Here is a 230,686-nt window from a genome sequence, read left to right on the forward strand (position 1 = left end):
GCACAGGTAGATGGCCCCCCCGTCGGGGATGTCGCATGTTTTGCCGCTACGGCCACGGGAAACAGGCATGCAGAACACTTGGGTATTGCTCATTGTGACGATGGCCATGGTGCTGGTGTTCGACTTCACCAACGGCTTTCACGACTCCTCCAACATGATCGCCACACTAGTCGCCTCGCGGGCCATGACACCCGTGCAGGCCTTGCTGCTGGTGGGCGTGTTTACCTTTCTGGGTCCACTGTTGGCCGGTACGGCGGTTGCCGATACCATTGGTGGTTTTGTTAGTCTGGCGTCTGTGCCTGAGCAACTCGGCATTGCGCTGGTGTTGTGCGGCATTGTCGCCGCCGTCGCCTGGAATCTGTTGACCTGGTGGCTTGCCATGCCTTCATCCTCATCCCATGCCTTGGTGGGTGGGCTGGTTGGCGTCGTGCTGGTCAGTACCGGGCCGGACAATGTGGTTTGGGGGGGGGCGCAGTTGGCAGAAGGGAAGCTCACCGGCGTGACCAAGGTGTTGCTGTCCCTGTTGCTGTCACCCCTGGCAGGTTTTGCGATCGGGTTTGTGCTGCATCGGCTGATGAAATACCTGTTGCGGGCGGCGCATCCCTCGGTCAATCGGAAACTGCGACATGGTCAGTGGTGGACGGCAGCGGTGCTGGCGTTCTCTCACGGCGCCAACGATGCCCAGAAAGGCATGGGGATCATTACCCTGGTACTGGTTCTGGGCGGTATCCTGCCGGCCTTCACCGTGCCGCCGTGGGTCATTCTGGCCAGCGCAACCAGCATTACCCTGGGCACCCTGCTGGGCGGTTGGCGCATCGTGCGCACCGTAGGATACGGCATTTACAAGCTGCGCCCGCTCCATGGGCTGAACGCTCAACTGGCGTCGTCCGCTGTGATCTTCGGCGCCTCGCTGGTGGGTGGGCCGGTTTCGACCACGCACGTGGTGAGCTCTTCGATCATGGGCTTGGGGGCCTCTGAGCGCCCCCGTGCCGTACACTGGATGAAAGCGAGGGAAATCGCTTTGACCTGGGTGGTCACCCTGCCGGGAGCCGCGCTACTGGGGGCGGCACTGACCTGGCTGCTGATCACCTTCACCTACCTGCACTGAGGACTGGAGCGCGTCATCCATGAATGAGCCACATGTCCCGCTATGGCGCAGCTGGTGGCAGCGCCTTTCGCCACCCACGCCTGACTTTTATGCGCTACTCAACAAGCAGTGCGATCTGGTGGCCGAGGGCATGGCGGAGTTGCTGGCCTACATGCGTACGGGCGAAAACCCACACGCCGACCGGGTGATCGAGCTGGAGCGCGAGGGTGATGTGCTCCGGGTAGAGAACATGAACCTCCTGCACCAGACCTTCATCACGCCGTTCGATCGCGAAGACATCTATCGCTCCATTGCCACCATTGACGAGATCATCAACTACGCCAGAACCACCGTGCGCGAAATGCGTGGCCTGAACCTTAGCCCCGACGATCACACGCGCGCCATGGCCGAGCTGCTGCATGAGGGGGTGTTGTCATTGCAGAGTGGTTACGCCCAATTGGCGAAGAAACCCCTGCTGGCAGAAGCCGATGCGGAAGCGGCACGCAAGATGGAGCGCGTCGTTGAACACACCTACCTCATGGCGCTCTCAGAGCTGTTCGACGCGCACCACTACGTTACCAACCGGACACCTGAGCAGCGCAAGGCAGCAGATTCGCTGGAGGTGCTGATGCAGGAACTGACCCGCAGCGAAGTGTTGGCAGTGGGCTCGGCCGTTGGCTTCGTGGTCGAAATCCTCAAGCGCCGCGAAGTCTATCGCCATATGTCCAATGCGGCCGACCGCGTGGTCCGTGCCGGTGAAGTACTGCATGACATTGTTGCAAAGATTGCCTGATCGCCAAGAGCAAAGGAGGCTTGGCCGGGGGAGGGAATCTAATAAACATAAGGGGCCGACTCCGGTCAGTGGACTAAACCGCTCGAGGGGTACCGTGCTAGCGGTTTAGTCCACTGGCCGTTTTCTGCCTGTCACGACTTGCCGCTTTGGGTCGCTATGCAGAGGTTTACATAGAGCAGAGGGTTTTTTGATTAGCGGTCGCGGCCAGCCCCTTGAGTGGTGCGAGCGGGGCTGGCGAAACCTACGCATAGTTATAGCGTCTGCAAGAATCGATTCAACGAGTCCGGCGCCTGATACGGACGAATCCTGGCGTTAGGCGCTTCCAGTCGACCGAGAGCCTTCTCCTTCATCGCGAGGTCGGCTTCGACGTAGCGATGCGTTGTCATTGGGTAGAGAAGATTGCTTCGTCCATGACGGCGCCATTGGTGGTGTCCTCGTGCCGGAGTGGCGCCGGATGCGTCAGCAGCCCGTCCGGATCCGTCGAGCGCAGCGGGAACAGGTTGATCACCTCCAGCCGACCGTACTTGCCGGCCAGCGCTCGCTGCAGGCACCGCGTGATCGTCGGGTTGTTGACTTGGTGATCAGCCGTCGACGGGGCGAGCATGATGAACCCCAGTGCCGGCAGCTTGCATCCCACTCGTGCCAGAGGCGATAGCGATGTTGCTCGCAATCGGAGAGGATGCAGCTCGCCTCACCGTTGAGGATTTGGGTGGCCAGGTGTTTCATGCGTCGATCTCCTTGATCACCGCCCCCAAAAAGAGGGGAGGGCGAAATTGGTCACCAACCTGTGCACCCGCGCGCCGTATGCTAGATGCTATGAAGGGCCGCGGAGGCAAGCCCCGTGGAGTAAAACAAGGATTCGGAGACTCGTTTCTGCGGGTCCAGGGGTTGAGGCCCACTGGGTCCTTCGCTGCAAAATCTTGCCGTAATTCTAATATTCACTAGAATGATTGCATGAGAGAGTTGAAGAATCACCTTTACGAGCAGGTCGCCCGGATCGGGAAAGCTGTAGCCAGCCCGAAGCGGCTGGAGCTCATCGAACTCCTGTGCCAGGGCGAGAAGACGGTCGAGGTACTAGCTGCCCAAGCGGGAATCAGCGTGAAGCTGGCTAGCGCCCATCTCAAGGAACTCCGCGGGGCCCGCCTTGCCGAGACTCGCAAGGTTGGAAAGTATGTCGTGTACCGGCTGGCCAGCACCGGTGTGGCCGACCTCTGGGTGACCTTGCGTTCCGAAGCCGAAGAGCGGCTGGTCGAATTGCAGGTGGCACTGGCGACCATCGTCGAGCATGACGATAACCTTCAAGGATTTGACCGGGTCGCCATCCTCAGGAAGGCCAGGGCAGGGGAGGTGCTGGTGCTGGATGTACGCCCTGCCGATGAGTTCACCGCGGCCCACCTACCGCATGCTCGCTCCTTGCCGCTGGGCGAGCTTAAGAAGCGGCTTGCCGAGATCCCCAAGGACATGCCTGTGGTTGCCTACTGCCGAGGCCCCTTCTGCTTGATGGCCAAGGACGCTGTCGAGTTCCTGCGCAGCAAGGGCTACCATGCCTTCCATCTGATCGATGGCGTGGCCGAGTGGCGGGCCCACGGGTTGCCCATCGAGCTTCAGGGCAACCCATGAAGGCGCTTGGACACAGGAGACAGTTATGTTCTTCCGGCAACGCCCCGCAGAAAACGCCACGCTGTCCTATTTCTTCGGATGCGCCGGTGTCGGCAAGGCAGTTGCCGTCGACGTCGTCGCCGGTGACGAAGCCTGGTTCATTGCCGAGGCCAAGAAGAGGGGCGTAGTGATTACCCATGTGATCGACACCCATGTACACGCCGATCACTACTCCGGGGGTCCCGCACTGGCGCGTCAGGTCTATGCGCCCTACTACCTGCACGAAAGCAACAAGGGACGGGGGGCATTCGACTTCGCGCCGCTGGTCGATGGCCAGCGACTGGAGGCCGGCAATGTGCTGGTCGACGTCCTGCACACTCCCGGGCACACACCCGACAGCGTCTGTCTGCTGGTGCGCGACCTGCGCCGAGGCGACGAGCCATGGTTTGTGATGACCGGAGACACGCTGTTTGTGGGGGCCATCGGACGCCCCGACCTCGCTGGCATGGAACGCGAGATGGCCGCCCAGCTTTATGACAGCCTGCATCAGAAGTTGCTGACGCTGCCTGCAGATCTCGAGATTTACCCAGGGCACCAGGCTGGCAGCGCGTGCGGCGTCGGCTTGTCTGGCAAGCCTGCGTCGACCATTGGCTTCGAGAAGCGCTGGAACGCAGCGCTCACCTTGGAGAAATCCGCTTTCGTCGAATACCTGACCAGGGAGATCCCCCCTCAACCCGCCAACATGGAAGCGATGGTGCGGGCAAATCTAGGTTGGGGGCGCTAAGGCATGAACACGGCGCCGATCCGCCTCGGGCTGCGTGAGAACCTCGGCCAGTTTTCGCTGCTGGTCCTCGTCAACGCATTTGTTGGTGCCATGGTGGGCCTAGAGCGCAGTATCCTGCCGGCCATTGCCGAGCAGGAATTCCACATCGCGGCGCGCACGTCGGTTCTTTCCTTCATCGTGGTGTTTGGTCTCACCAAGGCACTGACGAACTACTTTGCCGGGCGTTTTTCCGATCGCTTCGGCCGGAAGCGAGTCTTGGTGGCCGGCTGGCTGGTCGCCATACCGGTCCCATTCATTCTGATGTGGGCACCCAACTGGAATTGGGTGGTCGGAGCCAATGTCCTGTTGGGCGTGAGCCAGGGGCTGACGTGGTCCACCACAGTCATCATGAAGATCGACCTGGTCGGCCCGAAGCAGCGCGGCCTGGCCATGGGACTCAACGAATTTGCCGGATACTTCGCGGTGGCAGCCAGCGCACTGGCCACTGGTTGGACCGCCGCCCACTTCGGTCTCAGGCCCGAACCCTTCTACCTGGGCGTCGTCTACGTTGCTGCCGGGCTGCTGCTTTCCGCGCTTGCGGTTCGCGAAACCCGGGACCACGTCGTGCACGAGTTGCGTGAGCACCATCCTCAAGCAGTTGCGGACAAGCTCAGCCAAGCCGAGATTTTCCGCCGCACATCGCTGACCGATCGCAATCTCTCCAGCGTCAGCCAGGCCGGGCTGGTCAACAACCTTAACGACGGCATGGCCTGGGGCCTGTTCCCGCTGGTCTTTGCCGCAGCAGGGATGACACTGGCGCAAATCGGCGTGCTAGCTGCGATCTATCCAGCAATCTGGGGCGCTTTGCAGATTCTCACCGGCGCTCTTTCGGACAAGATTGGCCGCAAGTGGCTGATCGTGTCGGGGATGTGGTTGCAGGCAGGGGGGATTGCCGTCGCCGCAGTAGCAGCAGATTTCCACGTGTTTGGTCTGGGTGCCGCTTTGCTTGGAATCGGCACGGCGATGGTCTATCCAACCTTGCTCGCCACGATCGGCGACGTGGCCCACCCTCCCTGGCGCGCTTCCGCAGTGGGCGTCTACCGGCTTTGGCGTGACCTTGGCTACGCAGTGGGAGCTCTCTTGGCCGGTATCACTGCGGATATGTTCGGCGTGCCGACGGCGATCTGGCTGGTCGCGGCGCTGACCTTGCTGTCGGGTGTGGTTGCAGCGGTGCGGATGAGCGAAACCCATGCAACAGGTGAGGCACGAGCGAGAGCGGCCCCATAGCCACAGTCCTGTCCATCGCCGTCCTATTGCCCTGGGGGGCGATTGCAGGCGCTCGCGATTGATGTGCGGTCAGACAGGCCCGTTTGGATAGCTGGCCCGGCGAGCGATACCTGACCCACATCGCCGAGATGCAGGTCGGCCTACGCGAACGGTTCTGCCAGACATCCAAACACCTTCTTCGTGTTAAAACATGTTTTCGTTCTAGGTGAAGGAGGGCGATTCCGGTGTCGGGCAATTTCCGATTTTTGTGGCTGACGCTGGCAGCTTTGCCCCCTGGGTACTGCAGATTTCGGCCGGTCTCCCGATTAGGTCTTCGTTGTGATCTCCTCTCCGTTCCATATGAGGCCCTCTTCGATGCCACCGTAGACCTTCGGTCCGGTATCGGAATTATGCCTGGCAGGTCACAATCGGCTCGCCTGCCTGCGCGGTTGTCGCTATGTAATGGGCTGAATACAGGGGCCGCAGCACGATTACCTATGTTGGCATCTCCGTCGCCTGGAGCTTTCCGGTTTGATGCGTCACCGCCTCGCCGTGCTGCTGGGTGGCCTCCCCCGTGATGTGCAAGGTGAGTCAAAACTGGAGTTTGTCAGCCGTAGAGCCCGCCCTGATCGGACGCATCGTCCGTGACGACATACCCGCCATGGGCGCCTGCCATGTGCCGGATTCGCACGGTCTGGTCAAGCTCGACGCCACGGAGAACCCGTACCGGCGCTCTTCCTTTTTGCCGTACGTTTCACCCCGCCTACGCTGCAATGTCGGCGGGGTCAGAGTCACCACCGTACATGTCGTTCCGCAAGGTGGTTCACGAACGAACTGCTAGCGTTACCGCATTCTAGTGCGGGCCGAGACTAAGCGACCCGGGGGTGGTGATGGGGTGGCGACTTTGCTTTGTACAAGCTGGCGGTATAGCCGGTTCGTTCAGCAATTGGCAAAGCAGCGGCGAGGGTACCGAATGCTTAAGTTTCGTACTAGCGCGCAGGCTTTCGTTCACAGCGGGACGATGCCTCCATCCTTGGCACTGCAGCAATACCTGCCCGACCTATAGTGAAACTCTGGTCCAGCCCGGCGACAGCGGAGGCGCCGGCCGCCACAAACGCGAACCGTGGCAAGTCCGCCTAGACAGCGGCTCCCATCGTTCTGGAAATCGGATCGTGATCGCCGACTAGCCCGGTGTACTTCCTGGAGGTTTCCATGCTGTACCAGTTCATGGAGTATCAATGCGCGCTGCTCGCGCCATTCGCTGCGTGGGCGGCGAGCGCAGCCAACGCGTTTGCCGATCATAACAGCCCCCTATCGCAGGTACCGGGCGCCCCCGCCTTGGCCGCGGGTTACGAAATGCTGTACCGCCTCGGCAAAACTTACGACAAGCCGACGTTTGGCATCGCTGCCGTCCAGCACAACGGCCGCGTCATCCCTGTGGTCGAACAAGTTGTGCTGGACAGGGCATTCTGCCGTCTGCTGCGCTTTGCAGCTGATCCACTCGCACTTGGCGCCGACACTTCCCAGCCAAGACCCGCTGTGCTGGTCTGTGCGCCGCTTGCAGGGCATCACGCCGTCATGCTTCGCGAGGTCGTCCAATCCCTTTTGCCGGAGCATATCGTCTATGTGACGGACTGGACGGATGCGCGCCGCGTTCCCCTTGCGGAAGGGCCGTTCCACCTGGATGACTATGTGATCGAACTGCAGGCGTTTATCCGTCAGATCGGCTCGTCGGAACAACTGCACGTGCTTGCCATCTGCCAGGCCACCGTGCCAGCCCTGGCCGCAGTTTCTTTGTTGTCCAGCGCCGATGAGCCGACCCCAAGGAGTCTGATCCTAATCGGCGGGCCGATCGATGCGCGCTGCAGCCCCACTGCGGTCGGAAGGCTGGCCGCAGACCACACGCTCGCATGGTTTCAACGGAACTTGATCTACACGGTGCCCGGTCGCTACGCCGGCGCCGGTCGCAAGGTGTACCCGAGCTTCCTGCAACTTGCCGGCCTGGCGGCAGCCCAGCCGGGGCTGGTGGTGGCGTCGCATCAGGACTACTATTTGGAGCTCGCAAGGGGTGACTACGAGCGTGCCGAAGCACACCGGCGCGTTTGCGATACGTACAACGCGGTACTCGACATGGCGGCCGAGTTCTACCTGGATACCATCCGGATCGTGTTCCAGGAGTTTCGTCCGGCGCGCGGCAATTGGTTCGTGCGAGGCCAGCTCGTGCGCCCGCAAGACATCCGCACTACTGCACTACTGACCATTGAAGGCGAACACGACACCATTTCCGGCAGCGGGCAGACCCACGCAGCGCACGGTCTGTGCCGGGGCCTTGCCGCCCGCGACAAGCGGCACGTGACGGCGCGCCGGTGCGGCCATTATGACCTCTTCTGTGGCCCCCGATGGCACTCCGAGATATACCCCGGCATCCGCGCTCTGATGCGACAGGCTACTGCCTCCGCGCTTGGCTTGGGAAGCTAGTTTCTTATCAATCACAAGACTCCGAAGCCCGAAACGGTCACGCGGCATACCCATAGATGAGAGCGCGAATGCGTGGATAGATCCGGGTGCACCACCGAGCGCCGGAGAAGATCCCGTAGTGGCCACAGCCGCGAGCGGTCAGATGATGCTTGCGCGAGTCGTCGATACCTGTGCAAAGATCGTGTGCTGCTCGGGTCTGGCCGCGGCCACAAATGTCGTCGTGCTCGCCTTCAACGGTGATTAGGGCACTGGACCGGATATCGCCCGGGCGTACGTGCTCGCCATGCACGCGCCAAATGCCGCGTGCCAGGCGACATTCCTGGAAGACCACCCGCACGGACTCCAGAGAGTATTCAGCATCCATGTCGAGCACGGCGTTGAAATCGTCGTAGAAGCATTGATGCATACTGGCCGACTCGGTTTTGCCTGCCGCTACATCGAAGTAATAGTTCAGGTGCGATTTCAGGTGGCGATCGGGATTCATTGCGATGAAGGCCAAATGCTGAAGAAAGCCCGGGCAGACTCTGCGGCCGGCTCCAGGGTACATAGAAGGCACGGTGTCGATCATTTGGCGTTCGAACCAATCGAGCGATTTATTGAATGCCAGCGTATTGACCACTGTGGGGTCACGCCGCACATCAACCGGACCGCCGATCAATGTGAGGCTTTTCGGTGTGGGCTCACCATGGCTTGCCATCAGGGATACCGCGGCGAGCACCGGCACGGTCGATTGGCATACGGAGACGATATGAATGTCCGGTCCCAAGTAGCCGATGAACTCGCGCACATAGTCGACATACTCATCAAGATGGAAGGCACCCTCGGCGAGCGGAACTTGGCGAGCGTCGCGCCAATCGGTGAGATAGACGTCGAAGTCTGGCAACATCGCCCGCACCGTCTCGCGCAGCAGCGTGGCGTGGTGGCCCGAAAGCGGCGCGACGAGCAGGACGACCGGATGGCGATAAGTAGTTGCGCGCTCAAAGTGCAGCAGGCGGCAAAACGCCTTGTCCAATACCACCGCTTCGCTGACCGCAACCTGGTGACCGTCGATCGATACTTGGGTGAGGCCAAATGGCCTCTTAGGATAGCGCTTGCAAAGTCGCACCAGCAATTGACACCCGGCAGCGAGATGGGTGGCTGGGGCGGCCATCGGTGCGTTTTCAAGAGCGCTCAAGAAGGTCGCGCTTGCATGAAGCCAGGGAAGAAACGGCACCCACGCAGCATTGCAAAGTTCATATAGCTGATACAAGGCTGTACTCTCGTCAACCACCACGATTTCAGCGTAGTGCTGGGAGGCTCGTCTGTTGAGCAGGCAGCCACGAAACGTGTTCTCGGAGATTGGATTTTTTCGCTGTAGGAACAAACTTACATTGAAAAGGACTCTGGGCGTATGGGGCCGCTGCTCGGGCGTTGGGCCGGCTGCAGTGCCCGAAACGACGCGATGCGGCTACGGACGGCAGTTGATCGAGAAGGCGCTGACCTTCACGCTCAAGGCCCGCATGCAGCTTCGCTTTGAAGCGGCGTACGCTGCCGGATCGAGGTGCCGCTGGAACCGCCGCAGACCGTTGGGCAGCAGCGGAAGGAAGCTTAACGGGAGGCGCCCATGGATCATGTGCCAACTCTGCAAGGCCGTCGTATCCTGGTCATCGAGGACGACTACGGGGTTAGTCAGGCAATCACGCTCTTGCTCGAAGGCGAGGGCGCCGAGGTGATTGGACCGGTCGGCTGGGCTGAAGAGGCTCTCGCCTTGATCGATAGCCAAGGCACGACGCTGGACGCCGCGCTCCTCGACATCGACCTGCACCTATGCCATTGCCGACGCGCTGGCAAGCCGGGGAATCCGCTTTGCCTTCGCGACGAGCTACGGCGCCGAAGCCATTGCGCCGGCCTATCGCGATGTCCCGTGTTGCCAAAAGCCGTTCAAGGTCGAAGATTTGGTCAAAGCCCTGTCGACGACGCGGGCATGAAATCCGAAGGGGAGGGCGGCTTCGCAGGAAACAAGTGGTTCACGACTGTCGTGAAGACGTTTCAAGTTCCGCTGCTGGGGGACGACATTTAGTGGGGGGGCAAAATGCAAGCGCTATTTGCACGACGCTACACACAACAGCCGGCTATTGTCGTCGCCCGGGAATACGTGGTTGACGAAACCCCGGTTGAAGTCATTTCCTTATACATACATGGACGCCCCCGGGACTGCCAGGTTTTCAAGGTGTGATGGTTCCAGGGTGGAGATTGCAGCCATACATCCGGCCTCATATGTGGGAATTGACCGCCGCCCCTGATGGAATCCGCTGGTTGGCTCCCCAATCAGAAGGGTGCACTTGGAGTGCGCTGTATAACGCGGGTTCTGCCAACCATGGTCTGACCTGTCTTGCCATCACTTCATTGTTGCCAGTGCAATCGGTGGTGGGCTCCTTCGCAATTTCCTTGGTGGAACTTGGCCAGGCGGATTACGCGCTTGCCGTGGCAGGCGTGTAATCCGCCTGGTACTTACGCCTGCGGACTAACAGTGCCCAAACGATCCGAGCATTCTTGTTGACCAATGCTACCGCAGCGATATTGAGGTTCCGACGCTGTTGTACTTTCATGACCTACTCAGAAGAAGGCTTCGGCTTGGTGACAGCGTAACGGCATACCGCTCGTGCGCCGTGAATTAGCAACGTCCTCAGATAGGAATCACCATGCTTACTGATGCCGAGCAACGTTGATTTTCCGCCGCTGGGATGTTGGAGCGGTACCAGCCCTATCCATGCTGCCAATTTCCGACCACAGCTAAAGCAACTTGCATCGCCGATCGAAGCCACCAGTGCATTCGCTGTGATGGGCCCGATTCCCGGGATTTGCGCCAATCTGCGGCTGACTTCGCTGTCGCGGTGGGGCTTTGATCTGCTTCTCACTGCCGCTGCTGCGCCGTGAGTGGGCGCGCACACGCTTCAAAGGTTGCCGCGCGGCGGACCCGTGCGTCTTGGTAGCGGAGACTGTGGCGCTGGCGCGCCGCAGGCCGCCTTTGTGTGATACCGACCCTACCGTGTGCGCGTCAGGCGAGGCGAGCGGCGCGATCTCGTCTGCATTCTTTTCCAGCAAGACTTGCTCGGTAGTGATTTCGTACACCATGGCGCTGCGGGAGTGCAGCGGTGACGTGGTCGCCTCCGCTAGCATCGGCGTGATCGCCCGAAGGAAGCAGCCTGGGGCAGAAAATGCAGCCAGCAGGCGGTATGGCAGCCACTGTCACCAGCCCGCGTTGAAGCGTGGCCTCGTCACCGAGCCGGAATACCGCATTTCAGAGCTGCGCGTGCTTCCTCCAGGAATTGCCTACCGATGTTTGTCATTTCCGCGCGTCGTTGTCATGCGGTCCAGCAAGCGAAGCGACTTTTCCAGTTTCTCGATCCGCCGGCTGAGCCCCGGCTGCGAAATGTGAAGTGCTTCGGCGGCCATATGGAACCTTCCTTTTTCGACGATAGCGACAAACGCTTGCGGATTTTCCAGGACGAAATTAATGCGTGACATGCATCAGATCATCGGAAAATTGCAATTCACAGATTAGTCGTCTCCCAATATTCTTGTAATGCCTGAACGGGACGTGGTGACGTGCCGCAAGGCGCACATAAACAGATTGATCTCGGAGACTTACGTTGAAAATCGCCGTTCGCCATCTCGCGCTCACCCTTACCCTGACTGCATGCACCTTGACCGCCTGGGCTGAAACCTGGCCCGCAAAGCCTGTAAAGTTCGTTGTACCGTTTGGTCCTGGCGGCGCCAACGACTTGGTTGCGCGCGCCGTGGCCGATGCGGCGTCCAAGCAACTGGGCCAGCCCATCATCGTAGAGAACAAGCCTGGCGCCGGTTCGGTACTGGGTGCCGACTATGTGGCCAAGTCCGCGCCGGACGGCTATACCTTCCTGGCACCGGCAGCCGGCGTGATCACCAACGGCATGATCAAGGCCCACCTGCCGTACAAGGAGCAAGACCTGGTGCCCGTCGCCATGCTGGCCGTCAGTCCGTCGGTCATCGTGGTGCCCGCCGACTCTCCGATCAAGGACCTCAAGGGTCTGGTTGCCAGCGGCAAGGGCGGCAGGAGCCTGAATTTCGCTACGGCGGGCACCGGAAGCACGCCGCACTTCGTCGCGGAAATGCTGAAGCTGGCGACCGGCGCAAAACTTGAGATCATTCCCTACAAGAGTGGCTCCGAAGGTATGGTCGCCGTTGTCGGCAAACAAGTAGACGCCACCTCCGAAGCCAGTGTTGTGGTTCTTCCGCAGGTCAAGGGCGGTAAACTGCGACCGATCGCTTCCACCTGGAATACCCGCATTGCCGCGATGCCGGATGTGCCCACCACCGCAGAACTCGGCTATCCCAGCGTATTCATCGGTCACTGGTCCGGCGTATTCGCACCGCGTGGTACCCCTGATGCGATCCTCGACAAGATGAACAAGGCTATCGATGCCGCCATCAAGTCACCTGACCTGCGGGCCAGGCTGATCCCGCAAGGTATCCAGCCGATGGGCGGGACGCGGGCAGACTTCACCACGTTCCTGGCTGGCGAAAAGGCTCGCCTCGGCCCGATCGCGCGCGCAGCCAATATGAAAGAAGACTGAGTGTCAGCGCGGTCCGTAGTTGTGAATAATTGGCTTCGACATGAAGCTGACAATCTTTGCCGCCAGGCATACCTTGATGGTTCTCATGCTCTGGCTGGCTGCTCCAGCCTGGGCAGACGAGATCCGCGTGATTACCTCGGGTGGCTTTACCGCGGCCTACCAGCAACTCGTGTGCCGCTCACCATGTCCTTTCCCTCGTTGAGCGTGGACTTCCCAGGCCAGTAATTCTCGCTGCGCGGCGAGCAATCAGTTGGGAGTTCTTCTACGATCAGCGCTTCCACGTTGTCACGATCAGCCTCTTGCACTCTTGCCATGACGGCCTGCCGAATCACGGATAGCGCATCCTGATCGGGTTGCAGCACGACGTCACGGATCGTTTGTTTGATCACATCACGCCAGGCAAAGCGTAGCGGATCGGGTTCCGCCAGGTCCTGCTTGATGGCAGGTACTCTTGCGTTGAGCGCTCGTAAGCCCAAACGTAGAGATCGCGCAGCAATTCGACGCGGGTCATTTCATACGTGCCGAGAATGGCGCGACTATAAGCTTGCTCCGGTACATCCAGGAATGTGAGCGGACAAAGGTTTTCGCGGAACAGCGGCAGATTGGCCACCAGGCGCGAAGTTCGTTTGTTCACGCCCGCGAATGGTTGCAGATATGGTAGGTGCACCAGTGCGAAGAATGACTGTTCGAAGGGATCGGCAATCTGATTCACTTTCCCGAGCAGGGCATCTAGTGCTTCCTCAGTTTGCTGTGGTGCTGACAGGGCTCATCAAGGTATAGCGGTCGAGACCTACCGTACCGATGTTCTCCACCAGCAGTTCGATGGAAGTCTTTTGGTTGAGAATCATCTGTGTTTCGATGGCCGCCTTGCCTTGCGCCGCCTTCCCGTGCTCGATCAACTCCCGGGTGTCGAGGCGGGAATAGGTGTTGCCCTCAAAATGACTCGATGCCAGTCGATCAGTAGCCGGTTGTTCAGGATGGCCCTGCTGTAGGTTCCAGCGGGCGCATCAGCCTGCGCCGTCTTGCCCATATCGTGTAACTGACGCCGAAGCGATTCCGACAGGTACCGTGTGACATTGGGCTGATAGGCGTCAAGGAAGTCGCGTTGGTACCCCACAGGCTTGCGCGCCTCCGGAGGCTGATCGATATACGCCACGATGTCGCGGCTATCGGCGGAAAGCGGAATGTAACCCGGGAAGCGGTCTTCCTCCGGGGAGGCAGCGGCAAACTCGGTCGCTTTCGCAGCGAAATAACGACGGGCGCGACCTTCGCCGATCGCCATGATCTGTCGATCATCGATCCATTGGCTCCTCCAGCGTTGTGCTGTCCGCCGTGCAACGTCGGGATGCTGTGCCAGCAACTCGGTAAGCATTAGTCCCGCGGAGGCTTTCCGGATACTTCTAGCAGGGCGTGGGCAGGGAACATGTCGGACGTGGCGCAGTTCGCTTAAAGAATGGCGCAATTGTGGCGCGGTTCTTTAAACTGCGCCATCAATTGCGGCGCCATCGCAGTCAGTGTCGTGACAAAGGGCCCGGCAGATGGCTCGGTGTTCTTCCTGACCAGCGCTGGAGCGATTGTTATCAATCCTTCGCTGTATAAAAACCTGTCCTACCGTCCGGAGGGAACCTGGTGCCGGTATCCATGGTGGTCACGACGCCTCAGGTCCCGGCGGTGCCCCCGCAGTCCAAGGTGAACTCTGCCAAGGATCTCGTGGCCCAGAGCCGTACGGGCCGTTCGGTGTCGCTGGCATCGTCAGGGATTGGCAGTATGCAGCACGTGGAGATCCAACTGTTCAAGGCCTCGACCTCGGCGGAGTTCTTGCATGTGGCGTACAAGGGCGCGGCGCCGGCCATCACCGATACGATCAGCGGGCAGGTCGATGCATTCTTTGGCGATGCGTCAGGGCTTGTACCGTTCATCGAGGGCAAAAAACTGAAGCCTGTCGCAGTGGCCACCGCCAAGCGGCTACCTTACCTGCCGGACGTCCCGACGCTGGACGAAAGCAGCATCAAGGGCGTGTATGCCGAAAACTGGTACGGTCTGATGTTCCCCGCTGGCAGACCTCACAAGATTGTGCAGGAGTTGAATGGCGCCGTCCGAAGAACACTAGAAAACAAGGACGGGCCAATCTCGCGAAGATGGGATTGGCGCCGGCGCCGTCCACTGCGGCGGAGTTCTCCGATCGGATCCGCGCGGACGGGGGAAAGTGGTCCAGGCTTGATTGCGGAGCGGAACGTCAAGCCCGAGTAAGGTGTTCGCCGGATTCCCTCCGGCGTCTGGTTAGAGTCCTCAATCTGCGGGCTGGCATTCTGGGACCGGTCCGGAGACGGCGTCGGCCCGGCAAAGCTTGTGCGCTCTGCCGGGCTTTTTTTTCGTTCGCGCGGTTTGTTGATACATGCAAATTCCATACAGTGGAATTGTGGGGGTGAATGTCAACGTGACAAGGCCTAAGCTATCTCCAAGAAATAAAACGCACGCGGCGTAGGTTGGTGAATAAGCCGGCAGCGTTTCAGATCCTTCCAGGAGACACTCCATGCATTCGATCCGTACCGGATTCGTCCGCCAGCTTGCCAAGGCTGCCATTCCCTTCATGATGGTCACCGCCGCGCCGCTCCCTGTGCTGGCAGCTTTCCCCGACAAGCCGATTCGCCTAGTGGTGCCATTTGCCCCCGGTGGCGGCACCGACTTGGTGGCGCGGGCAATGGGCATCACCATGGGCGAGGATCTGGGCCAGCCCGTCATCGTCGACAACAAGCCTGGCGGTAGCACCATCATCGGGACCGATGCGGTGGCCAAAAGCGCGCCCGATGGCTACACGCTGGTCATGGCGACCATGGCCCACGCCGTTAATCCGAGCCTGCACAAGAAGCTGCCGTTCGATACCGACAAGGCCTTTTCGCCGGTCATACTCGTGGGGCGCTCACCCAATGTTCTGGTAGTCAAGCCGGACAGCCCGATCAAGACCGTGCAGGACCTGATCGTCGCCGCAAAGGCCAAGCCGGGCAAGCTGAACTATGCATCGCAGGGCGCGGGTACCTCCGCGCACCTGGCAGGCGAACTGTTCAAGAAGATGGCGAAGGTCGAGATCAACCACATTCCGTACCGTGGCGCTGGTCCGGCTATTACGGATCTGCTCGGCGGACAGGTCGACGCGATGTTCGCCACGGCGGCTGCGGTCGCGCCGCACTTGGAGAGCGGCAAGCTGCGCGCGGTGGCGGTCACTACCGCGCAGCGTTCACAGGCGCTGGCGCTGAGCAAGGTGCCGACGATCGCCGAAAGCGGCGTGCCCAACTACGTGGCCGATAGCTGGTATGGCCTGTTTGTGCCGGCGGGTACGCCGCCGGCGGTGATCACGCGCCTGAACGCGGCAGCGAAGAAAGCCGTGCATACCAAAGCATTTCGCAAGCGCGCCGAGCAAGAGGGCCTCGCCGTGAGTGGCGGCACGCCGGACGAATTTGGCCGCTACGTCAAGGCCGAGAGCCAGCGCTGGAGCGAGATTATCAAGGAAGCAAACATCACCGCCGACTGAGCGCGGCCATGACTACAGAACGCATCGCAGACACAGAACCGAATCAAGCTATGGACAACTATTCCCTGATCGAACTGAAGATCGAATCGGGCATCGCGCTGCTCGCCTTCAACCGCCCGGACAAGCGCAATGCCATGAGTGATGACATGCGTACGGAATTCATCGATGCACTGGAGCGCGTCGCGGCTGACAAGGCAATCCGCGCACTGGTGCTCACCGGCAACGGCAAGGGTTTCTGCGCGGGCGGCGACGTGGCCGGGATGCAGCGCCGTATGGAAGCGCCGCAGGGTGAAGTTGGCTTTAACGGGTGGAGCCGCCAACAGCGGGTGCACCACACTGTAAAGTTGCTGCATACCATGCCGAAGCCCACGATTGCGGCGGTCAATGGCGCCGCGGCGGGCCTGGGTGCCGATACGGCGCTATGCTGCGATTTCGTCGTGGCCTCCGAATCGGCGTCGTTCTCATGGTCGTATATCAACCGCGGGCTGATCCCGGATGGCGGCGGCATGTATTTCCTGCCGCGCCGCGTAGGCTTGTCGACTGCCAAGGAGCTGCTCTTCACGGGTCGAAAAGTCGAGGCGGAGGAAGCCAAGGCGTTGGGCATTGCCGACCGCCTGAGCAAGCCCGACACGCTGATCGGCGATGCGCTGGCGTGGGCGGCAGAGCTGAGCCAGGGCTCGGCCACCGCCATCGCGCTGGGCAAGAGCATCATGAATCAGTCCTTCGAACTTCCCGCCGACCAGGTATTTGCGCAAGGCAGTCAGGCGCAGGGGATCTGTTACACCAGCACCGAGCATCGTGAGTCCGTGCTGGCTTTCCTTAATAAAGCCGCCAGCAAGGTCTGACACCATGAACGCCATCCAACGACTTGTCACGCCGCGCAGTGTCGCCGTGATCGGGGCTTCCGCTGATCCCACTAAAACCGCCGGCCGTCCGGTGTCCTACTTGCGCAAGCACGGCTTCAGCGGGGCGATCTACCCGGTCAACCCCAAGGTCGAATCGATCGACGGCCTGCGTTGCTATCCCGACATCGCCTCGCTGCCGGAAGTGCCGGATGTCGGCATCGTGCTGCTGGGCGCCGAGCGTGCCCACCTGGCGGTGCGCGACCTGGCTGCTCGCGGTGCAGGAGCTGCCATCGTGCTGGCCAGCGGCTATACCGAGACCGGCGCGGAGGGCGCTCGGCGCCAGGCCGAGCTGATTGAAGCAGCCGGCAGCATGCGCCTGCTGGGGCCGAACACCATCGGGCTGGTCAACCTGACCGACAATATTCCGTTGTCGGCCAGCGGCGCGCTGGAGATGGACCAGTTCCCGTCTGGCAGCATTGGCGTGGTATCGCAGAGCGGCGGTATCCTCGGCGCCCTACTGTCACGCGCCGCGGCGCGGGGTATCGGCCTGAGCAAGCTGATTTCCACCAGCAATGAAGTCGACCTGGACCTGGCCGATTTTATCGACTATCTGGCCGACGACGAGGCCACCCGCGTGATCGCGCTCTATGTCGAGAGCGTGCGCAACCCTGACACGTTCCGCCGCGCCGCGCTGAAGGCGGCGCGCGCCGGCAAGCCGGTGGTGGCGTTCAAAATTGGCCGCTCCGAAAGCGGGGCACGCGCCGCGGTCTCCCACACAGGTGCACTGGCCGGCGCCGACCGTATGTACGACGCTCTGTTCGAGCAAGTCGGCGTGATCCGCGCGCAAACCTTCTCCGACTTGCTCGACATGCCTGCGGCACTGGCTACGGGCCGCAAGCTGCGCGGCAAGCGCATCGCCATCCTGACCTCGACCGGCGGCGCGGGGACGCTGGTCTCTGACAGCCTGGGTGTGGCCGGCTTCGAGACGCCGGCACCGGACGAAGAGACCGCGGCGAAGCTGCGGGCATTGCAGAAGGGGGACCATGCAGCGCTCGACCGCAACCCGATCGATGTGACCCTGGCTGGGCTGCAGCCCGACCTGCTGCGTGCCGCAATCTGGATCCTGCTGGAAAGCCCGAGCTATGACGCGGTATCGGTGATCGTGGGTTCGTCAAGCCTGGCAATGCCGGACCTGATGGCCAATGCAATCCGTGACTGTCTGCCAGACAGCGACAAACCGGTGATTGCATATGTCAGCCCGCATGCGCCGGAAGTCGCATCGCTGCTCAGTCGGCGTGGCGTGCCGGCATTCTCAGCGCCAGAGGCATGCACGGTAGCATTCGATGCGATGCTCCGCGCGAGCGAAATTGGGGCGGACGAAGAAGTGGGGACTTCCTCGCTGCCGCTGCCGGATCTGCACACCTTCGGTACCGGCCCGCTTGACGAAGCCGCGGCAAAGACGCTGTTCGCCGGCTTTGATATGCCGGTTACGAAGGAGGTTGTCGTGACCAACGGCGATCAGGCGCGGGCGGCCGCGGAGGGCTTCTGCGGCAATGTCGTGCTAAAGGTGTTATCGGCCGAGATCACGCACAAGAGCGATGTCGGCGGCGTGGCCGTCAATGTTTCGCCCGCGGAAGTGGCAGGACGGCTCGCAAAGATGGCTTCGGACGTACAGTCCGCCACGGGAATCGTGCCTCAGCGTTACCTGGTGCAGGAGATGGTCAAGGGCGGAGTGGAGGTGATTCTCGGCATGCACCGGGATGCGCTTGGTACCGCCATCCTCCTTGGCATGGGTGGGGTTACCGCGGAACTGTTCAGTGATACCACGCTGCGGCTGTTGCCTACCGGCCACGGTCTGACGCGCCAGGCGGCACTGGAAATGATCCAGCGGCTGAAGACGGCTCCCCTGCTGCAGGGCTACCGCGGCAGGCCCAAGGCGGACGTGGATGCGCTGGCCGACGCCATTGTCGCCTTCTCGCGGATGGTCGCAACGCTTGGCGACAGGCTGATTGAGGCCGAGATCAATCCTGTGTTCGTGCTACCGGAAGGGCAGGGCGTTGTGGCCGCCGACGGCGTGGCGATACTGACCGACGGCGGCAATCGCTAAAGAGGCAACGGCATGCGCGGTGAGCGGGAGAGTGCGCTGGTGACTTCTGTGGACGGCTGCGAGGTCGTCTGGCGAAGCTTTGGGGCCGGACCGACTACCGTCATGCTCCACGGCGGTCACGGAAACTGGCAGCATTGGGCGCGCAATATCGAACCGCTTTCCCGGACACGCCGGCTACTGGTGCCCGACATGCCGGGTTTTGGCGAGGCTGCGCCCGCACCATGCTCGGATTTGTCTGGCTTCGTCGATGTCCTGGCCCGCTCGCTGGCTCAGTTGCAGCTAGATTGCGTCGACCTGGTGGGCTTCTCGTTTGGGGCGCTGGTGGCGGCGCACCTAGCAACCCATGCGGGCCTGGTTCAGGTGACCGTCGATCGTCTGGCGCTGATCGGGCCGGCTGGCCATGGCGGGCCACGACGCATGACACAGGCGCTCGTCGACTGGCGCCGTTGTGAAAGCCCTGCGGCACTGGCCAATGCAATGCGCCACAACTTGGCGGCATTCATGATTGCCGAACCAGCGGAGATTGATGGCGAAGCCGTGACTATCCATACCGAGGCTTGCCGTGCGACGCGCTTCCGCAGCAAGCCGATTTCGCGTGCCGGTGGGTTGCAGGACGCCCTTGCCCGCTTTGCCGGACCAATACTGATGATCTGGGGCGAGAAGGACGTGACCATGTCACCTGAATCGCTCGCTGAAGTCGCCCGTAACGCTCGCGAAGGGGCGCCAGCAGGAACTCACCCAGTCAGCGTCCACTTAGTTCCGCACGCCGGGCATTGGGTGCAATACGAGGCCCACCAACAAGTCAACACGATGCTGAACGCGTGGCTGCGGCAGCGCGCTCAGACATTGACATAAGCCGGCCAGGGCCGGCAGAAAGGAGAATCCATGTACGCAACAGAGGCTTTTGGGCCATTCTTCAGCACCGTAAAAGCTGGACCGCTACCCGTCGAGGTACTTCACCATGCGAAGCGCGCGCTGATCGACTGGCATGCAGCACTGTTCCCGGGCCTTGACGCGGAGGCGGTACAGCGACTTCGAGGTGCGCTGGAAGAGGAGTTCGGCCGGGGCAACGCCACGCTGCCTGGGGGGCAACATGTCACGGCGCGCGTTGCGGCGTTGCTCAATGGCGCCGCCGCTCACGCTGCCGAAATCGACGACAGCTTTCGCGACGCGATGTATCACCCCGGTGCTCCGACCATTGCCGCCGCGATCGCTGCCGCGCAGGACGTAGGCGCCGCCGGTGAGCTGCTGCTGAAGGGTATCGTGGTTGGCTATGAAGTGTCGACCCGCATTGGCGTCGTACTGGGCCGCGCGCATTATCGCTACTGGCATAGCACCGCTACCGTTGGTACCTTCGGCGCGGCGGCAGCGGCCGCGTTTATCTATGGCGCGACCGAGGAGCAGCTTGCGCACGCGCTGGCAACCGCGGCAACCTTCGCCGCCGGACTGCAGCAGGCATTCCGCATGGACTCGATGTCCAAGCCTCTGCACGTGGGCCGCGCGGCAGAGGGAGGCGTGCTGGCTGCCCGTGCTGCCGTTGCCGGTATCACGGGTTCGCTGGATGTGCTTGACGGCGAGACGGGACTTGGCCGTGCCATGTCTGACGGCCCGGAATGGGGCGCGTTGGCCGCGACACTGGGCACGGATTTCCATATCTGCCGACTAACCTTCAAGAACCATATCGGCTGTGGCCACACCTTTGCGGCAATTGACGGCGCACTCGCCCTGAAAGCGAAGCTTGGCATTGACACCTCGCAGATCCGGCACATTCACGTTGCTACCTACCGTCCTGCATTGGAGATCGCCTGTTACCTCGATCCCCAGACGGAGAACGAGGCCAAGTTCAGCCTCAAGTACATCGTCGCTACCGCACTGGTACATGGCAGCGTACGCCTGCCGGCCTACACACCGGAGCGGCTGCGGGACGATGAGACGCGCCGGCTAATGGATTGCATGACAATCGTGGTCGATCCGGAAATCGATGAATGGTTTCCTGGCAAGCGCGCAGCCAGGGTGGAGATCGAAACCTTGGACGGCGCCAAAGCCGACTACCTTCAGCAAAATCGGAAGGGCGATCCCGAGGATCCGTTGTCGGACGCGGATCTCGACGGCAAGCTGATGGAACTGGCGTCCCCGATTGTGGGCGTTGAAGCCGCACGTCGGCTGGCAGGGCGTATTTGGCATGTAGAATCCGAAAGTATCTGCGAACTCTTTGCGTGAAGGGCCCGGCATTTTTCTCGACTACACCAGTATCATGCAAAGGATCAACCCATTAGGCAGCTTGCTACACGTCGTACTAGTTGCCGCATTGTCTGTTTTGTCCATAGGAGCGCGTGCGGAATCGTATCCAGCGCGACCGGTTCGCGTGATTGTTCCGTTTCCGGCCGGCGGTGGCACTGATGTGATAGCACGCTCGCTGGGCGATGAACTTTCGCGTAGCCTCGGCAAGCCTTTTATCGTTGAGAACAAGCCGGGAGCCGGTTCGATCATGGGCAGCGACGTGGTGAGTAAGAGTCCGTCGGATGGCCATACGCTGTTGCTCACCACCAGTGCGTTTTCCATCGTTGCCAGCATCGGCATCAAGCTCCCGTGCGGTGGCATCCAGGCCTTCGAACCTGTCGCGCTCTCGGCCGGGCGCCGAACGGGGTGCTGGTGCGCAACGACAGAAGATCCGATCGGCAGCGGACTTGTTGCGTGAAGCCAAAGCGAATCCGGGGAAGCTGCGGGCAACGGCACGTCCGTCCACTTGGCAGCCGACTATTTCCAATCCATGGCAGGCATCCGGCTTGTGCACGTGCTATACGGTGGCTCTGCGCCCCATTTTCCGATCTGTTGGCCGGCCATATTGATGTTGCGTTCGCGACGATGGCTAGCGCTGCAACATTAATCCGCGACGGTCGAGTGCGAGCACGCGCAGTAACTTCGTCCACGCGTTCCCCAATTTTTCCCGATGTTCCTGCGGTGGCGGAGGCTGCTGTCAAAGGCTACAGTGCCGAGGTTTGGTACGGTGTCTTCTCGCCAAAGGGGACGCCGCCCGATGTCGTCACTGCGCTGCATCGGGCTATCGTGCAAGCGTTAGCCTCCGGTGCATTTCGTGACCGGCTGGCGCGCGAAGGCGTGGTGGGAGTAATCGGCTCACCTCAGGACCTACGCGCGGTCGCCGAGCAAGAGGCCGGCCGGTGGAAGCAGGTGGTGAAGGACAAGGAGATCCGCATCGAGTAGCATTCCCAGGAGTCATGCCAGCTACCGTCCGGACGGTCTGACGAGCCTTGGAAGCTTTTATGTCAAACAGCATTCTCAGCATTGAACGGATAAAACCAGGTCAGGGCAAGGCAACGCCGAATCGCTCGCTCGAACGTGGCATTGCCGTACTGCGCGCCTTCCGCGCCGGTTCCTCAATGCTAGGCAACAGTGAGATTGCGGAGCGCACCGGTTTGTCCCGGTCGACCGTCAGCCGGCTGACGCAGTCGTTGATTGAGACAGGTATGCTCGAATACATTCCGCAGTTTCGAGCATATCGCCTTGCTGTGCCGGTGCTCAGCATGGCACACGCCATGCGAGACAGCTCGCAGGTCCTCAAAGTCGCAGCGCCAATGATGGTTGAGGTCGCAATGCGCCACAAGATTAACGTCGGCCTGGCGGCGCCCGACGGGGATGAGATGGTCTATCTCGAGTCGTTTCGCTACAACCGGCGACAGTCGTTACGAACGGTGGTGAGCGGGCAGCGTATCCCGATGGCATTGACGTCGCTGGGCCGTGCCTACCTTGCGACGCTTGCACCTGACGCGTTCAGCGCGATGTTGTTGGCTCTCGCTGAAAAACACCAGGGCCGCGGCTGGCGGAGCTTGCGTCGGGAAATCGAGGTCGCAGTCCTTTCGGTGCGAGAAAAGGGCTACTGTGTTGCTTCATGGCAGCCTCAGGTCATTGCGATGGCGACGCCATTACACATCGGCGGCTATGAAGTCCATGCCTTAAATGTGAGTGTATCGACCCAAGAGGATGCCGGGGCTGTCGAGGCTGCTTTGGCAGAGCCACTGATGGAACTTGCGGCGACGATACAGGCGCGGATGCGACGGCTGGAAAGTGAGATATCCGGGGGCTCTTGAGCAAGCCGCCTACGGAATGGACGTTTTTTTTGGGTCACGTGCCGTATTCACGTGCGGGGCCACTGAATGGCGGGAATCGGAACGAACCCGGACATCTTCTGGCTGACTTTCGGTTGACCGTTGTTGGCCGATAGCTGCCTCCGGCTGCATAGATTTGCTTGGGCAAAGCTGAATAAGTCCACCGCTGACGGACGCTAAGCGTTATAGACGGGACATTCGACGGGAAAGGCAGAACCAGGCGATGAAGCAGATGACGCTGGCAGTGGCGGCCGATCAGGGCGCGGGATTCGAGGCACGCCGCAAACGCACGAGGCGTGAAGAGTTTCTCGAAACGATGAATACGATCGTGCCTTGGGTCGATCTGTGCGCGGTGGTCGAGCCGTACTACCCGAAACGCGGCAACGGCCGTCCGCCGATCGGCCTTGAGCGCATGCTGCGGATCCACACATTGGCGTAGATAGCCAGAGCGGCCTGGCCCATAGCGCCGTCGTCACAGCGGCCAACGTGCATGACAAGCATCCGCTGCCACAACTGCTGCATGGTCGGGAGCAACGGGTCTATGGCGACAGCGCCTATGCGAGCCAGAAGGAGCTGATTAACAGCAAGGCGCCAAAGGCTCGCGACTTTACCAACAAGCGCACGCGTCGTGCCGACCAGGTCGACGAAGTGGCGCGCAGGAAGAATCGCAACAAGTCGAAAATCCGGGCACGGGTTGAGCACGTATTCGGTATTGTGAAGCGGTTGTGGGGCTTCACGAAGGTGCGCTATCGCGGCCTGGCGAAGAACGCCAATCGCGCCTTCGTCGCGCTGGCGCTGGCTAATGTGTACCTGTGCCGAACGCGGCTGATGGCACAGGTGCGCCCGTAATGGGCCAAAAGCGGGCAAATCGCCCGCTTTTATAGCCCGCAAGGGCAGGAAGACGCGAATAACAGTCGCTTCCACAGCGAAATACCCTTTCATCAACCGGCCAAGCGTCAATTCAGAGGCTTGTTCAGCGTTGCCCTTGAGTGTGCGAGGGCCGCAGGTCGAGCGACCGACGGGCTCGAACCACGCTCGCATGCACGGCAGTGAAGCACGAACGATCGCACGGTGAGTAAGGCAGAGGCATCTCGTTGCGCTCCGGGCGCGGCCTCGCTCGCGAACTCGTTGCCGGAGCCGCTTTGATATTTGATGTCATCCATGGGCCATGCGCGCTTGCCTTGCAAAGGCAGCGATCAATTCACCGTGATGCGACGTTCCTTGATGATCTGCCCCCAGCGCACGCTCTCCTCATTGATCATGCGTGCGAGTTCTGCCGGGCTCGTGGAGAGCGGCTCGAATCCCCGCTCCTCCAGCTTGCGCGTGAAGTCCTGGCTCTTCACCACCTTCTCGATTTCAGTGCGCAGACGCTCGATGATGGCTGGGGGCGTCCCCTTCGGGGCGACGAGTGCAGCCCAACTCTCCAGGGTGAGCTTGGGGAAGCCTTGCTCCGCAACCGTGGGCACGTTGGGAAGCGCCGCCATGCGCTTTTTGCCCGTGACAGCCAGTGCGCGCAGCTTGCCCGCCTGGATCTGCGGAACGATCGTCGCAGGTGCCTCGAAGTAGAGATCGACCTGGCCGGCGAGCAGGTCGTTGAGCGCGGGCGCGCCGCCCTTGTAGGGCACGGTGGTGATCGTGATGCCTGCTTCCTGGCTGAAGGTTTCACCGGCAAGATGCGGCGTCGTGCCGACGCCCGGCGAGGCGAAGCTCAGCTTGCCAGGCTTGCTCTTGGCCGCTGCGATCACATCCGCCAGCGACTTGTAGGGAGAGTTGCTGTTCACGACCAGCACCAGCGGAAACTGGCTCACGGTGGCGATCGGCGCGAACGACGAGGGCGTGACGCCGGAGCCCGGTTGCAGGTGGGGCGCGATGGTCAACGTGCTGGCATTCGGGAGAAAGAGGGTGTAGCCGTCCGCGGGCGATCGCGCCACCTTGGAGGCCGCGATCATGCCGCCGGCGCCTCCGACGTTCTCGACAACCAGCGGTTGGCCCAGGGCGGACGTAAGGCGCTCCGCAGCGATGCGGGCGACGACATCGGACTGGCCCCCGGCCGCGAACGGCAGGACCAGCTTGATTGGCTTGGAGGGGTAAGCATCCGCGGACATGCCCGCTGTGGGCACGACGGTGGCTGCGACGGCGAGTGCGCCGCAGGCAAGCAGCTTTTCGATGATCTTCACTTCTTTGTCTCCTGAATTGGGTGTGGGATGAGCGCCGGCTAGTAACCGACGCTTCTGTCGACCTGGTTGAGCAAAGGCTGGCCCTGCGCGAGGCGCTGCAGGTTCTCCAGGAACTGCTCCACGACGGGGCCGACCGTCGGCTGCGCGGCGACGTGGGGCGTGACCAGGATCCGCTCGTGGTGCCAGAAGGGGCTGCTGGCGGGCAGCGGCTCCGACGCGAACACGTCGAGCGCCGCGCCGGCGAGATGTCCCTCGTCGACGAGGGCTAGCAGGTCGTCCTCCACGACGATGCCGCCGCGCGCCACGTTCACCACGAAGCTGTCCTTGGGCAACTTGCGCAGGCTGGCGTGGTCCAGGGTGCCCTTCGTCTCCGCCGTGAAAGGCAGTAGGCAGACGAGGTAGTTCGATTGCGCGAGGAAGTCGTCCTTCTGGCTCTCGCCGACGAAGACGGGAACGCGCGCTTTTCGCGCCGACGTGCGCGTCCACGCGATGACCCTGAATCCGAGGGCCAAAAGTGCGTCGGCGACGACGGAGCCGATGGAACCGAGCCCCATGATGCCAACGGTGAGCTGGCTGGCGTCGAGGACGGCCATCCGCTTCCATTCACCCGCCGCGTGCTGTCGCTCCATCGCCGGCAGCGAGCGGAAGTGCCGCAGGATCTGCAGGCTCACGAACTGCGCCATGCTGAACCCGAGGCCCGGTTCGACGGCGCGCGTGACCTTCACATGGGGCGGCAGGTCCGGGGCCGAGAGGATGCCGTCCGCACCGGCGCCCACCGAGGCTGCCAGGCGCAGGTTGGGAAGGCGCGGTGCGATGCCGGCAGGCAGCTTAAAGGCGAACAGCGCAGTGACGTCGGGATCAGAGGCGCCTTCGATGTCGGTGATCACGTGCAGGCCCGGGGCGCGGGAGCGGAGTGCTTCGTAGCGGCTCTTGACGAAGTCCGACGTCAGCAGCATCAGGACTTTGGGGGGAGAAGGGGATTGCATGCTCTTCAAACGGTTCGCTCGTACGAGAAGTTCGGGTTGTGCCTGCGCGCCTGTCGCACCAGCAGTTGCCACCGCAGATCGACGACGTCGGGGCGCTGCAGGAAGGACTTGGTCTGCCGCGCTTCGGCGGTCGGCAACAACTTGGGCGTGCCTGCGGACATGGCTTTCAGTTGCACCCGCGCGGCGAATTCGAGGACGGTCGCGGCGATCGTGGCGTCGGCAATCGAATTGCCCACGACCACGGACCCGTGGTTGCGCAGCAGGATCGCCCGGTTCGGGCCCAGCCGGGATGCGATGCTGGCGCCCTCCTTCTTGTCGAGGACAATGCCCTCGAACTCGTCGAACAGCACGATGTCCTCGTAGAACAGCGCGCCGCTCTGCGTCACCGGCTCGAGGTTGCTGCCGATCACGCCCAGGGCCAGGGAAGCTTCGGAATGCGTGTGCAGAATGCAGCACACCTCAGGGCGCGCATTGTAGATCTCGGTGTGGATATTGAGAGTCGGGTTGCATGGCAACGTCCCGGTCACGGTGCGCAGGTCGAAGTCGGACTCGATCAATGCATCCGCCGTCGCCTCCTCGAATCCGTATCCGTACGGAATGCTCCAGAACGTACGCGCACCGGGCAAGCGCGCTGTGAGGTGTCCGGAGACGCCACTGCCTTGTCCATCCATGGCCAGGATCTGGAAGGCGTGCACCAGGTCGTGCAGGAGGTCGTGCAAGGGTTGGGTCTGTTTCATCTTGAGGTCCTGACTGGGTTCTTAGGTCTGCGTCGCAGTGGGGTGACCGACGGACACGTCGACCGCGGTGGCGTCGTAGCTGAACAGCCATTCGTAGCGCTCGCGTACATGCTGCTCGCTCCACTCGGCGTCCACGTAGCGGCTGGCCTCCACCGGGTCCGCCAGCAGCGGGTTGTGGAAGCGCGTCGCGTTCGCCGCCGAGCCCAGCACGATGCGCGAGGTGCGTTCCAGCCGCAGGGCCTCGTACCGGGCCAGGGCCGCTTCCGGGTGTTCGGCGTTCGCCGCCAGGCAGCGTGCAAGCACGATGCCGTCCTCCAGAGCCATCACCGCGCCTTGTGCAAGGAAGGGCAGCGTGGGATGGCAGGCGTCGCCCAGGAGAGTGGAACGGCCGACGGTCCATCGGTCCATGGGCTGCCGGCTGAGAAGCGCCCACTTGTACGGCTGCTGGATCCCCTGGATCAACGCCTGCACGTCGTTGTGCCAGCGCTCGAAGTCCTTCAGGCATTCCTCGATGCTGCCGCGTTCCGTCCAGGACTCGACCTGCCAGTCCGTGCGCTCGACGATGCCCACGAAGTTCATGAGTTCGCCATTGCGAAGCGGGTAGTGGATGACGTGCGCACCGGGACCGATCCAGTTGGTACCAACGTTAGCCTGAAGATGGCGCGGAATCTTCTCGCGCGGAATGAGACCGCGCCAGGCGACACAGCCGGTGAACTGCGCGTCGCCCGCTCCGAACAGGGCGCGGCGCACGCGCGAGTGCACGCCATCGGCGCCGATGAGGATGTCACCGTGAATCCGCTCGCCGCCTTCGAGCTCCACCTCGACACCGACGTCGTTCTGTTCGACGCCGACCACCTTCGCGCCCAGCCGGATCGCGTCCGGTTGCAACCGTCTCACGTGACATTCCATCAGACCATGCAGGTCCGGCCGGTAGATCATGTAGTAGGGGAAGCCGTACTTGCGCACCGACTCGGCACCGAGATCGAACAGCTTCCATGTCTGGCCGGTACTCCACAGGCGCACCTGCTTGCCGCCCGCCTCGGTGGCGATGTCCTTCAGCTCCGATGCCAAGCCCAGGTCGGCCAGGCAACGGACGCCGTTGGCGCTGACTTGGAATCCGGCCCCGACTTCGCCGAGCTGCGGCGCCTGCTCCAGGACGGTGACGCGGAAGCCGCGCTGGATCAGCGCGAGTGCGCAGCACAGACCACCAATGCCGGCACCGGCAATGAGGATTCTTTGGAGGGGCGGCGTCATGTTGGATGCTCCTTTTGCGGGTTGATGGAGGTCAATTTCATCGCACGCACAAAGATTTTGGAAGTTAAACTATCAAATCAATTCATTAGTAAACGAAATGAACGTCAGCACTCGGCAACTGCAGGCGTTTCTGGCCATCGCCCGGCTAGGAAGCTTCACGCGCGCGGCGGAGGAAATCTTCGTGACGCAGGCAGGCCTAAGCCTCATGCTCAAGGACCTCGAGGCGCAGGTCGGCGCAAGGCTGTTCGATCGCACGACGCGGAGCGTGCGACTCACGCCTGCAGGCGAATCACTGCTGCCGACCGCGCGCCGCATGATGGCGGACTGGGAAGCCGCCACATCCAACGTCGGGCGACTTTCTGCGGAAGCGGAGCAACGAATCTCCCTTGCGGCGACGCCGCTGATTGCATCGAGCGTGATTCCCCTGTGGTTGCAGGCGTTCCATGAGACGCACCCCGCAGTCCGCGTCTCGATCAGCGACCTCGACCGACGCGAGATCCTGTTGGGGATCGAAGCGGGAGAACTTGACGTCGGTCTTGGTGCTTTCTTCCGGCCGGCCACGGGCATCGACCGGCAGTTGCTCGCCCGTTTCGACATGGTGCTGGTCAGGGCCAAGGCGAAGGATTCCAGGACACGCGGGCGCGGATTCGAAACGGGGCGCAAGGTGAAGTGGTCGGCCCTGGACGACCAGGAGCTCATCGTGCTCCCGAATAACAACCCGATCCAGAAGCTCGTGGACACGCAGCTTCGCGCCCTCGAAATCACCCCGCGACGGACCGCCGCACTCCAGAACATCCAGGCCATGATCTCGATGGTAGAGGCGGGCCACGGAATGGCCGCCCTACCCGGATTCGTGGTGCCTGCGTGCGCACGCTACAACGTGACGGTGCACACACTCGTAGAGCCAGTGGTGCCGGTCGAATTCTTCGCGGTGAGCATGAAAGGACGGCTCAAGACGGCGCTCGTTTCCGCCCTCGTCGATGCGCTCGGGGCGCACTTTCAAGAGCTCGCCAAGCAGGTGGGCGCGTAATTCGGCTGACCTTCTGGGTGAACGCCCTGGCGAGTTCGACTGTATTCACCAAGCTGTCAGACGACTGCTCATGGCCGGGCCTGCGAGTTCGACCGTGCGCCACATAGCCGCCCTCGAGACGGTCACCTCAGCGCGATGCCGGGGCGCCGCCGCCGACGGCCTCAGATCTCGGTCTGCTCGGAGATCTCGAATCCTTCAAGGAAGGCATCGATCGGCAGGTATCGTGCGCGCACCCTGAATGGCGCTCGACCGCTTCCGGCCAGCCACCGCCCTGCCGGCCCCCGGCAAAGACGCAGCTTCGCCACAAACTGCACGACCGCGCCGACATCTGAAAATGGCCGGCCGTACGACATTTGAGCAAAACCTCGACATTCAAGCACTTTACTGTTTGGCTGGCCCGCGTTCGATGATCTGGCACGGATCTCAAGTAGCTGGAGTGGCGCAAGGTGTCACAGAGCCTCACATTGGGGTATGCCAAGGTGCTGTACCTGCTGGAAGACATCGAGGTGGCTGAGTATCCCGATGGCCATGTCGAATTGTGAGTGACTGGCGCCTCGCCTCCCTCCCCTACACCACCTACGACCGCTTTGCCGAGGTGGACCAAGGCGCGATGGTCGACAACAAGCGGCTGGGCCGGACACTGGCCATTGCGGCCGAGGTGCAGGCGTTGCGCGACAACCGACGTTTCGCGGCCCCCCCCCGGACGCTGCACGGCGAGCCGCCGCGGCCCGCCAAGGTGCCCCTGAACATCAAGCGGAAGCGGTTGGTAAATCGGCTCGACCTGGAACAGGCGATGCGACACCACCCTCTCCTCGCATCGAACGACGATTCAGCGGAGTGCCCTCCAATACTGCCCACGCCCGAGATGACGCCTTGCGACCCGCTGCCGTCGTTCGCCCCAGTACGGCTCCGGCGTCAACTCCTGAAGTACAGCGGTCATTCAACGCTGCGTTACAGCCGGCAGATCATCGACATGGACATGCGTCATGTCTGTTCTCGGGATGACTGTACTGGTCGAAGAACGTCCGCATATCTGTGCGTGATTAAAAACGCACTCCTTCCTCGCCCAAGCCGGGCGGCAATGCAGTTTAGGTAACGTCGAGCGTCTAAGGAGTGGACTATTGGCGCCTGCCCTATACGAGGCGGAAAACTTTACGCGACTGTCTGAGCTAGGTCTGGCGCCCACTGGTAGAGTCGGCTCCTCACCGAGGACATGCATCGAGTGCCTGCCCTATGCGCCACTGCATAGCACAGGAAATTCCTTGCGCTGGACGCAGACTGAATTCGGGTCTATATTTGGACCGGAAGTCTCACGCCTAAGGAGCGGGATATGAAACCGAGTCAGGTCAAGCCCATAAGCTACCTGAAAAGCCACGCAGCAGAAATTGTCCGGGACATCACCGAGAGCGGCGAGCCCATGCTGATCACACAGAACGGCGAGGCAAAGGTAGTCGTGCAGGATGCCCAATCCTATGAGGACATGCAACAGACGGTTGCCCTTCTGAAGATTCTGGCGATGGGTCAGAATGACATCGAGACGGGCAACTTCACCCCGACGGACGAAGTGTTTGCCGAACTGGAGCGGATGGACAGGGAGGAAGGGATCGAATGAAGTCTGTAATTCTCGGGCCTGCCAAGTCCGACTTGCAAGACTTGCGACGGTACATCATTAATAAATTTGGCAACAAGACTTGGCTTGAGACCAGAAACAAGATTCAACAATCAATCAAGCAGGTAGAAGATTTCCCACTGAAGGGCAGCAACCCACCCGAGTTGATAGATTTCCAACCAACGAAATACTATCAAGTCATCAGCGGCATGAACAGAATCATCTACCAGATTGCAAACGACACCATTTACATACACATCATAAGCGACACCCGGCGAGACCTTAAAGCAATACTCGCAAAACGGCTCCTAAGAACGTAGGAACTAAGAAGGTCTCATTTTCCTGTCCTCCGTGGGAGCCTACGCTTGCTTCCGCAACACCTAACTCACACAGATTACGTTGCTCGCGCAGCGATTCGCGGTCGAGGTCATAGGTCTTCGATCTGGCGGGGGTACCTTCACGGATCTGGGCTCGCGGGATCCTCGTGTGAATTGCAGTGCTGGCATGTATCTATGGTTCCAATGCCCAGGGGAAAAGAGTTCGCGTGGGAATAGGTGGGATGCGTGCGTTTCGATCCCCAGGTGCCGCCGACTTCATCGGGCCAGCATCCCCAAACCGGCACCACTATGCCGCATGGTTTAGTATGGGGCTCACGTCAGCGTCCGGAAGTCGCCTTGAGCCTTCTCACGCCGGCGGATCGACGGGAGGCGGTGCAGTCTCCCCCTGCGCGACTGTCTCTCGTAACTGACGGCGCCACTGCGCATAGCATTCCAAACCACAGAAGTAGGCGACGTAGTCGCATGCCTCGGGGACGATCGCCTCGGACTTCGGTACTTCCTTCATGCAGACTTCGCAAGGGACGAGTTTTATGGGTGGGTCAGGCTGGGTCATGGTGCAACTCCCGGCACCGCGGCGGCGATTCTTCGCACAGTAGCGGCGCAAAGACGTCGACCGCCAGATGGCCGGTCAACGGATCGTAGTTGGGCGAGAACATGGGAGCATGTGTGTTCCATCTCAAGCATCGTCTCTTGCCGAGCGCTGTGGTTGATATGGATCAAGGCAAGGTCAGTGCGAACTATCGAGGGAGGGGCCGCTCTGGGGCAGCAAGCTGACCCCGAAAGACGTCCTCGATGGCGCACGCCTTGGGGCCGACTTGGGCACTGATGCCTTGGTCGTCTCCAAGCATGGCGGGCATCAGCTCAACGGCGCGCCATCGTGATTGCGGCGCTCCCGGCGATCGCCGAAGCGATGGGCCACCGCTTCCAGGTCAGGATGGACAGAGGCATACAGAAGGGGGAGCGAAGCTGAGGCCTCCTGAATGCCAGTCAAAACGCAATTACTCATGAGTCGGGGCATTCGCAGGCCGCGTCCGAGGCTCTAGGATCCAGCGACAATGCAATTAATCGCCATGACTTGGTGCTCACACCGGCAGAGTAGGCGAAGCGCCATCTAGACGGCCGACACCGCCGTGTTCGGGCGGGATCGCGCGAGTTGAGTAGCAATGGTTTGCATAATTTCCTGAACTTTTCCTACCGACCATGGTGGCCAGCAAGGAGAAGATAATGGCGCAATCTGAACTGGCGCGCGGCAAGGAGGGCCCCGCGACGCTTGTGCTGAGAATCGGCGGACGGTAAGCGTTCCCGAGCGCTGAATCCCGTGTCGCCCCGTTATGTGTGCGGTCACTTTGGCTATTGCGGCGGGGGGAGGCTTTGGGCTTCGTCTTCCATCAACGCCTTGCAGGCAATTCCATCTGTTACCCAATGTCGCACACGCCTTTCGACATATTTCGCAAACGCGTCCTAGAATAGTTATCATTCGTATTTGCATAATTTGACGTGCGGGGATGTGATGTTCTCAATGCTCATGGTGACGTTTCGTGAGGGCGTGGAGGCATTTCTCATTGCCGCCATTACGCTCGCGTTCCTTCATAAGGCAGGGCGCCAGCATTTGGTCAGTGCGGCGAAGGCGGGCATTTTCGCCGCCTTACTACTCTCTGCGGTGCTCGGTCTAGTGCTGTTCCGCATGGGTGGGATGAGTCCCGTCGCCGAAGCGTGGCTGGCCCTGCTGGCCGGTATCCTGGTGGTCTCCTGCACCTGGCACATGCTCAAGCATGGCAAGGCGATAGCCGGCGAGATTCGCAACCGGCTCTCCAGTGTCCCCGATGAGAAGACGGTTGGGCCGTGGCTGGCCGTGTTTGCCTTCATGCTGCTGATGGTCGGGCGCGAAGGCATCGAGGCCGCGACCATGATTGCCTCCCTTTCCGCCGGTGCGGCAACTGGTCACCTGGCCTTGGGCGGCGCGCTCGGCGTGACTTGCGCCGGCGCACTGGCATGGACATGGACCAAGTACGGGCGGAGGGTCAATTTGTCGCTGTTCTTCCAGGTTACGGCCATCTTCATGGTGCTGTTTTGCATTCAGTTGGCCATTTACGCAGTTCACGAGTTTTCGGAAGCTGGTGCGCTACCGTTAGTTGACAACGAATATTGGCATGAAGTGACCGAGCCTTTCGGACCAGAGGGTGTGTACGGCATCTGGCTCAGCTATGGCCTCGTACTGGCTCCCCTCGCATTTCTCGTCTTCGCAAGGTTGACCGGTCGGAAAAAATCAGCACCCGCCGAAAGGGCTTGAGGCTGCATTACGCCTCCAACGGGGAGAATCACCTGTCCAGAGCCAGTCGCCGTGCTGAATATATTGCTCGCCACGCACTTTGCAGATGCCGGCCACGTCGCAATCTGGCAGACGAAGCTCACGGGCCGCAGCCGTCTCTCGGAAGCTCCTGTGTGGCGTCAGCTGACTTCGTAGCTCTCCTGTCGCACAAGCAATGCCGCAGTCGATTGACGCGGTCATTTTTTGCCGCCGGCCCGCAGCTGCGTTGGTGTCGAGCGCTTACGGCATCTACTATTTCAGAGGTGAAGGACTTCGGTCGCCATCGGGATGGGGCAATGGACCGTCGATGTGATATTGGTCTGGAAGCCACTTGCTCTAGGGCCTGGACGGCTGCCTGGGTATTGAGCGCCCACCGAAGGCCTAATGAAGAACTGATGCCGAGCGTCAACGGGCATCAACAATGAACAGAAACCGAGGCAATGGCTGCTCTCACCAGTGCGCTGCGCAAGCTTCCCACCAGCATTTGGATGCTGGGCTTCGTGAGTCTGTTGATGGATGTGTCTTCGGAAATCATCCATAGCCTGCTGCCCGTCTTCATGGTCACCACGCTGGGAGCCAGCGCACTGGCGGTCGGATTGATAGAAGGTGTGGCGGAGGCAACCGCCCTGATTGTGAAAGTCTTTTCCGGCATCCTGAGTGATTATTTGGGGAAGCGTAAGGGCCTGGCCGTAGTTGGCTATGCGCTGGCAGCATTGTCGAAACCGTTCTTTGCAACGGCCACCGGCGTCGGCACTGTATTTGGAGCGCGCGTTGCCGACCGCATTGGCAAAGGCATTCGTGGTGCACCGCGTGATGCGCTGGTTGCCGATATTGCACCACGTCATCTTCGTGGTGCCGCCTTTGGACTTCGGCAGTCACTGGATACAGTAGGCGCGTTCTTGGGGCCCCTGATTGCAATTGGCCTGATGTACCTCTGGGCGGACGATTTCCGGGCCGTCTTTTGGGTTGCGGTCTTCCCGGGTATTCTGTCGGTCGTGTTGCTCATGTTCGGGGTGCAAGAGCCAGAGTTGCACGAATCCGCAAAGCGGGTGAACCCCATGCGACGGAAGAATCTCGCGCGGTTGAGTTTTGCCTACTGGAGTGTGGTTGCCGTCGGTGCGGTATTCACGTTGGCACGGTTCAGCGAAGCATTCTTGGTGTTGCGGGCTCAGCAAGCGGGCCTTCGCCTTTTTTTGACTCCGCTGGTCCTGGTCGCGATGAACGTGGTGTATGCCGTCTCGGCCTATCCATTTGGGAAACTGGCAGATGAATACAGCCATGTGAAGCTTCTGGCGTGGGGGCTGGTTGTGCTGATTGCAGCCGATGTCGTACTTGCGATTGGCACGCACTGGTCGGTCGCGCTCTGCGGAGTTATGCTCTGGGGCCTGCATATGGGAATGACACAGGGGCTTCTGGCGACTATGGTGGCGAATGCTGCGCCGGCAGACCTCAGGGGTACGGCGTTTGGGGTCTTCAACCTTGCAAGTGGCCTGGCACTCCTGGTAGCTAGCACGCTCGCTGGTTGGTTGTGGGACAGGTTCGGAGCCGCCTTTACGTTCTATGGTGGAGCAGTGTTCAGTAGTGTGACTATCTGCCTGATTTTCGCCGCGCAATTCGCCCAGCGACGGTGAAGGTATTCTGGCCCCGTCAGTCGTGGGAATGGCCGCTATGATGGTGCGCGTGGCCTTTTATCGCGTCTGCGCCGTGGTCGGAGAGTTGCGCATCGAACCAAGCATGAAGGGCAGACACAAGGCTGGGCTCAGTCGTACGAAAAGATAGCTCGCCGCCCCTTGCGATGTCCATGTATGTAATGGAGATTTGGCCTGGCTTCGCTGCCTTGAGTTGGGCAATGCCCTGCATCTCATCGCCGTGTACGTGCGAAGGGCCTGAGAAATCGCCTGCCTTGAACTGCTTCTGGATGAGCTGTAGGTGTTCTCGTACCAACCGAACCTGCGCGGCATCCGATGCATCCCTTGCTACGACGCGCTGAGTACCGCGCCTGGCCACTTCCGCCTGGCGTTTGTTATCAGCAGGTTGTGCGCGGCATACCTGCGATAACAGCCAGTACAAGGGCAGAGGCGTGCTTCTTCACTGCGAGTCCCATCTCAGTTTGGGCGGGGCCATCAGGCGACGCATGTCGCTTTCTGGCGATAGCAACGCCATGGTGGCACCGCCAACGTTCCCCAAGAACTTAGATTGCGGCGGCCGCCATAGGTCAGACAGTATCGCCGAAGTTCTCAACTGCCACAGTGTCTATGTTCGTCGGTCGACGGATGTGGTCGACATTTGCTTCAGGACGAAAACTCCTCAAAGGCCGCGAGCGCGTGCGTGGCGTACATCATCGATGGTCCGCCCCCATATACACGGCCGTTCTGAGCACTCCCTCCGATTCGGCACGCGTGGTCCCCAGTTTGACCAGAGCCTGGATGTGAAAGCCAATGCAGTCATCGCAGCGGCACGCATCCCACTCATGAAACCTCCTTTATCCTGGGGCCTGCGATGGCCGCGCCGGCCGTGCGTGCCCATCACGATGAGATCTGCGCTCCAGCTGCAGGCTTCGTCGACGATCGTATCCGAGATCCGGCTTGGGGAGACTGGCCGCTTGAGCAGCCGGCAGGCGCACCGTACGTCCTCTGCCTCAAATCGTCGGGCTGCGATGGACGACAGAGTTTGGGTGCCTACGGTCTTCACCAAGAACCGCGAACGGCTGATCAAGCACGATGCCGTGATCGAGTTCTTCAACGAGGTGCTGGCAATCGCGCAGAATAGGGACTGGCTGTCTGGCGAGCACTTCAGCGTGGACGGCAATCTGATTCAGGCGTGGGCAGGCCACAAGAGCTTCGTGCGCAAGGATGGCAGCGATGACGATAGCGGCGACTTCAGGGGTCGCAAACGCAGCAGCGAGACGCACGCGTCCAAGACCGATCGCGATGCCAAGCTGTACCGCAAGGGCAAGACCGCCAGCGAGCTGCGCTATATGGGTCATACTCTGAGCGACAACCGCCATGGCCTGGTGGTGAGCGCCATGGTGACCAACGCGGACGGACACGCCGAACGCGAGGCCGCGAAGGTCATGCTCAACGATGCCAGGCAGGTACGTAATTGCCTATTTCTTCGAGACGTTCTCACGGGTAGGCTCTGCGAGCCGGACAGTGAAAGTATTCCGGAATGAAGGCCTTCGGTTTCCACCCCGCATACGCAACGAGAAACTGATCACTTTCCAGCCGCTCACTGCGTCGACCGCCCTCCGCACGCTGAACAATCCGCGCTATGCGGGCACCTACGTCTACGGCCGACGGCACTATCGGCGAACCGCTGACGGGAAGCATGTGCTTCGAAAGCGCGAGCGTCACCGCCGGGAGAGCGCGCGGCCCTGTTGCAGGGGCGCGCGGTCTGCGGGCTTTGCGGTAGAAACTTCCGTCTCCGGTATCCAACGCGGCGCGAGCGACAGGAGGCGTGGTGTGTCTGCGATCGCGCGCAAGGAACGCGTGGTGAACCGTGCTGCCAGTCGATTGCGGGCGGACCCATCGACGAAGCGGTCGGTGGATTGGTCACCGCCATGATGACGCCCGCCGCGGTCGAGTTAGCGCTCGAGATTCGAAGAGAAATCGAAGTCCGGTACGACGAGGCCGATCGGTCGAGCATGCCAGCCAACTGCTGGCGCTGGGTTGCCTGCGTGAGCAGACCGCTGGCCGGCCGCTGGTGTTGCACTCGGACAATGGCAGCGTCATGAAGGGAGCGACGATGCGAGCGGCTATGGAGTACTTGGGCGTGGAGCCCTCATACAGCCACCCACGCGTGAGCAATGACAACGCCTACGCCGAAGCGCTGTTCCGTACGGCCAAGTACTGTCCGCTGTGGCCTGATCGGCCGTTCGATCCCTGCAGCAAGCGCGCGACTGGGTGCATCGGTTCGTGTGCTGATACAACGAAGAGCACCGCCACAGCGGCCTGAAGTACGTCACGCCGATCCAGCGACACCGCGGACAAGCGCCGCGCCTGCTGGCGCAACGTACGGCGTTGTACCAGGCGGCACGTGCGCGCCATCCACAGCGTTGGTCGGCGGGAATCCGGGATTGGGACTTGGCGCAGGTGGTGGTCTACCTGAACCCGGAGCGAACCGCGGAGCCCACGTACCGGAAAGCAGCATAGCGGCGGACGCGACAACTACTTTGACACACGCCGGATCGAAGGAAAAAGTGCCATTTCGCACACAGTCCGCCTGAAATTTGCCACTTCGCAACCTAGACTTCGAGAACATGGGATAACTTCTTAATAAGCCCCGGGGCAAGGTCAGGTGGTGAGGCGTGGCCGGTGACTGGAATATCGGGTTGAAATATCGGCGCGACCCTTCCGCAAGCCGCAACGAGTTTCGCGTTGTAAACGCTGGGTGGGGATGTTGACTTTCGCCGTCGGCATCCACGCTGCCCGAATTGCCTCAAACAAGAAGGGGAGAACCCCAAATGCGCCATTGCGCTGTACTGGGTTGTCTGGCGGCTGTCGCCTTGTCCATTCCGGCCGCGCCGCTACCCGACTCAAACCGGTCGGCACCCGGCACGGAGGCAGCGCGTTCGGTCCGCCTCGTCGACCGTGACGACGACCGGATCTCCGATGACCTGCAGGCGCAGATCGCGGCGGCACGACCCGGTGACCTCGTCCGGGTCGTCGTCACGTTCAGCGGTCCGGGCACTGCGGCCACGGCGCGGCAGGCGGTCGGTGCTTTCACTCTGCATAGCGAATTCAGGATCATCCGCGGTTTCTCCGCCACCATGACGACCGCCCAGGTGAGGGCGCTGGCGCAGCAGCCTGGCGTGCGGCGGATCGAGGAGGACTTCACCGTTTCGACCAAGCTCAACGCCGCCCGCGCCGACTTCGGCACCGACGCGGCACGCGCCAGCTTCGGGGTGGACGGCGCCGGCATCAAGGGTTGCATCGTCGACACGGGCGTCGATCCGAACCACGAGCAGCTGGATGCGCGACCGATCCCGTTCTTTGATGCCATCAATGGACGGGGTAGCGCATATGACGACCACGGCCACGGCACCCACGTCGCGTCGATCGCCTTTGGCGACGGCACGGGCAGCTCGGGCGCCGCCACCTACAAGGGCGTGGCGCCCGGCGCAGCAATCTACGCGGCCAAGGTGCTCGACCAGTCCGGCTCTGGACTCGAGAGCCAGGTCATCGCCGGCATCGACTGGTGCATGTCCCAGGGCGTGAGGATCATTTCCATGAGCCTGGGCTCCGGCGCGCCGTCAGACGGACAGGACGCCCTGAGCCAGGCCGCCGATGCAGCGGTGAGCAGCGGTGCCGTCGTGGTGGTGGCGGCCGGCAATTCGGGCGACGAGCCAGGCACGGTCGGCTCGCCCGGGGCCGCGGCGCAAGCCATCACCGTGGCGGCATGCGCGGAGTGGTCCGCTCCCGCCGGCGCGCCCAACCATTCGGACGGCATCTACGTGACGCCGTTTTCGAGCAGGGGACCGACGCTGGACAACCGTGTCAAGCCGGACATCTGCGCACCCGGACTGACCATCACGGCTGCAAAGGCCGGCACGGTCAGCGCCTATGTCACCTACAGTGGCACCTCCATGGCCACGCCGTTCGTCTCCGGCACCGTCGCCCTGGCTCTACAGGCGAATCCGCTCCTGTCGCCAGCGGACCTGCGGCAGAAGCTCGAAGCCACGGCGCAGGACCGTGGCCCGGCCGGCAAGGACAATGATATCGGCGCCGGGCTCCTCGACGGCTACGCGCTGGTGGCCAGCGCCAAGGGGGGCAGCTACCAGCCGACCGTCTTTCCGACGTATCGCAGGGTCACCGCCAGCGTGGCGAGTCATGGTCTGTGGAGCTATACGTTCTCCATCGCCCAGGCCGACCTCGGTGTTCCCATCGGTGCCACGGTCACCATCAACGGCCAGGCGAAATGCATCCTGCCGCTGTTGGGCAGCTGCCTCGCTGCGCAGTGGGAGCCCGATCTCGACGCCAGGCTGCTGGACCCCAATGGCGTCGTGCTGTCCGAGAGCCTGTGCATGGCCGGAGTCGAATGCGGTGGAATCGGCCGTCAGGAAACAATGCACGCACTGCCCACCGTGGCCGGGACGTACACCATCCAGGTGTCCCCGTCCGAGGACAGCGTGAACCTGGGCAAGGGCGGCAGCTTCGCCCTGGACCTGTCGACCGGCCCTCGAACCGGCATCGCGAGCCTGCCTGTCGCGCATGTGGGCGGCCTGAGCGCCAGCAGCACCGCAAACAAGACGGGATGGACCACCACCGTCACGGTCACGGTGCACGATGCCAGTCACAACCTGGTGCCAAACGCAACCGTGAGCGGAACCTGGAGCGGCGGCTACAGCGGGAGTTCGGCCTGCACCACGGGTGCCGACGGACAGTGCATGGTCACGAGCGGAACGATCGCCAAGCGAAAGAACAGCGTAACCTTTACCGTGACCAATATCACCGGCACGCTTACCTATCAGGCCAGTAGCAACGACGTGACAAGCGTTACGGCGACAAAACCGTGATGCCTTTGGTTCGCGCTCGCAGCGCGAACCGGGTACGGGGCCGTCAGCGAAAAAAGGCCGGCTGCGAGCAGCCGGCCTGCGCTGGCGTCTAATGGATTAAGTCGTGAAACCCGCATGGTGCTTGATTTCTGTTTTCGGAAGAAGATTTTGTTCCCCTATTTATTCACTCGCTTTGCCTTTGCAGCGAGCACCTCGCCATTAACGCGCGGACAGCAGGCGGGCAAGCTGAGAGCATCATGCAAAGCGAGCCGCAGTGCCATTGCTCGGGCACGCGGACAATGGCCAACCAGGACATGCTATGTCGGGCGAAGGCCTCCCGGAGTCGGCTTGCAGGAGCAGGCTCCAATCCACCCGGTGCTGCAACGCCCCACCGGCACGTTGTTGCGCACCACGGACGCATGATGGATGCCCCTCGGCAGTGACAGTCGCATGAATGATGAGCGCGGGTCGCACGAATGATGATCTTTGACACCACAGGTACGTTGTTTCGCAGTGAAATAAGAACACCCACAACAAGCAATGACGGCTTTCAAAGGGAGGGGCCATCGACATGAGGTGTCATCTCTGTATAATTTTACTTTCGTGAAAGTTATTCCACATCTATGCCGAGGCCGCTTCCTGATCCAACCCCGCCATCACGCGCGACAATCCGAAGCATTGACCAGCTTGGTGACCGGATACGGGCAACGCGGGCAGGGGTAGGCATGCCCCCGGCTCGAAGATGACCAGCGCGTCATGCACGCCGGCGGGCGACCGCGTCGCCATAAACGGGCACCAATCCGGATGGCTGCAGCCGTAGATCACTCTCCATGAGAATCGCGGTGGCCGGTGCAGCCCGTTCAAACCCATCAGGCCACGCGCGGCTCGCTAAACACCAAGCCGGAAGCGGTTGGCCAGCGCTTCCACGATCGATGCCTGCAGTTTGTCGCGAGAAATCTTGAGAGGATCGCGATCTGCGGTCGACGCCATCCAGCGCTTGAAGTCGACGAACGCGGCTGGACTGATTGTCGTCATCCGCGCCATCCTTCCGGTCACGGAAACGATGGGCGCAGAGAATGAAGGCGCCCCCAACAGAACATTTGCGCGTCGCGCCTGGACTGCCCAGAGGTCGTCTTCGTCGTCGGTCAGCTGGAGCGGATGAGGGTCAAGATCGGCGGCCTCGCGACGCTGGATGTCCACCTCGAAGCCCTTTGCGTTCACTGCCGTGAAAAGTTGATCATCCCGAATCTCGAACGTGCTATCTACCTTGCGTAGAACGTCCAGCATGGAGAGATCCAGGTTCTTCATTCGGGAAGCAAACTGAAGGCGTTTGCGCGTATCCCAAAGAAGATCGACGTCGCGAGTTGCGAGGGCGCGTTCCTGCAGGCGAACCCCGGCCGCGGCTTCATACGCATAGAGTGCGTGCGTCCCGATGACGATGAAATGCTCGGCGATATTGAGCCGTGTCATCACCTGAAGGATGGCCACGAGGATGTCCGGAGCCCGGCCAACGCGGATCGCTCGGTTCAGCCGCCGGTGCCGGTCGAGCTCGTCTGCGAGCGTCTTGAGCCGGGCCTCGGCGGCTTCCTTGCGCGCGTTGAACCGCGAGTACATGTCCTCGGTCGTTTCCGAACGCACCCCGAGGCTCTTCTGCTTGTTGTCCACGCCGGTCCGAATCAGGTACTCCCGGCCTTTCGTGGTTCGCCAGAGCATCCCGCCGCGAACCTCTGCGGCCTTGGCACGCGCTGATTCCCACGCTTCGAACACCGCCTTGGCGTCGATATACTGTCGCAGCGCATCCTCATCCAACTCGATCCACGGATCCATGAGTTTCAGTATAAAACAGCAACATGCCAATTTTATACTGAAACTCGTATATGTGGGCCATACCGGCCCCGAGCGTCTCTGGCGGGCCGAAACCACTCGACGAAGCGCGTCGGCTACAGCTGGCGAGGAAACCTCGCAGATGGTGTCTGCACAATCTAGTCGGCCGACGCACTCTGATAGAGGGTTGGCCGGGGAAAAGCAGAAAATCCGCCACATCTCTGAATAGAAAATCGATCGTTGGGTCGAGCGGCGGCGCACGCCTGGGCAGGTCCAGCAGGTAGTCCCCGAGCCGGTTGATGCGCTCCCGCCGGTGAGGCGACAGGGCCTTGAGCGCGTCGGCATAGACGGGATGTCCATGTTCCTGCAGTTCCTTGAGTTCGCGCGACATCCACTGGACGTCGTAGAGGATGACCAAAGGCATGTTCTATCGACTCACTCTACTGCCATCCTGCACACATGGCCGTAGAAATCATGAGTCGGCTATCCTTGCATGCCCCCATCCTGCGATAGCCGACCTGCGCAGCGAATCACCCATCAAACTGGGGCGCGTTTCTGCTTGCGCAATGTCGAAGGGGCAACGCCATACCACTGACGGCAAGCCCGCGACAATGCAGATTGGGCGGGAAGGCCCAGAAGCATGGTTATCTGGCCTGACTGGAACAGTGAGAAGCCGGCCAGCGTGAAAGCCGTGATCCGTAGCGAGTCCAGCATTGCCTACGCTATATATCGCACGCAACTCTTCAATGCCAAGGATCTGCGCCGGGTGCGTGCCATCCAGAAGGGCTACAAGGTGAGGACACTGAGTGCGTTCCTCGGCAAGCCGGCACCGGCGGCAGCCGCCCCCATCGGCTGGCCGAAGCCTGCTGCGGACGCGACGGATTCGCTGGCCTTCTTCCGCTACCTGAACTTCATGCTGCAGTTCGCGCCGACGATGCCGAGCGAGCAAGCTGTGATGGCGCGATTCGCAAAGATCGGCGTGGGCCGCGGCTTGCCGTTCGACGAGCGCTCGCTATCGCCGGAGATACAGAAGACCCTGGCAGCCGGCATGGCTGATGGCAAGTCCCATTTCGTGGAATTCAAGAAGACGCAACTGGACACAAGGAAGCTCACCAGCGGTGACTTGTTTGGCACACGCGAGCACCTGAAGAACAACTACATGTACCGCTATGCAGCGGCGGCACTGGGGATATTCGGTAACTCGGCGGAAGAGGCGATTTATCCCGGCTACTTTCTGGACGCCGCAGGCAATCCGCTAAATGCTGCCGCCACGCGTTATACGCTGCATTTCGACAAGGACAAGCTGCCGCCGGCCAATGCGTTCTGGTCGCTGACGATGTACGACGGCAAGAGCAAACTGCTGGTGGCTAACCCTCTGAACCGTTATCTGATCAACTCTTCGATGCTCGGCCAGCTCAAACGCGATCGCGATGGCGGGCTGACCCTGTATGTGCAGAAGGACAGCCCCGGCAAGGATAAGGCGAGCAACTGGCTGCCGGCGCCTGACGGGCAATTCTATGCCATCTTGCGCGTGTACCTGCCGAAACAGGAGATGCTGTCTGGCCAATGGCGCCAGCCGCCCATGGTGGCGGCCGAGTAAGAATCCGGCACAGGCAGCAGGGCGCCAGCGTGACTTTGAAAATCCGATACGAGAGAGGAACTATGAAAAATGCAATGATTGCCAACGCCTTGATGGGCTTCGCACTCGCTGGCGTCGGCACTATCCATGGCCAGGCCTCCGCTGCCCAGGCGGCAGGTGGACCCGTGCCGGTCACGGTAGACAACTTCGTGCGGGCGGAGTCCGACATGTATATCGCCGGGGTGGCAAAGCAGGGCGGCGTGGGCAAGCTGCAGCACCGGCGCGAGCCCGCTTCGATCGATGAGCAGACCGTGATCCGCCTGAACCGTGACACGCTGTATTCCTCCGGCGTGTTCGATCTCAATGCCGGCCCCGTGACAATTGCTGCCGGATCCGGGCAAGCGCTTCATGTCGCTGCAGGTCATCAGCGAGGACCACTACATGCCCAATGTGTTCTACGGTGCCGGCACGCATACGCTGACGCGCGAGAACGTCGGTACGCGCTACGTGGTGGCGGCCATCCGCACGCTGGTGGATCCGAACGATCCGGATGACCTGAAGCGGGTCCATGCGCTGCAAGACGCCATCAAGGTCAGCCAGAAGGCGACGGGCAAGCTGGAGTTGCCCAACTGGGACCAGGCCAGCCAGAAGAAGGTGCGCGACGCGCTGCTGACGCTGTCGGCGACGACACCGGACTTCAAGAAGTCGTTCGGCAAGAAGGGCGAGGTCGATCTTGTGCGCCATCTAATGGGCACGGCGGCTGGCTGGGGCGGCAACCCGGACAAGGACGCCATCTACCTGAACATCACACCGGAAAAGAACGATGGCAAGACCGTGTACCGGGCGAACGTCAAAGATGTGCCCGTGGATGGATTCTGGTCGGTCAGCGTTTACAACGCCGAAGGTTACTTCCAGAAGAACCCGGCCAATGCCTACATCGTCAACAACATCACAGCGAAGAAGAACGGTGACGGGTCGATTCCAATCCAGTTCGGCGGGTGTAACGGACAGGTGTCCAACTGCCTGCCGATCGTGCCCGGGTGGAACTACACCGTGCGCCTGTATCGGCCGCACGCGGAGATTCTCCGTGGCGCATGGAGTTTTCCGCAGGCTCAGCCTGTCAATTAAGCAGAGCGTGTCAATTGTTGCAGTGGAAGATTCCGGGACGAAGGGGGCATTCCAGATCTGAGGAACGCCTCGGTGCTGTTTCGGGAGGGAGAGATTGGTGATTCCTCACAATGCGGCGTTCGCACCGACTGTAAGCGTGGCGCCTCCCTTTACAAGGAGACACACCATGAGGCGAGCAAGTACCACCATCCTGGCCGTCGTTGCCGCAGGCGGCCTGATGGCGCCGCTGGCCGGAAATGCCACAGAGGGCGCTTTGGGCCGACCAGTGGCGGGCACCAGCGTGTTTTCCAATGTCGCCGTAATCCCGGACCAGCCGGTATGGATTGCCAATCTCCAGCAGCTCTATATGGACGGATCGATCAGCGGCGGTCGCCAGGTGCCGATCGGTGGCCGTACCACGTTGGGCATTGACGCGAAGATCGCGTTTACGCTGGCTACACTCATGAAGGTGTGGGATACGGGCCCCGGCGCCTGGAATTTTGCCTCGAGCTTCACGCTGCCCTATGTCTGGACTTCGGTGCACGCCAACGCGGGCGTCACTGCCGGCGGTGCCAGTTTCTCGCGTGGCACCTCGGATCGGGCGTCGAATCTTTACGATATCTATTTCAGCCCGATCATCGCCGGCTTCCACTTCTCGCAGACCAGCCACATGGCCTTGAGCTTCAATGTCTGGGCCCCCACTGGGCAATACGACAAGAACGCCCTGGCCAATCCGAGCCTGAACACCTGGACTTTCGTGCCGCAGGTCGCATTCACGCACTCGATGCCGCAATACGGGCTGGAGTTTAACGCCGTGGCGGCGTTCCAGTTCTACACGCGCAACAGCGCCACTGATTACCAGAATGCGCCGCTGTTCACGCTTGACGTCATGGGGCTGAAGAAGTTTGGCGCCTGGGGGGCAGGGATCGTCATGGGCACGGTTCAGCAACTGGGCAACGACACCGGGCCCACGGCCGACCGCCTCAATGGCTTCCGCAGCCACGACTTCACGATCGGGCCGATTGTCACGTACGACACCAAGCTTGGCGGCAAGGCGCCGCTTTCTTTCAGCGTGCGCTGGGTACCAACGGTCACCAGCAAGAACCGGCTGGACAGCACTGCCACCGTATTGGCTACAGCAACGATCGTATTCTGACTTTCACGTGCGACATTCGGCGAACCCAACAGGCTTCGAATCCACGCTTTCCCTTTGATCGACGTTGTTGCATAAATCGAGATTAAAAACAGGGGCTCCTCGGTGAGGCTGAACTCAGGCGATACGGACGGATTGCGGGCGAGCGAGCGCGACCATGCGGTTGAGCACGCCCGCACGGATGGCCACTTCGGCGGCCTGCGACCCGATTTCGCGTGCCCACAGACTGTGTCCCGTCAGCGTCTTGAGGCGGTACATCAGGGTCTCGGCCAGCGAGCGCCGGTGATAGCCGCTGGCGGCTTTCCATTCGCCTCGACTGCTCTTCTCGATGACATCGATGGCCTCGTTACGCCAGGCTGCGCCCGGCGTACTTTCGGACCAAGGCTTCGCGCCATAGCGTGGTGGGGTCGAGGGCTGTGCACCTCGCGCGGCAATCTCCGCGTGGCACGGCTTGCTGTCGGAAGCGCCGTCGCCTCCGATGGTATCGATCGGTGTATCAGCCGGGATCTGGTGGAGCAGGTCGGCCAACACTTCGCCATCGCCAACGTCCTGGTGGGTCATCAGTGCAGCACAGATTTGGCCGGTGTTCGCGTCCATGGCGAGATGGACCTTGCGTCAAGTCCGGCGCTTGGACCAACCGTGCTTGCGAACCTTCCCCTCGCCTTCGCCGTAAAGCTTCAGCCCAGTGCTGTCGATCACCAGATGCAGCGCCTCGCCGGTACGCGAGGCGGGCAGCACGACGTTCAGATTCTGCGCGCGGCGGCTCAATGTCGTGTAGTTCGGCACTGGCAACGTTGGGAAGGCCAGGGTGCGCAAGCTCTGCGCGAAGCCTTGCAGCGCGCGCAGCGGCAGGTGGAACACCTGCTTGAGACCGAGCAGACCCTGAATCAGCGCATCCGTATAGACAAACGGGTGGCCAGGTTTGGGCGACTGGGCTTTAGCCGGTGGCACGAGCAAGCTCTCTTCGACCACATCGTCACGTCTCCTCGGGCTATCAGCCCCTTGTACTGCGCCCAGTTCTTGACGCGGTAGACCCTCTTGGGCTCGGTTTGCTGTCGGTTGTCCTTGCGCATCGTCCCGGAAAAAATCCAAGACACTACGCCGCTTCGTCAGAAGTTAACAGAGGCAGCTTTCCAGCCGTTGCGCGTAAACGCCAGCCCAACCCACCCCGGATTTATGCAACAACGCCCATCAAAGCAATTGACATAATTGATACGTTTTCCTCGAATGTGTCGAGTTGGCCTTGCCAGTTTCGGAGGGTAACGTTATAGACCAACGCATCCCGCTTTATCTTCAATCGACACCACTCAGATGGGGGGCGGGTGCAGAGCGCTATCTAGACGCCCGTTCCCTCAGCGCAAAAGAGTAATGGCGAAGTGGAAGGTTGTAGCGGTGGGCCGCGGGTGAAGACTCATCAGAAATGGGGACGGGAAAGAAGGAACAGAAGGGCGCATTACCGCTGAATTTCTAACATAACGCCCGTTCACCGAAATTTTGGGGTGGTATGTTTGATTGGGAGAGAAGGGCAGGGTGCGAGCGCCGCCGGCACCTCAGTCGGCCGTCGACGCGCAAGCGTTCGACTCGTTAGAAGAGTCGAAATGCGCAGCGGCATACACGGCATTGCACGCCCAGATTTCTTCCCCGTCCTTGTAGAAAGTGACCCATTTGCCGTCGCTGACGCAGTGGGCGACAGGGAAGACTTCGGCATGGCGGCCGGCGGCCAACTCCCGCATATGAGGCCGGATGTATGGCTGCAATCTCCACCTTCGAGCCATCGATCTTGAAGCCATGGCAATCTCGGGGGGCGTCCATGTATGTATAAGGAGATGGGTTCGGCTGGGTCATGGTGCAACTCCCAGCACCGTGGCGGCGATTCTTCGCACAGTAGCGGCGCATAGACGTCGACCGCCAGAAGCCGGTCAATGGATCGGAGCAGCCTGGGGCATTCCCCTACTTGCCCCGCTGTGGATGGCTGCTGTTTCCACTGGTTGATGAACTGGTGCTTGCCCGTCTCGCAGCTCTGACTCACGTTAACGTCGACAGACTAGTGGCGATCCAAACACCAGCAGCGTGGGTGTCCGACCGACGCGGCCTTTCATTCTGCTTCGAGTGCCTCGCTCTGAATCCCCTCGATGTCTTTTCGCCTCGCTGGAAACGTGAGTGGCTGAATCCGGCGGCAACTGTCTGTGAAATTCACGATCACCGCTCCAGGCCACCTCAAGATATCATGAAAGACGCTTTTCGTCACAGGCGGCCATTGGTAGGTCGTCTGCCGAATGGTCGCAACTGGCCGATAGTCGACGATTTGCGACCGGAGTGTTCCGATCGGACTGGACTATGCGCTAGGTAGGTGATTGCTTTGGCACGGCGGCGCCTGAATTACCGAAGGAGAACCTGTGCGGCCAAACGTTTTTTGGCCTGATTAACCGGCCCGTCACGCTTCAAGAATCTCAAGACCGTTCTCGGCACACCATTGTCTCAGCGCTCTTTCGACAGAATCGGCTTCAAACGTATACCAGACCTCGAGAACGCCCTCGCGCCGCAGCAAATCCTTGAAGCGCGAGTAAGCCCCTTGCCGTTGGAAAAATCCTTCGACCTGGTCGTAACACGCAGGCAGCTCTTGTGCGACAAAGCGTAAGGCGAGAGTTCTTCCAAGATCGAGATCGTTCTTATGTGGTATCGCAAGGTATCGGTCGGAAGTTTCAAGGTCATCAGGAATATCCTCGTCGAACGCGTCATTGGACTCAGAGGTCCAATAGACTCTGCCAGTATCGAGCGAGACATACGCGTTGTGCTCCATCGGCGCCGCGTAGCTAACGAAGTCGAAGGCCATAGAAAGATCCTCGTGTTTGACTGCGACCATGGCTCTACTCCCATAGGTTGTCGCGTGCGAGTTGTTCGGGCTCGGAGATATTCGGCGACCGCGGTTAAACGACTCAATGTGACGCAATCCAGCTGCGAACATTTGGCCCTTAGCCTTTACCCAAGGGCAACGCTTCATAGTACCGCAGCGCGCCTCGCAGCTCTGCGCGACCCATGGTCACCGCGTCCGCTAGTTCGCTTTGGGCTACCTTATGCGCCGACTCATGTCGCCCGCCTCTCGGTTCGAAGTGGCGGAGAACGGCGTACTGACCTACGGCTTGTACCGGCCGGCTACTGCCGTGACCCCCAAGCCAGGTGCCCAGGTCATCGCCGCGGCCACCGGGGCGAGGCGGGCGGAAGCGCGGTCCGGCCATGCGGACTACTTCACATATCACGCTGTACCCACAAACTCGCGAGTGCTTGGCGCATTCCGCTATCACGTCACTGACATTTGGCGGCGCACGCTCCGGCGACGCAGCCAAAAGGACGCAATGACATGGGAGCGAATGAACCGGCTCGCAGATGCTTGGCTCCCGCAACCGCGAATCCGCCATCCATGGCCCGATCAGGGTTTCGCCGTCAAACACCCGAGGTAGGAGCCCGGTGCCCGAATTGGGCATGTCGGGATCTGCGCGGGGGGTGCTCAGTAATGGGCATTCCTACCGCGTAATGGGTGTCCGATGAAACGGGGCAACCCCAGTCGACGATGGATCACGCATATTTTTCTTATTTCTCCTTCTGAAAAATTTCATGTCAGCTTGCGTGACGGTTGCGGCTAGATTGGGCGCAAAGTGCGTACGGTACACAATGTTTGCGGCCGGCTTCCCTTTGGAACTGTGGTCCAGGCTTCGTAGGAAACAGGAACTTGTCGAGCCCTGGTACCGGGATCCGCCTGGGAAGCATCAGCCACCAACTTATCAGGCTTACTTCATCCAGGCGCCAGCGTTCACCGGTTCGTTAGCCGGTAATTGCCGTGTTCATGAACGATTGTGCCAATGGGGTCTGCAGGTCCGCGGGGGTAACCGGCAAACGGCCGCTGGGAGGATGGGGGATGAACCGTTGGCTTATACATATGTTCCGTCATGTCGGAGCATGGCTGTTCGCCAGTCTGACGCTGATCGCCTTTAACGCGTATGCGCAAGCTGCGTCGGACCAGCCGGCTCCCTTCAAGCCTGAAGAACTCGAGGCACTGGTCGCGCCCATCGCGCTCTACCCCGATTCGGTGCTGTCCCAGGTCCTGATGGCCTCCACGTATCCGCTCGAGATCGTGCAGGCTGCACGCTGGGTCAAGGCCAATCCGAAAGTGAAAGGCGATGCCGCCCTGAAGGCGGTCGAGAGCCAGCCCTGGGATGTCAGCGTGAAGTCGCTAGTGGCGTTTCCCCAGGCGCTTGAGCCGATGAACGACAAGCTCGACTGGACGCAAAAGCTGGGCGATGCCTTCCTCGCCCAGGAGAAGGATGTGCTGGCGGCGGTGCAGCGGCTGCGGTCGCGAGCGCAGCAATCGGGGAACCTCAAGTCGAACGAGCAACAGAACGTGATCGTGGAGTCGCCTCCGGCTCCAGTCCAGGGGCAGCCCAGCCAGACTGTTGTGCGGATTGAGCCCGCGAACCCGGAGGTCATTTACGTGCCGGCCTACAATCCGACCGTTGTCTACGGCGCCTGGAGCTCTCCCGCCTATCCACCTTACTACTGGCCACCATATCCTGCCTACTATCCGGGCGCAGCGCTGGCCACTGGCTTTGCATGGGGCGTCGGCCTGGCCGCTGCCGGGGCCATCTTCGGCAACTGCAACTGGGGTGGCGGCGACGTGAACATCAACGTCAACAAGGCTGCCAATATCGACCGGAACTTTGACCGCACCAAGGTGCAGGGGGGTGGACGATGGCAGCACGATGCCTCGCATCGGAAAGGCGTGGCGTACCGGGATAACGCTTCGCGTGAGAAGTTTGGTGGCAGGAGTTCGGCCGGTTCCGACAGGCGCAATGATTACCGTGGTCGCGATGGCGGTCGGGGCAGCTCGGACCGGGCGTCTGCGGCCGATCGCGGAGGGCGTGGGGGGGCGGATCGGAGGTCTGCGGCCGATCGCGGAGGGCGTGGGGGGGCGGACCGGGCGTCTGTGGCCGATCGCGGAGGGCGCGGCGACCGCAGTGGTGCCGGAGACCGCGGCGGCGTGTCGAATCGTGCCGGGAGCGGGCGTGGCGGCGGCGCGGGCGGCGGTCGGGAGAACGCGTTCCAGGGCGTAGGCGGGGGTGGCGCCGCGGCCCAACGTGACTTTGACCGGGGCCGATCCAGCATGCAGTCTTCTGGACACCGCCAAAGCGGTGCGGCCAGAGGAGGCGGCGGTGGTCACGGCGGCGGCGGATTCGCAGGCGGAGGCGGCGGCCGTGGCGGAGGCGGTGGTGGTGGGCGTGGCGGCGGTAGGCGCTAATCTTGGGGGATGCGATCATGGACTCGATACAACGACTTCCTCGGTCCCGGTCTTGCGCCTGGGGCAGCGCCATCGCCATGGTGCTGGCGCTATTGACCTTGGGGATCGCCCCAGCTCATGCGCAGAAAAACTTCAGCTCGCCCGAGGCTGCTATGAACGCATTTGGCGAGGCGGTTGCCACCAGCGACGACGATGCGATGAAGTCCCTGCTTGGTGCCAATTATCACGAACTGATCCCTCCGGTTGGCGCAGAGATTCGCTACCGCTTCCTTGAGGCCTGGAGCCAATCGCATGCCATTCGCCCCGAAGGGGGCAACCGCGCTCGGATTGCGGCCGGCAATGACGGCTGGACCTTGCCGATTCCACTGGTGAAAACGGCCAAGGGATGGCATTTCGATACCCGCGCCGGCGTTGCCGAAATGCAGTTGCGCCGCATCGGCAGCAACGAGCTGGCGGTGATGCAGACCTTGCTGGCCGTTTGCGATGCGCAGAATGAGTACGCGCAGATGACCCAGAAGACGCAGGGTATGTCGGTGTACGCGGCGAAGCTCGTCAGCTCGCCCGGCAAGCACGACGGCCTGTACTGGCCAACCAAGCCCGGCGAGGCGCAAAGCCCGCTGGGACCAGCGTTCCTTGAGGCCGGCATGCGTAGCAGGGGCCAGGGAGGCTACTACGGTTATCGCTACAAGCTGCTTACCTCGCAGGGAAGCCATGCTCCGGGTGGCAAGTATGACTATCTCGTGAATGGCAAGCTCTTCGGTGGATTTGCGGTGATCGCGTGGCCGGTTCGCTACGGCGACACCGGCATCAAGAGCTTCATGGTCAGCCACGATGGGCGAGTCTTTGAGCGTGATCTTGGACCGGATAGCGCAGCCAAGGCCGTGGCGATCCGGTCATTCGACCCGGGGCCGGGCTGGACCGAGGTGACGCCGTGACACGCACGCTGCTTGCCTGCCTGCCGTCGAGCGATGATGTCGACGGCATTTTCCGATATTTGGCCTAAACCGAAGGTGAGTCATGTCTATTCTCTTGCTTGGAAACCTCGACGCCAAAACCACTGATGAGGAAATCGGCGCCTTCCTGGTGAAGTACGGATTCCCGGAATACACCAGCATCGAACACATGGAAGGCGACGGCACCAGGCCTGCCGTGCGGCTGACCTTCGATACCCTCGACAATGACACCCTGGACAAGCTACGGGGGCGTATTCACGATATGTTTTGGAAAAGTCACAAGATCACGGCCCTCGTAATGAGAGAGCGCTTCAACTGAAGCGAGGGGCGCATAGGACACTCTGAATGAGTGCAACGCAAGTCTGATCAGGGGATACACCATGAAACGCATGTCATTGCTGGCCGCTGCGGTGTTGGTAGCGGCTAGCGCTTCTGCGTGGGGGCAAACCGAAACCCGCGTGGATATCACGCAGTCACCCGGACAGGCGACAGCGACCGGCACGGCAAAGCTCACCGCCAAGATCGTCAAGATCGATGCGCCGACGCGAACGGTTTCGCTCAAATCCGCCGACGGCAAGACCACGGACCTAGTCGTGGGACCGGAGGCGAGGAATTTCGAACAGCTCAAGGTCGGCGATACCGTCACGATAGAGTACAAAGAAGCCCTGACCATGAGCCTCAAGAAGGATAAGGGGCCGCTCGCAATGCACGAGCGCGAGACCTCGGACCGTGCTGCGCCGGGAGCAAAGCCAGGTGGCACAGTCGGCCGGGAAGTGACCGTCACGGCGGACGTTGTAGCGGTCAATACCAGCGCCAAGACCGTGACCCTGAAGGGGCCGAAAGGGCGCACGGTGGACCTCGTGGTGGGGGATCCAGACCGTCTTAAGGGCATCAAGAAGGGCGATCGGGTCGAAGCAGTCTATACCGAGGCCGTTGCGGTGTCGGTGCAGCCGGCCGCGGGCAAGTAGCAGCACCGGAGCCAGGACGAGCCAAGCCCGTCGACCATGCGGGCTCCCATCCTGGCGTCCGCAGTCGGGGGCGCAGCCAATTCGGTATTTCGCCACGGCGAACCGCCCCCGGCCCCCTTAGCTCTTCTGTCACAGAATTTCCAGCGGAGATCGACATGGATGCAGCAAAGCAACTGGTTCACGCGCGTGAAGTTGGCCTGAAGACCGGCATGGTGCTGCAAAGGCGCCTGAAGATTGCGCAGGAGGCCTATCGTGGACGCGTCCAGCAGGCCGTTGGGGATCCGAGCGCCGGCCCGCCCACGCCGATGGCCGGCATGGATCCGATGAGCGGCTATGCATATGCCATCGACGGCATGCAGCGTGCCATTCTGTTCTGGGACACGCTTAGGCAACGGGGCAACAACTTTGTCGAAAATGCCATGCAGGGGCTCAAGCCGGTCCTGCATTTTGGCTACGAGACCGTTTTGGACGGGCGCCAGTTCCAACGGCCCGTCAACTATGCCCTGTTGAAAATTACACCGCCCGATGGCGTGACGATCGACGATAGCCGCCGCCCTTATGTCATCATCGATCCCCGCGCTGGCCATGGCCCCGGCATCGGCGGTTTCAAGGACGACTCGCAGGTGGGCGTGGCGATGCGTGCCGGCCATCCGGTGTATTTCGTCATCTTCTTCCGCGACCCCGAGCCGGGGCAGACCCTGCTGGACGTGTGCGAGGCCGAGCAACAGTTCATCAGAAAAGTGCGCGCGCTGCATCCGCACAGCGCCAAACCAGCGATCGTCGGCAATTGCCAGGGGGGGTGGGCCGCGATGATGCTTGGGGCCTCGGACCCGGACGACGCCGGGCCGATCGTGATCAATGGCGCACCGATGTCGTACTGGAGTGGTGCCTGGAGCGAGGGCGAAGGCGACAACCCGATGCGCTATTCCGGCGGACTGCTGGGTGGGACCTGGTTGGCCTCGTACACGGCGGACCTCGGCAACGGCAAGTTCGATGGCGCTTGGCTGGTGCAGAATTTCGAGAACCTGAATCCGGCCAACAGTCTCTGGGACAAGTACTACAACCTGTACAAGAAGGCCGATACCGAACCGCCGCGCTTTCTGGAATTCGAGCGCTGGTGGGGCGGCTACTACCTGATGAACCGCGAGGAGATCGAATGGATCACGCGCAACCTGTTCGTCGGCAACAAGCTCTGGGACGGTGACGTCAAGAACGCCGGTGGCAAGGCGTTCGATCTACGCGAGATCCGCTCGCCTATCGTGCTGTTTGCCTCGATGGGCGACAATATTACCCCGCCACAGCAGGCATTCAATTGGGTGGTGGATATCTATGGCAGTACCGAGGAGATCAAGGCTCGCGGCCAGGTGATCGTCGGCATGTTGCACCGCAGCGTCGGCCATCTCGGCATCTTCGTCTCCGGCACGGTCGCGAAGAAGGAGCACGCGCAGATCGTCTCGGTGCTCAAAAGCATCGAATTGCTGCCGCCGGGGCTCTACGGCATGGTCATCCATGAGCGCAAGGGCAGCGCTGGCGTGGACTATGAGGTCGAGTTTGAGGAGCACTCGCTCGAGGAGATCGCCAGCAGGCTTAACCGCTTTGATCGCGTCGACGAGAAGCCGTTCGAGACGGTCGCCAACCTGTCGGACTTCACGCAGCGCGCCTACGAGCTTTTTGCGCAGCCTTACGTCCAGGCGGTGTCCAATGAGATGACAGCGCGGGTGCTACGCGAATTCCATCCGCTGCGCATGCAGAACTGGTTGTTCTCGGACCTGAATCCGTGGATGGCATGGTTGAAGCCCGCCGCCGAGGCGATCAAAGCCAACCGGCAAGCGCTGGAACCGGACCATCCGCTGCGGCAGCAGGAACAGGCGGGGGCGGAAATGCTTAGCGCGGGATTGGACGCCTACCGGGCCGTGCGCGATGCCATGACTGAGTACACATTCTTCAACGTGTACGCCAACCTGTTCCCGTTCCTGTCAGGGAGCGAGCCTCCCGCCCGCGCGGGCACATCGGCCGCTACCGCCCCGCAGGACCTGCCGGAAGTCAAGACGGCGCTGGCCGCAGTTGGGCGTGGCGGATACGCCGAGGCCATCGCCCGGCTCGCCTGCCTGCTGAGCCGAAAGGGCGAACCACTGCCGCTGTCCAGGCTAGAGTTGCGCAAGGAACTGGTGACGGACTATGCGGATCTGCTGCCGGAGCTGGCGCCCGACGCCTGGCGCAGGATCCGCGGTCAGCAGGAACTGATCGCGCGGTACGCGCCCGAGCAGGCGCTTCAGACCCTGCCGGTACTGCTCAGGCATCAGGCCGACCGGCAGCGGCTGCAGGCGTTGGCGGAGAAGCTGCGTACCGATGAGCGCCTGCTTGGCGCCACGCCCACGCCCGAGCAGGCGGCAATGCTTGAGCAGATCCGCACGCTACTTAGCGCCAAGCCGGGACGCGTGGGCGGCACGGCCGTCCCACTCAAGCGCGCGTCCTAGCGCGCCGTGGGTCGCCTGCATCGCCGGCGACCGATACCAATGACCCTGATGCAGGAGCGAGCCGTGAACGCCAAGCATGAGAAATACCAACGTCTGATCGATTACTGCAAGACGATGCCGCCCACGCCTACCGCGGTGGTGCATCCGTGCGATCAGTCTTCGCTCGAAGGCGCGGTGGAGGCTGCACGGCTGGGCCTGATCGCGCCAATCCTGGTCGGGCCACGCTCGCGCATCGAGGACGCTGCGCGCGCAGCCGGTCTCGACATCCGCGAATACCCGATCGTCGATGCCGATCATAGCCATGCGGCAGCGGCGGCCGCCGTGCAGCTAGTGCGCGAAGGCAAGGCCGAGGCCTTGATGAAGGGCAGCTTGCATACCGACGAGCTGATGGGAGCCGTGGTCAAGGGCGACAGCGGCTTGCGCACCGCCCGGCGCGTCAGTCACTGCTTCGTGATGGACGTGCCAGGGCACGAGGACGCCCTGATCATCACCGACGCCGCCGTCAATATTGCCCCGACGCTGGCCGAGAAGGCTGACATCCTGCAGAACGCGATCGACCTGGCCCACGCATTACGGGTCGAGGAGGTGCGCGTGGCGATCCTGTCGGCGATGGAGACGGTCAACCCAAAGGTGCCATCGACGATCGATGCCGCCGCGCTGTGCAAGATGGTCGACCGCCACCAGATCACCGGCGCGGTGGTCGACGGGCCGCTTGCCCTGGACAATGCGATCAACCTGGATGCGGCGCGGATCAAGAAGATCGACTCGCCCGTGGCGGGGCGTGCCAATGTCTTGCTGGTGCCGGACCTGGAGGCCGGCAATATGCTCGCCAAGAGCCTGACCTTCCTGGCCGGCGCCGACGCCGCGGGCATCGTGCTGGGCGCGCGGGTGCCGATCATCCTGACCAGCCGCGCCGACTCCGTCACGACCCGGCTGGCGTCGTGCGCGGTGGCCGTGCTGGTGGCCAGGGCACGCCGCGAGTCCGGCCAGGTTGCGGGGTGATGCCATGGCCGCACTGATTCTGGTCCTGAATGCGGGTTCGTCGAGCATCAAGTACTGTGCGTACGACACCCATGACGATGCACTAAGACTTGTCTTGCGCGGCAGCATCGACGGGCTCTACACGGCGCCGGCATTCCGCGCGACTGATGCGTCGGGGGCCGAGATCGAGACCAAGCGGTGGGACGCCGGCACCGATCTCGGCCACGAGGGGGCCATCGCCTTCCTGGCGGACTTCCTGCGCGGCCATGGGGAAGGGCATACGCTGAGCGCAGTGGGGCACCGGGTTGTGCACGGGGGAGTACGCTTCACCCAGCCGGCAAGGGTGACGGAGGCACTGCTGGCAGAACTGGACACGCTTTGCCCGCTCGCGCCTCTGCACCAGCCCCACAACATCAAACCGATCCGCATCCTTGCCGAACGGCGCCCTGAGTTGCCGCAGGTCGCCTGCTTCGATACCGCCTTCCACCGGGCGCAGCTCGAGGTGGCACAGGCATTCGCATTGCCCGCGGCGATCACGGCGCGAGGCGTCAGGCGCTACGGGTTCCACGGGCTGTCGTACGAGTACATCGCGGGGGTCCTTCCGAGCGTCGATGCCGGCGCAGCAGCAGGACGCACGGTCGTGGCCCACCTCGGTAACGGCAGCAGCATGTGCGCGCTGGTGGCGGGGCGCAGCGTCGCCAGCACCATGGGCTTTACCGCGGTGGATGGCCTGCCGATGGGAACGCGCTGCGGCAGCCTCGATCCGGGCGTGATTCTGTACTTGATGAGCGAACTCGGCATGGATGCTCGGGCCATCGAGGACCTGATCTACCGCAAGTCGGGCCTGCTCGGCGTCTCTGGCGTGTCGAGCGATATGCGCGCGCTGCTTGCGAGCGACGATCCGCAAGCCCGCTTTGCTATCGAGTTGTACACCTACCGCGTCGCCCGCGAGCTTGGCTCGCTGGCTGCCGCCGCGCAGGGGCTGGATGCGCTGGTCTTCACTGCAGGCGTCGGCGAGCATGCCGCGCCGATCCGCGAGCGTGTATGCGAGCTGGCGGCATGGCTTGGCGTGAGCGTGGATCCCGCCGCCAATGCCAGCGACGGACCGCGTATCAGCTTGGCCTCGAGCCGTATTCCTGTTTGGGTCATCCCGACCAACGAGGAACTGATGATTGCCAGACATACCAGGGACGCCCTTGCAATGCCTACACGATAACCGCCGTTATAGCCCATCAAGGCAGCGGCTTGGTCTTGACGGCTCACTGGCAAAAATGAATCCGGGAGAGAGTGCCATGACTGCAGCGCCGCAACAACCGATCCTCAACAACGCCCGCGCACTCATCTGCGGGATCGCGAACGAACACTCTATTGCTTATGGGTGCGCCAAAGCCTTCCGCGAACTGGGAGCAGAGGTCGCGATTACCTATGCCAGCGAAAAGGCGCGCCAGTTTGTCGAACCGGTGGCGCAGGAGCTTGACGCTTCCATCTTTCTGCCCCTGGATGTCACGAACCCAGCGGAAATGGACGAGTTGTTTGGGCGAATCAGCGAGCAGTGGGGAAGACTCGACATTCTGGTGCATTCGATCGCCTGGGCGCCGAAAGACGCTTTGCAGGGAGGCCTGCTCAATTGTTCGGCCGAAGGCTTTGCCAAGGCCATGGATGTGTCCTGCCACTCCTTCGTACGCATGGCGCGGCTGGCGGCGCCCCTGATGAGCGATGGTGGCACCATGTTCACCATGAGCTACCACGGCGCCAACAAGGTGGTGCCGAACTACAACGTCATGGGTCCGGTGAAGGCCGCCCTGGAAGCCGTGTCACGCTACCTCGCGTACGAGTTGGGCCCGCGCGGCATCCGCGTGCATGCGATCTCGCCAGGGCCACTGCAGACGCGCGCTGCATCCGGACTAAAGGGCTTCGATCTGATGCTCGCTGACGCCGTGGAACGCGCTCCACTTGGCGAGTTGGTCGACATCATGGATGTCGGGTACACCTGCGCCTTCCTGGCTACGACCTACGCCAGGCGGCTATCGGGCGAAACGCTGTATGTGGATGGCGGCGTCAATATCATGGCATGACGCCAGCAAGTACCCCGTTGACTTGGCGGGAGGCAAAAAGGCGGCGTTCGATGCCTGTGACGCCTGCCTTAGGCGGCCGCCATCGATTCAACGAACTCGCTTTCTTTCCTTACAACAACGTTGCCATGCAAGACAAGTCTGAAGCGACAAACTTTGTGCCGTTCAATGTATCCCTGTGCAATGAACGAGAAGTGCTAGTGCGCGAGATTACCGGAGATGACAAGGCCGGCCTGTTGGCGGCGTTCAACAAGCTTTCGGCAGATGCGCGTTACGCGAGATTCATGGCTGCCATGCAGCAGTTGCCGGAGGCGATGCTCGAACAAGCGACGCATCCCTCGGTTGAGCGCGAGTTCGCACTGGTGGCAATTGCCACGGAAAACAAGGTGTCGTCTATTGTGGGTGGTGCGCGCTACGCCGCCGCACCGGGCAGCGATACCTGCGAGTTTGCGGTAACGGTAGACGATGACTGGCATAGGCTTGGCTTGGCCCGCCGACTGCTGGGCACTCTGATCGACATCGCTCGGAGCCGCGGCTTTCGATGCATGGAAGGATATGTCTTATCGTCGAATACCGGCATGCGGCGACTGGCCAAACGTTTTGGATTTTCCGACTTAGCATGTCCAGACGACGCCACGCTACGCGTGGTGACCCTTGCGCTGCAAGACAGGGAGCGTAAATGCTAGGTGCAGGCGTCTTGCTGCAATGTCCTCCATTTTGACCTGATCCAGCAAAAATCTGTGCCACGCGTCCGGCGGCTTATCCGGGGCGGTGACATAGCGGGCGCCAAGCAGTCGGGCCAGAGCGTCGAATTGGCATGATCACGAGCGGTTCATCGGGCGTCGTTCGGCTGCATGTTCACCAGAAGCCAAGTACCTTCCACCAAACACTCCCGATCACGGCGAAGATCAGCAGGTCCACCACGCACATCACAAAACCGACGCGCCATCAGGTTCCCATCGTCTTCTTCACGCCGCGGGAGATCAGGATGGCCACCACGTCATCCTGAAGGTCATGCCGATCGGGGTTATGGCGATGATGGCCATCGTGGTCCTCTCGTTCGCAACGATTGTTGTCAGAACGATGGCTCGTTGTCGCAGGTGACCTCGATCTCGTCCAAGGGGGCGGTCGCCGATGCGCTGACCGCCTTCGACAGTCCGCTAATCTGGTTGCCCTCTGGCACAGGCAGCAGCAGGGTGATCAGCACGACCGTCGTGATCAGGGCGGGGCCCAGTCGTGGACGATCGCTTGGAATTCACGCGATTGCACTGGCGATCCCGCAGTGGATGGCATCATTGCAGAGTCTGCCCCGGCTTCACACCGACGCCAGCGGTGATCACGATGATGTCCGCGTCCTGCGCGTTCTCGTAATCACCGGCATAGAAGCGTGTCCCTTGAATGCAAACAGGGCCGGGCCGCCCACCCGCCGACCAGAGGAACGCGACCGACACCACTCCAAACGGGCATGGTTCCCTAACGTCTTCCACCGCCACCTCGTCCGCCGCCAAAGCCACCGCCGAAGCCACCGCCGAAGCCGCCAGCGCGGCCGGAGCCTGAACGCAGGCTCGCGCTTCCGCAATTGACGTCACGCTGCACGGCGCTGCCGCCACTGCCCACGCCCTGGAAGCCAGGGTCCCGGCCCCCGTAGCATCGCGCCCGCGAAAGTTGTTGCGGCCCGCCGCATCGGCCGTGCTCCTGCCGTATCTCTCCCGTGTTGCATTGTCGCGATAGGCAACACCCTGGCGGTGCCGCGCGTCGTGCTGCCAGCGGCCTCCCTCGAACTTGCTGGCGTAGGCAATGGCCCCGCCCAGGCCGATGCCCCATGCGATGCCTCCGACGAAGGCATCGCCGGGGTAGTAGGGCGCGTAGGGCGGCCAGTAGTAGTAGTACGGGTAGCCCGCATAGCCCCAGCCGCCGTAGACGATCGCCGGGTCATACACCGGCACATAGATCACCTGGGGATCCGCCGGCTCGATGCCCACGATGGTCTGCTGCGCGGCTTCGCCGGAGGTTGCTGTTTCCACGGTCACGGTCTGCTGCGGCCCCAACTTGAGGTGACTGGCTTGCTGGGCGCGCACACGCAGGCGTTGCACGGCATTGAACACCTCCTTCTGCTGGGCCAGGAATGCATCCCCCAGTTTCTGGGTCCAGTCCAGCTTGTCGCCCGTTGGCGCAAGGATCTGCGGAAACGCCACTAGCGACTTTACGCTGACGTCCCAGGACTCGTTCTGTACCGCCTTGACTGCGTCGTCACCCTTGAGGTTCGGATGGGCCTTGCTCCAGCGCGCGGCGAGGGCGACTTCCAGCGGGTAGGTGGAGGCCATCTGGACCTGTGACAGCAGCGGATCGGGATAGAGCGCGATCCGGTTACCGCGGCATTTTTGATCAGGATGTCGATGTTGCCGATGTCGCCGATGTCGCCGAGGCGAAGCGGGCGGCCTATGTCATTCGCAGCCTGGGCGTGACGATGGGGGCAAGAGCGGATCAAAACCGAAACACCGCTCCGAGCATGGGACCCTTAAAGGTGAGCCGTTGTATCAGCTCGCCTCCCTTCACTTCATAGGTCAGGTAGCGGTAGGATAAGTGGATATCGCCCCACTTTGCCGCATACGCCGCCCCGGCGGACGCTTGCAGCGTGTAGCTGGAAGACCCGATCCCGACGTCGACGTAATACGGCACGTACCACCTGCCATTGCTGCTCAGGTTGAAGCGACCGCGCACACCGAAGATCGCGTCCACGAGGTTTTCCGTTTGCGAGACACTGCCTTGCTGCGCCAGCGTCGCGCCCTGCTGCGTGAACGTTGCGGATAGCGTCCAATGCGCGCTCGCACTCAGGTTCAGATAGCGCAGGCCTCCGAACGGCTCAATATTGCCCCATGGCGCGCGTAACGCCTTGTAGCCTGCGGCAAGCTGGAGCATCCCCCCAGTCATGCTGCTGCCCACATCGGTCGCTACGTCGCGGGGCACGATGATGCGGGCGCCATTGCCCGCCGTCACCGATTTGAGTGTGGTGTCCTGGCGATTGAAGTCGAGGTAGATCGCATCCCCGAAGATCGACCAGTTGCCCTTTCTGGCCTCAGCCTGCAGCATCAGCAGGAACTGTAGGTTCTGGAGATAGCTGTCCGGCCCCGTGCCGATGTCGAGATTGCCGCCGCCGGTCGATGACGATCCGGAAAAGCGAAAGTCTCCACTGACGTTGGGCAGCCAAAGGTATGGCGCAATGGCAAATTGCCAGCTATCGCTATCGGTCGGACCAGGCAGATCGGGTGGTGCAGCCTGCGCCGATCCAGCTGCCGCCGCGAGGAAAAAGGTGATTAGATACCCGGCCGCGCCGGTCGCAAAGCGTTGACACCTGCCTTCGCCTGCGCTGAGCCGACCTGCGGTCTGAGCTGTTTCCATGGCTATGTTCCCCCAATCATCCATTGCGCAATGCATGTGCCGGCGAGAGAATGACAACGCAGAGTTGCGACGATAACCTTTTCGTGCGCTAGTTTTGGGGCTTGCCGGCTCCCAGTGCTGCCCGTTTTTTGTCGCTGACGGCCTTGATCTGTGCAACGAAAGATCGGAGTTGAAAGTATCAAGGCTTTGTACTAGTCGGATGGAAGGGAATTCCCCTTCGTTGGTTGTGATGCGGCTTCGACACGCCATCATGGCACTTCCGAACCAGCTGGCGGCTTGCGCCGCGACCTCGGGACGGGGAAGTCCCCTCCATTCGATGATGCCTTGCCGGTCTCCCCGCGCATTCAGAACCTGTGCCGGACGCCTAAGGCGACGCCGAACATGTTGCTCTGCCCGTTGCCGAGGACATAGCTGTTACCTAGCGACAGGCTGTTGGCATAGAAGGTCGCGAGCGACTCGAGCATCAACCCGGCGTTCTTAGCATAGGCCGTGGTCAGGTAGACATCGGTGCGCTTGGACAGTGAGTAGTCGGCCACGAAGGAGATCTGCCACGGGTTGGCTACACTCGTGTTGCCGTAAAGGTTCTTGAGGTCGTCGTAGTTGTACTCGAGCGTGAGCGCGAGTGCCGGTGTGACCTGGTAGTTGGCCCCGATCCAGTAGAAGTCATCGCGCTGGATCAGGACATCGGCCGCGTTCTTGTTCTGGCCCCAGCGGTAGCCTCCCATGATCTTGGCGGGGCCGAACGCATAGCTGGCGCCTACCACGGCCTTCTTGATGATGCCGGTGCCGGTGCCGATTGTGGGATTCCACTGGTCATAGCCGGCCGTCGCGGCGAACGGGCCGAACGTGTAAACCAGTGCCCCGCCATAGGCGGTGTCTCGCCGGAACTGCCCCGGGACTTCGCCATTGCCGCCGATCGGGATGGGGAACCCTACCGAGGCGGGCAGGGCCACCCCGGCGCCGAAGGACCAGTGCGCGAGTGCCGTCAGCCCCCCGAACTTCCCGGTGTACTTGATGGTGTTGTCCTCGCGGTAGTTGGGGCCGGACTGCATGACGACCGGCTCATACTGCGTGGCATAGGCGGTTGGAGAGAAGTTGGCCAGGGCCTCGAACATCGAGGTGTACTGCCGACCGAGGCTGACCTGCCCGAAGCGGTCGCTCTGGACGCCCACGAAAGCCTGGCGGCCGAACAGGCGGCCGCTTTGCTGCGACAGGCCGGTATCGAGGCCGAAGCCGCTTTCCAGCACGAAGATAGCTTTGATGCCGCTGCCCAGGTCCTCGTTGCCGCGCAGGCCCCAGCGCGAGCCGGAAAGTCCGCCGGAAGTCAGTCGGTAGGCATCGTTGCCCGGTCCCGGGTTGAATCCGTTGGCGGCCGTCGGCACGACGCCCGCGTGGTTGACATATTCCAAGTTGGCGTCGATCACGCCGTACAGCGTGACGCTTGACTGCGCAAGGGTTGCCATCGGCCATCCCAGCAGAGTCGCCATGGCCATCCTTTTCAGTGACATGGTGTTCTCCTCTCTTTCTCTTTTTTGCTTTGGGTGGCCCAGCCACAACTTCATTCTTTGCATGACTGACCTTGCAACATGCTGCCGGGCAGCCTGTTCGAGCTTAGGAGCGAAGCCCGTTTCCCGCCAGCAACCGATGACCGGAAACCGCGGGAAACACGCAGTGGTGTCGGCTATTTAAGACAGTCGACGCCAAGAGCCGGCTGCCACTGCCTTCGAACTTCCCCCATGCGCCTGAACGACTTCGAGCGCGACGACCGACAGCGACTTCACCGGCTGGAGAACCGAATCCGGGAAGAGGGCTGCCGTGCTTGGCTTTTGGGGAACAGAAGACGACCGATGCGTCCCGGAATGCGTGGAACGAGTCGTGCTCACGGAGCTGCTGCGGCCTGCTTCGGAGGCCGTACCCAGGGGGTAAGCTTTGATTTCGGTGCCGGCCGGACGTCTTCTCCGACCGGTTCAGCGTTTTCGACGGGGAACTGCGTCGGCTTGGGGATCCTGAGGCAACTCTTCCCCGTGGCTGCTGGCGTCAGCGACCTCCGGCGTTGCATCGTCGCCGGGAATCGACGCTGCCGGTTCGACATGGGACGGAAGTTTTTCGAGGCGCCCTTTGACCAGCAGAGCGTCTCGGGGTCTGCAGAGTCAAGATGATACGGACTGCATAAGCTCGTCGTCCTCGTCTAGTCCATTAGATGCCACTCAGATCGAAGCGCAACATCGGTACAAATTATTGGACGTACATCGTCCAGCGACTAGAAAAAGTGATGCGTTTGACTTCGTCCTTGCTATTTGCATCATGGCTGGTGGTCGGATGCAACACCCGCCAATTCCGCCCGGCAAGCCGGTCGACATTCTCACAGCATTGACGCAAGTGGCCGACGATCTGTGTACGTTAGAAAGAACCTTGCGGGACGAAATCAGCAAGGAGGCGCGGCCATCGATTCGATCGCCATTGAGCTCAATCTCTCCGTTGACGGTGCAAGGAATCCGCAGGTCGCCGTTGCACCCCACATTCCGTTCATGCCGACCGTGAGCTATGGACATATCATCACCACCACCAATGGCAGCAGGCTTACGCTTTCAATGAAGAATCTCAGTTCCATGACAGGCGCATTGCCCGCTTGATGCGATTGGGCAGAACTTACCCGGGCCGGGATGCATCCCTGGTCTTTGACGCCGACGAAATTCGGGGAGCATACGTGCTTGCCAAGAAGGCACGCCCGAAGACACCGGTCACACTCAATCAGATGATTCGGCTGGTCGCTTCCTTGGATGGATTCCTTGGGCGCAAGAGCGATGGCGAGCCTGGCGCTAAGACGATCTGGATCGGCATGCAGCGAACCATGGACGCCGCGCTCACCATTCAAGCACTGCGGGATGAGTCATGTTCTGTATAAGGAAATGGGCTAAGCGGCGGCGGCATGAAGGAACAGGTCACGAAGCAGATTTTCGACAAGATTCTCGCCCAAGGCAAATCGATGTTGTGAGCATGAGTGTCTGTGCCTCATTGCTTCTGTCTGTCGCGCGGGCGTGGGGGTCGCTAAATCGGGAAGGTTAGACGGTGGCCTACCTCGTCGCTTTGATCAACGTCAAGTCTAGGGTCTAGGTGGGGGCGGCCTTGACGGGGCAACGCGCAGCGGTTGTTGAGGGGCCTGGCTTAAGAAAGCCATAAGAATTCGGCGGCATCATGGCAATCAAGGAGTTGCCATGATACTAGCGCCAAGATCCATAGCCTTTCTTCGATCCATCGCCGCTGCGATGGGATTGCTTAGTACTGCCATCAGCAGGAGTGCGCGGCCTGCCACGTGCCCTACCCACCCGGGATGCTGCCATCTCGTTCCTGGCTGCGTTTGATGAATAGCCTGCCGCACCGCTATGGCACGGATGCCTTGCTTGAGGCTGCAACAGTAAAGGGGCTTGCGGGATGGCTCACTGAAAACGCTGGCATCTACAGGGCCGCTCGCGAAATGCCACCAGAAGACCCTATCACCCATACTGGCTGGTTTATCCGAAAGCACGATGAGATCCCTTCATCGATCCGGCTTCGCCCGGTGGTGAAGACTGCGGCCAACTGTACCGCATGCCTCGCGCGCGCTGATCAAGGAGACTTCAATGAGCACTACGTCCGCATCCGCCGTTAATCCCGACACAGCTGGGCAGGGAATCCGCAGGATCCTCGTCTGGGACGCTCCAGTCCGCGTTTTCCACTGGCTCATGGTGCTCAGTTTTGCCGGGGCTTACCTTACCGCTGAGAGTGAGCGCTGGCGGGTAGTGCATGTAACGCTGGGCTACACCATGGCAGGCTTGGTGGTCTTTCGCCTTCTGTGGGGGCTCTTTGGCTCCCGGCATGCCCGCTTCGCAAACTTCGTCCGCGGCCCCAGGCAGGTGAAGGCCTATCTCCGAGGACTGCTGTGCGGGGCGCCCGAGCACTATGCGGGCCATAACCCGGCCGGTGCGCTTGCCATCATAGCGCTGCTGGGGCTAGGGCTCGTCGTCACCGCTTCGGGCTGGTTAACCTATAACGATATGGTCGGCCACTGGGTCGAAGACATTCACGAAGCGGCAGCCAATTTCATGCTGGGGATTGTCGGCGTTCACGTCGCCGGCGTGTTGATTGCCAGTTGGTTGCATCGCGAAAACCAGGTGGGTGCCATGGTGACGGGGCGCAAGCCCGGTAGGCCGGATGACGGCATTCGCAGGGCCTGGCGCAGCGTCGCCGTCCTGATGCTCCTGACGGTGCTGACGTTCTGGTGGCTGCAGTGGAACGGCGTTCAGCCCGGCGCTGGCTTCTCCTTCTCCGAGCGCTCCGCGGTCCCGGCGAGGGGCGGCGATCACGATAACGATTAAGCGCTATCCCATGAGAGACTATTAACCATGCGCATCCTGCTTGCCGAAGACGACTCGCTGATAGGAGAAGGCCTAAGAGCCGGGCTGCGGCAGCTCGGCTTTCATGTGGACTGGGTGCGCGACGGCGAAGCCGCAGAGCGCGAGTTGCGCGCTCATCCCTACGCGGCTGCAGTGCTCGATCTTGGTCTGCCGCTGAAAGATGGCATGGATGTCCTGATTGAGGTCCGGCGGGCCGGCAGCGCCGTGCCTGTCCTCGTGCTGACCGCGCGCGACGCAGTGCCGGATCGTATCCGGGGGCTCAATATTGGGGCTGACGACTATGTCATCAAGCCGGTGGATCTGCATGAACTAGCCGCGCGGTTGCGCGCGCTGATACGCCGCGCACACGGCCAGCCACAGGAGCGCCTGCGCATAAGAGACGTCGTTCTCGATCCGGCCGCCAGAACCGTGCAGCTAGAGGGCGAGTCTGTCGCGCTGTCCGCTCGCGAGTTCGACCTCCTGCATGTGCTGATGCTACATGCCGACCAGGTACTTTCACGTGAGCAGCTCGAGCAGCATTTGTATAGCTGGGGGCGAGAAGTGGAAAGTAATGCAATCGAAGTGCACATTCACAATCTGCGCCGAAAGCTTGGGGCTGCTTTGATCCATACGGTGCGCGGCGTTGGCTACATCCTTCCACGCGATTCCAAAAAATGAATAATGGGCCACCTACTTCGCTGCAAGGCCGGCTGGTCACGCTGGTCCTCGCCGTGGTGGTAACTGTATGGCTGGCCACTGCGGCGATGACCTGGTTCGACGCTCGGCACGAACTCGACGAATTGCTTGATAGCCACCTGGCTCAGGCCGCTGCGTTACTGGTGGTGCAGCAAACGCATGAGATGCATGAGATAGATAGGGACGGCGAGGGCATCGACGCGCCCAGCCTCCACCGATACGCTCCAAAAGTCGCATTTCAGGTTTTTCACGAAGGGCGTCTCGCGCTTCGATCTGCTAACGCGCCGGCGGTGGCGCTGGTCGAACGAGACAAGGGCTTCAAGACGGGATTTGCGACGGTGCAGATTGCAGGCCTCACGTGGCGCGTTTTCGCTACGCATGGGGGAGAGCGGGACGTACAGGTCTACGTGGGCGAGCAAGCGAGTTCGCGGGCTTCAATTCTCTGGGCTGTGCTGCACAGTACGTTGTGGCCGATGGCCCTGGCGCTGCCATTGCTGGCGCTGGCGGTCTGGTGGGCGGTGTACCAGGGCGTCAAACCGATGCGGCGACTCGGGCGTGCACTTGCGGAACGCCCTGCGCAAGCGCTGCACCCGGTAAGGGTTGAAGGCATCACCTCCGAAATGGTGCCCATGGTGAATGCGCTGAACGGCCTGTTCGAGCGCATTGGTACGCTGTTGGAGTCGGAACGTCGCTTCACCGCAGACGCTGCGCATGAACTGCGTACACCGATTGCGGCAATCCGCGTGCAAGCGCAGGTAGCGTTGGGCGAGACCGACGATGCTTTGCGAAGAGACGCGCTTCGGCGCACGTTGGACGGTTGCGACCGCGCTACACGACTGGTGGAGCAGTTGCTTACCTTGTCGAGGCTGGAAGCCAACGCAACCCCCACCTTGGCAGAAGTCGACCTGCGGACACTGGTTCAGCAGGTGGTGGCCGAACTGGCACCGAGGGCGATTGGCAAGAATCAGAGTCTAGAGTTCGAAGCCACCGAACCCTGCAGCCTTCCCGGCAACGAGGCGCTGTTGGTCGCCCTGGCTCGTAATCTGGTCGACAACGCGCTGAGATATAGTCCGCCCTTTGCGCGGGTGAGGGTGAGCGTGCTGCAGCACGCCGGGCGAGTTGAGTTGCTTGTTGAAGACAGCGGACCCGGTCTCGCTGAGACCGACTCCCGCAGACTTGGGGAGCGGTTCTTTCGGGTTCCTGGTAGCGGCGAGAGCGGCAGCGGGCTCGGCTGGTCGATCGTACGACGCATTGCGGCAGTTCACCAGTTGGAAATTGAGGTCAATCGGTCGGCGGCATTGGGCGGACTCGCAGTTCACGTCAGTGGCCAGGGCGGTCGCCAAACCGGTTGAGAGTGCTTCTCTGGTCTTTATGCGTTGTGACCAGCATGGAATGAACAGGACGCACCCGGTGTCCGGGGCCAAATCGTAGGGGTGGGCGTCTGCAAGCACATGTCATGGGGGGTTGATCTGCATCAAGGGCGGGTCCGGCGTCCGATGTAGCTTCAACGATAGCAGTTGGGAATGTTCAAGGCGTTAGTGCGAAGGTGCTGGCCTCTTGTTGGCGCAACTAGCGCGGGAGACGGAATGCAAATCGAAAAAAATACATGGTCACTTAGAGTGGAAATGTATGTCGCCGTGAGGAGCAACGCAGTTACTTCCTGATCTCCCGCTAGCCATTCTGGCAGTACGCGCTCGCGCTCTGGGTCAAGGCGCGTCGAATGTTTTCATCCTGTACTGGAGTCAGGAATGTTTCATCCTAAAAGTCTTGTCGTTGGCACGCTTGTCGCATCGACACTGTTTGCCCATAGCCTCGCGTGCGCGCAAGCCTTGGTCCTGTCCGCCGCCCAGATCCAGTCGCTCGGTGTGCGATTCAGCCCGGTGAGCGCAGCAGCCCAGCTCGAAATCGGCGCCAGCGGACGCGTGGTGCTCAAGCCCGATGCGCAGTACGTGGTGGCCGCGCCGTACCCCGGAATGGTCTCGCGCGTGCTAGTGGCAATCGGCCAGCCGGTGCGCGCCGGCCAGCCGCTGGCCACCTTTGCCAGCCCGCAACTGTTCGAAGCCGGACGTGCGCTGACCGAGGCGCGCTCGCAAGCAAACCTGGCACGGCAGGCGCTGGCGCGGGACCGCAGCTTGCATGACGACGGTATTATTTCAGGCAGCCGCTGGCAGGCCACACAAGCGCGCGCCACGGAGGCGGCCGCCACGGTGCGCGCACGCGAGGCCGAAATGGCTGCTACGGGCATCGTATTCTCCGGTGGCTCAGGCGAGCCCCAATTGGTCGCAGGCCGGGCGGGCCTGATCGCAGAGGTGAATGCCATGCCCGGCACGCGCGTGGACGGGGCGGCGCCGTTGTTTCACGTTGTCGATCCGACCGCGCTGGAGCTGGACTTGCTTGTTGGCCGCGACATGCCAGCCCCGACTGGCGGCGAGCGCGTTGAAGTCCGCCAGCGCGGCGCCACCGGCCAGGTGGCCGGCGTAGTGCCGGTTAGCGACGGCACTGCAGCCGTGCGCGTGCGCGCCGTGCTGGACAAGCGCGGCAGCCTGCAGGCTGGCGAAAGCGTCAATGCAATCGTGCACTTGCGCGGAACGCCAGACGCCACTGGCGCAGGCCGCGTGGGGGTACCCCCCACCGCACTGACATACTGGCGCGGCATGCCCGGTGTGTTCGTGGCAACCAAGACTGGCGTCCGCTACCAGGCTGTGGTGATCGAGGCCGTGAACGAGGCCGGGGCGACCGTCCGTGGCGCGCTGCCGGCAGGCACACGCGTGGCGGTTGCCGGCGTGGGCGCGCTCAAGGGCATGTTGGCGGGGGCTCAGTGATGCTGGCCAGCCTAGTTGAATTCTCCCTGCGCCAGCGGGCGCTGGTGCTGATCGCTGCCTGCGTGCTGGCGGCGGCCGGGGCGTGGGCTTACACGAATCTGCCAATCGATGCGTTTCCGGATATCTCACCGACTCAGGTCAAGGTCATCTTGAAGATTCCCGGCATGACGCCGGAGGAAGTCGAGCAACGCGTGTCCACGCCGATCGAGCAAGAGTTGCTCGGCATCCCCCGCAAGACCATCGTGCGCTCTGTGTCCAAGTACGGCATCAGCGACGTGACGGTCGATTTCGAGGAGGGCGTGGATACCTACTGGGCCCGCCAGCAGGTGTCCGAGCGGCTCGCCGGCCTGCTGCGCGACCTGCCGGCCAACGCCGTCGGCGGGATGGCACCCATCACCACGCCGCTGGGCGAGATGTTCATGTTCACGGTCGAGGGCGATGCATTCTCCCTTGCAGAACGCCGACGGGTGCTCGACTGGGTGATCCGCCCAGCGCTGCGCACGGTGCCCGGCGTGGCGGATGTCAACGCACTGGGCGGCGAGGTGCGCAGCTTTGAGGTGATTCCCGACCCCGCACGGCTACGTGCCAGAGCGGTTACGCTGGAGCAATTACGCCAGGCACTCGACACGAACAACCGCAATGACGGTGCCGGGCGGGTGGTGCAGGGCGACGAGAACTGGGTGGTGCGCGTGGAAGGCGGTGTGCGCGGCGTGGAAGACTTGAGGCGGATTGCAGTTGCTTCGTCCTCTGCTTCACCCATTTCAGGAAGCGGCATGCCTGTAGTAACCGTGGGTGATGTGGCCACTGTCAGGCTCGGCGTAGCCACGCGCAACGGCGCGGTCAGCAAGGACGGTCGCGGTGAGGCGGTGCAAGGCCTGGTATTGGGCCTGCGTGGCGCCGATGCCCGCCAGCTAGTCACCGCCGTGCAAGCCCGGCTGGACGCGCTCCACCCGCAATTGCCCCAGGGCATGTCCACCCATGTGTTCTACAACCGCGGCGAGCTGGTTACGCGTGCCGCCAGCACGGTGGTGCACGCGCTGATCGAAGCCAGCCTGCTGGTGGTTGTGACGCTGTACCTGTTCCTCGGCGGCGTGCGCGCGGCGCTGGTGGTGGCAGCCACATTACCGCTATCGATGCTGGCGACCTTTCTGCTGATGCGCTACGTGGGCCTGACTGCCAACCTGATGAGCCTCGGCGGCTTGGCGATTGCGCTGGGGATGCTGGTGGACGCGTCGGTGGTAGTGGTGGAGGGCATTGAGTCTGCACTGGCGCGCTCGTACGGGCACAAGAGCGATCCGTCGCTGCGCGGCGCGGTGATCCGCCATGCTGTGGCCGGCGTGGCTGTGCCGATGTTGGCCGGGGTCTCGATCATCGCTATCGTGTTCCTGCCGCTATTGTCGTTAGAGGGCCTGGAGGGCAAGCTCTTCGTGCCGGTGGCACTGACCATCGTGCTGGCACTGGCGTCTTCGGTGCTGATCGCGTTCACCGTGGTGCCAGCGCTGGCATCGCTGCTGCTACGCGCCCATGCCGACGAGGCGCCTTATGTGATGCGCAAGGTCGCCAGCGGATTCGCTCGCCTGCAGGACTGGAGCACCGGGCACCGTCGCACGGTATTCGCCGCGGCGGGGGTGGCTCTGGTTTTGGCTGTGGCGCTGTATCTGTCGGTGGGCAAGACCTTCATGCCCACCATGGATGAAGGCGACTTGATCGTGCAGTTGCAGAAGGCGCCCTCGGTGTCACTGGGGACCTCGGTGGACCTGGATCTGAGGGTGCAGCAGGCGCTGATGGCAGAGGTGCCGGAGATCCGCTCGATCGTGGCACGCTCCGGCTCGGACGATCTCGGGCTCGACCCGATGGGGCTGAACGAAACCGACACCTTCCTCGTGCTCAAGGGCAAGGACCAGTGGCGCGGCAGCAAGGAAGACATCGCCATTGCCATTCGCCGCGTCATGGAGCGCTTCCCGGGCGTGGTGTACGGCTTCACGCAGCCGATCGAGATGCGTGTCTCGGAAATGTTGACGGGCACACGCGGTGACGTGGCGATCAAGGTGTTCGGCACTGATCTCGGTGCCATCGATACCGCTGCGCAGGCCATCGCCGCACGCGTGCGCAAAGTCCCCGGCGCCGCCGAAGTGATAGCGCCCAGCAACGAGGGCGTGCAGTATCTCACGCTTGCGCTGGACCGCGCCGCTGTCGGCCGCGCCGGGCTTTCCGGCGATGCGCTGCAGGCGTTGCTGCGCGCGCAAGTGGAGGGCGAGCGGATCGGTATCGTGCCGGAGGGCACGGTGCGCACCCCGCTGATCCTGCGGGGCGGCGAGAGCCTGCGTCAGATGCCTGAAACCTTCACGAGCCTGCAAGTGACGGCACCCGATGGCAAAGTGTGGCCATTGACCTCGCTGGCGCAGGTGCAGCGCGTGGAGGGCCCTGTACGGATCAATCATGAGGACGGCGAGCGATTCGCGGTAATCCAGGTCAGCGTGGAAGGGCGAGATCTGACCGGCTTCGTGCAGGAGGGGCAAGCTGCGGTTGCGGGCCTTGCCAGCCTGACCAAGGGCTTGCGTATAGTCTGGGGCGGGCAGTTCGAAAACCAGCAACGTGCGGCCGCGCGTCTCGCGTTGGTGGTGCCGCTGGCGCTGGGTGCCATCTTCCTGCTGCTTATGTTGACCTTCCGCTCGGTCCGCCAGGCGGTGCTGGTGATCGCGAACATTCCCTTCGCCCTGGTGGGAGGTATCGCCGCGCTGCGGCTGGCAGGTGAATACCTCTCAGTGCCGGCCTCGGTCGGCTTTATCGCGTTGCTGGGCATTGCGGTGCTCAATGGTGTGGTGCTGGTCTCGCATTTCAATACCTTGCTGGAGGAAGGGCGACCGGTGGCCGAGGCCGTGCGTACGGGCGTGCGGGATCGCTTGCGGCCAGTCTTGATGACCGCCTGCATCACCGCGCTGGGCATGATCCCGTTGCTGCTGGCAAGCGGTCCGGGCTCGGAGATCCAGCGCCCCTTGGCCATCGTTGTCTCGGGAGGACTGGTTAGCTCGACCGCACTGACCTTGCTGCTGTTGCCGCTTCTGTTCGAGCGATTCGGTGTGGCGCGTTCGCGCCAGGAAAGTCGAGCCCGCATGGAACAAGGGGAGACGCAATGAATAGCGTGAAGAAAAACACGATACGCACGCTTGTCGCGGCTACTGCCATGACCGTAGCGTCCTCGATCGCCGTTATATCTGCAACCGCCGCAATGACTGGCGCCGCGAGGGCGCAGGCTGCCATAACGGAGGAGGCCGGCATCCTGCCCGGCGAAGCCGCCGTGCGCGACGCTGTCAGCCAGTCGCCGGATGTACAGATGGCCGAGGCTCGTCGCGACGCCGTGCTGGCCCGCGCGGCCGGCATCCGTGCCGGCACCGCCGAGGCCGTGGTGCGCGCGACCGGGCAGGGCCGTCAGGTGCGGGAGCCGTCCGAGCGGTATGCCGAAGGACAATTGGCGCTGGAACGGCCGTTGCGGCTATGGGGCAAGGCCGACGCCGATGGCGCGCTGGCGGACGTGACGGCGCAGTCCGGCCAGCTTGCGGTGATGGATGCGCGCCACGAAGTCTCGCGGCAGATTCTGTCGCTGTGGTTCGGAGCGCTGCGCGCGCAGCAGGTACAGCTGGCGGCGCAGGGCAATGACAGGCTTGCCGCCGAACTGGCAACCATCACCGCACGGCGCGTCCAGTTGGGCGACGCGGCGCGCATGGACCATGAACTCCTGCTGGCCGAGCGTGCCCGTACCGCGGCGGCACTGGCCAGCGCGCGGGCGGCGGAAGCGGCAGCGCAAGCGGAGTTGCGGGCGCGCTTTCCGAACCTTGGGATACCCGGTGGCCTGCCTGCCGACGCTCGCCTGCAGCCCTTGCCGGATGACCCTACCGGGACGCTGCGCAATCGCTATGTGGAGGACAGCCATGAATTTCGCCTCGCCCTGTCCGAGGAAACACAAGCGCAGCGGCAGGCCCGGCGCAGCGATCTGGAGCGCAAGCCTGACCCGACAGTGGGCGTGTTCGTTACCATCGAGCGCGGCGGTGCGGAGCGGATCGCGGGCGTGAGCGTCAGCATGCCGCTTGGCTCCGCGCACCGGCGTTCGGTGGCAGTGGCCGCCGCTGCCGACGCGGAGGCGGCAGCCCGCCGTCGCGTGGCGGTGGAGCGTCGGATCGGTGCCGAGTTCGAGGTGCTATACGGTGGCCTGGAGGGCAAGCGGGCCGCCGCCAAGGCGCTGTCCGAGGCGCTTGCACTACAGCGCAGTGCTGCCGAGCGCACGGGGCGCGCCTACAAAGCGGGTGAAACCAGCTTGAGCGAGCTATTGATGATTCGGCGCGCGTTGGCCGACACCATGCTGGCTGAGCGCGCGGTCGTGGTTGATACGCTGGAGGCCGACAGTCGGCTACGACTGGATCTGCATCAACTGTGGGACTTTGATGACTGAAGCGTTGGCCGATGCCGGTTCTAGCAGCCATGCCGGCGGACTAGTGCTGTTCGGCCGAGAGTGCTGCGCCGGCTCCGAGAGCCTTTCCTGATGCGCTGGATATTACATTACGCCCGCCGCGTATGGTGTACAGTCCATTTCGACCGATGGAAGGGCAACTTCGGGTAGGCGGTGGTATGCCATATGCGCGAGATCTCCGGTTTCCTGTTGTCCGGCGAAACTCGCATCCGGCAAATCCTCGGCGGTCGCGCTCGAACGGAATGGTTAAAGCGTGAGGCCGAATAGGGATTCATACCCATGACGTTTTCGCATGTAATGCGGAGGGTGCGATGCAGAATATTGTCCTGGCGACCGACGGAACGGCCTTTAGCGATGCGGCTGCGCAATTCGTGGCGAGTCGGAAGCTGTTCAGGGAGGACGTGTGCGTGCATGTCGTGCACTGTGTGCCCGATGTGTCCGGCGAGGTCAAGTCCTACATCAACAAGCAAGACATCGAGGCCTGGCATGCCGACGAGAACGCCAGGGTCATGAAATCCGTAATTGATATCCTGCAGGCAGCTGGGGTGCAAACGGCCTGGCACGGCTTGGTAGGGTTCGCCCCCGAGCGCATCGTGGCATACGCGCAGTCGGTCGACGCCGAGGCCATCATCATGGGCACGCATGGACGCGGGGCGTTCCTGGACGCCATCATGGGCTCGGTTGCGAGCCGCGTGATCGCGCATGCGCCGTGCCCGGTGGTGCTGATCAAGCCGAAGGCCACGCCAGCGTAGGCGCGGATGAACGCCGTCATCCCGACAGGCAGTGGCAACGGCACCGCGAACGGCCGCGAGCCGCTGTTTCGGCTGCGGAACGTCGGTAAGACCTACGACATGGGCGAGATCCAGGTCCGCGCGCTGGCTGGCATCGACCTCGACCTGTTCGGTGGCGAATTCGTGGTGCTGCTGGGTGCCTCGGGGAGCGGGAAGTCGACGCTGCTGAACATCCTCGGCGGCCTGGACCGGCCCAGTACCGGGACGGTGGTGTACCGCGATCACGACCTTACCGAGGCAGATGACACGGGCCTGACTCGCTACCGGCGTGAGCACATTGGCTTTGTCTTCCAGTTCTATAACCTGATCCCCAGTCTCACCGCGCTGGAAAACGTCGCCCTGGTCACAGAGATCGCCCTGCACCCGTTGGCTGCGTGCGCTCGGCATGGTGGGTTTGGTGCAGCGCAAGGATCACTTTCCGGCGCAACTCTCCGGCGGCGAACAACAGCGCGTGGCCATCGCGCGCGCTGTGGCCAAGCGCCCGGACATCCTGCTGTGCGACGAGCCAACCGGCGCGCTCGACTACAGCACGGGAAAGCTGGTGCTTGAGGTGCTGGAACGGGTGAACCGCGAGCTGGGCGCTATTACCGTGGTCATCACGCACAATGCAGCGATCTCGGCGATGGCCGACCGCGTTGTTCATATCAGCAGCGGGAGCATCACCGGCATCGAGCGCCATGCCACGCGCGCCAGCCCCTCGGAGCTGTCATGGTAAGCGTCCGAACGAAAATGCTGGGGCGCGACCTATGGCGGCTGCGCGGGCAGGTGATCGCCGCCGCGCTGGTGGTTGCCTGCGGCATCGCCGTCCTGGTCGGGATGCAAGGCGCCTGGCAGTCACTGGCGATCGCGCAGGAGCGCTACTACGCCAGCCACCGATTTGCTGATGTGTTCGCCAATGTCAAGCGTGCGCCGGGGGGTGTCGCCGACCAGATTCGTGCCCTGTCAGGCGTCAGGGGCGTCGAGACGCGGATCGTGCGCAACGTGACCGGCGATGTGCCAGGCTTCAGCGAGCCCGCCACCCTGCGGCTGGTTTCCTTGCCGGCCACCGGCGTGCCAGTGGCAAACGCGCTCTTCCTGTTGTACGGAAACTATCCGAGCCCCGCCCGGGAGGGCGAGGTCGTGGCCAGCGCCGCATTTGCTGCCGCGAACGGTCTGGAGGTGGGCTCCCGCGTCACAGCCATCCTTAACGGGCGCGAACGGCAGTTGGAAGTGGTCGGCATCGGAATATCCCCCGAATATGTCTATGAAGTCGGCCCGGGCATGGTGTTCCCGGATAACCGCCGCTTCGGCGTGCTGTGGATGGGTCGGGATGCGATTGCATCAGCGTTCGGCATGGAGGGCGCGTTCAACGATGTGGCGCTAACGCTCGACGTAGGCGCGGATGCGCGCCAGGTCATCGGCCCGCTCGACCGCCTGCTGGCGCGCTACGGCAGCCTCGGGGCCTACGGCAGGGAGGACCAGCTGTCCCATCGGTTCCTGACCGACGAGATCGCCGAGATCGGCATCACCGCCACGTACGTGCCGGCGATGTTTCTCGCGGTGTCCTCATTCCTCCTGTACGCGCTGCTGAGCCGACTCGTAACCGTCCAGCGCGCCGAGATCGGCTTGCTCAAGGCGTTCGGTTATGCAGATCGCACTGTCGCCCTTCAGTACCTGCGGTTCGGACTTGTCACCGTCGGGGTCGGCATCGCAGCCGGGATACCGGGAGGCTTCTATTTGGCGCAGCTGATGGTGGCTCTGTATCGCCAGTACTTCCACTTTCCGCAACTGCAGGCCGAGCTCAGCCCGCGCGCGCTGGTGCTGGCCGTGCTGGCGAGCACAGCGGCGGCGACGGTTGGGGCCGGCGCCTCGGTGTGGCGCGCGACCAGGTTGCCGCCCGCCGAAGCCATGCGACCAGAGCTGCCCGAGGGTTTCCGCGCGGGCCTGCTGGATCGCATCGGCCTGCTGCGCGCGATGCCGATCCCGTTGCGCCTGATCCTCCGCAACCTTGCCCGGCGGCCGGGCAAGGCCGCGCTTTCGATGATGGGGATCGCCCTGGCCGTCGGGTTGATGGTGGTCGGCAGGTTCGGGCTGGACGGGGTGAACCAGATTCTCGCATTGCAGTTCGGCCGGGCACAGCACGACGACGTGACGCTGATCTTCACCGACCCACAACCCGCCGCCGCCGTCTTCGACGTGGTGCAGCTGCCCGGCATCCTGCGAGCTGAAAGCTTTCGGGTTGCCCCGGTCTGGCTACGCCACGGCCACCGCGCGAAGCGGGTGGAACTCACGGGCCTTGACGCCGATTCGGACCTGCACGAGGTGGTCGGCCATACCATGGGGCGCCAGCAGGTCAGCGCGGATGGAGTGGTCATCTCCGCCAGGCTGGCAGCGGCCTTGCACCTGCAAGTCGGCGACCGGGTCGAGGTGGCGTTGCTGGAGGGCCGGCGCAACGTTTTCACCCTGCCGGTGACAGCGACCGTTGACGACCTGCTAGGCCTTGGCGCCTATGTGGAGCGCCAGGCTTTGTCGCGGCACCTCGGCGAAAGCCCCGCCATCAGTGGCGTCCATCTGCGCATCGACACGCGGATGGCGGAGCCGCTGTACAGGAGGCTGAAGCGCCTGCCGGCGATCAGCTCCGTCATCGTGCGCAGTGCGGTGCTGGAAAGCATCGGCAATACGCTGGATCGTACCTTCGTCATTTCGAGCCTGGTCCTGGCGGGGTTTGCCTCGGTCATCGTCGCCGGCGTGGTCTACAACAATATCCGCATAGCGCTCTCCGAGCGCGGCAACGAGCTGGCGAGCCTGCGAGTCCTGGGCTTCTCGCTGGGCGAAGTCGCAACCATCCTGATTGGCGAACAGGCGCTGCTGACGGCCGCGGCATTGCCGTTCGGCATCGCCGTAGGCTATGGCCTTTGCGCACTGCTGGTGCCGGTGTTCGATCGGGATGCCTTCCGGATTCCGCTTGTGCTGGAGCGGACCACGCTCATCTTCGCCATGGTGCCCGCAGCGTGCGCCGCGCTCGTGGCAGGCCTGCTTGCCTTGCGGCGCCTCCAGCACCTTGACTTGGTCGCTGTGCTGAAGACGCGGGAGTAGCACGCCATGCGCCTGTCGGGCGGTACGGCCGCCATCGTCCTCGTCGCCATCGGGCTGATCGCCGAATCCGCCTACCTGCTGATGCCTGCGCCGTTGGTGGTTGACACGGTGCAGGCCGTGCGCGGCCCGCTCGAGGTCACGACCAGCGAGGAGGGCGAGACCCGAAGCAAGGAGCGCTTTGTCGTGACGGCGCCGGTCAGCGGCAGGCTGATGCGCATTGGACTGCGCGAAGGCGACCTGGTCGAGGCCGGACAGGTCCTCGCCGAACTGGCGCCATTGCCGCTGAGTGCGCGGGAGCAGGAGGAGGTGCGGGCCAGGGTGGCCGCCGCGCGGGCAATGCATCGGGAGGCGCTGGAACGGGTCCGACACGCTGCCGAGGACTATGCGCAAGCCCAGCGCGAGCGGCAGCGGATCGACCGCCTGGTGCGCGAGCGCTTCCTGTCGGCGCAAGCGGGCGAGCAGGCCGCCAATCTTGGCATTACCGCGGGCAATGAACTGGCAGCGGCGCAGGCACGGGCCAGCGCAGCACTGGAGGAGGTCCGGGTGGCCGAGGCCGGCATGCTGGCATTGCGCGAGCTCAAGGGCGGGTCCTCGTCCATGGTCGCGGTGACGGCCCCTGTCGCAGGGGCGGTGCTGGAACTGCCCGAACGCAGTGAACGGATCGTGAGCGCAGGCACGCCGTTGCTGACGCTCGGCGATCCGCACGACCTGGAGATCGTGGCGGAACTGCTGTCCACCGAAGCGGTGAAGGTGCAAGCGGGGATGCCCGTGCATATTGACGGCTGGGGCGGCGACTCGCAGGTCCGCGGTATCGTGCGGCGGGTCGAGCCGCATGCCTTCACCAAGATATCGGTCCTCGGCATCGAGGAAAAACGGACCAATGTGATTATTGACGTGATCGAACCGCCTGCGCAGCTGGGAGATGGCTTTCGGGTGATCGCCAGGATCCGCCTATGGCGGGCAGAGAATGCGCTCAAAGTCCCGGTCAGTTCGATCTTCCGGTGCGACACGGCGTCATGGTGCGTGTTCTCGGTCGTGAATGGCCGCGCGGCACGGCGCGAAGTGCGAATCGGTCACAGGAATGCGGAGGAGGCCGAATTGCTTGATCCGCTGCCCGAGGGCCTCCAGTTGATCCGCTATCCATCGAACAACCTGGCGGACGGCCAGCGCGTGATCGAACGCAGCATTCCGTAGCCTTCAGTGAATGAGCTTCGGATAGCATGTCAGGGGAACCGGACCTTCTTCGCTTACCCAAATCGTGTCCTCGACCCGTACACCGTAGTCTTCGCGATAGATGCCGCAGTTTCCGACGCCGAGTACCATACCCGCCATCACATGATCGACTTTTTGCTCGCCATGGACAACTGCATGACCGCCCGGGATGGGAGCCTCTTCATGTTCGATCCCGATACCATGGAACACAGGGCGTAGGAACTTGTCCCCATAACCTTCGTGTTCGAGCGAGGCGGCCATTGCACCGTCAATGCCCATCAGATCCGCCCCGGGGACTGCCGCGGCAATTCCACGCTCCTGCGCCATAACGTAGGCTCTCAATGCCTTCGCCGCGTCAGTAGCTATCGGCTCGACAAGAAACGTCCTGCATAAGTCTGCAGTGTATCCGTCCACAATTGGAGCGAGGTGGACCTGAACGACTTCTCCGGGTGCGATGGTTTTCCGGGATGCAGGACCGTGAGCCATCGCCGCTCTCCAGCCGGAGGCGACATACGTTACCGATGCCCATCCCTCGGCGCTAGCCTTTCGCACGGCGAATTCTGCACCGGCGATCTCGATTTCCCGAATCCCCGGCCGCAGCGCACGCGAAACCGTATCCATCCCCGAGTCTGCTACTTTAGCGGCAGCCTTTATGCTTGCCATTTCGGCCACGTCCTTCAACATGCGGAGTTGCGAAACAATTGGTGTAGCGGATACAACATGGGCTTTCGGTAGGATGTGGGCAACAAAGACTTCATATAAGGCGGCGTCGAAAAAGTTCTTCTCGATGGCAATCGTTGCTTGTGTAAGGTCGAGTTCCTTTAATACATCGCGGAAGCCGTGGAACATCTCGACTTCGCTCTGGAAAGAGCGAAGCTCGGTTGCGACGGAAGTGCGACGAATGCTGGCCAGATCACAAGCCGGCACGGCAACAACACAATGCAGCGTGCGAGTCAGCAGCGCCAGCGCGCAAGGTCGACCGTCGCCAGTGAAATATGCAAGATTTGCAGGTTTCATCAGCAGCAGCGCGTCGACGTCCTGCTGCTCCATCAAAGCCGCCGCGCGCTGCCAACGGGCCGCGTAATCAAAGACCGGCTTGTCCATGATGTGATCCTCACTTCGGGCATATCCACACGCTTCGGCGCCGGCGACGCTACGCTGAAAGCTTCGCAGACGCTCACTCCGTTCTGCTGCTGCAGCGGGACTGCTGTCGCAAGCGCGCACGGCCGGACGGCAAGGGGCTGGCAGGTCGCCGGTCCAACGGGATCGGTCCGCGCGAGGGCCAAACCTTACGGCTAGACCAATCATCCGCCTGGCGCCATCGTTCTACCCATGCCCGGGCCCATGCCCGGACCCATGCCCGGACCCATGCCCGGACCCATGCCCGGACCCATGCCCGGACCCATGCCCGGACCCATGCCCGGACCCATGCCCGGACCCATGCCCGGGCCCATGCCCGGGCCCATGCCTTGGTCGTTGGCCATCGTCTGCATCATTTCCTGCATGAACGCCATGTGACTACCCGCCATGTCTTGGCACATCTGCATTTGATTTGATGGGGCGTTTCCCTTGGCGACTCTTTTGCCAGGAGCCATACGAGCAGGGCCGCCCATCTTCATCATGTCCTTTTGCATGATGGCCATTGCATCTTGCATGACCTGATGGCGTTCAGCCAAGAGGGCCTGGCGCTCTTCCGGCGTCTTGGCCCGCGCAAGCCGCTCTCTGATGGCACGCAGGTGGGCAACCTGGGCGTCCAGCCTTGCATCGCTGGAAACTCCGGGGACTACGACCGGAGGCATATTTTGTTGTTTTTCAGGATGGTGCTGCTCATGCTCCGTGCCGGTAGCCGGTGACGCCGGGAAAGCTGCTGGCGCCCAAGCGAGCACGACGGCCGCAGTGATAAGGGTGGAGAGGCGATGGTTGGTGGACATGGGAGATCCTCCTAAGAAGACATGACAGTTCCTAGTCCAAGGTATGCGGCGGTCAGGGATTTGAGTTGATTGGGATCAACGAAGCGATGGGTGTACCGGGCGTTCAGTCCCATCGATGTGCTGGTCTGCGCGCCGGAGCAATCTGCGCAGACCATTTGCTGATGCCCTCATGTTGGCCAGGAACACATCCGGGGCGGAATACCTAGAATTGGACTATGAGGGCGGCAAGTCAGGAGGAACCGTGCAAAGCGCCACTTCGCCCGTCGGCGCCAGCCCTGCGGCGGATTGTTTGTTCCTCTGCCACACCTCTATCCAACGGCACTTCGCTGCCAGTGCTGGCGTGCCTACGCCCGTTGCATGCTTGATTTGGCGCGCTCCGCGACCTCGAACACGAGCATGCCAGCAACCATTGCTGCCATAAAGCCAATAGCCTTTGGATAGCCAGCGCCCAGGGCAACCAGCGCGGGGCCAGGGCAGAAGCCGGCCAGACCCCAGCCGACGCCGAAGGCGGCGCTGCCCAGGACCAGCCGCAGCGTTACGGTCGTGCTGGCCGGCAGTTGCACAGGCAGCCCCAGGAAGGAGCGCTTGCGGTGTTTGGCGATGAGGAAGGCGAGCGAGCCAATGGCAATGGCACCGGCCATCACAAAAGCGAGGGACGGATCCCAGGTTCCTGCAAGGTCAAGAAAGCCCAGCACCTTGGCCGGGTTGGCCATACCGGAGACCATCAGGCCAATGCCAAATAGCAAGCCTGCGAGGAGTGCAGTCATGGCGGTCATATCACCCTCCAATCAGGTGCCGTTGCACGAAAACAGTCAGGAATCCCGCCACCATGAAGGTGAGGGTGGCGACCAGCGAGCGGATGGAGCCGCGCGAGATGCCGCACACACCATGGCCGCTGGTGCAGCCGCTGGCGTAGCGGGTGCCAAGGCCGACCAGGAAGCCGGCGGCCAGGATTTCGCCCCAGCTTGCCTGAATATCCGCAATGGCCGGCTTGCCGAGCAGGCTCGCAATCACAGGAGCGCCAACCAGGCCAGCGAGGAAGGTCAGGCGCCAGGCCATGTCCTTGCGAGGCAGGCTGAGCAGACCGCCGAAGATGCCACTGATGCCGGCAATGCGGCCGTTGAACAGCAGCAGCACGGCGGCTGCCACACCGATGATGAGCCCGCCGACCAGTGACAGGCCGGGCGTGAAGTTAGCGAGGTCAATCAGCATGTCGCCTCCTGGTTGGCACAGAACTGTTCATAAAGGACCGCCATGACGGCAAGCGCCTGGGGGCTCGCCACCGAATAGAAGATGCTCTTGCCGTCACGGCGCGTCGCCACCAGGCTGTTCTCGCGCAGCACACCGAGCTGTTGAGACAACGTCGGCTGCCGGATGCCGAGCTGTTCCTCCAGCTCACCGACAGACAGCTCGCCTTGGGACAGGCGGCACATCAGCAGCAGGCGATCCGGATTGGCAAGCACCTTGAGCAGGGCGCAGGCCTGCGCCGCTGCAACTTGCATGCTGGCGAGGTCGATGGCGGAGTGGGGTTGGTCCATAGGTCGGTTACATTTTGCTTGTTAATATTATATGAAACAATAGAATGTATGTGAATAGAATGCACTGCATCCAAGGAGGCGAGCGTGCACCCGACTATCCAGCCGTTCTTCGACCCTGCGACCTGGACCGTGACGTACGTGGTCTTTCAGGAGGGGCGCTCCGAGTGTGCCATCATCGACTCAGTGCTGGACTACGACCCCAAGGCGGGGCGGACATCTACCGCAAGTGCTGATAAGGTCATTGCATTTGTGCGCGCGCACGAACTGCGTGTCGAGTGGATTCTCGAGACGCATGCGCACGCCGACCACATGTCTGCCGCGCCATACCTGAAGCGCCGCCTGGGTGGCCAGATAGCAATAGGCCAGAACATTCGCCGTGTACAGGGGGTGTTCAAGAAACTCTTCAATCTGGAACCGACGTTCCGGCTCGACGGGTCGCAGTTCGACCAACTGTTCGACGACGGAGCGACGTTTGCCGTCGGCGGCCTGACCGGCAGGGCGATTCATGTGCCAGGACATACACCCGCCGACATGGCTTACCAGATTGGTGATGCGGTCTTTGTGGGCGATACGCTGTTCATGCCGGACGTCGGCACGGCTCGCTGCGATTTCCCGGGCGGCGACGCGCACGAGTTGTATCGCTCCATCCGCAAGCTGCTGGACCTGCCGAGTAATACACGGCTCTTCATGTGTCACGACTATCCGCCCGAGGGGCGCGGGCCTGCATGGGAAACGACGGTGCGCGCTCAGCGCGAAGGCAATATCCACGTGCATGACGGCGTGAGCGAGGAACAGTTCGTGGCCATGCGCCAGGCGCGCGATGCGACGCTGGCGATGCCCACGCTGCTTCTGCCGTCGGTGCAAGTCAATATCCGAGCCGGGGAGTTGCCGCCGCCCGATGCGAATGGCGTTCGCTATTTAAAGATCCCGCTAAACGTCCTCTGAGTCAGGTTTGTGACCGACCTTACCGATGAGTGGCGCATGAGAGCTACGCCTCGATTGGCGTGGACCAGTCCGAGTTGAGGCAGGTATTGTTTTTCATCAACTCTCTTCATCTGAGGAGCACTATCATTTGCATGAAGGGGACAGGCAAACGCATATGTTCGCTGGTCCTGACTTCGAATCAGTAGCCTTGAGACTGACCGACGTCGTCGACTGGGCCGGTCTTTTGCAGAAATGCAAGCGTAATCGCCCGCGGTAGTCCTCAAGGTTGGCGCGGCTGCATCCAGTTCTGGTGCATCATCATGTGGTGCATCTTGCCACTGACGTCGCTGAAGGTGCTGACCCATAGCAAGATCCCCGTGCTGGTCTACCGCTAAAGCGATGGCATCGAGACACGTCCGCCGTTTGCTCCAAGAAGACGGCTACTCGCTGAGCACCCATTCAATGGATGGTGCGCCACGGCTGGATGACCAGCCGATACGGGAAGCGGCCGCTTGCACCGAACGAGAAGGGCTAGGAGAAGCGACAATGAAACTGCTCGTGGAACAAGTGGAAGTCTGGGTGGCGAGCATTCCGGACAAGCCCGGCGGCCTGGCCGCGATCTTGACGACCCTGCGCGATGTCGGGGCCGACCTGCAATTCATCATTGCACGGCGCAGTCCAGACAGGCCCGGCGAATGCCTCGTGTTTGTCACACCGCTGCAGGGAGATCGGGAAATGGTGGCGGCGGCCGTGGCAGGGTTCAATATCGCGCGGAAGCAGCACTGTGTTCGAGTCCAGGGCAGCAATCAGCCGGGGCTTGCCGTTGCAATGACCGAGGACCTAGCCGAAGCGGGGATCAACCTCCATGGCTTTTCAGCGGCGGTGATCGGTACGCAATTCGTCGCGTACGTGGCCGTTGACTCGCAAGCAGAGGCGAACCGGGCAGCGGACGTCCTCAAAGCCGTTCTTTGAAGGAGCGCGTTCACACATGATGCGCTCGCGATAGGTATCGAGAGGCGTCGAGTGCCCGGTTCGCGCGACGTGCACAACGCCTCGGATTCGATTGGCGAACGCCCCGCGCGACAGACCAGATTGTCGCCCGGTCTCATTCAGCGCCTACTTGGTCTGTGGCCCGAGGCCCCAGATACCACCGGCATTGCCGGCAGCCACCGTTGGCTCTGTTGCGCAATGCGCGCGTTACGATAGCGAATTGCCTGCGCCCCGTTGTTGCCTACCGGCTGTGGCCTCTTGCCTCAGTCAGACCAGCACGTGACGTGTCTCTAGAAAGAAGCGCTGAATCTGTTGTTCAATGTCCGGATCGATCATTTTGTCCGGCCGGTTTCCGTTCGGGCAGGCAAGCCTTGGGGTCGTTCCAAACAAGCGGCAAATCAATGGGCGCTCCGAATACACGCTGCATCCCGTGGTACCAAGATGAGGGCAACTTAGGTTTGCCAGCGCAGTTTCGTGCTCAGCATCGCTCTTGACGGGAAGCCTCGACATTTCCTCCGTTGAGGTTGTCACAGGGCCACAACAGTCATGACATCCAGGGGTGCACTCGAACTTGGGAATTCGTGAGCGAAGAAATCTGATCTTTTGACTATTCATTGGTGCAGGTATCAAGCAGTAGGTCAGTAGCGAGCCGAGGTAGCGGAAGGTCGTGCGCTACGTTCAACCCAACTGTGCGCCGCGATCTCGTTCAACTACCGTTCCTTCGACGGTAGTCCGAGGAATTCCGACGCCTCTTGCATAGCGCTCTCGGCCAGCTCACGGGCTTCCTCGCCTCCGCCGGGCGTCATCCGGCCGACCAGTGCTGCGTAGAGCAAGTGGATCAGGTCCACGGCACGGTGATACTGTTCGTCGCTCATGTCTTTCTCTCTACGAAGCCATTGAGCCGTGTCGTCAGCTCAGGTTTTCGCAACTTTCGCAATGCCTGGGATTCCAGTTGGCGGATGCGCTCGCGGGTCAGACCGAACTGCGCGCCGATTTCATCCAGCGTGTAGTCTGTCTGCAGCCCTACGCCAAAGCGCATGCGCAAAATTTTTGCCTCGCGCGGGGTTAGCCTTGCCAGAACGGTTTCCATTTCCTGATGGAGTGCCACCTGGGTCGCCGCGTCCACTGGGGATACCGTGTCCTCGTCAGCCAAGGTGTCTCCTAGTAGGGCATCCCCGCTTTCCCCCAAAGGCGTCTCCAGCGAGATCGGCTGCTTGACGAGATTCAGGATGGATTTGATCTGTTTCTCGCTCATCGCCAAACGGGCAGCCAACATGGACGGCGTTGGCATGGCGCCAGTTTCCCTGAAGATCTCGCGTGAATGCCGGTTGATCTTGCCCATGGCCTCCACAAGATGCATCGGTATACGAATGGAGGGCGCCGTATCGGCGATGGCACGTATGACCGCCTGCCGAACCCACCAGGTGGCGTAGGTTGAGAACTTGTAGCCGCGCCGGTAATCGAATTTGTCTACGGCGCGCATGAGTCCAATATTTCCCTCTTGGATGAGATCCGGCAACGGCAAGCCACGGTTCTGGTATTTCTTGGCGATGGAGACCACCAGTCGGAGGTTGGCCTCGATCATCTCGGACCGGGCTTGCAGGGCTTTCGTCTTCGCCTTCGCGACTCGTTTGGCGGTTTCCCGCAGATCCCCCAGCGGCATCCCGGCGCGGGCCTCCAGGGCACGCAACTGTTGCTGAAGCGCTCGCACTTCAGGCGCCCATCTTGTCAGGTGAGCGCGAATGGCAGGGTTCTCGGCGGCGAGCGCTTTCATCCAGTCTAGATTTGCGGCTTGATCCCTGAATCCTTCTAGAAACACTTCGCGCGCGATGCCACATTTGTCGATCAGAATCTCGGCGATGTGGCACTCCGTTTGACGAACCTCCCCGATCAACGCTTCAAGGATCTGTGTGAGCTCCGCAATGGCGGGCGGGCTAAAGCGGAATGCCGCAAGCTCAGATTGGAGGGTGATCAGCACCCTGACATACTGGGTGGGTTCTGCTTTTGGGCAGCAAGCGACTCTGGCAAGCGCATTGGCCTGGCATCGGATTGCTGCAAACCTTTCGAAGGCAATGCCCCGCCATCGCAGTGATTCGCTATCAGAAGACGTCATCGGCACCGGATCGCCATCGTCGAGCCCTGTATCGTCACCTTCCAGCTCCGTTTCGGTCTGCACCTGCGCTTCTGATTGCAGGCTACCGCCTGCCTCGGCTTGCGGCTCCACAATGTGATCGACCAGATCATCAAATGCCATCTCATCGCAGGCAACCCGGTCGGCCATAGCCAGGAGTTCGGAAACCACGACTGGGCAAGCCACCATCGCCGCCATCATTTCCGCCAATGCGTCTTCGATGCGCCGGGTGATGGCCACCTCCTCCCCGCGCGTCAGAAGAGGGATCGCGCCGATCTCTCGCAGGTACATCTGCGTGGGATCCGTCGTGCGAGTCAATCGACCGTCGCTCTGCGTGATGGCCGCGGCGACTTCCTCTGCGACATCCTCCTCATTTGCGGAGGGTGCCGCATCCTGAGTCAGCCATGCTGGAGCTTCCGCCGGCGCTCGGTCGGCCACCTCGATGCCGAGATCGGCCACCATCGCCAGCGTCCGGTCGATGGCACCTGATGTTTCGTCGCAATCCGGAAGCTGATCGCTCAGCTCACCACGCGTCAGGAAACCGCGCTCTTTGCCAAGGGCGATTAGCGCAAGCAGGCTTGTACGTAGGTTCTCGCTCATTTAATTGCGCGCTCACGCGCCTCGCTTCCGCCTGAGGCGTTCGCAAAGCGCATCATTTCTGCCCCCGGCGTCAGCCAGACCGCGACTTCACTGAGGGGCTGGCCGATGGCTGTGCCAGTTCGGGCCGTCCTTTCAGTTGCCTCCCCGCCCGGGAAGATGTTGCACGAGCCAGATCAATGCCGACACCGCAGCAATGGCCCAGAGCGTTACGATCACCAGCGCCGCGACGTGGATGACGGGGCGGCTGATGGCTGCAGCGGCCGCTGCGCGATGCTCGCGCATCACTTCAACCGGAATCCATCGTATTGCTAGCAACAAGCCGAGAGGCACCACCACCACGTCATCCAGATAGCCGAGCACTGGAATGAAATCCGGAATCAGGTCAATGGGCGACAAGGCATAGGCGGCGACCAGCAAGGCTAGCGCTTTCGCATACCATGGCGTGCGGCGATCTTGCGCGGCCAGCCACACCGCGTGCGCATCTTCCTTGACTGCGCGAGCCCAACGCCGGGAGCGTGAGGCCAAATGAGGCAGAAGGTCCCGGCGCCACAAGTGCAGACGCACATCGTCGAGCACAGGGACTGCCGCGAGGGCGAGCAGCAGGGTTGCCAGCACGAGCGTGGCGCTGAACCCGACGTGCTTGAACCCCAGGGCACCAATGATCCCGCCGGCGAAGAACAATGCGATGAGCGTGATGAGTACCCGCAGTTTGTGCCGATTGGCGAGCACCGGTGGCTTGCTCAAGTCGGCTCTGGACAAGTTCCAGTAAAACAGCTTGCCCAGTTCTATGCCGATGTCCGTGACCATTCCGGTCACGTGCGTGGTGCGGATTTCGGCGTTTGACAGCTTGGTGATCATGGCATTTTGTAAGCCCATGATGAAACAGAGCACCATGACCGTTGCCGGCACGAACAGCCATTCGTGGTGCTCGAGATTGCTTCCAAGCAGGCCAAAACACACCAACAGCGCGGCTTCCAGCATGAGTGGCAATGCGTATTCGCTATGCAGGTGCTCGCGCCGACCCCAGTTAATCAGCACCGCTGAGCAGGCGGCGCCCGCCAGAAACGACAGCAGCGCCCCCAGGCCGTCCAACATCAGCCAGAAACTGCCAAGCGCCAGGTTGTCAGCCATGGCGGACACGATCCCCGACATGTGCGAGGTATACTGCTGCACGGCGAGGAAGCCGCCTGCGTTGGTTGCTCCGGCAACAAAGGCCAGGTAGCAGGCCAGTTGCCGATTGCTGTCGGGACTGCGCTCCTTCCCGGTCAGCTTACGCAAGTACAGGATTGGCATGGTTGCGTTGGTGAGAAGGCCTGCACGCAAGGAAGAGGCTTGTCAATACCGGACCGACCGCCTTGCCAGCTTGGGCCAGGCGGCACGATCCGATGCAAGGCGCTCGCCGCGTTTCAGACGGTGAGCGGCTGCAGTCAGGTTCAGCGAATGCGCCGTTTCCAGGATGCGCGCCCGCGCCTTCAGTGCTTCTAGAGCGGGCAGCTTGTGTGCCCCTTTCCAGGCGAACAGCGTGTAGTTAGCACTGTCCTCGGACAGGGAAATCGACATTGATTTGCCGAACACGGCGTTGACTTCCTCCAGATAGAGCGGGATATCGGGATCGCTCTCGAGAAAATTCGCGACCAGCACACCGGTGTCGGCCAGGCGTGCATGACAGGCGGCATAAAAATCCGCGGTGCCAAGCTGTACCGGCATGCCGTCGGCCAGGAAGCCGTCCACCAGGATGACGTCCGGACGCGCATTCTGGTTCGCGACATATTCGGCGCCATCCGCGCAAACCACCTCGAGTCGTTCGTCGTCCGGCGGGATCTGGAACTGCTCGCGCAAGGCGATGACCGCCGGATTGATCTCAATTGCCACAACCTTGGTGTTGGGTAGATGCCGGTAGCAGTATTTGGCAAGTGAACCGCCACCCAAGCCGATCATCGAGATTCTGGTTGGAGTCGGGTGCAACAGCAGGAACCCCATCATCGTCCTGGTGTAACCCAGCACGAGCTTGTCGGGATCCTTGCGCGACATGAAGCTTTGGGTGGCCAGTGCGTCGAAATGCAGCGACAGCGCGTGCTTGGTTTCCAACACCTGGGGCGTACCGTTGCTGGTCGCCTCGGCCAGGAATTTCAGATAGGCCTCGAACGAGGAGCGGTCGGCGTGCATCTGTCCGTTTCCATTAGAGAGACTTGGGGAGTGCATCCCCCCTGAGCAAGGCCGCGATGGTAACGACAGCGGCGGCCTCGTCCACGCCGTCCGCCTGGATGCGTATGTACGTCCCCGCCGGAGCGGACAGCCGCATGACCTCCATCACGTTCTTGGCGTTTGCGACCCAGGGGCCGCTGGTGAGCAGGATGTCGCACTCAAACTGATTGGCCGTGAAAGCCAAGCGCGCGGAATTCCGTGCCTGAAGCCCATCCTTGGCGGCCACCTCTATGGTCACTTCTACCACTGTGCCCTCATCGAAAAAAAGTGAGCCAAAACGCTCATCCCTACTGATGCCGCGAGTGCGTGCTTGGCATGCAGTTTTGCTTACGCTCCGGCATCACGACAGTTCATGTCGGCGGGATACGTAGTGAGCCTTGCAATTGTATATAATGATAATGCTATTATCATAACATGACACTCCAGAACGCATGGAATCCAAGACCGCTCGCCTGACCGTATTGATCGATCCGGAGAAGAAGAAGGCTTTTGAGGCGCTCTGTGCCGCCCAAGACCAGACGCCATCTCAGATTGTTCGCCAGATGATCCGCGACTATTTGCAGCAGTACGAGGTGGACTACGCCACCAAACCGAAGATCGGCGCACCTGGTTTGGCGGCGAAGGAACGTGGGTGATACGTAGTAGGAAAGGGCTAGTTGCCCAGGCGTTCGCATGGGTCTGCTTCACATGGCGCGACGCGCGTTAGGTGCTTTCGGGGCCAAGCGGTGTCGACGATTGCGAGTCTGGGCCTAAGTTGGCAAATTGCAGGGCATCGCATACAAGGCGCCCTGGCGAGCAACATCGCTAGCGCCGTGCGGGATTGGTCTGCCGCTGCCGAATGGCGCTCAGAATCCCGCGCAGGATCTCTAATGGCGGTGGTGGACAGCCTGGCACGGTTACGTCTACGGGGATGACATTGGCGACACGACCGCAGCTTGCATAGCTCTCCCCAAAGATACCGCCGGTGCAGCCACAGTCGCCCACCGCCACTACCAGTTTCGGCTCCGGGGTTGCCGCGTAGGTACGGCGCAGGGCCTCTTCCATGTGACGCGAGACGGGTCCGGTCACCAGGAGCATGTCGGCATGGCGCGGGCTGGCGACGAACTTGATGCCGAGACCTTCAATGTTGTAGTAAGGATTGCCGAGTGCGTGGATCTCCAGCTCGCAGCCATTGCACGAGCCTGCGTCGACCTGCCGGATCGTCAGCGCCTGACCGAGAATGTCGAGCAGCTCCCGGTGAATGCGCTGGATAGAGGCGGGCTCGCCCGCCGCGGTGGGCGGCGCCGGCTCGGTGACAATGCCGGTGCGGGCAATCTGCTTGAGGATTTGCCACATCAGAGATCGTGCCCCGAATAGCTGAGGTTGAAGGATTTGTTGATCAGCGGAAAGTCCGGCACGATGTTGCCGATGATGGCGTGCTCGAGCACCGGCCAGTTCTGCCACGATGGGTCGTGGCAATGGCAACGGAGGATGCGGCCGTCATAGGTAAGTTCGAGCGCGACGAAGACTTCGCCACGCCAGCCCTCCACCCATCCTGCCCCGATGGCGGCGCCAGCGGGCGCTTGCAGCACGATTCGCGTGGCTCCGTCCGGCAGGCCTGCACAGATAGCGCGGATCAGGCGCAGCGACTCCAACAGCTCATCGAATCGCACCGCCACGCGGGCGGCGACATCGCCACCGCGGTGGGTGGCCATTTTCACTGCCAAGCTATCGTAAGGTAGCCAGGCGAGGTCGCAGCGCAGGTCCACGGCGCGGCCACTGGCACGTCCGGCGAGGCCGGTCAGCCCAAGCCGGGCGGCAAGCTGTGGCGTGACGCGGCCCGCCTCAAGAAAGCGGTCCTGCAGGCCCGCGTGCTCATCGTACACCGCACGCAGCACGCGTACTTCCCGCTCAATGTGGTCGCACTGCTGACGCAGGCGCTCAAGCATCGCTGGCGTCAGGTCGCGCGCAACGCCGCCCGGCACCACGGCGTCCATCATCAGCCGGTGACCGAAAGCCTCTCCGGACAGCCGCTGCCAGTCTTCGCGCAAGCGCGAGAATTGCGCCTGGCCGAAGGCAAGCCCCGCGTCGTTGCCCAGCGCCCCCAGGTCACCCATATGATTGGCCACCCGCTCACGCTCGAGCATCAGGGCGCGCAGCCAGTCCGCCCGCGGTGGAGGCGTGCAGCCCCAGGCGGACTCCAGCGCCATGCAATAGGCCCAGGCATAAGCCACGGTGGAATCGCCCGAGACCCGGCCGGCCAGCCGGAAACCCTCAAGCGGCGCCAGATCGGCGAAACGCCGCTCGATGCCCTTGTGGGTGTAGCCCAGGTGTTCTTCCAGCCGCAGCACCTTCTCGCCGACCACGGAAAAGCGGAAATGGCCGGGCTCGATGATGCCGGCATGCACCGGGCCGACGGCGATCTCGTGCACCCCGTCACCCTCCACACGCACGAAAGGATAGTCGGCAGGCAGTTTGCCGGCCGTGGCCGCTCCCGCAGACGCGCCGCTTTGCAGCGGCCGCGCCCCCGGCGGCCACAGGCCGTGGTCCAGCCAGGCCCGGGCATCGCGGTTGCCCGGCACGGCGATACCCAACAGGTCGGTCATGGCACGCTGCATCCGGCCCGCGCATGGGAATACGCCGGCCAGATCCGGCACCGCGGGCGCGATACCATCAAGCCGCAGTTCGAGCCATATCAGTCCCCGCGGCGTGGCGTACGTCACGCATGCCGTCAACGCACCGCCGCTGCCACTCCGGTCGACGCCCCACAGCGCGACGAGGCGCCCGCCCGCGTCCGCCACCGCACGGGCCGTGGCGGACCAGCCGTCGTGCCCGACCTGGCCATGCCAGACTGGCAGGGGCCCGGGCAGCCGCAGCAGATCGAGCCTGAGATCTGACGGTGTCATCGGGTCAGCTCCCCAGCATGGCGGCTGCCTGCCGGTACCAGGTGTTGAGATAGGGCGGGATATAAAGACCCAACATTAGCCCCAGGGCGAGGTGCGTGAACACCGGGACCAGCGCTGGCGGATGCGCCAGCGGCTTTAGCGTGGTGTCGCCGAACACCATCGGTTGCACCCGACTGAACACCGCGGCGAACGCCAACCCGAGTGCGAGCAGCAGGAAGGGCGTGGCCCAAGGCTGCTCGCGCATGGCGGTCGTGACGATCAGGAACTCGCTAGCAAAGACCCCGAACGGCGGCATACCCAGGATGGCGAGCACCCCTACCATCAGACCCCAGCCGACCGTGGGACTGACACGGATCAGTCCGCGGATGTCGTCCATGATTTGCGTGCCAGCTTTCTGCGCGGCGTGGCCAACAGCGAAGAAGATCGCGGACTTGACCAGCGAATGCACCGTCATGTGCAGCAGGCCGGCGTAGCTGGCGACCGGCCCGCCCATGCCGAAGGCGAAGGTCATCAAGCCCATGTGCTCGATCGACGAATACGCGAACATGCGCTTGATGTCGCGCTGCCGGATCAGGAAGAAGACGGCCGCGACCACCGATAGCAGGCCGAACCCCATCATCAGGCGGCCGGTCAGATGGTTGCCCAGCGCCGCATCGGTCAGCACCTTGCAGCGCAGCACGGCATAGAGCGCCACATTGAGCAGCAGGCCGGAGAGCACCGCGGACACCGGGGTTGGCCCCTCGGCGTGGGCATCGGGCAGCCAGTTGTGCAGTGGGACCAGGCCGACCTTGGTGCCATAGCCGATAAACAGGAAGGCGAACGCCAGCGTGATGATGTTGGGATCGAGCTGGCGCTTGACCGCGTCCAGGTTGGTCCACAGCAGCGCGCCACCCTCCGGGCCGATGACCTGCTCGGCGGCCATGTACAGCAGCACCGTGCCGAACAGTGCCTGGGCAATCCCCACCCCGCACAGGATGAAGTACTTCCATGCCGCCTCCAGGCTAGCGGCGGTGCGGTAGACGCTGACCAGCAGCACCGTGGTCAGTGTGGCGGCCTCCATCGCAACCCACACGATGCCCATATTGTTGGTCGTCAGCGCCAGCAGCATGGTGAAGGTGAAGAGCTGGTACATGCTGTGGTACAGGCGCAGCCGCGGCGGCGTCATCTTACCGTGATCGTGCTCCACCCGCATGTACGGCCGCGAGAAGATCGAGGTGGTCAGGCCCACGAACGCGGTGAGCGCAACCAGAAAAACGTTCAGCGGGTCGATGTAGAACTCACGGCCCCACGCCAGCATGGGGCCATTGGCGACGATTTGCGCCGTAAGCATGCAGGCGGCGAGGAATGTGCCCAGGCTGAACGCGACATTGATGTCGCGTGCACGCTCGCGATGTCCCACCAGCGCCAGCACCAGCCCTCCGGCGAACGGGGTTGCGAGCAGCATGGCCAAGGAAATCAACTCAGTCCTCCTTCAGCTTCTCAAGGTTACGGATGTCCAAGCTGTCGAACTGCTCGCGGATCTGGAACATGAACACACCCAGGATCAGCACGCCGATCAGCACATCCAGTGCGATGCCCAGCTCGACCACCATCGGCATGCCGTAGGTTGCGGCGGTGGCGGCGAAGAAGAGACCGTTCTCTATCGCCAGGAAACCGATGACCTGTGGCACCGCCTTGGAGCGCGTGATCATCATCAGGAAGGACAACAGCACGCAGGCCAGCGCGATGCCCAGCGTGCCGCTGGCGAGCTTCAGCGACAGCCGCGAGATCGGCATGGTGAGGTTGAAGGCGAAGATAACCACTATGATGCCGATCAGCATGGTAGTGGGAATGTTGATCAGCGTCTCGACGTCCCAGCGTATCTGGAGACGATCGATAACGCGGTGCAGCAGATAGGGGATGAGCAACACCTTGAGTATCAGGGTCAGCCCGGCCGACAGATAAAGGTGCGGCTGGCCCGTCACGTAGCCGACGACGGCGGTGGCCAACGCCAAGGTCGCCCCCTGCAGCGTGAACAGGTTAATCAGCGACAGGATTCGTCGTTGCGAGATCATGGCGAAGGCGAGGATCAAAAGCACCGCGCCAAGGAGGTTGACGAACTGGGTAAGGAGCGCAGTCATTGCCGTGTTCTCAGTGAGCCAGCAGCAAGTGGACCAGCATGCCGATCACAGCCAGCAGAAAGGCAGTGGCCAGGAACTCCGGCACACGGAAGATGCGCATCTTGGCGCTCGCCGTCTCCAGCGCCGCCAGCAGAACCCCACCCACGATGAGCTTGAGCAGCAGCGCGGGCAGCGCCAGCAGTATGGCCAGGGGAGCATGCGCTTCGGCAATGCCCCAGGGAAAGAACAGTGCCAGGCCGATGCAGGAATAGGCGAACAGCTTGAGGCTGGCCGCCCATTCAAGGAGTCCCAGATGTCGGCCCGAGTATTCGAGGATTAGCGCCTCGTGGATCATCGTCAGCTCGAGGTGAGTGGCGGGATTGTCGACCGGTATACGGGCGTTCTCGGCCAGAGATACCATGGTGAACGCAACGCCGGCGAACGCCAGGCCCGGGTAGATGGCCAGGTCCCGGTGAGCGATCGTCTCCACAATGGTGGTGAGCGAGGTGGACTTGGAGATCAGCGAGGCGGAGAACAGCACCATCAGCAGCGCCGGTTCCGCCAGGAAGCCGATCAGCATCTCGCGCCGCGCGCCCAGCGTTCCGAACGCGGTGCCGACATCCATCGCCGCCAGCGAGATGAAGACCCGCGCCAGCGCGAACAGGCCGACCAGGGCGATCGCGTCGGCGGCCGGTGCCAGTGGCAGGTCCGTGGAAACGGTAGGGATGATCGAGCAAGCGAGCGCCATGCAGCCGAACACCACATAGGGCGTGGCGCGGAACAGCGGCGACGCATTATCTGCGACCACCGATTCCTTGTTGAATAGTTTGTGCAGCATTCGATACGGTTGCCAGAGGCTGGGTGCCGACTTGTTCTGCAGCCATGCCCGCCACTGATTGACCCAGCCGATCAGTAGTGGCGCCAGCGCGATCGAGATCACAATCTCGAGTAGCTGTGACAGGATTCCGGTCAGGTTCATGTAACCTTTATCGCATCACAGCCAATAGCGTGGCGGCCAGGGTCAGGAAGCTGTACAGCAGGTATGCCGAGATGCGTCCCTGTTGCAACAGGCCGATCAGCCGGGCCAGATACGACGCCAGATCGATCACGGGGACATACATCCAGCGCCAAAAATGATCCGCCACTGTGACCCGGTAGTGCGGCTGTTCATCGAATGGCGTCGGCAGATCGCGGCGCATCAGGAAAAACGGTTCAAAGATCTGGCGGATCGGCTGTCCGAAACCCTCGGCAGTGTCCTGCATGCGCGCGGTGCTCCATGGGAAGCCGCAAGCCCAGGGCGGGCTGCGGCGAAGCCGACCGTGGTAAAAGCGGCGCACCAGCAGGTAGGCGAGCGCAAAACTGGCGAGGATGCCTAGCAGGAAAATGACCGGCCCATAGCTGGCCTGAGCCAGGCCGGTCGGCGCCAGCAGCCAGCCGCTGGCCGCGGTCCGGGCGCCGAGTCCGCTCGCCACCAGCTGCTGCGTCACCGGATCGATCAGCTGGACGAACTGGGTCGGCAGCAGGCCAAGCGCGATACAACCCAGCCCCAGCCACAGCATGCCCGCGCGCTCCCAGCGGCCGGCGTCGTGCGCGTGGGCCAGCTTGGGCTCACGGGGCTGGCCGAGGAAGATCACCCCGAAGAACTTGACCATGGTGTAGCCGGCCAGTGCCGCCACCAGCGCGATCAGCGCGGCTACCACCGGGATCAGCATGGTCAATATCGGTTCCGGGAGACCCGGCGTGAACAGGAAGCTCTGCAGCAGCAGCCACTCTGAGACGAAACCGCCGAGCGGGGGCAGCCCGGCGCTAGCCAACACGCCCAGCAGCGTCAGCCAGCCCACCCATGGCATATAGCGAATCAATCCGCCTAGCTTGCCGAGGCTTCGCTCCTCGGTGGCATGCAGCACGCTACCGGTTCCCAGAAAGAGCAGGCTCTTGAAGAAGGCATGGCTGGCGACATGGTAGAGCGCGGCTGTCAGGGCCAGGGCGGCCATTGGCGCCATGCCGTAGGCTGAAAACAGCAGTGTCAGGCCCATGGCAACGAAGAGTAGGCCCATATTCTCGATCGACGAATAAGCCAGAAGCCGCTTCATGTCGGTTTGTACCGCGGCAAAGACCACGCCGAACAGCGCGGTGGCCAATCCAATGGCCAGCAGCAATCCGCCCCACCACCACAGACGCACGTGCAGCAGGTCGAAGGACACACGCAGCAGGCCGTAGATGGCAGTGTTGAGCATGACGCCGCTCATCATTGCCGACACCGGTGACGGCGCAGCCGGATGCGCCTCCGGCAGCCAGACGTGCAAAGGTAGGACGCCGGCCTTGGCGCCGAATCCGAACAGCGCCAGCAGGAAACCGACCGAGGCCCAGAGCGGCGTCAGCGCTTGGCCTCGCATGCTGGCAAACGTATAGTCGCCGGTGTTGGCCTGCAGCACGCCAAAGCACAGCAGGATGGCGATCGCTCCGATGCGTGCCATCGTGATGTAGAGATAGCCGGCGGCGCGGACTTCGGCGATGCGGTGGTTGGCGGTCATCAGGAAAAATGAAGACAACGCCATGGTTTCCCACATCACCATGAAAGAGTAGGCATCGTCTGCCAGGATCACCCCGGTCATGCTGGCGAGGAACAGGTGGTACTCAAGACAAAGGAGGCCTGGTGGCGTGCCTTCGCCCTTGCGGAAGTAGCCAGCCGCAAACGTCGAGATGCCGGTCGCCACCCCTCCCATTACCATCAGGAAGTAGGCCGACAGGCTGTCGAGCCGGAGGTGGAACGGCAGTGCGGGCAGGCCAATGGGCAGCACGGCAGCCTCAGGCGCGCGGAATACGGCGTGGAGCGCCAGACCGAACAGCGCCAGCCCTAGCAGTCCCCCGATGGGGAATAGCACGTGGGATACCAGGGCAAACCGATGCAGCACCAGGACCCCTGCCACGCCGACAAGCAGCCAGGCCCCAACCACAACAAGCATCCAGTCGAGATGGAGCCATTGGGTAAGAGGGGGCACGCTGCTCATGGATCAGGCTCCGCGACGGATCGCACGGCGCTTGGCGGGAAGTTTCGCGTCGCGCCGCGACGGCGCGCCGACCGGTGGCCTCTCTTTGCCCATGGCTTCCGCTTTGTCCGTGTCCACGCCGCTGGGGACGTACTGGACGCCATGCCGGGCCAGGTAGCCGCGGATAAGACGCCGTATCACCTGCGAGGCGGTCAGATCCTGCTGTGCGCAAAGGCGCTCGAAGGCAGCCTTCTTGTTGGGATCGATGAGCAGCGTAAGCCGAGCGGTCTTTTGCTCCATGGGAGCCTCAAGATGGCAATACGATGATTACATGAATCACATCATAGATGATGGTCATGCGAATCCAAAGGGCTAGAGGCGTTGGCCGGCCGATTCCGGAACACCGAGAAGTTTTTCTCGATTTCCGTCAGCAGCCGGTTGGCCGCCACCGATAGTGGTCGTCCGGCGCACGAACAGCCGCACTTGTGCCATCTGGCAGAGCGGGTAAGCAAGCTCGAGCGCGACCAACTGGCCCGCCTCGTAGACGATGCGGGCCCATGCGGATATGGCCTTTACCGGCAGCTTGCAGGGAAGGGATTCGAATGCATGGTGTGCGCGCCGTCGCTAATCCCGAAGAAGCCCGGAGAGCGCGTCAAGACCGATCGGCGCGCTGCGGTCAAGCTGGTGCGCACGTTGCGTGCAGGGGAGCTGTCGGCGGTGTACGTGCCCAGCGTCGAGGACGAAGCATTCCGGGATCTGTCACGCCTGGGTCAACGCCAAAGACGATATGAAGCGCGCCCGCCAACGGCTGAAGGCCTTTCTGCTTTCACATGGGGTCCGCTACAGCGGCAGAGCCGACTGGGGAACAGCTCACCGGCGCTGGATCAGCGCCTTTGTGTTCGATAGCGCGTGGCAGCAACTTGCCTTTGACGAAAATCGACGTGCTATCGAGGACCGGATCGCGCAATGCAGCCGTCTCGAAGCGGCCCTGCGCGAGGCAGTGGTCAACTGGCGCTTCTCCCCGGCCGTACTGGGCTTGCAGGCCATGGTGAAGTGATGGGCAAGAGCCGAGCGGCGCTCGACAAGGCAATCCCCGGTGTTCTGGAGAAACTCGCCGGGCGACTACCCGGCATGCTCATCGAGTCACTGCGCGAGCAGTAGAATGACCTCGATAAGCTCGACCGGCAGATCGCCGACATTGAACGGCGCTTGCAGGCATGGCTGAAAGACGACCAGGCATGCAAGGCGATTGCTGCCATACCGGGCGTCGGGCTCCTGACCGCCACCGCGGCCGTCGCGACCATGGGTAATCCGAAGCCGTTCAGGTCCGGGCGGGAATTCGCGGCGTGGCTCGGCCTGGTTCCCAAACAAACGGGCACGGGCGGGAAGACCGTGTTGCTGGGCATCAGTAAGCGAGGTGATACCTAATGCGAAGGATCCGGGTGCATGGGGTACCCAGCTCGTCAAACGACGGCATTCCAACGTCGCGATCGTCGCGCTCGCCAACAAGATGGCCCGTACAATCTGGGCAGTTCTCGCCCACAACAGCCCCTATGAAAAAGAGCATGTGAGTACGAAGCCGGCATGATCACGGTATGTGCTGTACCAGAGCAATAACCCTTTACAGGACGACACGTTGAAAGGTCGCGGTGGCAATCGTATGCGATGACAACACAGGTCGGACCGGGGCTCGCCAAACCTGAATTACAGAGAGAGCTTTTAGCTCGTGGGCGGAATGAGGTGCGAGTCAGCGGATTTCATAGGGGCCCGCAGCGCGTCAGGCTGCAACAAGGCCGAATGTAGAGCTGCAACCTATCCTGTCAGTCAGCGCGCACGAAAACCTTCGCAAACGGGGGACGTCCAGGTAGACCTCTGTAATGCGGTAGCCAACCCGCGAATATCCAGTGTGAGCCACCGTCGAGACTTACTGCTACGTTGCCCTCAGGAAATTCAGATCAAACGCACAAACCAGAAACCAAAGACCAATCCCGATTGACACGGGAAGTCATATCAGTATCTAGAGAACACCTTGCGGACCGACTTTAAAATGCGTATAAGTCAATCGTGACTTGAAAATTGGAGACGAAGAGATGGCGACGTATAAAGAACTGATTGTGCAAAAACAAGCTTTGGAAGCACAGATCGAAGAGGCACGCGCCACCGAGGTCGCGAGCGTCATCGAACAGATTCGCGGCTTGATGTCTCAGTATGGTCTGTCGCCGGAAGATGTCGCGCCGCGGCGCCGTCGGGGCAGGCCCGCCGGCACCGCCTCCGCTCCCGCGGAAAAGGAGCCGCTGCCGCCGAAGTATATGGATCCCAAGACCGGGAAAACCTGGTCCGGACGAGGCCGGGCGCCTGCATGGTTGGGCAAACGTCCCGAGCGTTTCCTCATCCCGCAGGAATGACCGGTCGCACGCGGGCCCCCACGCGCGCCGGCGACTTGATAGGACCTCCGAAGAGGACGTGGGGAGGCAGGCTAAGGAGGATTTTCGCCGCGTCCACGAGCCTGCCGAGACATCCGCTGACGGAAATGGCTGCACTCCGTGACGGCGCCCGCGACGTGGGCGATCAACGTTCTCCTCGATGCCGCGGCGCAAAAAAGCTCGCGATCCGGTAGAAGAGAGCCGTAGAACGAAAAATCGATTAACCGCTGTGAGTTGCCCGCGCTTCGTATTCGCCAAGGCGCCTGGGCCGGCAGTCGTCCCGCATTCCTGCGTAGCGGGGCGTGTCGGATCCCCAAAAGAAAGAGGTGGCTAAAAGCGGCGTCTGCCCCATCGATTTCGACACCGTGGTGGCGGCGCTGCCGGCGGCCAGCCGCTGCATGAATGGGCCCGTCACGCTGGCCAAGGCACGCTCGCCAGTGATGATGCCAGGGCGCCAGCTATTTTGGCCGCTCTCCCCGGTGAAAGACGCCTACCAGTTCTTCCAGAAGGTCGAGTAGCAGAGCGAAATTGATGTGCTCGGCATGCTATGCAGCAAGTTGGTTGCCTATGACGCGATCCACGGAAGCGGGTTAAATTTGATGGGCACTATCGTCTATTCCGAGCACATTGCCCTCGGGCAGCCACACGCCTGTCATCCAGGCGGTCATGGGCTGGACGGACGAACATCTGCACCAGTTCACCATTCGTGGCCGGCGGTACGGCGAAGCCCGTGAGGGCGCTATGCGGTTTTCCATGGTGACAACCGCCCTGACGCTGAGCGAACGTCAGCGCTTGGGGTCGGTCTTGAGGGAAAAGTCAAGAAACTCCTGCTTCGGCAGCTTTGGTACCTTAAACAGAATGAAGCCATAGCCCAATGCGGTATGACACGCGTTACAAGCGTTCACCGCCGCCGAGAAACGGTGATTAAATTGGTTGATGTTTTGCTTTTCAATGGCTTGAGCCAGCGGTGCGAGGTAGGTTTCCTCATTGGCCTTTAGCATTGGTGCGTGCTGCGGTCTGGTTATTTCTCCCACTTCCTGAGCTTCAAGAAGCTCCTTGAGCTGGTATTGCGCCAAGCTCCAATTGCCACCATTGGCTGCCCAATAGATATTAGTAAAACGGTAACCCATCTCATGCATCACAGTCCCGAGCCCCGGTTGTATGGACGCAAGGGTCTTAACCCGGTTCTCCAGGGGGCCTTGCTCGATGCTTTTTTCAGGTTCTCCCTTGGCCTGTGCTGCGGACAATGTTCCAAGGCAGAGGCAAAGGAGTATGAATAGTCCGCGAAGCATGATGTTCCCTCTCTTGGGTGCTAAATCGTGCGTGTTGATTCTTCAGCTACGCCAGCCTCGGATGCTTGCCGAACACAGACGCCAATTCACAATAGATCACGTTGACAAAAACACAAGACCGTACAAGAGGGGAGGCCCTACGCCTCGAAGATCGATGCACGGGAGGTCGTCCCACCCGCGCTCTCCGATAATCCACAAGCTTATTCTCCGCGACGAGGCGACTGCGTAATGGATTCACCGCCGACTCTAATCTGGGCATCGTTCTTGATCCCGCTGGCGGATAAGCAATATAGCGGAGTTCTATCGCTTCGCATCCCGCCGGAGTTGCATCGTTCCTTGGCGACTCAGGCGGCGGAGCAAGGCGTCAGCATTAACCGTCTGGTCAGCGCTCGCCTGGCGGTTCTGGCATAGGAAATGCGGATCCAAATTTCCCGGTGAAAGCGGCGTGGGCACCATACTGCCGCCTGACAACATGAAAGTGCCGCATAAGGAATTTGGCGCATAAAAAAATCAACGAGTTCAGAGAATCATTGGAGCCGTTCGACGAGGCTGGCGGGCTCGCCCACGTTTGTCAACAAGCAGAAGAAAAGTGGTAGTGGGGCGGGGGAGACGACGGCAAGATTTTCCACGCGAGTTCGCCGTCGTCACACAAATTGCGGAAGACCCTTACGACTTCGATCTCCGCCAGGTAGTGGCATCGCTCAAGCCTTCAACAACCACTGCGCGTTGCCCCGTCAAGAACGTCTCACCTAGACTTGACCTTGATCAAGGCGGCGAGATTGGGCCACCGTCTAGCCTTCCCAATTTGGCGACCCCCCACGCCCGCGTAAGGAGAGAGGCAATGCTGACCCAGCAGACAAAGGACATCGTGAAGGCCACGGCACCGGTTCTGGCCACACACGGTTACGACATCATCAAGTGCTTCTATAAGCGCATGTTCGAAGCGCATCCCGAACTGAAGAATGTGTTCAACATGGCTCATCAGGAACAAGGCCAGCAGCAACAGGCGCTGGCGCGGGCGGTCTATGCATATGCCGAGAATATCGAGGACCCGAGCAGTCTGCTGGCCGTATTGAAGAACATTGCCAACAAGCATGCGAGTCTCGGCGTCAGGCCGGAACAATACCCCATTGTTGGGGAACACCTGCTGGCAGCGATCAAGGAAGTCTTGGGCGATGCCGCAACCGACGACATTATTTCCGCATGGGCGCAAGCCTATGGGAATCTGGCCAATGTCCTGATGGGCATGGAAAGCGAGTTATACGAGCGTTCTGCGGAACAACCGGGCGGCTGGAAGGGATGGCGCAACTTTGTGGTTCGCGAGAAGCGCCCCGAAAGCGACGTGATCACGTCATTTATCCTTGAGCCGGTCGATGGTGGTCCGTTGTTGAACTTCGAACCCGGCCAATACACCAGTGTCGCGATTGATGTGCCCGCGCTCGGCTTGCAGCAAATTCGCCAGTACAGCCTGTCGGATATGCCAAACGGACGCAGCTATCGCATCTCCGTCAAACGGGAAGCTGGCGGGACGCAGCCACCGGGCTATGTTTCGAACCTGCTGCACGATCACGTCAATGTCGGGGATGAGGTCAGGCTGGCTGCGCCGTATGGGAGCTTCCATATCGATGTCAATGCGAGAACACCCATCGTATTGATCAGCGGCGGCGTGGGGCTGACACCCATGATCAGCATGCTCAAGAACGCATTGCAGGAACCGCCGAGGCAAGTGGTTTTTGTGCATGGGGCACGCAACAGTGCCGTACACGCCATGCGTGACCGGCTGCGTGAGGCAGCTAAGGCGTACGAAAACTTCGATCTTTTTGTGTTCTATGACCAGCCGCTATCGGAAGATGTCCAAGGCCGGGACTACGACTACCCGGGATTGGTCGATGTGAAGCTGATCGAGAAATCGATCCTGCTGCCTGACGCCGACTATTACATCTGCGGTCCGATTCCGTTTATGCGGATGCAGCATGATGCACTCAAGAAGCTGGGCGTCCATGAGGGATGCATCCATTACGAAGTGTTTGGTCCAGACCTTTTTGCTGAATAGCAGGACGGCGGTGGGGAGCAGTCAGGGTACAGGCTGCCAGGAATGCTTCCCATTGGCACAATCTACGGCATACGGCGACCATGCGGCTGGTGACAAGGTTACGCGCGCTGGCTGCCGTATCCGGCCATCACAACCTGACCATGCTGCAGCCTGAAGCGGCACTACTATCCGTCGACCGCCGACTTCTCAAGAAAGATCGGCTGACCCAACAGGCGAGCGCCTGTGTTCCTGTTAGCCCTGGCCCGGGAATTGCGGAGACTGTGGACACCGTTCGAGCTCGGGACCAAGTGGCGTCTCTCTCTTGGCCCCTCTTGGGCAGAACGGCCGTCGTCGGCTGATCCGTGATCCTGCGGTGAACCTCGTGTTCTAAAGTGCAGCGTGACCCTGCTGCACGAGGACGACTCTTACGTCCTCATAGAGCATGCGCATTGGCGCACAGTTCCCTGGTTGCCACCCCCCCCGGAAGGGGTGTGGCAACGGGTTTTCCTGCAAACAAGCTCGCTTCCGCATTGCCAGAGCGGGCTTTTTTTGTTTGTAGGAACCCTCGACACAGGAGCTGAGCATGCTGTCTGCCATCGAACAGAATTCCGAGATTCGTGCCGCGATTGCGGCCATGCTCGCCCGCCGGCGGTCCGACTATGTCGGCCAGCCCAGTGCTGAGTTTGGGTGAAGCCGCTCATGTGGCCTGTCTAGCGGAGCGCGCCCAAGCGGCGTTCCTTTCCCAAGTAACGACCCGGCGCGGGGCCGACACAGCCCTGCGTCTTCGGGAGCATGCTGCATCCATTCGCGCTGCCGTCGTTCAAGTCCTTGAACGCAGGAGAAGCGCACTATGCAACGAACCATTGGCTACACCGACTTCGGGCATCCCCGCAGTCTCATAGAAGAGCGGCCCGCGCGGCCGCCCATCATTGGCAAGATCTGCCCCGGTAGCAAGGTTCTCACCAAGGCCGCGCCCACGCGCCGGCGCTGCGCGTGCTGGCCGAGCGTATCCGTGAGCTCTCCGATCACATGCCGGTGGTGATGCTGCAGGGCACGTTCTCGCACGAGCCGGCCGGCACGCTGGATCTGTTTCGCCTCGTAGGCAACCGCCATCCGGTCTATATCGCCGACCGCATCCACCAGGTCGCGCTGCACGAAGGCGGTTTCACCCCGTCGGTAGGTGCGCTCTTCACGCCGATGGAGATCGAGGTGCTGCTGGCCGATGGCATGCCGGACGTGGTCTTTACCTGCGTGCCGACGGTGAACAGGGCGATGCTCGCCGTCGCCGTCGGGACATCCGATGCGGCGACTGCGGTAGGGTGGGACCATCTGGCAGCCTATCTGCCCGCCGCGGGGACCGTGAACCCGCTCGCTGCGCGCGCGTGGCATCCGCACGATGGGTATCTCACACGGTACTGTCAACGGTTGCCAGACGAAGCACGGCGTGCCGATGGCCGGATTCGATCATGAATTCACCATTGGAGCGCTGTTCGACGCCGAATGCGACGGCTTCATGCTCGGCCATATCCACCGCGCCCAGCAATGGGATCGCGAGGGGCGGCTGGTCGCTATCCGGGCTCGATCGGGCGCTTCCACTACGGCGAAATCGGTGACAAGACCTATCTGCAATGGCGCGTCGCGCCAGGGCAGGCAGAGACAAGACCGGTGGCGACGCCGGCACGCGAGACGCTGTGCATCGACTTCGACGGGCCGCCCGCATGGCGCAGCTCACTCGCGTAGCAGCTGAAGCGGCCGACAAGTTCGTGTGTATCCGCTGGGTCGTGGACGAGGAGCACCGCCAAATAGTCGATCGCGACGCCATAGGCGCCCTGTGTGCCGGTGCGGCCGAGGTCAAGCTCTCTACGCCAGCCAGTGGAGCGCGCTGGAACCCAAGGGACTATGCGGCTGCACGGCATGGCCAGACGTGATCGCGCTAGCCCGCCAGCTCGGTCAGAGCGACGACATCACGTTTGGCCTGCGCGAGGCCTTCCTGAGCCACGTCAAGCATGGGCTTTCTGGCCGCAAGCGCGGTGGACCTGATCATCGGTATCGATCTGGCTGACCAGTCCTTCCAAGGGGCAGGCGGCCCGACAGCGGCGGCGCGTTGTCTGCGCCAGTTGGCCAATGAGATTGAGGCCAATGTGTCGAACTTCGCGGACTGCCGCGAGGGCCAGCGTATTGCCGGAACCGAAAGCGGGAGCGGCTGCGTGGCTTACCTCGCGGACGTGTAGCCCGCTCCAATCAACTCATGGGGCGCTGCCCCAGTCCATGCAAAAACCCCGACCTCGCGAGATGCCGGGGCTTTCTTTTGCCCAGTGGGACGATGGGGTAGCTTACAAGGCGGCGTCCTTTAGCTTCTTCAGCGGACGCACCTTCACCTTCACGCTGGCTGGCTTGGCAGCAAACCATTGATCCTGGCCGGTGAACGGGTTCTTGCCGAAACGCTTCTTGGTGGCCGGCACTTGAATGGCCGCCACTTTGAACAGGCCTGGCAGGGTGAACTCGCCAGCGCCCTTCTTGTGGACCGCGCTCAGCACGGTATTTTCCAGGTGAGCCAGCACGGTCTGCACGGTCTTCTTGTCCAGCTCGGTCTGGGCAACCAAGTGTGCCAGCAGGCTGGACTTGTTGAAGGTGTCCTTGATCGGCTTTGCGACCGGCGCGGCCGCTGCACCGTTTTTGGTCGGAGCGGCCTTCTTGGCGGGGGCAGCCTTCTTTGCAGCGGTCTTCGTTGCGGTCTTTGCTACGGGTTTAGCTTTCGTGGCCATGGTCGTATCGGGTTGGAGATGCGCGCCTGCAGGCCGGTACTGGCATGCAGCGCACCAGCGAAGGATAGCAAAAGCCGGCATCCTTGCAAGCGGGAAATTCCCCGCAGTTCACTTGCTGACCCGGCGCGAAAGGGCCCGGGATGCGCGGCGTAAACGCGCGGCTGCCGCCTCCACCTGGCTCCAGTCGTGATGCCACCACGCGATGATGGCCGCCGCGGCGGTATTCTCCGCGCCGGCAACGGCCACGACTTCTGCCGCGACAGCGGCCCACCAGGCATCGCCTTCGCCGTAGGACGCGTTCGGTTCAATCGCGCGGCGGTAGAGGGCCTTGGCCGTTTCCAGCGGCATGTCCAAGGGACTCTCGTACAGCGCAGGCATTGCTGGTTTCTCCAGGGCGTTAGCCGCTGCGCCAGATCGCAGGCTGCTGGATGGTGGCAAAGATCCGGTCGCACGTGCGATTGCTGGCCAGCCCGAGCATCTGGCTGACTTCCTCGCGCGGGCGGCCGGCGAGCAGCTGGCGGCGGCAGAACGTATTGCGCAGCGTGCGCGGGCTCATCTCGACATCTGTGGCGCCGATCGTATTGAGCATCTCCGAGACGATCCGGCCGAGGCTCATGTCGGTGATCGGCTGGCCGTTCGGGCGCAGGGTAAAGAGGCGATCGCCCTTGATCGGTAGCGCCTTTCGGCGCGCCAGCCAGTCGCGCAGCAGCGGCTCGGCAAAGTCCGACAGATGCACGGTGCGAGCCTCCCTTGGACCCTGGGCTGGAACGAACAGGTACGACGGCGCGGCGTCGGGATGGAGGTCGCCCATACGCGCCACGCGCGCCTCGGCCGCCGTGATACCCGTCCCGAGAAAGATTGCCACGATGGCGCGGCTGCGCAGGCTGGCCAAGTCTTCGGTGGGGGATTGGAGGTAGGCCTGCAGGCGCTGGTCAGTTGTCGCATCGAGGTATTGCGGCGTGGGCTCTTCCTCTGGCCAGCGCACCGAGGCAAGCAAGCCTGCGGCGGGGTTGTCCTCGCGCACGCCGGCGAAGACGAGATGCCGGCACAAGCGATCCAGCAGCTTCACGTACCGCATGCGGGTGGCCTGCGAGTAGGTCTTCGCCTCCGGGGTCTGCCAGAAGGCTTCAATGTCGTCGGTGCCAAAGCTGGCCACCGACGTACCCCGGGCCAGCAGGTGCCGACGGAAGTGCTCGAACATCGCCCGGTGCTGCACGATCGAGCGCTCAGCAAAGGGGCGCCTGTCCGCGCCGGCCGCCTCGCGGGCCTGCCAGTCACGGTAAGCAAGCGTGGGGTTCGAGAGCCAGAGGATGTCCATTCCAGTCATAGGCGAAGTTATATACTGAATTTGACTTTCCCCCAACACCTTGCCGCCTCGCTGAGGCGGAATTGCTTGCAGCAGAGGGGGGTTTAAAGCGCGGTCTTCCATTGCGATTGCGCCGCGCAGACACGCGCGCTCGAGTCAGCGCATAGCGGGGATAGCTTGCGTCCAGCATCTCGGCGATCTCGCTCAGCCGTCGTTCCTGGGAGAAGCAACAAGCCAGCAGGCACCGGTCGGCGCAGTAGCGCAGGACTTCGTGCAGCAGGGCGTAGCGCTTTTCCTCGGGGAAATTCAAATTGTCCGCCTCGGCCCAGGCGCGAAAGCCGGCATGGGCCAGGGCGATCAGCGCCTCAGATGTGCCATGAAACGGCTGGAATAGGGCTTTTGCTTCAAGCGTTTGATAGAGATCGGTCACGCAGCCTCCTGTATCGTGAGTGGTTGCAAATCCTTGCCCCAGCGCGCGGAGATCTTCGTGCGGCCCCGAACGCTCTCCTCAACTTCCACATCGGTGGTCGTGGCTCTCGGACTTTTCAGCGTAGCGGCTCGGCTGAAAAGTCAAGGCGATGCGGCGCAGTATCGCGTTGCCACGGACGGCCGGTCGTCACGTCTGGGCCGATGGGGTTTTCGTACGCGAGATTTGTTGCGGTTGGCGGCATCAACTGCGGCTACCACTGCCACTACGGCGACAAGGAACGAACGGCGGTCCATCACGAGGGGTAATAATTTCACTTTCGTGAAAGTACAGTCCGGGGGGGCATTGCGCCACTGCGAGAGCCGGGGGCTAGCGCGCGGCGACTGAAGCGCGCAAGTCGCGATCTCGCGCAGCACGCGACGCAGCTCGACCTCTTCGAAGACAGCCGCGATATCATGCTTCGCAATGACGTGCTTGCCGCGCTTGAGCCCCTGATTACATCGCCAGTCATGCCGCACTCCGTGACACGTGCGAGGCCCTTTATTCGCCGAGCGAGCCAGCTGTCGTGCATTCCGGGATGTCGCGGGCAGGGCCTGGTGCATACCGCTGTGGCGGGCCGCCGCGCAAGCCGTCACCATTGCCATTTCACCGCGAGATGCCGGAATGGCATGCCGCACCGCTATGGATGCGCGCAGGGGAGTGCTCTGCGGCACGCGAGAGCATCAAGCAGATCGAGTTGTGGCGACGTATTCCCATCCCGCTCGCATGGATGGCCGAGACGGTCTACATCCTCCAAGGGCTGGAACCCGCGTGGCCGCTCCTGGTCGAGCTTGCCTGGCTGTCGCCGAAGCGGCTTGGCGGGCTAATGCAATCGCTCGGGGATCCGTCTTTGCTGGCGCTAAGGCGGCGATTCGATGCGAATTTCGACGGAGACGGCACCATCGAGGATCTTGCGTGGTTTCCAGCGTGGGCACTGACTGACAAACCGGGGCTGGCGGCTCTCCTGCGCGCGTCTGAGTCCTCGACGCATACATTGCCAGAGCAGGGGCTGCGGATCGTGCTTGACCTGTTGAGCCTCGAACATGAAGGCCGGCAGCATGAACTTCTCGAACGAAGAAAGACCCTGCGCGGCCTGCATCCGGGCCTGTTCAGGGCCTACATCCGGACGCGATAACTGTGTCAGGCCGCGGCCGCGAACAAACGTCTCTGGATCCGCGCACCTGGTATCCAAAGCATGGCTTACCAATGGGGCAGGGCACCCAGAGCGTGGGAGAATGATGCCCTTTCATGCGGATGCCGTGCTGGTGCCATTCCTTGGTACGCGCTGATCACGCCAACATTTGGCAAAAAGCGGCCCGGTGCGCAGACTGACAAGAGGGGCCACGTGCAGACCGTTGCGGTGCTTGATTTTGAAACGACAGGACTGTCGCCGAGTCGAGGTGACCGAGCGACGGAGATTGCTGTCATCCTGATGCGTGACGGAAATGTTGTCGACCGCTATCAAAGCTTGATGAATGCGGGTAGGCGGATCCCTGCTGAGGTGGTGCGCCTGACTGGCATTACCAACGAGATGATCGCATCGGCGCCCGCCGCATCGACGGTGATGCGTGAAGCAGCACAGTTCGTGGGCAACTATCCCGTGGTGGCCCACAACGCGGGATTTGACCGAAGGTTTTGGCAGGCGGAGCTGGCTCACCTCGGCATGTCGGCTCCGCAGTCGTTCGCCTGTACGATGCTTGTTGCGCGACGCGTTTACCCGCAGGCACAGAATCACAAGCTAGCGACGCTAGCGAAGATGCTGCACTTGCCGATGGCCGGCCGGGCGCACCGAGCAATGGCCGACGCTGAGGTCACCAGTGGCCTATGGTCTCGCCTCCAACACGATATCGCTGAGACCTACGGATTGGGGCAAATTGGTCATGACCTCATGACCCGTGTGCAAGCGACCAGCCGTGCCAACGTCGCAACCCTGCTGCGCTCGCTATGCACGGGTTAGCGGCCGTGGCCAAGTCTAAAGCAACCCCACACTGGGGACCGGTGGTAAGCCGTAGCCGGGGACCCAGTGAGATGATGTTGCCGCGCTCTTTGCGTAAGCGGAGCACGGGGCCCGCCCAATCAAACGCATCCCTTACCCGTGCTGGCTCGTAGAGTCGATGAGCCCAATCCGCTCCCGTATCTATTTGATTCTGAAGATCAGGAATCCGGCGCCTTTGACATCGCACTTCGCGTTCTTCTGTCCACGGAAAAAATGCGTGAGCATGGCGATCTAGCCGTGGAAATCCTTAACTCAAACTCCCGGTATCTCTACTGGACACCCGCACAGATGGTTGCGCACCATACAGTCAATGGCTGCAATCTGATGCCTGGAGATTTGATTGGCACAGGTACGATCTCCGGCCCGACGAATGCCGAACTGGGCAGCATGCTGGAACTGACTGTCGGTGGCCAGCAGCCAATCAACCTTCCAAATGGTGAGCGCCGAACGTTTTTACTTGAAGGCGACGAAGTGACTCTGCAAGGGCGATGCGAGAGGATGGGCTTTGCCTCCATTGGATTCGGATCATGTGCCGCGACAATTGTTGCGGGTCCGTAACAGTGCGCGTCCGCACCTAGTACACTCATTGCCAAGCTCTGCAGCTCGCTGGCTTCGCGCGTGGATGTTCGTTGTTTGCTGATGGGGGACAGTGTGCCGTCCACCCGTCCTCGACCCGTTCCCGCGCGCCGCATTCGAGGCAGCTGTCCGCTGCGGTTATCACCCTTTCGCGCGTAGCGCGATTGGGGGCCAAGAAAACTTGTCCCGAGGGTAGTTTCGGGTGCCTATTGGGCGGCGGATGACACGATGCAAGAAACAAGCTCAATGCCGACTGCCAGTGCGGTGTCGAGCAGACAGGAAACGCTGGATACGTGATCTGTACATTCTGTGTCGTGGGAGGACGGTGGGGGCGACCCCGCCTCCTACCCGATGGTCTATCCCACTCCCGACAGCCCCCAACTCTGCATCGAAAAGCGACTTCCCCCCAGTTGCTGGACACTGGCGACAGTGGTTGGATTGTGGGAGGGCTGACCGCCAGGTGATTGACATATCCACCGCTATCAGTGCGATGCATGATGGGCTGTCGGCCGACGCATGACCTGAATTTCCGGCCCAGTACGGGATTCGCAGGAACTTGCTACATTGCTGACTGCTGGCGAAAACAGTCCCACGCTGCTGCCCCGCTCACGGCAAACCGACAGACCAAGGAGACATCGAATGCACACCGCACTTCAACTTCGTTCGCAAATCAAGAGCAGCGGTGAACTCGCGCTGTCGCTGGACAGCATCGACACGCCGCACCCTGGCCCGGATGAAGTGCTCATCCGCATTGAAGCCTCTCCCCTCAACCCGTCCGATCTCGGCCTGCTGTTCGGTGCGGCCGACATGAGCACGGCCAAGGCCAGCGGCACGGCCGAGCGCCCCATAGTCACCGCGCGCGTTCCGGAAGGCGCGATGCGCAGCATGGCGGGCCGCCTGGATGCGTCCATGCCGGTTGGCAATGAGGGCGCGGGCGTGGTCGTCGATGCAGGCTCGTCCCCTGCGGCGCAAGCCTTGATGGGCAAGACCGTGGCTGCCATCGGCGGCGCGATGTACTCGCAGTACCGTTGCATTTCCGCGGACCAGTGCCTGGTCCTGCCCGAAGGCGCCACACCTGCTGACGGCGCATCGTCATTCGTCAACCCGCTCACCGCACTGGGCATGATCGAGACCATGCGGCTCGAAGGACATAGCGCCCTGGTGCACACCGCCGCGGCCTCCAACCTGGGCCAGATGCTCAATCAGATCTGTCTCAAGGATGGCATCGAGCTGGTGAACATAGTGCGCAAGCAAGAGCAGGCGGACCTGCTCAAGGCACAAGGTGCGGTCCACGTCTGCAACGCCGCGTCGCCCACGTTCATGCAGGACCTCACCGAGGCACTCGTCGCCACTGGCGCAACGATCGCGTTCGACGCCACGGGCGGCGGCAAGCTCGGCGGCCAGATCCTCACCTGCATGGAAGCGGCCTTGAACAAGACGGCCCGCGAATACAGCCGCTATGGCTCGACCACCCACAAGCAGGTCTACCTCTACGGCGGCCTGGACACAAGCCCGACCGAGTTCAACCGCAACTTCGGCATGGCTTGGGGCATGGGCGGCTGGTTGCTGTTCCCGTTCCTGCAGAAGATCGGGCGCGAGCGGGCCAACGCGCTGAAGCAACGCGTGGTGGCGGAGCTGAAGACCACCTTTGCCAGCCACTACTCGAAAGAGATCTCGCTGGCCGAGGTGCTGGACCTGGACGTGATCGCCGTCTACAACAAGCGCGCGACGGGGGAGAAGTACCTGATCAACCCGAACAAGGGCCTGGCCGGATAAATCACCCCGGGGCACCTTGCGCGCCCACCGTGTCAAGAATCAGCCGCTGCGCCACAGCCAGCGGCGCGGCGGTGCCGGCCGGCAATGGGTGAGCGCTTTCCAGTTCCGCGGCGGTGTGGAAGCTCACTCAGGTGCTGCCCTGGCAGTCATCGCGCACCAGCACGCGCAGGGGCAAGTTCAGCGCAACGATGCGTGCCGCGAGCATCAACGGCGTTCCCCGCTTGGCGTTGCCATAGATCAGCACCTGCGTCGGCGGCATTGCCAGCCCGGCGTTGCGTGCAGCCTCAGCATGGTAGATCCGCGCGAAGATCGTCATGCCCTTGTCCAATTGGCCGGTCACGGCCGGCTGCTGCCGGTGATGCCGCGGCCCCGTCTCTGACCGACCCGTTGCCGTCATTCGCGTCCGGCGGATGGGACGACCGTTCCCAAAGTCTAACGGTCGTTGGTGGCTTGCACTGCCGGCAGGACTGCCTTCAGCGCTGCGGCCAATTCAGGTGCCCTTGCTTCATCTCTCAGGATCCTTGTCAGCCATGCCTCAAAGGTAGCCAATCTCGCTTGCTTCAGGTGTTGAGCTGCAAGGGCAAGCAACCCCTTGTTGTCATAGATGGTCAGTAGGCTACGCAAGTCCCCACATGCCAATGCGTCCTGAATCTTTTGAGTTGCTCCCGCGGCGAGGCCTGCGACATCCAGGCTTGCGGTCTGAGCTGTACTCCGCAATTAGCTCGCCGACACTTTTGGGGCCGGAAAGGTTGATCTTTTTCAACGTCCGATCGATTCGACGGCGACAGAACCTCACGACGACCTCGGCGGCGGCTGTCGGCGACTGCAAGGTGGCGAACATAGCCGCCCTCAGTTTGGATATGGGTCCGAAATATGGTTTCCCCACATGCCCGACTCGGGTGACCAAGCTTGCCCTATGCGGCTGGGGAGCTCCATCTCGCCACAGCTGGCCTGCCCGCGTCGCTTTGCGTGGTGGATTCCACGACGAGCCGCCGGCTCGGGATGGAGATTCTGCCAAGGACCTAAACGTTCGAAAGGTCCGTAATGGCTTCGCGGCTTCCCGCCAGTTCCCGCAATCTGAATTTCTGAATCTTGCCCGTTCCCGTCTTTGGAAGTACCCCGTAAATGACCCTCACCGGGCACTTGTAGTGGGCCAGGTGCTCACGACAGAAGCGGATGATGTCAGCTTGGTCTGGGGCAGCGACGCCGGGCTTCAGCTCAATGAACGCGCAAGGTGACTCTCCCCACTTCGCGTCTGGTTGAGCGACTACAGCAGCGATCAGGACAGCCGGATGCCGATGGAGAACGTCTTCGACTTCCACCGAAGAAATGTTCTCACCACCAGAGATGATGACGTCCTTCGAGCGGTCCGTAATCTGGATATAGCCGTCCGGATGCATCACAGCGACGTCGCCTGTGTGGAACCAGCCCCCATTGAATGCGCTGGCAGTGGCCTCGGGATTCTTGAGGTAGCCCTTCATCACGATGTTGCCGCGGAGCAAGAGCTCACCTTGAGTTTTGCCATCCCGGGGCACAGGCTCGCAAGTGACTGGGTCAGCAACACGAAGGTCTTCCAAGCCGGAGGCCCGATTGCCCTGGCGAGCCATGAGGCGCGCTTTCTCATCCATCGGCTTATCGCTCCATGCCGTGTTGATGAAGCTGCTCACCGGGGTGCCGGATGCTTCCGTAATGCCGTAGACGTGTTCAACTTCGAACCCCATCTCGATCACTGACTTCAGCACTGCTGCAGGCGGCGGTGAGCCGGCCGTTCTAACTCGGACAGTACGCTGCAGTTGACAACGCTCAGCATCAGAAGAGTTGGCGAGCGATGCCAATACGATCGGTGCTGCGCAGAAGTGATCCACGTCATGCTGCTTGATGGCGCCAAAGATATTCGCCGCGGTCACCTTTCGCAGGCAGACGTGCGTGCCGGCAGCGGCGGTGATCGCCCACGCGAAGCACCAGCCATTTGCGTGGAACAGGGGAAGCGTCCACAGATACACCGGCCGACGGGGCATGCCCCAATCCGTGAGTTGGAGCATGCTCATCAGGTAGGCGCCCCGATGGCTTGGTACGACGCCCTTCGGGTCCGATGTGGTGCCGGATGTGTAGTTCAAGGCGATCGCGTCCCATTCGTCCTCCGGCCATACGCCCGGAAAGTCAGCGTCACCTTCAGCGAGGAAGGTTTCGTACTCCATCTCGCCGATCAGATCGCCGGTGGGTGCTTCGATGTCAGCGATGTCGATGACCAGTGGCTCGTTCTCAATCTGTTCGAGCGCTTTTGCAGCGAGCGAAGAGAACTCCCTGTCGACAAAGAGAACCTTGCATTCGCCGTGGCGCAGGATAAAGCGGACGCCTTCGGCATCCAGCCGGCAGTTGATCGCATTGAGCACTGCGCCCGACAACGGGATGCCGTGATGTGCCTCGACCATGGCGGGAGTGTTGGGCGCGAGAATCGAAACCGTATCTCCACGCTTGATGCCCCGCTTGACGAGCGCGCTCGCCAGGCGCAGGCAGCGTTCTCGTGTTTGCTTCCACGTTTGCCGCATCGAGCCGTGAATGATCGCGATGTGATCGGGATATTGGTCGGCGCACCGATCAAGGAAGTGGAGCGGTGTCAGCGGGAGGTGATTTGCAGGGGTACGGCCAAGCCCGCTCTGATAAATGTTTCCGGTCATAGCGATGTCTCCACGTCGGGTTATGAATGCACGGCCCTGAGGGGTTCCCCGTTCCTCAAGCCACATCCCAATCTAGCGTTGGTCCAACGGGGTGAATGTCACCCCTGAGACATTTCCATGCGTCGAGTTCCGACCTTCAAAGAGGGAAACGATTGTCGGCTGCAAGACATTGGGGCTGAGAAACGCTCGCTAATCTGAATTCAAGTGGACGCGAGGTCCGCATGACAGTTGAGCGAGGTAGTAGATGGAACGAACTGGACCGCCACCGGATGAACTTTCATCGATCCGGTCGGCTGTGGAATGGGCAATTGCTACGCGACGTAGCGTTCGCGCCTATCTTCCGAAGCCTGTCCCACACGAGACCATCAAGGCAATTCTTGATGTGTCGCGCTATGCGGCGACGGGGGTGAACATTCAACCCTGGAAGGTACACGTGGTCATGGGCGACGCCCGAGACCGGGTCTGCGCCGCAATCGCCAAAGTCGACAACGATCCCGAGTTGGCGGATGCGCATGCCGATGAATGGGACTACTACCCAGAAGAGTGGGTGTCGCCCTATATCGACAGGCGTCGTGACATCGGATGGAAACTCTATGGCCTTCTTGGCATCGAGAAGGGTGACAAGCAGAGGATGCACGCGCAGCACGGCAGGAACTACCAGTTCTTCGATGCACCTGTCGGGCTGTTCTTCACGATCGACCGCGTGATGCAGCGCGGCAGTCTCCTCGACTACGGGATGTTCCTGCAGAACATCATGGTTGTCGCACGTACCTACGGTCTGAGCACCTGCCCTCAGGCCGCCTTCATGAAGTACCACAAGATCATCGAGCAAGAGCTTGGCTTGCCTCCAGAAGAAATGTTCCTGGTGGGCATGAGCCTGGGCTACGCCGACGAGAGTCGCATTGAGAACTCGCTCGTCTCTGAAAGGGCGCCTTCTTCCACCTTTACGGTTTATCACGCCACAGCTTTACCCGCAGATGGACCAATAGCACCACCAACGATATCCATTCTCAAATGGAGGAGACCATGAGTAACGAAGTTGATGTTCAAAGGATCACACAGAACGCGAGATTCTCGCGCTTCCATGGCTTGATCCTGTTCTGGTGTGTCCTGATTCTCGTGCTCGACGGATACGACTTGGCCGTTGTGGGCGCGGCATTACCGTCCATCATGAAACAGATGGGGGTGGATGCAGCAAAGGCCGGATTCATGGCGAGCTCGGCCCTGTTCGGCATGATGTTTGGGGCGATTTACCTCGGCACGCTGGCCGACAAGATCGGCCGGCCTGTGTCGATTTGCGTATGCATCGCGCTGTTCAGTTTCTTCACAGCCGCGGCCGGACTGACGCACGATCCGTTGAGCTTCAGCATTACCCGGTTCTTCGCAGGTCTCGGGATTGGCGGCGTGCTTCCCATCGTGACTGCTCAGATGGGTGAATATGCTCCGCGCAAGATCCGAGCCCGTCTCGTCACCCTGGTGTTCGCTGGGTATTCGATCGGCGGCATCCTTGTGGCGCTCACCGGCAAGCAACTGATTGAAGCCTATGGCTGGCAGTCCGTGTTCTTCATCGCCGGCACGCCCATCCTGATCATTCCCTTCGTCTTGCTGACCATGCCTGATTCGCTGGCGTTTCTGGTGCAGCGAAACCGTGCGGAGAAGCTCGTACAACTGATCAGGAAGATCGCGCCGGAGGTTCAAGTCAGTAGCCAAGACCGGTTCGTCATGCCCCAAGAGGCGATGGTGACCAAAGCCCCAGTGGCCAAGCTGTTTCAGGACGGACGTGGATTCAGCACAGTCATGATCTGGGTCGCCTTCTTCATGGGGCTGTTCATGGTGTACTCGTTGAGTTCGTGGCTCACAAAGTTGATGGCCATGTCGGGCTATAGCCTTGGGTCCGCACTTACCTTTGTGTTGGTTTTCAACATTGGTGCCGTGGTCGGTGCTGTGGGTGGTGGTTGGCTGGGCGACAAGTACAACATCAAATATGTACTGGTGGCCTTCTACGCGACCGGTGCAGTGTCGCTGGCGTTGATGGGTTACACGAAATCGACTGAGCTGCTCTTCCTTGTCGTGTTCGTCGTCGGTGCCTCCACCCTTGGAACACAGCTCCTGGCGTACGCATACGCCGGTGAGTTTTACCCCGCTTCGATTCGCTCGACCGGTGTGGGCTTTGCCTCCGGTATCGGCCGCCTCGGAGCGATCGCCGCACCCGTGCTGATCGGCATGCTGGTGGCGATGCGACTGCCTCTGGAGCAGAACTTCTTGGCGATCGGCCTTGCCGGCGTATTGGGCACCGTCGCGGTCATGATGATCGACCATCGCCGCGGCGCGGCCAACACACATGGCGCGGAAGCGCTTCCCTCACACGCCGACATCCCTTCGTCGGCAAGCAGTTGACCCATCACCCTCAGGAAATCATCCGATGCAGATCAGTAACAACGTATTCGTCGTAACCGGCGGCGGCTCTGGACTGGGAGCCGCAACTGCCCGATTGCTCTCTGAGCAAGGGGGCAAGGTGGTGATCGTCGACCTCGATCTGGAGGCCGCCGAAGCGATGGCTGAGGAACTCCGCTGCGCGTCTGTCTGTGCCGACGCGACGAGCGAAGAGGGAGCAAAAGACGTATTCAAAGCAGCAACCGCGCTGGGAACATTGCGCGGCCTGGTGAACTGCGCCGGTATCGCGCCCGCGGAGAAGGTAGTAGGCAAGCAGGGGCCGCACGCAATGAGTTCCTTCTTGCGCACCCTCAACATCAACCTGGGCGGCACGTTCAATATGGTTCGGCTGGCCGCCGAAATCATGCAACAGGAGCCACCCGACGACGATGGCGAGCGCGGTGTGATCATCAACACTGCGTCGGTTGCTGCGTTCGACGGCCAGATTGGGCAGGCCGCCTACGCCGCCTCGAAGGGCGGTGTGGTTGCGATGACCTTGCCGCTCGCGCGGGAGTTGGCCAGGTCCGGAATTCGGGTCGTGACGATTGCTCCAGGGATCATGGAAACCCCGATGCTGCTCAAGATGCCAGCCGATGTGCAAGAGGCGCTGGGTCGGTCCGTTCCGTTTCCTTCGCGCTTGGGTAAGGCGACGGAGTTCGCCGGTCTGGTCGAGCACGTGCTTGGCAATGGCTACTTGAATGGCGAGGTCATCCGGCTCGATGGCGCCATCCGGATGGCGGCAAAGTAAATCACCAGAACGGAGACCGAACATGAGTACAAACGATCCAGTCGTCATTCTGTCCGCCGCACGCACGCCGATCGGTGGCTTCCAAGGAGATCTCGCAAGCCTGACAGCCCCGGAACTGGGTGGGTTCGCTATTCGCGCAGCTGTTGAGCGCGCGCGTATCGATGCTGGCGCGATCCAGGAACTGCTGATGGGTTGCGTTCTCCCCGCCGGCGTTGGTCAGGCTCCTACGCGTCAGGCCTGCCTGAACGCGGGCCTTGCTGAATCGGTGACGTGTACGACGATCAGCAAGGTGTGCGGATCCGGCATGAAAGCCGTGATGCTGGCGCATGATTCGATCGCCGCTGGTACCAACGACGTGATGGTTGCTGGGGGCATGGAGTCGATGACGAACGCCCCCTATCTGCTGCCCAAAGCGCGCAAAGGGTATCGGCTCGGCCACGGGCAGTTGCTGGACCACATGTTCTTCGATGGACTGGAAGACCACTATCGAAATGACACACTCGGCCGGCTGATGGGTACGTTCGCCGAGGACTGTGCCGAGCGCTATGGCTTCTCGCGCGAAGCCCAGGACGAATGGGCCATTCTCTCGACCCAGCGTGCGAAGGCGGCGATCGAACGCGGTGATTTCGCATGGGAAACAACGCCGGTCATGGTCCAAGGTCGGACGGGCGAGGTCACGCTGCAGAGCGATGAGCAGCCGCCAAAGGTCAACCTTGAGAAGATTCCCTCGTTGAAGCCAGCCTTCAAAAAAGGGGGGACGGTGACGCCGGCGAACTCAAGCTCGATTTCGGACGGCGCTGCTGCGTTGGTGCTGGCGCGGGAATCGACTGCCAGGAAGCTGGGTGTGCAGCCACTCGCCCGAATCGTTGGCCACGCAACACATGCACAAGCACCGGCGGAGTTCACCACCGCTCCGGTAGGGGCCATCCAAAAGCTGCTTGGTCAGACCGGCTGGTCGACCGCAGATGTCGGTTTTTGGGAAATCAACGAGGCGTTCGCTGTAGTCACGATGGCGGCGATTCATGACCTGCGCTTGGACCCTGAGACCGTCAACGTTCATGGTGGAGCGTGCGCTCTTGGGCATCCCATCGGTGCGTCTGGCGCACGGATCCTTGTGACACTTCTTGGCGCCCTCAGGAAGGCGGAAAAGAAGCGTGGCGTGGCAAGCCTTTGTATCGGTGGCGGTGAGGCAACGGCGGTTGCGGTCGAGCTGTTGTAAGGAAAGGCCATCTGCCTCGCATTCGACGCGAGGCAGGTGGCGTCGTGAAGTTGTTGGTCGGAGCCAAATGTGAGTGAAGTGGTTTTGCGAAAGACGATCGACCGGGTCGGTTTCATTCAGATCAACCGCCCGGAAGCGCTGAATGCGCTCAATGACGATGTCATGGACGGAATTGGTGCTGCTGTTGATGCGTACGAGCGGGACGACAACATCGGATGCATCGTCCTGACCGGCAATGAGCGCGCGTTTGCAGCGGGTGCGGATGTTGCGCACATGAAGGATTTCGATTTCCAGAAGGTTTACAAAGGCAACTTCATCTCGAGAAATTGGGAGAAGGTTCGGGAGGCGAGAAAACCAGTTTTGGCCGCGGTGTCGGGTTACGCGTTGGGTGGCGGATGCGAACTGGCGATGATGTGCGATCTGATCTTTGCCTCGGATACGGCACGGTTCGGACAGCCCGAAATCAAGATTGGAACGATGCCTGGTGCTGGCGGAACGCAACGCCTGCCACGGCTTGTCGGCAAAGCCAAGGCAATGGACCTGTGTCTGACCTCGCGCATGGTTGATGCGGCCGAGGCTGAGCGTTGGGGCATTGTCTCGCGGGTCTATCCCTGCGATCGACTACTCGACGAAACGCTGGAAGCTGCCAAGCTGATTGCCAATTACTCGCTACCTGTAGTCATGATGATCAAGGAATCGATCAATCGGGCATACGAGGCATCTTTGGCTGAGGGCCTGCTCTTCGAGCGCCGCGCCTTTCATTCCACGTTTGGACTTGATGACCAGAAGGAAGGGATGTCCGCCTTCCTGACGAAACGGCAACCAACGTTGAAGCACCGCTGACAGCGGGTAGATGCTTAAGGTGTCGAGACCACAGAGCGGGCGGCATTCCAGAACGAAAACGACTGCCAGCTTGAACAAGGTTTTCTGTACATCAAGGAGTGGCCCAACCTGAATTTGGCAGGGCTACTCCAACATCTTCGACTGAATACGGCTCGAAATTTCCAATCGTCTTGCGCAAGACAATCCTGAGCAGGCCCGATCGGTATGGTCGTCATCGAGGTGCTTCGCCGCCATGCTCGTCAGTGACGACGTACCTCGCAGGACTATTTACTTGAACGAAAGCGACTCGTGGACAACTAGAAGTCCCGGCGTCTGCTAGGAGACAACGTCATGAAGTTCACCAAAGTCAGGCCGCAATGGCTTGCACCCACTGTGGCAACGCTATCGGCCTTGCTCGTCGTTGGTTGTGGAGGAGGCAGCGACTCTGTCGTAGCCGATGCCACGCCCCAGTTGACGCCAGCGCAGCAGTGCGCGGCGCTTCAAGGTTCAGCCGTACCAGCCTCCGCGATTGGTTTGCCAACGACTGGCGCCACGATCGCGTCGGCGACGCTCATTGCTGCGACGGCGTCGGGCAATACAAATGGCGAGTTCTGCAAGGTCTTGGGGGGGATTCATCCCGTGGACCCGGCCGCGCCGGACATCAAGTTCGAAGTTGATTTGCCGTCCACTTGGAACGGGAAATCTGTTCACTTCGGTGGTGGTGGGCTTGACGGGTCTGTCCCGGCCACAACAGGCTTCACAAAAACCGGCCTCACATCCTATGGCGAACCGAAGGGGGTTCTGACTCCGCTGGCGCGCGGATATGTGACGCTTGGCAGCGATAGCGGGCATGAAGGAAGCTTTGGGGATGGCCGGTTTGCTCAGAACGATGAGGCGTTGGCGAACTATGCCGGCGACCACATCAAGAAAACGCATGATGTCGCTCTGTTTTTAACCAAGCAGCGCTACGGGGCGACGTTCGCACATAGCTACTACATTGGTGGCTCTGGCGGCGGTCGCCAGGCGCTTATCGCTGCGCAGAAGTACGCCTCAGACTACGATGGCATCATTTCGACGTATCCCGCGTCCGGGATCATGGGGCTGGCCTTCCAAATGGGGCGCATCTCTCAGGCGTCACTTGCCCCAGGCGGCTTCATCAACGCAAACAAGGCCGCTATGCTCAAGAAGGCTGTGATGTCGGCCTGTGACAGTCTGGACGGCGCGACAGACGGCCTGATCAGCAATCCGAGTCTTTGTACGTTCGATCCGGCGACTGTGCGATGCCCAGGGGGCGCCGACACGGGCGACACTTGCCTGTCTGACGCTCAGATCAGCACTGTCAATACCATGGCCACGCCGCTGAAGACGAACTTTGATTTCGCAAACGGTATTCACAGCATTCCGGGTTACAACATCCTCGCAGGCACCGATTTCTGGAGTGGCTTCTTGTTACCGCTGGGGGACTCTCCAGCAGACGCCGTACTGGACCCTGGGACAAATGCAACTGCACAATGGTCGTTCTTCTATGCCTTCCCGAATAGCCTCGTGCGATACGCTATTGCAAGGGATCCCTCGCTCGATTTGATGTCCTTCAACTTCACGGATCCAGGGTTGCTCACCGCTAGGACACAGACGGTGAGTCAAATGATGGACTCCACGACTGTCAACCTGGACAACTTCAAGAACCGAGGTGGGAAGGTGATCCTTCAGCACGGGCAATCCGATCAGTTCATTCCGGCTCAAATGTCGATTGACTACTACAACCGATTGCTGGCGAACTATGGGCAGAATGCGTTGTCGTCATTCCTCAAGTTCTATCTGGTTCCCGGTGCCGCACATGGCACGGGCGGGCAGTTTGAGGCGGCATATGATGGGCTGACTGCTTTGGATAACTGGGTCACGAAAGCCACGGCTCCGCAGAATCTCGTCGTTACCGACTTGAACCCGCCCACTGCGGGGCGCACGCGGCCTCTGTGTGAGTACCCCCAGTGGCCAAAGTACGTCAGCGGGGACGTGAACGCCGCATCAAGCTATACGTGCTCCAATTGATCCACTGCCTGTGACAACATTGTCACAGGCGGATCAAGTCACTTCACAACTTCAGTCCTCTTGTGCTGCCGGCCGAAAACACGAGGCCGGCAGCACATCCGCTAAGCGCAAGAGGCTTGTAGAGGTAGTCGGCGCGACAGAAATCCTTGCGGAAGGCGAGGTCGGGGGTTGAGATCGTCCTCCACTAGCCGGTAGAGACGGTCGATTCCTGAAGGAAGCGACTACACAGTCGGAATCCTATAGACGGGCGCCTGTAAGCCTGAAACCCCTCGCAGACAAAAGGTGATGATGGCCGAGCCGTGGGCGGCTGCCTGGACAGCATCGGCTGTAGCGTTGTTGGTGAGCGGTGCCACCAGGCCTTCGAAAAGGCAGCCGACTATGCAGTCTGCCGATGCGGCGGCATCCTGTGCAGGGAACTCGCCATTCGCCATACCCTGCTCAATGATCGTCTTGAATACCCTGGCCAGTGCTCGGTGATAAGTGAGCCGGGCAGCCTCGACATCTGGCTCAACAGGTTCAGCGACTAGGGCGTAGGCTAAGCGTCGGCCTCGCAAGGCGCGACTCGCGAACGTCCATGCGGCCGCACCAAGACGTTCTAGTGCGGTCCCATCACGCATGGCGATACCAGCTACGACGTCGACTTCCCGTTGCGCCGTCGTTTTCACGAGTTCGACCAACAACTCGGTCTTGGACGGAAAGTAGCGGTACAACGTGCCGATCGCGATGCCTGCAGCCTCGGCAATCAACGACATCTGGGCTTCTCGGAACCCAGATTCCGCCACCAAATCTCGTGCGGCTTGGAGGATCAACGGATGTTTGTCGGCACCCCGCCGGCGAATCCGAATGCGCGGAGGGCTATGTGGAATTTCCATTTCAGTTATGCCTGCTTTTCGACGAGCAATTGTGCAGTACACCGCTCACCTTTATGGTGGCCATTATAGCGCTCTCCGTACAAACACCTAGCCGTGCTTCGCTTGACAGTATCCCTTTCGGGCCATAGTCTAAAGCGAATCAAGATTTCACTTAACGGAACGTCGAATCCCACTCGATCCCGACAGCTTCCCAGGTCGGAGGTCTGCCAAGGATCTGGAAGACTGGACTTCTGCACAGCGCTTGCCACATGCCAGCGGTATCAAGTCGGCGACGGGTGCTCAGCGCAAACAGGTGATCATGCAACTGCGCAATACTGGCTCCAAATGATGAACCACGTGAATGGCATGCAAGCCAAGCGAGCGGAACCGATGCGAGTTTCGCCCGTCGTCCTCTCGAAATCCAGCAGCTTGGTCGACTCCACCTTGCAGAATCGCAATGATGGTTTTTGCAAGCCTGGCCATCTAAGTCTGGAGGCGTTTCTTTTGCAGGCGCCCTGGTGCTCGAATCTGACCTCTGAGCAGAAGACTCGAGTTATGCGTGATAGCTTTGACCGATCCTACGATGCTGGTGCTGTTGCGTGCCATCGAGGGGATCCTGCCGACCACTGGCTTGCGGTGATGGAAGGGATCGTGAAGGTCGATACCGCCTCGAGAGAGGGGCGGATTATCACATTTGCGGGCGTTCCTGCCGGCTCGTGGTTCGGTGAGGGTGTTGTGCTGAAAGACGAGCCACGGCCCTATTCTGTTGTTGCGATCCGGGATAGTCGCCTAGCATTCGTACCCAAGTCGACATTCCTTTGGCTCCTTGAGCAGAGCCACTCGTTCAGCAGATACGTGATCGACCAACTCAACGCTCGATGTGGCTACTACGTTGGACTGGTGCACAACCTTCGGCTGCATGAAGCATCTGCGCGGGTGGCATTCTGTTTGGCAGAGCTTTTCAATCAGCAGCTCTATCCAGCCACGGACAAGACGTTGGGCTTCTCCCAGGAGGAAATTGGGAGGCTTTGCGGGCTTTCAAGGCAGAACACGAATCGGGCCATCCGCGAACTGGAAGATGCAGGGTTAGTGGTTGCTGAGTATGGGTCGATTCAGATACTGGATTTGGCGGCATTGCGTAGATTCGCACACTCCGGGGATTGAAGTGGCGCAAATGTTATCGGGTCCGCACGCTGATGCGCGAGGCGGATTTGCGCGCGCGATGGAAGACGTCCAACGCAAAGTCCTTGTGGCCGCAGCGCATGCTCATGCCACCGACAACGATCGGTCGACGCCCGCCCACAAAGGGCACATTCGGATCGACGGGTCGCTGCAGCCCCTCCTGGAGGAGTTCCTTCGAGTGGAAGGCGTATTCCGGGTACCGCTCTGGCAGCAGCCAGAGTCCCGGCTCGGGCACCCAAAGCGCCTCCATGGCCGGGCTTGGCCGGATGAAGGACGCGCCCCAGGCATGAGGGGTTGCGGCTCCAGTCGGGTGGGCGGCAGCGGCAGGGCAAGACCACGGTCTGCGGGCTCGGTCTCAATGCGGAGAAGCCATAGTGCACGGTAGTCCAGCCTATTTCGGTTTCCTACTCTAGAAAGAGTTAGCAGCCCCGTGCCGACTTTCTATAGCTCTTGCGACGTCGAACCACTCCCGGATCGCGTCGGCCACAACGCTTGGATCGCAAGTGGCGGCATCCGGAACGCACGCCAGAATGAGACCTTCGACGTCAAATATCCCTTCCGCCCATGCCCGCCAGGCATCGCGGTCGCGGGCTCGGATAGCGAGGTGCAGGTCTCGGATCGGGATGAAACGCATGGCTCAGGCTGGAAATGGTGGTGTCTCGTATTGGGACGTCCGCTCCCCGATTTCTTGACCCATCTACTGCTTACGTCAACCAAAAAGCGACGGTGAACCGGACCGTCAGGTTCTGGCTCAGCGTCACGGGATTTCACGCCGTTCCGGCTAATTCCGGATTTCCAGTCCAGCAAAAGCGCACGTAGTCCGGCTAATTCTGGTTTCCTACACTGTAGTATCCGAGCCGAGTTTGACGAGGTGGGAACGCATTAGACTCAGTGAACTCTCATCGCGGCTCAACGTGATCGCTGCGAATGCAGTGAGCCTCCCTCAACCGCGTTCGGTTCATTCTGCTCGATGTTGGAAGGTCCGTTGCCAAGGTATCCAGGCATATTTTTCCCTCCTGATCGGGCTGAGGCGGACGTTTCCCTGCAAGCCATGGTGGAAGCCGGAAAAAGGCCGGGTACGAACTTGAACCGGGCGACTTGCGGCCAGCGTGCAATGGAGACTATTCCGGATCCCCTAACCATTCAACTCTGCAGGTCTCGCCCAACGACTACGAATCTTTCTGTTGCGGACATGCGTTGTTGGCGCATTCGCGCGTCACAAGGACGGTTGCGCGAATTTTGCACCATACAATACGCTGCGATTGGTGCCGATGCGACAACAGAGTGGGTACCGTGAGAGCACTACCGCGTGGTCTGTCGAAGCGTATTATTCCTTCCAAGCCGACCCCGATGAACATAAAGCCGCGCATCCTCGGTGAGCTCACTTTTAGTCAAATGCCAGCAGAGAATCATGATGCAACGCCTTAACTACTTCCAGCAGCCCTCCGAACTGACCAAGAAGCTCATGGAGTTCGGCGCGCTGTTCCAGAAGACCACGATTGAAGAGCCCATTCGCGAGCTCGTCGAGATTCGCGCATCGCAGCTCAATGGCTGCGCGTTCTGCGTCGACATGCATATCAAGATGGCAAAGATCCACGGCGAGCGCGAATTGCGCCTGCATCATGTGGCGATCTGGCGCGAGTCGACCCTGTTCTCGCCGCGCGAACGCGCCGCGCTGGCCTGGACCGAGGTGCTGACGAGGCTTCCCGCCGACGGCGTGCCCGACGATATCTATGAGCGCGTGCGCACCCAGTACAGCGAGAAGGAACTGTCGGACCTCACTTTCCTGGTGGGGGCGATCAATACCTGGAATCGCCTGAACGTGGCGTTCCGCATGGTGCCTGGTTCGTCGGACAAGGCGTTCGGGCTCGACAAGGCCAATCTCGAGTGACGTCAAGAAGGCGATCGCCGCGTTTGCCGCATGCGGCTAGCGATGCTTCGCCCCTCCGTTCCGACGCGCCTCCTATACGCAAGTCTTGTCATGGCACGCCCGGTGCATGACTGCGTTTCGAGGACTGGACTGCTACGCTTGCACGCAAGGCAGACCACCACATCCTTCCGCCATGGACATCTCCGCCCAACGCAAGTCGTCCGCCGATGCATCCGGCGCCGTGCCGGAAGCGGCCCCGGCCGTCGTAGTCTTGCACCAGCGGCAGATGTATCCGCACTTATCTGCCGCCGATATCGCGCGCATCGCGCCCTATGGCCGGGAACAGACCTGGCAGGCCGGCGAGTACGTGGTACATACCGGGGATCCGGCCAATGGCATGATCCTCGTCATCGAAGGGCGTGTGCGCATCGTGCAGCGCGATGGCATCGGTAACAGCGCTCTGGCCTCCGAGCACGGGCCCGGCAATTTTCTGGCCGAAATCGGCCAGCTTTCTGGCACGCCCGAACTCGTCGACGGCATCGCCATCGAGGATGTGCGCGCCATCGTCGTGCGCCCGGCGTGCTTGCGCGCGCTGATGGTGGCCGAGGCCGCGCTCGGCGAGTTGATCATGCAGGCGATGATGCTGCGCCGCACGGCGCTGATCCAGCGTGGACGCGGGCCGACGCTGATCGGCCGTGGGAGCGATCCGGCCATGTTCGACCTCCAGGCGCTCCTGCGGCGTAACAACTATCCGTACTCGGTGGTTGATGTCGACGCCGATGCTGAAGCGGCGGAAATGCCCGGCAAGTTCGATGCCACCGATGACGATCTGCCGCTCGTCATCGACCCCAATGGCACGGTGCTGCGCCGTCCCGATACCACGCAGGTGCTGTCGTGCCTGGGGTTGCTGCCGCATATCGATGGCAGCCGGATCTATGATGTGGCGATCATCGGCGCGGGCCCGGCTGGGCTGGCGGCGGCGGTCTATGCGGCGTCGGAAGGGTTGCGCGTGATCGTGCTCGATGCGTTGTCGCCGGGCGGTCAGGCCGGTGCCAGTGCGCGCATCGAGAACTACCTGGGATTTCCCGCCGGCATTTCGGGCCATGCGCTTACCACCAATGCATGTGCGCAGGCGCAGAAGTTCGGCGCGCACATCGCCTTTCCCACGGAAATCGAACGGCTCGATTGCGGCGCCGTACACCAGTTGCGTACGCGGGCCGGCGATACGATCCAGGCGCTAACCGTCATCATCGCCAGCGGCGCCGCGTACCGCCGGCCGCCGATTCCGCGCCGGGCGGAGTTTGAAGGGAGTGGCGTCTACTACTGGGCGTCGCCGGTGGAAGCCAAGCTCTGCGCCAACCGGGAAGTCATGCTGGTGGGTGGCGGCAATTCCGCCGGCCAGGCCGCCGTGTTCCTGGGCGCCCATGTCGCGCACGTCCACGTTGTGATTCGCGGCGATAGCCTCGACACCAGCATGTCGCGCTACCTGGTCGACCGCATCGCCGCGCAGCGCAACATCACGGTCCATGCCCGCACCGAAGTGGTGGACCTCGAAGGCGATACGCGGCTGACAGGCGTAACCCTGCGTGATTGCAATATGGGCACGCAGATGACGATGCGGGTGCAGCACGTGTTCCTGTTTACTGGCGCGCAGCCGAACACATCGTGGCTGGACGGCTGCGATGTGGGGGTAGATGCCAAGGGGTTCGTGCTGACCGGAATAGACGCCGGGCTGCAGTCCAATACGCTAGAAACCTGCGTGTCGGGCGTCTTCGCCATCGGCGATGTCCGCTCCGGCTCGACCAAGCGCGTGGCCACTGCGGTGGGTGAGGGCGCAGCGGTTGTGTCGCAGATCCACGGCTATCTCGCTGTCGCTCGGGAAGCGGCCTGAGGCCATCTGGGCAGGCTCTCTGGGCGTCCGTGTTGTCTCGCTACTGGTGATTGGTACACGTCCCTGGGTATGCGCGAGGCGGGCCTTGCGTCGAAGGCTGTTCACTGCAGGGCACACGCCGCTGTGCGGCACAGGCGATCAAGCGAATCGATCCGGACCCCTGCGTCGGACGTTTTGTGAAGGCTTACTGAATTTCTTCCAAGTGCTCGTACCCCCAAAGGTATCCGTCGACGAGCCGCGTCACTGGACTAATGCGGAACCGACGGGTACCACATGTATACGCTCGTCCCGATCGTTGACCAGGAACATCTGTCGGCGATGATAACCGCTCATGGCCGCGTCGACGCCGGCGCGAGTCAAGCTAGTTGTCGCCTCGGTCATGCGGCCAATGGCTGTATATCGACGCTCCCAGAATGCGTCCGGACGATGGAATCGCGTTCGGGGTTCAGGGTCACTGCACCGATAGGAGTCCAGTTGCGCGTGGTGCCCGACCAGCGCTGCGGATTGCGTGCACGAGCCTGGAGATATACCTCGTGGCGGGCGGCGAGGATCGCGGCGTCTTCACCCGCATGACGCTGTGCGGGGCTGACGTAGCGGATGCCGCTGTGCCGGTGATCATGGTTATACCAATGCACGAAGCGCGAAGCCCAGGCGCGAGCCTCCTCGAGGTTGGCGAAGCCCTTGTCAGGGAACTCCGGCCGGTACTTCGCCGTGCGGAACAGGCTTTCGACATAGGCGTTGTCATCCCTGACGCGCGGGCGCGAGTACGACGGCTTGACGCCCAGCCAGTTCAACATCGCCAGGACAGTCGTGGCTTTCAGAGTCGAGCCGTTGTCGCCGTGCAGCACTGGCTTGGCCGTCATGGCGTGGATGCCCTCGGCCAGCGCAGTGCGCTTGACCAGGTGCGCCGCATGGTGGGCATCGACGCTGTCGTGCACCTCGAAGCCCACGATCTTGCGGCTGTACACGTCCAGAATCAGGTACAGGTAGAACCAGCGGCCAACGATCTCGGCGGGCAGGTACGTCAAGTCCCAACACCACAACTGGCGCGGTGTGGTGGCTATATGCGTCGTCGGTGGGCGGCTCTTGCGTGGCGCCTTGGCGCGGCCTCGGTGCTGGTTCTGCCCATGCGCGCGCAGGACACGCTGGAAGCTCGATTCGCTGGCAAGGTACACCCCTTCGTCGGCCAGCATGGGGACGATGCGCGCCGGGGGCATGTCGGCAAAGCGAGGCTCGTTGGCCACCTGCAGGATCTGCTCGCGCTCGGCTGGCGTCAGCGCATGGGCCGGCGTCGGCCGCACCGCGGCGGGCCTGCCATCACCCGATACGAGCCCGTGGTTGGCCTTCCAGCGCTGCAGGCTGCGTTGGTCGATGCCGGCGACCTCACAGGCCTGTTCTAGCCGCGCGCCGGCCTACTGGGCCGCCTCGATGTCCTGGGCCAGCGTCTGGCGATCTTCGAGCCCAATCATTCGTCCTCGCCTTTGTCTTTGTTGAAGATCGCCGAGACTTTTTTTGACAACACCAGCAACGCTGCTGTCTCAGCCAGGGCCTTGTCCTTGCGCCGCAATTCGCGCTCGAGCTCCTTGATGCGCCGGCGGTCTTCCTTGGTCTGCTGCGGACTGACGCGCTTCTCCGCGGGCTCGGCGAGCGCTTGCGTTGCGCTGTCGCGCCATTGCTGCAGTTGCTGTGGGTACACGCCGTGTTCGCGGCACCAGGCGCTGCGGGCTGACTCGTCCATGGCTGCCGTGAGGATCACGGCCTCCAGGCGAGCGGCAGCCGTCCAGCCGCGCTCGCGGGCGGGCTTGGCCAGTTCCTCACTGCGCCAGCGCTCCAGCGTATCTGCGCTCACTCCGATCTCCGGGGCGCTCTCCGGCGGCAGCAACCGCGCCACCGCTCTGTCCTTAAACACTTGTCCGTATCGAGCCAACTTGTTCTCTCATCATCGCCCCCTTACTGTGGAAACTGGCGGTGGAAGGCCGGCGCCTTCGGCGCCGGCCTTCCACCGCCACTAAGAGACTTGAAATCAGGAAAGATTCAAGTTCTTATCGGGCGACAACTGTTGTGCCGCGGGGGGACGCCTACTGAGCGGTTCGGAGGTTCTAGAGCCCGGGACTCGCCACGTCAACCCACAATTGGAGGAGGTGTAGCATGAGCAACCAACAAAAGGTCATTGTTATCACGTTGTCGCAACGGCCCGCTCCATCAAAGTGACTCACGACGCCGACCAGTTAGCCGTGGCAGGCGATATCGGCGAACCCGCTACCGCGCGCCGTGTAATCGATGAAACGATCAAACGCTTTGGACGTGTCGACACGCTAGTGAACAATACCGGCATTTTCGTCGCGAAGCCTTTCGCCGAATACACGGCCGAAGATTTCACGTCATTGATCAATGTGAACCTGGCGGGCTGCAAGAGCAGTCTGCCTTGGCGAATGGGGGCGGCAGGGAGAGAGCGACACGCCTGCGGCAGGGCCTGAACCAACGCGCCTGGTGCCTGACTAGCGGTTCTTCAGCGCCTCGGCAACCCCTGCGCCATAGGCGCGATCGGCCATCGTGCAATTGCGGATATGCCGCTGCTGCACCTCCTCGCTCGCGCCGCCGAGCGAGCGCGCCGTGTTGTCGAAGAGCTGCAGCTTCTGCTCGGGCGACATCAGTCGGAACAACGCCCCAGGCTGCGAGTAGTAGTCCTCGTCCGCGCGATGGTCCCAGTGCGCGGCTGCACCCGAGAGCGCCAGCGGCGGCTCCGCCAGCCGCGGGCTGTCGGCCCACTCGCCGCGGCTGTTGGGCACGATGCCGGGCAGCCCGCCCTGGTTGCCGTCCACGCGCATCGCGCCGTCGCGGTGATAGCTGTGCACCGGGCAGCGCGGGGCGTTTACCGGGATCTGGTGCGCGTTCACGCCCAGCCGGTAGCGGACCGCATCGCCGTAGCTGAAGAGCCGCCCCTGCAGCATCTTGTCCGGCGAGAAGCCAATGCCCGGCACGATGTTGGCAGGCGAGAACGCCGCCTGCTCCACATCGGCGAAGTAGTTGTCGGGGTTGCGGTTGAGCTCGAGCACACCCACCTCGATGAGCGGGTAGTCGCCGTGCGGCCAGACCTTGGTGAGGTCGAAGGGATTGAACGGGCAGACCTGCGCTTGCTGCTCGGTCATCACCTGGATGCACAACGTCCAGCGCGGGAAGTCGCCGCCGTCGATCGCCTCGAGCAGGTCGCGCTGCGCGCTCTCGCGGTCGTTGGCGACGATCGCGGCGGCCTGTGCGTCGGTGAGGTTACGGATGCCTTGCCGGCTGCGTAGGTGAAATTTCACCCAGTGCCGCTCGTTGTCCTCGTTGATGAGGCTGAACGTGTGGCTGCCGAAACCGTGCATGTGGCGATAGCCATCGGGCAAGCCGCGATCGCTCATCACTATGGTCACCTGGTGCAGCGCCTCGGGTAGCAGCGTCCAGAAGTCCCAGTTGTTCTGGGCGCTGCGCAGGTTGCTGCGCGGGTCGCGCTTGACTGCGTGGTTCAGGTCGGGAAATCGCAGCGGGTCGCGCAGGAAGAACACGGGCGTGTTGTTGCCCACCAGGTCCCAATTGCCTTCCTCGGTATAGAACTTCACCGCGAAGCCGCGGATGTCTCGCTCGGCATCCGCCGCGCCGCGCTCGCCGGCCACCGTGGAGAAGCGCACGAAGACGTCCGTCTTCTTGCCGATACTGGAGAAGAGCCTGGCCCTCGAGTACGCCGAGATGTCGTGCGTTACCGTGAAGTGGCCGAAAGCGCCGGAGCCCTTTGCGTGCATGCGCCGCTCGGGGATCACCTCGCGGTCGAAGTGGGCGAGCTTCTCGAGCAGCCAGATGTCTTGCAGCAGCGCGGGGCCGCGCACACCGGCGGTCTCGATGTTGAAGTTGTCGACAACGGGGGTGCCGTTGGCATGAGTGAGTTTGGTCATGGCAATGTGGGCAAGAAGAGGGGTTCAGTAGAGCGTCTTCAGGAGGGAGGACTGGAGGTCCAGAGTGGGAGTCGCGTCGATGGCCTCCACCTCAACGGTGGACCCGGCCATCGACGGCGCCGACTGATTCGAGGCAATCAGGCCTTGATAAAAGCAAGCAGGTCCGCGTTGATGACGCCCGCGTGCATTGTCGGCATGCCGTGCGGGAAGCCCTTGTAGGTCTTCAGCGTGGCGTTTTTTAGCAGCTTGGCCGATAGCGGCGCGGAATCGGCGTAGGGGACGATCTGGTCGTCGTCGCCGTGCATCACCAGCACCGGCAGGCCGATCTTCTTCAGGTCGTCGGTGAAGTCGGTCTGCGAGAACGCGACGATGCCGTCGTAGTGCGCCTTGGCGCTGCCCATCATCCCCTGGCGCCACCAGTTCTGGATGACGCCTTCCTGCGCCTTCACGCCCGGCCGGTTGAAGCCGTAGAACGGCCCAGCGGGAAGGTCGCGGTAGAACTGCGCCCGGTTCGTGGCCGTCTGCAGTTGCAGGCCGTCGAACACGTCCTTCGGCAGGCCGCCGGGATTCGACGCGGTCTTGACCATCAGCGGCGGCACGGCGTTAATGAGGCAGGCCTTCGCGGCCCGCTTCTCGCCGTGGCGAGCCAGATAGCGCACGACCTCGCCGCCGCCGGTCGAGTGGCCGACGTGGATCGCGCCCTTGAGGTCGAGATGGTTCACGACCGCGGCGAGGTCGTCGGCGTAGTGATCCATGTCGTGGCCGTTCCAGACTTGCGCTGAGCGGCCATGCCCGCGCCGATCGTGCGCGACGACACGATAGCCCTTGGAGAGGAAGAACATCATCTGCGCGTCCCAATCGTCGGAGCTCAGAGGCCATCCGTGCGAGAAGACGATCGGAGTGCCATTGGAGGGACCCAAATCCTTGTAGAAGATCTGGACCCCGTCTTTGGTGGTGACGTAGCTCATGGGTGGATTTCCTTCCCGAGTTTCAGCGCCATTCGGCGCAGTAGGAGCAGCGTACGCTGCGAATGGCAGCGCCACTGCTGCTGCAGTGCCTGCCCCAATGACCAACAACTGACGGCGCGTGACGCCAGCGAATCTAGGCTGAATTGGCGCGGGATCAATCTTCATGGCTATAGACCTGAGTGGAGACGCGATCAGTCTAGGCATGGTCTCCTCGACATGCGATATGCATCACGGGCAATTCGATGTTGCAGGATCTTCACCAAGTCGCGGCAACGCATCCAGCGCGCTCCGCTGGGTTGTTCACTGAGCTCAGCCATCCACGCGACCGGATCTTCAAATGCGCCGGCTCATTCTTGACTGACTCTCGCTGAGCGCGATTGGTACTTCGCGATCAACAGATTTGTCCACACCCAGCGCCTAGTGCAGTCGGGCATTTGCTTCTAGATTTCAACGCATCACGTCAGCATCGATGCATCGCATCGAAAGCCTCGCGGCGTGTTCGTTGTCCACCCAGTCCGAGGAGCCAACATGACCCAACGCAGCAACTACCAACAGCAGCCGTCGGAACCTTTCAAGAACCGTGACCACCGATGCGTTGCTCGCGCCACGCTTCAGTTGACGGCCGCGCTTGCGATGGCCGTTGCAAGTATCGCAACCGCGACGGCACATCCACAACCGGTAAAACCGGCGCAGTACACCGATCCGACCGAGCGCGCCATGCCCGTTCCCACGATGACACTCGATCTGGAACGCACCGCCCTGGTCGTGATCGACCCCCAGATCGACTTCATGAGCCCGAAGGGCGCCGCTTGGTCCGCTGTGGGTGAAGCCGTCACCGAGCAACGGCTCGTGCCGAACCTGCTGCGCCTGTTCGAGTCATCGAAGAAGGCGGGCATCGTCGTCGCGATCTCGCCTCACTACTACTACCCGCACGACCACCAATGGAAGTTCCAGGCCCCCGTCGAGCTCTTCCAGCACAAGATCAAGATCTTCGACAGGCCCAGCGCACTGAGCCTGGATGGGTTCCGCGGTTCGGGCGCGGACTTCATGCCCGAGTTCAAGCCCTACATCGAGGATGGCAAGACCATCGTCGCTTCGCCCCACAAGCTCTACAGCCCGCAGACCAACGATCTCACGTTCCAGCTTCGCAAGCAGGGCGTCACCAAGATCGTCCTCGCCGGGATGCTGGCCAACCTGTGCGTGGAGTCCCACTTGCGCGAGTTTGCGGAGCAAGGCTTCGAGGTGGCCATCGTGCGTGATGCGGTCGCGGCCCCGAAGCTGCCTGAGGGCGACGGCAATCTCAGCGCGCTGATCAACTTCCGCTACATCGCCAACGCGCTGTGGACGACCGACGAGGTCGTCGCCCGGCTCGCGAAGCCCACTGCGCGGTGACCTGTGATTGCCTCGCCCTCCTGGGATCACCGATGTACCATGCAGGCCGCATCGGCGTGCGAATTCGGTGGGGGTGGCCCAGTCCAGCGCAGAGTGGGGTCGACCCTCGTTCGTCTTGCCAAGTCTATTGACCCGGCAGGGGCACCAATGGCGCCGAGGAGACCTGTCGATCATCAGGCGTTGGTGAGAAAGCCCCCGCGCATTGAAGGTCCAGCGCCCGGATCGCTGCCGTCATGTGGTCGACGAACACGCGGATACGCGACGGCAGATGCTGACGGCTTAGGTAGCAGATGTAGTGGCCTTGGTCATCGGGTGCGTACTGTGGCATGGATTGAACCAGTTTCCCCTCGCGCAGCAGATCGCAGATCAGGTACCCGCCCAACTGAGCGATGCCTTTGCCTTGGAGGACGGCCTCCAGCACTAGCCCGTCATCGTTGAACATGAGGCGCGATGGCGGAGTCAGCTTGCGCGATCCCTCCTCCATCTTGAACTCCCATTCGTAGACGCGGCCCGACGGCAGACGGACGTTGATGCAGTCGTGCTGCATCAACGCGTCCGGCGACTCGGGCATACCGCGCCTTACCGCATACTCGGGCGAGGCGCACACCAAAGTCTGCATCGGGACGATCCGTTTCGCGACGATCCGGGAGTCAGCCAGGCGTCCGTTGAGAAACGAGACGTCGATGCGGTCCGACGTGAAGTCGCTCGCGATGCAGCTCAGGTGCAGCTCGATCTCGATGTCGGGGTACTTCTCCTGGAAACCCCACAGCAGCGGCGCAACCACCTTGCGGCCGAAGCCCACGGAAGCGGAGACCCGCAGGCGTCCTCTCGGCGGACCGTCGCGCAGATCGCGCAAGTCCTCCATCACCTCTGTGATGAGAGCGACGCTGGGCTGGCAGCGGGCATGGAGGATTTCGCCTTCGCGCGTGAGGGAAATGCTGCGCGTCGTCCGACTCAACAAACGCAAGCCGACCTGCGCCTCCAGCTTCTGGATGCAGCGGCTGACCGCGGAACGAGTGATCCCGAGCCGGTCAGCGGCCTTGGAAAAGCCGCCTTCGGCCACGACGGTGATAAAGGCGACGACTCCGGGATAGCTCGTCGCGAAACTCGATGCAAGCGCCTCCGAGTTGTCCGCACCGGCAGTCGCCAAAAGAGCGGACTGCCTGGCGAAGCAGGACTGAGCCTGGTAGCGACCGAGCCAGTCCTCGAACCGGATCGTGCCGATGCGGGGGTTCTCCCCGGGTGTGAGCGTCCGATCGGAGAGGAGGCCACCGAAGTAGCGCGCGTGGACATCCGGCACGACCTTGCGCGTATCCTGCGTCGCCCGCAGGAAGCGCCTGACCAGTTCGTCCAGCGGCATCGCCTCCGGGCCGGCGACTTCGACCGTGCCGTTGACCGGCGGCGCGACTGCAACGTCGGCAAGCGCCGCTGCCGCGTCCGCTGACGCGATCGGCTGGATCAGCGCCGGCGACAAGCGAATCTCCTTGCCTAGGGTGGCCAACTGGGCAGCCGACTGGGCAATGTCGCCGACAAGCTCGTAGAACTGGGTCGCACGCACGATGGTGTAGGGAATGCCGGACGCTTTGATGAGATTTTCCTGCGCGACCTTCGCCCGGAAATAGCCGCAGTCGGGGTGCCGTTCGCTACCAACGATCGACAGGGCCACATGATGGCGTACGCCGGCGGCAGCGCCCGCAGCCAGCAGGTTGCGGCTCGATGTCTCGAGAAGTTCGAGGGCAGCGTTGTTTTCCCATACTGGCGAGTTCGCCACATCGACGACGACCTCGGCGCCGTCGAGCGCTTTGGCCAAACCCTTGCAGGTGATGGTGTTGACGCCGGTGTCATGGACGGCTGCGAGCACGTCATGGCCGCGCTTGCGAAGGTCCTCTACAAGCTTCGTTCCGATGAAGCCGGTGCACCCGATGACGACAATCTTCATGTTTCTCTCCGTTTCTCGACGCAAACCGTTGCCGTCGATGTGCATGGAGGTTGCCCGCGCGATCCGGGGAGGTCCTTGCCTTCACCTTGAATTCCTCTGCAGGAAAGCTTGGTTCTTCGTCCAAGCGTTGCACGATCGGAATGAGATTCTCTTACCACCGGTTGCAGTATCATCCATGGACGGAATTCGCCAATTGCCCCCAACGTGGGAGCCGAATCGGCCAGGGGATGTCAAGTGCAGTTCGTGTTTGGAGACTACGTGATCGACCCGGAACGCCGGGAGCTTTCGCATCGCGCGAAAGTCGTGTCTGTCGGGCCGCAGGTCTTCGATCTACTGCTGTACCTCGTCAGGAACCGCGACCGTGTCGTCAGCAAGGACGACCTGCTGCAGGCGGTATGGCGCGGCCGAATCGTCTCGGAATCGACGATCACCAGTCACATCAATGCGGTTCGCAAGGCCATTGGCGACACCGGCGGAGAACAGCGCTTGGTCAGGACTGTCGCTCGCAAGGGTTTCCGCTTCGTCGGCGAGATCGGCGAACACATCTCCAGAGAATCGAGGGAGCCGCCGTCCGCGCTCCTCCCTCCGGGTAAACCCTCGATTACCGTATTGCCCTTTCAGAACCTGAGCGGCGATCCCGAGCAGGAGTATTTCGCCGACGGCGTGGTGGAGGACATCATCGCTGCGCTGTCGCGCATACGCTGGCTGTTCGTCATCGCGAGCGACTCGAGCTTCACCTACAAGGGCCGCGCAGTCGAGGTGATGGACGTCGGCCGCGAGCTTGGCGTGCGCTACGTGCTGGAAGGCAGCATGCGCAAGACCGGCAACAAGGTGCGCATCACAGGGCAGCTCATCGATGCCAGGACCGGGACACATCTCTGGGCGGAGCGCTTCGAAGGCACGCTGGACGACATCTTCGAACTGCAGGACCAGGTTGCGGAAAGCGTGGTTGGCGCCATCGCGCCGCAGCTCGAGCGGGCGGAAATCGAGCGTGCCAAGCGCAAGCCGACGGAGAACCTGTGCGCCTACGACTATTACCTGCGCGGCACCGCGCAGGTGCACAGCGGAACGCGCGAATTAATCGAGGCGGCGCTGCCCTTGTTCTACAAGGCCACCGAGCTCGATCCGGATTTCGCATCGGCCTACGGCATGGCGGCCTGGTGTTATATCTGGCGCAAGATGAATGGCTGGATGATCGATCAGCCCCGGGAGATTGCCGAGGGCACTCGCCTGGCGCGACTGGCGGTGGAGCTCGGCCGGGACGATGCTGTGGCGCTCACGAGAGGAGCTCATGCACTCGGGCATCTGACCGGCGACCTCGACGGCGGTATCGCGCTGTTCGACAGAGCTTTGCTGCTTAATCCGAACCACGCCCCTGCATGGTCTCTGTGTGGGTGCCTGCACGCTTGTCGCGGTGAAACAGACGCTGCGATTAAGTATTTGGCGCGTGCCGTTCGCTTGAGTCCATTGGATCCGGAAATGTTCAGGATGCAGGCTGGGATGGCGCTGGCACATTTCTTCGCAGGACGCTTCGACGCCGCTTCGGATTGGGCCGAAAGGGCCAAATGCAATCTACCGAGTTTCCTTGCACCGGTCGGCGTTCTGGCGGCGAGTCATGCGCTCGCTGGACGCATGGACAAAGCGAAGGAGGCGATGCAGCGCCTGCGCACGCTCGATCCGTCACTCCGCGTCTCCAATCTCAAGGACTGGCTTCCGATCCGTCGCCCAGAAGACCTGACCCAGTTTGCGGAGGGGCTTCGGCTGGCCGGATTGCCCGAGTGACTATGGCACGATTGCTCCTCGCCGATGGCGCATACCGGGCCGAGCAGAGCGTGCTCTCGAACGGTCGCATAGATCGCATGGATGAGACCGCGACGCCGGGGCGCAACTGTTCATGCATGAAGCTGGAGCCACCGCGGCCTTCCATATCTTCGACGAGAAGGTCCGGGCGGGCGGCGCCGCCATGACGACGCTCAACTCGCGTACCCCGCCGTGGAGTCAGGAAAACCTGGCCGAACTGGAGAATGGCTGGCGGGGGCCGTGGTGCTTCGGCTCGCAGCCCACGCTGGCCGACGTCTGCCTCGTACCGCAGGTCGCCAATGCGCTGCGCATGGGGTGCGATCTGTCGGCCTACCCGAAGGCGATGGCCGTCGTTGCACACGCCAACACGCATCCCGCGTTCGCTGCGGCCGCCCCGGCACGCCAGCCCGACTACAAAGCCTGAGCGCACGCCCGGGCCCAGGAGACCACGACATACCCTCCACTCAACCCCAGCAGAAAGTCCTCGTCATCGGCGGCGGCATTGGCGGACTCGCCGCAGCGCTTGCGCTGGCGAAGCAGGGCATCCGCATAGAACTGCTTGAGCAGGCCGACCAGATCGGCGAGATCGGCGCTGGCATCCAGCTTGCTGCCAACGCCTTCGCCGCGCTGGACGCGCTCGGCGTCGGCGAAGCCGCGCGCGGCCGCGCCGTGTTTACTGATCATCTGATCCTGAAGGATGCGCTTGATGCGAGCGAGGTGGCCCGCATCGAGGTCGGCGCCCAGTACCGTGAGCGAGTCGGCAATCCGTACGCGGTGATCCATCGCGCCGACATCCATCTGTCAATCCTCGAGGCGGTGCAGGACCATCCACTGATCACGTTCCGTACGAGCACGCGCGTCGACAGGTTGGAGCAGGACGCCAACGGCGTGACGGTCATCGACCAGCGCGACGAGCGTCATGCCGCCGACGCCGTGATCGGCTGCGACGGTGTCAAGTCCGCCATCCGCCAGACGCTGATCGGCGATGCGCCGCGCGTGACGGGCCACGTGGTCTACCGCTCCGTAGTCGATGTCGACAACATGCCAAAGGACCTGCAGGTCAACGCACCGGTGGTCTGGGCCGGTCCGCATTGCCACCTGGTCCACTATCCGCTGCGCGGCGGGCAGCAGTACAACCTCGTGGTCACGTTCCACAGCCGCGAGAAGGAGGAGTGGGGCGTGAAGGACGGCAGCAAGGAGGAGGTGCCGTCGTACTTCGAGGGCATTCATCCTCTGCCGCACCAAATGCTTGACCGGCCGACCTCGTGGAAGCGCTGGGCAACGGCCGACCGGGACCCGGGGGAGCGCTGGAGTTTCGGTCGCGCGACCCTCCTCGGCGACGCCGCCCATCCGATGACGCAGTACGTTGCGCAGGGCGCCTGCCAGGCGCTGGAGGACGCCGTCACGCTTGGTGCTGCCGTGCAGGAAACGAACGGCGACTTCGAGGCTGCATTCAAGCTGTACGCGCAGGCCCGAGTCTCGCGCACTGCACGCGTGGTGTACGCTACCCGCGACATGGGCCGCGTATACCACGCCAAGGGCGTCGATCGTCTGGTGCGCAATTCGCTGTGGACTGGCCGCGCGCAGTCGCAGTTCTACGACGCGTTGCAGTGGTTGCACGGCTGGCGGGCTGAGAAATGCCTGAGCCAGACACCGTGGTTGTGAGAACGAGGGTGGCGGTGAGCATCGATCATGAATGCTGCTTCTGAGGATACCTTGCCCGACGCTTGCAAAAGACCGTGCGGAAGTCTGTTACCGAGGTGAAGCCGACATCTGAATGGCCGGGCGAAGCCGAGCGCGAGAGGCCGCAAGTGGCCGGCTACCGCCGTTGCACGCCACGCTGTCCGTCGCAAGGCATTGGCGGGGAGAAGAGCGTGACCCGGGTGCATGGCAATAAGGTCCGATAACGGTGCCTTATGGCGAGTTGGCGAGCACCGGGGCAACGTTGTTACTGCACCTACGCCGCCTAACGGATAGCTCCGACTAGGCGTCGCCATCGGGAACCGCATGACCTTGGTCCCGCAAGGCCTTCGTCCAGCGCTTGATGCGTGCACGCAGTCGTCCCTGTGCAGCTTTTTCTATCGGCATGTCCTGGACGCGGCTGAGCGCTGCGCGCGGCGAAACATAGCCGTATTGAATTAGGGCCATACAGAAGACGCGGTCCTTGTCGCGATCCGCTACCGCCTTCGCCATAAAGAGGTCAACGACGTCCAAGCAATAGCCAACCCGTCCATTCGTGCCCGCCGTCTGGATGCGCTGCAGGCGGCGTTGCCATCCGGCCGGCAGGCAGGCGGTCTCTGGCCCGACGCCCTGCGCGTAGTAACCGTACGTCTCGTGAAAACGCGAGCCTTCTCCGATGGCCGCGTCAATCGCATCCGCCTTGTCGATGGCATTGAGCGGGTAGATGTCGGCCTCCGCAGACATCGTGAAAACTGCCGGCGGGTTGGGGATCGGCCCTAGGATCGATTGGCTGCCAACGACAACGAACTCGTATTCATTCGTGATGTCGGCCGCGGCCCGAATGATGTGTTCCAGATCTTCCCGGTTCATTCCTGATCCCCGATCACAACGCCTTTCTTCAACGCCTGGATCTGTGCAAGCACCTCCTGCCGAAGGGCGTCGGGTAGAACAGCCGGCAGGGGAGAGGCTTGGCGAAGCTCTTGAGCACGTCGAGTTCGGCCAAGCGCCTTGCGCCACGACCGGTTCGCAAGAATCGTTTCCCACTCGGACCAAAGTGAATCAGACCGTGAGTCTCCCTGCGAGCGCCATCGCCTGAGCACCTCTTGGGCCCGGCCCAGTAGGGCAGGATCCTCATGAATCATTCGGATCGCCTCCTTGTGCAGCGCCATGCTCTGCAAATCCTGAGCTTGATGGCGGCTGGGATCCGTCGTCACCATAACTTGCACCTGCGGTCTGGTACGCTTGGACGAGGCGGCTGCTGAATTTGCCGGCGGCGGCTGGAAGGTGTCGCTGACCAGCAGGGCGAGATCCCCGGCCACGCCGAGGACCGACATGACGCGAAGGTAAGTGCCCATCGTCGGCGCGGGGTCGCCTGCCTCAACGGCAGCGAGGGTCGTCCGGGAGATGCCAACGCGCTTGGCCATCTCGACCGTGCTGAAGTTCTGGGCCTTCCGCAGACGCTTGATGCGGTCGCCGAGTTGCAGCAGCAAGTGACGTTCTAGGACGGAAGTAGTATCAGTGAAGGCTGGCATATGTTCAGTATTCTAGTCAAAATATGGAAATTAGACTAGTTTGTTGAACATCATCGCGTCATCGTCAGTTTGCGTTGTTGAGGTGGGACGCTGGCAAGCCTCACGATGGCCTGGTGGGTCGGCGACCGCCGCCAGAAGTGAGCGGGGTCGCGCCAGCACGCGCTGAGCAACGAGGACGCGTCGCCAAAGAGGTCGAGCCCAAGGGAATAGCAACAGGACTTTCGGACCTCCACGCCGCATACGGTCGGCCTGGCATGCACAGCGGCATATCAGCGGGGCCTAATCTGCAATTTCACGATCACGAAATTATTGGCGGCAGCGGCAGCGGCGGCGGGCTGTATGGTGCAATGGATTGGAGCGCAAAGGTCGGTCTGCATCTGAGATGCAAGCCATAGGGTCGTGCGATGCCAGTACCTGGCCGCTTTGCTGAAGTCATGACCCCTTGGTGGGCCTGAGAATTCCACATTGCGGCCCAACCTATTGCACCGTGACGCTCTTTTCTGAGCGAGGACTCCTCTGTAGAGGACCACAGCGACACGCGATTTGAGGGCGGGAGTGGCCGGAACGAGGACGCGCGCATGCCGTAAAAGTCGGAATGAGGCCCAACGCAAAGTCTAGAATTTATGCGCCGATCTGCCGCAGCAAACCGGAACCATCCCCCATGTGACCCAGACCTGGCAGGTGACGGCCGGCTACTACTATGACAACGTCAAGCAAGTCGCCAATCCGGTTACCAATGCGCTACTGGGCAATATCGCCAATCCATGGCAGGTGCAGGTAATCAACAACTACTACCTGTCGAAGCGCACTAACCTCTATCTGACTACTGCCTATGCCAAGAACGCGTCCCTGAACTTCGATACCTCTGTCGGTGGGCTGGGAACCGGCTACTACCTCGGGGCAGGGAAGAACAGCATGTCTGGCGCGGCGCTGGGTATCAGGCATATCTTCTGACGCGTGGCAACCGGCCTTACTGACTCACCGACTTCAGCATCGGCGATTGGATATCGTTGTAGGCTGCGGTAGTCATCGGCAAGCCAATCACGATGCTGGTCCGTTCATTGAACGGCCGCGGGGACAGGACCAGCATCGGATGCATATCCTTCAGTTTGACCCAATCAAGCACGGCAGCGAATCCATGGTCACGCAACGCATCGGCGCGGAGGCTATCTAATGGCGGGCAAGCTATGGGTGCCTGAGCGACGTGACATCATCTGGATCGACTGCAATCCGCAAGGTGGCCGTGAGACCTGGAGACAGGCTCCCTTGGAGGTATTTGCTGCGGCTTGTGAGCAACTAAACCAGATCATTGCGATCGCAGAGTGACCTGATAGGGGTCCGCCTGCCGTCTTGGTCCGTCTCAATTGTTCAAGCGGTAAGCAATACTTGTACGGTTACCGATTGTCCAAACATTGTCGACCGGCAAAGCGTGGATGTTCTGCCTAGCATGATTGTGTGCCTTAACGTTGATACGCTTGGCAGGCCAGCCATTGCCTCGACGAAAGTCATGCTGACTTAAGGTTCGGTCAGCGCCGCCGACAACCATGAACTAAAGCTTTCGGACAACCATCCCGGCCAACCGGCCAAGATAGTTGTCGCTGGGCCGGCCGTCCTGCTTGACGCCCTGGGCGTTGCGCTGGCCGAGGAATGCGCCCATGGCTGTGCCGGTGAATCCAAAGGCCGCAGCCCGCCCAGATAGAGCACCGTGCAGAGCCAGCGACAGCGCGCCGCATGCCTTTCCCGCGCGATCGTAAGCGTCAGCGGAACCCATCTGGTGAGGCAGGAGCAGCGATGAGAAGGTAGCGGCTTCACGGTATAAGGAGTGAAGCGATGGCCGAGCATCGAGACGGCAGTAGTGGACACGAAGGGACGAGGTATTACCGGCATGATCAAGCCTTCTGGCGGGAGATGGTGGCGCAGTGGAACAATAGCGGGCTGGGCATCCGCGCTTTCTGCCGGCAGCATGGCCTGGCGGTCAGCACCTCTGGCCTGTGGCGCAAGCGCGTGGACCACGACCAGCCGGCTGTGATGCCTCTGACGGTGACCGCCGACACCGCGTTCATCGCGGCGGCCACGGGCACAGCACCCGCCGTGCAAGCGGTGGGAGCCTGTCAGATTTCTTGTGTGTTGAGGTCATGAGACGATATCGAAAGAAACGCCCTTATGACCGAAACAAAAAGCATGACCAAGAAGAGCAAGAAATCGAGCGCGCCGAAGCTGTTTCCGGATGAGTTGATCGATCAACTACTGGCTCAGGTACAGAACAAGGACGCCGAGTCGATTCTCGGTGAATCAGGCTTGGCCGGCCTGCTCAAGAAGCAGTTGGCCGAGCGTATGCTTGCCGCCGAACTGACGCACCATCTGGCCAGCGAGGCCAAGCAAGGCAAGAGCGGCAATCACCGCAACGGCAGCAGTGCAAAGACCGTCATCACGCCCAACGGCGAGCTGGAACTGGACATTCCGCGCGACCGGCAAGCCACCTTCGAGCCGCAACTGGTCGCCAAGTACCAACGCCGGCTGTCCGGCTTCGACGACCACGTAATCAGCATGTATGCACGCGGGATGAGCGTGCGTGAGATTCAGGGCCATTTGCAGGAACTGTATGGGCTGCAGGTCTCGCCCGACCTGATTTCCACCATCACCGACGAAGTGCTGGCCGAGGTCGAACAATGGCAGCAGCGCCCGCTGGAGGCGATGTACCCCATTGTCTACTTCGACGCGCTGCGCCTGAAGATCCGCGACGAAGGCACCGTCAGGAACAAGGCGGTGTACCTCGCGCTGGGCATCCGCGCCGATGGGCGCAAGGAAGTCCTCGGCCTGTGGATCGAGCAGACCGAAGGCGCCAAGTTCTGGCTCAAGGTCTTCAACGAACTGAAGAACCGCGGCCTGGAGGACATCCTGATCGCCGTGGTCGATGGCCTGCGCGGCTTCCCCCAGGCCATCGAGGCCGTCTACCCGGCCGCGCAAATCCAGACCTGCATCGTCCACCTGATCCGCAACTCGCTCAACCTGGCGAGCTGGAAGGATCGCAAGGGCCTGGCGGCCGCACTCAAGCCGATTTACCAGGCTGCCACGGCCGATGCCGCTGCCACTGCGCTGGATGCCTTTGCCGGCAGCGACTGGGGCCGCAAATTCCCGACGGTGGCCGACATGTGGCGGCGGCAATGGGAGCAGGTCATCCCGTTCTTCGCCTATCCGCCGGAAGTGCGCAGAATCATCTACACCACTAATGCCATCGAGAGCATGCACATGCAGTTGCGCAAGATCGTCAAGAACCGGGGCCACTTCCCCAGCGACGAAGCCGCCAGCAAGCTGCTGTACCTGGCCTTGCGCAACATCGAGAAAGATTGGAAGATGCCGCCCATCACCTGGAAACAAGCGGCCAACCAGTTCGCCATTCTCTTCGGTGACCGCTTCACCAACGCCCTACGCTGAGATTTAATTAACCGACCTCAGCACACAGAATTCCTGACACCTCCAGCGGTGGCCGACATCGCGCCATCGAGGGGGCGTGACCATGTAGTGATCGCACTGGCCGGCGCGCGCATCGAACTCACCGGCGCGCATGCCGTGCGCATCGTACGCTTTGTGCTCGGGCAACTGGGAGGCGGACGGTGCTGATCACCGGCGATGTGCGAGCCTTCATCTACCGCGATACGGTCGACATGCGCAAGTCCATCGACGCTCTGTCATATCTGGTGCAGCCGCTGCTAGGACAGAACCCGTTGTCGGGTCACCTGTTCGTCTTCGTGGCCGCGACCGCTCGAAGGTCAAGATCCTCTACTGGGACCGTACCGGCTTCGTGCTGTGGTACGAGCGACTCGAGCGCCGCCGCTTTCCCTCGCTGGCGGCGTTGGCCCAGGGCGGCTTCTCGCCGGCCGAACTGAACGCCTGGCTCGAAGGCATCGAGATTCCGGCGCAGCGGCGCCACCCGACGAGCGCGCTGAAGTTCGCCGATCTAGAACTCGGTGCGCATCGATTTCTTTATCGCCGCATACCTTTCAAGGGTCTCTTTCCGCGCAACGTCGTGCTGCACGATCGGGGGTGGATAGTTCTCCCCAAGCTTCACCCCCGCTGTAGCCAGCACATTCACCGGCGCCGTCCATGGCGCATGGATGTACTTGTCCGGCATCTGTGCCAGCACCGGCAAGTACTTGCGGATAAATCGCCCCTGCGGATCAAATTTCTCCGATTGCATGACCGGATTGAAGATACGGAAGTACGGCTGTGCATCGCAGCCCGTTGATGCAGCCCACTGCCACCCGCCGTTGTTTGCCGAGAAATCGAAATCATTGAGCTGGTCGGCGAAATATTGCTCGCCGCGTCGCCAGTCGACGCCGAGGTCCTTGACGAGAAAGCTTGCAGTCACCATCCGTAGACGATTATGCATGTAGCCGCTCTGGCGGATCTGCAGCATCGCGGCATCGACCAGCGGATAGCCGGTCTGTGCGTCGCACCATGCCTGAAAGTATCTGTCGCCCGTGACAGAGTCGACCCAGCGCAGCGCATCGTATTCGGGGCGGAAAGACTTTCCGTCGGCCACGCGGGGATGGTGGTGGAGGATCATGAAATAGAAGTCGCGCCAGATCAGTTCGGACAGCCAGACGGCCGCGCCGGCGCTTTTGCTGCCGCCGCGCAGTACGGCGTCGAGCGCGGCTCGCGCCAGCGTGCGGATCGAGATCGTGCCGAAGCGCAGGTGTACCGACAGGTAGCTCGGGCCGCGCAGCGAGGGAAAATCTCGCCGGTTGCCATAGTCGCCGATGCGGTCGATGAATTCGTCGAATAGTGCACGGGCGCCATCACTGCCAGTGGGCATCGCAATCTCGGCGAGATTGCTGACAGCGAAGCCGAGATCGTCCAGCATTGGCGAAGCCTTTTGATACTGGCGGGGCACCGGTGCCAGCGCGCCCAGATACTTGTCGACTGGATACGGTCGAAGGTCGAACGGCTGCACTCCGCGTAACCACGCATTCTTGTACGGCGTGAAGACGCTGAACGGCTGGCCCTGGCCGGTCATGAGCTCGTCAGCCTCGAAGATAACCTGGTCCTTGAATGTGAACAGCACCCGGAAGTCGGAAGCCAGTGCCTGACTTACGGCCGTGTCACGCCGCTTCGCCGCAGGTTCGTAGTCGTGGTTCGTAAAGACGGCTTCTGCATCGAGTTCGGCCGCCAGCCGAGGAATGGCATCGCGCGCGGTATCGTCAAGCACGATCAGGCCACCGCCCGCATCGGTCAGCGTCCTGCGTAACGGCTCTAACGACCTCAGGATGAACTCTACACGCCGATCGACCTTGCGTCCGCGGGCAATCAGCGGGTCAAGGATTTCGCGATCGAAGACAAATACGCACCACACTTGGCGGCAGTGCTTGAGGGCATAGTGCAGCGCTGCATGGTCGTCGGCGCGCAGGTCGCGCCGGAACCAGACTAGGCCACGCGCGAACTCCCGGTCGATCCGGTAGGGCATGCGTCTGGTGCCAGCTGTTTCAGAGGCAGGAGAAAGGGGTCTCGGCATTGCTGTAATTTAGTCCCATGGAACGTTGTGGCACAGCTCCATTTGCGGGTATCGCCTGCGCCGCATCTTGGCTGCTTTTGACATCATACGTTCCATATCTTCATCGGGGCGTTAATGGGATGGACGCCCCTCCCCGTGAAGGTACATGAGTGCAAAACTGGTGAGCATGGCAATCTCTCAAACAGGAGCATCCCTCATGCAGGTCACGACGATTGGCATCGCTTTGGCGAAGAATGTGTTTCAGATCCACGGTGTGAATGAGCTGGGCAAAGCGACGTTGAGAAAGCAGCTCAAGCGTGCCCAGGTGGCCGAGTTCTTTGCGACTCTGCCGCCGGGCGTGATTAGGATGGAGGCGTGTGGCAGCGCGCACCACTGGGCTCGAAAGCTGCAGAGCTTCGGTCACACGGTGCGGCTGATGGCGCCGCAGTTCGTCAAGCTGTATGTCAAGACGAACAAGAACGATGCGGCCGATGCCTAGGCAATCTGCGAAGCGGTAGCACGGCCGAACATGAGGTTTGTGCCGATCAAGTATGTTGAGCAGCAGGCGGTGTTGGCGCTGCATCGTGCGCGTCAGGGCTTCGTGAAAGCGCGCACCTCGCAGGCCAACCAGATTCGTGGTTTGCTGGCCGAGTTTGGATTAGTAGTTCCCCAGGGTATCGGGAGTATTGCCAGGCAGGTGCCGGAGTTGATCGAGGATGCGACCAATGAGTTGCCAGGCTCGTTCCGTCTGCTCGTCCAGCGGCTGCTGGAGCATCTGAAGGATGCTGGAGCGTCAGGTCGACGAAATTGGCGCGCAGGTCGAGGCATGGCATCGGGATAACGAATTGAGCGGCGAAGAGGTCGGAGGCTATCGATGGGCGCGACGGACGGGATTTCTTGGCGGTCGCCGTGGTTGCGCTCTTCCGCCAGTGGCGGCGCCCCCGTTCCAGGCCAAGCCGTTACGCCGAAATTGAAATGCAATTAATCGCCAAGCTTCGCCTGCAGCCATCAATCGCTGGGCGCCGGCGCGGTGCCCGGATGCTCTTAGCGCCCGCTCCCTTGGAGGCCTCCCCAACTTATATGAACGCGCCCCGGCAGATCGCTCGGTCACGACCCTGCTCTTACCGGAGGGGTACTGAGGGTAACGGAAGTGGAGCGGATCAGCGACGAGCTAGTCGCGCGGTCAGGGTCTCGACCATGGCCACGATCATGGCGCGGTCCGGGCTGCTGACCTTCGTCAGTAGCCGGGCGAGATGGTTGGCCTGATCGCTGGAGCGGGTGCTGGCCCCGGTCAGCAGTTCCGAGGTGTCGCACTGGAAGATGTCAGCCAACTCGGCCAGGCGCGCGATCGTGGGCATGACGACGCCACGCTCCATTCGGGAGACCGCCTCGTTGCCAATCCCCAACCGTTCCGCCACCTGTTCCTGAGTGAGGTTGGCTGCTATGCGGTGCCTGGCAATCGCGTGCCCCACCACAACAACCAGTCGGTCTATCTCCGTTCTGCCCATGCTATCTCCATATCAACCGATATGGTAGAGCATCATCTTTTCTGTATGAAGTGCTTTACGAGTTGAGTTTCCACGAAGGCCAGCCGTTCGCCGGGGTGGACGACCGGATCGCTGCGCAGGCCGATTGGGATGCCGTCGTGCGTGAACGGCTTGACGGCCGTGAGCGAGGCATCGAGCTTGAGCGTGTCCCCGATCGACGCACCCTCATGCACCAGATCCCCGGCACGCGTGGCCGGAATGAACAGGCCGCCTTCATCGGCGGTGATCCGGCCGCGCCGCCTGACGCGCCACAGGCTGGTGGCCGCGGGTGCCCGATGCAGCGGCGCGACGGCCTGGTGCATTGCCAGCACGTGGCGGTCGCGCGAAGAACCGCCAATATCGTTGCGCTCCAATGCTGTGGTCACTGGCAGCACGATATCGGCATGGCGTGCCGTGGCCGTCCACCAGATGTCCTGCACAATCACCGTTTGCGGTCGTGCCCAGGCATCGCGCCGGTTGCGCGCCACGCATCGCCACATAGGGCAGCGTGACGCTCACGCCCGAGGCCATCGAGCCGACAGGCAGCTGGCCGCTGGTGCGGGCGGGGCCGGATTGCTGGCGCAACCAGTCACCGATGATGGGCATGGGAGGACTCCTGTTCAGTCGATTCAATGTGAGCGATGGCGGCGAATGCCTGATCGAGGTCGGACATTAGATCGGACACGGCCTCCAGGCCGATATGCAGCCGAATCACGGTGCCGTGCGATGACCAGTCGCTGATGCTGCGCGCGCGGCGCATGTCGGCGAGTACCGCCAGGCTTTCGAAGCCGCCCCATGAGGCACCGATGCCGAACAGCTGCAGGTTGTCGACAAAGCGTTCGGGCGCCACCGGCGCCTGCGAATGCAAGGTGAAAGAGAGCAGGCCATTGGTGCCATGGCAGTGGCGTTGCCACAGCGTGTGATTGGGATCGTGCGGCAGGGCAGGGCAGAAGACCTGTGCGACTTCGGGGCGATCGAGCAGCCATTGCGCCACCGCCAATGCGCTTTCCTGATGTTGCGCGAGACGCGCGCCTAGGGAGCGGATCCCGCGTTGGACCAGATAGGAATCGTCGGGGCTCACGGCCATGCCGAAGGAGTCGGACATCGTCGCCAGTGGTTGCCAGGCGGCCTCGGTGGTGCAGACCGTGCCCATCATCACGTCGGAATGGCCACACAGGTACTTGGTGGCGGCCATCAGGGAGATATCGGCGCCGAGTTCCAGCGGGCGATACAGCAGACCCGATCCCCAGGTGTTGTCGGCGGCGACCAGTGCGCCGTTTGCATGTGCGCGTTCCGCCAGCGCGGGCAGGTCGCACATTTCATAGACCAACGAGCCGGGGGCTTCCGCATAGACCAGCCGCGTTTCCGGGCGCAGCTTCGCATCGAGGTCGGAGCCGTCCGCCGCATAGAAGTCGGCAGCGATGCTGTGCTGGCGCAGGAAGCCGTTGGCCAGGTTGCGCACTGGCTCATAGACGCAGTCGGGTAGCAGCACATGCTCGCCGGGGCGTACATAGGCTAGGATCGTCATCGCCGCCGCAGCCAGCCCCGACGGGAACAGGCGTGTGCGATAGCCGCCTTCAAGCATCGTCACCATGTCTTCGAGCGCGAAGTTGGTGGGGTTACCGCGCGCACCGTAGGTGAACAGGCGCTCGGTATCGCGACGCGCGCGCATCTCTCGCTGCTGGGCAACGGATTCGAACAGCACGGTGCTCGCACGCACCACGGCTGGGTTGACCGGTTGGCCGCCGGACACAGCGGATATGCGCCCGGCATGGGCAAGGCGTGTTGGGAGCGCTTTCGTCATGGTTGGCCTGTGGGGTGGCTCACGATTGTGGGAGACGTCGCAAGGTTCGTGCCTTCCGTTAGTCGACATGAGCGCCGGACAGCTTGACGATCTGCGACCAGCGGGAGATGTCCTGATTGAGCTGTACGGCGAATGCTTCGGAGCTGTTGGCTATGACGTCGCTGCCGCTGTCGCGGATGGTCTTCACCACGTCGGGCATCTGCAGCACCTGCACGATGGCACGATTCAGCAGCGCCACGCGCTCGGGCGGCGTGCCGGCCGGCACGAAGAAGCCGTACCAGTCCTCAAAGCGTGCATTGCGATAGCCCAGTTCTTCAAGGGTCGGCACCTTAGTGAATACCCCGAGACGACGCGGGCTGGTGACGGCTAATGCCCGCATGCGGCCAGTCTGGATGAAACCGGCCACCGACGAGGTGGACGTGATCAGCACATCTACCTGTTCGCCGAGCAGGTCGTTGATGGCCGGCCCGGCACCTTTGTATGGCACATGCTGCAGTGAGACCTTGCTGTCCTTGTCAAGCACCGCGCCCACAAGGTGCGACAGCGTGCCGTTGCCGGGCGTGGCAAAGGTGATCTTCTGCGGCTGCGCCTTGGCCTGTGCTGCCAGTTCCTCGAACGACTTCCAGGGGGCGTTGGTGGAGACGACGATAGCCAGCGGCGCAGCGTTGATCTGCGTGACCGGAATGAACTGCTTGATCGGGTCGAAGCCCGGCGCGCGATAGAGCGTCGGGTTTACGGCCATGATCGATACCTGCGACGTCAGCACCGTATAGCCATCGGGCTTCGACTCCGCCACATAGCGCGTGCCGATATTGCCGCCGGCGCCGCCGCGGTTGTCCGTCACCGCGCTCTGGCCTAGCACTTGTGACAGCCGCGCGGCCACCACGCGCGTCACGGCATCATTGCCGCCGCCGGCGGGAAACGGCGACACGATGCGTAGCGACTGCGACGGATAATCGTTGACCGGCGCCAGCGGCTGCGCCGTGGCGGCGCCGAACATGGTGAAGGTGAGTGCTGCAACCAGAAGCTGCGGAAAGCGTGATGACATCGGGCGTGACATGGGGCGACCTCGTTCTCTTTTGGCAGGTTTGTCGTGGCGGACTTGCAGGTTCGGGTGGGAATCAGTCGAGAGGCCTGAAACGGAAGGTGGCCAATTCCTGCGCGTCGAGCTGGCCGATCAGCCCCGTTTCCCAAGCCAGGTATTGGCGGGCTGCGGCCTTGTTGCCGTCGTGGCGGTCGTGCACGAAGAACAGGTAGTCGATGCACCGCGCATCGGGGAGGGTCTCGGCGCCCCGGCTCACGGCATGGCCGGCATCCCGCCATGCGCCGAAGCCGCCGTGCAGCCGGCGTACATCGCGATAGCCGAGCGTGTGCAGGTCAGCGAAGGCCAGGTCAGCGGGATCATCGCCGTCGGCATCGCCGATCAGCACCAGCGTGGTGTCGTGCGGCACGCCGCGCAGGTCTTGTGCCAATCGCGCACGCGTAGACCAGTGGCTGCCGGCGATTCGGCCGGCGCGGTACGTCATGCTGCCGCGCAGGTCCAGCGCTAGCATCGATTGCGTGGCCATTCCGGCGGCCAACTGCGCGACATTGATGGTGGCCGGCGCGGCCACCCGATATGCGGGTCCGTGCGCAGCCTTGACTCCGGCCACGAGTCCTGCCTGCAATCCGCCATCGAGTACCACGGCGTCATGGCCCATCTGGCGCAGCCAGCTGGCCACTACGATGGCGCGCACCCCTTCGGCATCGAACAGCACCAGCCTAGCGCGGCGCACGCCGACATATTGATCGGTAGCCTGCATAAGCTGGCCGCCAGGGGTGTGTTGCGCGCCGGGCAGCGTCTGTGTGGCGTATTCCTCGGGGGTGCGCACGTCGCACAGGAATGTGGTGCGCGACCTGTCGGCCAGCCATGCAATGGCCTGCGCGGCGGCGATGCGCGGCACATCGAAGCGGGCGGCCAGCGCCTGCGCGGCGTTGCGCGCGGCATCGAGTTCGCGTGGCGACGCGTTCTCCGGATAGCGTGCGGTACCGCCGTGTTCGAGCGTGAAATCGTTCAGGTACCAGCCTTGCGTACCGTTTTCGAGCGCATAGACCGGGTTGCTCACGCCAAAATTGATCAGCGATTGCGCACCGATGATGCTGCGCGTACGGCCCGCACAGTTGATCACGATCGGCGTGGTGCTGTCGGGCACCAGGTCACGCAGGCGATAGGCGAGTTCGCCGTTGGGACAGCAGATCGCGCCCGGGATATTCATCTTGCGGAATTCGCCGGTCGGGCGGCCATCGAGCACCACCGGTGCATTGGCACCGGCCTGCATGGCTGCCAGTTCCTGCGCGGTGACGCGTGGGGTGCGGTAGTGGTGCTCAGCCAGTTCGCCGAAGGTCTTCGACGGCACGTTGACGCCGGCAAACAGCGCGTAGCCGGCGGCCTGCCAGGCCGGGACGCCGCCATCGAGGACAAACAGGTTCGTATAGCCAAGGCGTGCCAGCGCGGCGGCTGCGGCCTGCGCCACGCCGTCGCCGTCATCGGCCAGCACCATGCGCGCATCGGTACGAGGTGCCAGGCGGCCGATGTCGAGTTCGAGCCGGCTGTAGGGCAGCGGCACGGCATAGAACGGATGGCCCTCGCCATACTGGCCGTGTTCGCGCACATCGAACAGGGCGATCTCGTCGGCATCGTGCAGCCAGCCCTTCAGGGTGACGGCGTCGACAGCGGTATAGGAAGCTTGGCTCATGAAATTTTGGGCAAAGGGTGGCCGCCCTCTCCGCGGAGAGGAAATTCGTCGGGTCGGATCTCAGGAGTGGGCGGCCTGACGGTATGGCTCAGGCCCCCGTTCAGGCTTTCTTTTAGCGGCGGGTCTGTACGCCCACGTTCATGATCTGGCAGCGGCCGGTCTCGAGGTCGAACGTCAGCCGTTCGGTCAGCGTTTCCAGCGCCCGACCATACATATGCAGATGGCGGATGACGTCTTCCCCTTGGATTTCCACGGAATGGATATCGTCAGGCAGCAGCGCGATGCCACAGCGCGGGCCGACTTCCACGGTATGCGAATATTCGAGCGTGCCCACACCGGCCTGGCTGCCATCGTCGGTGCGGGTGTAGACATCGTTGAATTCGATGCCGCTGACACCGGCCACGCAGGCCCAGGTGGTGTGGTTGTGCGGCGGGATGCGCTTGCCCGGACGCATTACGTTCAGGTACAGCGCATAGGTCTGGTCAGGATCCTCGGTGATCAGGTAACGCGCCTGGCGTTCACCGGGCTCGGGCGGCGGGAAGTCGGTCTCGCCCCACAGTTCGGTGCGGGCGGCCAGTTCTTCCACATGGGACAGGACATCGGCCAAGCTGGCGCGCGTGACGGCGCGTTTATCTACGATATTCTTAATGGATTCGATGGTCTCTCCGACGGCTGCCTGGCGCTGTTGTGTGATGGACATGATGCAATCGATCCTTGTAATCTCTGTTTTTGAGGGGTAGAACGCTGTTTCGTGTTTCACTGTAATGAACATCAGCCCTGAAAACCACTTAATGCGCGACGAAAACCCATTAGCAGGACTAATGAATGCGTAACCTCGATCTGGACCTGCTTCGCACACTGGTGGCCATTGCCGACAATGAAACCTTTGGCGCCGCCGCCGAAGCCGTGCAACGCACGCAATCGGCCGTCACCCAGCAGATGCAACGGTTGGAAGAACAGCTTGGGCTGACGCTGTTCGAGCGCCAGGGCCGTGGCAAGCAGATGACGCGGCATGGCAAGAAGCTGCTGGAATACGCGCGGCAGCTGCTGACCATCAACGACGAGACGCTCCGAATGCTGCGCGAGGGAGACCTGACCGGCTCGCTGCGCATTGGCGCGCCGCACGATGTGGCGGATACCATCCTTCCGGTGCTGCTGTCGCATATTGCTCGGTCGTCGCCGGCGCTGCGGCTGGAGATCCATGTCGGCAGAAGCCCATTCCTGATGGAATCGCTGCGGCGCGGCGAAATTGACCTGACCGTTTCCACGCGCGAGGACAATACACTCGAAGGCATTGTGCTGCGCACCACGCCTACGATCTGGGTGTGTTCGGCGGATTTTGTCTATGAGCACGGCACGCCGGTACCGCTGATCCTGGCCGATGAGCCGAGCCTGTTCCGCAAGCTGTCGCTCGAGGCGTTGACGCATGCTGGTGTACCCTGGCGTATCGCTTATCTGGCACCAAGCCTGATCGGCATCAAGGCGGCGCTGCGCGGTGGATTGGGCATTACGGCGCGCAGCATCGACCTGCTGACGGCGGACATGCGTATCCTGGGCGAGAACGATGGCTTGCCGCGGTTGCCCGATGTCACCTACTACCTTTGGGCGCGTCCCAATGCGGTCAATCCTGTTGCACGGCATGTCTTCTCAATGCTCAAAACCGCCCTGCAGCGCGGGCTGGTCAGCGCGTGACGGCTACCCGCGATTTCGGCGTTCTGAGAACAGGGAAACCTGAATCGTAGGCCGCGTAGCAGGCGCTGCAAACTAAGAAGATCGCGTATCAATATTTGCCGCGGAATGATGGCTTCGCTGCATACCACGGCTTCAGGTCCGTCAGTCGGGCAATTCGTCGCGGAAAATGCTGAGCGGCTGCGCCTGATACGGCTGCCCGGATACTGTCCCGAGCTGAACCCCGATGAGTTGCTCAATCAGGATGTGAAAACCAACGCGATGGGCAAGGGCCGGCCGACCAGCAAGACGGAAATGATCGATAGCGTGCGTCGCGATCTGCATCGCCTGCAGAAGCATCCTCATGTCATCCGTAACCTTTTTCAGGAAAAGCATGTTTGCTACGCAGCCTGATTTGCGCACTATTTAGTGCACGGGTCAGTACGTGTTTGCGCAACTCACCCGACGCATTGGCCTCGCTTCTGGCCCGTGCTATGCCGCAATCAGACTTGGTTGACACGTTGGGCGCCACCGCCAGCGCATCAAGTCTCGACCTGTGACGATCCCCGAGGAGTCCAATGAGTTGTCGGATCTGTTGAAGTCCGAAAAACGGTAGTTCTCATCGATATCCGCGATGCGGCACCGGAGCAGCTAAAGCAGCGGCAATACATGAATGACCGGTATATCGGCCTCCAACAAATAATGACTGCACCGAGATTTGGCGACGAGGCCTCATGAGCCTCCGCATTAAGCTGGGCCGGCAACGTTGTATGCGCATGCGCTGGGCGGACTCGGTATGAGGCTACCCCAGGGGTGGCTGAAGCGCCTCCGATGAGGAGGTGAAAGCCGCCGTTGACTACATGCTGGCGGCAGCCAAGTAGCACGACGCATCATCCGCAGCGACGGAGCCAACCGCAGGCGAGCCAGTTGGTTAGCCAATCCGACTGCCTATGCAATCTTGCTCCGCCGACCGACCGCATGACGACAGCGCGCAAAGAGCGGCGGCGTGTTGAGGTTCTGTGATGCCGCATGGGCAACAGTGGCGACACTTGAAGGAGGGAACCCTCAATCACGGCTTGGGCATGTCACCACGATGATGCCGCTGGCCCTCGACGGCATCCGGTCCGTGGTCGGCGAGTTGTGCGTCGAACCAGTTGTGCAATGCCGCAACGGACTTGGCATCTGATGTTCGGTAGTCGAGTTCGGCGCCGTCGGCGACCTCCCGGTACTCAATGGCAATTTGCCCCGGTTTTGCTAAACGAAGCTCGGTCAGGCCAGGCATGTCATTGCCGTGAATGTATGATGGACTGGAAAAGTCGCCTTCGATGAACTGGCTTCTTATCTCTTGCAGATGCTCCCTAATCAGCGTGGTCTGCTCTTTGTCGCCAGCATGTTTGGCTATAACGCGCTGCGTTCCACCCACAGCAGTCTTGGTAAATATATGGGTTGTAGCCTTGAGGTTGAACGGCATGACGTTTTTGCCTCGCTCGGCGATTTCGACTTGGCGCTGGACATCGGCAGCGTTGGCAAGCGGCGGGACGGTCGAGGCAGCAACTGCCAGAGCGACACAAGTAAAGGTCTTTTTCATTTGCGAGGTACCTGTCGGGTAGAAAGCGGGACTGCGCTCAGCCAGGCAATGCAGCTAGTACACATGCGGCGCAGAGAAAAAGCCATTCGATAATAACCAGGTCGGGCTACGCGTCGGCCGTGAATTCCTCGAAGGCTTTCAATGCGTGTGTGGCATACATCATGGACGGTCCGCCCCCCATGTACACGGCTGTTCCCAGCACTTCCTCCAATTCGGCTCGCGCGGTTCCCAGCTTGACAAGCGCTTGGACGTGAAAGCCAATGCAGTCGTCGCAACGGCAAGCGACGGCAATAACCAATGCCACCAACTCCCTCGTCTTCTTGCTTAGCGCACCTTCTTTGGTACCGGCCGCAGCCAGTTGGGAGAAGGCTGTCATCAAGTCAGGTTGGGTCTCACGCAAGCGGCGCATTTGCGCAGACACATTTTTGACTACGGTCTTGAATTCCGGAATGCCACTCATGAAGCCTCCATCGTCTAGGAAATGCGCACGGCGATTGAACCATCGTTCAACATCATTGACGCGAGCAGCCCCTCGGCTGCTCAACTGGTTGACATCGAACTACTTTGCGCCAGCCTTCGGTGTCGAGCATGTCTTCACACCCAGAATGCTGTAGGCAGGACAGATGCGCACTATGCCGGTAAGAAGTGGCAGGACGCCAATCCAGCCCCAGGCGCCAATGCCTCCGGTCGCGGCCAGACCAATCAGGACCAACCCGATAACAATCCGGAGGATTCGGTCAATGGTTCCAACATTTGCTTGCATTGCAGGCTCCTTGTCAATAACAAGACGGTGTGGACGAAAAGCGGAATGGACTTGCTGCTCTGCACATCCAGCTTTTGAAGCGAGAGCTACTGAAATAGTCTTGCCTCTTGCTGGACGTCGGTTCTTGATATAGCGCAAGCTAGTGCGGAACGCCGACACCGGCCGTGCCTCGACTGAAGCTAGCGTGCATCCTTCGGGCGGTCCCCCTTGGGCCAGTCTTTCACCCATGCAGCGTAATCGGGCCTCGGCTTCTGCGTGAAGTCAGCGGCGACGTCAACCGCGTCCTGGGCTGACAGCGTTCCGCCCTGCCCAAGCGGCATGTTGTGCTTCACGAACGCGGCCGCCGTGTACAGGCGCGCCATGCCAGCGCCCACATTGAACGAGTCCTTGCCCCAGACCGGAGGGAACACATAGCCGCCTTGCGGATTCTTAGTACCCTGGCCTTCGCCACCGTGGCAGGACGCACATTGCGCGGTGTAGATGGCCTGGCCATGGGTCGGGTCTGGCTTCTGAGGCGTGTCAATTTTTTCGCCTCTTTTGAATTTCAAGTGGGGTGTGCCAAGAACGCGGGTGTCTGATGATCGATACCTGCGGTGCTTTACCAAAGATGAAGGAAGGTCCTTCGGAGTCGGCTTGCAGGAGCGGGCTCCAAACCGCCACGAGCTGCGTGGGTAAAGAGCCTGCGTGGTGAGCGTCGCTGGAAAAGGCAGGGATGAACTCTGTCAGGTAGGGATCGAAGAGACGAACGAAAGTGAACCGCTGATGACGTGTCGAAAATTTCACCAGAAGATGTCGAAACCGGGGAGCCCACTTGCTCCGGGACAAGGTTGGGCGGCGCCTGCTGACGGCCCAATCGGCATCCGGCATAAAGGCGGCGTGACTTCGATTCAGGCTTTGGTAAGGAACTTGGGAACCTGTCGTCCCGATGCGAAGGGAGAAATCCAAGCGGAAGGACTCCGCAAGGGTGAGAGTACCGATGCGGGGCACAGGGGCGGAGACGTTCGTAGTAGGGTTGAAGGCTCTGTAATGGGGTCGGACCGAAGGGGCGTCATCGTCCGGCTTTATGCTGCGGGCAACCCGCAAGGGGAGGACCTGCATGGATAAAGCGAAAGCGTTTTGTATTTCCAAACGTGAGGTGTGGGAAGCGTATCAGCAGGTGAAGGCCAACCGCGGGGCGGCGGGCGTGGATGGACAGTCGATGAAGGAATTCGAGGCGGATTTGAAGAACAATCTGTATCGGATCTGGAATCGGATGTCCTCTGGCAGCTACATGCCACCACCGGTCTTGCGGGTTGATATACCAAAGGACGGGGGTGCGGGAACGAGGCCGTTGGGGATACCCACGATCTCGGACCGCGTCGCTCAGACGGTGGTCAAGCGATATCTGGAGCCGCTCGTGGAACCTGTGTTTCACCGCGACTCGTACGGGTATCGTCCCGGACGATCGGCGCATCAGGCGCTCAACGTGGCTCGGCAGCGATGCTGGGAGTACGCGTGGGTGGTCGACCTCGACATCAAGAATTTCTTCGGTAGTATCGACTGGGATTTGATGATGCGAGCGGTGCGTCGCCACACGGACTGCGCGTGGGTGCTGCTGTATATCGAGCGCTGGCTCAAGGCACCCGTGCAAATGCCTGACGGGACCGTGGTGCACCCGGACGAGGGCACGCCGCAAGGCGGTGTCAGTACGCCGCCTACAATGTTGCATATTTTCCAGTCCCTCGTCTGAGTCGTTCGAATTTTCGCTGCTTGAAGCCGGCGGCTGCGGATCGACGCGGAACACAACTACGATTTCATCCTTGTGGATCTCGACACGTTTGACTAGACCCAGAACGATCTTGCGTTTCGTTTCAAGGTCAATCGTATCCAGCCTCTCGGTGACCGCGGTTGCAAATTCCTCAAGCCGGTTGATGACCAGAAACAGCTCGCTTTGCACTGCTCCGTGGCGCCGTGATTCCAGGATCTGCTGTTCAATCTGCACAAGCCGGTTCTTCAACTGCTGCATCTTCGGCTCGAAGTCGGCCTTGTCGATGATGCCGTCCGCGTAGCTGTCAATCAGTCGTGACTTGCCTTTTTCAAGCTGAAGCCGCTGCTTGTCCAGGCTGGTGGTGTCGAAGCCGTTCTTTTCATTTCGCTCCAACACGTCCAGTCGACGTTCGTATTCTCCCCTCAGTCGATCTGGTTGCCTGAGCAACTCCACAACTTGCTGCCATACAAGATCGTCGAGCTTGTCGGTTCGTACCTGCAGATTGTCACAGATGCGTTCGCCGCCGAAACGATAGGCGTCGGTTCCTACGCAGCGGTAATAGGCGTAATCCCGCTGATGTCCTTTGGCTGCGGCTTTGCTAACTTTTTTCGCGTAATAGGCGTAACGGCACTGTCCGCATACAGTCAGCCCCTGCAGCAGGCGCAGCGGCGCATTATCCCGTCTCTGACGTGCACGCTTGCGGTTCTCGGCAAGCTGCTCCTGGACCGTATGAAACAGCGCTTCACTGATGATGGCCGGCACCGGAATTTCGATCCATTGCTGCGGATCCGCGCGTATCGTCGAATACGGTTTCCTGGGCACATCAGCGCTGTGGCGTTGGGCACGTACGCGTACATGCAGATGATCGCGCACCTGCGTTTTGCCGAACGCGGCCCGTCCCATGTAAGCCGGATTGCGCAATATGCCCCACACCACGCTACGATCCCAGAACGGCTTACCCGAAGCCGTCTCGGTACCGGCCTCGGCAAGCCGGCGTACCACTTCTCCGATGCTCAGGCGCTCCAGACCCACCCATTGGAACATCGCTTTTACCGTTGCGGCTTGGGGCAGTTCGATGACGTAGTGGGCCGGCGTCCCGTCGAGCTGCCTGCGGATATAGCGATAGCCGTAAGGCGCCCCAGATAGCACATTGACGTTGCCACGTTTGGCACCGTGAAGCTTGCCACGGCGGTTGCGCTCAGCGATCTTGGCCCGCTCGTATTCCGCAATCATGCCCTGCATCTGCAAGAGCAGTGACTCTTCCGGCGTCGTGCCAATTGCGTGGTTGAGGAACATCACCTGTACGCCGCACGCGGACAACTCTTCCATCAGCAGCGCCTGATGCGCGTACTTGCGTGCCAGCCGGTCTGGCGACAGGATGTACAGCCGATCGATCGTCCCAAGTGCGGCGGCGTCCCGCAGGCGCTCAAGTTGCGGCCTAACCAGCGTTGCACCGCTCACCCCGGCATCAATGAAGCACAGGTCCTCCACAATCTGCGCACCGTCCGCCTGAATCCGCTCCTTCAATGCTGCGATCTGGCTGTCAATCGTTCCGCGTTTGCTTTGTTGCTCAGACGACACGCGCGCGTAAAGCGCGACCATGGCAGCGTTGTTCATCGCTTCCCTCGCTTCATAGCCCGTTGTGCCGCCACTTCGGGCTCGGCATCCGATGGCCTCGCAGTGCTGCGCGCGTCCACTGGACTGAGCCGTTCGTAGGCCTTCTGCAATTGTTCGCCGGAATATCGGTTCGGCTCAAAAGCGAGACGCACTCGCCAGTGCTTGCGTCGTCCCCGTGTCATCGATGCGACTCCCAGTCAGTGGGAGCAACGGCCTCAAGCACGAGAACCGCATCAATGGCAAGACATTCTCTGGACCATGGCGCCAGGCACTCCCTTGATATGCGAAGGCCACATCTTACCCGCGAGTTTGCTATGTTGTTGCCGGGGTTGTCAGTCCAGTGCTGGCTAACCTGTTTCTCCACTATGCGTTCGACCGATGGATGCAAAAGTACCATCCGGACGTGCCATTCGAACGTTACGCTGACGACGCCATCTGTCACTGCGAGAGCGAGGCGCAAGCCCTACTGCTCAGACAGGAATTGGAGCGGCGACTGGCGGAATGCAAGCTGGCGCTGCATCCTGAGAAAACCAAAATCGTGTACTGCAAGCAGGCAAACCGGCCTGTGGACTATCCAATCTACCAGTTCGACTTTCTGGGTCATACGTTCAGACCGCGAAGTGTCATGAACCGGATGGGCAAGCTGTGCGTCGGTTTCACCCCGGCCGTCAGCAACAAAGCCGCCCGAGCGATGCGTCAGGGCATGCGTCGCAAGGGTCTGTTGCGCCGATACGACTTGGGGCTGGATGACTTGGCGGATCGCACCCGCCCGATTCTGCGGGGTTGGATTGAGTATTACGGACGGTTCACGCGCTCGGCACTGGTGCAGGTGCTGCGATGGGTCGATATGGCGCTGATGCGTTGGGCTCAGCGGAAGTACAAGTCTCTGTCTAGACGTCCGGCGCGAGCATGGGCGTGGCTGTCGGGCGTCAAATGCCGGCAGCCTGGGCTGTTTGCCCACTGGCGCCTGGAGGCGGCGCTTGGACGATAGGAGCCGGATGAATCGCGAGATTCACGTCCGGATCTGTGAGAGCGCGGGGGTGCGACTCCCACGCGCTACTCGACTTATGCGGCATGCGGGTTGATCGCGGAGAAGTCGAGCTTTCCGGCGATCAGGAAGATAACGGTGCGCATGGTTTTGAAGCTCACATAACCGCGAGCCTTACGCTTGGCGGCTTGGAACAGGCCGTTGAGCGCCTCCAGGAAGCCATTGGTCTGGCGCGTCTGGGTCCATGCAACGATGCCGTCGAAATGCTTGCGGATCATGCGCGCGACCTCCTTCATTGGCTCGACCTTGGATCGCATGACGTTTGTGCACCACTGCTCGAGCATGGCGGAAACCACGTTGATCTGCTTGCGCTCAAGGATGTCGCGCAACTGCTCGCGATACAGCCAGGCACGGGCCGTGCGTTTGGTCGTGACGTTGGCGATCAACGCATCGAGATCGGCACGCTGTGCGGCTGGCAAGCCGTCGCGATCCTTGAGCAGCGTCCAGCGCAGGCCTTTGAGGCTTGGATCTGTCTTCTGTTCGATACGCCGGGTCTTGTCCACCGCTGCCGAAGCGTGAGCCACGACATGGAACTTGTCGAAGGTGATGCGCGCGTTGGGCAAATGCTCGCCGACGCCCTTGATGAACGCCGGCGACATGTCGATACTGACCGCCCCGATCTGCTCAGGCGCAGCGTTGTGCTCGCGCAGATGTTCAGCGAACTTGCCAACCGTGGCAGCATCCTTGCCTTCGGTCACAAACACGACCTTACGCGCGTCGGCATCAGCGACAAGCGTCAGGTAGTTGTGACCGCGCCTGTAGGACGTTTCGTCAACGGCGGCAGCGGTCATGTCGGCCAGATCGAGTTCGGCCACCGCGAGGTCGACATAGCGCTCGCAGATAGCGTACACGCGATGCCACGACTCACCCACCGTTCTGGCTACAGCAGAAAACGGCATCTGCTGGGCAAGCGCCACCACCATGGCTTCAAACAGCAACGTGAAGCCAGAGAGCTTGCCAGCCCAGTCCGGCTCGACCAACGCCACGCGGCCGTCGGGAAGCTTCACGCGTGGCGTGCGGACTTCCAGATAGCAGTCGTGCTCGAAGAAGTTCAGGTGCCGATAGCGTTTGGTCACTGTGTCGTGAACCGGGTGCCCACCGGCGACCTCCGGGTGGGAAAAGCGGCTGCCGGCGACAAAGTCAATCTGGATCGTCAACGTCCTGGTTTGCGCGTTGAAGTCGACTTCCCGGACGAACCACGGATCGCTTACGCCAAGGGCTGCTTCAAACAGTTTGCTATGCATCGCTCGTGTTGCTCTTTACCTGAAACCCGCCACGATACCACCCACTTGAAATTCAAAAGAGGCAGAATATATTTCGCCGGGTTGGCGAGGAGAGCCTGCTCACAGTGTGGGGAGCAGAACCAATATCGCTTCTGGTCGACTTCCGTGCTGGCAGCGGCCTCCTGTGGGGAAATCTCCATGCCACAAACTGGGTCACGCACGAGCTGCTGGGGTGCGGCTGGGCCCGCGGCGGCCGTTGGAACTGCCTGGGCGTCGGTAATGCCGTAATTCCTCCCATTAGGGGTGGTGGACTTGGTCGGCATTCCATCCTCTCCTTGGGGCGATTAGGAGGATCTGCAGCGCATAAATTACATTTTCATTCTGGGCGACCAGTCGATTTGCTTCTTGATTTCAATCAAGCGTTCATGGGAGATCAGGGACGCAGTGGGGTGCCGGTTCGGGAATGAATGTCGAACGCCACACGAAGCACGTGTTTGAAGGCTGCAGAAGCCGCTGGGACAGCTGATGCCGGAGCCGAGGTTGCTGTGCTCCCCGTATTGCGGGCCTAGAAGACCGCTACCGTGCCATGGATCAGCTCATTGACCAAGGCAGGGAACTCCGCCAGCTGTTGCCTCGCGAGTTCACGAACTTGCTGCGCCTGGGCGCTCGAGAGGCCGCGCTCGGCCACGACAACAATGGCAAACAGTTGGGGCTGGTCGATGGGGCGTCCAATTCCGGAGAGAAGCCGGACGATGACTTCATCCGCACCATCCACGCTTGCTTGAATATGAGTGGCTAACCGGTGGGCAAGCACGTTGTAGAGCTTGCCGACATGTGACGCCGGGTTCTTGCCCGCTGCCGCCTCCAGCGACATTGGCCGATAGGGGGTGATCAGGCCATTGACACGGTTTCCGCGACCGACCTGGCCGTCATCACCGTGCTCAGCGCTCAAGCCAGTGACCGTCAGGTAGATCCCACTTTCGTCGCAGGCATCCCGGCTATCGAGGGTATTGATTGCAATCTCGCACTCAGTGCCGATGCGCTCGGCCAGATACGACCCAATTCGCCCCTTGAGGATGAAGTACTCGTCGACGCCGTGTACGCGTCGGTCGACAAACGCCAGTGCAAGAGTCAGACGGTGATGCTCACCCAGCCGACACCCCATCACCTTGTAATCGAGGCCCGCCGCCTCAAACACTCCCCTGTCGGCACGTGAGCGTAGAAGGTCGGCAACCAACAGCACCGCTCTTTCAAGCGATGAGGGTGGCGCATAGCCGACGCCAAAGGATGTGTCATTGGACAGTGGAAGAGACGCTGCGTTGGTCACCCGCCGGAGGTTCGGGGCTGAGGGCCGGAGGATTGGCTCGATGCGGATGTCATTGCCAATACTGCCCAAGGACGTTGCCAGGTACTCGCGAATGGCCTGCTCGACAACTAGCTCGGCCTTGGCCGATGGAAGTTCGGTAATAGGGCCGGACACTAACAACCGCGTTGGGCGCAGCACTTTGCCACCGCCGAACTTTGGCGTGCTTATGCCGCCGATGAGTAGGGCCTTGTCCAGATTGAAGTGCTGGATTGCTCCATAGGCTTCGAGGTAGGCGTGACACAAGGCGCGTGCCGCAGCTTCGACAGCTCCATCGCATAGGCTATCGGGATGTCCGATGCCCTTGTGCTCGCACATTTCCGTCTGCTCGCCTCGCCACGACGGCCAACGCGAGATAGAAATCGCAATGTTCTCCATGATAGACATCTCGAACCCCTTTCACGCCGTCGCCCTGTAGTCATTCTATGTAGCGGCGCTGGGTCAAGTCGCGAACCATTCGGTTCCCGACTGGGCCAACAAGCGTTGTTGAGGCAAATCAAGCAAACGGCCTTTCGCGCTGCCTAGCATAAATGCTGAAAACTGGATTTTCGATTGCGGGCTAGTCGCGACAGGGCTACTGGGGCATTATTAGGCTCATGTGGTCCGGCGTTTGAAGATTGCCAAAGGATGGAGGGTGTCTCGTGCACAAGCTATGGGTGGCACTTGCGGCAATGCTCGCAATTGGTCTGACGGGCTGTGGATACAACGCGATCCAGACCCAGGACGAGCAGGTCAAGGCAGGCTGGTCGGAAGTGGTGAACCAGTACCAACGCCGTGCTGACTTGGTCCCTAACCTGGTCAACACCGTGAAGGGTTACGCCAGCCATGAGCGTGAAGTCCTGACGCAGGTGACCGAGGCGCGGGCGCGTGTCGGCGCAATCCAGGTCACACCTGAGCTGCTCAACAACCCGCAGGCCTTTGCCCAATTTCAGGCGGCACAGCAGGCGCTCTCCGGCTCCCTATCGAGGCTGCTGGCGGTTTCCGAGAATTACCCCCAGCTGAAGGCCGATGCGGGATTCAGAGACCTGCAGTCTCAGCTTGAGGGCACGGAGAATCGGATAACCGTAGCGCGAAACCGGTATATCCAATCAGTTCAGGCCTATAACGTCACCGTGCGGTCGTTTCCCTCAAACCTGACGGCAATGGTCTTCGGTTACAAGGAGAAGCCCAACCTCACCGTCGCTAGCGAAGCGACAATTGCCAAGCCGCCGCTGGTGGACTTCGGTGCCGCGCCGGCAAGCGCGCCTGGGGGTGCCAAGTGAAATGGCTGTCGGCCGCAAGAGGCTTGTTTCTTGTCTTCTTGGTGTTCGCGTCTCTGGGCGCCGCAGCCGACGTTGCCGTTCCCTCCCTGACGGCACGCGTGACGGACCTGACCGCCACGCTTACGAGCGCGCAACAGGCGGCCCTAGAGCAAGAACTGCAAGCATTCGAAGAGCAGAAAGGGAGCCAGGTCGCCGTTCTCATGGTGCCAACTACGCAACCCGAAGCGATTGAGCAGTATTCAATTCGCGTCGTCGAGAAATGGAAACTGGGGCGAAGAGGGACGGATGACGGGGCGCTGCTCATCATTGCAAAGGACGACCGAACGGTCAGAATCGAAGTTGGCTATGGCCTTGAGGGCGTTCTCACGGATGCTATGAGCAAGCGCATCATCAGCGACGACATCGTTCCCCGATTCAAGCAGGGTGATTTCTATGGCGGCGTGACAGCCGGTGTGGAACGCATCATGGGTGTTATCAGCGGGGAGGCGTTGCCGACACCACGGCGTGAAGGAGGTGAGCGCGACCCAGTGCGGCAACTCATGCCGGTGATCCTTGTGCTCACGGTTGTATTAGGCGGACTGCTGCGGTCCTTCTTGGGGCGAGGCCCGGGGGCGGTGGCCGCCGGCGGTGCGGTCGGATTCATCGGTTGGCTCTTGTCTGGCGCCCTTGCAGTCGGGCTTATGGCTGGCGCTATCGCGCTGTTCTTTACGCTGTTCGGCGGCTCACACATTGGCTGGAGAGGTATTGGCGGTCGGGGCGGCTTCGGTGGCCGGTCCGGACGGGGTGGATTCGGGGGGGGCGGTGGTGGTTTTGGCGGCGGTGGGGCTTCGGGTAAATGGTGATGGAAAACGTCAAACGCATCGTGAGACATCTGTTGATGACGCACTGGCGGGTCGGGCGTTCCTTCCCAGAGGATGTATTGAGGGAAGTCGAACAAGCCATTGCGAAGAGCGAATCCAGCCATTTCGGACAACTCTGCTTTGTTGTGGAGGGTGCGCTGAGTTTGGCGAGCCTATTCGCGGGGCAATCGGCGCGTGACCGTGCTGTCGAGGTCTTCTCTCAGATGCGTGTCTGGGATACGGAACACAACAATGGCGTCCTGATTTACCTGTTGCTGGCAGACCGGAGCGTCGAGATTGTTGCCGACCGTGGCATCCATGCGAAGGTCGGCGCCAGCGACTGGGACGCAATCTGTAGGGAAATGGAAGCCACCTTCCGACGCGGTGAGTATCAGCACGGTCTCATCGATGGCATCCTGGCCATCAGCCAGCACTTGCGACAGCATTTCCCTGTGCGAGACAGCGGCAAGAATGAATTGAGCAACAAGCCAGTTGTTCTGTGATTCTGGCGCCTGCCCAATAGGGGAGGTCGGTCTCTTAGCGAAACGCAGCGGACTTGACCTCGACTGCATTCTCTCTGAAGCCATGGGTCAGGCAGTTGCGCTAACTATTGGCCTCCTGATTGGTCTGGAGCGTGGTTAGCATGAACGCAAATTTCCGGAAAGGGGGCGCGTCGCCAGCTTGGCTGTCCATGGCCAGATATGTGGCAATGCGGCTCACGGAGTCACGGCAGGGGACTCTGTTGACCGGCTTGCCGGGTGGCATTGCGTCTTAGACGGCCGCGACACTAATGCTGGCTCGTTTTACGAGGCATGCGCCGACGTAGTGCCGTCATGATGGTCTCACTCTCGAAGTGACGAAGGCAGCAGGAACTGCGCTGCCATCCTCCCGCTCGATGGGAGGCCGGTCGCCAACGCCCGGGTCATATCTGACCGCCTGCGCTGCGCGCGCGAGCGCGCCATCAGCACCGGCGCACCCGATCACCGCGGATTCGCCGTGTCCACCAAGAACGTAGGCGTGAATCGCAGGCGCTACGACGCGCAGCCGCTCGGAGAGAAGCGATCGGGTCGCCGCGTGTCGACTGGTCCGGCGCGACGGTCTCCGGCATGCCACTCGAAATGTTCCTGGCCAGGTCCAGAGGTATGTCTGTCGCTGCCGATGGTGGTCAATGGCAGCGGGGCGCAGTTACTGGCCTATCCGGAACCTAACCCCACCTAGCGCGAAGCCTTGCGGCGGAGTACGCGCATCGTCAAAGAGGCAACCGACGGCGTGCTCCTCGACCAATAGGGACATTGCACACGCTCTCAACGCCGCAGGCAGGAGGCTCATCATGGCAATCTCACCCGCAAAGGTTTCAACGCCTACGACCGGGGATCTTGCCGTTGTTCCATGGCACGCGATTGCCAGCGGGGGAATACAGCGTTTCCATGGTGATCTCCTTTCTTACGAAAGGAGATTCGAGTTTGCGCTCTTCTGGACGGTCGCTGTCCGAGCCTCTTATGCCAGTCGGCCCCGCGCATCCCCAACGGCAGCTTCCAAGGCGAAACCGACATTTCAGCAGTCATGTCGGCTGGCAGGGTCTCGGCTGTTTCACCCGTTCTTCACCGCATCAAGGTCTCATTGCCCACAAGCACGATTTTCCCAGCCACGCCTTTCTCGCCGAGCAACTCGTGTGCAAGTCTTGCCTCGACAAGAGGAAGTTTCCGGGCAATTAGCGGCTTGATCTTTTTCTGTTGAAGAAGGTCCAACAGGGCAATCAAGTCCTGTCGAAACAATGCCGGTTTCAGCCGCTTGAGCCACTGGATGCTGTAGGGGACCACCCGCTTCCGGCCCGGGAGAAGCCAGCTGCCAGCAATGTACAAACCGAAAATTGCGAGTCGCTGAAAGCGATTACGGCGACCTGGACGACCTGATGCTAAGCGCCCCCCACGTAGCGAGGCAGTAAGGCCATAGGCTACTACCCTCCCACCAAGACGGAGAGCGTCGCGGGAACGCCAGATGTGGGTACCGCCGATGCCGTCGAAGACCACGTCCACGCCCTTACCCGTGAGGCGACGAATCTCACTGACGAAATCGAGCTTTTGGTAATCAATTGGAATACCGCCTAAGCCCGAAACTGCGATCGCATCTTGCGATGAACAGGTACCGTACATCTCCAGCCCTACGAGGCTTCCAAGCTGCATTAGTGCTGAGCCGACCCCGCCTGCCGCACCGTGAATCAACACGCGCTGGCCCGGCTTGACTATGGCGCAGCGATGCAACATCTGGTACGCGGTGACGTAGTTCAGTACAAGGCTGACAGCCTCGGCCGCGTCCAACCCTGAGGGCACAGGAACCAGTTCACGCTGGGCTAGACAGACAAACTCAGCGTACGCGCCGTTGATCGGCAGGGCTGCAACGAGCTGGCCTGGTTCAACCCCAGATACGTCACAGCCGAGCTTATCCACTAAGCCAACGAGATCCCACCCCGGCGTGAACGGGAGCGGCGGCGTTTCCGGATGAAAGCCCTCACGCATCATCAGGTCTGGCTGACCCACGCCTGCTGCCAGCACCCTCACCCGTACTTCGCCGGCCTTGGGTTCGGGGCGCTCTTCCTCCACCACCTGTAGTGCATCAGGCCCGCCGTAATGTGTGACTATGATGCGCGTGTGCTTCATGGCGTCTGAGAATACTGCCTCCTACCAAAACAACGTCGAAGATTGCCGGCCTCTATGTCGTGATTAACTCGGTTAGCAAGAGCCTTGAGCCTGCCCCAGCGGTATCCTTGTGTGCCGCCTGCACATTCCGCCGATGGGATCAATGCAGAAGTATCACTGCGCCGGCTTGTCGCTACGTGCCTTGAGGTTAGCCCGCAATGGCTCGCTCATTGGCATATTGAGGTTCACGCCGGTGGGTGGGATCGGCGATTCAAACCATCTCTTATAGAGTCGTGTAAATTCTCCCGATCTTATCAGTCGCGTTATGGTTCCATCCACCAGCTTCTTGAACTCCGCGTCGTCCTTACGAACCATACAGGCATACGGTTCCACCTGAAGCGTATCACCCACAATCACAAGCGAAGATGGGTTCCTCGAATTGGCGCGCAAGCCGAACAGCAGAACGTCATCCAAGACCAGTGCGGACGCACGCTCGCTTTCAACGAGCTGCAGGGCGTCTGCATAGTCTTTGCCGGAGACTATCTTGATATCGATTTTGTTATCGGCGCTGTACTTTCTCACTACCTTCTCGTTCGTGCTGCCAGCTGTGCTTGCTACCGTCTTCCTCCCTAGGTCAGGGTAGCCCTTGATGCCAGAATCGCGCTTGGTCAGCAGGCGAGTTCCTGCGTAGAAAAAATTGATCGAGAATGCCACCTCCTTGCCGCGTGCGCTGGTATTGGTGGTCGAGCCACACTCCAAATCGTAGGTACCATTGACAAGCAGAGGAATACGATTCTGCCCGGTCACCGGGATGTATTCAACTTTGAGGAGGGGCTTCTTCAGCCGACTACGCACATCGTCAATGATGGCCTCCGTCAGGTCGACGGAGAACCCTACGGCTTTATGCGGGCTGAGCACATAACTGAAGGGAACCGCCGCCTCGCGATAAGCGACCGTGATCCTATCTGTCGCAGCGACCTTTTCTAGCGTCTGGGCGTAGATATCTTCCGCAGTGACCGGTAGAGCAGAGGCGATCAGGGTAGCGGCGATGGTGGAAATCGTTTTCATTTTTATTCTCCATGGAAGCGTAGAACAACCCATGCGCCGACACCAACGTATGACTATACAATCGCGGCGGGCTACGGACTTCTGACCTAAGGCAATGCTGATTAAGTCCTCCGCTTCATGAGGAAGAGCGTTATGTGAGGGATCAAGAGCGCAAAGAGAAGAACATGAAGCAGATGACGTTGGCAGCGGGTGCAGATCAAGGGGCTGGATTCGAGCAATACCGTAAGCCGACGCGACGTGAGGCATTTCTGGCGACGATGGAGACGATCGTGCCGTGGGCGGCGTTGTGCGCGGTGATCGAGCCGTACTATCCGAAGGCCGGCAACGGCCGGCCGCCCATTGGCCTGGAGCGGATGCTGCGCATCCACTTTTTGCAGCACTGGTTCAACCTGGCGGATCTGGCCTGCCCCCGGCGTCAGGATAGATGTCACGTCACCTGATTCTTAGAGACGAAGACCGGGGGCGGTAAAATCAGGGGTAAATGAAAGCCTACTCAGCAGAAAGAAAGGAAGCGCTGGTTCGTCGCATGATGCCGCCAGAAAACGCGCTGGTTTCAGCGTTGGCCAGGGAAACGGGGATTACCGAGCAGACGTTGTACACGTGGCGCCGACAGGCGAAAGGAAAGGGGCTGGTCGTGCCGGGCGATGGGAAGAATCCCGAAGGATGGTCTTCGGAAGACAAGTTTGCGGTGGTGCTGGAAACCGCCCCGTTCAATGCCGCGGAGCTGGCCGAGTACTGCCGGCGAAAGGGTCTTTATCCCGAACAGATCGCCGCCTGGCGGGCCGCATGTCTGACAGCCAATGCGAACGCTGCGGAGCAGGCGCGCGAGCAGCGGCATCAGTCGAAAGACGACAGGAAACGCATCCAGCAGCTCGAGAAGGAATTACAGCGCAAGGAGAAAGCGCTGGCGGAAGCGGCTGCGCTGCTGATTCTGAGAAAAAAAGCCCAGGCGATTTGGGGAAACAAAGAGGACGATTGATCAACGTCCCGGATCGCCTGTTATGTGTATCGTTGATTCGCGAGGCGGCGCAGTCCGGCTGTCGGTTGGAGAAGGCTTGCAAAGAGCTGGGCGTGAGCCTGCGCACGTTCCAGCGCTGGGTGGCTGACGGCGACGCAGTGCCGGCCGATCGCCGCACGACGACCGTGCGGCCGGCGCCGGGCAACAAACTGAGCGACACCGAACGGCAACAGATTCTTGAGGTTGCCAACAGTGAGGAGTTTGCCAGCCTGCCGCCCAGCCAGATCGTGCCGGGTCTGGCGGACCGCGGCGTGTACCTCGCGTCGGAGTCGAGCTTTTACCGTGTGCTGCGCAGCGTTTCGCAGCAGCACCACCGGGGTCGTGCGCGCCAACCCTCGGCTCGGGTGGTGACCAGTCATTGTGCGACGGCGCCGAACCAGGTCTGGTCGTGGGACATCACGTGGCTGCCGTCGGCGGTCAAGGGACGGTATTACTACTGGTACATGATGCTGGACGTGTTCAGCCGCAAGATTGTCGGTCACGAAGTGCATGAGGCGGAATCGGCGGAACTGGCCGCGCTGCTGATGCGGCGTGCCAGTCTGGCCGAGAGCCTGGCGGGACGTCCGCTGGTGCTGCACTCGGATAACGGCAGCCCGATGAAAGGCGCGACGATGCTCGCCACCCTGGAAAACCTGGGGGTGGTGGCGTCGTTCAGCCGGCCGCGCGTGAGCAACGACAACCCGTACGCCGAGTCGCTGTTCCGCACTTGCAAGTACCGGCCTGACTACCCACGCAGGCCCTTTGGCAGTGTCGATGAGGCCCGTGCCTGGACGAAGAAGTTCGTGCGTTGGTACAACCACGAGCACAAGCACAGCGGCCTGAAATTCGTCACGCCGGCGCAGCGTCATAACGGTGTAGCCGCTGCTGTGCTCGCGCAGCGCAAGGGCGTGTACGCAGAGGCCAAGGCGCGCAATCCGCAGCGTTGGTCTCGATCGACGCGCAATTGGGAGCTGGAGAACGAAGTCTGGCTCAATCCGGAGCGGATGCAGCCGCAAGAACTAAAGCAGTCCGCATGAAGTGACGCGTCAACTATCTTGACAACCGCCGCCTGCGAAGAGGCGCTGTATGACAGCGCCAGCCTGCGCCGCTTCGTTGGGATTGACCTGGGTCGTGAACCTGTGCCGGATGCCACCACGCTGCTGAAGTTTCGCCGCCTGTTGGAAAAGCACCAGCTTGCGGAGCGGCTATTCGCTGAGGTAGGCCGGATCCTGCAAGCCAGCGGCGTGAAACTGAAAACCGGCACCATTGTGGATGCCACGATCATCGGTGCCCCCAGTTCGACGAAGAACGAAAAGAAGGCGCGCGACCCCGAGATGCATCAGACCCGGAAAGGACAACAGTGGTTCTTTGGGATGAAGCTGCACATCGGCGTGGACAGCCAGAGTGGGTTGGCCCATTCGGCAGTCGTGACGCCGGCCAATGTCCACGACAAGCATGCGCTACCCCAGTTACTGCATGGGCAGGAACAGCGCGTCTATGGTGATAGTGCCTACGCCAGTCAGCAGGAGCTGATCGCATCGAAAGCTCCCCACGCCAAGGACTTCACCAATCAGCGTACCCGCAAGAACGGCCAGATTGACGAGGTGCAACGCGGGAAGAACCGAAACAAATCGAAGATCCGTGCCCGGGTCGAACATGTCTTTGCCGTGGTCAAGCGCCTGTGGGGTTTCACCAAAGTCCGCTACCGCGGCCTGAAAAAGAATGCCGGCCGGGCCTTCACGGCCCTGGCGCTGGCCAATCTTTACCTGAGCCGAGGACATCTGATGGGAGCAGTCCGCCCATAAAGGGCGAGTGCGGGGCGAGCGCCTCGCCAACACACCCCGTTGGGGGGCGCAGCAAGCCAAAATCTCGTCATCAGAGCCATTCTTCAAAGCGAATAGGCTCCGCGTCGAACCGCTCCACAAAAAATCAGCAGCTTATTCAGCGTAGCCCTAAATTTAGGCGCCATCTCGATAGCACGGTTGACCTAGGTCAACGGCGCGCGGATCAGGCCAAGATCTCGCTCCACCTGATTGCTCACTCCCTGATCTCCCTTGTGCCGCGACGGAAAGGTCGTCGAGGAAATATGCGAGGCGTTTAAACTACGAGCAATTGTCCAAAGGCTTATTTCTCAATGGCGCAGGCCGACACGTGTGACTGCCGGCTGGAACCAAAGAAGGTGCACTGACAAAGACGACGCGGTGATGGTTGGCGTTAGGTATTGCCGCCGCATTCTGCCTCTGGGGTCTTATTCGGCACTTTGATGTGAGGCGGTTCCTCGCCTACCCACTCGAGATCAACGAAACACCAAGTACAAGAGGTAATGGTTCGCGTGACAGACCTTGCCGCCGCGCGCCGCCCCGACGGGCCGGAACGTTCCTGGCGTATTGCTGGCGTCGCGCCGCCCGGTAGCTTGCCTTGCGCCAGCACGACGAACCCTTGGCCCGGCAAATCCGTCGGGAAAAGGGTCTATTGTCTACTCGGACTACCGGAGCTCCCCATGCGCATCTCGAGATCTGTGCCAAGCGATATGACATCATGGGCATACCGGCACTGCAGCCAGGTCCACTGGGGGTGTACGCGTTGCGGTAGCGCCTGTGTGTCGCGGCCATTCGTGAATGGATTAGCGAGCTCAGTGAGCAAGCCTCGTTTCTTGGCACGGAACAAATCAGCGAATTATCCAGAGAACTCGACGCCATACGGGTGGCCATCGCCTCGTCCATTGCCCAAGCCGCGCGCGGCCTTGCACCCGATCTGATGTGGGAGTTTGGCGCGCTGGCCGATACAGTCTACGAACGCACGACGGAAGAAGGGTGGGAAATCAGCGTTATCTTTGACGAGGCCTGCTCCGACCTTGTCAAGCTCAGCATCAGCCTCCACGCAGGTGTCGAGCCTGCAGTATTCGCCACGAAAGTTGTCGCGGCACTCAACCGCAATCGTCGATATGGAGAATACCGTGCGCTGATTCAGGCGATTGCATCAGCTGAGACGTGGGCACCAGCCTACGTTTCGCAACTGAAGGCGTTGCTCAAGAGCACGCTCTGAATCTTCCCAAGATGAACGTCCTATCGATGCCTCCACTTCCTGGAACATTATTGGCGATTATGTCGCGCGACCGGCCCACGGTCTCCGCTGCAGTTTCGATCGCGCTAATCAAGCGGGGCAGGGCGTGCTTCGGTCTCAGCCCGGTCGTCTCTTGCCCAGCCCTCGCCGTCAATCAAGTCTTCGTGTCTGGTACGGCCGTCCCTAGTTGTTGAGCCGTCATTCGCTCACACCTGCAAGCTGGGTCGCGCGGACAGGACTCAAGCCTTCTCCCGATCTGCATCGGCCTGTTGAATCCGCAGCGCAATTCGGACGTACGCCGACTAACCATGAACGTTCGTATCGGGCCGGCAAGCGATTTCGGTCAGTCGCGAGCGGTGGACTCGTGTGCCCGTTCCTGTCGTACAGTTTCGAGCATGAAGCGACGCGATTTGGACCCGTAGGCGACCTTCAGTCTCCAACGGGCGAAAACTATCTTGGTCTGGCGCCCGACCCGATGATGAGTTCAAGCTCGGTCTTAAAGCCTTCACCGGCGTCGAACTGCTTTAGGCATTCATAAACATCGTTCCAGGCGCTCAATCTCGCCGCGACGTCGAGGTCCGCTATCACAGCCCGGTATGCCCCGGCGGCTTCCTGCATCAGTTGCAGAGCGTCGAACGCGCTGGGCAAGACGAGCTGCGCTCGAACGTGCTGTGTTTTCACATCGCAAAGACCGCTGTCGTTCATCAGGCGTTCCATGACGCCATCGCCTCCCAGTGCGAAGATTCCAGGTTGTCCGGGCGCGGGAGGCGACTTGCCCGCGTGGCGCAGAAGGATCGCCATCGGCTGGGCCATAAAGGGATTGTTGGCCGGCGTCGTGAAGACCAGTGCCGCGAAACGCGCGCCAGGCTTGAGTGCGCGTCGGACAGCTTCCAATGCCTCACTCGGTGACGGGAAAAGCATCAATCCCAATCGGCACATCGCCGCGTCGAACGGGGCCAGTGTCTCGTCCAATTCGTCTGCCGCGCATTCCAGCGTTTCGATATTCTGAAGCCCGGCACGAGCGGCATTTCGGCGGACATGCTCCAGCATGGTGCCCGATATATCACTGGCGACCACTTCGCCGCCGGCACCCACTCGCATCGCTGCCTGGATGCTCTGGCTGCCGGCACCGCAGGCCAGATCGAGAACGCGCATGCCCGGCCGGATACCGGCCATATCGATGAGCGTGTCCGTGGCGCCCGAAAGATTGGTGGCGAACACGTGCTCCCACTTCGACCAGCCGGGTGCTGCCGACTCCCACGTATTGCGAAGATTGGATTTCACTCTGCTGTCGGCCATCTGGAGACTCCCTCAGGACCCGCCGCCTATACGGGAGCATTGTATTGCGCATGCGATGCGTGTGGGCCCGGTCATGCAGCGCCCGTAAGTTGGCGGCCGCACGCACAACCAAAGTTGTGTCAATATTTCAACTAAAGTTATAGCCCCTCGCCAGAGTGGCTAAATCGCCATATTTAGCTTGTCGCAACCCGACGCAGCCCTGACCACATGATGGGTCGCGCGGGCCAAAAAGAGAAGGGCGGATCAGCGCCCGGCAACATCGGGCAGGGCGCGCGCCCGCTGGTAGCAGGGCCACCACGGTCAGGTCATAAGCCTCCAGAACCCTTCCTGCAGCAAGACCTGGTAGCCGGCCGCCGGCCACGGCGGGATCGGCTCGGGCGTCACCGCGCGCGCCGAACTCGGAAACGGTAACACGACCTGAGCGATCCGCTGATAGTACATCGCACAGCGCCGCAGGCCCGCGATCGCCGCGCCCGGCGTCACGGCGGCTACCTGCAGCGGTGCGTCATCCCAGCGCGCGACAAAGCGAGCATCGGACGCGTGATAGAGCCATCACCACGGACGCCCGTCGTGCAGGGCCAGCACGCGGCGACGCCGCACATCGCAATCGGCCGGCGCGATCGCCTCGCTCACCTACCAACCGGTCGCTACCGACCAGATCAGGCACGCGCCCCGGCTGGCCGCCGACATCGTGTCCCGGCGCACCTGTCGGCGGGCGGCGTTTGCCACCTGCCGCATCGCCTTGTTCGCATGCGCGGACGCCGTCCAGTCTGCAGGGATCGGCGCCGCGAAGCCGAGTCCGCGGCGTGTGATGCGCGGCAGCCAGGCGCTGTCACGCCACGATGTGCTGGGCGCCGCGTCTGCCCACGCGGCGACGCCCGAGCATACGGCCGCGGTCGCGCGCGCTTGCGCATCGCGCATTTGACAATCGGCTTGCACGGGTTCAGCAAGCTGACCCGCGTCCCTGCCGGCGGCGAGCGATCAGGCCAACGCCGTAGTTCAATGCCAGGTTCGGCCGCACGTCCCCACAGCATGTCGATGAACGCCTGCCGCGCGCGGGGGACTGCCGCCGATCCACGCGCCGATCGCGAACGGATCGCACGAGGCGATGAACCGGGCCATCCATCTCACGCCGCCGGGCGCCAGGTGTCGTCGCACGTGGCGGGCGAGCGCCCGATACACCGTTGTCGCGGGCGTCGGCTGCCAATACGACGGCTTCCCCTGCTCGCGTTTGGCCGGCGGTGGTGGCGCATGGGCGTTGTCAAGTTGGCGAAGCGGTCGGGGTAAGATGAGGCGAAGAAATCGCTCTATCATGGCCACCGGTTTCCGGACGGCGATCATCAGCTGCGCGGTGCGCTGGTATTTTCGCTTCAATCTGAGTCTGCGCGACATCGAGGAGTTGCTGTTCGAGGGCGGTGTCGTCGTTACCTACGAAACCATTCACCGTTGGTGCGACAAGTTCGACGCCGGCTTCGCGCATCGCGCCAAGGTCGCACGGCGCAAGCCAGGCGGCACTTGGCATCTAGAGGAGATGTTCGTGACGCTGCGCGGTGAGCCCTACGTCCTATGGCGAGCGGTCGACGAACATGGCGCCGAACTCGACATGCTGCTGCAGAAGCGGCGCGACAAGGCTGCCGCTAAACTTTTCTTCCTGCGCGTGCTGCGCTCTTGCCCGGCGCCGCGCAAGATTGCCACCGATCAGCTGCGCAGCTACCCGGCGGCGAAAGCCGACATCCCGGAGTTGGCCTGCGTCAAGCACGTGTTCGTGAAGGCGACCGCCCGCGTGAACAATCGGGCCGAGAACAGCCACCAGCCCACCCGTGAACGCCAAAGGCGTATGCGTGGCTTTCGCGACCCGAAGCGCACGCAGGCCTTCCTGTCGAACTTCGGTCCGATTCGGCAGCACTTCGCGCTGAAGCGGCATCTGCTGCGCGCGTCGCTCTATCGCAGACACCTCGCTGCGAAATTCGTCGCGTGGTACGAGTTCACCGACGTGGGCCAGAATCCGTCAACGGCCCCCTGAGCATGTATTGCTGCCTGCCAATGACTTGTCTCGTTGTCGACAAGTTGACAGAGCCAGCACCTGTGCTACGCATCTGAACAATATTGAAGAGCTAGGCCTGGTCGACAAGGCATGCTGCGATGCAATCGTCGGCGGCTGTCAGGATCTGATTTCCGCGTGTGATCCGAGCCTTGGATTCATGACGATTGAGGGAACTGGCGGACTTTCGAGCCAGCCATGATTCAACTTGGTCGTAGGCCCATAGGGACGGTCCCCTGGCAGGCGCAGCAGAAGCGACGGTCCCCTGCCGTCCTGGCGCACGCGTAGGCTGCGGGATTCGATCGCCTCAGCGGAGCTAACCACCACACGATAATTGCCCGGCGGCAGCCGAAGGTAGAGCAGCGGCCCCTCACTCAGTACCAGCAGCAAGATCTCGCGGCGCGCGTCGAACAACGTCACCGTGACGTCCGACAAGCTGCTGCCATCCGCTTCGTTCACGAAGTGCATATGGACATTGAAGCGCCCGGCCATGCTGCGCATGGCCGCCACTTGGTCTACCCCGATCCCGCCGGAAACGTAGTCGATCCCGTTCATATGATGGATCGCCGGCGCCTCTGGTACCGCGAGCGGTACCGCCGAATCGGCACCAGTGGGTATGGCAGCGAACACGCCCGGGCAAAGCAGACAGGTGGCCAACGCAATCGCACGCATGGGGATCTCCTGCAAGAAGCTGATAGGCGATAGGCGACGCCTGCGCCGGTGATGTCATCCAGAGTAGGCGTGCACGCGAGCGCGATCTTGGGCTACATCAAGCCCGGCCACATCCGTCAACGCTGCGCTCCCGATGGCGGCACGCCGGCGTGCTTGCGGCACATCAACACCGGGTACGCGCATGCGTCTATGCTGTAACAGCCAACTAATGACCACTCTGACACAGCGGCCGTCGCTGGCTGGCCAATCTTGGCCAGCCGCCCGGGAGCGCCTCCCTTGCAATGGCCTCAGCGGCAGCTTGATCTCACGCAGGAAGAACTTCCGCCAGCCGGGCGGAACGGAGTCCGGCAGCTTTCCCTTGAGCTGGACCGGGGCAAGTGGCGGGGAGACATCGACACCGCGGCGCCCGCCAGCAGCTTACCCCTCGTCCATCCTTGCCTTGATGCACGGATCGCCGCCACGAACGGCTGGGAAATATCGACGCGGAAACCTACGATGAGGAAATCGGCGCCTTCCTGGTCAAGTATGGGTTTCCTGAGTTTGACTCGATTGAGCATATTGAGGGCGACAGCTCCAGGCCTTCCGTCATACTGACGTTTGATTCGGTGGACGAGGAAGCCCTTCAGAAGCAAAGGAGCGGATTTGGAAAGGTCATAAGCGCAGCGCGTTGGTGATGCGGGAGCGCTTCCATTAGCAACAGTCCGCGCTGTGGACAGGCAGTCTCGCAGCAAGGGAACCCATATAGGGGAGAGCGGCATGAACACGAAGGCACTACTGGCCATGGCCATCCTGACGACGGCGACCGTATCGGCTTGGGCACAACCAGAAACGAAAGTGCGCGTCACCCAGGCACCAGGGCAGACAAGTCTCATAGGTACTGCTAAGGCAACCGCCACGATTCTCAAGATTGATACGCCAACGCGAACGGTCTCCCTGAAGACTGGTGACGGCAAGGTCGTGGACCTGCCAGTCGGCCAAGAAGCCAGGAATTTCGACCAACTGAAGGTTGGCGATGCTGTCACGGTTGAGTACAAGGAAGCCATGACCCTCAGTCTCAAGAAGGGCAGCGGACCCCTTTCTATGCATGAGCGCGAGATCTCGGACCGCGCCGCACCCGGCGCAAAGCCTGGTGGGACGATTGGCAGGGAAGTGACAGCCACGGCGGACGTCGTCGCGGTGAACGCCGCGGCCAAGACCGTGACCCTCAAGGGGCCAAAGGGACGTACCGTCGACCTCATGGTCGAAGACCCCGAGCGGCTCAAGACCATCAAGAAGGGCGACCGGGTTGAGGCGGTTTATACGGAAGCCGTAGCGGTGTCTGTGCAGCCCGCCGCCGCCAAGTAGTGGCACCCGAGGTGCAGCGCTTGCGGCCGTTCCGCTGACTACCAGATGCCATAGTGGTTCCACATGGTATGTGAACCTTGAAGCCTCGGGCCGCGGAAAGTGTTGCTCAGTAGGGTGACATCTGGGTGCACAACCGATTGCCGAGTGATCACCTGGCGCGCATCGGTTGTCGAAGTCATCGAATGTTCCACGATCGTCTCCAGTCAGGCGAAAGTGCCTGCAAGGGAGAATGCCAATGTCGAGCAGCCATATGGCAAGTCCGCGCCGGACAGGGGTTTCCAGTGAACACAGGATTTATCTCCGCGCGGGAGATAGTCGAGCCTTTTTGCCAACAGGCTCGAAAGCACTGTGCGCTACCTTGACATTGAGACAGATGACGCGCTTGAGATGGCCGAACAGACCGAAGTCTTAACTGTCGCTGCCGGAGAGTTGTCGCGCGCCGGCCGGCTTCGCGCTACAGGCGTTGGCTTATGCCGTAGCGCCGACGTTCAGGCGTTAGTGTCATCTGGCTACCGGACGTCTGTGAGGAAGGGCACAGACGGTGGCGAAATTTGGATCTAGCGTTCCACACCGTCGTCAATGTTGAAAGCGCGCATCGCGCGGCAAAACACCGGAGGGGATTTTGGCATTCCTACTGGATGGTGCCGGTTGGGCCGGCTGGCTGGTGTTTGCGGTCGGTTTGTTCGCAAGTATCATGATTGCTCTGGAGCTCGGCCGATTGGTGTGGCAATGGCATGTTGCCTCCGGTCGCGAACCGGAGACAACGGGCGTGAGCGCGGTCGCAAGCGCAATATTTGCACTGCTTGGGCTATTGATTGCCTTCACGTTTTCCGGGGCGGCGAGCCGCTTTGATATGCGGCGTACGCTGATCGTCCAGGAAGCCAACGACATCGGCACTGCTTACCTGCGTCTGGACCTGCTGCCGCAACAAGCACGTGGTGAGCTGCAGGAGATATTCAGGCAATATCTGGATGCCCGGCTTGACGCCTATCGAGCAGTCCCCGACCGCAAACGCGTCGATGCTGCCTTGGCTCGTTCGGACGTGCAGCGCGAGCGCCTCTGGACAAGATCCGTAGAGGAGTCCCAGCGAACTGCTAGTCCTGCGGCCACCATGCTTCTGTTGCCTGCGCTCAATGCAGCATTCGATACGGCAGCTACCCGGCTTGCCTCAACAAAGGAGCATCCGCCCAGCGTCATCTTCGGCATGCTCTTCGCGCTTTGCTGGGTTGGAGCGTTGTTCGCGGGCTATGGGATGGCCAGCCGCGGTCCTCGAAACTGGTTGCATGCGCTATTTTTCGTGGCCTCGCTGACGGTGACACTCTATGTCATCGTCGACTTGGAGTTTCCGCGGTTAGGCCTGATCCGCGTCGACACTTTCGACGAGGTGTTGCGGGAGGTCCGTAATGGAATGCGATGAACCAACAGGCGCGGCAGTCAGCTCCAAGAAAAAAGTTGAGTGAATCCTCTATGCGCTCGCGCGTCAAGGGACTGGCGATACACCAAGTAAGTGAGCAGCAGAAAACAAGAGGCCGCCGACCACCACAAAGGCTGCGGCGACGACGCGGCTTGTCTGGCTCACCCTATCGCGGCCATCGCTGTCCGGACGCCGATATCATCCCCACCGTACTGAGCCTGTTTGAAAAAGTCATGGGTGGTGGGCGACGCGGCGGCAAGTCCTTGGAAGCATGCGCCATGCCCCAACCTTAACGTACCAAATAGTGCAAGGCATTGATGATCTCACGCAGTTCATACGTTCTGCCTCGCACTGGGTGCGGCAATAGGCTTCCCGTTGCCGCCCAATCGCCGGGGTGTCGCGTCGTCTTGCGTGGCTGGCCCAGCCGTGATTTGGGCTGTCACCCGTCAAGGCGCGGTGTATAGAAACCGGGATCGCACGAAACTTACGCCAGATCAATCGGGCGCCCATGGCAGTTCCTATAGTGAAGATGCCCCCGTACGGATGTGATGTACGCACACGCCCGGCCCGCGCGCACGCGCGCGCCGGCGATGCCGCGATGATCGTCGGCTACATGAGCTCCGGCCAGGCCTTTGATGACGCCATCGGCGAGTTTGCGACCGAATACAGTTCGCAGAACCGCAGCGACTACGCGCGTTCATCCGCGCAATCTGGGAGGGGCGGACCAAGGTGGAGACCGAGATCCAGGCTGGAGCGCGAAAGCGTGCCGCGATGCCATGGCCGGCGTAGTAATCCATCGGAGATTTACATGCTTCACGAAAGCACCCAGCCAGTTGCCGACGGCCCTCACCTCGCCGCGCCGGACTGGCTGCGTGCGTACCGCAAGGCGTGGCTTAAACCGGACGTCATTGCAGGGCTGACCGTCGCGGCCGTGGTAATTCCCAAGGCCCTGGCCTACGCAACGGTCGCAGGGCTGCCCATCCAGGTCGGGCATGGCAATCTGGGCGCGCTGCTGACGGCTACGGCCACGCTCACGCTGCTGGTGGGCGTCATTCTCGTGCTCGCCTCCCTGCTGCGTCTCGGCTTTGTCGGCAACTTCATTTCCGACCCCGTCCTGACTGGATTCAAGGCAGGGATCGCCATCGTGATCGTGGTGGACCAGTTGCCCAAGTTGTTGGCCATTCACTTTACCAAGGGATCATTCGGCCACAACCTGCTGGCGATTGGGGCTGGCCTGCCTCACACGTCCCTCACGACGCTGTGCGTAGGTCTCCTTACGGTGGGCATGCAGGTGGCGATGGAACATTTTTGGCCGAAAGCACCGGCGCCGCTGATTGCCGTGGCTGCAGGGATAGCCGGCGTCTCACTGCTCGGCCAGGGGAGCCATGGCGTGGAAGTCGTTGGCCATGTCCCGACCGGCCTTCCGGCCCTGACCATGCCTGACCTTTCCATGGTCAGGGCACTCTGGCCGGCGGCCGTAGGCATCGCGCTGATGAGCTTCACCGAAACGATTGCGGCGGGTCGGGCTTTTGTCCAGAACGACGAGTCCATGCCCGCCGCGAATCGGGAATTGTTCGCCACTGGGTTGGCCAATCTGGGCGGCGCCTTCTTGGGGGCCATGCCGGGTGGCGGTGGCACGACACAGACGGCGGTCAACCGCCTCGCCGGTGCGCGTACACAGGTGGCGGCACTGGTCACGGCGGCGGCGACCCTGTGCACGATGCTGTTGCTTGCGCCGTATATCGGCAAGATGCCACATGCGACCCTGGCTGCGGTCGTGATCGTCTATTCGGTTGGCCTGATCAATCCTGCCGAGTTCCAGGCCATCCTCGCCGTGCGGCGCACGGAGTTTCTGTGGGCATTGACGGCGATGGTCGGTGTCGTGCTGCTCGGGACGCTGCAGGGCATCGTTGTGGCGATTGCGGTGTCCCTCCTGGCGCTGGCCCACCAGGTATCCAACCCGCCCTTGCTTGTGCTCGGACGCAAGCAGGGCACCGGTCTGTTCCGGCCGGCTTCGCCGGAGCATCCTGATGACGAGCGATTTCCCGGCCTGCTGCTCCTGAGACCGGAGGGCCGTATCTTCTTCGCCAACGCGGAACGACTGGCCCACCAGATTGCATCTTTGGTCGCCGAAGCCAACCCGAGCGTTGTCGTGCTGGACCTTCGAGCCGTGTTCGACCTTGAGTACACGGCACTCAAGATGCTGACTGCGGCCGAGAAGAAATCGAGAGAGAACGGCAGGGAGCTGTGGCTGGTGGGCCTGACTCCGGGGGTGCTGGCCATTGTGCAGCGATCGCCGTTGGGCGAGGCGCTGGGGCCGGAGCGGGTGTTTCCGCGGCTGGAGGACGCTGTCGCATGCTACCAGGCATGCAGGAAGCCGAAGGCGTAGCCATGAAGCTCAAGCGCCGCACCATCAGCACCATCGTGACCATCATCGCCGTGCTCATCCTGCTTGCCGCACTACCTTCAGCGGTGATGGACACCTTCGAAACCGGCCGCATCTATCTGTTCTCAAAGCAGTTCATCACGGAGCTGCCCCAGCGGTTCACCGGCCCCGGCCGCTTGAGATTCATCCTGCAGCCGGCCATCGCCATCCTGCTGGGCTGTCGTGCCGGCTGGGCCGATGCCCGGGCGGGTCGCCTTCCCTTCTTGTATGCCCTGATAACGGATGCCGCCAATCGAAAGGCGCTGCTTCGTGACTGGCTGTCGGCCGTCAGGGATCTGCTGGCCATGGGAGTCAGCTTGGACGCCGTGGCGCAACTGCTCATCTATAAGCAGGTGCATCCCGGCGCAGCAGTGGTTATCGGTCCCGTACTGATCTGCCTGCCATATGCCCTGGCACGGGCCTTGGCCAATCGGCTGACACGGCTTGCACTACAGCATCCCGTCAAGTAGCTGTCTCCGCACTGACATGCAGATCGCAGTCAAGGCGGCCATTGTTGAGAATCACTTCTATGTGGAATAGGAAATGCCGGTTGCCGGCAGTCGCAACCGTCCGCATAAGCGTGGCATTCAGGCCGCAGTTGGCAGCGCTGTAGTGGCATGAAAAACAACGATGTCCAAGTCGGCCAAGACGGTAATGTGTGCCAGTACACCGCCGACTGTGGCTGGCAGGGGCATATTATATTTCCAGCGTCAAACGTCAAACGTCAAACGTCAAACGTCAAACGTCAAACGGCTCGGGGCCGGTACAGACCAGTAGCGAAGTGAGCGGCCGGCCGGGACAGCTGTCCGAGGCCCATTCGGCGGGCGATCAGTGCCTTGGCAAGGCCGTGCGGCAATGACAAAAGGGCGCGGCTTGATACGGCGGTTTTCGGGCGGTAGGAGGTCATTGTGAGAACAATTCTCAACTGGTGGTGCATACTCTGCCTGCTCCCGATCCTGCGGCCTGCACTTCGCGCATCAACGCGAGCACGCGACGAAACTCAGGGTCCGCCTCCCGCAGCGCGCCGCCAGCCATCGAGCGATTGCGCACGCCATTGAGCGACTCGACAGTCAGACCCAGGATAAAGTCCGCCGCATAACCTCCCTGGAGCATGAAGAAAGAGTTCTTTGGCTCAATTGGCGTGATGAGTCCTCGCGGTCAGCACAGCCGGTTGAACTGATCCAGATTCTCATACAAGCAAGGTTAGTCCCACATTGTCAGAGCATCTTGCCTCCAAGCGAGTTTTCTCCTGTCTGCGCGCTGCCGGACATGAAGGATCCGGCCACGAACTTGGAGAAGAACCCGCTAACGGTGTAGATGCCGTGTATCCCCAACCAAATGAAGTTGCACTGCACTGCCAACATCAAGAGAAGCAAATAGCGATAGGGCGCGTCCGACACTCGCAGCCATGCGGTGGCGACCGCGCCAGAGACAGCGATCGTGCGCCGCCGGCTGGTTTGACGGGGCGCCCTCCGAAACCAGCTGATGCCGTCCCAGCGCGGCCAACTTTCCCTGTCAATCAACCCATTGCAAGTCGAAGACGTGGTAGCCCCAGGGCGGCATGTCCAGGAAAAGGCCACGGGCGCGCAGGTCTTCGCCCGGTCGATCATAGACAGCCGGGCTGAGGCGGTCCTGGAGTCGTACGGTCCGCCCCCTCAGTTCGGCAAAGGGCGTACGCATGAAGCATTGGCTTTGCTGCGGCGAGTAGTTTACGGCCACGAACATCCACTCGTGAGGCGCCCGTACCCAGCGGAACGCGATGAAATTGTCCGACGTAGTGTTGTCGGCCCAGACCGGAACACATTCCAGTAAGGACCAGTTTCCATCGCGAACCAGCGGTTGGCGCAACACGGCAAGCAGCCGGTCATAGAACTGCGCGAGCACTCCGTCCACCGCTTCCTCCGGGGCGCGGACCAGATGCGGCGAGATACGCGTGCGCCGGCCCGCGAACTGTCCCTGGTGGAAGAAGCGCAAGCCCGGCGAGAGGAAAGTCAGCACCGCGGCAGCCGCATGGACTTTGGGTGCAAAGGTCGAAGCCGCGCGCGGCTCGTCGTGATTCTCCAGAAAGCGCGCCAGCTTGTCCTGATAGGCCATGTCCGCGCCCAGATGCTCGCGCACGGGGCGGGCGCGCTGTTCGCGCAAGCGGTCGTACAAGCGCTTGTCATAGGCGTAGTCGAAGCCCTGCTGCTGCAGCGTCCATTCCATATCCCAGTAGACCTCAGCCATGAACAGGAAGCCGGGATGCTGGCGCCGCACTGACCCCGTCGCCTTCGGCCAGAACAGGTCGGGCCGGATGCCCCAAGTACGCTCGAACACCTCGGGCAATACCAGCATGGCCATGTCGCAGCGCACGCCGTCGCACTGGTCGGCGATGCGCTCCAGTTCGCCAATCATCGCTTGTTGCAAGTGCGGATTGCCGTAGTTGAGCTGCAGAGTGTCGGGCCAGCCGTCGAAATATGGGTCCCTGCCGTAGGCAAGCAGCAGCGGTCCGTTCTTCGTTGCCACGCGGCAATAGTTGCGGGGCGAACGCTCCAGATCCTCCTCGCTGCCATGGACGAAATAGTCCGGGTGCTCGTCGGTCCACGCGTGATCCGGGGCCATGTGGTTCGGCACGAAATCGAGCATCAGGCGCAGCCCGCGCTGTCGCGCGCGCGTGCGCAGGCGCGCCAGCGCTTCGTCGCCGCCGAGGTCGCGGTGCACGGAGTAACGCGTGATCGCAAAGCCGGAGCCGGCGATATCCGACTCGCACAGGTCGGGCAGCGTTTGCTCGAACTCATGCCGCCACGCCGCGCTGCTGCGCGAGATGCGCTGCGCGGCAGGCCCGGTCTGCCAAACGCTCAGCAACCAGAGCCAGTCGAAACCCATCTCCACCAGACGGTCCAGTTCGGCGTCGGTAATGTCATCCAGCGTGACTGCATGGCCGAGCGACAGCGACAACTCGGTCATCCTGACCCGGGTGTTGAGCTGGTAAAGTGCCGGATAGCGAGGTGTCAGCACAGTCGTCAATCCCCTCTTTGGAACCAAGGATACAGCGTCATCCCGCCCTCGATGAGAAGCGTCGTGCCGACAATGTAGTCGGTGAAATCCGACACTAGCCAGACCGCGGCACGGCCGATCTCCCCGCTCTCCCTGATGCGCTTGTACGGCACGAGCTTCATCAGTCCGGCATAGGCCTCTGGCGTAGACCATGCCGGAGCGTTCATCGCCGTTCGGATCGCGCCCCGCGCTATGGAAATGACACGGATGCGCTTCTTGGCGAGTTCCCGCGCCAGGCTCTTCATCAGCGGCATCAGCCCGTCCTTGGAGGCTGCGTAATTGAGGTGGCGAGTCCACGGAATCAGCTCGTGCACCGAACTTGGGAAGATGGTGTTGCCGGTCGCTACGGAAACGCCCGGGCGCACGCCGCGCCGGAGGAACTCACGAACGGCCTCGCGCGCGCAGAAGGGTGCCAGGAAGGTTGACGCTGATCACCGCGTCCATTGGGCCACGCTCATCTCGTGGAACGGCGCGTTGCGCCCCATGCCGTCAGTGCTGACGAGGATGTCGACGGTGCCAAACTCTTGCTCCGCCGCAGCGAACATGGCTTGCACTTGCGCCTCATCGGCTATTCGGCGGGTGCGGTGATCGCGCTCTGCCCGCCGCCGCGAATTCCTTCGTCCACCAGCTCGGTGTCCGCAGGGTTGGCCACGTCGGACTATCACGTTGGCGCCTGCCCGGCCGAGCGCGACAACGATGGCGGGGCCGATCCCAGAATTGGCGCCCGTCAACCGCGCTGTCTGGTCTTTTGGCAAGTCCAGAGATTTCAGCGTTGGGATCGCCGGCTGGGGCAGGTTTCTGTTGGCGTAGTAGCTCTCCATGGCGTACTTCTTCGTTCGGTTGCTGGGTAAGCGCGGCTCGTTGGCTCCGCAGGTTTCTTCGCCCTTCGCGGCTGATTGGCCTGGGTCGCCTAGGTGGCCTTCTCGGGATTGACAGGAATGCCTTGGGTTGTAGACTCCGGGCCCCTGTGCGCGGCTCTCAGCGCACGCAAGGTCGCCACCTGCGCGCCCGGCGTTAGCAGCAAGTCCTTCGATAGCATGGCATTCCCCTGAATGATGCGCGCGACGCAGCCGGTCCAGCCGGTCTGGTGGCTGGCGCCGATCCCGGCGCCGGTGTCGCCGTGGAAATACTCGTAGAACAGCACGAGGTCGCGCCAGTGCGGGTCGTCGCGGTACTTGTTCGCCGCGCCATACACTGGTCGGCGGCCATCGCTGTCGCGCAGGAAGATCCGGCTCAGGCGCTCGCCCAATTCCTGCGCCACTTCGAGCAGCGTCATCATCTGGCCAGACCCAGTCGGGCACTCGACCTTGAAGTCCTCGCCGAAATAGGCATACAGGCGTATCAGCGAGGTGTAGAGCAGGTAGTTGATCGGCATCCACACCGGCCCGCGCCAGTTGGAATTGCCGCCGAACATGCCAGTGTCGGAATCGCCCGGCACGTAGGCCACGCGATACTCCTGGCCCGCGTGGTGAAAGACGTAAGGGTGCTCGAGGTGGAAGCGCGACAGCGCGCGGATGCCATGCGGGCTAAAGAATTCCTCTTCATCCAGCATGCGGGCCAGAATGCGGCGCAGCTTCTGCTCGCCAACGATTGCCAGCATGCGCCGGTTGGCTACGCCGGGCTGCTGGGGCAGATGCATGTTGGCGGCGAGCTCGGGGTGGCGCCCCAGGAAAAGCCTGGCACGCTCGCGGAACTTCGGCAGCCTGGTGAGGAGATCTTCTTCGAACACCGCCACCGCGGCCAGTGGCAGCAGCCCGACGATGGAGCGCACCTTGAGGCGCGTGGCGTTACCGTCCGGGAAACGCAGCACATCGTAGAAGAAGCCATCCTCTTCATCCCACATTTCATCGTTCCGCTCGCCAACGCTGTCCAGCGCGCCGGCAATGAACACCGTGTGCTGGAAGAATTTCTCGACGAACTCCTCGTAGAGCGGCTCCTGCAACGCAAGCTCGACCGCGATGCGCAGCATCTGCTGGCTGAAGAACACCATCCACGCGGTACCGTCGGCCTGGTCCAGGTAACCGCCCGTGGGCAGTGGCGACGAGCGGTCGAACACGCCGATATTGTCGAGCCCGAGAAAGCCGCCCTCGAAGACATTGGCCCCGGTGCGGTCCTTGCGGTTGACCCACCAGGTGAAGTTGACCAGCAATTTGGAGAAGGCGTACTTGAGGAATTCGATGTCGCCCCTGCCACCGTGACGCTCCTTGTCGAGGACGTAAAGCTGCATCGTCGCCCAGGCATGCACGGGCGGATTGACATCGCCGAAATTCCACTCGTAAGCGGGGAGTTGGCCGTTCGGATGCAGATAGTCGTTGCGCAGCATCAGGTCAAGCTGTTGCTTGGCGAAGTCGGGGTCGACCATGCTCAGCGGAATCATGTGAAAGGCCAAGTCCCACGCGGCGTACCAGGGATACTCCCATTTGTCCGGCATCGAGATGATGTCGTCGTTGAACATGTGCGCCCATTCGCTGTTGCGTACCCGCCTGCGCTCCGGTTTCGGCAACCGGCCACCTGCGCCGTGCTCGTCGAGCCAGACGCCGAGGTCATAATAGAAGTACTGCTTGGTCCAGAGCATGCCGGCAAGCGCCTGGCGCATGACGCTCACCCGGTCTGGGTTGTCGCGAATTGCGAGCGGTGTCATCGACGCGTAGAAGGCATCGGCGTCCTCCAGCCTGGTGGCGAACACGGCGTCGAAATCATGGAAGGGCGCGGACGCCGCACCCGGCGCCTGGGTCGTCAACCGTAAACGCACGACTTGCGACTCACCACCGCCGATGTTGAGCTGATAGTGGGGCGCTGCCTTGGTTCCCTGCTGCGCGGGGTTTACTGCCGCGGCATCGCCATGCACGATGAAGTCGTGGATGCCGTCCTTCGCGTAAGGCGACGCATTGCCCGTGCCGAACAGCCGGGTGTTGTTGGTCTCATTCTCGGTGAAGAGCAGCGGCACGTCGGGGTCGCAGTAAAGGTAATACTCGTCCAGCGATTCCAGAAACAACGGGTCGCTGTGACGGGCGCGGACCGCCGCTTGCCCGGAGAAATCGACGCGCTCGAGGATCGGTTTCGAACCGCCCCCCGGCTGCGACCACGTGTTGCGGAACCACAGGGTCGGCAACAGGTGCAGCGGCGCCGCGTCCGGACTGCGGTTGAAGACGCTGATTCGCACCAGCACGTCTTCAGGCGCCGCCTTGGCGTATTCGACAAAGACGTCAAAATACCGGTTGTCGTCAAACACGCCGGTGTCCAGCAACTCGTACTCGGCCTCATGCTTGCCGCGGCTGCGGTTGGTCTCGACGAGGTCGGTGTATGGATAGGCGGCCTGAGGATACTTGTACAGATACTTCATGTACGAGTGCGTCGGCGTGGAGTCGAGATAGAAGTAGTACTCCTTCACGTCCTCGCCATGATTGCCTTCGCCGTTGGCCAGGCCGAAGGCGCGCTCCTTCAGGATCGGATCGCGCCCATTCCACAGGGCAAGCGCGAAGCACAACACCTGGTGGTCGTCGCTGATACCGCCGAGGCCGTCCTCGCCCCAGCGGTAGGCGCGCGAGCGGGCCTGGTCATGGGAGAAGTAGTTCCAGGCGTCGCCGTTGTCACTGTAGTCCTCGCGCACCGTGCCCCATTGCCGCTCGCTAAGGTAGGGCCCCCATTTCTTCCAGGCCGCCCGGCCCGCCTGCGCTTCATCGAGCCGGTTCTTCTCTGCTTCATTGCTCATGGCGTGCTCTCCTTCTGGCCGGCGAAGCCGGGCAGCTGGATCGGAAGGGGGGCGGGCGTGAGCACGATACACGTGCAATCCAGTCAGGCATCAAGCCGGCTTCTGCGAAAGCTGCGTAGATACCTGCCTGATCTGCGCCCAGTGGGCCGCCACCTTGCAAGACGAGAATCGCCTGTTCGAACTTTCCGCCATTCGCGATTGGCGTTCGACATCTTCGCGTGGCTTGGAGTGGGCATGATCGTGGTTGGGGAATCGGTGCGTGCACACGTAAAAAAGCTTAGGCGCCGGGATCATCTTTGTAAAAGGTTGACCGCCTGCTGAAAACTCAATGGAGCCACCACGACTCTCTGGCACCACAAAGCGCTCGTAATCGCGGCTTCTGCCTTCCTGACCTACGACCGTTCGCCCTGCTGTAGCCGCGCCATGTCGTGCTTGATCACGGCCATCCCCCAGCCGTCATCACCGGGTCAAGGCGCCGAATATCAGGATCCCATTGTTCGCGTCGACCGGCCCCAGCAGACGCCCTGGACATGACGATATCGTCATAGCCCAGGGTCACCAAGTCAGGTAGCTTGCTTCATGCGCCAATTGTTTGGGTAAGGCCTCGTCTGAGCGCATCGGACTTCGCGACTTCAGAACACCATCCCTAGCGGCTATGCGGCTCGTGCTTGCATACGTGACGATTCAATGGCGAATACAACGAGCATGCCGCCCAGGATTGAGACATTCTTCAGAATGTGATTAAGTTGATTCAGGATATCTGCGGGATCGGCGCGCCAGAAGCCGTGGAAAATGATGGTCGTCGGCACCAGGAACAGTGCAAGAAGCAGCGCGCCCAACCGCGCGTTCCAGCCCGAGATCACGGTCAGTCCGCCACCAATTTCAATCACGATGGTTAGCACCAGCAGCAGATCCGGGCTCGGCAGTTCAGCGCTGGCAATCCACGCAGAGTAGGCCGCGAAGTTGCCAATCTTCAGGAGACCGGAAAATAAGAAAAGAGAGCCGAGAAGGGCGCGACCGACAGTGTACGTTCGTGAAACGAGGGTGGGCGCGAGCGACATAGTGGAAGTGACCATGATAATTCTCCAGAATCAAACAACGCCGGCAGGCGTTGCTTATCAGCCAAATAGTTGAACGGATCGGCGTCCCACAATGCTGCTGCCAGGAGCCAGTTGAAGGTTGCAGGGACCTCACCCTCGTGCTTCATATCAAACAATATTCCGAACCGTTCCCTGACGAATCGCAAAAGCCTCTGTCCGCCCTGCAGTGATTACGTCGCCCGGCGAGAGGGCTGATCCATGCGTTATCACAAGGGGGAATCACCTTGATCGAGAGTGGCGAGCGGCTCGAGATGATCCGTGCAGCGGCCCGTGACGGGCGAAGGATTGGGCGGCCGGTTGGTCGGGATTGGCGGGCCACCTTCATGGTGGCCGGCACCTCGATCCGCTTCAGGATGCGGACGTTCAGTGCTCCCTAAACGCCGGATCGACGCGAGCAGCATGTGGCTTCGCGCCGCCAGCAAAGTATCCTCGAACCTGAACATTGCCTCGGACAGCAGTTTCAACTCGACCTGGCTCTTGGCTTCGTCTGTCCTGCATGCATCAATCTCGATGTAGATACGTTTGCCAAGATCACGCACGAGAACGGGATCGAGCTGCCCCTGAGAGGCTGCGTGACTCAGGTGAAACAGCAGGGTGATCAATCCGTTCGGAGTGGAACGGGCCGGCGACGCGATGCTCATTCTTGAACCCACCATTGCAGTCTCCACTTTCGGCAAGGCACCGACTATAGGATGCGAAAGATCCCGGAATTTTGGTTACATCATCAAGATGGCAGGCCATTGGCCCGCAATAAGGGGTGTCGGCTTTGCATGCGTTATGCTGTCACCGCACGCGCCGGCCTGGCAGCCGGTGTTCTTCGCCTTGAGGCCTGTTTATGTCGGAGTCGGATACTGGGGCGTGTGTTTCCCTGCTTGTAGCCAGTATTGTTCCAGATCGATCAGGTTAAAGAGAAATGTGAGATCCATCGGTTCGTCTTCGGCCGTGATCCACTGCTCATGATCGGCCCCTTGATAGATCACCGTCAGGTAATAGCTGCCATGAGGGAGTTTGAGATAGGCCAGGGGACCGTCCGTGACCAGTCGTAGCAGTCGTTTGCCCTTCTCGTTGGCCAGGATCAGCATGACGCCAGAGACGGGCCTGCCTTCCGAAGGATCCTGGAAGCTGAGCCGCACATTGAATTGGCCGGAGATAGCCTGCATTTGCCGCACGGCTTCGCTCCCGATCCCGCCCGAGACATACCGGACGCCAGAGGATTGGTGGATTTCCGGCGGCTTTGGATGCGCCGCGAGGGTCTGTGCGTGGAGAAGCGGCGCGGTAGCAAGAAGCAACGCAGCGGCAGCCGTACGCATAACCTTGCTAGCGTGCATGGCAAGTGATCGATGATGGCTTTCCTCGTTTCCAGACTGCAGCATCGCGGTCATGGCAATCCTCCTGCCTTGGCGGACAAGGCGCGCAATATAGCTCCGCCTGTTCTGAAGCGTAGGTCGTATGCGCATTGGCCCATTGATGCATCGCAAGCTTGATGCCGTATACATCCCTGCCGGCTCCTCATGGGTGCTGTTGCGCAGCAGGGGGGTACGGTCTTACTCTTGCTCCATTCGCGCCTCGATGCGTCCTTTGCGAATGGCGGCCAGGAACGCTCGATAGTCGCTCCGATTCTGAGAGCAGTACTCGGTCGCGAACTCGCAGATCGCGTCGTCGAAGGTTTGTCCTGACCCCATGTAACCAGCGATCATAGCGGCATCGCCGGAACGGGCATGCGCTCGGGCGAGGGCGTGTGCGCACATCCGGCCGTATTGCCTGAGCATGCCGGTATCCCAATCTTCGATGACCGCCGACAGTTTCATGTCACGCAACTGGCGTATATAGAAGTCGCGTCCGTTTTTTCCCCGGGTCCACCCCAGGAAGACGTCGCTAGCAGTCTGCATGAGACGCTGGCCAATGATGACGCGTTGGCCGTGATTGGAATGCAAGCTCTTTCCTGCGTAAGGTTCCAGGACAGAAGCACGGGCTTCCTTTACCTGCAGAAACAGCGGATCGTTATCCGCGGCAAGAAACAGGCCTACGCCGCACATCGTGCCAACGCTCCCGACACCGACCACCTTGATGGCCATGTCGAAGAAGTGGAATCGGTCAAAGAGCACTCGGGTATGCTCGGCAAGACTTTCCCGATATGAGGCAATGGCTTCGGCGTAGCCCGACGCAAGGCCGGGCGCCATTTCCTCGGTCGGGTGGAAGATCAGGGGTGGCTCATCCTTGATTCTGGGCTTTTCTCCTTCCGCAGACACCAGCTTTGGATACAGATGGTCGGGGACCGTCTTGCGCCTTTCGGCCTCAATTCGCTGTGCAAGCCGCTTGCGGGCCGCGGCAACGATGTCGGGATCACCGCTGCGGTCTTCATACTTCTGCAGGTCGATCCGGTCATACCAGACGTCTAGCGCGCGCATCCAACCGTAGTTGAACATCCGTTCGCGATACTCGAGTACAAGGTCAGTGACGACACGCGCGGCGTCGCTCTTCGGCAGCGCGAGATGCTCGGCAGCGATCGCCACGCTGGCGGCAAGACGCTTGAGGTCCCATTCGAAAGGGGCCGGAAGCGTCTCGTCGAGATCGTTGATATCGAAGATCACGTTGCGTTCTGGTGTAGCGAATCCGCCGAAATTCATCAGATGCGCATCTCCGCATGCCTGTACGCGGATCCCGCTGGCGGGCGTGGTGGCAAGATCGGCTGCCATCAAGGCAGCCCCACCGCGATAGAAGGCGAAGGCAGAAGCCGCCATACGTCCAAAGCGGATCGGTATCAGTTCGAGAATCCGTCCCGCATTGGATTCGTCCAGAAGTTTGACCGGATCGTGGCGATTTGCTGCCGGCGTCCAGCCGGACTGCGACACGCGGGGTACGGTGTCGCGCAATGCTCGACCTTTGGCTGCGCGCTCGTCGGCGCTGAGGTAGGACGAGTGGGCTTCGGATACGGCGGCCAGGTTTTTGATTTTTTCGGGCTTGTTCATGACATTCTCCTTCTGTCAGGCTGTCTCCGCCTGTACCGGACTCAGCGGGCCGCGCCACAGCCACCAATCCACGACTGCTGGTCTGGCCGTGCCGATGAGTCTATGCTAGGCCGCTGTTGGCGCCGCCGCGCCTCCTGGTGCGATAACCGATGCTTCGGGCGCCCGGAATCCGTCGATTACGTCCGCCACCGAGATGCGGCGCCCGAAGTAGCCAAGACGCTCTTCGAGCCCTTCAGCACGAAGGATGTCCCTCACTTCGGCGTGTGCTGCAACTAGGCGCAGAGGGATGCCGGCACCTTGGAGTTCTTCATGCAGCGCAGCCAACATGCGGGCCCCTGCCAGGTCAACGACGGGGGAAATCGAAAGATCACACACCACCAAACGGAGCGGCTCGGCGGTGCTGTGAATCTTCTGCCAAACTACCGTACGCACATGCTCGACGTTGAAGTAAAGCAGCGATGACTCAACACGGAAAATCAGGATATGCGGGACAAGTTCGTTGTCCGGATTCCTCTCGATATCGGAATACATTCGCGTCCCGGGAATGCGTCCCAGAAATGCTACATGCGGGTGGGCGGCGCGACGGATGATTAGTAGCATGGATACAAGCACCGCCACGACCACGCCTTTCAGGATGCCCAGCAGCAGGACTGCGGCAAACGCCACCATGGACACCACGAATTCGAATCGGCTCACGCGCCATACGTGGCGTAGTTCGCGGATGTTGATTAGACCCTTGACCGCGACTAGTACGATAGCTGCCAGGACGACACTAGGTAGGTTGGCCAGCAGGCCGGTCAGGAACAGCAGGCACAGTCCGATCGTTCCCGAAGCAAATACCAGGGCAAGCGGCGTCTTAGCGCCAGCCTTGTCGTTGACCGACGATTGGGACAGGCCGCCGGCGACCGGATAGCCCTGAAAAAATCCCACAGCCAGATTTGCCGCGCCAAGGCCAAGCAGTTCCTGGCGTGGATCAATGTCGTAGCCGTGCAATTGAGCAAGAGCGCGTGCCGCTGACACACTTTCCACATAGGACAACAATAGGCAGGCGAACGCCAGAGGAATCACTCCGTCCACATCGCGTGGCCGCAAGTCTGGCAGACGGAATTCCGGCAAGCCTTGCGGCAGGGCGCCGACGACCTTGAAGCCGAGTCCGCCGAGTGATGTCAGTGAAAGCAGCGCGATCGAAACTACCACGACGAACAGTGCTACCGGCCGGCCCGGAAGGAATTTTTCCCCGAGAAGCAGTACAGCGATCGCGCCCAGGCCGAATCCGAACACCGCGAGGTTGGTCTCCGGCACCTGCTGTGCAAGTACTGCAATCCGTTCGAAGAAAAATTCGCCGCCTCCCTTGACCCCGAATAGTTTTGGCAGCTGGGTAAGCGCGATGGTCAGGGCCGCACCGGCTTTGAAGCCGAGCAGTATCGTTTCGCTGATGAAATTGACCAGCGAACTCAGCCGTAGAAGCCACGCCAGGACGCACATGGCAGAGATCAGGAGAGCAGTCAGCGCCGCAATCGACGCCCACCTGCTGGGATCTCCATTGGCCATGCCCGCTACGGTGACGCCGACGAGCATCGAAATCGCAGAGGTTGGCCCGACTGCAAGTTGACGCGACGAGCCGAACAATGCATAGAACAACCCACCGGCCAAGTAGCAGTAAATTCCGTACTGCGGCGGCAATCCCGCAAGGGATGCATACGCCAGCGACACCGGGATACCATATGCGGCCAGCGTCACACCCGCGATGGCGTCATGCGCCAGCCATTGCGGTTGGTAACTCGGCAGCCATTGTGCGGGCGGGAACATGGTGCGCCAGACGCTGGAGACCGTGGTGGTGCTTCGTTTGTCCAACGCTGAAGAGTCTTTCATCACGGCACCCCCAAGCCTATGGGTCAGAAAATGGCACGAGCATATCGTCACATCCGTTTGTGCCGCCTGCCTCCAACGCCACTCTCACCTGATATCCATACGGACGGGAACGGGACTGCGTTCGCCCGCGAAGGGCGAAACCCACTGAGCGGCAAGTTAAGGCTAGGAGCGCTGCAAGATTCGAAGTTGATCCACATCAGTCATCCGTACTCTCGGGGCTTTGCGGGCAGTTCATCTGATTTCTGGCCGTGGGCAAACGCAGCCTATTCCGCGACCTATGCTGAATGTGCAGCCAAGGGGTCGTCGCATCGAGCCAATTCGCCCAGTCTTCACTCCTGCCGTCAAGTCTGGTTCCCATGGTTGAAGGACGGCCGCGCCCGGCGATGGCTCGGCCAGACGCGCAAGAATTTGGTGCCTGCCATGCACTCTGCGCCACCATTCTCCGAACGAGAATGTCATGAATGCCTTTAGGCTGACCATTGCCTTTGACGACAATCTGTTCTGTGCGATGCCTGGAGAAAGCCTCAAATAGCCATTCGTCCAGAGGAGACATTTGTCTTGGCCTTCGCCAACATCATGGTTCACATGGACAAGCTGGTCTCAAGCAGGGGGGCGTCATGCCCAGGATTAGGGACGAACTCCGGGGCGCGGAGTTCCGGTAGCCTGGACCTTCAACGCGCCGCGTCCCCCGGGATGCGGGCTATGCCATAGCGTCCTTGATGTCGCCGGTCACAGCGCCAAAAATTAGACACGTACCCAAACGACCTGAGGAGCGCGATCATGGCGGATTTGGCTGATGCTGCGACCCGGCAGGCGCGATGCGGCGATGATCCCTTGCGTCAGTTGTTGGTGGCATCGGAAATCTTCCCTCTGGCCAAGACGGGCGGCCTGGCGGACGTCTGCGGGGCGCTCCCCAAAGCGATTGCCCGACTCGGCATCGACGTCCGCTTGATGATGCCGGCATATCCGGAAGCCTTGGAGCGCCTTGTTGCGCCGCGGCAGGTAGCCGAGCTTGCGGAACTGCTGCCGGGAGTCTCTGCGCACCTGATTGCGGGTTCGATGCCGGGTACCGGCTTGCCGGTCTGGCTGGTCGACTGTCCGGAACTGTTTGACCGACCCGGTACGCCTTATCAGGATCCGAGCGGCTGCGATTGGGAGGACAACGCGCAGCGCTTTGGCGTGCTCTGTCACGCGGCCGCACGGGTGGCCCTGGGGCAGGCCATCCCCGACTGGCGTGCGGACGTCGTCCATGCGCACGACTGGCATGCCGGGCTAGTGCCTCTGCTGCTATTACTGAACGGCCAGCACCGGCCACGCACCGTATTCACCGTCCACAACGCGGCTTTCCAGGGCAACTTTCCACTCGACCGTGCAGAGCTGCTTGGTCTGCCTCAAGAGACAGTGACACCCGACGGCATCGAATTTTACGGCCAACTCTCGTTCTTAAAGGCTGGAGTGCGCTACGCCGACAAGGTGACGACCGTCAGCCCGACGTACGCGAACGAAATCTGCACGTCCGAGTTCGGCTTCGGCATGGAGGGGCTGTTCCGGGCCAGACGTGCCGATCTGGTCGGCATCCTCAACGGCATCGATGCGGAGCAATGGGATCCACGTACCGATCCGTATCTGTCGCACCACTACTCGCGCGACGATTTGAGAGGAAAGCAATCATGCAAAGCCGACGCGCAGCGGGACCTATATCTGAATGTCGATGCGTCGGCACCGCTGACGGTATTCATCAGCCGTTTGACCTCGCAGAAGATGGCCGATGTGGTGCTCGAGCGGTTGCCCTACATGATGGCGCGCCACCCGCGGCTGCAATTTGCACTGCACGGGTGCGGCGAGCGTAAGCTGGAATCCGGCTTTACGTCCATGGCCACCCGCTTTCCCGGGCGCGCGTCAGTGCAGATCGGCTATGATGAGGCGCACGCGCACAGCCTGCATGCAGCCGGTGACATTCTCCTGCACGGGTCCCGTTTCGAGCCATGTGGCCTGGCCCAGATGTATGCCATGCGTTATGGCACGGTTCCAATCGTGCGGCGGGTTGGCGGACTTGCCGACAGCGTGCGCGATGCGGGCACGCATGACCGGCCCGCTCCCGGCGCGACTGGCTTCTTGTTTGACGACGCGACGGGGGAAGCCTTGGAATTCGCGCTGTCGCGCTGTCTGGCCCTGTATGAAACGCGGCCTAAGCGCTGGTCAGAGCTCCGGCAGCTGGCCATGTCGAGCGACTTTGCTTGGGCGCGCTCGGCAGCGAGCTACGCGTGTATTTATCGTGAACTGGCGGGCATGCGTCTGCCTGCGCTTGGCCCTGGTTCGCGAGGACCGAATGCTGCCCCTGATTAAGCCGGGACGTGTGGTCGGCGTGTAGTGCAACCGACGTTGCAATCCCGAGGGGCTCCTGCACACGCTCTGTCTTGTGGCTGCTTACGCTGTCGCGGATAAGGCGAATTCCTTGCTCCGGGCGCTGACGACAATGTCGAGGGAGAACTGGTTCGCGCCCATTCAGCGCGAGGTGATCGCGAAAAGTCAGGCCGATCAAGTGGAGGTACGACGGTCCATCACGGCGATTCTGTCCGGTGCCTTTTCACTGATGCAGTGGTGTTGTCTGTCGGCATATGCGGGGCGGCCCGACATGCGCAGCCAACCAAAGCAGCGTGGCGCCGGGCAGCTGCAAACCAACCTATTGTGCTGATGATCCCACGTGTATGCGTTGCCGCGAACCCTGCCGGAGAAGTTGTCTGCGTTGACGGAGCTGGCACTCGATTTGCGCTGGACTTGGAGTCACGCGCTGGACGTCTTGTGGCAAACCATCGATCCGGAGCTCTGGGCGCGCAGCCCCAATCCATGGGTGATCCTGCAAAACATTCCGCAAAATCGTCTGGATGAACTCGGGAGCGACAGCACCGTCTTGCAGGACCTCAATCGGGCGATTGAGAATCGCCGGTGCTATCTCGCGGGCGGGCTCGGAGTGCTGGCGGGCGACTACCTCAAGACGGCTAGCGATCTGGATGCGCCAGTGATTGGCATAGGACTGCTTTACCAGGAAGGCTATTTCTGCCAGACCATCGATGCGAATGGGGACCAGCGGGAAGCCTATCCCCACAACGCTCCGACGAGCCTGCCTATCCAGCCGATGATCGGCGCGGATGGCGCGTGGCTGAAAGTTGAACTGAGGCTGCCTGGCCGTATGCTGTTTGTCCGTGTATGGCAGGCGATTGTCGGACGCACCCGCTTATAGCTGCTCGATAGCAACGATGTGCGCAACGGTGCCGCGGAACGCGGCATCACGGCTAAGCTGTACGGCGGGGGGGCGGAAATGCGACTGCTACAGGAGGTGGTGCTTGGCATTGGCGGCTTGGGCCATGCTCGAAGCGCTCGGCATCGAGGTGGAGGTGTGTCACCTCAACGAAGGTCACGCGGCGCTGGTGGTCTTGGAGCGAGCCCGTCGCTTCATGCAGCGCACGAATGTCTCGTTCCGGGAGGCCATGTGGGCCACCGGAGCCGGGAACGTGTTCACGACGCACACGCCAGTGCCGGCAGGATTCGATGCATTTCCGCCATCATTGGTCTATGCGTATGCGCGCGAATATCTTCGTGAATTCAACCTCTCGGTAGATGATTTTCTTGCGCTGGGTCGGCTTGACCCGACCGACAAAGACGAACCGTTCAATACTGCCTATCTGGCACGGAATGGGTGCGCGCATGTCAATAGCGTGAGCCGGCTGCATGCCGAGGTCAGTCGCAGGCTTAGCGCGCGAGCCAAGCGATGACAGCGGCCCCGTTGTCGGTGGGGGCCATCCGGGCGGCCGGGGCGGGTGCGCGGTTGCTCCCGCCACCGGACAGCGCCCGAGGCAGCCGCTCCAGCGGCATGGGTAGGGTGGCGACGGGTCATCGGTCTATGTAAAATCGTGTCAGGCGTGGGCGCGTGGGCGCGTGGGCGCCCAGGCGATGCCCTTGCTGGCCGCAGCTCGCCCCGTTCCGGCTATCGCAATCTCGAGCAATCTGGACGTCCCGGACAATCGAAGGCGCCACTGATCTCCATCAACCGTCCTTGGGCATCACAACCTAGAGTGAATCCAGGACCATCCAGGCCGACGGAGTACAGCCATGCGCTATGAAAGCATTTTGGTGCACCTCGATGCCAGCCAGAGCGCAGCGCGGCGCCTGGAGCTCGCCGCCCGTCTGGCCGTGGCCAACGAATGCCGGCTGATTGGGCTGTTTGCAGGGTTCATGGCTCCCGCGTGGGTCTATGCTATGCAAGGTACTGAGCAGTTCATGGCCGAGGATCGCGAGCGGCGCCACCAGGTACGCGACGAGGTGCGACGCCGGTTCGAGGCCGCAGTGAGCGAGCTGTCAGTGGAAACGGAGTGGCGTGCGGTGGAGGGCGAGCCTGTGGCGATGGCGCTGCGCGAAGCCCGCGAAGCCGGCCTTATCGTTGCCGGACAGTACGATCCGAGCGATCCCGGCAGCTTCGTCGCGCATCAGTTTTTGGAATCCTTGATACTTGAAGCCGGCAGGCCGGTGCTCGTGATTCCGTTGGCGGGGGTATTCCCAACGGTGGGGACGCGGGTCATGCTGGCATGGAATGGCAGCCGGGAAGCGACAAGGGCCCTGCACGACTCCATTCCGCTCATCGCCGGCGCGCAGGTCAGGATCCTGAACGTGCAAACCACGTCCAAGGAGATGCGCGCGGACGCAACGCCTTGCAGCCACGCGGCCCGGACGCTGATGCGCTACGGCGTTGCCGTAGAGGTCGAGCACGGTACCGGGGGCTCCGATCTGACCATCGGCGAGTTGCTGCTTTCTCGCACGGCAGATTTCAATGCTGACCTGATCGTCATGGGGGCCTACAGCCATGGCCACGTGCGCGAGCTGGTGCTCGGCGGTGTGACGCGCACGTTGCTGGCGTCCTTGACCGTTCCCGTATTGATGTCGCACTGACCTCCGCCTGGACCGCCGGCGTGTAGAGGGTCGCTTCGAGCAGGCCGCAATGGCGATGGCGGGGATACCTTCCGAGCTTCGGCAAATCGAGCTGTGGACCGGCGTGACGGTCGCGTGCATGTTCAAGCAAATAGGCAATGGTATGGGGTCGCAGCGAGTGCGGTCCGCGATCTCCAGCAGCGCGCCGGCGTCGGTGGGCGCGTTCCAGGTCGGCCACAGCACGCAAGCGCGGTTCTTCCCCTAGCGGGGAATAGGAATAGGGCGAGGCCGGGATGTCGCATCAAATGAAGCGATCGGCGGGCGTGGTTGTGCTGCGGCCGGAGGCGGGCGAATGGCGTTGTCTCATTCTACGTGCCTACCGAAATTGGGATTTCCCCAAGGGGTTGCCTGAACCAGAGGAGACCGAACTGGGGGCGGCATTGCGCGAGACCGAAGAGGAAACCGGCCTGACAAGGCTGCAGTTTCGGTGGGGCGAGCAGTACTGCGAAACCGAGCCCTACAACCGCGGCAGCAAGGTGGCTCGCTATTATCTGGCGGTTTCGGCCCGGGGCGACGTTGTCTTGCCGATTAGCCCGGAACTGGGCCGGCCGGAACACCATGAATTCCGCTGGGTATCTTTTGCTGAAGCTGAGCAGCACTTGCCGCCCCGGCTGTTGCCTGTACTTGAGTGGGCGCGGAGGATGGTCGGAATGAAAGTCGCGAGAGACCCTCCTGAAGGGGCGTCGGGTCCGGCGCCAATGGAGTAGCACCTCCGCCTTCTCTTTCAAGTGACGCATGCGGACGATTCCAGAGATCTGAGGGTTAGCAGCCCTTGCAGGGATTCGTCGACTTCAGGGACGGATCGTCAGAACGGCGGCGTCGGCCAGTCTGCCCGCACCCATGGGGGCAAAGGTCAGCGCCTCGAGTGGGCGAGCACCGGTCTCTGCGCTACAGCTTGCACCGCCGGCTGCACCACTTGTCCAGCTCCACCGCAATCGTCAATGTCAGCGCGAGCGACAACAGCCCGGCCCACGTCGTAGCCGACACAGGTGTGAGACTGAGCGTGTCGCTTAACCCAGGTATGTACATGGCAGCAATATGGAATGACTGGGCGGCCAGTACGCTGGCCACCAGCATCGGATTGGCGAAGACCCCCTGTCGGAATACGGAGTGGCGCTCCGAACGGCTATTAAACGTCTGCAAGTTCTCAAACAGCACAAACAGTAGCAGCAATTGGTTGCGTGCCTCGTCGATGGGATAGCCGCGGTCGAGCAACCAGTAGAAAGTTGCGAATCCCCCTACGCCCATGACTAGAGTCGAATAGCAGATGCGGCGGATCATTACGCGGTCAAAGATCGGTTCCCGGGGCTTGCGCGCCGGATACGACAGTTCATCGCCCTCCGCGTGCTCGGTAGCCAGAGCCACGTCCTGGATGCCATTGGTCACGAGGTTGAGCCACAGCAGCTGCACCGGCAGCAATGGCATTGGCAGACCCAGGGGAATCGCCAGCAGAAACAGAACCATTTCGGCCGCGCCCGTGGAAACCACCATAAAGATGACTTTTCGAATGTTCGCGTACGCCACCCTGCCTTCATGGATGCCGTTGACGATGGACGCAAAGTTGTCATCGGTGAGGACAATGTCTGCGCTTTGCTTCGCCACTTCAGTTCCCTTTCGGCCCATGGCCACACCGACGTGTGCGTGCTTGAGCGCAGGAGCGTCGTTGACGCCGTCGCCAGTGACTGCCACGAAATGGCCGGTTCTTGCCAGCGACAGGACAATGGACAGCTTCTGGTCCGGACTGACGCGGGCGTAGATGCGCGCACGGCGGGTCAGTTGGTCGAGTCCGTGCGGCCCCTCGCTCTCGGCCTGGCGCACCTGCTCGCCCGTCACGACCTGGTCCGCGTTAAAGCGCAGCCCCGCCTGTGAGCCAATTGCGCTGGCCGTCAACGGATCGTCGCCAGTCACCATCGCCACGTCGATGCCGGCGCTGTAGCAGCGTCGGATAGCCTCGGGGACCTCTGGGCGAACCGGATCCTTCATGCCTGCCATTCCCAGAAAGGTCAGATTGACCAGGTGCCCGTGTCCATAGGACCCGTCCGGCTCCGCATCAATCGTGCCTTCAGCGAACGCCAGCACGCGTAGTCCTTGCGCGGCCAGCGCTGTCTTTTCCCGAAGCAGTGCCTCGCGCCGGATCGGCACGGCATGGCCGCGAACATCCGCCTGGTCGCACATGGCGATCAGCGTCTCGGGCGCTCCCTTGACGAACACGCGGATCGTCTCTTCGTGCCGGTGGAACGAGGCCGCGTACCGCAGGTCTGGCTCATAGGGGATACGGGCCACCAAGGGGTACCGCTGTCGGACCTCATTGGCTACGGTGCCTCCCTTGTGCGCCGCGGCCAGCAGCGCCACGTCCACGCTGTCCCCGGTGCCAGTCCAGCCGTCGCGCTCCCTGGATAGTTGCGCCTCATTTGGCAGCGCCGCGGCCCTCAGCAGGGCCGCTACCTGCGTTCTCGCGTCCTGCTCGGTGGCGCCGGCGGCGCGGATCTTGCATTCGTCCAGGTCGTGCCCGACGTCGAAGGACAGCGCCGTGCCGCCGGGAAGCCGGACATCCGTGACGACGAGCTCGTTCATGGTCAGGGTGCCGGTCTTGTCGGTGGCGATCATGGTGCAGGAGCCAAGCGACTCCACGGCGGGCATTTTGCGCACAATCACGTGGGCCTTTGCCATCCGCCGGATGCTGATCGCCAGCGCCACCGAAATGGCGACGGGCAGTCCTTCGGGGATCGCGCTCACCGCCAGTCCGACCGACATCATGAACAGCTCGCGCAATGCCATGCCGCGCAGCATACCCACCAACACCAGCAACGCTACAGCGACGCCTACCGCCACCGCGATCAGTCGAGAAAAACGCTGGAGCCTGAGAATCAAAGGTGGCTGCGAGATGGATTCGCGGCCCAGTTCCCGCGCAATCCGGCCAATTTGCGTGGCAGGGCCAGTTGCCACCACGATGCCGTGGCCCCTGCCGCGGAGCACCACAGTGCCGGCGAAGGTCAGACACTGGCGGGCGCTCGCTGGGGCGTTGCTGGGATCACGTGCGGAGAGCTTGCGCACCGGTAACGATTCGCCGGTAAGCAGGGATTCATCGCACTGCAGGTCAATGGCGTAGGTCAGTTCCAGGTCGGCCGGCACTCGGCTGCCGGCTTCCAGCACCACCAGGTCACCCGGTACCAGGGTACTTGCGTCGATCTCCTGCTGCACGCCGTCCCGGATCACCGTGGCACGGGGCTGCTCCAGCTTGCGCAGCGCCACGGTCGCCTTGTCGGCCGTATGCTCCTGTGCGGTGCCGATGACGCCGTTAATCAGCAGTACTGCCCCAATGAACAGTGCATCCTTCAGGTCACCCAATGCAAGCGACACCGCCGCCGCGGCCAGGAGGATGTAAATAAGCGGACTAAGGAACTGGCGCAGAAACACCGCGACAACCGACCTCGGGGCCGCCTGAGGCAGCACATTGCGGCCCACCTCCGCCAGCCGCGCACGAGCCTGCGCGGTGGTCAGGCCGGGAGGGACGTGCGCCGGATCGATGCCATCCCGGGTACCGTAAGGTTCTTCGTGAGATCGGGGGCGATCCGTTTGCAACGCGCTGGAGCGATTTTGCATGAGGTTTCCCAAGGGATGCTCGGCGCGGAGCCAGGCGTGTGCACCCTGCGCGTACGCCATATGCGGCCGGCGGGGCCGGACACTGTTCAAGCGTAGGTACCCGTGTGTCCACATGATTGATCCGGATCAACCACTGCTCGGTTCCCCCTCCTAGACTGCCTGTATCAGCCAGCGGCACCCGTGGTGGGGCCAGCGGCTTTGCGCAAGCGTCAAAGGACACCAGCATGCAACTGCAATTCCTCGGCGCGACCGATACGGTCACCGGCTCCAAGTACCTGCTCGATACCGGCCGTCACCAAGTCATGGTCGACTGCGGCTTGTTCCAGGGATACAAGACCCTGCGCCTGCGCAATTGGGACCCACTGCCGCTCGATCCGGCCAAGCTCGACGCCGTGGTGCTGACCCATGCCCACATCGACCACAGCGGGTATTTGCCCCTGCTGGTGCGCAACGGCTTCCGCGGCAGCGTGTATTGCACCATGGGCACCGCGCAGCTGTGCGGCATCCTGCTGCCAGACAGCGCCCACCTGGCGGAAGAAGACGCCGATTACGCGAACCGCAAGGGCTTTTCGCGTCACCGGCCCGCATTGCCTCTTTACACTGCCGCCGACGCTGCACGAGCAATGCGGCGGCTCCAGCCAATGGAATTCGGCAAGCGCTTCCAGGTGGTGCCCGGCGTAGAGGCCGAGTTTGCCCGGGCCGGACATATCATCGGGGCAGCGATCGTCACGTTGTTCGTCGACGGCAAGCGCATCGTCTTCTCCGGCGACCTCGGGCGGCAGCAAGACATCGTCATGCGCGCGCCGGAGATGGTGCGTCAGGCGGATTACCTGCTGGTGGAGTCCACCTATGGCGACCGGCGGCATCCGGATGACGACCCGCTGGATGTGCTCGGCGAGATAGTCAGCCGGACAATTGGCCGCGGCGGCAGCTTGATCATCCCCGCTTTCGCGGTGGGGCGCACGCAGAGCTTGCTGTACTGCCTGCACCGCCTGCGCGAGCTCAAGCGAATCCCCGACGTGCCGGTGTACCTCAACAGCCCGATGGCCATCGACGCGACCATGATTTTCTCGCTGCATCCGGAAGAGCTGCGCATCAGCCGCGAAGAGTGCGCCGCAGCCTGCAATCTCGCCACCCCGGTGCAAAGCATGGAGCAGTCGATCTGGCTGAACCACGACCGAAGTCCCAAGATCATCCTGGCTGGCAGCGGCATGGCTACCGGTGGTCGTGTGGTCCACCATCTTGCCGCCTACGGCCCGGACCCTCGCAACACCATCCTGCTTTCCGGCTTCCAGGCGGCGGGTACGCGCGGCGCAGCGCTGGCCGCAGGGCGGCGCGACATCCGCGTCCATGGCAAGGACATCGCCGTGCATGCGTCGGTGGAGCAGGTGGAGAACCTGTCCGCACATGCCGATGCCGCGGAACTCATGACCTGGCTTGGCGGCTTTCACCAGCCGCCGCGGCGTACGTTTGTCGTGCACGGCGAGCCACAGGCAAGCGATGCGCTGCGCCAGAACATCGAGCGCGATCTGCGCTGGGCGGTCACCATGCCGGAATATCGGCGGTCCTACCCGCTCGATTGATCCAGCCCGGCGCCTGTCATGTGCATCTTTAGGCACGTCTGACAAACCGGAATCACGTTATGGACTTTAGAACCATCCTCGTCGACCTCAGCGAAGATTCTGCCCGGTCGGCACGCATTGAAACGGCGGCACGGGTTGCCGCGAAATTCGGCGGCAGCGTGGTCGGACTGACTGCAACTGGAACAAACCTGGAGCCGTGTCGCGGGGCGGGCGAAGAAGCCGGGCAATACGTGGCGCTTGCCGCCAGCCAGCTGCACAAACTGGTTGCCGGTCACAAGGAAGCCCTCGACACGCTGACCAGGCAAGTGTCGCCGGACATTCCCACCCGGCACATCATTATCGACGCCGAATCCGGCTGGGCGCTTGCCGACGAGGGCCGTTTCGCCGATCTCATCCTGCCCGCGCCGCCGTCGGCGGATGCCGATGTGCCGGCGCTGCTGGCCGGGGTTGCGGAGTATGCGATGCTCAATGCCGGCCGGCCCATCTTGCTGGTGCCGGGCGCGGCCGGCCCGCGCTTTGGTCGCCATGTCGCCATCGCATGGAACGGCGGCAGAGAGGCCGCGCGGGCGGTAGCGGACGCATTGCCGTGGCTCGCGCATGCCAGTGCTGTTTCCGTCCTGGTGGTCAGCCCAGACAAGTATGGTGGTGCCATTGGGGAAGAGGCCTACCGTGACAGCGGGAACCGGCTGACAGCGTGGCTGGCCAGCCATGGCATCAATGCCGATCTGGTTTTCGGGGAGGGCGACCCCGACCACGTTCTGCCGCAACTTGCTTGCAAGGTACAGGCCGACCTGCTGGTCGCCGGCGGCTATGGCCGTTCCCGGCTTAAGGAGCTTGTGCTGGGCGGCACCACCCGCGCCCTACTGCGCCAGGCAGCGTTTCCAGTCTTTATGTCGCACTGAGGTGCGATTACTGCCAGTCGGACCTGGCAGTGCGTTAGCGGAGGCCGTGCCGGGGGCGCCGTTTGGCTAGCACTTTGCCGGGCAAGCCAAACGTCGGGTTGCCGACATCGCCGAGCTGATTCCTGAGCTAGTCTCTAAAACGGCTTCCCACAACAGCGGCTCGGCTGCCGAAGCGCCGAAGAAGCACGAGAATCCAGCCTTGGAACACGCCGGCTCAGGTGCTGAGCGGATTGAGCTTTGGCTTGCAGGACCGTGTCGTCGCTCTATATTCTATTCAGAAGTGATTAAGAAGCCCGGAATCGGCCAGACATTGCGCGTTGCGTGACTAACCCATTCGCCCCCAAAGACAAGGCTCAGCTGTTATCGTTCGAGAGCCCGCGCTCCTATGCTATCGATATGGCGATTGGCAGTGGCGCGGTCGTCCTCTTCGTAGTGCTTGCCTTCGTTTTGCAGGCTACCGTCGAACGGCACCGGGGGCTTTTGGCGCCGTTGGTGCCGCTATTGGGGGGGGGCATCGGGCTCGTTGTTGGTCTCTATTGGATCAGGCTGAGAAGGCTCAGGCGCGTCTCGGGGGGCAGCCGTCAACGACTGGAAGAAAGCGAAGCGCGTTTGGCGGATATCATTCGCTCGTCCATGGAAGCGATCATTACCGTGGACAGCGACCAGCGCGTCGTGCTGTTCAATCCGACGGCCGAAGCCTTGTTTGGCTGGCCAGCGGCGCAGGCGATTGGCCGCCCACTGGGCGATTTCATTCCTGAGCGCTTCCGCGCCGCCCACGCGGAGCATGTGCGCCGGTTTGGGATTACTGGCGTTTCGGAGCGCCAGATGGGGTCTCAACGCCTGGCGCTCTACGCTATGCGGCGGGATGGCAGCGAATTTCCGGTCGAAGCGTCCATCTCGCAAACTGTTCACGGCGCCACCAAGCTGTACGCCGTGATGTTGCGCGACATTACCGAGCGCGTCCGTGCTCAGGAGGCCATGCAGCGCAGTCTTCAACGCGTGAGGGAAAGCGAGGCGCGCCTCGCTGGGATCATCCGTTCCTCCATGGAGGCGATCATCATTGTGGACAGCGACCAGCGCGTCGTGCTGTTCAATCCGATGGCCGAAACCTTGTTTGGCTGGCCGGCGGAGCAGGCGATCGGGCGCCCACTGGGCGACTTCATTCCTGAGCGCTTCCGCGCCGCCCACGCGGAGCATGTGCGCCGGTTTGGGATTACCGGTGTATCGGAGCGCCAGATGGGGCGTCAACGCCTGGCGCTCTACGCCATGCGGCGGAACGGCAGCGAGTTTGCGATCGAGGCCTCTATTTCGCAAACGGTCGACGGTGGCGGCAAGCTGTATACAGTGATGTTGCGCGACATTACTGAGCGCGTCAGTGCCGAAGAGGCCCTACGAAGCTCGCGCGAGGAATTGCAGCAGCTTTCCGACAGTATCCTCGCCACTCGCGAAGAGGAGAAGCGCCGCATCGCGCGCGAACTCCATGACGACCTGGGTCAGCGCCTGAGCGCGCTGAAGATGGACTTAGCCATGCTTGGCACGGACGTGGAGGAGTGTAAGCCCACCGTTGGCCTGCTGGACGAGATCGCAGGCATGAACGCGGTCATTGACGACACGGTGGCCTCTGTCCGCCGTATCGCTAGCGCTCTGCGGCCCGCGCTGCTGGACGACCTGGGTATGCTGCCCGCCATTGAGTGGCTGGCGAACGATTTTGCCAACCGGTATGGTCTGGCGGTGACGGTGGACGGTGTCGACGTCGATGTCCCGGAGCAGACGGCGACCGCGCTGTTTCGCATCGTGCAGGAGGCACTGAGCAACGTCGTTCGCCACGCTAACGCGACCAGCGTGCAGATCCACCTGGTGTGTGACGACGACCGGGTTGGCCTGCGAGTACAGGACAATGGTGCAGGCTGGGACATGAAGCCACACGCCAACGAGCCGCGCAAGTCGCTGGGGCTGTTGGGCATCCGGGAGCGGTCTCGTCTGCTCGGGGGCGCCGTATCGATCGAAAGTGCTCCCGGGAAGGGCTTTTGCTTGAGGGTAGATATCCCCCCGCAACGGAACGCCGGCCTGGGAGGGCCTTGAAATGCTCCAAAGCAACACGATTCTAGGGGAGATCCCCCACGCTTGACAAACTGCCGCCCGGATGAACGCCATAAAGCGCCCGGCAAATCACTCGCGTGGCCGGGCGTTGGCACCACTGCGAAAGGTAGGGCCGCGGCGTCATATCGACAGCACTTTAGGTGACTCATGGATGAGCATCCAATTGCGATCGAGCTTGCGTCGTGCCAACAGTGCCCGGCGCTGGCGGCTTGCCAGCCATCGTGGGGCATCGGGCACATGGCGGGATTGCCTTCTCCGGCACAGACTCTATAGTCCATTGGCATGTTAACGGCAATGAGAGCCTGCTGCCGGCCAACCGGTTCGATGGGAAAGGGAAAATCGCTGAAGGTTCCGTCGCGGCGATGCGCTCTGCGGAACTCGTGGGAAGAGGGGCCTTCCGCGTGATTGTTTTCTTCTCACATGAACAGGGAGACCATGCATGACACGCGTGATGATTGCGGACGACCACGCCGTCGTGCGAGACGGCTTAAGGCACATCCTGGAACGGGCGGGGTCGTTTCAGGTGGTTGCCGAAGCGGCTGACGGTGCGCAAGTACCAAGAATGGTGAGGGAATGCAGTCCGCAGGTCTTGCTCCTTGATCTGTCCATGCCTGGCAGGAGCGGTCTGGAGTTGATCCGCCTACTACGCACCGAAGCCCCGGCCTTGCGCATCCTCGTGTTGACGATGCATGCGGAAGAGCAATATATCGTCCGTGCGTTCCAGGCCGGAGCGGCAGGCTACCTGACCAAGGAAAGCGCGGCCACGGAGCTGGTGTCCGCCATCGGACAGGTAGCGCGGGGTGGTACCTATGTGAGTCAGGGAATTGCAGCAAAACTGGCAAGCGGCCTGAAGGATCAGAGCGATGACTTGCCCCACCTGCGGCTGTCGGACCGCGAGCTGGAAGTGTACCGGCGGCTGGTGCTGGGCGAGCCCATCACGGCGATCGCCATGGCACTGTGTGTCAGCGCCAAGACCGTTAGCACTTACAAGATGCGCCTCATGGAAAAGATGCAAATGCCCAATGAGGCCATGCTGCTGCGGTATGCTATGCGGAACCATCTGTTCGACGACGACGCCGACCTGTAGCAGTCGCGTGTAGTTGAACTCGCCCTGGCATTATGATGTTGAGGCGGTCCCTAGCCCGGTCAGCGCCAAGCGCAGCGCGTCTAGTTCCAGCGTCCTGTCAAAGCAGTAGCTCGCGCCTGCCCGCAGGCAAGCGCGCCGCAGCGGCAGGCTGAGGGCGTCGCTCAGCACGATCACGATGGCATCTGGGATGGCTGACCTGAGTATCCTCACCTCTTGGATCGCGCCGCCACTTGCGGTGCGCAAGCCGATCACGACAACGTCGGGGCGATGACGCATGAGTCTAGTCAGCTCCATGATGGCGCTAGCGCCCGACCCTGCAATTCGTATGCGAGGCAATCGTGCGAAGATGCCAAGCTGCCTGCTTCGGATCGCATTCGCATGCTCGAGCAGGTACACAGTGAGGACCTTGGGTTGGATACTGTCTGGCATGTGGCCAGTATGACCGCCGCCTATTTGGCACAATATAGGAGGCGGCTGAGAGTGGCGTCAGGGCGGCAGAAGGCCGTGTCAGTAATCCCTGACAGCTCGCAGCAATGTCCATTGATCCGGGTTGGATGGCGGCTCGGATTTTCAGGGAAGTCAATGTACCTGCGCCGCGAGACGTCAGCTTGCGCGGCCTAGGTCTTGCCTAGGACCCCGCCCAGCTTAATTGCTGCCGCCACAAGAGCCACCGCGCCGACCGTGATCGCCAGTTCCAGCACCCCCGCACTGACGGATGTGGCCGTGTCTTGATGTAGCCCAAGATCGCGCCCTCCTGCGCACCTACTCTGGATGACATCACCGGCGCAACCGATGCCTGTCGGCGACCGGCTTGTCTTAGGAGATTCCCATGCGCGCGATGGCGCTTGCCGCCTGCCTGCTCTGTGCGGGTCCATTCATTGCCATCCCCGCGGGCGCTGCTTCGGTGGAGTCGCCCGTGGTTCCGGCGGCGCCGGCGGTTCATAACATGAATGGCATCGACTACGTCTCCGGCGGAATCGGGGTGGACCAGGTAGCAGCCATGCGCAGCATTGCCGGCCGCTTCAACGTTCATCTGCACTTTGTGAACGAAGTCGATGGCAGCAGCTTGTCTGACGTCACCGTGACCCTGTTCGATGCGCGGCGCGAGATAGTGCTGCTAGTGATGAGTGAAGGGCCGCTGCTGTACCTGCGCCTGCCGCCAGGCGACTATCGCGCGCTGGTCCGCTCCGCAGGCGCGATCGAATGCCGCTCCGTGCGCGTGCGCCCGGATGGCACCGGACCGTCGTTGATGCTGCGCCTGCCAGGGGATTTCCCTGTCGCGCCGGCGCAGACTGGGACCCAGCGCCACGCGCTGCGGCGCGCGCAGGGCGTTGGCACCGGTGGCTGCTACCGAGGCGGGTGAAGGGAGAGCCTGCGATGCCTTGGTATGCTGACCGATATCTTGCTTCAATGAAGCGGCTGCCGCCGGCAGTGCGCGGAAAGGCGATCGAAATTGCCAACGCCTTGCTCGCCGGCGGCCATGACGAAGGCATGGCAATTCGCGTTGGCATTGCCGGCGCGCGGCGGTAGGCGCGCAGGCATCCGGATCACCTGGCGGGTACGCCGCCACCCGGCCAGGACCGGGATCCCTGGGGACCAATGGCTATGAGGCAGGCGTCCAGCGCATCGTGCGGGACACGCCGCCCTTAGCCGGCACCACCAGCGTCTGCTCGCGCTCCTTGCCATCCGCGCTGGCGACGACGCGATAGCGGCCTGGCGGCAGCTGGACGAACAGGAACGGACCATCGGACACGGCCGCGAAGCGCTGTTTGCCGCGGCTGTCATAGATATACGTGTCGACACCAGCGAGGTATTGACCGCCGCTTCCGGTGAAAGTGAGCCGCAGGCTGTAGTCGCCGCTGGCCTTGCGCAGGTAAGCCGCCTCGTCCTGGCCGACACCCCCTGTCAGGTAGCGAACGCCATCGGCGTCCTTGGGCGCCGGCATGCCATCCGCAGCGGTCGCTCCCGCCGCGCGCGGACTGCAGTCCATGCCGTAGCGGCTGCCAAAGCGGTCGTTCATCCCCATACGCCGGTTGCCAGACCCGCCGTGGCGCAGCGTGACGCCGCGCTCGCTGGCGCGCGTCGCGATCAGGTCGTGAGTGCGCTGCATGATCGCCTGGCGCTCCTGCGCGGACGTGGCGCTGCGCAGTCTTGCGCAAATGTCGGCACGCTCCGCCTCGGTGAGCAGGTCTGCGCCGCGGACTGCCTCGCGGGGCCGTGGCGGCGCGGCCGGCGACGTATCGGGCTGGGCAAGCGCCGGCGCAGTGCCGGCACAGAGGAGGGCCGCCAGCAGCAGGGCCCGGCAGCCAGGGATACGTTGAAGATTCATGGTAGGACAGCTCCCCACGGGTTGATGAAAGGAGTGGAGCTGCCGCCGCCGTCTGCCGCAGGTGCCGCTTGCAGGCAGCGAGCAGCCTGCTCGCCTGCTACCAGCGTAGACCGGCAGCCGCGCGCGCCGATTGCGATGCCGCAACCCTAAGCGAGAACGCCGGCATCCTCTTCGCCGAGCGCAAGGTGCAGGTTGACGCCATCGACGCCGGCCGCGGTGCTGGTCCTGAAGCCGCAGGCGCGCGCCAGAGTCAGCATGGGCCGGTTGTCATGCATGGTGCAGCCCACCAGCGCGCCGATGCGCTTTGCGCGCGCATAGCGGATCATCTTCTCGAGCAGCAGCTTTCCCAGTCCTTGCCCCTTGCAGTCCGAGCGCACGGCGATGCCGAACTCCGCCTGGAGATTGTCCGGATCGGCAACGGCCCGGACCTCCCCGAGGATGGAGGTCTGGCCACACGCATCGGTAGTCGTCGCGATGAACGCCATCTCACGCGTGTAGTCGATCTGCGTGAGCCTTGCCAACTGGCTGTGTTCCGGCTCGCGGAACGTGCAGAAGTAGCGTGCATGGACATCTTCCGGCGTCAGCTGGCGGAAGTAAGCCTGGTAGGCTGCTTCGTCGGCGGGGCGCACGGGCCGCAGCACAATGGTGCGGCCGTCCTGCTCGACGCGTTCCTCCAGCGCTTCCGGATAGGGTTGGATGGCCAGCCGCGGGCGCGTGCCCGGCGCCGGCGCCCTGATGGCGATGCGGGCATCGAGCGCGATGACGCCTGTCGCGCTCGCCAGCAGAGGATTGATATCAAGCTCGGCGATCTCGGGAATATCGCAGACCAGGCGTGATACCTGTACCAGTACCTGGAGCAAGCCGTCCCCGTCGACACCCGGGTGTCCGTGCCAGCCTTCCAGCAGGCGCCCGATGCGGGTGCGCGACACCAGGTCTTGCGCGAGCAGCGCGTCGAGCGGCGGCAGCGCAACCGCATGGTCGCCGATGCGTTCGGTGTTGACGCCGCCATGGCCGAATAGCAAGACGGGGCCGAACACGGGATCGGTGGCGGCGCCGACGATTAGCTCGAAGCCATCGCCGTGCCCGACCATCGGCTGGACGGTAAAGCCTTCCACCCGTGCCTCCGGGGCTTGCTGCCAGATCCGCTCGAGCATGGCGCTGCCGGCGCTGCGCACCGCGGCGGCGTCGGCGAGGTCCAGTGCAACGCCGCCCGCGGCAGACTTGTGCGTGATGTCCGGGGACAGGATCTTGAGCGCGACCGGATAGCCTATCCGTGTGGCCTGGTCGACAGCCTCATCGACGCTTGCCGCGGTCCGGGTCGCGACCACGGGGACGCCATAGGCGGCCAGCGCGGCTTTGGCCTCCGGCTCGGTCAGCAACGCCCTGCCGGCGCGCAGGGCATTGCCGATGATCGTGCGTACCTGGTTCTTGTCAGCCGGCGTGTACATGCCGTCTGCGGGCGGCGTGCGCATCAGCAACTGCTGGTTCCTGTGGTATTCGCAGGCCTGCAGGAAGCCGCGCACTGCCCGCTCCGGGGTGTCGAAGGTCGGTACGCCGGCATGTTGGCACAAGCGGCGTGCCTGCTGCACGGCATCCGCCCCGAGCCATGCTGTCAGCAGCGGCTTGCCGCCGGACGGCGCGCCGACGAGCGCGGCCGCGATCTCGGCGGCCGGCACGATGGCCGTGGGTGCATGGATCATCAATACAGCGTCAACCTCGGGCGCCTCGCACAGGATGGCGTAGGCCTGCAGGTAGCGCTTGACGGGCGCGTCGCCGATGATGTCGATTGGATTCGCGCGCGGCCAGGTGGCGGGCAGCACGGTGTCCAGCCGGGTCAGGGTCTGGTCTGACAGGCGCGCCAGGGTCCCGCCGGCATCCGCCAGCGCATCCGTCGCCATCACGCCGGCGCCGCCGCCATTGGTCAGGATGGCGAGGCGCTCGCCACGCAGCCCGCGCATGCGGGCAAGCATCTCGACGGCGTCGAACAGACTCTCGGTGCTGTCCACGCGCAGCATGCCGGCACGACGGATGGCGGCGTCGTAGACGTCGTCGGCACCCGCCATGGCGCCGGTATGGGACGCGGCGGCGCGTGCCGCCTGCGCCGAGCGCCCGCCCTTGACGACCAGCACCGGCTTGTTGCGGGCGGCGGCGCGCGCCGCGGACATGAACCTGGCGCCGTGGCGGATCGCTTCGACGTAGAGCAGGATGGCCTGCGTCCCGGCGTCGCTGGCCAGGTAGTCGAGTACGTCGGCCGCGTCCACATCGGCACTGTTGCCCAGCGAGATGAAATGGGAAAAGCCGATCTGCCGCGAGCGCGACCAGTCCAGCACGGCGGTGGCCAGCGCGCCGGATTGCGTGGCGAATGCCAGCTTGCCTTGCCGGGCCGTGCCGGGTGCGAAGCTGGCATTGAGGCCGATCCCCGAAGCGATCAGCCCGACGCAGTTCGGCCCGAGAATCCTGAGCAGATGGGGCCGCGCAGCGTCGAGCATGGCTTGCCGCAAGGCGCCTCCGGCGCTGTCCTCGGGCCCCTCGAAGCCGGCGGTCAGCACGATGGCCGCGCGCGTGCCGGCGGCGCCGAGCTCGGCGATGAGAACCGGGATGGTGGGTGCGGGCGTGCACAGCACCGCCAGGTCCGGCGCCGCCGGCAACGCGCCGACGCGCGCGTAACAGGGTTGGCCCGCCAGCGTCGCATACTTCGGGTTGACCAGGTACAGCTGGCCGGTGAAGGCGCCCGCGGACAGGTTCGCCAGCACGGTTGCCCCCACGCTATGCGGCCGCAGCGTCGCGCCGATGAGCGCGACCGAGCGCGGACGGAACAGGGCATCGAGGTTACGAACTGTCATGGCTGGCTCTCCTGGCAACTGCCGGCACCACCTGCGTCCCGGGCCCAGTCGGGAGGTCAGAGATTCACTTGAATGATGTTCGACACTTCGGTGACCCCCGGCGCTGCCCAGGCGGCTTCGGAGGCGGCCTCGCGCTCGGCCCAGCTGCGCAGGCTGCCTCGGAGCGTCACCACACCGTCCTTGACGTCGACGGTGACATGGGTCGCGTCGTTTACCGCCTGGCGCTCGATCGCCTTGGCGATTCGTTCCTTCACGTCGCCAGGTGCGATCGCTGGTTGAACCGCGATCGCGTTGGCTACGCTAACCACGCCGTATAGCCCCGCCACCGCGCGCTCGGCGGCCAGGCGCTGGTAGTTCCAGTCGACCGTGCCGGTCAGCGTGACGCAGCTGTCCTCGACCATCACCTGGATGCGATCCGCGGGTAGCACCGAGGTCCACGCCAGGATGTTGCTCGCGGCGCGTGCGATGTCGGCATCGGTGCGCTGCGCGTCATCGGGCAGGCGCACGTCGATTTCGACGGCCAGGCCCCTCACGCCGGGCACACGCCTGACGGCGTCCTCAGCGGCATACTTGGCAGCATGGCTGCTGAGATGGCCGGTCAGCGTGACCACACCGTCCGTGACCTGCACGCCGATCTCGGCGGCATCGACGGCCGGGTCCCAGGCCAGTTCCTCGACTACATGCTGCTTGAGCTGGATATCGCCTTTCATGTCGTTGTCTCCTGTTTGCATGGCGCCCTCGGGCGCGATGGCGGCGCGTGCCGCCTGCTCCGTGCGTGCCGGCGCGCCTCGCGCTATCGGCATTCGACCGCGTTTTCAGTTGGCGTCACGGCCGCGTTTCCAGCTGATCGATGACGGCCGAGATACCCGGCGCAGACCATACGGCACCGATGGCCGCGCGGCGATCGGCCAGGGAGCCGACGCGGCCGGTCAGCGTGGCGGTGCCGTTCTCGACCGTGACGCTGATATGGTGGGCCTCACGCAGGGCATGGCGTCGCAGCGCCTCTTCGATGCGCTGTTCCACATCGGGGGGCGCGGTCTTCTCATTCATCCGGATGTTGTTGACGACACCGATTACGCCGCGCAACTGGCTGACCGTGCGTTCGGCCAGCCTACGCTGGTAGCCCCAGTCGACGTTTCCCGACAGCGTGATCCAGCCCTGCTCAACGCGAACCTTGATAGCGTCCGCGGGTACATGCACGTGCCATTGCAGCGCGTCCCGGGCCGCCTCGGCAATGGCTTCGTCCATGAAGGCTCCGGGGGGATGCACGTCCAGCTTGATGACAACCGCGCGCACGCCGGAAACACGTTCCACAGCGCGCTCGGCGGCGAGCTTCTCCGCATAGCTGGACAGGTGCCCGTTCAGCGTGACGATCCCCTCATGGACTTCGACGCCGATGGACGCCGCGTCAATCGCCGGATCCCAGTCGAGTTCGTCGGTGACATCCTTCTGGATCTGATGATCGGTTTTCATGCTTTACCTCTGTACGAGTCCGGCGCCGAACGCGGCACCGGGTGTGAAGTCAATAGGCGGAATGGTGGTCAAGTGGACGACCGAGGCGGCGCGCTGCTGGAACGCTCTCGCTCCTGCTCCTTGCGCACGAGCGAAAACAGCATGCCCCAGTCGGTTGCGAGGGCGGCGAACAGGTCATCGAGCGCAATCACTCCGGTCACTGCCTCGCCGTCCAGCACCGCCAGGCGTCGTACGCCGTGCGTCAGCATCAACTGCATTGCATCGGCGACGACGGCATCCCGTTGGATCGCCACGAGGCCGCGCGTCATCACCTCGACCACGTCAGTCTGGCATGGGTCCGCACCGGTAGCTGTCGCACCGATGACGATGTCCCGGTCCGTGACCATGCCGACCGCGCGCGTCCCGGCCGGTGAGTTCTCTGTCACGATCAGCGCACCGACGTGGCGGTCCCGCATCTGGACGGCAGCTTCCTGCAGGGTGCAGGACAGCGGGACATGCACGGCTTTCGCTGAGCAGATATCCTGGACTAGCATCCCGGTCTCCTTTTCGGCGCACTCGCCTAACGTACGGGAATGCGTTGCTGGGTCGAGCTTTCCTTCTTGGGCAGCACCAGGCGCAGCACGCCGTCCTGGAAGCTGGCATCGATCTTTTCCGTGTCAATGTTGCCATCCAGCGTAAAGGCGCGCTGCATCGAGCCGCTGTAGCGCTCCTGGCGGATCACGCGGTCGCCTTCCTTCTCCTCGGAAGCCTTCTCGAGCTTGGCGGAGATCATCACCGTTCCGCGATCGACGCTGACGTTGATGTCTTCCTTTTTCACGCCTGGCAGGTCGGCGGTAATGGTGAAGCTGGTGTCGGACTCGGCCACGTCGACCTTGAACGCCAGCTCGGTACCTGGCGCAATCCGCCAGTTGCGCAACATGCTCTGCAGCATGTCGCCGAGCGGTTCGATCGAGAACGGGTCGTAGCGCCTGATGTTGCTCATCTTGGTCTCCTGGGATGACGGCGCGCGATGCGCACCGGATGCTTCTTACTTTGGCAAGCGGGGGCGATTGTGGTTTGCTTTGCATCAAGCGCCGGCGCAATGCCTACCAATGCGCCGCTTGTGCGCCCCGAATAGCGGGATTGCGTCACTTGTGCCGCACCGCTCGGACGCATGCGGCAGGGCGCGTCAGGTAAGCCTGACAAGCCCTGCTGCATTCCTGACAGTCAACTCAGCGCAGCCTTCTAGGCGCGCAAGCGCTGCCGGCCAATACTTCGGTCAAACACATAGACATGGCGCCACACAACGCTGCGGTCCGCCAGAAACGATGGGACGAGCGAGGGTCGGGACGAGGGAAAGGGCCTGCGGGCCGGAGACAACCATGTTTGACTTGCACACTGAGGATGACGCCGCCTGTGGCGCGACCGAGATGTTCGTCGTGTTCGAAAGGCGCCACGAGACCCAGGCCGCGCCGCAGGCGCCGGGCGATGCACGGGCGCGATGCACGAACTGCATGCTGGGGAACCTCTGTATGGCCGCCAGCCTCGAGGCCGGCGACATGGCCCGCCTGGACTCCGTCGTGCAGGGCTGGCGTTCGGTCAAGCAGGGCGAACGGCTGTACCGCGCCGGCGATCCGTTCCGCAGCCTCTATGCGGTCCGCGCCGGCTCGTTCAAGACCGTGGTGGCGCCGGAGCGGGGCAAAGAGATCATCTCCGGCTTCTACATGGCGGGGGACACCATCGGCATGGACGGCGTCTGCCAGGAAATCCATAACTGCGATGCGATTGCCCTGGAAGACAGCGTGGTTTGCGTGATCCCGTTCCACCTGCTCGAGGCGCTTTGCCGCGAGATCAAGCCGCTGCAACGCCAGTTGCACAAGATGTTCAGTGCCGAGATCGTCAGGGAATCGCGCCAGATGATGCTGTTGGGCAACCTGTCCGCCGAGCAGCGCGTGGCGGCGTTCCTGTTGAGCGTCTCGGCACGCTACCGCGAACGCGGCTATTCGGCCACGTCGTTTGTGCTGCGTATGACGCGTGAGGACATCGGCAGCTTCCTCGGCGTGACCCTGGAAACCGTGAGCCGGGCCTTATCCCGGTTCCAGCAGGAAGGCCTGCTCACCGTGCAGGGCAAGTCCATCGAGCTGCTCAACCTGGATGCCCTGGATGCTCGCTAGCAGCGTCATACTCGGCAAGGCATGATGTGAACGATCCCAGTTCTGATCCCGGAATTCCCGGCCGGCTCGGCGATGGCGTGGCCGCCGCCGCGTCCCGCGAAGTCGGGACGCTGGTGTTCCGGCCGCTCGAGATCGATACCTGGCAGGAGCATGTCATCTACATGCATCCGGATTGCCCCGTCTGCCGCGCCGAGGGCTTTTCCGCGCAGGCGCGCGTGCGCGTGCAAATCGGCGACAGGTCATTGATCGCCACGCTGACGCTGCTGGGCGCGCCGCTGTTGGCCATGGGCGAAGCGAGCCTATCGGTGAGCGCGGCACGCACGCTGGCGGCACGCGCCGGCGATGTCGTGCATGTCACCCATGCGCCGGCGCTGGAGTCGGTGCGGGCACTACGTGCCAAGATCTATGGCTGCCACCTGGACAGCGCCCAACTGGACGGCATCATCGGCGACATCAGCGCAGGGCGATACGCGGACGTGCATATTGCGGCATTCCTTACCGCTTGCGCGGACGGTCGCATGAGCCTGCGCGAGACCGTCGACCTGACCCGGGCCATGGTTCGGTCCGGAGAGCGCCTGTGCTGGGACCGCGAGGTGGTTGCGGACAAGCATTGCGTCGGCGGGTTGCCGGGCAATCGCACCACGCCGATCGTCGTGGCCATCGCGGCGGCGGCAGGCCTGGTGCTGCCCAAGACCTCGTCACGCGCGATCACTTCGCCCGCCGGCACCGCCGATACGATGGAAACCCTGACTCGCGTGACCCTGGACGCGACGGAACTGCGGCGCGTGGTGGAGCAGGTTGGAGCGGCGCTGGTGTGGGGCGGCGCGCTGAGCCTGAGTCCCGCGGACGACGTGCTGATCCGCGTGGAGCGCGCCCTGGATATCGACAGCGATGCGCAGCTGGTAGCGTCAATCCTGTCGAAGAAGGTTGCGGCCGGCTCCACCCACGTGCTGATCGACGTGCCGGTGGGGCCGACGGCGAAGATCCGCGAAGACAGCGAACTGGAACGCCTGCAGAGCGCCATGACCAAAGTCGCGAACGCTTTCGGGCTGAAGATCCGGATCCTGCGCACCGACGGCTCGCAGCCGGTGGGGCGGGGCGTCGGGCCTGCGCTCGAGGCGCTCGACGTGCTGGCAGTGCTGCAGGGCCAGCCGACGGCGCCCGCCGACCTGCGCGAGCGCTCGCTGCTGCTGGCGGGGGAGCTGCTGGAGTTCTGCGGCGCGATGCCGGAAGGACAGGGATGGCAGCAGGCCGGCAGCCTGCTCGACAGCGGTGCGGCCTGGGCCCGGTTCCAGGCGATCTGTGAAGCGCAAGGCGGGCTGCGCACCCCGGGGCAGGCGGTGTTCCGGCGCGACCTGGTGGCGGCAAGTAGCGGCATCGTGACCGCCATCGACAACCGTCACATCGCGCGCGCGGCGAAGCTGGCCGGAGCGCCGCGCCGGCAGGTGGCGGGGCTGGAGCTGCATGTCCGCACCGGCGACGAGGTCGCAGCCGGCACACCGCTCTGCACGCTGCACGCCCAGGCGTCCGGCGAACTGGAATATGCGTTCAGCTACGCGCTGGCGCATGACCCATTCGGCATTCAATAGCCCGCCGGCCCGTTCGCCTTCGTCCGCTTTAGTCCACCGGCACCCACCTCGCCAGCAGGCGGCGCGCGGCAAACGCAGCGCCAGCATAGCCCAGCAGGATGGCCGCGAGCAGCGGCCAGTAAGCGCCCGGCAGCGGGTGCATGCCCAGCGGTGTGGCCAGCGGCGAGTAGGGCAGCCAGGCGCCGACGAGGCACAGCCCGACCGTAGTGGCCAGCAAGGCCTGGCTGGACCGGCTCTCGATGAAGGGCAGCCTGCGCGTGCGGATAATGTGGACAATGAGCGTCTGCGAGAACAGGGACTCGATGAACCAGCCGGTCTGGAACAGCGCCGCGTGCGCAGGCGTATTGGCGCCCAGCAGCCAGAACAGCGCGGCGAAGGTCAGGTAGTCGAAGAATGAGCTGACCGGGCCCATGCCAAGGATGTACTCCCCCATCTTGCCGACCTCCCAGCGCCTGGGCCTGCGCAAGGACTCGTCGTCGACATTGTCGGTGGGCAGGGCCGTCTGGGAAAAATCGTAGAGCAGGTTGTTGGTCAGGAGTTGGATCGGCGCCATTGGCAGGAAGGGCAGCCAGGCGCTTGCTCCCAGCACGCTGAAGATATTGCCGAAATTGGAGCTGGCGCTCATGCGCAGGTACTTGAGCAGGTTGGCGAAGACCCGCCGCCCCTCCATGACGCCGTCATGCAGCACCAGCAGGCTCTTTTCCAGCAGGATGACGTCGGCTGACTCGCGGGCGATATCGGCCGCGCTGTCCACGGAAATGCCGACGTCGGCGGCGCGCAGCGCCGGCCCGTCGTTGATCCCGTCGCCCAGCACGCCAACCACCCTGCCATGCTCGCGCAGCGCGCGCACGATGGCTGCCTTGTGCACGGGCGTGAGCTTGGCAAAGATCTGGTTGCGCAGCGCGGCATCGGCCAAGCCCTGGGCATCCAGCTTGTCCAGGTCGCTGCCAAGCACCGGCGCGCTGCGTGCAAGCCCGACCATCTGGCAGATTTTGCTCGCGATGCGTGGACTGTCCCCGGTGAGGATCTTGACGTCGATGCCGCTGTCGGCCAGGGCAGCCAGCGCGGGGGCCGCACTTTCCTTGGGGGGATCGAGAAACGCGATGTAGCCCAGCAAGGTCAGCCCATGTTCGTCGGCCAGGCAGTATGCGTGCGTCTCCGGCGCCTCCGGCAGTTCGCGAAAGGCGATGGCGATGACGCGGAAGCCATCGTCATTCAGGCGATCGCTGATGGCCATCAGGTCACGATAGTGCGTGGTATCCAGCGGCACGCGCTGACCCTCAAGTTCGGCCGCGGTGCAGACGGAGAAGACTTCCTCCACCGCGCCCTTGCAGATCAGCATCCGGGCGTGGGGCGCCTGCACGACGACGGACATGCGCCGGCGGGTAAAGTCGTAGGGAATCTCGTCGATCAGCCGGTAGGCCTGCGCAATTCGCATGCGCTCGCTCAACTCCTCATGCCGCAGCACGGCCACGTCGAGCAGATTATGCAGGCCAGACTGGAAATAGCTGTTGAGATACGCAAACTCCAGCACCCGCTCGCTGTCATGTCCCGCCAGGTCGACATGTTGCTTGAGGATGACAAGGTCCTGGGTCAGGGTCCCGGTCTTGTCCGTGCAAAGCGTGTCCATGGCGCCAAGGTTCTGGATTGCGGCCAGACGCTTGATGATGACCTTGCGCCGGGACATTGCCATCGCGCCCTTTGCCAGGTTGACGGTGACCAGCATCGGCAGCATCTCGGGGGCGAGGCCCACGCCAACCGCCATGGCAAACAGGACCGCTTCAAACCAGTCGCCTTTGGTCAGCCAGTTGATCAGGAACACCAATGGCGACATAACTGCGAGGATCGCCAGCATCAACCGGGCGATGCGGTTCAGGCCAGCTTCGAAATCGGTAGGCGGCTCCTGCCCGGCGATCGACTGCGCGATGTGCCCGAAGATCGCGCGGTCGCCGGTCAGCACGATGACCGCCGTGGCTGTCCCGCTGAATACCGCCGTCCCCATGAGGGCGATATTGGGAAGAAGGCCGGCTTGGGCAGCGGTAGCGACAGCGCAGCGCGCGGGGATTTTTTCCACCGGCATGGATTCGCCGGTCAATGCCGCCTGGTTCACGAACAGGTCTTTGGATGCGAGCAGCCGGGCATCGGCGGGTATCAGGTCACCCGCAGCCAGATGGATGATCTCGCCAGGAACAAGCTCGGCGATCGGGCGCTCCTGCGCGACGGGCGTGCTGGCTGGGTCCGCACGGCGCCGCACGGCGATGGTGGTGTGGACCATCGTACGCAGCGCCGCCACGGCGCGGTCGCTACGCGTTTCCTGCCCCTGCCAGGTGGCAAGCGAGACGCTCAGCACGATCATTCCGCCGATCAAGGCAGCGGCGCTGCAGTCGTGCACAAGCACTGATACCGCCGACAGCACGATCAGCATCACGTTGACGGGGCTAGCCAGCCGCCGGGCCAGGCTGGCAAGCCAGTGTGGGCCATGGTTGGGGGCAATGTGGGGCCACACGTCCCCAGGCGCGAGGCCGCCAAGCCCGCCTCGGTCGCGCCAAGTCTGTCCAGGACTTCGCTGGCATCATGCGTGGCAGCCCATTCCAGTTCGGCTGGCGGGGACGTCACGTGGACGGCGTGCGGCGAGCCCTGCCGGCCCGGGGTTGACGCGGCACGGCGGTCGCCCCCCGGGGGCCGGTCGACCGTAGGGAGGGGCGGCTCTGCATCCTTCTCCATGCCTTACGGAGCCCGTGGCGCGCGCACTAGCAGTACTGGCACCTTCGACCCCTGCACCAGGCCCTCGGCCACGCTGCCCATCACCAGGCGGCGCACCCCGCGCCGGCCGTGGGTGCCCACCACGACCAGGTCGGCGTGGACCCGCTGTGCAGCCGCGTCAATCGCCGTGGCGATGTCGCCAAGGGCAAGGATCTCATCAACCAGTTGCGTGTGGCATTCGACCTTGGCCGCGCGGGCTTTGGCCGCGGCCTCGGCGAGCAGGCTGCGTCCGCCCTCGACCAGGTCGGGGCGCAGGTCGGCCAGGCTGCCGTAGCCCATGTCGTACTTGAGATAGCTGTTGTCGACCACGTGGACGATCTCCAGGCGGGCCTTAAACATGGCCGTGAGCTGGATCGCCTCGGCCAAGGCACGATCGCCGCAGTCGCTGCCGTCGATGGCGACGACGATTGTCTGGTACATGGCGTTGCCTCCTTGTTGAGCGCCCGCGGGCCGGAGTGAAGCGATCCCCGTATGCGGGGACATAGACACTGCTTCCAGCTTAGGGCCGGGAAGGGTGGGCCGGTTGATGCAGGTCAGGGGCACGGCTATCGGCCAGCCCCGGGCGGCATTTAGTACCTTCGTTGACAGGCATCAACGATGCATGCTTTGTCATCCCCTACCTTGGAAAGGAAAGGACCATAGAGCCAAAGCCGAGGCGGCAGCCATGCCGGCCCCGTTAGGGCCGTTTGTACTAGTGCAACCATGGTGACCAAATATGGACGAAGAGATCAGACAGAAGATCCTGACCTTGTTGAACCAACACAGGATCATGACGCTTGCCACCCTGAGGCCGGATGGCTGGCCTCAGGCTACCACTGTAGGTTATGTGAATGAGGGTCTCACGCTCTACTTCCTCTGTGGTCCGAGCAGCCAAAAGGCGGCCAATCTGGCATTGGATGACCGTGTCTCGCTGACAATCGATCACGATACGCCAGATCTCATGGCGATTACCGGCCTGTCCATGGCGGCGCACGCGCAACTGGTGGTCGATGTGGCCTTAGCGGAGAGGATCCTGCGGATGTTCCCATTCAAGTATCCGGAGCAGATTGCCTTGCCGGTGCCGATGCCGACCACGGCGGACGTCCGAATATTCAGGGTGATCCCAATGGTCATTTCCGTGCTCGATTATTCCAAGGGCTTTGGGCATACGGATCTTGTCACCTGCTGACCTCTGGTCCCTGTAAGCCCACCGAGGAGTATTCGCTTCGCGTGGTCGAGCAATGGAAGCTGGGACGCAAGCGCGTCGATGACGGCGCGCTGCTCATCATCGCCAAGGATGACCGCGCGCTTCATACTGAGGTGGGCTACGGCCTCGAAGGCGTCCTGACTGACGCCGCGAGCAAGCGCAACATCAGTGAAGATATCGTGCCCCGATTCAAGCAGGGCGATTTTTATGGTGGTGTGTCTGCGGGCATCGACCGCATGCTTGGGGTCATCGAAGGGGAGCCGCTGCCACCGCCGGAGGAAACGGCAGGGGATCGGGGCGACCCCATGCGGCAACTGATGCCAATCCTCCTTGTGCTCACGCTGATCCCGGGTGGGGTTCTGCGCTCCATGCTGGGGCGCTCCCGGGTGCAGTCGCGACCGGTGGGGCCGTTGGTGTGGTCGCGTGGATGCTCTCCGGCGCCATCTTTGCCGGCATGGTTGCGGGAGCAGTCGCGCTCTGTTCACGCTAATGGGTGGCTCGCACATGGGCTTGCTAACTATTGGCGGTCGCTCGGGAAGAAATGGCGGCCGCTCGGGCCCTGGCGGATTCGGCGGCGGTGGCGGCGGCTTTGGCGGTGGCGGTGCCTCCGGTAAGTGGTGAAGGTGAAAGTTTGTCGTGCGGCATCTGCGGAGGACTCAATGGCAACTGAGGGTCGCTCGCAGGAACTTTGCGCGCAATCGAGCAAGGTGGCCGCGGGTTCCGTGCCGGACGTTGCGCTGGGACAAGGGCTGCGGCCAGACAGCAGCTAGCCTCTAGCTATACGGCCGACAAAGGGCGCAGCCACCTTGAGGAGTCGAACATGGCGATATTTATCATGGAAACCCGTGTCTCCGTGGAGTCCCTACGGCAGCCGCGATCGTTTGAGGCATTGGAACGCGGCGTTGCCGGCTATCTGGAAAAAGTCTGTCCGGATGTGAAATGGCTGGGCAGCTATGCGACCCTCGGGCCCTATGATTATCTCGATATCTTCGAGGCCAACGACATCGAAACCGCCATGCAGGTATCGGTCCTGGTGCGGGCGTATGGTCACGGAGAGGCCTCGGTGCATCCGGCGGTGGACTGGGGGCGATTCAAGCACCTGGTGCGGAATCTGCCGGAACTACCACCCGTGTGAGCAAGGCCATGTGGATCGGTGTGCCCAAAGAGATCAAAGACAACGAGTACCGGGTTGGCCTGACGCCTGCCTGCGTGCGCGAACTTGTCAGCCGCGGTCACCAGGTCATGGTCCAGGCTGGGGCCGGGACCGCGCTTGGTCTTTCCGACGCGCAATACGAAGCGGCTGGCGCGAAGCTGGCTGCCGATGCGAAGGCCGTATTCGACCGGGCCCAGATGATTGTCAAGGTCAAGGAGCCACAACCACGCGAACTGGCGCTGCTCAAGCCCGGGCAGATCCTCTACGCATACCTGCATCTGGCCGCGGACCGTGAGCTGACTGCCGCGCTGCTGAAATCCGGTGCGGTCTGCATTGCCTATGAGACGGTTACGGGCCCTGACGGTGGTCTGCCGTTGTTGGCCCCCATGAGCGAGGTGGCCGGCCGCATGTCAGTCCAGGTGGCGGCCGCCTACCTCGAGAAGCCGCACGGCGGCATGGGACTGCTGCTCGGCGGCGTCCCCGGCGTTGCGCCGGCACATGTCGTGGTGATCGGTGCCGGCGTGGTGGGCGCCAATGCTGTCCAGATCGCGGTTGGCATGGGGGCGCGCGTGACGGTATTGGACAAGAATATCGATCGTCTGCGGCATCTCGGCGCTGCGTACGGCAATCAAGTCGTGACGGTCTACTCCAGCGCGGACAGTATCGAGCGCGCGTTGCTCTCGGCCGATGCGGTCATCGGCGCGGTGCTGCCGGGCGCCGAGGCGCCCAAGCTGGTCACGCGCGCGATGGTGGCGCGCATGAAAGCGGGTTCGGTGCTGGTGGACGTGGCGATAGACCAGGGAGGCTGCGCCGAGACATCGCGTCCGACCAGCCATACGGATCCGACCTATGTGCTGGACGGCGTGCTGCACTACTGCGTGACTAACATGCCGGCTGCCGTGGCCAGGACCTCCACCTTTGCCCTGAACAACGCCACGATCGGTAATGCGATGGCCCTTGCCGACAAGGGATGGTCCCGCGCGCTCTCAGACGATCCCCACCTGCGGGCCGGGCTAAATATCTGTCGCGGGAGCGTGACCTATGCAGCCGTCGCAAGCGCTCATGGCTACGACCATGTACCCGCAGAGCAGGTGCTGGCCTGAACGGGGCCGACAGACAGGAGTATCCGACTGTACGGCCGACACGTTGCTGTCCGCCGCCTATGGCGGCGCAAGCCCCACGGCTGACAAGGCAAGATGAAACTTCCCCGCAATCTTCCCGACAATCAGCAGGTCGCCCATTGCCTGCAGGAAGCTGCGCAGCACCTGGAAGAGCAGGGCGCGAACCCGTTCCGGGTCGGCGCATACCTGGCTGCCGCGGACACCGTTGCCAACCTTGATGCCGATATCCGGGCGCTCTTTGACGAGGGGGGCATTGATGCGCTTGATGCGCTGCCCCGCATTGGCAAGGGAATCGCGGGGGCGATCGCAGAAATGCTTATTACCGATCGCTGGCGCCAACTGGAGCGACTTCGCGGTGGAGAGGACGATGCGGGGCTATTCCAGACGGTGCCGGGGATTGGCCACGAACTCGCCACCCGCATCCGTGACACCTTGCATATCGATACCCTTGAAGCGCTGGAGCTTGCGGCTCGCGACGGCCGTCTCGAGCGGGTCGAAGGCGTTGGCCCGCGTCGCCTGGCAGGCATTCGCGCTGCGCTGGATGAAATCCTGAGCCGGCAGCGTCAGTGGCGAGTCCTGCATCAGCGCAAGGCACCGCTGATGGAGCCGTCCGTATCTATGTTGCTGGAGATAGATCGCGTCTATCGCGAGAAGGCCGCCGCTGGTGCGCTGCCGACCATTGCCCCAAAGCGATTGAACCCAGAGGGAAAAGCGTGGCTGCCGGTCCTGCATGTGACCAAGGATCAGTGGCACTTTACGGCGCTGTTTTCCAATACCCAGCGCGCCCATGAACTCCGGCGTACCGCAGACTGGGTGGTCATCTACTTCTACGACGCCGGCCACGAAGAGGGCCAGCGAACCGTCGTTACCGAGACTCGCGGTTCATTGATCGGCAGCAGGGTCGTGAGAGGGCGTGAGTTGGAGTGCAGGGCACAATACCTGGAGCGGGCGCCGTAGTCGCCCCACGCGGCGGATCAATCTGCCGCGTCTGGCTCCTGTAGCCTTGAGCGGATCTCGTTGCGTGCCGTGTCGCGCAGTCGCAATAATGCTGGCCAGTCATTGCCTGATGCGAACGCGGCTTCGCCGGCAACGAGTGCCAACGAAGCACGACTCGGCCACCAGCGCCCGTCCCGCAGCAATGAGCGGGTGCCGATCAGGGCGATGGGAATAACCGGCGCCCGCGCGCGGGCGGCGCACCGGAACGCGCCCAGCCGGAAAGGCCTCAATCCGGGCTCTCGCCGGAAGGTGCCCTCGGGGAAGAAGACGAGGGATTCGCCCCCCAGGATTCGCTTCTCCAGCGCACTGGTATCTTCGACCCCACGCGCGGGGTCGAAGCGCTCGACGAAGGCGCAGCCAAGCCTGCCCAGGAGCATCGCCAGCGGCGGGCTCCGCAGCAGTTCCTGCTTCGCCACAAAGGTGAAGTGGGGAGGCAGCACCGCCGTGAGCAGAATCACATCGGTGTAGCTGGCGTGGTTGGCCACGATGACCACCGGCGCCGACCGGCCGAGGTCGGGCAGGCCTTCGATCTTTGGAGACAGCCCAGTCAGCGCGAGGCCGAGCCGGGCGCTGGCCCGCGCGATCCGCCGACGCAGCGGGCGCCCCGGCAAGAGCACCACCAGCAGACAGGCTGGCAGGGCAAACAGGACGCAAACCGTCCATACCCAGGCACCCCAGATCCACGCTGAGGCCTGATGCAGGAAGCGCGCGAACTGGATGCTTGCGCCAGAGATGGCAATCCGTAGCAGTTGACGCCAGGGCGCGCGCGGCGTGCCATGGATCTCGCCCCGTTCGTACAACTCCCGGCAGGCGGCGCGGCGCAGCTTGCCACTGGACGTCTTGAGTACCGTGCGCGGCGGCGCCAGCACCACTTCGTCGACAGGCATGCCCATCAGGTCTACCGCCAGATGGCTGATTTCGGCACGTATCCGGCTGCGCGCGTCATCGTCCTCTTCGCGCGTCTCGGCCAGAACGACCAGGCGCTCGGTACCGGAGCATGTATCGGTGGCGGGGAAGACCGCGATACCGCCTTTGCGCACGCCGGCCAGCCGGCTGATCGCCTCTTCGAGCTCCTGCGGGAACAAGTGCTGGCCAGCGCGAATAATGATGTCCTTGAGGCGCCCTGTCAGATAAAGCTCGCCGGCTGCGATATAGCCCATGTCGCCGCTCCTCAGCCATGGACCATCGAACAGGCCCGCTGTGGCGTCGAGGTTGCGGAAGTAGCCCGTGGTCGCGGACGGGCCTCGGAACTGGACATGCCCCAGCGCGCGTTCGGGCAACTCGTGCCCGGCTGGATCGGTGATGCGGATCTGATGGCCCGGCAGCGGCAGGCCGCTGGAGACCAGCCTGAGCGCCCTGCGCCCCGACCGGTCCGGCGCACGGGCGATACCCTGGCGCGCGAGCGCATCCCGATCGATTTGGTCGACGCACGGCCCACGTCCTGTTGGCGGGAACGCAAGTCCGACCGAGCATTCGGCGAGGCCGTATACAGGGGTCATGGCGGCGCGATCGAAGCCATACCTGGCAAAGCGTGCGGCAAAGCGCTCAATGGTTTCCGGGCTGACCGGCTCAGCACCGTTGTATGCCAGACGCCACGAACTCAGGTCCAGGCCGGCAAGATCCTTTTCATCAATCTTGCTCGCGCAGAGCTCGTAGGCGAAGTTGGGCGCCGCGGACACGGTGCCGCGATGTTGGTGAATGGCCCACAGCCAAGAGGCAGGGCGCGTCAGGAAATCAGTGGGCGACAGCAGCACCAGGCGGAATCCAAGCTGCAGACCCCCCATGCAGGCTCCGATCAGGCCCATGTCGTGGTACAGCGGCAGCCACGACACAAAGACATCGGCCGCGGTAACATGCGCGGCACGCTCCATCGCTCGTAAGTTGGCGAGCAGATTGGCATGCGTTAGCATGACCCCTTTCGGGTTGCCCGTGCTGCCGGAGGTGTATTGCAGAAAGGCAATGTCATCCGGCCGCCCGCGCCCTGCGCCGCTTGGGCCATCACCAGCGGCGCTGAGATCGGCAGGCGCCAGGATCTTGCGCAGCGCCGCGCATTGCGCGCGCAGCAGGCGCAGCAGGGGCTTGGCCGGTGGCGCAGTCACGAGGATGGCAGCCTCGGCATTGGCAAGGATCCCGGCGCTGCGCCGCATGTGATCCTCGATCTGGGAGAGGCGCGCGGGCGGATAGAGCGGCACGGGGATAAAACCGGCATAGAGGGCGCCGAAGAAGACGTCGAAGAAGTCGCGTCCGGTCGGCAGCATCAGGGCCACCCGGTCACCCGCGGCCAGGCCCTGCCGCGCCAGGCCAGTGGCTACGGCAAGCGCGCCCGCCCGCATTGACCCGTAGCTGAGGTCGCCGCTCCCCTGGAGGGTGGCGTATATCTCATCGCCATGGGACGCTGCATGCCAGTCAATCAGGTCCATGAGCGTAGCGGCACTGTCTGGCGGCCGGTTGGCTGCTGCCGTCCTGGCTGCACCATGCACCACGGGGACCGCGGGCATCGCAGCGGGGATGGCGGCGGCTGCCCCGTGCGCTGTCAGACTGAGCAGGTCACGAGGCGTCTCGGCGGCCATGAGCGCTTCTTCATTGACCCTGGCGCCATATTCGTCCTCGATGCGCGTCAGCAGCTCCGCGCGCGCCAGGCTGTCCAGACCGAAATCGCGCTCGAGCGAATGATCAATCCCCAAAGTGCTGACTTCCTGCGCACCGGGCCGCAACTCTGCCGCCAGCGCGCGTACGATGCCAAGCAGACGTTGCGCATCGGCAGGCCCGGCTTCGGGTGCACAAGGGGGAGTAGGATCGCGCATGTCATTCATTGCATCTTCACTCGCCTGACAACTCAGGGGCGCATTCCGATGGTAGTTGCCCGCCCTTCGGTTTGCGGCCTGAGCAAGACCTTGCCGAGGGCCGACCTGGCCAGCGATGGCCGGAACTCAACGTAGTGGGGCACCTTGTAGCCGGTCAGCTGCGCGCGGCAATGGGCCAGCACTGCCTCGGCGGAAAGCGCGGGATCGCGCCTGACCACCAGGAGCTTGACTGACTCGCCGGAGCGTTCGTCCGCGACGCCGATGGCGCAGGCGTCCCGGATGCCGGGATGCTGCATGGCCACATCCTCGACTTCCTTGGGGTAGACCTTGAAGCCGGATACCACGATGACCTCCTTGCTGCGCGCGAGGAAGCGGATACTGCCTCGGGTGTCCATCACACCCATGTCGCCGGTGCGCATCCACCCGCCGACGC

The 230,686-nt window shown here is 62.1% G+C and carries 184 protein-coding genes and 36 pseudogenes (1 of these 220 only partly in view); 123 read left to right on the forward strand and 97 right to left on the reverse strand.

Annotated elements, in window-relative coordinates; translation table 11 throughout:
- Nucleotides 1-67: 67 nt before the first annotated feature.
- Together KB879_RS36720 and KB879_RS36725 are read left to right on the forward strand one after the other, a co-directional pair.
- A complete protein-coding gene (locus KB879_RS36720; RefSeq protein ID WP_153956315.1) occupies nucleotides 68-1,108 on the forward strand; it encodes an inorganic phosphate transporter in 1,041 nt (346 codons plus the stop codon).
- Between the two features lie 19 nt (nucleotides 1,109-1,127).
- The gene (locus KB879_RS36725; protein WP_153956314.1) at nucleotides 1,128-1,880 is read left to right on the forward strand and encodes a DUF47 domain-containing protein; all 753 of its coding nucleotides are present in this window, start codon (nucleotides 1,128-1,130) and stop codon (nucleotides 1,878-1,880) included.
- Nucleotides 1,881-2,262: 382 nt separating this feature from the next.
- On the opposite strand, the gene KB879_RS39895 is transcribed toward KB879_RS36725, so the two are convergent.
- Nucleotides 2,263-2,484 (reverse strand): DUF1643 domain-containing protein, encoded by a 222-nt coding sequence (locus KB879_RS39895; RefSeq protein WP_228772706.1) that lies wholly within the window; start codon nucleotides 2,482-2,484, stop codon nucleotides 2,263-2,265.
- A 350-nt stretch (nucleotides 2,485-2,834) separates the two neighbouring features.
- Between KB879_RS39895 and KB879_RS36735 the strand changes: the two genes are divergently transcribed.
- From KB879_RS36735 to KB879_RS36750, 5 genes and pseudogenes are all read left to right on the forward strand, one after another.
- Nucleotides 2,835-3,500, forward strand: coding sequence for a metalloregulator ArsR/SmtB family transcription factor (locus KB879_RS36735; RefSeq protein ID WP_211982800.1), 666 nt, complete (start codon nucleotides 2,835-2,837; stop codon nucleotides 3,498-3,500).
- Between the two features lie 25 nt (nucleotides 3,501-3,525).
- Nucleotides 3,526-4,263 (forward strand): MBL fold metallo-hydrolase, encoded by a 738-nt coding sequence (locus KB879_RS36740; RefSeq protein ID WP_153956312.1) that lies wholly within the window; start codon nucleotides 3,526-3,528, stop codon nucleotides 4,261-4,263.
- Nucleotides 4,264-4,266: 3 nt separating this feature from the next.
- Nucleotides 4,267-5,529 carry an MFS transporter gene (locus tag KB879_RS36745; protein ID WP_211982802.1) on the forward strand — a complete coding sequence of 421 codons (1,263 nt, stop codon included), beginning with the start codon at nucleotides 4,267-4,269 and terminating at the stop codon, nucleotides 5,527-5,529.
- A 583-nt stretch (nucleotides 5,530-6,112) separates the two neighbouring features.
- A pseudogene (locus KB879_RS39900) lies at nucleotides 6,113-6,238 on the forward strand (histidinol-phosphate aminotransferase); the annotation flags it as partial.
- 482 nt (nucleotides 6,239-6,720) lie between these two features.
- Nucleotides 6,721-7,986 carry a polyhydroxyalkanoate depolymerase gene (locus KB879_RS36750; RefSeq protein WP_211982804.1) on the forward strand — a complete coding sequence of 422 codons (1,266 nt, stop codon included), beginning with the start codon at nucleotides 6,721-6,723 and terminating at the stop codon, nucleotides 7,984-7,986.
- 37 nt (nucleotides 7,987-8,023) lie between these two features.
- Here KB879_RS36750 and KB879_RS36755 read toward each other — a convergent pair whose 3' ends face one another.
- Nucleotides 8,024-9,235, reverse strand: a complete 1,212-nt coding sequence (locus tag KB879_RS36755; protein ID WP_211982806.1) for a polyhydroxyalkanoate depolymerase — start codon at nucleotides 9,233-9,235, stop codon at nucleotides 8,024-8,026.
- A 354-nt stretch (nucleotides 9,236-9,589) separates the two neighbouring features.
- Between KB879_RS36755 and KB879_RS36760 the strand changes: the two genes are divergently transcribed.
- On the forward strand, nucleotides 9,590-10,045 hold the full coding sequence (locus KB879_RS36760; protein WP_249221397.1) for a hypothetical protein: 456 nt from the start codon (nucleotides 9,590-9,592) through the stop codon (nucleotides 10,043-10,045).
- 391 nt (nucleotides 10,046-10,436) lie between these two features.
- Here the strand turns inward: KB879_RS36760 and KB879_RS36765 are convergent.
- Together KB879_RS36765 and KB879_RS39905 are read right to left on the reverse strand one after the other, a co-directional pair.
- Nucleotides 10,437-10,862 (reverse strand): annotated as a pseudogene (locus tag KB879_RS36765) (transposase); the annotation flags it as partial.
- Nucleotides 10,863-11,298: 436 nt separating this feature from the next.
- Entirely contained in the window at nucleotides 11,299-11,493 is a 195-nt protein-coding gene (locus KB879_RS39905; protein ID WP_249221398.1) for a LysR family transcriptional regulator, read from the reverse strand.
- Nucleotides 11,494-11,618: 125 nt separating this feature from the next.
- Between KB879_RS39905 and KB879_RS36775 the strand changes: the two genes are divergently transcribed.
- Nucleotides 11,619-12,581, forward strand: a complete 963-nt coding sequence (locus tag KB879_RS36775; RefSeq protein ID WP_211982808.1) for a tripartite tricarboxylate transporter substrate binding protein — start codon at nucleotides 11,619-11,621, stop codon at nucleotides 12,579-12,581.
- 40 nt (nucleotides 12,582-12,621) lie between these two features.
- Nucleotides 12,622-12,753: pseudogene (locus KB879_RS36780) on the forward strand (ABC transporter substrate-binding protein); the annotation flags it as partial.
- 82 nt (nucleotides 12,754-12,835) lie between these two features.
- On the opposite strand, the pseudogene KB879_RS36785 reads toward KB879_RS36780, so the two are convergent.
- A pseudogene (locus KB879_RS36785) lies at nucleotides 12,836-13,953 on the reverse strand (Fic family protein); the annotation flags it as partial.
- A gap of 269 nt (nucleotides 13,954-14,222) precedes the next feature.
- Here KB879_RS36785 and KB879_RS36790 point away from each other — a divergent pair.
- The 10 genes and pseudogenes from KB879_RS36790 (at nucleotide 14,223) to KB879_RS36840 (ending at nucleotide 24,035) form a co-directional block, all read left to right on the forward strand.
- The gene (locus KB879_RS36790; protein WP_211982810.1) at nucleotides 14,223-14,831 is read left to right on the forward strand and encodes a tripartite tricarboxylate transporter substrate binding protein; all 609 of its coding nucleotides are present in this window, start codon (nucleotides 14,223-14,225) and stop codon (nucleotides 14,829-14,831) included.
- Between the two features lie 283 nt (nucleotides 14,832-15,114).
- Nucleotides 15,115-16,110 carry a tripartite tricarboxylate transporter substrate binding protein gene (locus tag KB879_RS36795; protein WP_211982812.1) on the forward strand — a complete coding sequence of 332 codons (996 nt, stop codon included), beginning with the start codon at nucleotides 15,115-15,117 and terminating at the stop codon, nucleotides 16,108-16,110.
- A 50-nt stretch (nucleotides 16,111-16,160) separates the two neighbouring features.
- Complete coding sequence (locus KB879_RS36800) at nucleotides 16,161-16,955, forward strand: enoyl-CoA hydratase/isomerase family protein (protein WP_153956232.1); 795 nt, start codon at nucleotides 16,161-16,163, stop codon at nucleotides 16,953-16,955.
- Nucleotides 16,956-16,959: 4 nt separating this feature from the next.
- Nucleotides 16,960-19,062 (forward strand): acetate--CoA ligase family protein, encoded by a 2,103-nt coding sequence (locus tag KB879_RS36805; RefSeq protein WP_211982814.1) that lies wholly within the window; start codon nucleotides 16,960-16,962, stop codon nucleotides 19,060-19,062.
- A 39-nt stretch (nucleotides 19,063-19,101) separates the two neighbouring features.
- Nucleotides 19,102-19,917, forward strand: coding sequence for an alpha/beta fold hydrolase (locus KB879_RS36810; RefSeq protein WP_249221399.1), 816 nt, complete (start codon nucleotides 19,102-19,104; stop codon nucleotides 19,915-19,917).
- A gap of 30 nt (nucleotides 19,918-19,947) precedes the next feature.
- Nucleotides 19,948-21,282, forward strand: a complete 1,335-nt coding sequence (locus KB879_RS36815) for an MmgE/PrpD family protein (RefSeq protein WP_153956230.1) — start codon at nucleotides 19,948-19,950, stop codon at nucleotides 21,280-21,282.
- A 34-nt stretch (nucleotides 21,283-21,316) separates the two neighbouring features.
- Entirely contained in the window at nucleotides 21,317-21,760 is a 444-nt protein-coding gene (locus tag KB879_RS39910) for a Bug family tripartite tricarboxylate transporter substrate binding protein (protein WP_371827435.1), read from the forward strand.
- A gap of 167 nt (nucleotides 21,761-21,927) precedes the next feature.
- Nucleotides 21,928-22,284: a tripartite tricarboxylate transporter substrate-binding protein gene (locus KB879_RS40300; protein WP_256449346.1), complete on the forward strand. Its 357-nt coding sequence runs from the start codon at nucleotides 21,928-21,930 to the stop codon at nucleotides 22,282-22,284.
- A gap of 59 nt (nucleotides 22,285-22,343) precedes the next feature.
- Nucleotides 22,344-23,168 carry an IclR family transcriptional regulator gene (locus tag KB879_RS36835; protein WP_153956228.1) on the forward strand — a complete coding sequence of 275 codons (825 nt, stop codon included), beginning with the start codon at nucleotides 22,344-22,346 and terminating at the stop codon, nucleotides 23,166-23,168.
- A gap of 241 nt (nucleotides 23,169-23,409) precedes the next feature.
- Nucleotides 23,410-24,035, forward strand: a pseudogene (locus KB879_RS36840) (transposase).
- 347 nt (nucleotides 24,036-24,382) lie between these two features.
- Here KB879_RS36840 and KB879_RS36845 read toward each other — a convergent pair.
- The 4 genes from KB879_RS36845 to KB879_RS36860 are packed head-to-tail and all read right to left on the reverse strand — an operon-like array spanning nucleotide 24,383 to nucleotide 28,340.
- Entirely contained in the window at nucleotides 24,383-25,363 is a 981-nt protein-coding gene (locus KB879_RS36845; protein ID WP_211982820.1) for a tripartite tricarboxylate transporter substrate binding protein, read from the reverse strand.
- 38 nt (nucleotides 25,364-25,401) lie between these two features.
- Nucleotides 25,402-26,319, reverse strand: a complete 918-nt coding sequence (locus KB879_RS36850) for a glyoxylate/hydroxypyruvate reductase A (RefSeq protein WP_211982822.1) — start codon at nucleotides 26,317-26,319, stop codon at nucleotides 25,402-25,404.
- 35 nt (nucleotides 26,320-26,354) lie between these two features.
- Nucleotides 26,355-27,086, reverse strand: a complete 732-nt coding sequence (locus KB879_RS36855) for a class II aldolase/adducin family protein (RefSeq protein WP_153956225.1) — start codon at nucleotides 27,084-27,086, stop codon at nucleotides 26,355-26,357.
- A gap of 21 nt (nucleotides 27,087-27,107) precedes the next feature.
- A complete protein-coding gene (locus KB879_RS36860; RefSeq protein ID WP_211982824.1) occupies nucleotides 27,108-28,340 on the reverse strand; it encodes an FAD-dependent monooxygenase in 1,233 nt (410 codons plus the stop codon).
- Between the two features lie 97 nt (nucleotides 28,341-28,437).
- Between KB879_RS36860 and KB879_RS36865 the strand changes: the two genes are divergently transcribed.
- From KB879_RS36865 to KB879_RS36880, 4 genes and pseudogenes are all read left to right on the forward strand, one after another.
- A complete protein-coding gene (locus tag KB879_RS36865; protein WP_211982826.1) occupies nucleotides 28,438-29,370 on the forward strand; it encodes a LysR family transcriptional regulator in 933 nt (310 codons plus the stop codon).
- A 434-nt stretch (nucleotides 29,371-29,804) separates the two neighbouring features.
- A pseudogene (locus KB879_RS36870) lies at nucleotides 29,805-30,070 on the forward strand (ISNCY family transposase); the annotation flags it as partial.
- A 630-nt stretch (nucleotides 30,071-30,700) separates the two neighbouring features.
- Nucleotides 30,701-30,982: a type II toxin-antitoxin system Phd/YefM family antitoxin gene (locus tag KB879_RS36875; RefSeq protein ID WP_013958564.1), complete on the forward strand. Its 282-nt coding sequence runs from the start codon at nucleotides 30,701-30,703 to the stop codon at nucleotides 30,980-30,982.
- Nucleotides 30,979-31,299: a type II toxin-antitoxin system RelE/ParE family toxin gene (locus tag KB879_RS36880; protein ID WP_211982828.1), complete on the forward strand. Its 321-nt coding sequence runs from the start codon at nucleotides 30,979-30,981 to the stop codon at nucleotides 31,297-31,299. The genes KB879_RS36875 and KB879_RS36880 overlap by 4 nt, the downstream gene beginning before the upstream one ends.
- Before the next feature lie 364 nt (nucleotides 31,300-31,663).
- Here the strand turns inward: KB879_RS36880 and KB879_RS36885 are convergent, their stop codons facing one another.
- Complete coding sequence (locus KB879_RS36885; RefSeq protein ID WP_153956249.1) at nucleotides 31,664-31,870, reverse strand: DUF3330 domain-containing protein; 207 nt, start codon at nucleotides 31,868-31,870, stop codon at nucleotides 31,664-31,666.
- Between the two features lie 957 nt (nucleotides 31,871-32,827).
- Here KB879_RS36885 and KB879_RS36890 point away from each other — a divergent pair.
- On the forward strand, nucleotides 32,828-33,607 hold the full coding sequence (locus tag KB879_RS36890; protein ID WP_211982830.1) for an FTR1 family protein: 780 nt from the start codon (nucleotides 32,828-32,830) through the stop codon (nucleotides 33,605-33,607).
- A gap of 458 nt (nucleotides 33,608-34,065) precedes the next feature.
- Nucleotides 34,066-35,256 (forward strand): MFS transporter, encoded by a 1,191-nt coding sequence (locus KB879_RS36895; RefSeq protein ID WP_211982832.1) that lies wholly within the window; start codon nucleotides 34,066-34,068, stop codon nucleotides 35,254-35,256.
- A 660-nt stretch (nucleotides 35,257-35,916) separates the two neighbouring features.
- On the opposite strand, the pseudogene KB879_RS39920 reads toward KB879_RS36895, so the two are convergent.
- Nucleotides 35,917-36,086 (reverse strand): annotated as a pseudogene (locus tag KB879_RS39920) (carboxymuconolactone decarboxylase family protein); the annotation flags it as partial.
- Between the two features lie 71 nt (nucleotides 36,087-36,157).
- Nucleotides 36,158-36,316, reverse strand: a pseudogene (locus KB879_RS40635) (universal stress protein); the annotation flags it as partial.
- Between KB879_RS40635 and KB879_RS39925 the strand changes: the two are divergent.
- From KB879_RS39925 to KB879_RS36910, 3 genes and pseudogenes are all read left to right on the forward strand, one after another.
- Nucleotides 36,279-36,722, forward strand: a pseudogene (locus KB879_RS39925) (IS5/IS1182 family transposase); the annotation flags it as partial. The pseudogenes KB879_RS40635 and KB879_RS39925 sit on opposite strands and share 38 nt — an antisense overlap.
- A complete protein-coding gene (locus tag KB879_RS40640; protein WP_371827436.1) occupies nucleotides 36,709-37,188 on the forward strand; it encodes a recombinase family protein in 480 nt (159 codons plus the stop codon). The pseudogene KB879_RS39925 and the gene KB879_RS40640, both read left to right, overlap by 14 nt.
- 899 nt (nucleotides 37,189-38,087) lie before the next feature.
- On the forward strand, nucleotides 38,088-40,139 hold the full coding sequence (locus KB879_RS36910; RefSeq protein ID WP_153955612.1) for a S8 family serine peptidase: 2,052 nt from the start codon (nucleotides 38,088-38,090) through the stop codon (nucleotides 40,137-40,139).
- Between the two features lie 867 nt (nucleotides 40,140-41,006).
- Here the strand turns inward: KB879_RS36910 and KB879_RS36915 are convergent.
- Nucleotides 41,007-41,945 (reverse strand): GSU2403 family nucleotidyltransferase fold protein, encoded by a 939-nt coding sequence (locus tag KB879_RS36915; protein ID WP_211982834.1) that lies wholly within the window; start codon nucleotides 41,943-41,945, stop codon nucleotides 41,007-41,009.
- Between the two features lie 208 nt (nucleotides 41,946-42,153).
- Nucleotides 42,154-42,360 (reverse strand): annotated as a pseudogene (locus KB879_RS40645) (Tn3 family transposase); the annotation flags it as partial.
- 222 nt (nucleotides 42,361-42,582) lie between these two features.
- On the opposite strand from KB879_RS40645, the pseudogene KB879_RS36925 reads away from it, so the two are divergent.
- The 3 genes and pseudogenes from KB879_RS36925 to KB879_RS36935 form a co-directional block, all read left to right on the forward strand.
- Nucleotides 42,583-43,542 (forward strand): annotated as a pseudogene (locus tag KB879_RS36925) (DUF1254 domain-containing protein); the annotation flags it as partial.
- A gap of 74 nt (nucleotides 43,543-43,616) precedes the next feature.
- Nucleotides 43,617-44,649 (forward strand): annotated as a pseudogene (locus KB879_RS36930) (DUF1254 domain-containing protein).
- Between the two features lie 166 nt (nucleotides 44,650-44,815).
- Nucleotides 44,816-45,784: a transporter gene (locus KB879_RS36935; RefSeq protein WP_211984514.1), complete on the forward strand. Its 969-nt coding sequence runs from the start codon at nucleotides 44,816-44,818 to the stop codon at nucleotides 45,782-45,784.
- Nucleotides 45,785-45,898: 114 nt separating this feature from the next.
- Here the strand turns inward: KB879_RS36935 and KB879_RS36940 are convergent.
- Both KB879_RS36940 and KB879_RS36945 read right to left on the reverse strand, forming a co-directional pair.
- Nucleotides 45,899-46,854 (reverse strand): annotated as a pseudogene (locus KB879_RS36940) (IS5 family transposase).
- Between the two features lie 1,361 nt (nucleotides 46,855-48,215).
- Complete coding sequence (locus KB879_RS36945; RefSeq protein ID WP_153955607.1) at nucleotides 48,216-48,644, reverse strand: hypothetical protein; 429 nt, start codon at nucleotides 48,642-48,644, stop codon at nucleotides 48,216-48,218.
- 1,050 nt (nucleotides 48,645-49,694) lie between these two features.
- On the opposite strand from KB879_RS36945, the gene KB879_RS36950 reads away from it, so the two are divergent.
- The 10 genes and pseudogenes from KB879_RS36950 to KB879_RS40650 all read left to right on the forward strand — a co-directional run.
- Nucleotides 49,695-51,071, forward strand: a complete 1,377-nt coding sequence (locus KB879_RS36950; RefSeq protein WP_211982838.1) for a DUF3300 domain-containing protein — start codon at nucleotides 49,695-49,697, stop codon at nucleotides 51,069-51,071.
- Between the two features lie 17 nt (nucleotides 51,072-51,088).
- The gene (locus tag KB879_RS36955; RefSeq protein ID WP_211982840.1) at nucleotides 51,089-52,006 is read left to right on the forward strand and encodes a DUF2950 domain-containing protein; all 918 of its coding nucleotides are present in this window, start codon (nucleotides 51,089-51,091) and stop codon (nucleotides 52,004-52,006) included.
- Between the two features lie 82 nt (nucleotides 52,007-52,088).
- Nucleotides 52,089-52,343 carry an RNA-binding protein gene (locus KB879_RS36960; RefSeq protein ID WP_153955604.1) on the forward strand — a complete coding sequence of 85 codons (255 nt, stop codon included), beginning with the start codon at nucleotides 52,089-52,091 and terminating at the stop codon, nucleotides 52,341-52,343.
- Between the two features lie 61 nt (nucleotides 52,344-52,404).
- The gene (locus KB879_RS36965) at nucleotides 52,405-52,992 is read left to right on the forward strand and encodes a DUF1344 domain-containing protein (protein WP_013959533.1); all 588 of its coding nucleotides are present in this window, start codon (nucleotides 52,405-52,407) and stop codon (nucleotides 52,990-52,992) included.
- A gap of 155 nt (nucleotides 52,993-53,147) precedes the next feature.
- Entirely contained in the window at nucleotides 53,148-55,469 is a 2,322-nt protein-coding gene (locus KB879_RS36970; protein ID WP_211982842.1) for a DUF3141 domain-containing protein, read from the forward strand.
- Nucleotides 55,470-55,532: 63 nt separating this feature from the next.
- Nucleotides 55,533-56,471, forward strand: a complete 939-nt coding sequence (locus KB879_RS36975; protein WP_013959531.1) for a phosphate acetyltransferase — start codon at nucleotides 55,533-55,535, stop codon at nucleotides 56,469-56,471.
- A gap of 4 nt (nucleotides 56,472-56,475) precedes the next feature.
- On the forward strand, nucleotides 56,476-57,666 hold the full coding sequence (locus KB879_RS36980; protein ID WP_013959530.1) for an acetate/propionate family kinase: 1,191 nt from the start codon (nucleotides 56,476-56,478) through the stop codon (nucleotides 57,664-57,666).
- A 76-nt stretch (nucleotides 57,667-57,742) separates the two neighbouring features.
- Nucleotides 57,743-58,525 carry an enoyl-ACP reductase FabI gene (gene fabI, locus KB879_RS36985; protein ID WP_013959529.1) on the forward strand — a complete coding sequence of 261 codons (783 nt, stop codon included), beginning with the start codon at nucleotides 57,743-57,745 and terminating at the stop codon, nucleotides 58,523-58,525.
- Between the two features lie 125 nt (nucleotides 58,526-58,650).
- A complete protein-coding gene (locus tag KB879_RS36990) occupies nucleotides 58,651-59,208 on the forward strand; it encodes a GNAT family N-acetyltransferase (protein WP_211984521.1) in 558 nt (185 codons plus the stop codon).
- Nucleotides 59,209-59,521: 313 nt separating this feature from the next.
- Nucleotides 59,522-59,793, forward strand: a pseudogene (locus tag KB879_RS40650) (hypothetical protein); the annotation flags it as partial.
- Between the two features lie 202 nt (nucleotides 59,794-59,995).
- On the opposite strand, the pseudogene KB879_RS36995 reads toward KB879_RS40650, so the two are convergent.
- The 3 genes and pseudogenes from KB879_RS36995 to KB879_RS37005 form a co-directional block, all read right to left on the reverse strand.
- Nucleotides 59,996-60,846 (reverse strand): annotated as a pseudogene (locus tag KB879_RS36995) (DUF3300 domain-containing protein).
- Between the two features lie 160 nt (nucleotides 60,847-61,006).
- Nucleotides 61,007-61,921 carry a hypothetical protein gene (locus KB879_RS37000; RefSeq protein ID WP_211982843.1) on the reverse strand — a complete coding sequence of 305 codons (915 nt, stop codon included), beginning with the start codon at nucleotides 61,919-61,921 and terminating at the stop codon, nucleotides 61,007-61,009.
- 344 nt (nucleotides 61,922-62,265) lie between these two features.
- Entirely contained in the window at nucleotides 62,266-63,429 is a 1,164-nt protein-coding gene (locus KB879_RS37005; protein WP_211982844.1) for a porin, read from the reverse strand.
- A 1,109-nt stretch (nucleotides 63,430-64,538) separates the two neighbouring features.
- Between KB879_RS37005 and KB879_RS37010 the strand changes: the two are divergent.
- The 8 genes and pseudogenes from KB879_RS37010 to KB879_RS37050 all read left to right on the forward strand — a co-directional run.
- Nucleotides 64,539-64,826, forward strand: a pseudogene (locus KB879_RS37010) (IS4 family transposase); the annotation flags it as partial.
- Nucleotides 64,827-65,252: 426 nt separating this feature from the next.
- Nucleotides 65,253-65,570, forward strand: a complete 318-nt coding sequence (locus KB879_RS40655) for a hypothetical protein (protein ID WP_371827479.1) — start codon at nucleotides 65,253-65,255, stop codon at nucleotides 65,568-65,570.
- A complete protein-coding gene (locus KB879_RS37025) occupies nucleotides 65,542-66,276 on the forward strand; it encodes a cytochrome b/b6 domain-containing protein (protein WP_211982846.1) in 735 nt (244 codons plus the stop codon). Before KB879_RS40655 ends, KB879_RS37025 begins: the two co-directional genes overlap by 29 nt.
- 27 nt (nucleotides 66,277-66,303) lie before the next feature.
- Nucleotides 66,304-66,972 carry a winged helix-turn-helix domain-containing protein gene (locus KB879_RS37030; RefSeq protein ID WP_211982848.1) on the forward strand — a complete coding sequence of 223 codons (669 nt, stop codon included), beginning with the start codon at nucleotides 66,304-66,306 and terminating at the stop codon, nucleotides 66,970-66,972.
- The gene (locus KB879_RS37035) at nucleotides 66,969-68,342 is read left to right on the forward strand and encodes an ATP-binding protein (RefSeq protein ID WP_211982850.1); all 1,374 of its coding nucleotides are present in this window, start codon (nucleotides 66,969-66,971) and stop codon (nucleotides 68,340-68,342) included. Before KB879_RS37030 ends, KB879_RS37035 begins: the two co-directional genes overlap by 4 nt.
- 396 nt (nucleotides 68,343-68,738) lie before the next feature.
- On the forward strand, nucleotides 68,739-69,812 hold the full coding sequence (locus KB879_RS37040; RefSeq protein WP_211982852.1) for an efflux RND transporter periplasmic adaptor subunit: 1,074 nt from the start codon (nucleotides 68,739-68,741) through the stop codon (nucleotides 69,810-69,812).
- Nucleotides 69,812-72,949, forward strand: a complete 3,138-nt coding sequence (locus tag KB879_RS37045) for an efflux RND transporter permease subunit (protein ID WP_211982854.1) — start codon at nucleotides 69,812-69,814, stop codon at nucleotides 72,947-72,949. Before KB879_RS37040 ends, KB879_RS37045 begins: the two co-directional genes overlap by 1 nt.
- A gap of 47 nt (nucleotides 72,950-72,996) precedes the next feature.
- Complete coding sequence (locus tag KB879_RS37050; RefSeq protein ID WP_211984523.1) at nucleotides 72,997-74,259, forward strand: TolC family protein; 1,263 nt, start codon at nucleotides 72,997-72,999, stop codon at nucleotides 74,257-74,259.
- Nucleotides 74,260-74,457: 198 nt separating this feature from the next.
- On the opposite strand, the pseudogene KB879_RS40660 reads toward KB879_RS37050, so the two are convergent.
- A pseudogene (locus tag KB879_RS40660) lies at nucleotides 74,458-74,517 on the reverse strand (PEP/pyruvate-binding domain-containing protein); the annotation flags it as partial.
- Nucleotides 74,518-74,588: 71 nt separating this feature from the next.
- Between KB879_RS40660 and KB879_RS37060 the strand changes: the two are divergent.
- From KB879_RS37060 to KB879_RS37075, 4 genes and pseudogenes are all read left to right on the forward strand, one after another.
- Nucleotides 74,589-75,029: a universal stress protein gene (locus KB879_RS37060; RefSeq protein ID WP_153955592.1), complete on the forward strand. Its 441-nt coding sequence runs from the start codon at nucleotides 74,589-74,591 to the stop codon at nucleotides 75,027-75,029.
- 6 nt (nucleotides 75,030-75,035) lie between these two features.
- Nucleotides 75,036-75,783, forward strand: a pseudogene (locus KB879_RS37065) (ABC transporter ATP-binding protein).
- Complete coding sequence (locus tag KB879_RS37070; protein WP_211982855.1) at nucleotides 75,777-78,143, forward strand: ABC transporter permease; 2,367 nt, start codon at nucleotides 75,777-75,779, stop codon at nucleotides 78,141-78,143. The pseudogene KB879_RS37065 and the gene KB879_RS37070 overlap by 7 nt, the downstream one beginning before the upstream one ends.
- Before the next feature lie 6 nt (nucleotides 78,144-78,149).
- Nucleotides 78,150-79,337: an efflux RND transporter periplasmic adaptor subunit gene (locus KB879_RS37075; protein ID WP_211982856.1), complete on the forward strand. Its 1,188-nt coding sequence runs from the start codon at nucleotides 78,150-78,152 to the stop codon at nucleotides 79,335-79,337.
- Between the two features lie 3 nt (nucleotides 79,338-79,340).
- Here the strand turns inward: KB879_RS37075 and KB879_RS37080 are convergent, their stop codons facing one another.
- From KB879_RS37080 to KB879_RS37100, 5 genes are all read right to left on the reverse strand, one after another.
- Nucleotides 79,341-80,459: a Xaa-Pro peptidase family protein gene (locus KB879_RS37080; protein WP_211982857.1), complete on the reverse strand. Its 1,119-nt coding sequence runs from the start codon at nucleotides 80,457-80,459 to the stop codon at nucleotides 79,341-79,343.
- Between the two features lie 200 nt (nucleotides 80,460-80,659).
- A complete protein-coding gene (locus KB879_RS37085; protein WP_211982858.1) occupies nucleotides 80,660-81,286 on the reverse strand; it encodes a hypothetical protein in 627 nt (208 codons plus the stop codon).
- Nucleotides 81,287-81,630: 344 nt separating this feature from the next.
- Entirely contained in the window at nucleotides 81,631-82,062 is a 432-nt protein-coding gene (locus KB879_RS37090) for a DUF6691 family protein (protein WP_211982859.1), read from the reverse strand.
- Between the two features lies 1 nt (nucleotide 82,063).
- Complete coding sequence (locus tag KB879_RS37095; protein WP_035825887.1) at nucleotides 82,064-82,498, reverse strand: YeeE/YedE family protein; 435 nt, start codon at nucleotides 82,496-82,498, stop codon at nucleotides 82,064-82,066.
- Nucleotides 82,492-82,824 (reverse strand): metalloregulator ArsR/SmtB family transcription factor, encoded by a 333-nt coding sequence (locus KB879_RS37100; RefSeq protein ID WP_013959517.1) that lies wholly within the window; start codon nucleotides 82,822-82,824, stop codon nucleotides 82,492-82,494. The genes KB879_RS37095 and KB879_RS37100 overlap by 7 nt, the downstream gene beginning before the upstream one ends.
- Before the next feature lie 84 nt (nucleotides 82,825-82,908).
- Between KB879_RS37100 and KB879_RS37105 the strand changes: the two genes are divergently transcribed.
- Both KB879_RS37105 and KB879_RS37110 read left to right on the forward strand, forming a co-directional pair.
- Nucleotides 82,909-83,769: an MBL fold metallo-hydrolase gene (locus KB879_RS37105; RefSeq protein ID WP_211982861.1), complete on the forward strand. Its 861-nt coding sequence runs from the start codon at nucleotides 82,909-82,911 to the stop codon at nucleotides 83,767-83,769.
- Nucleotides 83,770-84,294: 525 nt separating this feature from the next.
- Nucleotides 84,295-84,720, forward strand: a complete 426-nt coding sequence (locus tag KB879_RS37110; RefSeq protein ID WP_211982863.1) for an amino acid-binding protein — start codon at nucleotides 84,295-84,297, stop codon at nucleotides 84,718-84,720.
- Between the two features lie 285 nt (nucleotides 84,721-85,005).
- On the opposite strand, the gene KB879_RS37115 is transcribed toward KB879_RS37110, so the two are convergent.
- From KB879_RS37115 to KB879_RS37140, 6 genes are all read right to left on the reverse strand, one after another.
- Complete coding sequence (locus tag KB879_RS37115) at nucleotides 85,006-85,353, reverse strand: YkgJ family cysteine cluster protein (RefSeq protein WP_084187518.1); 348 nt, start codon at nucleotides 85,351-85,353, stop codon at nucleotides 85,006-85,008.
- Between the two features lie 95 nt (nucleotides 85,354-85,448).
- Entirely contained in the window at nucleotides 85,449-85,613 is a 165-nt protein-coding gene (locus KB879_RS37120) for a hypothetical protein (RefSeq protein WP_013959513.1), read from the reverse strand.
- Entirely contained in the window at nucleotides 85,610-87,469 is a 1,860-nt protein-coding gene (gene rpoD / locus KB879_RS37125; protein ID WP_211982865.1) for an RNA polymerase sigma factor RpoD, read from the reverse strand. Before rpoD ends, KB879_RS37120 begins: the two co-directional genes overlap by 4 nt.
- A gap of 132 nt (nucleotides 87,470-87,601) precedes the next feature.
- A complete protein-coding gene (locus tag KB879_RS37130; protein ID WP_035825899.1) occupies nucleotides 87,602-88,762 on the reverse strand; it encodes a DUF1275 domain-containing transporter in 1,161 nt (386 codons plus the stop codon).
- 42 nt (nucleotides 88,763-88,804) lie between these two features.
- Nucleotides 88,805-89,635 carry a fused MFS/spermidine synthase gene (locus KB879_RS37135; RefSeq protein WP_211982867.1) on the reverse strand — a complete coding sequence of 277 codons (831 nt, stop codon included), beginning with the start codon at nucleotides 89,633-89,635 and terminating at the stop codon, nucleotides 88,805-88,807.
- Between the two features lie 13 nt (nucleotides 89,636-89,648).
- Nucleotides 89,649-89,921 (reverse strand): HPr family phosphocarrier protein, encoded by a 273-nt coding sequence (locus KB879_RS37140; RefSeq protein WP_013959509.1) that lies wholly within the window; start codon nucleotides 89,919-89,921, stop codon nucleotides 89,649-89,651.
- 184 nt (nucleotides 89,922-90,105) lie between these two features.
- Between KB879_RS37140 and KB879_RS37145 the strand changes: the two genes are divergently transcribed.
- Complete coding sequence (locus tag KB879_RS37145) at nucleotides 90,106-90,309, forward strand: ribbon-helix-helix protein, CopG family (protein ID WP_013959508.1); 204 nt, start codon at nucleotides 90,106-90,108, stop codon at nucleotides 90,307-90,309.
- A gap of 169 nt (nucleotides 90,310-90,478) precedes the next feature.
- On the opposite strand, the gene KB879_RS37150 is transcribed toward KB879_RS37145, so the two are convergent.
- The 7 genes from KB879_RS37150 to KB879_RS37180 are packed head-to-tail and all read right to left on the reverse strand — an operon-like array spanning nucleotide 90,479 to nucleotide 97,948.
- Nucleotides 90,479-91,009: an NADH-quinone oxidoreductase subunit B family protein gene (locus KB879_RS37150; protein WP_013959507.1), complete on the reverse strand. Its 531-nt coding sequence runs from the start codon at nucleotides 91,007-91,009 to the stop codon at nucleotides 90,479-90,481.
- Nucleotides 91,009-92,559 carry an NADH-quinone oxidoreductase subunit C gene (locus KB879_RS37155; RefSeq protein ID WP_211982869.1) on the reverse strand — a complete coding sequence of 517 codons (1,551 nt, stop codon included), beginning with the start codon at nucleotides 92,557-92,559 and terminating at the stop codon, nucleotides 91,009-91,011. Before KB879_RS37155 ends, KB879_RS37150 begins: the two co-directional genes overlap by 1 nt.
- A 4-nt stretch (nucleotides 92,560-92,563) precedes the next feature.
- Nucleotides 92,564-94,003, reverse strand: a complete 1,440-nt coding sequence (locus KB879_RS37160; RefSeq protein ID WP_035825909.1) for a hydrogenase 4 subunit F — start codon at nucleotides 94,001-94,003, stop codon at nucleotides 92,564-92,566.
- A gap of 16 nt (nucleotides 94,004-94,019) precedes the next feature.
- Complete coding sequence (locus KB879_RS37165; protein ID WP_153955584.1) at nucleotides 94,020-94,679, reverse strand: formate hydrogenlyase; 660 nt, start codon at nucleotides 94,677-94,679, stop codon at nucleotides 94,020-94,022.
- A 10-nt stretch (nucleotides 94,680-94,689) separates the two neighbouring features.
- Entirely contained in the window at nucleotides 94,690-95,637 is a 948-nt protein-coding gene (locus tag KB879_RS37170; protein WP_153955583.1) for a respiratory chain complex I subunit 1 family protein, read from the reverse strand.
- A 7-nt stretch (nucleotides 95,638-95,644) separates the two neighbouring features.
- Nucleotides 95,645-97,669: a hydrogenase 4 subunit B gene (gene hyfB, locus KB879_RS37175; RefSeq protein WP_153955582.1), complete on the reverse strand. Its 2,025-nt coding sequence runs from the start codon at nucleotides 97,667-97,669 to the stop codon at nucleotides 95,645-95,647.
- 3 nt (nucleotides 97,670-97,672) lie between these two features.
- Nucleotides 97,673-97,948, reverse strand: coding sequence for a ribbon-helix-helix protein, CopG family (locus KB879_RS37180; protein WP_211982871.1), 276 nt, complete (start codon nucleotides 97,946-97,948; stop codon nucleotides 97,673-97,675).
- 237 nt (nucleotides 97,949-98,185) lie between these two features.
- On the opposite strand from KB879_RS37180, the pseudogene KB879_RS37185 reads away from it, so the two are divergent.
- The 5 genes and pseudogenes from KB879_RS37185 to KB879_RS37205 all read left to right on the forward strand — a co-directional run.
- Nucleotides 98,186-98,696, forward strand: a pseudogene (locus tag KB879_RS37185) (IS110 family transposase); the annotation flags it as partial.
- Nucleotides 98,684-99,236, forward strand: a pseudogene (locus KB879_RS37190) (transposase); the annotation flags it as partial. The pseudogenes KB879_RS37185 and KB879_RS37190, both read left to right, overlap by 13 nt.
- A gap of 502 nt (nucleotides 99,237-99,738) precedes the next feature.
- The gene (locus KB879_RS37195) at nucleotides 99,739-100,053 is read left to right on the forward strand and encodes an H-NS family nucleoid-associated regulatory protein (RefSeq protein ID WP_013959497.1); all 315 of its coding nucleotides are present in this window, start codon (nucleotides 99,739-99,741) and stop codon (nucleotides 100,051-100,053) included.
- A 320-nt stretch (nucleotides 100,054-100,373) separates the two neighbouring features.
- Nucleotides 100,374-100,589 (forward strand): hypothetical protein, encoded by a 216-nt coding sequence (locus KB879_RS37200; protein WP_211982873.1) that lies wholly within the window; start codon nucleotides 100,374-100,376, stop codon nucleotides 100,587-100,589.
- A gap of 148 nt (nucleotides 100,590-100,737) precedes the next feature.
- A complete protein-coding gene (locus KB879_RS37205) occupies nucleotides 100,738-100,941 on the forward strand; it encodes a hypothetical protein (protein WP_211982875.1) in 204 nt (67 codons plus the stop codon).
- Here KB879_RS37205 and KB879_RS39955 read toward each other — a convergent pair.
- A complete protein-coding gene (locus KB879_RS39955; RefSeq protein WP_249221401.1) occupies nucleotides 100,857-101,363 on the reverse strand; it encodes a hypothetical protein in 507 nt (168 codons plus the stop codon). The genes KB879_RS37205 and KB879_RS39955 overlap by 85 nt on opposite strands.
- A gap of 228 nt (nucleotides 101,364-101,591) precedes the next feature.
- Between KB879_RS39955 and KB879_RS37215 the strand changes: the two genes are divergently transcribed.
- The 4 genes and pseudogenes from KB879_RS37215 to KB879_RS37235 all read left to right on the forward strand — a co-directional run bounded on the left by KB879_RS37215 (nucleotide 101,592) and on the right by KB879_RS37235 (nucleotide 105,626).
- A complete protein-coding gene (locus tag KB879_RS37215; protein WP_063712362.1) occupies nucleotides 101,592-101,774 on the forward strand; it encodes a toxin-antitoxin system HicB family antitoxin in 183 nt (60 codons plus the stop codon).
- A gap of 430 nt (nucleotides 101,775-102,204) precedes the next feature.
- On the forward strand, nucleotides 102,205-103,416 hold the full coding sequence (gene hmpA, locus KB879_RS37220) for an NO-inducible flavohemoprotein (protein WP_211982877.1): 1,212 nt from the start codon (nucleotides 102,205-102,207) through the stop codon (nucleotides 103,414-103,416).
- A gap of 939 nt (nucleotides 103,417-104,355) precedes the next feature.
- A pseudogene (locus KB879_RS37230) lies at nucleotides 104,356-105,254 on the forward strand (exonuclease SbcCD subunit D); the annotation flags it as partial.
- 147 nt (nucleotides 105,255-105,401) lie between these two features.
- A complete protein-coding gene (locus tag KB879_RS37235) occupies nucleotides 105,402-105,626 on the forward strand; it encodes a cell division protein ZapA (protein ID WP_249221402.1) in 225 nt (74 codons plus the stop codon).
- A gap of 102 nt (nucleotides 105,627-105,728) precedes the next feature.
- Here KB879_RS37235 and KB879_RS37240 read toward each other — a convergent pair whose 3' ends face one another.
- From KB879_RS37240 to KB879_RS37255, 4 genes are all read right to left on the reverse strand, one after another.
- Nucleotides 105,729-106,160: an HU family DNA-binding protein gene (locus KB879_RS37240; RefSeq protein WP_211984527.1), complete on the reverse strand. Its 432-nt coding sequence runs from the start codon at nucleotides 106,158-106,160 to the stop codon at nucleotides 105,729-105,731.
- Nucleotides 106,161-106,268: 108 nt separating this feature from the next.
- Nucleotides 106,269-106,508: a hypothetical protein gene (locus KB879_RS37245; RefSeq protein WP_249221545.1), complete on the reverse strand. Its 240-nt coding sequence runs from the start codon at nucleotides 106,506-106,508 to the stop codon at nucleotides 106,269-106,271.
- Between the two features lie 49 nt (nucleotides 106,509-106,557).
- Nucleotides 106,558-107,487 (reverse strand): tyrosine-type recombinase/integrase, encoded by a 930-nt coding sequence (locus tag KB879_RS37250; RefSeq protein WP_211982881.1) that lies wholly within the window; start codon nucleotides 107,485-107,487, stop codon nucleotides 106,558-106,560.
- On the reverse strand, nucleotides 107,435-107,896 hold the full coding sequence (locus KB879_RS37255; RefSeq protein ID WP_211982883.1) for a hypothetical protein: 462 nt from the start codon (nucleotides 107,894-107,896) through the stop codon (nucleotides 107,435-107,437). Before KB879_RS37255 ends, KB879_RS37250 begins: the two co-directional genes overlap by 53 nt.
- Nucleotides 107,897-108,530: 634 nt before the next feature.
- Here KB879_RS37255 and KB879_RS37260 point away from each other — a divergent pair.
- The 4 genes from KB879_RS37260 (at nucleotide 108,531) to KB879_RS37275 (ending at nucleotide 112,280) form a co-directional block, all read left to right on the forward strand.
- Nucleotides 108,531-109,067, forward strand: coding sequence for a hypothetical protein (locus KB879_RS37260; RefSeq protein ID WP_249221404.1), 537 nt, complete (start codon nucleotides 108,531-108,533; stop codon nucleotides 109,065-109,067).
- Between the two features lie 210 nt (nucleotides 109,068-109,277).
- The gene (locus KB879_RS37265; protein WP_013959282.1) at nucleotides 109,278-109,889 is read left to right on the forward strand and encodes a PolC-type DNA polymerase III; all 612 of its coding nucleotides are present in this window, start codon (nucleotides 109,278-109,280) and stop codon (nucleotides 109,887-109,889) included.
- Nucleotides 109,890-110,027: 138 nt separating this feature from the next.
- The gene (locus KB879_RS37270; protein ID WP_211982885.1) at nucleotides 110,028-110,486 is read left to right on the forward strand and encodes a fumarylacetoacetate hydrolase family protein; all 459 of its coding nucleotides are present in this window, start codon (nucleotides 110,028-110,030) and stop codon (nucleotides 110,484-110,486) included.
- 657 nt (nucleotides 110,487-111,143) lie between these two features.
- The gene (locus KB879_RS37275; protein WP_211982887.1) at nucleotides 111,144-112,280 is read left to right on the forward strand and encodes a zinc-binding dehydrogenase; all 1,137 of its coding nucleotides are present in this window, start codon (nucleotides 111,144-111,146) and stop codon (nucleotides 112,278-112,280) included.
- 1 nt (nucleotide 112,281) lies between these two features.
- On the opposite strand, the gene KB879_RS40310 is transcribed toward KB879_RS37275, so the two are convergent.
- From KB879_RS40310 to KB879_RS37285, 3 genes are all read right to left on the reverse strand, one after another.
- Entirely contained in the window at nucleotides 112,282-112,407 is a 126-nt protein-coding gene (locus KB879_RS40310) for a hypothetical protein (RefSeq protein WP_256449350.1), read from the reverse strand.
- The gene (locus KB879_RS37280) at nucleotides 112,408-112,596 is read right to left on the reverse strand and encodes a DUF302 domain-containing protein (protein WP_249221405.1); all 189 of its coding nucleotides are present in this window, start codon (nucleotides 112,594-112,596) and stop codon (nucleotides 112,408-112,410) included.
- Nucleotides 112,597-113,302: 706 nt separating this feature from the next.
- Nucleotides 113,303-114,958: an acyl-CoA synthetase gene (locus KB879_RS37285; RefSeq protein WP_211982891.1), complete on the reverse strand. Its 1,656-nt coding sequence runs from the start codon at nucleotides 114,956-114,958 to the stop codon at nucleotides 113,303-113,305.
- 244 nt (nucleotides 114,959-115,202) lie between these two features.
- On the opposite strand from KB879_RS37285, the gene KB879_RS37290 reads away from it, so the two are divergent.
- The 6 genes from KB879_RS37290 to KB879_RS37315 all read left to right on the forward strand — a co-directional run bounded on the left by KB879_RS37290 (nucleotide 115,203) and on the right by KB879_RS37315 (nucleotide 122,229).
- On the forward strand, nucleotides 115,203-115,988 hold the full coding sequence (locus KB879_RS37290; RefSeq protein ID WP_211982893.1) for a nitroreductase: 786 nt from the start codon (nucleotides 115,203-115,205) through the stop codon (nucleotides 115,986-115,988).
- Nucleotides 115,985-117,355: an MFS transporter gene (locus KB879_RS37295; RefSeq protein ID WP_211982896.1), complete on the forward strand. Its 1,371-nt coding sequence runs from the start codon at nucleotides 115,985-115,987 to the stop codon at nucleotides 117,353-117,355. Before KB879_RS37290 ends, KB879_RS37295 begins: the two co-directional genes overlap by 4 nt.
- Nucleotides 117,356-117,380: 25 nt before the next feature.
- Nucleotides 117,381-118,139 (forward strand): SDR family NAD(P)-dependent oxidoreductase, encoded by a 759-nt coding sequence (locus tag KB879_RS37300; RefSeq protein ID WP_211982898.1) that lies wholly within the window; start codon nucleotides 117,381-117,383, stop codon nucleotides 118,137-118,139.
- A gap of 22 nt (nucleotides 118,140-118,161) precedes the next feature.
- Nucleotides 118,162-119,358, forward strand: a complete 1,197-nt coding sequence (locus KB879_RS37305) for an acetyl-CoA C-acyltransferase (protein WP_211982900.1) — start codon at nucleotides 118,162-118,164, stop codon at nucleotides 119,356-119,358.
- A 69-nt stretch (nucleotides 119,359-119,427) separates the two neighbouring features.
- Nucleotides 119,428-120,201: an enoyl-CoA hydratase gene (locus tag KB879_RS37310; RefSeq protein WP_211982902.1), complete on the forward strand. Its 774-nt coding sequence runs from the start codon at nucleotides 119,428-119,430 to the stop codon at nucleotides 120,199-120,201.
- Between the two features lie 330 nt (nucleotides 120,202-120,531).
- Nucleotides 120,532-122,229 (forward strand): tannase/feruloyl esterase family alpha/beta hydrolase, encoded by a 1,698-nt coding sequence (locus KB879_RS37315; RefSeq protein WP_211982904.1) that lies wholly within the window; start codon nucleotides 120,532-120,534, stop codon nucleotides 122,227-122,229.
- Nucleotides 122,230-122,450: 221 nt separating this feature from the next.
- Here KB879_RS37315 and KB879_RS37320 read toward each other — a convergent pair whose 3' ends face one another.
- Nucleotides 122,451-122,981 carry a TetR/AcrR family transcriptional regulator gene (locus tag KB879_RS37320; protein WP_249221406.1) on the reverse strand — a complete coding sequence of 177 codons (531 nt, stop codon included), beginning with the start codon at nucleotides 122,979-122,981 and terminating at the stop codon, nucleotides 122,451-122,453.
- Between the two features lie 465 nt (nucleotides 122,982-123,446).
- Between KB879_RS37320 and KB879_RS37325 the strand changes: the two genes are divergently transcribed.
- A complete protein-coding gene (locus KB879_RS37325; RefSeq protein ID WP_371827437.1) occupies nucleotides 123,447-124,244 on the forward strand; it encodes a Crp/Fnr family transcriptional regulator in 798 nt (265 codons plus the stop codon).
- Between the two features lie 13 nt (nucleotides 124,245-124,257).
- Here KB879_RS37325 and KB879_RS37330 read toward each other — a convergent pair whose 3' ends face one another.
- Nucleotides 124,258-124,512: a hypothetical protein gene (locus KB879_RS37330; RefSeq protein ID WP_211982908.1), complete on the reverse strand. Its 255-nt coding sequence runs from the start codon at nucleotides 124,510-124,512 to the stop codon at nucleotides 124,258-124,260.
- 1,161 nt (nucleotides 124,513-125,673) lie between these two features.
- Between KB879_RS37330 and KB879_RS37335 the strand changes: the two genes are divergently transcribed.
- Nucleotides 125,674-126,153, forward strand: a complete 480-nt coding sequence (locus KB879_RS37335; RefSeq protein WP_211982909.1) for a carboxymuconolactone decarboxylase family protein — start codon at nucleotides 125,674-125,676, stop codon at nucleotides 126,151-126,153.
- 376 nt (nucleotides 126,154-126,529) lie between these two features.
- Nucleotides 126,530-128,023: an FAD-dependent oxidoreductase gene (locus tag KB879_RS37340; protein ID WP_249221407.1), complete on the forward strand. Its 1,494-nt coding sequence runs from the start codon at nucleotides 126,530-126,532 to the stop codon at nucleotides 128,021-128,023.
- A gap of 377 nt (nucleotides 128,024-128,400) precedes the next feature.
- Here KB879_RS37340 and KB879_RS37345 read toward each other — a convergent pair.
- Nucleotides 128,401-129,950, reverse strand: a pseudogene (locus KB879_RS37345) (IS3 family transposase).
- A 247-nt stretch (nucleotides 129,951-130,197) separates the two neighbouring features.
- Here KB879_RS37345 and KB879_RS37350 point away from each other — a divergent pair.
- Nucleotides 130,198-130,431 (forward strand): annotated as a pseudogene (locus KB879_RS37350) (SDR family NAD(P)-dependent oxidoreductase); the annotation flags it as partial.
- A gap of 90 nt (nucleotides 130,432-130,521) precedes the next feature.
- On the opposite strand, the gene KB879_RS37355 reads toward KB879_RS37350, so the two are convergent.
- On the reverse strand, nucleotides 130,522-131,952 hold the full coding sequence (locus tag KB879_RS37355; RefSeq protein WP_211982911.1) for a catalase: 1,431 nt from the start codon (nucleotides 131,950-131,952) through the stop codon (nucleotides 130,522-130,524).
- A 137-nt stretch (nucleotides 131,953-132,089) separates the two neighbouring features.
- The gene (locus KB879_RS37360) at nucleotides 132,090-132,920 is read right to left on the reverse strand and encodes an alpha/beta fold hydrolase (protein WP_211982912.1); all 831 of its coding nucleotides are present in this window, start codon (nucleotides 132,918-132,920) and stop codon (nucleotides 132,090-132,092) included.
- 528 nt (nucleotides 132,921-133,448) lie between these two features.
- Between KB879_RS37360 and KB879_RS37365 the strand changes: the two genes are divergently transcribed.
- A complete protein-coding gene (locus KB879_RS37365) occupies nucleotides 133,449-134,312 on the forward strand; it encodes an isochorismatase family cysteine hydrolase (RefSeq protein ID WP_211982913.1) in 864 nt (287 codons plus the stop codon).
- Nucleotides 134,313-134,436: 124 nt separating this feature from the next.
- Here KB879_RS37365 and KB879_RS37370 read toward each other — a convergent pair whose 3' ends face one another.
- Both KB879_RS37370 and KB879_RS37375 read right to left on the reverse strand, forming a co-directional pair.
- The gene (locus tag KB879_RS37370) at nucleotides 134,437-135,375 is read right to left on the reverse strand and encodes a LysR family transcriptional regulator (protein WP_371827480.1); all 939 of its coding nucleotides are present in this window, start codon (nucleotides 135,373-135,375) and stop codon (nucleotides 134,437-134,439) included.
- A 117-nt stretch (nucleotides 135,376-135,492) separates the two neighbouring features.
- Nucleotides 135,493-136,251, reverse strand: a pseudogene (locus tag KB879_RS37375) (SDR family oxidoreductase); the annotation flags it as partial.
- A gap of 234 nt (nucleotides 136,252-136,485) precedes the next feature.
- On the opposite strand from KB879_RS37375, the gene KB879_RS37380 reads away from it, so the two are divergent.
- The 3 genes and pseudogenes from KB879_RS37380 to KB879_RS37390 all read left to right on the forward strand — a co-directional run bounded on the left by KB879_RS37380 (nucleotide 136,486) and on the right by KB879_RS37390 (nucleotide 139,716).
- Nucleotides 136,486-138,033: a winged helix-turn-helix domain-containing protein gene (locus KB879_RS37380; RefSeq protein ID WP_211982915.1), complete on the forward strand. Its 1,548-nt coding sequence runs from the start codon at nucleotides 136,486-136,488 to the stop codon at nucleotides 138,031-138,033.
- Between the two features lie 250 nt (nucleotides 138,034-138,283).
- Nucleotides 138,284-138,475: pseudogene (locus KB879_RS37385) on the forward strand (maleylacetoacetate isomerase); the annotation flags it as partial.
- A gap of 29 nt (nucleotides 138,476-138,504) precedes the next feature.
- Nucleotides 138,505-139,716 carry a 3-hydroxybenzoate 6-monooxygenase gene (locus KB879_RS37390; protein WP_211984537.1) on the forward strand — a complete coding sequence of 404 codons (1,212 nt, stop codon included), beginning with the start codon at nucleotides 138,505-138,507 and terminating at the stop codon, nucleotides 139,714-139,716.
- A gap of 318 nt (nucleotides 139,717-140,034) precedes the next feature.
- On the opposite strand, the gene KB879_RS37395 is transcribed toward KB879_RS37390, so the two are convergent.
- Together KB879_RS37395 and KB879_RS37400 are read right to left on the reverse strand one after the other, a co-directional pair.
- On the reverse strand, nucleotides 140,035-140,601 hold the full coding sequence (locus tag KB879_RS37395) for a DUF6036 family nucleotidyltransferase (RefSeq protein ID WP_153956677.1): 567 nt from the start codon (nucleotides 140,599-140,601) through the stop codon (nucleotides 140,035-140,037).
- Complete coding sequence (locus tag KB879_RS37400) at nucleotides 140,598-141,263, reverse strand: helix-turn-helix transcriptional regulator (RefSeq protein ID WP_153956678.1); 666 nt, start codon at nucleotides 141,261-141,263, stop codon at nucleotides 140,598-140,600. The genes KB879_RS37395 and KB879_RS37400 overlap by 4 nt, the downstream gene beginning before the upstream one ends.
- Before the next feature lie 663 nt (nucleotides 141,264-141,926).
- On the opposite strand from KB879_RS37400, the gene KB879_RS37405 reads away from it, so the two are divergent.
- Nucleotides 141,927-142,217 carry a hypothetical protein gene (locus KB879_RS37405; protein ID WP_153956679.1) on the forward strand — a complete coding sequence of 97 codons (291 nt, stop codon included), beginning with the start codon at nucleotides 141,927-141,929 and terminating at the stop codon, nucleotides 142,215-142,217.
- Between the two features lie 52 nt (nucleotides 142,218-142,269).
- Here KB879_RS37405 and KB879_RS37410 read toward each other — a convergent pair.
- Nucleotides 142,270-142,374: pseudogene (locus KB879_RS37410) on the reverse strand (type II toxin-antitoxin system PemK/MazF family toxin); the annotation flags it as partial.
- Nucleotides 142,375-143,093: 719 nt separating this feature from the next.
- On the opposite strand from KB879_RS37410, the gene KB879_RS37415 reads away from it, so the two are divergent.
- The 3 genes and pseudogenes from KB879_RS37415 to tnpB form a co-directional block, all read left to right on the forward strand.
- Nucleotides 143,094-143,402: a hypothetical protein gene (locus KB879_RS37415; RefSeq protein WP_249221408.1), complete on the forward strand. Its 309-nt coding sequence runs from the start codon at nucleotides 143,094-143,096 to the stop codon at nucleotides 143,400-143,402.
- Nucleotides 143,403-143,444: 42 nt separating this feature from the next.
- On the forward strand, nucleotides 143,445-144,698 hold the full coding sequence (locus KB879_RS37420; RefSeq protein WP_211980211.1) for an IS256 family transposase: 1,254 nt from the start codon (nucleotides 143,445-143,447) through the stop codon (nucleotides 144,696-144,698).
- 230 nt (nucleotides 144,699-144,928) lie between these two features.
- Nucleotides 144,929-145,125, forward strand: a pseudogene (gene tnpB, locus KB879_RS37425) (IS66 family insertion sequence element accessory protein TnpB); the annotation flags it as partial.
- 96 nt (nucleotides 145,126-145,221) lie between these two features.
- On the opposite strand, the gene KB879_RS37430 reads toward tnpB, so the two are convergent.
- Nucleotides 145,222-146,775, reverse strand: a complete 1,554-nt coding sequence (locus tag KB879_RS37430) for a deoxyribodipyrimidine photo-lyase (RefSeq protein WP_211982917.1) — start codon at nucleotides 146,773-146,775, stop codon at nucleotides 145,222-145,224.
- A 196-nt stretch (nucleotides 146,776-146,971) separates the two neighbouring features.
- Here KB879_RS37430 and KB879_RS37435 point away from each other — a divergent pair.
- Nucleotides 146,972-147,605, forward strand: a pseudogene (locus tag KB879_RS37435) (IS110 family transposase); the annotation flags it as partial.
- Nucleotides 147,606-147,914: 309 nt separating this feature from the next.
- Here KB879_RS37435 and KB879_RS37440 read toward each other — a convergent pair.
- The 6 genes and pseudogenes from KB879_RS37440 to KB879_RS37465 all read right to left on the reverse strand — a co-directional run bounded on the left by KB879_RS37440 (nucleotide 147,915) and on the right by KB879_RS37465 (nucleotide 153,519).
- Entirely contained in the window at nucleotides 147,915-148,262 is a 348-nt protein-coding gene (locus KB879_RS37440; RefSeq protein ID WP_153956682.1) for a helix-turn-helix domain-containing protein, read from the reverse strand.
- A 308-nt stretch (nucleotides 148,263-148,570) separates the two neighbouring features.
- Nucleotides 148,571-148,738, reverse strand: a pseudogene (locus KB879_RS39960) (molybdopterin-dependent oxidoreductase); the annotation flags it as partial.
- A gap of 131 nt (nucleotides 148,739-148,869) precedes the next feature.
- The gene (metC, locus tag KB879_RS37450) at nucleotides 148,870-150,084 is read right to left on the reverse strand and encodes a cystathionine beta-lyase (RefSeq protein ID WP_211982921.1); all 1,215 of its coding nucleotides are present in this window, start codon (nucleotides 150,082-150,084) and stop codon (nucleotides 148,870-148,872) included.
- A 58-nt stretch (nucleotides 150,085-150,142) separates the two neighbouring features.
- Nucleotides 150,143-151,144 carry a Bug family tripartite tricarboxylate transporter substrate binding protein gene (locus KB879_RS37455; protein WP_371827438.1) on the reverse strand — a complete coding sequence of 334 codons (1,002 nt, stop codon included), beginning with the start codon at nucleotides 151,142-151,144 and terminating at the stop codon, nucleotides 150,143-150,145.
- A gap of 61 nt (nucleotides 151,145-151,205) precedes the next feature.
- Nucleotides 151,206-152,819 carry a rhodanese-like domain-containing protein gene (locus KB879_RS37460; protein WP_153956686.1) on the reverse strand — a complete coding sequence of 538 codons (1,614 nt, stop codon included), beginning with the start codon at nucleotides 152,817-152,819 and terminating at the stop codon, nucleotides 151,206-151,208.
- 112 nt (nucleotides 152,820-152,931) lie between these two features.
- Complete coding sequence (locus KB879_RS37465) at nucleotides 152,932-153,519, reverse strand: hypothetical protein (RefSeq protein ID WP_153956687.1); 588 nt, start codon at nucleotides 153,517-153,519, stop codon at nucleotides 152,932-152,934.
- 125 nt (nucleotides 153,520-153,644) lie between these two features.
- On the opposite strand from KB879_RS37465, the gene KB879_RS37470 reads away from it, so the two are divergent.
- The gene (locus KB879_RS37470) at nucleotides 153,645-154,511 is read left to right on the forward strand and encodes a LysR substrate-binding domain-containing protein (RefSeq protein ID WP_013958670.1); all 867 of its coding nucleotides are present in this window, start codon (nucleotides 153,645-153,647) and stop codon (nucleotides 154,509-154,511) included.
- A 108-nt stretch (nucleotides 154,512-154,619) separates the two neighbouring features.
- On the forward strand, nucleotides 154,620-154,901 hold the full coding sequence (locus KB879_RS40665) for a transposase (RefSeq protein WP_249221548.1): 282 nt from the start codon (nucleotides 154,620-154,622) through the stop codon (nucleotides 154,899-154,901).
- Nucleotides 154,902-155,556: 655 nt separating this feature from the next.
- Here KB879_RS40665 and KB879_RS37480 read toward each other — a convergent pair.
- The 4 genes from KB879_RS37480 to KB879_RS37495 form a co-directional block, all read right to left on the reverse strand.
- Complete coding sequence (locus KB879_RS37480) at nucleotides 155,557-156,075, reverse strand: aspartate carbamoyltransferase (RefSeq protein WP_211982923.1); 519 nt, start codon at nucleotides 156,073-156,075, stop codon at nucleotides 155,557-155,559.
- A 106-nt stretch (nucleotides 156,076-156,181) separates the two neighbouring features.
- A complete protein-coding gene (locus KB879_RS37485; RefSeq protein WP_211982925.1) occupies nucleotides 156,182-156,535 on the reverse strand; it encodes a carboxymuconolactone decarboxylase family protein in 354 nt (117 codons plus the stop codon).
- A 99-nt stretch (nucleotides 156,536-156,634) separates the two neighbouring features.
- Nucleotides 156,635-156,838, reverse strand: coding sequence for a DUF2892 domain-containing protein (locus KB879_RS37490; RefSeq protein ID WP_153956691.1), 204 nt, complete (start codon nucleotides 156,836-156,838; stop codon nucleotides 156,635-156,637).
- A 179-nt stretch (nucleotides 156,839-157,017) separates the two neighbouring features.
- On the reverse strand, nucleotides 157,018-157,386 hold the full coding sequence (locus KB879_RS37495) for a c-type cytochrome (RefSeq protein WP_211982927.1): 369 nt from the start codon (nucleotides 157,384-157,386) through the stop codon (nucleotides 157,018-157,020).
- Between the two features lie 722 nt (nucleotides 157,387-158,108).
- Between KB879_RS37495 and KB879_RS37500 the strand changes: the two genes are divergently transcribed.
- The gene (locus KB879_RS37500) at nucleotides 158,109-158,567 is read left to right on the forward strand and encodes a reverse transcriptase domain-containing protein (RefSeq protein WP_249221549.1); all 459 of its coding nucleotides are present in this window, start codon (nucleotides 158,109-158,111) and stop codon (nucleotides 158,565-158,567) included.
- 531 nt (nucleotides 158,568-159,098) lie between these two features.
- Here KB879_RS37500 and KB879_RS39965 read toward each other — a convergent pair.
- Nucleotides 159,099-160,202, reverse strand: a pseudogene (locus KB879_RS39965) (recombinase family protein); the annotation flags it as partial.
- A 382-nt stretch (nucleotides 160,203-160,584) separates the two neighbouring features.
- Between KB879_RS39965 and KB879_RS37510 the strand changes: the two are divergent.
- Nucleotides 160,585-161,193, forward strand: coding sequence for a group II intron maturase-specific domain-containing protein (locus tag KB879_RS37510; protein WP_249221410.1), 609 nt, complete (start codon nucleotides 160,585-160,587; stop codon nucleotides 161,191-161,193).
- Nucleotides 161,194-161,267: 74 nt separating this feature from the next.
- On the opposite strand, the gene KB879_RS37515 is transcribed toward KB879_RS37510, so the two are convergent.
- From KB879_RS37515 to KB879_RS37525, 3 genes are all read right to left on the reverse strand, one after another.
- A complete protein-coding gene (locus KB879_RS37515; protein WP_211982931.1) occupies nucleotides 161,268-162,494 on the reverse strand; it encodes an ISL3 family transposase in 1,227 nt (408 codons plus the stop codon).
- Nucleotides 162,458-162,796 (reverse strand): YHS domain-containing protein, encoded by a 339-nt coding sequence (locus KB879_RS37520; protein ID WP_249221411.1) that lies wholly within the window; start codon nucleotides 162,794-162,796, stop codon nucleotides 162,458-162,460. Before KB879_RS37520 ends, KB879_RS37515 begins: the two co-directional genes overlap by 37 nt.
- Before the next feature lie 242 nt (nucleotides 162,797-163,038).
- Nucleotides 163,039-164,223: a methionine adenosyltransferase gene (locus KB879_RS37525; protein WP_153954447.1), complete on the reverse strand. Its 1,185-nt coding sequence runs from the start codon at nucleotides 164,221-164,223 to the stop codon at nucleotides 163,039-163,041.
- A 284-nt stretch (nucleotides 164,224-164,507) separates the two neighbouring features.
- Between KB879_RS37525 and KB879_RS37530 the strand changes: the two genes are divergently transcribed.
- From KB879_RS37530 to KB879_RS37540, 3 genes are read left to right on the forward strand one after another with little or no spacing between them, the layout of a single operon-like run.
- Nucleotides 164,508-165,098, forward strand: a complete 591-nt coding sequence (locus tag KB879_RS37530; RefSeq protein WP_153954530.1) for a LemA family protein — start codon at nucleotides 164,508-164,510, stop codon at nucleotides 165,096-165,098.
- Nucleotides 165,095-165,940, forward strand: coding sequence for a YgcG family protein (locus KB879_RS37535; RefSeq protein ID WP_211982933.1), 846 nt, complete (start codon nucleotides 165,095-165,097; stop codon nucleotides 165,938-165,940). The genes KB879_RS37530 and KB879_RS37535 overlap by 4 nt, the downstream gene beginning before the upstream one ends.
- A complete protein-coding gene (locus KB879_RS37540; RefSeq protein ID WP_148271725.1) occupies nucleotides 165,934-166,440 on the forward strand; it encodes a TPM domain-containing protein in 507 nt (168 codons plus the stop codon). The genes KB879_RS37535 and KB879_RS37540 overlap by 7 nt, the downstream gene beginning before the upstream one ends.
- A gap of 1,098 nt (nucleotides 166,441-167,538) precedes the next feature.
- On the opposite strand, the gene KB879_RS37545 is transcribed toward KB879_RS37540, so the two are convergent.
- Both KB879_RS37545 and KB879_RS37550 read right to left on the reverse strand, forming a co-directional pair.
- Entirely contained in the window at nucleotides 167,539-168,594 is a 1,056-nt protein-coding gene (locus KB879_RS37545; RefSeq protein ID WP_153954449.1) for a medium chain dehydrogenase/reductase family protein, read from the reverse strand.
- A 153-nt stretch (nucleotides 168,595-168,747) separates the two neighbouring features.
- On the reverse strand, nucleotides 168,748-169,641 hold the full coding sequence (locus KB879_RS37550; protein ID WP_153954450.1) for a transporter substrate-binding domain-containing protein: 894 nt from the start codon (nucleotides 169,639-169,641) through the stop codon (nucleotides 168,748-168,750).
- Between the two features lie 164 nt (nucleotides 169,642-169,805).
- Here KB879_RS37550 and KB879_RS37555 point away from each other — a divergent pair.
- The 4 genes and pseudogenes from KB879_RS37555 to KB879_RS37570 form a co-directional block, all read left to right on the forward strand.
- Nucleotides 169,806-170,045 (forward strand): annotated as a pseudogene (locus KB879_RS37555) (transposase); the annotation flags it as partial.
- Nucleotides 170,046-170,122: 77 nt separating this feature from the next.
- Nucleotides 170,123-171,675 (forward strand): IS3 family transposase gene (locus KB879_RS37560; protein ID WP_249221202.1). Its coding sequence is split into 2 segments (ribosomal slippage): nucleotides 170,123-170,585 and nucleotides 170,585-171,675, totalling 1,554 coding nucleotides; the frame shifts between segments, so codons are not numbered across the junction.
- Between the two features lie 18 nt (nucleotides 171,676-171,693).
- Nucleotides 171,694-172,443: pseudogene (locus KB879_RS37565) on the forward strand (IS5 family transposase); the annotation flags it as partial.
- Between the two features lie 817 nt (nucleotides 172,444-173,260).
- On the forward strand, nucleotides 173,261-173,683 hold the full coding sequence (locus KB879_RS37570; protein ID WP_371827481.1) for a DUF6880 family protein: 423 nt from the start codon (nucleotides 173,261-173,263) through the stop codon (nucleotides 173,681-173,683).
- A gap of 468 nt (nucleotides 173,684-174,151) precedes the next feature.
- On the opposite strand, the gene KB879_RS37575 is transcribed toward KB879_RS37570, so the two are convergent.
- Together KB879_RS37575 and KB879_RS37580 are read right to left on the reverse strand one after the other, a co-directional pair.
- Nucleotides 174,152-175,000 carry a class I SAM-dependent methyltransferase gene (locus KB879_RS37575; RefSeq protein WP_153954452.1) on the reverse strand — a complete coding sequence of 283 codons (849 nt, stop codon included), beginning with the start codon at nucleotides 174,998-175,000 and terminating at the stop codon, nucleotides 174,152-174,154.
- Nucleotides 175,001-175,633: 633 nt separating this feature from the next.
- Nucleotides 175,634-175,921 (reverse strand): hypothetical protein, encoded by a 288-nt coding sequence (locus KB879_RS37580; RefSeq protein ID WP_211982935.1) that lies wholly within the window; start codon nucleotides 175,919-175,921, stop codon nucleotides 175,634-175,636.
- 378 nt (nucleotides 175,922-176,299) lie between these two features.
- Here KB879_RS37580 and KB879_RS37585 point away from each other — a divergent pair.
- A pseudogene (locus tag KB879_RS37585) lies at nucleotides 176,300-177,023 on the forward strand (IS6 family transposase); the annotation flags it as partial.
- A gap of 138 nt (nucleotides 177,024-177,161) precedes the next feature.
- On the opposite strand, the gene KB879_RS37590 reads toward KB879_RS37585, so the two are convergent.
- Entirely contained in the window at nucleotides 177,162-177,713 is a 552-nt protein-coding gene (locus KB879_RS37590) for a hypothetical protein (RefSeq protein ID WP_211982937.1), read from the reverse strand.
- Nucleotides 177,714-178,469: 756 nt separating this feature from the next.
- Here KB879_RS37590 and KB879_RS37595 point away from each other — a divergent pair.
- The 5 genes and pseudogenes from KB879_RS37595 (at nucleotide 178,470) to KB879_RS37615 (ending at nucleotide 183,366) form a co-directional block, all read left to right on the forward strand.
- Nucleotides 178,470-179,057 (forward strand): DUF1344 domain-containing protein, encoded by a 588-nt coding sequence (locus tag KB879_RS37595; RefSeq protein ID WP_211982939.1) that lies wholly within the window; start codon nucleotides 178,470-178,472, stop codon nucleotides 179,055-179,057.
- A 333-nt stretch (nucleotides 179,058-179,390) separates the two neighbouring features.
- Nucleotides 179,391-179,465 (forward strand): annotated as a pseudogene (locus tag KB879_RS37600) (integrase); the annotation flags it as partial.
- Between the two features lie 214 nt (nucleotides 179,466-179,679).
- The gene (locus KB879_RS37605) at nucleotides 179,680-180,474 is read left to right on the forward strand and encodes a DUF4239 domain-containing protein (RefSeq protein ID WP_249221412.1); all 795 of its coding nucleotides are present in this window, start codon (nucleotides 179,680-179,682) and stop codon (nucleotides 180,472-180,474) included.
- A gap of 595 nt (nucleotides 180,475-181,069) precedes the next feature.
- Nucleotides 181,070-182,860 (forward strand): SulP family inorganic anion transporter, encoded by a 1,791-nt coding sequence (locus tag KB879_RS37610; RefSeq protein ID WP_211982941.1) that lies wholly within the window; start codon nucleotides 181,070-181,072, stop codon nucleotides 182,858-182,860.
- Nucleotides 182,861-182,862: 2 nt separating this feature from the next.
- Complete coding sequence (locus tag KB879_RS37615) at nucleotides 182,863-183,366, forward strand: hypothetical protein (RefSeq protein WP_211982944.1); 504 nt, start codon at nucleotides 182,863-182,865, stop codon at nucleotides 183,364-183,366.
- Between the two features lie 451 nt (nucleotides 183,367-183,817).
- On the opposite strand, the gene KB879_RS37620 is transcribed toward KB879_RS37615, so the two are convergent.
- From KB879_RS37620 to KB879_RS37660, 9 genes and pseudogenes are all read right to left on the reverse strand, one after another.
- Nucleotides 183,818-184,009 (reverse strand): hypothetical protein, encoded by a 192-nt coding sequence (locus KB879_RS37620; protein ID WP_249221413.1) that lies wholly within the window; start codon nucleotides 184,007-184,009, stop codon nucleotides 183,818-183,820.
- Between the two features lie 402 nt (nucleotides 184,010-184,411).
- On the reverse strand, nucleotides 184,412-185,842 hold the full coding sequence (locus KB879_RS37625; RefSeq protein WP_249221550.1) for an alpha-amylase family glycosyl hydrolase: 1,431 nt from the start codon (nucleotides 185,840-185,842) through the stop codon (nucleotides 184,412-184,414).
- 56 nt (nucleotides 185,843-185,898) lie between these two features.
- Nucleotides 185,899-186,753, reverse strand: a pseudogene (locus tag KB879_RS37630) (SDR family oxidoreductase).
- Between the two features lie 89 nt (nucleotides 186,754-186,842).
- Nucleotides 186,843-189,644, reverse strand: coding sequence for a glucosidase (locus tag KB879_RS37635; protein ID WP_249221551.1), 2,802 nt, complete (start codon nucleotides 189,642-189,644; stop codon nucleotides 186,843-186,845).
- Nucleotides 189,645-190,297: 653 nt separating this feature from the next.
- A complete protein-coding gene (locus KB879_RS37640) occupies nucleotides 190,298-190,720 on the reverse strand; it encodes a DoxX family protein (protein WP_211982946.1) in 423 nt (140 codons plus the stop codon).
- 230 nt (nucleotides 190,721-190,950) lie between these two features.
- Nucleotides 190,951-191,385: a hypothetical protein gene (locus KB879_RS37645; protein WP_249221414.1), complete on the reverse strand. Its 435-nt coding sequence runs from the start codon at nucleotides 191,383-191,385 to the stop codon at nucleotides 190,951-190,953.
- Nucleotides 191,386-191,577: 192 nt separating this feature from the next.
- Nucleotides 191,578-192,126, reverse strand: a complete 549-nt coding sequence (locus KB879_RS37650) for a hypothetical protein (protein ID WP_249221415.1) — start codon at nucleotides 192,124-192,126, stop codon at nucleotides 191,578-191,580.
- Between the two features lie 162 nt (nucleotides 192,127-192,288).
- Complete coding sequence (locus KB879_RS37655) at nucleotides 192,289-193,713, reverse strand: DUF2252 domain-containing protein (RefSeq protein WP_211982950.1); 1,425 nt, start codon at nucleotides 193,711-193,713, stop codon at nucleotides 192,289-192,291.
- A 105-nt stretch (nucleotides 193,714-193,818) separates the two neighbouring features.
- Nucleotides 193,819-195,585 (reverse strand): SulP family inorganic anion transporter, encoded by a 1,767-nt coding sequence (locus KB879_RS37660; protein ID WP_211982953.1) that lies wholly within the window; start codon nucleotides 195,583-195,585, stop codon nucleotides 193,819-193,821.
- A 780-nt stretch (nucleotides 195,586-196,365) separates the two neighbouring features.
- On the opposite strand from KB879_RS37660, the gene glgA reads away from it, so the two are divergent.
- The 5 genes from glgA to KB879_RS37680 all read left to right on the forward strand — a co-directional run bounded on the left by glgA (nucleotide 196,366) and on the right by KB879_RS37680 (nucleotide 201,275).
- The gene (gene glgA, locus KB879_RS37665) at nucleotides 196,366-197,931 is read left to right on the forward strand and encodes a glycogen synthase GlgA (RefSeq protein WP_249221416.1); all 1,566 of its coding nucleotides are present in this window, start codon (nucleotides 196,366-196,368) and stop codon (nucleotides 197,929-197,931) included.
- Between the two features lie 358 nt (nucleotides 197,932-198,289).
- Nucleotides 198,290-198,826 (forward strand): DUF3417 domain-containing protein, encoded by a 537-nt coding sequence (locus KB879_RS39980; RefSeq protein ID WP_249221417.1) that lies wholly within the window; start codon nucleotides 198,290-198,292, stop codon nucleotides 198,824-198,826.
- Between the two features lie 124 nt (nucleotides 198,827-198,950).
- A complete protein-coding gene (locus KB879_RS39985; protein ID WP_249221418.1) occupies nucleotides 198,951-199,358 on the forward strand; it encodes a glycogen/starch/alpha-glucan phosphorylase in 408 nt (135 codons plus the stop codon).
- 337 nt (nucleotides 199,359-199,695) lie between these two features.
- The gene (locus KB879_RS37675) at nucleotides 199,696-200,529 is read left to right on the forward strand and encodes a universal stress protein (RefSeq protein WP_211982955.1); all 834 of its coding nucleotides are present in this window, start codon (nucleotides 199,696-199,698) and stop codon (nucleotides 200,527-200,529) included.
- Nucleotides 200,530-200,801: 272 nt separating this feature from the next.
- Nucleotides 200,802-201,275 carry an NUDIX domain-containing protein gene (locus KB879_RS37680; RefSeq protein ID WP_249221419.1) on the forward strand — a complete coding sequence of 158 codons (474 nt, stop codon included), beginning with the start codon at nucleotides 200,802-200,804 and terminating at the stop codon, nucleotides 201,273-201,275.
- 181 nt (nucleotides 201,276-201,456) lie between these two features.
- Here the strand turns inward: KB879_RS37680 and KB879_RS37685 are convergent, their stop codons facing one another.
- On the reverse strand, nucleotides 201,457-204,171 hold the full coding sequence (locus tag KB879_RS37685; protein ID WP_211982957.1) for an HAD-IC family P-type ATPase: 2,715 nt from the start codon (nucleotides 204,169-204,171) through the stop codon (nucleotides 201,457-201,459).
- A 224-nt stretch (nucleotides 204,172-204,395) separates the two neighbouring features.
- Here KB879_RS37685 and KB879_RS37690 point away from each other — a divergent pair, with 224 nt between their 5' ends.
- The 4 genes from KB879_RS37690 (at nucleotide 204,396) to KB879_RS37705 (ending at nucleotide 209,843) form a co-directional block, all read left to right on the forward strand.
- Entirely contained in the window at nucleotides 204,396-205,754 is a 1,359-nt protein-coding gene (locus KB879_RS37690; RefSeq protein WP_211982959.1) for an MBL fold metallo-hydrolase RNA specificity domain-containing protein, read from the forward strand.
- 59 nt (nucleotides 205,755-205,813) lie between these two features.
- Complete coding sequence (locus tag KB879_RS37695) at nucleotides 205,814-206,656, forward strand: universal stress protein (RefSeq protein ID WP_211982961.1); 843 nt, start codon at nucleotides 205,814-205,816, stop codon at nucleotides 206,654-206,656.
- Nucleotides 206,657-206,977: 321 nt separating this feature from the next.
- Nucleotides 206,978-208,738 carry a PAS domain S-box protein gene (locus tag KB879_RS40670; RefSeq protein ID WP_371827439.1) on the forward strand — a complete coding sequence of 587 codons (1,761 nt, stop codon included), beginning with the start codon at nucleotides 206,978-206,980 and terminating at the stop codon, nucleotides 208,736-208,738.
- A 457-nt stretch (nucleotides 208,739-209,195) separates the two neighbouring features.
- Entirely contained in the window at nucleotides 209,196-209,843 is a 648-nt protein-coding gene (locus KB879_RS37705; protein WP_211982963.1) for a response regulator transcription factor, read from the forward strand.
- A 30-nt stretch (nucleotides 209,844-209,873) separates the two neighbouring features.
- Here the strand turns inward: KB879_RS37705 and KB879_RS39995 are convergent, their stop codons facing one another.
- On the reverse strand, nucleotides 209,874-210,119 hold the full coding sequence (locus KB879_RS39995) for a DNA-binding response regulator (protein ID WP_228772452.1): 246 nt from the start codon (nucleotides 210,117-210,119) through the stop codon (nucleotides 209,874-209,876).
- 553 nt (nucleotides 210,120-210,672) lie between these two features.
- Here KB879_RS39995 and KB879_RS37715 point away from each other — a divergent pair.
- Nucleotides 210,673-211,206, forward strand: a complete 534-nt coding sequence (locus KB879_RS37715; protein ID WP_211982965.1) for a hypothetical protein — start codon at nucleotides 210,673-210,675, stop codon at nucleotides 211,204-211,206.
- A 240-nt stretch (nucleotides 211,207-211,446) separates the two neighbouring features.
- On the opposite strand, the gene KB879_RS37720 is transcribed toward KB879_RS37715, so the two are convergent.
- The 6 genes from KB879_RS37720 to KB879_RS37745 form a co-directional block, all read right to left on the reverse strand.
- Entirely contained in the window at nucleotides 211,447-212,172 is a 726-nt protein-coding gene (locus tag KB879_RS37720; protein ID WP_211982968.1) for a carboxypeptidase-like regulatory domain-containing protein, read from the reverse strand.
- 146 nt (nucleotides 212,173-212,318) lie between these two features.
- Nucleotides 212,319-215,015 (reverse strand): bifunctional acetate--CoA ligase family protein/GNAT family N-acetyltransferase, encoded by a 2,697-nt coding sequence (locus KB879_RS37725; RefSeq protein WP_211982970.1) that lies wholly within the window; start codon nucleotides 215,013-215,015, stop codon nucleotides 212,319-212,321.
- Between the two features lie 56 nt (nucleotides 215,016-215,071).
- Nucleotides 215,072-215,725, reverse strand: coding sequence for a BON domain-containing protein (locus KB879_RS37730; protein ID WP_211982972.1), 654 nt, complete (start codon nucleotides 215,723-215,725; stop codon nucleotides 215,072-215,074).
- 115 nt (nucleotides 215,726-215,840) lie between these two features.
- Nucleotides 215,841-216,488, reverse strand: coding sequence for a BON domain-containing protein (locus tag KB879_RS37735; protein ID WP_153954472.1), 648 nt, complete (start codon nucleotides 216,486-216,488; stop codon nucleotides 215,841-215,843).
- A gap of 68 nt (nucleotides 216,489-216,556) precedes the next feature.
- Nucleotides 216,557-217,021: a cyclic nucleotide-binding/CBS domain-containing protein gene (locus tag KB879_RS37740; protein WP_153954473.1), complete on the reverse strand. Its 465-nt coding sequence runs from the start codon at nucleotides 217,019-217,021 to the stop codon at nucleotides 216,557-216,559.
- 26 nt (nucleotides 217,022-217,047) lie between these two features.
- Nucleotides 217,048-217,470 (reverse strand): Hsp20/alpha crystallin family protein, encoded by a 423-nt coding sequence (locus tag KB879_RS37745; protein WP_153954474.1) that lies wholly within the window; start codon nucleotides 217,468-217,470, stop codon nucleotides 217,048-217,050.
- Between the two features lie 379 nt (nucleotides 217,471-217,849).
- Between KB879_RS37745 and KB879_RS37750 the strand changes: the two genes are divergently transcribed.
- Together KB879_RS37750 and KB879_RS37755 are read left to right on the forward strand one after the other, a co-directional pair.
- Nucleotides 217,850-218,641 (forward strand): helix-turn-helix domain-containing protein, encoded by a 792-nt coding sequence (locus tag KB879_RS37750; RefSeq protein WP_211982974.1) that lies wholly within the window; start codon nucleotides 217,850-217,852, stop codon nucleotides 218,639-218,641.
- A 161-nt stretch (nucleotides 218,642-218,802) separates the two neighbouring features.
- Nucleotides 218,803-220,230 carry a thymidine phosphorylase family protein gene (locus KB879_RS37755; protein WP_249221553.1) on the forward strand — a complete coding sequence of 476 codons (1,428 nt, stop codon included), beginning with the start codon at nucleotides 218,803-218,805 and terminating at the stop codon, nucleotides 220,228-220,230.
- A 28-nt stretch (nucleotides 220,231-220,258) separates the two neighbouring features.
- Here the strand turns inward: KB879_RS37755 and mgtA are convergent, their stop codons facing one another.
- Nucleotides 220,259-222,736, reverse strand: coding sequence for a magnesium-translocating P-type ATPase (gene mgtA, locus KB879_RS37760; RefSeq protein ID WP_211982977.1), 2,478 nt, complete (start codon nucleotides 222,734-222,736; stop codon nucleotides 220,259-220,261).
- 221 nt (nucleotides 222,737-222,957) lie between these two features.
- Nucleotides 222,958-223,413, reverse strand: a complete 456-nt coding sequence (locus tag KB879_RS37765) for a universal stress protein (RefSeq protein ID WP_211982979.1) — start codon at nucleotides 223,411-223,413, stop codon at nucleotides 222,958-222,960.
- 295 nt (nucleotides 223,414-223,708) lie between these two features.
- Between KB879_RS37765 and KB879_RS37770 the strand changes: the two genes are divergently transcribed.
- The 5 genes and pseudogenes from KB879_RS37770 to KB879_RS37790 all read left to right on the forward strand — a co-directional run bounded on the left by KB879_RS37770 (nucleotide 223,709) and on the right by KB879_RS37790 (nucleotide 227,410).
- The gene (locus KB879_RS37770; RefSeq protein ID WP_153954479.1) at nucleotides 223,709-224,161 is read left to right on the forward strand and encodes a pyridoxamine 5'-phosphate oxidase family protein; all 453 of its coding nucleotides are present in this window, start codon (nucleotides 223,709-223,711) and stop codon (nucleotides 224,159-224,161) included.
- Between the two features lie 23 nt (nucleotides 224,162-224,184).
- Nucleotides 224,185-224,800, forward strand: a pseudogene (locus KB879_RS37775) (YgcG family protein); the annotation flags it as partial.
- Between the two features lie 199 nt (nucleotides 224,801-224,999).
- Entirely contained in the window at nucleotides 225,000-225,314 is a 315-nt protein-coding gene (locus KB879_RS37780) for a GYD domain-containing protein (RefSeq protein WP_153954480.1), read from the forward strand.
- 8 nt (nucleotides 225,315-225,322) lie between these two features.
- The gene (gene ald / locus KB879_RS37785; protein ID WP_211984572.1) at nucleotides 225,323-226,435 is read left to right on the forward strand and encodes an alanine dehydrogenase; all 1,113 of its coding nucleotides are present in this window, start codon (nucleotides 225,323-225,325) and stop codon (nucleotides 226,433-226,435) included.
- A 93-nt stretch (nucleotides 226,436-226,528) separates the two neighbouring features.
- Complete coding sequence (locus KB879_RS37790; RefSeq protein ID WP_153954481.1) at nucleotides 226,529-227,410, forward strand: helix-hairpin-helix domain-containing protein; 882 nt, start codon at nucleotides 226,529-226,531, stop codon at nucleotides 227,408-227,410.
- A 17-nt stretch (nucleotides 227,411-227,427) separates the two neighbouring features.
- On the opposite strand, the gene KB879_RS37795 is transcribed toward KB879_RS37790, so the two are convergent.
- Nucleotides 227,428-230,262 carry an AMP-binding protein gene (locus tag KB879_RS37795; RefSeq protein ID WP_249221420.1) on the reverse strand — a complete coding sequence of 945 codons (2,835 nt, stop codon included), beginning with the start codon at nucleotides 230,260-230,262 and terminating at the stop codon, nucleotides 227,428-227,430.
- A gap of 23 nt (nucleotides 230,263-230,285) precedes the next feature.
- Nucleotides 230,286-230,686, reverse strand: the 3' portion of a protein-coding gene (locus tag KB879_RS37800) for an AMP-binding protein (protein ID WP_338084280.1). 1,279 nt of this gene lie beyond the right edge of the window; only the last 401 of its 1,680 coding nucleotides appear in the window; the start codon falls outside the window, past its right edge; it ends in the stop codon at nucleotides 230,286-230,288.

The organism is Cupriavidus sp. KK10, from assembly GCF_018223725.1.
In the GTDB taxonomy this organism is placed as follows: Bacteria; Pseudomonadota; Gammaproteobacteria; order Burkholderiales; family Burkholderiaceae; genus Cupriavidus; species Cupriavidus necator.

Bases quoted from the DNA above. Each gene is read 5' to 3' on its own strand.
- KB879_RS36720 (WP_153956315.1), top strand. From the start codon at position 68: ATGCAGAACACTTGGGTATTGCTCATTGTGACGATGGCCATGGTGCTG.
- KB879_RS36725 (WP_153956314.1), top strand. From the start codon at position 1,128: ATGAATGAGCCACATGTCCCGCTATGGCGCAGCTGGTGGCAGCGCCTT.
- KB879_RS39895 (WP_228772706.1), bottom strand. From the start codon at position 2,484: ATGCTCGCCCCGTCGACGGCTGATCACCAAGTCAACAACCCGACGATC.
- KB879_RS36735 (WP_211982800.1), top strand. From the start codon at position 2,835: ATGAGAGAGTTGAAGAATCACCTTTACGAGCAGGTCGCCCGGATCGGG.
- KB879_RS36740 (WP_153956312.1), top strand. From the start codon at position 3,526: ATGTTCTTCCGGCAACGCCCCGCAGAAAACGCCACGCTGTCCTATTTC.
- KB879_RS36745 (WP_211982802.1), top strand. From the start codon at position 4,267: ATGAACACGGCGCCGATCCGCCTCGGGCTGCGTGAGAACCTCGGCCAG.
- KB879_RS36750 (WP_211982804.1), top strand. From the start codon at position 6,721: ATGCTGTACCAGTTCATGGAGTATCAATGCGCGCTGCTCGCGCCATTC.
- KB879_RS36760 (WP_249221397.1), top strand. From the start codon at position 9,590: ATGGATCATGTGCCAACTCTGCAAGGCCGTCGTATCCTGGTCATCGAG.
- KB879_RS39905 (WP_249221398.1), bottom strand. From the start codon at position 11,493: ATGTCACGCATTAATTTCGTCCTGGAAAATCCGCAAGCGTTTGTCGCT.
- KB879_RS36790 (WP_211982810.1), top strand. From the start codon at position 14,223: ATGGTGGTCACGACGCCTCAGGTCCCGGCGGTGCCCCCGCAGTCCAAG.
- KB879_RS36795 (WP_211982812.1), top strand. From the start codon at position 15,115: ATGCATTCGATCCGTACCGGATTCGTCCGCCAGCTTGCCAAGGCTGCC.
- KB879_RS36800 (WP_153956232.1), top strand. From the start codon at position 16,161: ATGGACAACTATTCCCTGATCGAACTGAAGATCGAATCGGGCATCGCG.
- KB879_RS36805 (WP_211982814.1), top strand. From the start codon at position 16,960: ATGAACGCCATCCAACGACTTGTCACGCCGCGCAGTGTCGCCGTGATC.
- KB879_RS36815 (WP_153956230.1), top strand. From the start codon at position 19,948: ATGTACGCAACAGAGGCTTTTGGGCCATTCTTCAGCACCGTAAAAGCT.
- KB879_RS39910 (WP_371827435.1), top strand. From the start codon at position 21,317: ATGCAAAGGATCAACCCATTAGGCAGCTTGCTACACGTCGTACTAGTT.
- KB879_RS40300 (WP_256449346.1), top strand. From the start codon at position 21,928: ATGGCTAGCGCTGCAACATTAATCCGCGACGGTCGAGTGCGAGCACGC.
- KB879_RS36835 (WP_153956228.1), top strand. From the start codon at position 22,344: ATGTCAAACAGCATTCTCAGCATTGAACGGATAAAACCAGGTCAGGGC.
- KB879_RS36850 (WP_211982822.1), bottom strand. From the start codon at position 26,319: ATGCTGCTGACGTCGGACTTCGTCAAGAGCCGCTACGAAGCACTCCGC.
- KB879_RS36855 (WP_153956225.1), bottom strand. From the start codon at position 27,086: ATGAAACAGACCCAACCCTTGCACGACCTCCTGCACGACCTGGTGCAC.
- KB879_RS36860 (WP_211982824.1), bottom strand. From the start codon at position 28,340: ATGACGCCGCCCCTCCAAAGAATCCTCATTGCCGGTGCCGGCATTGGT.
- KB879_RS36865 (WP_211982826.1), top strand. From the start codon at position 28,438: ATGAACGTCAGCACTCGGCAACTGCAGGCGTTTCTGGCCATCGCCCGG.
- KB879_RS36875 (WP_013958564.1), top strand. From the start codon at position 30,701: ATGAAACCGAGTCAGGTCAAGCCCATAAGCTACCTGAAAAGCCACGCA.
- KB879_RS36880 (WP_211982828.1), top strand. From the start codon at position 30,979: ATGAAGTCTGTAATTCTCGGGCCTGCCAAGTCCGACTTGCAAGACTTG.
- KB879_RS36885 (WP_153956249.1), bottom strand. From the start codon at position 31,870: ATGACCCAGCCTGACCCACCCATAAAACTCGTCCCTTGCGAAGTCTGC.
- KB879_RS36890 (WP_211982830.1), top strand. From the start codon at position 32,828: ATGTTCTCAATGCTCATGGTGACGTTTCGTGAGGGCGTGGAGGCATTT.
- KB879_RS36895 (WP_211982832.1), top strand. From the start codon at position 34,066: ATGGCTGCTCTCACCAGTGCGCTGCGCAAGCTTCCCACCAGCATTTGG.
- KB879_RS40640 (WP_371827436.1), top strand. From the start codon at position 36,709: ATGCCAGGCAGGTACGTAATTGCCTATTTCTTCGAGACGTTCTCACGG.
- KB879_RS36910 (WP_153955612.1), top strand. From the start codon at position 38,088: ATGCGCCATTGCGCTGTACTGGGTTGTCTGGCGGCTGTCGCCTTGTCC.
- KB879_RS36915 (WP_211982834.1), bottom strand. From the start codon at position 41,945: ATGGATCCGTGGATCGAGTTGGATGAGGATGCGCTGCGACAGTATATC.
- KB879_RS36935 (WP_211984514.1), top strand. From the start codon at position 44,816: ATGAGGCGAGCAAGTACCACCATCCTGGCCGTCGTTGCCGCAGGCGGC.
- KB879_RS36945 (WP_153955607.1), bottom strand. From the start codon at position 48,644: ATGGTCGCAGTCAAACACGAGGATCTTTCTATGGCCTTCGACTTCGTT.
- KB879_RS36950 (WP_211982838.1), top strand. From the start codon at position 49,695: ATGAACCGTTGGCTTATACATATGTTCCGTCATGTCGGAGCATGGCTG.
- KB879_RS36955 (WP_211982840.1), top strand. From the start codon at position 51,089: ATGGACTCGATACAACGACTTCCTCGGTCCCGGTCTTGCGCCTGGGGC.
- KB879_RS36960 (WP_153955604.1), top strand. From the start codon at position 52,089: ATGTCTATTCTCTTGCTTGGAAACCTCGACGCCAAAACCACTGATGAG.
- KB879_RS36965 (WP_013959533.1), top strand. From the start codon at position 52,405: ATGAAACGCATGTCATTGCTGGCCGCTGCGGTGTTGGTAGCGGCTAGC.
- KB879_RS36970 (WP_211982842.1), top strand. From the start codon at position 53,148: ATGGATGCAGCAAAGCAACTGGTTCACGCGCGTGAAGTTGGCCTGAAG.
- KB879_RS36980 (WP_013959530.1), top strand. From the start codon at position 56,476: ATGGCCGCACTGATTCTGGTCCTGAATGCGGGTTCGTCGAGCATCAAG.
- fabI (WP_013959529.1), top strand. From the start codon at position 57,743: ATGACTGCAGCGCCGCAACAACCGATCCTCAACAACGCCCGCGCACTC.
- KB879_RS36990 (WP_211984521.1), top strand. From the start codon at position 58,651: ATGCAAGACAAGTCTGAAGCGACAAACTTTGTGCCGTTCAATGTATCC.
- KB879_RS37000 (WP_211982843.1), bottom strand. From the start codon at position 61,921: ATGGAAACAGCTCAGACCGCAGGTCGGCTCAGCGCAGGCGAAGGCAGG.
- KB879_RS37005 (WP_211982844.1), bottom strand. From the start codon at position 63,429: ATGTCACTGAAAAGGATGGCCATGGCGACTCTGCTGGGATGGCCGATG.
- KB879_RS40655 (WP_371827479.1), top strand. From the start codon at position 65,253: ATGCTGCCATCTCGTTCCTGGCTGCGTTTGATGAATAGCCTGCCGCAC.
- KB879_RS37025 (WP_211982846.1), top strand. From the start codon at position 65,542: ATGAGCACTACGTCCGCATCCGCCGTTAATCCCGACACAGCTGGGCAG.
- KB879_RS37030 (WP_211982848.1), top strand. From the start codon at position 66,304: ATGCGCATCCTGCTTGCCGAAGACGACTCGCTGATAGGAGAAGGCCTA.
- KB879_RS37035 (WP_211982850.1), top strand. From the start codon at position 66,969: ATGAATAATGGGCCACCTACTTCGCTGCAAGGCCGGCTGGTCACGCTG.
- KB879_RS37040 (WP_211982852.1), top strand. From the start codon at position 68,739: ATGTTTCATCCTAAAAGTCTTGTCGTTGGCACGCTTGTCGCATCGACA.
- KB879_RS37045 (WP_211982854.1), top strand. From the start codon at position 69,812: ATGCTGGCCAGCCTAGTTGAATTCTCCCTGCGCCAGCGGGCGCTGGTG.
- KB879_RS37050 (WP_211984523.1), top strand. From the start codon at position 72,997: ATGACCGTAGCGTCCTCGATCGCCGTTATATCTGCAACCGCCGCAATG.
- KB879_RS37060 (WP_153955592.1), top strand. From the start codon at position 74,589: ATGCAGAATATTGTCCTGGCGACCGACGGAACGGCCTTTAGCGATGCG.
- KB879_RS37070 (WP_211982855.1), top strand. From the start codon at position 75,777: ATGGTAAGCGTCCGAACGAAAATGCTGGGGCGCGACCTATGGCGGCTG.
- KB879_RS37075 (WP_211982856.1), top strand. From the start codon at position 78,150: ATGCGCCTGTCGGGCGGTACGGCCGCCATCGTCCTCGTCGCCATCGGG.
- KB879_RS37080 (WP_211982857.1), bottom strand. From the start codon at position 80,459: ATGGACAAGCCGGTCTTTGATTACGCGGCCCGTTGGCAGCGCGCGGCG.
- KB879_RS37085 (WP_211982858.1), bottom strand. From the start codon at position 81,286: ATGTCCACCAACCATCGCCTCTCCACCCTTATCACTGCGGCCGTCGTG.
- KB879_RS37090 (WP_211982859.1), bottom strand. From the start codon at position 82,062: ATGACCGCCATGACTGCACTCCTCGCAGGCTTGCTATTTGGCATTGGC.
- KB879_RS37095 (WP_035825887.1), bottom strand. From the start codon at position 82,498: ATGCTGATTGACCTCGCTAACTTCACGCCCGGCCTGTCACTGGTCGGC.
- KB879_RS37100 (WP_013959517.1), bottom strand. From the start codon at position 82,824: ATGGACCAACCCCACTCCGCCATCGACCTCGCCAGCATGCAAGTTGCA.
- KB879_RS37110 (WP_211982863.1), top strand. From the start codon at position 84,295: ATGAAACTGCTCGTGGAACAAGTGGAAGTCTGGGTGGCGAGCATTCCG.
- KB879_RS37115 (WP_084187518.1), bottom strand. From the start codon at position 85,353: ATGAATAGTCAAAAGATCAGATTTCTTCGCTCACGAATTCCCAAGTTC.
- KB879_RS37120 (WP_013959513.1), bottom strand. From the start codon at position 85,613: ATGAGCGACGAACAGTATCACCGTGCCGTGGACCTGATCCACTTGCTC.
- rpoD (WP_211982865.1), bottom strand. From the start codon at position 87,469: ATGAGCGAGAACCTACGTACAAGCCTGCTTGCGCTAATCGCCCTTGGC.
- KB879_RS37130 (WP_035825899.1), bottom strand. From the start codon at position 88,762: ATGCCAATCCTGTACTTGCGTAAGCTGACCGGGAAGGAGCGCAGTCCC.
- KB879_RS37135 (WP_211982867.1), bottom strand. From the start codon at position 89,635: ATGCACGCCGACCGCTCCTCGTTCGAGGCCTATCTGAAATTCCTGGCC.
- KB879_RS37145 (WP_013959508.1), top strand. From the start codon at position 90,106: ATGGAATCCAAGACCGCTCGCCTGACCGTATTGATCGATCCGGAGAAG.
- KB879_RS37150 (WP_013959507.1), bottom strand. From the start codon at position 91,009: ATGTGGCAAATCCTCAAGCAGATTGCCCGCACCGGCATTGTCACCGAG.
- KB879_RS37155 (WP_211982869.1), bottom strand. From the start codon at position 92,559: ATGACACCGTCAGATCTCAGGCTCGATCTGCTGCGGCTGCCCGGGCCC.
- KB879_RS37160 (WP_035825909.1), bottom strand. From the start codon at position 94,003: ATGCTGCTCGCAACCCCGTTCGCCGGAGGGCTGGTGCTGGCGCTGGTG.
- KB879_RS37165 (WP_153955584.1), bottom strand. From the start codon at position 94,679: ATGACTGCGCTCCTTACCCAGTTCGTCAACCTCCTTGGCGCGGTGCTT.
- KB879_RS37170 (WP_153955583.1), bottom strand. From the start codon at position 95,637: ATGAACCTGACCGGAATCCTGTCACAGCTACTCGAGATTGTGATCTCG.
- hyfB (WP_153955582.1), bottom strand. From the start codon at position 97,669: ATGAGCAGCGTGCCCCCTCTTACCCAATGGCTCCATCTCGACTGGATG.
- KB879_RS37180 (WP_211982871.1), bottom strand. From the start codon at position 97,948: ATGGAGCAAAAGACCGCTCGGCTTACGCTGCTCATCGATCCCAACAAG.
- KB879_RS37195 (WP_013959497.1), top strand. From the start codon at position 99,739: ATGGCGACGTATAAAGAACTGATTGTGCAAAAACAAGCTTTGGAAGCA.
- KB879_RS37205 (WP_211982875.1), top strand. From the start codon at position 100,738: ATGGGCTGGACGGACGAACATCTGCACCAGTTCACCATTCGTGGCCGG.
- KB879_RS39955 (WP_249221401.1), bottom strand. From the start codon at position 101,363: ATGCTTCGCGGACTATTCATACTCCTTTGCCTCTGCCTTGGAACATTG.
- KB879_RS37215 (WP_063712362.1), top strand. From the start codon at position 101,592: ATGGATTCACCGCCGACTCTAATCTGGGCATCGTTCTTGATCCCGCTG.
- hmpA (WP_211982877.1), top strand. From the start codon at position 102,205: ATGCTGACCCAGCAGACAAAGGACATCGTGAAGGCCACGGCACCGGTT.
- KB879_RS37235 (WP_249221402.1), top strand. From the start codon at position 105,402: ATGGGCTTTCTGGCCGCAAGCGCGGTGGACCTGATCATCGGTATCGAT.
- KB879_RS37240 (WP_211984527.1), bottom strand. From the start codon at position 106,160: ATGGCCACGAAAGCTAAACCCGTAGCAAAGACCGCAACGAAGACCGCT.
- KB879_RS37245 (WP_249221545.1), bottom strand. From the start codon at position 106,508: ATGCCGCTGGAAACGGCCAAGGCCCTCTACCGCCGCGCGATTGAACCG.
- KB879_RS37250 (WP_211982881.1), bottom strand. From the start codon at position 107,487: ATGACTGGAATGGACATCCTCTGGCTCTCGAACCCCACGCTTGCTTAC.
- KB879_RS37275 (WP_211982887.1), top strand. From the start codon at position 111,144: ATGCACACCGCACTTCAACTTCGTTCGCAAATCAAGAGCAGCGGTGAA.
- KB879_RS37280 (WP_249221405.1), bottom strand. From the start codon at position 112,596: ATGACGATCTTCGCGCGGATCTACCATGCTGAGGCTGCACGCAACGCC.
- KB879_RS37285 (WP_211982891.1), bottom strand. From the start codon at position 114,958: ATGACCGGAAACATTTATCAGAGCGGGCTTGGCCGTACCCCTGCAAAT.
- KB879_RS37290 (WP_211982893.1), top strand. From the start codon at position 115,203: ATGGAACGAACTGGACCGCCACCGGATGAACTTTCATCGATCCGGTCG.
- KB879_RS37295 (WP_211982896.1), top strand. From the start codon at position 115,985: ATGAGTAACGAAGTTGATGTTCAAAGGATCACACAGAACGCGAGATTC.
- KB879_RS37300 (WP_211982898.1), top strand. From the start codon at position 117,381: ATGCAGATCAGTAACAACGTATTCGTCGTAACCGGCGGCGGCTCTGGA.
- KB879_RS37305 (WP_211982900.1), top strand. From the start codon at position 118,162: ATGAGTACAAACGATCCAGTCGTCATTCTGTCCGCCGCACGCACGCCG.
- KB879_RS37315 (WP_211982904.1), top strand. From the start codon at position 120,532: ATGAAGTTCACCAAAGTCAGGCCGCAATGGCTTGCACCCACTGTGGCA.
- KB879_RS37320 (WP_249221406.1), bottom strand. From the start codon at position 122,981: ATGTCGTTGATTGCCGAGGCTGCAGGCATCGCGATCGGCACGTTGTAC.
- KB879_RS37325 (WP_371827437.1), top strand. From the start codon at position 123,447: ATGCAAGCCAAGCGAGCGGAACCGATGCGAGTTTCGCCCGTCGTCCTC.
- KB879_RS37330 (WP_211982908.1), bottom strand. From the start codon at position 124,512: ATGGAGGCGCTTTGGGTGCCCGAGCCGGGACTCTGGCTGCTGCCAGAG.
- KB879_RS37335 (WP_211982909.1), top strand. From the start codon at position 125,674: ATGATGCAACGCCTTAACTACTTCCAGCAGCCCTCCGAACTGACCAAG.
- KB879_RS37340 (WP_249221407.1), top strand. From the start codon at position 126,530: ATGATCCTCGTCATCGAAGGGCGTGTGCGCATCGTGCAGCGCGATGGC.
- KB879_RS37355 (WP_211982911.1), bottom strand. From the start codon at position 131,952: ATGACCAAACTCACTCATGCCAACGGCACCCCCGTTGTCGACAACTTC.
- KB879_RS37360 (WP_211982912.1), bottom strand. From the start codon at position 132,920: ATGAGCTACGTCACCACCAAAGACGGGGTCCAGATCTTCTACAAGGAT.
- KB879_RS37365 (WP_211982913.1), top strand. From the start codon at position 133,449: ATGACCCAACGCAGCAACTACCAACAGCAGCCGTCGGAACCTTTCAAG.
- KB879_RS37395 (WP_153956677.1), bottom strand. From the start codon at position 140,601: ATGAACCGGGAAGATCTGGAACACATCATTCGGGCCGCGGCCGACATC.
- KB879_RS37400 (WP_153956678.1), bottom strand. From the start codon at position 141,263: ATGCCAGCCTTCACTGATACTACTTCCGTCCTAGAACGTCACTTGCTG.
- KB879_RS37415 (WP_249221408.1), top strand. From the start codon at position 143,094: ATGGCCGAGCATCGAGACGGCAGTAGTGGACACGAAGGGACGAGGTAT.
- KB879_RS37420 (WP_211980211.1), top strand. From the start codon at position 143,445: ATGACCAAGAAGAGCAAGAAATCGAGCGCGCCGAAGCTGTTTCCGGAT.
- KB879_RS37430 (WP_211982917.1), bottom strand. From the start codon at position 146,775: ATGCCGAGACCCCTTTCTCCTGCCTCTGAAACAGCTGGCACCAGACGC.
- KB879_RS37440 (WP_153956682.1), bottom strand. From the start codon at position 148,262: ATGGGCAGAACGGAGATAGACCGACTGGTTGTTGTGGTGGGGCACGCG.
- metC (WP_211982921.1), bottom strand. From the start codon at position 150,084: ATGACGAAAGCGCTCCCAACACGCCTTGCCCATGCCGGGCGCATATCC.
- KB879_RS37455 (WP_371827438.1), bottom strand. From the start codon at position 151,144: ATGTCACGCCCGATGTCATCACGCTTTCCGCAGCTTCTGGTTGCAGCA.
- KB879_RS37460 (WP_153956686.1), bottom strand. From the start codon at position 152,819: ATGAGCCAAGCTTCCTATACCGCTGTCGACGCCGTCACCCTGAAGGGC.
- KB879_RS37465 (WP_153956687.1), bottom strand. From the start codon at position 153,519: ATGTCCATCACACAACAGCGCCAGGCAGCCGTCGGAGAGACCATCGAA.
- KB879_RS37470 (WP_013958670.1), top strand. From the start codon at position 153,645: ATGCGTAACCTCGATCTGGACCTGCTTCGCACACTGGTGGCCATTGCC.
- KB879_RS40665 (WP_249221548.1), top strand. From the start codon at position 154,620: ATGGCTTCGCTGCATACCACGGCTTCAGGTCCGTCAGTCGGGCAATTC.
- KB879_RS37480 (WP_211982923.1), bottom strand. From the start codon at position 156,075: ATGAAAAAGACCTTTACTTGTGTCGCTCTGGCAGTTGCTGCCTCGACC.
- KB879_RS37485 (WP_211982925.1), bottom strand. From the start codon at position 156,535: ATGAGTGGCATTCCGGAATTCAAGACCGTAGTCAAAAATGTGTCTGCG.
- KB879_RS37490 (WP_153956691.1), bottom strand. From the start codon at position 156,838: ATGCAAGCAAATGTTGGAACCATTGACCGAATCCTCCGGATTGTTATC.
- KB879_RS37500 (WP_249221549.1), top strand. From the start codon at position 158,109: ATGCCACCACCGGTCTTGCGGGTTGATATACCAAAGGACGGGGGTGCG.
- KB879_RS37510 (WP_249221410.1), top strand. From the start codon at position 160,585: ATGCAAAAGTACCATCCGGACGTGCCATTCGAACGTTACGCTGACGAC.
- KB879_RS37515 (WP_211982931.1), bottom strand. From the start codon at position 162,494: ATGCATAGCAAACTGTTTGAAGCAGCCCTTGGCGTAAGCGATCCGTGG.
- KB879_RS37520 (WP_249221411.1), bottom strand. From the start codon at position 162,796: ATGCCGACCAAGTCCACCACCCCTAATGGGAGGAATTACGGCATTACC.
- KB879_RS37525 (WP_153954447.1), bottom strand. From the start codon at position 164,223: ATGTCTATCATGGAGAACATTGCGATTTCTATCTCGCGTTGGCCGTCG.
- KB879_RS37530 (WP_153954530.1), top strand. From the start codon at position 164,508: ATGCTCGCAATTGGTCTGACGGGCTGTGGATACAACGCGATCCAGACC.
- KB879_RS37540 (WP_148271725.1), top strand. From the start codon at position 165,934: ATGGTGATGGAAAACGTCAAACGCATCGTGAGACATCTGTTGATGACG.
- KB879_RS37545 (WP_153954449.1), bottom strand. From the start codon at position 168,594: ATGAAGCACACGCGCATCATAGTCACACATTACGGCGGGCCTGATGCA.
- KB879_RS37550 (WP_153954450.1), bottom strand. From the start codon at position 169,641: ATGAAAACGATTTCCACCATCGCCGCTACCCTGATCGCCTCTGCTCTA.
- KB879_RS37575 (WP_153954452.1), bottom strand. From the start codon at position 175,000: ATGGCCGACAGCAGAGTGAAATCCAATCTTCGCAATACGTGGGAGTCG.
- KB879_RS37580 (WP_211982935.1), bottom strand. From the start codon at position 175,921: ATGCGCGATGCGCAAGCGCGCGCGACCGCGGCCGTATGCTCGGGCGTC.
- KB879_RS37590 (WP_211982937.1), bottom strand. From the start codon at position 177,713: ATGCGTGCGATTGCGTTGGCCACCTGTCTGCTTTGCCCGGGCGTGTTC.
- KB879_RS37595 (WP_211982939.1), top strand. From the start codon at position 178,470: ATGAACACGAAGGCACTACTGGCCATGGCCATCCTGACGACGGCGACC.
- KB879_RS37610 (WP_211982941.1), top strand. From the start codon at position 181,070: ATGATCGTCGGCTACATGAGCTCCGGCCAGGCCTTTGATGACGCCATC.
- KB879_RS37615 (WP_211982944.1), top strand. From the start codon at position 182,863: ATGAAGCTCAAGCGCCGCACCATCAGCACCATCGTGACCATCATCGCC.
- KB879_RS37620 (WP_249221413.1), bottom strand. From the start codon at position 184,009: ATGCTCCAGGGAGGTTATGCGGCGGACTTTATCCTGGGTCTGACTGTC.
- KB879_RS37625 (WP_249221550.1), bottom strand. From the start codon at position 185,842: ATGACCGAGTTGTCGCTGTCGCTCGGCCATGCAGTCACGCTGGATGAC.
- KB879_RS37635 (WP_249221551.1), bottom strand. From the start codon at position 189,644: ATGAGCAATGAAGCAGAGAAGAACCGGCTCGATGAAGCGCAGGCGGGC.
- KB879_RS37640 (WP_211982946.1), bottom strand. From the start codon at position 190,720: ATGGTCACTTCCACTATGTCGCTCGCGCCCACCCTCGTTTCACGAACG.
- KB879_RS37645 (WP_249221414.1), bottom strand. From the start codon at position 191,385: ATGAGCATCGCGTCGCCGGCCCGTTCCACTCCGAACGGATTGATCACC.
- KB879_RS37650 (WP_249221415.1), bottom strand. From the start codon at position 192,126: ATGACCGCGATGCTGCAGTCTGGAAACGAGGAAAGCCATCATCGATCA.
- KB879_RS37655 (WP_211982950.1), bottom strand. From the start codon at position 193,713: ATGAACAAGCCCGAAAAAATCAAAAACCTGGCCGCCGTATCCGAAGCC.
- KB879_RS37660 (WP_211982953.1), bottom strand. From the start codon at position 195,585: ATGAAAGACTCTTCAGCGTTGGACAAACGAAGCACCACCACGGTCTCC.
- glgA (WP_249221416.1), top strand. From the start codon at position 196,366: ATGGCGGATTTGGCTGATGCTGCGACCCGGCAGGCGCGATGCGGCGAT.
- KB879_RS39985 (WP_249221418.1), top strand. From the start codon at position 198,951: ATGCTCGAAGCGCTCGGCATCGAGGTGGAGGTGTGTCACCTCAACGAA.
- KB879_RS37675 (WP_211982955.1), top strand. From the start codon at position 199,696: ATGCGCTATGAAAGCATTTTGGTGCACCTCGATGCCAGCCAGAGCGCA.
- KB879_RS37680 (WP_249221419.1), top strand. From the start codon at position 200,802: ATGTCGCATCAAATGAAGCGATCGGCGGGCGTGGTTGTGCTGCGGCCG.
- KB879_RS37685 (WP_211982957.1), bottom strand. From the start codon at position 204,171: ATGCAAAATCGCTCCAGCGCGTTGCAAACGGATCGCCCCCGATCTCAC.
- KB879_RS37690 (WP_211982959.1), top strand. From the start codon at position 204,396: ATGCAACTGCAATTCCTCGGCGCGACCGATACGGTCACCGGCTCCAAG.
- KB879_RS37695 (WP_211982961.1), top strand. From the start codon at position 205,814: ATGGACTTTAGAACCATCCTCGTCGACCTCAGCGAAGATTCTGCCCGG.
- KB879_RS37705 (WP_211982963.1), top strand. From the start codon at position 209,196: ATGACACGCGTGATGATTGCGGACGACCACGCCGTCGTGCGAGACGGC.
- KB879_RS39995 (WP_228772452.1), bottom strand. From the start codon at position 210,119: ATGCGTCATCGCCCCGACGTTGTCGTGATCGGCTTGCGCACCGCAAGT.
- KB879_RS37715 (WP_211982965.1), top strand. From the start codon at position 210,673: ATGCGCGCGATGGCGCTTGCCGCCTGCCTGCTCTGTGCGGGTCCATTC.
- KB879_RS37720 (WP_211982968.1), bottom strand. From the start codon at position 212,172: ATGAATCTTCAACGTATCCCTGGCTGCCGGGCCCTGCTGCTGGCGGCC.
- KB879_RS37725 (WP_211982970.1), bottom strand. From the start codon at position 215,015: ATGACAGTTCGTAACCTCGATGCCCTGTTCCGTCCGCGCTCGGTCGCG.
- KB879_RS37730 (WP_211982972.1), bottom strand. From the start codon at position 215,725: ATGAAAGGCGATATCCAGCTCAAGCAGCATGTAGTCGAGGAACTGGCC.
- KB879_RS37735 (WP_153954472.1), bottom strand. From the start codon at position 216,488: ATGAAAACCGATCATCAGATCCAGAAGGATGTCACCGACGAACTCGAC.
- KB879_RS37740 (WP_153954473.1), bottom strand. From the start codon at position 217,021: ATGCTAGTCCAGGATATCTGCTCAGCGAAAGCCGTGCATGTCCCGCTG.
- KB879_RS37745 (WP_153954474.1), bottom strand. From the start codon at position 217,470: ATGAGCAACATCAGGCGCTACGACCCGTTCTCGATCGAACCGCTCGGC.
- KB879_RS37750 (WP_211982974.1), top strand. From the start codon at position 217,850: ATGTTTGACTTGCACACTGAGGATGACGCCGCCTGTGGCGCGACCGAG.
- KB879_RS37755 (WP_249221553.1), top strand. From the start codon at position 218,803: ATGCATCCGGATTGCCCCGTCTGCCGCGCCGAGGGCTTTTCCGCGCAG.
- KB879_RS37765 (WP_211982979.1), bottom strand. From the start codon at position 223,413: ATGTACCAGACAATCGTCGTCGCCATCGACGGCAGCGACTGCGGCGAT.
- KB879_RS37770 (WP_153954479.1), top strand. From the start codon at position 223,709: ATGGACGAAGAGATCAGACAGAAGATCCTGACCTTGTTGAACCAACAC.
- KB879_RS37780 (WP_153954480.1), top strand. From the start codon at position 225,000: ATGGCGATATTTATCATGGAAACCCGTGTCTCCGTGGAGTCCCTACGG.
- ald (WP_211984572.1), top strand. From the start codon at position 225,323: ATGTGGATCGGTGTGCCCAAAGAGATCAAAGACAACGAGTACCGGGTT.
- KB879_RS37790 (WP_153954481.1), top strand. From the start codon at position 226,529: ATGAAACTTCCCCGCAATCTTCCCGACAATCAGCAGGTCGCCCATTGC.
- KB879_RS37795 (WP_249221420.1), bottom strand. From the start codon at position 230,262: ATGAATGACATGCGCGATCCTACTCCCCCTTGTGCACCCGAAGCCGGG.